The sequence below is a fragment of the Arthrobacter sp. zg-Y844 genome (assembly GCF_024385465.1).
In the GTDB taxonomy this organism is placed as follows: Bacteria; Actinomycetota; Actinomycetes; order Actinomycetales; family Micrococcaceae; genus Arthrobacter_B.
Genome location: NZ_JANFLS010000002.1, coordinates 452,942 through 682,824, shown reverse-complemented (window position 1 = coordinate 682,824; position 229,883 = coordinate 452,942). Strand labels below are relative to the sequence as shown.

The window sequence follows — 229,883 nt, the reverse complement described above, 5'->3', positions numbered from 1 at the left end:
ATCCCAGCAGGTCGATGGCCTCGCCGCCGGTCATGCCCGGCCACAACGCGACATCGCCCGGCACATAGGCAAGCCGGCGATGCAGCGGCACGGCCTCTCGCCACGGATCCTTTCCCAGGACCTGCAGGGCTCCGGCGTCGGCCTTCAACAGCCCTAGGAGCACACGGATAGTTGTTGACTTCCCGGCGCCGTTTGGCCCTAGGAAACTGTGCACCTGCCCACGCTGAACTTGGAGGTTCAGCCCGTTCAGAGCCTGGAATTTCCCGAAAGATTTGTCGAGGCCCTGAACACTGATGGCCAACTCCGCGCTCATAGCCTCCCCGTTCTCTAGCCGTCCTTACAGTTAGTGTGCTGGTACATCCACCATGGTGACCAATGTTTTCCTCTGCCTGCCTGCCTCTGGCGGCAATTCTGAACTGGACATGCCTCGTCATCACCACATGGGAACTTCACAAACGCTGGCCGGGATCAAGGCTCGTTATCGACGACGACAGCGCCGTCCCGTTCATGGTTACCAGTACCAGTACGGACAAAGCCAAAGTGGTCGTATAAGTTCCGAAGTCGGAAACCGTCGACGCGAGCCAAAACCGGACGAATGCCGGATAGCGACGCAGGGTCGGCTCTACCTCTTTGGCACCGCCGCCCCTCATTGCGGCTCGTCGGGAAAGAAAAGGTCCTCGATGGTGCAGTTGAAGACGCCGGCGATCCGAAAGGCCAGCGGCAGCGACGGGTCAAAACGTCCGCGTTCGATGGAGATGACGGTCTGGCGGGATACGCCCAACGCGTCAGCGAGCCGCTGTTGGGACCAGGCCAGGCGCTGGCGCGACTCATGCACCAGGTTCTTCACGTCAGCCTTTCCGCCGGAGCACCAGGTACCGGATGCCGAAGGAGGCGAAGCCCAGAGCGATCACAGCGGGAAGGATGAGCTTCAGATCTACGGAAAAGTCCTTGGGAATGAAGGCCAGAACGGTAGCCGCGACCCCAAGCACCATGATCAGATCCATGAAGGAACCCGCAGCAGCCTTGTCGATCCACCCGGATTCGACGGAGTCGTCAGGACGTTCGGTTGCTCCTATCAAAGTGTTCCGGTCCACGACCAGGACATAGACCAGGGCCACAGCCGGCATCGCGATGCAGGCGGCAAAGACCCAGAAGCCGAGCGCAGGATTCGATCCACTGATTCCGGCCAGGACGGACACCCAACCTCCTGCTGCTCCAAGGGCTAATCCACAGGGAACAGCGATGGCTGCGGCCGGTACGCGGCCGGTTCCAAACTTGGCATATCCCCACTTCGTACGCGTTGGCGCAACGGACATTTCCGGCCTCCTCGGATGTACAGCTCGCTTTACACGTCTAGTTAGCTTTACAGGTTTGCCGCTGTCAAGAGTGTTGAGGCGGCCCCGGATCTCGGACTTAACCTGGCGTGTGGCAGAGACTGCCATCCGTCACCGGCACTGTACGATCCAGTGATCTTCTCTGGTTAGTAACACTTGGCACCGAGCCGGACATGTAGAGGTATGGGGACAACACGAAGCTCTAAGGAACGCGAGGCCCGCTTCGCCGCGCTCTACGCGACAACATACGGTGACGTCCTGCGCTTTGTGCAGCGCCGGACGGAATCGCACCGGGCCGAAGACGTAACCCATGAAGCCTTCATGGCAGCATGGCGCCGGCTGGATGACCTGCCTCGGGAGCCAGGGGACGCGCGGGCATGGCTGTACGGCACGGCCCGCAACTGTCTGCTCAACGATCAGCGTTCCCGTGCGCGCCAAGGTGCCCTTGAGGTTCGGATAGCCTCCCATATCCCGGAATTCATTGATCCGGAGGACGACTTGGTTGCCCTCCAAGTGGACCTGGCGGCCGCTTGGAGCAGGGTCCGGCCCGAGGACCGGGAAGTGCTGTCGCTCGCAGTGTGGGAAAACCTGACCTCTCCGCAGGCCGGCCGCGTACTGGGAATCTCTGCGGCCGCCTACCGTATCCGTCTCCACCGCGCACGCCAGTCCCTGCACCGTGCCCTTCGGCACCGGGCGCCGGACTACTCGACCTTGGAGGAATTGATATGAAACCCGATACCTATCTCAGGGCCCTGCGCACGCTGGACCCGGCACCGCGTTCCGCACCGGACGGCGAATCCCGACAGCGGTACGAGACGGGACTGCAGCAGATCCTTGCCACCGATCCCACAGCCGGGGCGGGCACAACAGCCGAACGGATCGAGCCGGCCCCGCGTCGGCAGCACCGGCGCACCCGCTGGATAGCGGTACCGGCCGTCGCGGCGGTCCTGGCGGCCGCCGTCGTACTGGCCCCGAACCTGCTTAGCGCGGAAAATGCTTACGCTTCCTGGACACCCGTCCCTGAGACCCTGACCGACGCAGACCTGGCCACCACGGAAAAGGCATGCCGCGAGCAGGGCCTGAACATCGACTCTCCGTCACTCGACATCGCCGAGCGCAGGGGGGAGTGGGTGGTGCTCCTTTACGCCGGAGCGAACGATACCTCCGCGGACTGTCTGGCGCATGTGCCGGTAGGCAGCGGCCGGGCGGACGACGTCGCAACCTCGGGCAACGGCGGAAAAGGTGCAGTGCCCGTCGGGGATCAGTTCACGCAGGGTCCCATCACCGAATACAACGACCGCAGGACGCTGATCAGCCGGCCGCGGCCTACGGTTTCCCTCACCCAGGGCCAAATCGGGGACAACGTTGTCGGCGTAACCATTCACACGGCCGATGGGCAGCAGGTCCAGGCCTCCCTCGAAGACGGCCGGTACGTTGCCTGGTGGCCGGGAACCGCGTTCGGTTCCGAGCTTGAGGGCAACGGCGGCCCCGCACCTGACCTCGCCTACACCATCACCCTTCGTGACGGGACGGTCCTGCACGACGCCGAACCCACCAGCCCCTGAGGGGTACCTCCGTACGGGTACCAGGCCCTTCGTACGCATCGGCTAGGTGGGACGGTCCAGGATGCTCAGTGCCCGATAGATGGTTGTGTGGATAGGTGCAGGGGTATTGTGCTTCGCGGCGATACGGGCGAGGGCGCCGTTTTGTTCTTCGAGTTCGGAAGGGCGTCCCGCGATGAGGTCGCGCTGCATGGAAGCGGTGCTGTCGGGCGTGAATGCGTCGTACTGGGCCATTGTCGTTTTCACGTCATCCTCGGTGAGGTTCACTCCAACCGCTGCGGCGATCGTGGCGACTTCACGCATGGCGTCTTCAACTAACGTCCGCGTGCCCGGATGGGTCCGCGTTTCACCCACGTTTTTACGGCACAGCGCTCCGATGCCGCCGTAGGAGGCAATGAGCATGAACTTCCGCCACAGGTCGGTGGTGATGTCGTCAGAGATACGGGTGCTGATGCCGGCTGAAATCAAAGCGGCGGCGACGGCCTTTACCCGAGCAGTCGGGGTGCCGTTGAGCTCGCCGAGGGTGACGGCAGGATTCCCGCCCACGTGATGGACGTGCCCGGGTTCGACGAGGTACGAGATGATCATGCACAGCCCGCCGAGAGCGTGCCCGCTTCCGGCGGCGGCTTCGATCTGCTCGGATGCGGTGACACCGTTCTGCAGCGGCAGCACCGGGGTATCGGGTCCGAGGAGCGGCAGTGCGGTTTCCACGACGGCGCGGACCTGGCCTGCTTTGCAGCCTAGGATGACGGCGTCGCACACCCCGATGGCTGCAGCGTCCGTTGAAACACCGGCCAGCGCGATGAATTCATCCCGTCCGTCGCCCGAGGTGAGGTGAATCCCATGGTCGGAAAGGGGATCGACATGGCGGGGCGTAACCAGGAGGTGGACGTCGTGGCCTGCCCGGGACAGGGCGGCGGCGAAGTAGGCGCCGACTCCGCCGGCGCCGACGATTCCGATCTTCATGATTGTGTGGTTGGTAGGTTGCGCATGCGGCTAAGGATAACCATGACGGGAAGGCAGTCGCTCCCCACCGGAGCATCACCGCCCTACCGAGCTTTCCTCCGGGAATGACATCGGCAATGTGGCAGACTCTGCGGACGCCACTTATTCAGGTACTTAACGCCTCGCCATCCACCACCGAGAAGAAGCGCCAGCTGCTGGCAGCGCTTACGGAAACTTATGCCCGGGTTATGGAGATTCGGCCGGACACTATTCGGGTTGTTCTTCACGAGCTGCCCCGTGAGAATTGGTCGGTCGCCGGAGTGACCCTGGCGGACTCCGGCCAGGATGAATCCGTCCGGGCCGGCTGACGACAGTCGCCGTTCCCCACCGGCAGCGGATGCGTCCCAGCCCGTTAGGGCCAGTCGACCGGGTACGGCGATTCCATTTCCTTCGGCCGACTGGAGCGCTCGGACTCTGAACTATCCACCCCACCTTGGGCGGCCGCTAAAGAATCCTTCGATGGGGCACAGATTCAAGGTTTAGAGGTGCTTCTTCATTTTCGTGGTCACTATTTCGTAACCCATCGATTCGTAGAGTCCTCGGGCGCCGTGGTTGAATCCGAAGACGCTGAGTCCAAGGGTGTGGGCGCCTTGGGAACGCGCGTAGTCTTCGGCCAGCTTCATTGCCTTCCTGCCTAGCCCTTTGCCGCGATGCTCCTCATCAACGACTATGTCCCACACCCACCAAGAGCGATGATCTTCAGAACTGTCAGTTCCAACCCAAAGGTAGCCAATGGTTGTGCCGGTACCGTCAAGAACATCGAACACGGCATTATCTGTGGTTGGAATGTTCTCAGGAAACGCGGCATCTAGGCTCTCATAAGCGCGCCGATGTGCCTCTTGCGGGGATTCGCCTGTCGTAATGAGATCAGATGCGTATTCAGTGCGGCTTCGTTCCATCCAGGCAGGGAATTGTTGGGCGCGGAGAGGGACGAGCTGAACAGTCATTTGATCAGCTTGACAGTAAGATGCAGGAGCGGCAAAAGCCGTTACCGAGATCCTCGCGGAGAGATTGAGAGCGTCTCACGAGCGATGGAATCAGAGACAACTGCGACGAATCCATGGCGCGGGAGGAACGTCTGCTCTCCCAGTACAGTGGCCACCAACGGCACCTCGGACTGGTCATTGTGCCCTTTCGGAACGGCCGGGCAGTGGAGAAGCCCCCGGAGACAGGGAATGAGTTATGCGGCTGCCGTGGGTTATCGTTCCCGGATGATGTTTGAAACCGACCGCCTTGAAGCCCGCCACTTTGTGGAGAGGATCTGGAGGACTTTGCAGCGCTCTGCGCGGATCCGGCGGTCATGCGGTTCGTCGGTGACGGGACGACATTGGACCGGTTCGAAGTCGCAGGATGGATTCAGGTCTGCAAAGAAAAGTATGCGAAGCGCGGCTATGGCACCTCAGCCGTCTTTGAACGGGACAGCGGCGAATTTGTCGGCTATTGCGGCGTCATCCGTGCGCCCGGCCAGGACTTCGACGAACTGATATACGTTTTCCATCAAAGGTTCTGGGGCAAAGGTTATGCCACCGAAATTGGCCGGTCGATGCTCGCCTACGTCTTTGAGGTCTCTCATCTGGAGTTCATCTCCGCGACGATCGATGCCGGTAACGAGCAGTCGAAACGGGTAGCGCGCAAGATCGGAATGGCGGAGCGGCCGTTTCCCGACGACGAGGTGAGCTACTGGACTATCGATCGCCCTGACGACTAACGGTCCTGGCCCTCGACGCCGATAGCCCCTTGTCTCTTCCCCGCCGCATGCAACGAAGAGCGGTACCGCACCTCCGTCAGGGTGGAGCCGGAGAAGGACTCTTCTTTGGTTGCTCCGTCCGGGGACATTCCCCTTCGTTCGTAGAAGGTTCTTCCGCGCTGGTTGGAATCCAGCACCCACACCGAGACAACGGTGTGTCCGCTTTCGCGCAGCTGGTTCAGCGCTGCCTCCCACAAGCGGCGCCCGACTCCCGTGCCGACAAATTCCTCCAGGAGGTAGAGGGCCGTGACCTCTCCGACCTGAGGGTCGGCGTCGTCGTCGCTGCTGCTGTCCGCATGGGAAAACCCCACGACGTTCGAGCCGATCACGGCCAAATGTGGTTGCGGCACCCGCCCTTCATGGATCATTCGCTTCCATCCCGCAGCTCTCCGCTCAATGTCCAGTGCGTCGAGGAGGGAATCGGGCATCAATCCGCGATAGGCCCATTGCCATGCGTGGACATGGACGCGAGCGAGGTTGTGGGCGTCATTTTCGGTGGCTCGGCGGATTTCAACGGCTGGCATGGGCATTAGTCAACAATGAGAAGGCTATTTGCGCTAGGAGTTTCTTTGGCGCACAGGGGGATATTGCCGCGGGCCCGTGATTGGACGGTTGCGCCATTAGTTAGGGTGTCTAAAGTAAGGCCGTCCCACGGGCACAAAGTGACAGTGGTCGGCACACTCCGGTTTTCGGGTACCACCATGGGGGAATCAGCATGAACAAGCACGTCGTCGCACCTTGTCTTGCAGCGCTGCTGCTCGTTACGGCCTGTGCTCCGTCGTCGCAGGATCCAGCCTCTTCAACCGACGGGGCCGATGCGTCCCCGTCCCGGACGTCCGCCCCTGTTTCGGCGAGCCCCTCCCGGACACCCGAGCCCACCGCGACTGAGCGGCCAACGCTGGGCAAGCCCGCCTCCTACGAGGAAGGCTTTTCCTACGCGACCGGTGCCCTACCGGCGCGGTGGCTGAGCCAAGCCGGTTGGTACGCCCAGAAAGGGGCCGGGGCGGAGGTCATCGGTGACCTGACTGCCTTCGTTGAGCAGGATATGCAGACCCGGGACCAGACCCTCGTGGTGACCGACAGCGCCGGCGACATCCTGTATCGGTCGCCGTCCCTCGGACTGGACCCGGAACAGCGCGTCGAGCCGTCCCTGGACCGGGTGCGGCAGAACGGGCAGGAGTTCTTCACGTTTTACCAGATCGGCGTGCCGCTCCAGCCAGGCGCCGGTCAAGGTGCTGCACCCGTTGCCCAGTTGATCGTCGTCGACGCGGCGGGGAAAGCAACGGCCGTCGAAGAGGATATGACCGGCTACCGTCCGACGTCGACGCATGACGGTAACGGTGCGCTGGCCTTCACCGCCACCGACGGCGGCCTCGGCATGCAAAGCGGCGTCGCAGCCGGCCCGGACAGCGCCGGTTTTGTCCGGGTGCTCAATGCCGAGATAGGACTGCTGGAACCGATTCCGGAACTTGAGGGGCAGTCCTGGCTGGCCCGGATCGACGGGGTGGACGTGTACCGCTCACCCCGGGCAGCGAACCCGCAGCAGGGTCTGCCGGAGGCAACGCTCAGCATTGGCGAATGGTCGATGACGTTCGCGGACCATCCGTCCGGGTCCATCGTCTTGGGCTCCACGTTCGTTTCCGTCCGCAAAGTAGACGAGACGTGCGAGTCCGTCGACGTGCACACCGGGCAACCGGTTGTCTTCGAGGGCGCGGCACAGGGATGCGCCTTCCCGGCGGCCCGGCTGCCCGGATACGCGACAGCGGCCAGCCCGAATGGTGAGCTGTACCTGATGCACTGGCAGAACGAACAGGGCGTTGACGCGCAGTGGGTGGTGAATCTGAGGACGGGGGAGCAGAAGCGGATCGACCCGGCGTCGGACTTTTACCCCGCCATGGTCTCCGACGCGGGCGAGGTGTACGGCACGAACTCCGCCGGGGATAGAACCGGGTACCTGAAGTTCCCGGAGCAGATGGCGCCGCAGTTCGACGAGGTGAAGCGTGACCTCCCCACGGCGATCACCAGTGAGGGCCTGGCAATGTTCAAGTACGAGGACCTGCCGACCTATTTCGCGCTGCCGGTGGACTAGCGGAAACCTGGCTCAATGGCAGGCGACCGGCTGCTGCTCAAACCTGGTGGGCCCCACGGGCACGTAACCGCTGAGCTCGTTGCCGTCGGCGTCGACCTGCACCGTGTATTCACTGTCTTCAACCAGCCGATACCCGTTGGGGGTGGAGGCGCCGCCGACGGTGAGCAGCCCGCCGGACGCGGTCCATTCCAGGGTGTAGTTGCCGGCCTCGATCGGCCGGTAGCCGTCGTCGCTGTTCCACTCACCGGCCAGCCTGCCGATTCCGTGGCTGCCGACCGCGTAAACCTTGCCGCTTCCTGACATGAGGAAAGCGGACTCACGCACTGCGGCGCGGCAGCCCTCCGGTCCCTGGGGATCCAGAATGAAGCTCTCGGTCCCTGCGTCGAGCAGCGATCCGACGGCGATTCCGACTCCCGCGACGGCGGCCGCCAGCAGTGCCGGAACGGGGGAGTGCAACCGGGGATTCTTGCGGTCGCCGACGCGGTTCCGAGAGCCGAACCACCGAATCGCCACGGAGGCCAGCAGCAGCGCGGCGGCCGCCAGCCAGGGGCTGACGACGTGGGAGCCGATCACGAGGATCCAGCCGGTGGCAGATGACAGGACTAACGCGAGCCCAAGCAGCAGGCAGGCGCCGGGCACCACAAACCGCAGCGCAACTGTCCGGTAGCGAGGTTCGTTGGAGTCCACCGGTTACAAGCTTTCCCGGAGCCACGCGTTTGCCCGGGCGACGGCTTGCCCGATCTCGTCCGTGGGCCGGCCGTTCAATAACGCAAACGCGACTTGCTGCAGCCGGAAGGTGTTCCGCCGGATGGCAGCACGGCGCACTTCCGCGGCGCCGGCTATCAGCGGCAGCTTGTCCCATCCGTTCCAGACACCGATGCAGGCAAGATCCGTGGAGCGGTCGCTCCGCGACGCCAGATCCCAATCCAGTACCCCGACTATGCGGTTCCCTTCCCAGAACACGTTGTGTCCTCCGAGGTCACCGTGGGCGAACACGTCGCGGACCGGTTCGAGGTTCGCCAAGGCGGCGACGGCGTCCGCCGCCCGCCCCTGAACGTCCTGATCGAGACGCGGCAGAACCTCCTCGCATTGGATCCGATACCAGTCCGATCCGCCGCAGAAGGCCAGGGGCTCGGCCAGCAACCCTTCGAGCGGCTCAGCGGCAATGGAGGATACGGAGTTGAGCAGGTCTTGGAGCTGGCCGGGGTCGCCTTCTCCTGCCGGGCAGGGTCCGCCGGGGATCAGCCGGGTAGCGACAGCCGAAAACCCCTCGAGCTCCACGACTGGTCCCAAGGACCAGGGGAGCAGGAAGCCGATCGAGTCCGGGATGCTGTCCACCAGCTGCTGCCGCTTCCGCATGGCGGCCGCTGTGTCCGGGTCCCGTGCAATTCGAACGGCGGCGGTGCCGTCCAGCAGGACCACAGTATGGGCTGACCCTATGTCCACAGTCAGGCGGGGCGCTGCTTGGGCAGCGGGCGGCAGCCCTTCAACGGCGGCATCCACGAGGATATGTAGTGTGCGGCTCTCGATTGTCCCCATGGTCCGAACCTAACAGGGTGGTCAAACGGTCCTAGGACGCTACTCTGATCCGGGCCCCGGCCGACTCACAATCAGACCCGTTACGGTCGGTCCGCAGCCGCCCGCTGGCGCCCGGCATGGGAGCGGGCCTTCATCCGGTTGCCGCACACTGCCATGGAACACCACTTGGCGGTGCCCGGCCTGCTCCTGTCGATGAGGAAGAGGTTGCACTCGTTGTTGGCACAGGGACGCAGTCGGCCTGGTAACTCCCGGACAACACGGGACCAGGCAAGCGCCGCACGGAAGGCTATCCGCTCGTCCTCCGGCGCACGCACTTCCCAGTGGAGTCCCTGCGGAGTTACCCGGGGGATCAGGACTCCGTCGCCCAGTGCTGTCGAAAGACGGGACAGTGCGTCGCCGGATCCCCGGACCGCGTCCTGCAGGCACTCCCGCATCCGTCGAAGATGTGCAAGCTCGGCTTGAGAGCCCGTACCTCCGTAGCGTGCAACGAACTCGACGCAGGAGGCGCCCGCGAGTCCATCCGTGGGACGGCCCGCGACAACGGGTGTGCTGTTCAGCAGCGCCAGCAGCAGGTCTTCATCCTCGACCATCGGGTTCCTTTCTCGGAGGACGGCACACTTTCCAGGGGTTACGCGGGTGCGCTGAACGAGTTCCATGCTACCGTCCCATAACCAGTAAAACGATTGTTAGGGGTTAGTCCATGGTTGCCGTTCATCACCGCACCGTTTCCGTCAACGGGCTAGACGTGTTTTACCGCGAAGCCGGCCCCGTGGACGCCCCGGTGCTCCTGCTCCTGCACGGATATCCCACAAGCTCGCACATGTTCCGCCACCTCATCCCCAGGCTCGCCGAACAATACCGGGTGATCGCCCCGGACCATATCGGCTTTGGCCGCTCGTCAGCGCCGTCGGTCGAGGAGTTTACGTACACTTTCGACGGGCTGGCCGAGGTGACGCGTGCTTTCCTGGCTGAACTCGGCGTGGACGCCTATGCGGTCTACACCCAGGACTACGGCGCCCCCATCGCCTGGCGGCTGGCGCTGGCCAACCCGGCAGCGGTGGAAGGCGTGATTTCGCAGAACGGCAACGCCTACGAAGAGGGTTTTGTGCCCGACTTCTGGGCTCCCATCTGGGCCTACGGTGCGGACCCTTCGCCGGAAAACAAGGCGGCCCTGCGCCCGGCCTTGGGCCGGGAGGCAGTCGAGTGGCAGTACAAGCACGGCGTTCCGGACCCCACCACTGTGGACCCGGACGCCTGGGAGCACGATCTGGCGCTCCTGGCCCGCTCCGGCGTCGACGAGGCCCAACTGGCGCTCTTCGGCGATTATCACACCAACCGGGCGCTGTATCCGCCGCTCCACGAATGGCTGCGTTCCACCCAGGTTCCGGTGCTTGCCGTATGGGGACGGAATGACGAAATCTTCGGTCCGTCCGGAGCCGAAGCGTTCCGCCAGGACGTCCCCAGGGCCCGCGTGGAACTTCTCGACGGCGGCCACTTCCTCCTCGAGTCACACCTCGACGAGGTTGCGGACATCATCCTTGACTGGCGGTCCGGGTTCTAGCTGGCAGCGCCGCGGCACGACGACGGCGGGGCCGGGCCGCCGTCGTCGGAGAGCCCCACCGTCTACGATTCCCGGGGAAAGAACCATGAGAAGCTACCGCCGGTCCTGTTCTCGCGCTGCTGCGGGTGGGCGAGGGCCCTGAGAACGGACCGTCGAGGACGTGGTCGCCGGCGTTGGTCGGCTGCTGTGCGGGCTGGGATCTGCGGCCATGGACCCGGCATGACAAGATGGCCTGCATTGCTGTGTCTGTGAGGCCCAGCACTCACCAACCCTGAAGGAGCTCCGATGCCCGCTTCCGAAATGCGTTCGAAAACGCTTGAATACTCCCCTGCAGAACGGGACGTCGCACGCATATTCTCGCGGACCGGACTCGAGCACCTGCAGGCGCTTGCCGCCGGTGAGGTTCCCGGCCCGCCGATCAGCAGCCACGTGGGGCTGCGCCTCGTCAGCGTGAGCGAGGGGGATGTGGTGATGACGGCGGAACCGGACGAATCGCACTACAACCCGATCGGGTCCGTCCACGGCGGCTTTTTCGCCACCGTCCTGGACTCCGCCTGCGGCTGCGCCGTGCACTCCACGCTGCCGGCCGGCGCCGGCTACACCAGCCTCGAACTCAAAGTGTCCTTCCTGCGGCCCGCCACCGCGAACACGGGCACCGTCACCGCCCACGGATGGGTGACCAAGGCCGGACGCAACGCAGCGTTTGTCGAAGCAGATCTGCGCGACGCCGCCGGCCGGGTTCTCGCTACAGCGTCAAGCACCTGCCTGGTGGTGGGTCCCGAGCCGTCGGGAAGTTGAGCCGGCGGTGAGGGAGACGGTGACGAGGACGGCGCAAAGCAGCACGGATGTCAGCAGCAAGACCAGATAGGCCACCGTTACCAGCACCGCGACCGGTGCCGTTTCCCAGACCGCGGAAAGCGGCATCGAACTCAGGCTATTGAAACGAGGAATACCGCCCGGCTGATACCGGACAACCTCCGCGGAAGGGGCAATGCCGGAACACGCACCCTGGAACTGCTGGGCCCGATGGCCGGTTCCCTTGCCGGTGGAGCACTGGCCACCATCGATGTGGCCCTCCCGGTCGCTGCAGGCGGCGCCGTCTTCGTTGCCTGCACCGGGTTGGCACTGCTTCTGGTCCGCAGCTGCGAGGAAATGCCGCCCGAAAATGCCGCAGCGTTGGTCCCGCGAATAGGCTAGCCCGCCTGCACCATGGCCCGGTGAAGGGGAGCACGACGACGGCGTATCCGCTCCTCCTCAATCGTCAGGGGAGTGCGGGGCCGACGTCGCCGGATTCCGGATCCCCAGGAACGCGACCGCCCCGGCCGCCAGGAAAAGGACCGCGGTCACCAGCACCGTCTGCCGGAAGCCCGGAAAGTCCAGGGCGCTGCCGGACACGGTGCCGGCCAGCGCGATGGCAATGAGCCCGGCCACCCGCGACACGGCATTGTTGACCGCGGAGCCGATGCCGGCGTCGTCCTCGCTCAGTGCGCCGAGCACCGCGGAGGTCAGCGGCGCCACCATCAGCGCCAGGCCCAGCCCGCACAGCAGCAGCCCGGGCAGCAGCTCGGTAAGAAAGTCCAGCGGCGGCTGGACCATGAGCATAAGGAGGAACCCGGTCCCGCAGATCACCGGCCCGGCGGTCATAAATAGGCGCGGCCCGTAAATCCCGGCCAGTCTGCCGACGCGGGCGGACAGCAGCAGCATGGCCACCGGCAGCGCCAGGGCAGTGAAGCCGGCCGCCGTCGCGGAGAACCCCGCGGTCTCCTGCACGAAAACGGTCACGGCGAAGGTCCCCAGCGAGAGCCCGGCGTAAGCGCCCGCAGTGACCACGTTGCCGTAGCGGAAGTTCCGCGCCCGGAACAGGGACAGCGGCATCATCGGTGCCGGTGCTCGGGCCTCGCGCAGCAGGAACAGCACCAGGGCCAGCAGCCCTGCGGCCAGGGGAACGACGACGGCGGGATGCCCCCAGCCGAGCCGCTCCTGTTCGATCAGTGCATAGACAGGACCTGCCAGTCCGGCAACGGCCAGCACAACGCCGGGCAGGTCGAACGCGGCCCGCCTCGGTCCGCTGCTCTCCTGCAGGCCGGTCATCAGCAGCAGGCAGGCGGCCACCGGCAGGACGTTTACGGCGAAGATCAGCCGCCAGCTTCCCACGTCCACGAGCACTCCGCCCAGAAGCGGGCCGATGATCGCGGCCGTGCCGGTCCACGCCGTCCACCTGCCGATCGCGGCGGCCCGCGCGGCGTCGCGGTACGCCGTCGTAATGAGCGCCAGCGAGCCGGGCACCAGCAGTGCGGCGGTGATGCCCTGGATGCCGCGGGCGAGGATCAGGACGCCGGGTGCCCAGGCCAAGGCGCAGGCGAGGGAGGAGACCCCGAAGCCCAGGATGCCGATCCGCAGGATCCGCAGCCGGCCGAAGGAGTCCGAGAGTGAGCCGGCCAGCAGGATGAACGCCCCCAGGGTGAGCAGATAGGCGTTCACGGTCCACTGCTGGGTGGGCAGTCCGCCGCCGAGTTCTCCGCTGATGGCCGGCAACGCCACGGTGACGACGGACCCATCGAGGAAGGCCACGAAGGTGGCGAGAATGGCGACGGCCAGCAGCCGGGTGTTGCCGGAGGGGCTGCTGGCCGCGCTGGTCATGAACGAAATACTAAGGTGCCGGGCTCACCCGATCCCACAGCTCACAGCCGTGCTCGGCATCGACCGTCGCCGTCAGGCCAACCGCTATTCCGGCCGCTGACCATGCGCGCCCGGATAAGGGCCTTTACCTGTTGTGGAACGTCAAAAGCGTGGACCTGCAGGCAAAGGGGGGGGCTGCCAGTGCCTCGGCCCGCGGGGGCACTGGCTAACTCTCTGAGGGCTAAGTAGATTCACGACTCACAAATCCGGTTGCCTCGTGCAGGACCGGTGAAAAGCGTCGGCACGCAACTTAGCAAACTAGTCTGTTTCTAGGAGTCCACCATGGTTTCACCAGTTCAGATCGCGACTCGTCCGACTCGGACCGTGAGTGCCTACGCCGCGATATCGCCCACCGATCCGCTCGTCGCTACCACGATTGAACGACGCAGCGTTGGCGCGAAAGACGTACTTATCGAGATCGCCTACGTGGGGATCTGCCACTCAGACATCCACACTGTCCGGGGTGACTGGGGGCCGGTCCAGTACCCGTTGACGGTGGGTCACGAGATCGTCGGGGTCGTCAGCGAGATTGGTGCGGACGTCACACAGCACCAAGTCGGCGACCGCGTCGGCGTGGGGTGCCTCGTCAACTCCTGCCGTGAATGCGCCAATTGCCGCGCGGGTGCAGAGCAGTACTGCCTCAACGGCAACACCGCTACCTACGGCGCCGTGGACCGCGACGGCACTATCACCCAGGGTGGGTACTCCACGCATATCGTCGTGGTGGAGGACTTCGTGCTGAGTGTTCCGCAGAGTATCCCGTATGAAGCGGCCGCGCCCCTCTTGTGCGCCGGCATTACGACCTATTCACCACTGGCGCACTGGAATGCCGGCCCAGGCAAGAAGGTAGCCGTCATTGGGATGGGCGGACTCGGTCACATGGCCGTAAAGATTTCACATGCCATGGGAGCGGAAACCACGGTTCTCTCGCACTCGCTTAGTAAGCAGGAGGACGGGCTGCGGTTCGGTGCTGACCACTACTACGCCACGAGTGACCCGGCTACATTCGAAACCCTCGCCAACACCTTTGATCTCATCATCAACACGGTGAGCGCGAAGATCGACGTGGATGCCTACCTCTTACTGCTCGGCCTCGACGGAACCATGGTGAACATCGGTGCGCCGACGGAGGTACTGCCGGTACAGGTGTACACGCTGTGCAGCAACCGGCGCTCGTTCGCGGGCACTGGTATCGGCAGTATCCGTGAGACCCAGGACATGCTGGACTTCTGCGCCGAGCACGGCATCGCACCCGAAATTGAACTCATAGCCGCCGACGCCATCAACGATGCCTACGAACGTGTTCTCGCATCCGATGTTCGGTACCGGTTCGTCATCGACACGGCGACACTTCCGGCGATCTAGGCGGGCAGCAAGCTGCCGCACACGTTCGCAGCGGGCGCCTTCGGCGCTCATGAATCTGTCCGCAGTCAGCCGGCGTTGACGACCGCACGGCAGCTGCGCAGGAAGGACGCGGCGAGGTTATCGCCGTCGGCGTCAAGGTAGCCGGCAACCATCGCACCGCCGTGAAGAAGCATCAGATCCTGAGCCACAGCGTTCGGGTCGGCGGGAGCCAGGGGACGGACAATTTCCGTGTACGCAGCCTTGCACCATTCGCGGTGGTCCTTGATGGTTTTACGGACCGCACTGGCGGGATCCGGATATTCTGCCGCGGCGTTGATAAAGGGGCACCCGCGGAATCCGGGTTCGCACGACATCGTGCCTAAGTGTTCGGCAATGAGTTGGAACGTCTTGTCGGCATCTCCGCCTGCATGTTCCATTGCAGCGCCGATTCCCTCGCGCTCAATCTTTGCCCGGCGTTCCAGATGGGCCACCACCAGGTCGTCCTTGCTTTTGAAATGCCGGTAGAAGGTCACTTTCGTCGTGCCGGCACGGTCGATCACCTTGTCGACGCTGACCGCCCGCAGCCCCTCGGCATAGAACAGCTCTGTCGCGGCTTCGACGAGTCGTTCCCTCATCGATACCTTCACAGCCTCCGCCATGGTTTTCCTTCCCGTTGCCCTTGCGTGTCCCCGTGATCCACATTACGCTCCTTCTAAGTAGAGTGACTGGTCATTCTACCAGCCGCGAAACACCTTCCAGATGACGGTCGGGCGGCTTCACCACCGATGAAAGGACAACCGAGATGTTCAACAATTCACCCCGATTGGGGTCCGCCACCGATTCCGCCGCCGCCGAAAACCAGGCCGAAAACCAGGGCTTGCCGACCATAGTGCTTGTGCACGGCGCGTGGGCCGATTCCTCCAGCTGGGAGCCGGTGATCAACGAACTCCTGCACGCAGGATTCCCTGTCCGGGCCGTTGCGAACCCGCTGCGGGGCGTGGAACACGACACGGCCTATCTGGCCAGCTACCTTGCGGCGATCGAGGGTCCTGTGGTGCTGGTGGGCCATTCGTACGGCGGTGCAATCATCACGAACGTCGATACGAGTGCCTTCGATGTACGGGCCCTCGTGTACGTCGCGGCATTTATCCCGGTTGCGGGGGAGACGGTCGGCCAGCTGGCCGCTCAGTCTTCGACCCCGCTGCCCTTGGCGACAGTCGAGACACCAAGCGGGCCTGAGGTGCACATCAGCCCGGAGGGCTTCCGCGAGGCGTTCGCCGCCGACGTCGACCAGCGCACGGCAGGTGTCCTCGGCATCGTCCAGCGTCCCGCCAACGTCCGGGCAGTTGCGGAACCGATCACCCGGGAGGCCTTCCGCACAGTGCCGGCCTATGTACTCGTCACCACTGCGGACCGGGCCATCGACCCGGACCTGCAGCGGATGATGGCCCGCCGTACCGGCGCGGCCGTCATCGAGGTCGAGGCTCCCCATGCCGTCATGGTCAGCCGTCCCTCGACCGTCGCGGGCCTCATTCGACAGGCCGCGACGTCGGCGGTAACCGTCCGATGACCCCTCACAGAGCCCCTTCCCGCTTTCAAACACTTCACACAGAACGGAACATCATGACTGCATCAACCATCCAGGCCCCACCGGCGATCTCGCCGGTCCTCCGGAAGCTGTACTTCGTCCGCTTCGGATTCGCTATCGTCTGGGCAGTCCTTATTGCTCTGACCGCTTCCACCCTCGGACCCTTCAGCATCGCCCTGCTCATCCTCTACCCGCTGTTCGACGTCGCGGCCGCCGTCGTCGACCACCGCGCCTCCCGCGCCACCCGTCCCGGCCCGCTGCTCCTGGTGAATATGGCGCTCAGCCTGCTGACCGCCGTCGCGCTCGGCGTGGCCGTCACCTCGGGAGTGTCCGCCGTGCTGGTTGTCTGGGGTGTGTGGGCTATTACCGCGGGCGCCGTCCAGCTCGCCGTTGCCGTTTCCCGCCTGCGGCTGGGCGGGCAGTGGCCGATGATTCTCAGCGGCGGCATCTCCACCCTCGCCGGCACCGGCTTCATCCTGATGTCCGGCAGCTCCTCGGCGGCCCTCACCGGCGTCGCGGGATACGCCACCCTCGGCGGCGTGTTCTTCCTCCTCTCCGCGATCCGGCTGCAGCGTCTCGCCAAGGCAGGCACACGATGACCGGGACCGTTGCGGACGTTATTGTTATCGGCGCCGGTCCGGTGGGGGAGAACGTTGCGGACCGGATAGTCGCCGGCGGCCTGAGCGCGGTGATTGTCGAATCCGAGCTGGTGGGCGGCGAATGCTCCTACTGGGCATGCATGCCGACCAAAGCGCTGCTGCGGGACGCCGCCGCCCTCCGCGCCGTCCGGCAGCTGCCCGGGGCCGCCGCGGCGGTAACGGGCACGCTCGACGTCGACGCGGTGCTGGCCCGCCGGGACCGGTTCGCCTCGAACTGGAACGACGAGGGCCAGGTCGCGTGGCTGCAACAGGCCGGCATCACCCTGAAGCGCGGGCACGGGCGGATCAGTGCCCCGCGGACCGTGGAGGTCACCGGCCGGGACGGCACGGTCAGCACGATCACGGCGCGTCACGCCGTCGTCGTCGCCACCGGCACCAGCGCGGCGCTTCCGCCGATCCCCGGACTGGCGGACGCCGCCCCGTGGACCAGCCGTGAAGCGGTGTCCGTCAAGAAAATCCCGGAGCGGCTCGCGATCATCGGCGGCGGGGTCGTCGGCACGGAAATGGCATCGGCCTTCAGTGCGCTGGGCGCTGCGGTGACGCTCATCGCGCGCGACGGCGTCCTGCCGCGGGTCGAGCCGTACGCTGCCGAGCACGTTGTCGCGTCCCTCGAGAGCAGCGGCGTGCGGGTTCTGATCGGCGCAAGCCCTGGCGAGGTCACCCGCGATGCCCGCGGCACCGTGCACATAGCGTTGGCCGACGGCGGGATTATCGACGCCGACGAGGTCCTGGTTGCGACGGGACGCAGGCCGAACACCGGCAACCTCGGGCTCGAAAGCCTGGGGCTTGCGGCCTCCGGCTGGCTGGGCGTGGACGAGACGCTCCGGGTGGTCGGCCCCGACGGCACCGTGCCCGACGGCGGCTGGCTTTACGCCGCGGGCGACGTCAACGGACGGGCGCTGCTCACCCACCAGGGCAAGTACCAGGCCCGGGCTGCGGGGGACGCGATCGTGGCACGGGCAACCGGCGCTCCGGTGGAGGACTTCCCGTGGGGGCGTCACGCGGCGACCGCCGACCTCCGGGCAGTTCCGCAGGTCATCTTCACCGACCCCGAGATTGCCTCCGCCGGCCTCACCCTGGCCGGCGCCGTCGACGCCGGGCTCCGGGTCCGTTCCGTGGAATACGACCTTGGACCGGTTGCCGGCGCCTCCCTGCATGCCGACGGCTATGCCGGCCGCGCAAGCATCGTCATCAATGAGGACACCAACACGATTGTCGGGTTCACCGCCGTCGGACCTGACGTGACCGAGCTGGTGCACGCCGCAACCATCGCAATCGCCGGGGAAGTACCGATCGACCGGCTCTGGCATGCGGTTCCGGCCTATCCCACGATCAGTGAAGTCTGGCTCCGGCTCCTGGAGACCGCCGCACGGTAGACAACCGTCCCACGTGCCCGGACACTTCAACCATCCCCACCCCCGAAAGGAAAGAACACCATGCCCACCAAGATCACCTTCGTCATTGATAACCCCGCGGACCCCGACGCCTTTGAGGCGGCCTACAAAGGCATCGCGGACAGCGCCAAGCAGCTCCCGAAGCTGCTCCGCTACGAGGCAGGAAAGGTATGGCCGAAGGAAAACGGCTCGCCCACGCCTGCCCACCGGACACTGGACCTGTACTTCGACACCTATGAGGACGCCTCCGCTGCCGTAACAACACCTGCGGCCGCGGACCTCTTCGGTCAGCTGAAGGCCACCGGGACCACCTTCATCGCCCTGTTTTCGGAGGTGGAAGAGAGCTAGGCGGCGCACGGTTTGCCCGCCTTGATTCTTATCCGTCTCGGGTCGATGCCCGTGTTCCATCACCGGAACACGGGCATCGGCTTTTAACCTTTGTGCCCATCCGCTCCTCAGGCCGGAGCCGCCCCGTAGTAGGCTTCGGGCCATGGGAAATCGGCGAAGCACCAGTGAATCGGATTACCGGATGTACTCCCGCCCGGTGCCTGGCGAAAGCGGGGACTGGGTGGAAGTGGTGGATGACGGCGGGGAACCTCCGCGGGTGTCCAGTCGTACTACCCATACCGAAGCGGAGTTCAGTGACGCGGACGTTGACGGCGCCGCTGCTCAAGGGCCCCTCGGAGTGGCTGCTGCCCCCAGGCGCCGGTTCAACCCCTATCTCTGTGCCGCGTGGGCGGTTGTGGCGATGATGCTTGTCCTTGGACTGATCTGGCTCTCCGGCAACCTCCAAATCACGTCGGCCATTTACGGCGGCGGCAGTGCAGTCACGAGTGCCCAGGACGTAGCGATGATGAACTTCCAGATGATGGGTGTGTATCTGCTGCCCTTCGGCCTGGCCGGTGCCCTTGCGCTGCTGATGCTTCAGGCTGCCGGCTACCGTCGCGAACGCCGGGTCTAATTCAGATCCTGTCTCCCACCCGGGAGACTGCTACTGCTGATCCGCCGGTCCGCCCGTTATCGATAGGTCTCAAAGTGTCAAAAGCGAAAGAAATCCCCGGTGTGCAGCCGAGCGAGAGCCTCGTTCCGAAGGTGACCAGTTCGTGGTTGCTGATGGGCATGCTGGGTGGCCCGGGCATTGGGCTCATCCTCGCAGGTGTGGCTATGGACGAGACTGAGGGCAGTCCGGCAGAAGAGTTTTGGTTCGTATTACTCCTGGTTTTTCTCCTCGCTGCGCTTGTGGGTCTTGTGGTCGCGATCCCGCTTATCGTGAAACTCAGGAAGGCAATATCAGCAGCCAACCGGAACATCGCCGAATCCCTGCGGTGGCAATACGGGTTCACCGTTGACCGCCCGAAAACTTTGATCCTGACCGGCAATTCCACCATCCGGCTAAATCCCTTCGACATACCGGCGACCGACACTTACGGGCGGGCGGTCAATATCCGAATCAGCCCGGATGAAACGGGTACCAAAGTGGTCGCCTCCATCTGCGAGGAACATCCCACTCCAGCGGCAAACCATCCCTACGAACAGCATTAGGCCGGACTAGTCGGCGAGCTCATAGTGCGAGACGGTGCGGTCACGCTCCAGCAGGTACCGATCGTCCTCGGGATAGAAGACGGCCGCGCCGACGTCGTCGCCCGCGAAAGCGCGAATCGCCTCCAAGGAAACCCATAGGGAAGCCGTGACAATCTCGCTACGCTCCTCGTCCAGACTCCGGGTGAGAATCCAGGCGCCGAGGTTGCCGGCAGTGGCGCGGTACTCGTCGATCCCGGTCTCCTGAACGTATTCGACGTATGTCTCGAGGTCGTCGCTGCGGACTACGCCGCGCCACGTCCGCACAATGCGCATGCCGATCCTTCCGAAGATGGCGGGCTGCCGGATCCGCCGGGCCCAGGGCGCAGGAGCCTAGCGCCGGCTGGGCTGGGCCGCCAGAGTGAGACGGTTGTCGGAGGGCGCCATTGACGCCGACACCGCAGCGCCGTAGGTTATCGACAATCGTTAATAACGAAAGTCGATATGGGGGGAACCATGAAGCTGATGAAAAACACCGGCGCGCCGGCAGGCGAAAAGAGAATCGTTTCGCGAACGGACGCGACCGTATTCATGATTGTGGCGGCATTGGCCGCGGTGGTCAGCACTGCCTTTTCAATCTCCGAAATCGTCGGGTACTTCACGGGCCCGGTGACGCTGGAGCTTCCGGTCAGCGCACGGGACCAGAGTGTGGACGGGCTGACGGCCGGAGTGACAGCGCACTACACAACACTGACGGCTACGGTTCCCGCTCTTCCCTCCGGCCCCGCAGCGCTCCTTGCCTGGTCTTCGGCGCTGCACCAGGCAGGTGTGCTGGCCGTCCAGGCGTTGGTATTCCTGCTGGCCTACCGGCTCCGCAGCGCGGTCCTGTTCACCGCCGCGTCCGTACGGATCATCGGCGCCTGCGGCATCGTTCTGCTGCTGGTCGGGACGTTTAGCCAGGGCCTCTACGGAATCGCGCTGCCCCGCGTCGCGGACCTGGTCGTGATGGAGCGGCAGACGGGCGACGAACTGGTCCTCTTTGAAGGCACGCTGAGCCCCTGGCCGCTGGTGCTTAGCCTCGTCCTGATACTGGTTGCGGGAGTCTTCCAATACGGCCGTCGGATTCAGCAGGATACGGACGGCCTGGTCTGATGCCGGCGGATGATTCGTCGAACATCCACTGCCGTCTTGATGAACTCCTGGAAGCCCGCGGGATGACGTTGACGGAACTGAGCCGCCAGGTTGGCGTGAGTCTGGTGAATTTGTCGGTGCTCAAGAATGACCGGGCCAAGGCCATCCGGTTCTCCACTCTGACCGCGATCTGCAATGCGCTGGATTGCGAGGTGGGGGATCTCCTAGTGATTCCGCGTCCCGCTTGAATCTGTTTTGGTTTAATCCGTGATCCGTGCGATCCAGCCGTATCGTTGCAGTGCTACTGCTGAAGTTACTGTTCCGCACGCCTTTTACCGTTAGGTCTCAAAGTGTCAAAAGCCAAAGAAATCCCCGGAGTAGAAGCGGGCGAAAGCCTCGTTCCCAAGGTGCCCGCCCCATGGCTGGCAATCGTGCTGGCGATCGGATCGATCGTTGGAATGATCGTCGCCAGCGAATTCATGGGTGACCCCAAGGCTGAGGGTTATAAAGACCTGCTGATGCTGGGGATCATTATTCTTCTGGCCGTTATCGTTGTTTCTTTTGCCGTGCTCATCAAGGTCGGAGTTGCAGCCAAGAGGAAACTGTCAGCGGCTAAAGGCAGGATCGCGGAAATGCTGCGGCAGGAACACGGTTACACAGTGGATCATCCCAAGACGCTCATCCTGACTGTGCAGAGCAAAACCACGCTGAATCCCTACGACATACCGGCTACCGACACCTACGGGCGGCCGGTCAATATCCGGATCAGCCCGGATGAAACGGGGACCAAGGTGGTTGCCTCAATCTGCGAAGAACACCCGGACCCCTCTGCCAATAGTCGCTACCGCAGGCACTAGGCGAAGGGCCGGTTTCCAATAGGTGGAAATTAGCCTTCGACGTCGTACACCTGAGCCGGGTCGCGCTCGAGGATCCGGTCCCGCATCTCGCGCTTGAGGACTTCCAGGTGGGCCAGCTCGTCAGCGGTCTTCTCCGGCTTCGCGGTGAGCTCGATGAACTCGTCCGCGACGATGCCCTCATTCCGGATCACGCAGGTGACGGTTGCCTCCCCTGCGGTCAGCTCGAAGACGTAGCGGGCCAGGGTGTTGCCGCGCTCGGGACGGGCCAGCTCCGGCAGCACGGCGTAGCGGTCGCCGGTGACCGCACGGGTCACGAGTTCGAAGGCGTCCCGGGCGCCGGGGCCGCCGAAGGGGGTGCGGATCCGGATCCCGCGGCGCTCCACCCGGCCGCCGGGGGTGCGGGCTGCCAGTTCCGGCAATGCGCGGCCGAGTGCTGCGAAGGCGTGCGCGACGCCGCCGGGGAAGCCCGGGCCGTGGTACTTCATGCAGTCGGCGAAGGTGAAGTCCAGCTGCACCCCGTCCTCCCACACGGTGAGCGTGCGCTCGGGGTTGGGGATCGGCGTCGGTTCGGGCCGTTCGGGCATTGCTGCGTGCTTGCTCATGTGGGTTTGTGCTCTCGGTGCTTCGGGGTTGGTTGGGGAGGTAGGGCTTGCCGGCTGCTGCGGCGGTCGCGGCGCGGTGTGGCAGGCGGTCCTTACCGCGGGCGTGAATCAGACTAAAAACCGTATCAGGCCAAGGAAGTCCTAGCTAAATGCTTCTCGGCCGAGGAAAGGAGGATTAGGATCGCGGCCACGCCTTCAGTCCTGGCGTGTTGTGGTTCCAGGCACCCGGGACCCGACGAGCTGAACGGCCCCGCTTACATGGAATTGCGATTCGGGCGGTCGCTTGTCGACCGAACCTCCAGGGACGTCGGCAGATACCTGCGACGGGGGCGATCGGAGAACGGATGGCTGAGCAGCATTTCACCAGCGATGCGGCCCTTCTCGAACAGCGGCTGACGCACAGTGGTCAGACCCGCCCGTGCGGCTTCCGGCGCGTCGTCGAATCCTGTGACTGTCAGGTCCCCAGGCACACTCAATCCGCGCTGGCGTGCCCCCTCAAGGGCGCCTATTGCCAGGACATCACCGAAGCAGCAGACCGCAGTGATGCCCGGGTCCCGGTGCAAAAGAGTGTGAAGAGCGGTAACCCCGGCGTCCACCGAGTTTTCGAAGCGCTCCTCGACCGCAATTGACCCAGCGTCCGCGCCGAAGAGGCCTTCCCTCAGACCATGGATGCGATTGCGCTGGACTGAGTAGACAGCGTTTTTCCACATCTCTTCATCCGCTGGCCCGTTATGCCGGGTACGGCCCAACCTGGAGGTAATCACCCCCACTTTCCGGTGGCCCAAGCGGCTCAAGTAGCGACCAAGATCAGCTGCTGCGGAATGGTCGTCGAGTCCCAACCAGTCGGCGTGTCCCACAACTTCCGGCTCGTCGACGACGACAATCGGCAACCTTCTCTTGAGCGCAGCCGCCAAATGCGGGTCATCGTCGGGTACCGAATAAAACACGAAGCCGTCCACCACCGCTCCCATCACGTTCGATACCCGTGAGCTGCCAAGAGGTGGGCCGGCCGGCAGCAGGAGCAGGTTTAGCTGGGCATCCTGCAGGGCCGTCGAAAGGCCCGCGAGGAGGGAGACCGAGGCTGGATCGCGCAAAGCGAAGGACATCTCGTCCGTGAAGACAACGCCGATGGTCTCCGATTTCCCGCGGCGAAACTGGCGGGCGACGGGATCCGGCCCTGCGTACCCGACCGCATCCGCAACGGCGAGTACACGCTCGCTCACCGACTTTGAGACCCGCTCGGGGTGGTTGTAGACGTTGGAGACCGTCGCAGGAGAAAGCCCCAGGGACCGGGCGATGCTCGTCAGTGTCGGTGCCTTAGAGGGATTCGGTTGCCTAGTCACTGCGCGATGCTAACAACCTAAACGTTTAAACGCTGCCACGACTACCTGAGTAGAAAAGTTCCATGCGAAGTAAAGGCCTTGAGGAGACATTGACCACTCTACGTAAACCGTTCTAATGTTCACCGCATCCCGCTACTGAAGCGCAGACCTGGAACGAAGGAGTTCATGGTGCTGATCCCGTCGACGATGACTGCGAGCGTACTTCGAGGAGTGAAAGACCTGATCGTCGAGGAGCGGCCGGTGCCGGTTCCCGCGGCCGATGAGGTGCTGATCCGGGTTCACAGCGTGGGGGTGTGCGGGTCAGACGTGCACTACTTCCAGCATGGCCGTATCGGTCCCTATGTTGTGGAGTCCCCGTTGGTTCTCGGCCACGAAGCCAGCGGCACCATCGTTGCCGTCGGTGCAGATGTAGATGAGTCCCGGGTTGGCCGCCGGGTGGCAATCGAGCCGCAGCGTCCCTGCAGAGTGTGTGAATTCTGCCGAGAGGGCGCCTACAACTTGTGCCCGAAGATGGAGTTTTATGCCACGCCCCCGATTGACGGAGCGTTTTGTGAATACGTCCTGATCCAAGACGATTTCGCGTACGACGTGCCGGACTCGATCAGCGATCATGCTGCGGCTCTTATGGAACCGTTGTCCGTCGGCATCGCCGCTGCGCAAAAGGGCGGGATAAAGGTGGGAGATACCGTACTCATCGCCGGAGGCGGTCCAATTGGGATCCTGACGGGCCAGGTCGCGCGGGCCTTCGGCGCCACCGACGTCGTCGTCGCCGACATTAACGCTGGCCGCCGCGCTCTTGCTGCAGGTTATGGCCTCCGCGTCGTGGATCCAGCTGTGGATTCCACGGAGCAACTGGGTGCGCATGTATTCGTTGACGCCTCGGGGGCGACGCCGGCCATTCTCAACGGAATCCGTTCCACGCGTCCAGGCGGGACAGTAGTACTGGTCGGCAGCGCTGATGAATTTCCGCTTTCCGTGCCCGAAATCGCCATGCGGGAGCTGAGTGTCACCGGGACGTTTAGATATACGAATACGTGGCCGATAGCACGGTCGCTTCTTATGTCCGGTCTTGTGGAAGTCGATTCGCTTGTCACCCACGAATACGGAATTGAGCAGGTCGAGGACGCTCTCGTAGGTGAAGGCGCCGGAAATTCCCTCAAGCGGATGGTCCTCCCGGGCGTGCGCACCGTGGAGAATCCGCATGTGCGGGGCACAGCATGAGCAACGCCCTGCTGTCGGTCCGGGACCTGAATAAGTCCTTTCCCGGGGTGAAGGCGCTGAACCAGGTCTCGTTTGATGTGCGTCCCGGTTCCGTGCACGCAGTCTGCGGTGAGAACGGAGCGGGCAAGTCCACTCTCATGAAGATCATCAACGGCATCTACCAGCCCGACAGCGGAACGATCCACGTTCGCGGCGAGGAGGTGCACATCAAGAGCCCGATCGATGCACGGGCCCACGGCATTGCGATGATCTCCCAGGAATTGAACTATGTCCCGGAGATGACAATCGCGGAGAGCTTCTTCATGGGACGTCTTCCCCTCAAGTACGGCAGGGTGAACTGGCGCTATATCCGCGGCGAAGCGAAAAGGGTGATGACAGAGGAGGGGCTGGATTTTTCCGGCAACCGCCGTCTCAACACGCTGACGGTATCCGAGATTCAAACGCTGGAGATCTTGCGCGCTGTCTATCACAGTGCCGAGATTCTCATCATGGACGAGCCCACCTCGGCGATCGCGCACAAGGAAGTCGAGTCGCTTTTCGCGAAGATCCGGGCGCTTCGGGATGAAGGCAAGTCGATCATCTACATCTCCCACAAAATGGACGAGGTGTTCCAGCTCGCAGATGATGTCAGCGTTCTCCGCGACGGCGCGATCGTCAGTTCTCAACCGGCACAGGAAACCACCTCGGCCCGGGTGATTGCCCAGATGGTGGGACGCGACCTGGACCACCAAAGCTATCCAAAAGAACGTGTTGAGCTGGGAGCCATGGTCTTCAAAGCTTCGCGGCTGTCCCGGGAGAATGCCTTCGAGGACATCAACTTCGAGATCCGGGCGGGCGAGATAGTCGGCCTTGCGGGCCTGATCGGTGCCGGCAGGAGCGAAGTGGTGCGAGCAGTTTTCGGACTCGACCCTCTCGATTCAGGAACCGTCGAAGTGGACGGAGTGCTGGTCAGGACCAATACACCGAAGAAGGCGATCGAGCACGGAATAGCGATGTTGTCCGAGGACCGCAGACTGGTGGGCATCATTCCGAAACTCAGCATCAAAAAGAACGCGACGCTCGCCAGTCTCAAGAAAGTCATACACGGCGGATTTCATCGATCAAGTGTCGAAGAGCAATTAGTCACTGAGTACTTCCAGAAGATGAATGTTAAGGCGCCGAGCACCGAGACCCGCATCGAATCGCTCAGCGGAGGCAACCAGCAGAAAGTTCTCCTGGCCCGCTGGCTTATTGCCGATCCCAAGGTCATGCTCCTCGATGAGCCCACGCGGGGGATCGACGTGGGCGCCAAGTTCGAGATCTACAAGCTCATGACCGCACTGGCCCGCCAGGGCCGCGCCATCCTGATGATCTCTTCCGAGTTGCCCGAGCTGATCGGTATGTGCGACCGCATCTACGTCATGTCGGCAGGGCGGATGACCGCCGAGTTGGAGCCGCATCAGTTCTCACAGGAAACCATCCTCAAACACGCCATGAATCAAATCGAGGTGGCATGACTATGTTGTCCAGGCTGAGATCTTTCGAAGCAAGCCGCTACTCCATTTTCATCATCCTGGTAGTGGTACTCGTGGCAGCGAGTTTCCTAAGCCCCAATTTTCTCAGTGGTGACAACGTCTTCAACGTACTGCGGCAAGTCGCGGTGATCACGATCCTGGCGTACGGTGCCATGACGCTGATTATCGGCGGAATGATCGACCTTTCTGCCGGCGCCGTGATGGCATTCGCAGGTGTCGCTTCGGTCCTGATCTATAAGTCGAGCAATAGCATGCTTCTCGCCTTCCTAGCCGGGATTGCGGTGGGCGTGATCTGCAATCTCATCAATGCGTTCCTCGTAGCTACTCTGCACACCCCGGCCTTCATCGTCACTCTTGGAATGATGCTGATGGCCCGAGGCGCGGTCCTCGAACTCACGCAGGGGCAGAACGTCCTGCAGTTGGGGGATTTCATCTTGATCGGCCAGGGCAACCTCGGTTTGCTGCCGATACCGGTCCTGATATTGCTCATCATCACTGCCGTCATCTGGTACTTGATGAACCAGACCCGTTACGGCCGGTCCGTATACGCCGTTGGCGGCAACGAGGAAGCGGCACGTGCGGCCGGCATTGCGGTGGAGCGTGTGAAGTATCAGGCGTTCTTGATCAACGGCGCGTTGGTCGGGATCGCCGGAGTTATCTTCATGTCACGCGTCAACGCGGGCCTCCCCAATGCGGGCATCGGCTATGAACTGCAGGCCATCACCGCTCCGATTATCGGTGGAACCAGCTTTTCCGGCGGGGTCGGGACGGTCTTCGGCACGCTCGCCGGCGCACTTATCGTCGGTGTACTCGGAAACATTATGAATCTCATCGGTATCGGCTCTTATGTGCAGCAGATCGTGATGGGGCTGATCATCGTTGTCGCCGTGGCCTACGACGTGTTCAGCAAGCGGGGCAGGACCAAGACCACCATCCTCAAGTCGGCCCCGCCGGTTCAGCCCCCACCATCCGCCGGAGAGTCACCCGGTGCCCTGGAAAACGCCAATCCCAAGCAATGACATATCCCAATCGTTCTGCCTTCAACGTCCACTAGGAGACTTCAATGAAGAACCTCACCCGCAGGATCGCCGCGGTCAGCGCGGCAGCCTTTTTGGCACTCAACGTTGCTGGTTGTTCAGTAACCACGGGCAACCCCACCTCCGACGGTGGCGGAGAACGCGAACAGAAAGATGAATACCGGGTTGCGTACATCGCCCGGGCACAGGCGGATTCCTTCGCCGCGTGGCTCGCGAACGAAATGAAGGCCGAGGCTGCGAACTATGAAGACATCACCTTGGAGGTTTTCGATGGGCAGGCCGACGATGAAATCGAGAACCGACTGATCGAGAACGCGATCGCCAACAAATTTGACGCCATCATCATTCAGCCCAATAACGCCGATGCCCAACTTCCGTACATCCAGCAGGCCGTCGACGCCGGCATCGTCACGGTCACTACCAATCCTCGTGTGGAGGGAATCGACGGCGCGAGCTCCGTGGACGCCAATCCGTACGACCAGGGCGCAATAGTTGCTCAGGCTGCCTTGGAACAAGTCCCTGAGAACGCCAATGTTGTGGTCCTCAACGGGCCAGCCGCGAACTTCCACGGCACTGCCCGCCGTGAGGCATGGGAAAAGGAGTTCTTTGATCAGCGCCCGGATGTCACGATCGTTGCCGAGGACACTGCCAATTGGAATAAGGATGAGGCGCTCACCCTTATGGAGGACTGGTCGCTGGCCAACCCGAAGATCGACGCGGTCATTTCAATGAACGACAACATGGCTTCGGGGGCGCTCGAAGCGGTGAAGGGCAAGTCCGGTTTCGACGGGATGCTGGCATACGGCGTCGACGGCACACCCGAAGCCACCCTCCTCATCCAGGAGGGCACGATGACCGCTACTTCACTGCAGGACGCCGCGGAGCTGGCCCAGCTGAACCTCAAAGCAGTGCACGACCTCTTGACCGGGGCTGAAGACAATGTCTCGGTGAACGTAGGCAATCCCCTCATCACGAAAGACAACACCCAGGAGTACATCGACCTGTACAAGGCAGCGGGGCTTATCGGCAACTAGCATCCGAGGTTACGCCGGAAACTCCAAATGGACCGAAGAGATGAGAGAGACCTGTGACCGTACTGAACAAGTTCCGTCTGGACGGCCGTGTTGCCCTGGTGACCGGCGCGACCCGCGGCCTCGGCCGAGCGTTTGCCCTTGCCCTCGCCGAAGCCGGCGCCGACGTCGTCGTGCACGGACGCGATGCTGAAGCCGCCGCCAAACTGCAGAGCGAGATCGAGGCGCGCGGCAGCACTTCTCACGTTGTCCTAGGGGAGCTAACCGAGAGGGCAGGCATCGAGCGCATCGTCGCCGAGGCGGTCGGCAAGGCGGGACGCATTGACGTCCTCGTCAACAATGCCGGTGCCTGTATCCACCACGAGGCGCTGAAGGTCACCGAGGACGAGTGGTCCCATGTGATCGATACGAACCTCACGGCACTCTGGCACATGTCCCAGGAGGTCGGCGCTCATATGACCGAGCGCCGATCCGGGAGCATCGTGAACATTGGATCGATCTCGGGAATGATCGTAAACCGTCCGCAGATGCAGCCGGCCTACAACGCCTCCAAAGCGGCCGTGCACCAGCTGACAAAATCGCTGGCGGCCGAATGGGCGCCCCTCGGTGTCCGCGTGAATGCTGTAGCGCCTGGTTACGTGAAAACGGATATGTCACCAGTGGACGATCCCCGGTTTCGACGCTACTGGATCGAAGACGCACCGCAGCAGCGTTATGCCGACCCCGATGAAGTCAGCCCAGCAGTCGTTTTCCTCGCCTCTGATGCATCGAGTTTTGTTACCGGTTCCGTGCTGGTGGTCGATGGAGGGTATACCGTCTTTTAGCTCTTGCATCGGCGTCAATAAGTGCGGCCGCACCGTTATGTACGTCCTTCACCCGCCGCAGCATTGAGCCGTGCCGCCTGCAGGGTCAGATGGTCACGCTCGGCGAGGTTCGGTGCCAGCCGGGCCGCCTCCGCGTAGAGCCGCGCGGCTAGTTCGACGTCGCCGCTCTTCTCCTGCAGGTACGCCCGAGCCGCGGTGTACCGGGGGAGCGACGGATCCAGTTCCGCCAGCGCGGCCAAGCCTGCGCGCGGCCCATCTGCCTCCCCGACGGCGACGGCCCGGTTCAACAGGGCGACCGGGCTGCCCGTGAGCCGGACCAGTTCGTCGTACCACTGAACAATCTGCGGCCAATCGGTGTCCTCCGCCGTCTGCGCGTCCGCGTGCAGGGCCGCAATGGCGGCCTGGGCCTGGTACTCGCCCAGCCGGTCGCGGGCCAGCGCCCGCTGCAGGACGGACACGCCCTCAGTGATTACCCGGGTATCCCAGCGGCTGCGGTCCTGCTGGGCCAGCGGAACAAGCCGTCCGCCGTCGTCGGTCCGTGCGGCCCGCCGGGCGTGGTGCAGCAACATGAGTGCCAGCAGTCCCCGCACCTCCGGATGGTCGACGGCGGCGGCCAGTTGGCGCGTAAGGCGGATGGCTTCGGCTGCGAGGTCGACGTCGCCCGAGTAGCCCTCGTTGAACACCAGGTACAGCACCCGCAGTACCGTGGCAACGTCGCCGGGCGTGTCGAAGCGGACGCCGGCCACGGTCCGTTTGGCGCGGCTGATCCGCTGCGCCATGGTGGCCTCGCCCACCAGATACGCGGCAGCGATCTGCCGGGTGGTCAGGCCGCCGACGGCACGCAGGGTCAACGCCACCGCCGAGGACGGGGACAGCGACGGATGCGCACACAGGAAATACAGCTGCAGCGTGTCGTCGGTGGAGCCGACGACACCGGGCGCGCGGTCGCCGTCGACCTTTAGTTCACGACGACGGCGGGACGACTCCGCGCGGGTGGCATCGAGGAACTTCCGCCACGCGGCGGTGACCAGCCAGCCCTTCGGATCCCGGGGCGGATTATCCGGCCAGGTGCGCAGGGCTTCGAGCAGGGCGTCCTGCACCGCGTCCTCGGCCGTCGCGAAGTCGGCTCCGCGGCGGACAAGGACGGCGATGACCTGCGGGGTGAGCACCCGCAGCCGGTTTTCCGCCACGAGTGGTTATTCCGTGATCGTGTCGGGCTGGGCCAGGAACGGACGGACCTCGATCCACTCGTGCAGCGGTTTACCGCCGGCGGCCGGTGCCGCGGACAGCTCTCCGGCCAATTCGAGCGCACGGTCATAGCCGTCCACGTCGATGGCGAACCAGCCGGCGATCAGGTCCTTGGTTTCCGCGAAGGGGCCGTCGGTCACCGGAGGCCGGCCCTCGCCGTCGTACCGCACGAAGGTTCCTTCGGGGGAGAGAGCCTGGCCCTCCACGTATTCGCCGTTGGCCTGCAGTCGTTCGGCATAGTCCTCCATGAACTGCATGTGCGCCGCGACTTCGTCAGGTGTCCATTGGTCCATCGGTACGTTGTTGAGCGCTTCCGGTGCGCCGCGGTAATGCTTGAGCAGCAGGTACTTGGCCATGACGGTCTCCCTTGTTCAGTGGTGACACAGCCATTGTGGCTGTGTTCCCACCGGGGACGGAACAGGGGAGGGAATCTCGACAGGGAACCGCGATCAGCAGGTACCCGGTCACTTTTCGCTAGGCTGCAGTGTCCTTAATGACGGTGTAGGAAGCGACGGCGTTCGGTGCCTGCATGCCCGGCGCCTGGTCATCGGAGTGTGAAGCTTTGAAGGAATCGGACTTCAGCCACGCGAAAAAGCTCTCCTTGGAGTCGAATTCCATGGTGGAAAGATACGTGTTGCTCTTTCCCTCGGGACGCATCAACGTGCTGCGGCCCAGTCCCGGGACGCCTTCCAGATTCACCATGCTGTCAATGAACGCCTTTTCAAAGGCCTCGGCGGTTTCGGGTCCAACTTCCAAAGTGTTGACCACAACGTACATTTGCGTCCTTTCGACTGTCGCGCGGGCAGATCTGCCCGGCGAGAAGATTATACCGACATGATGTCGGGAAGTTTGCATCCCTGACGAATTTTGGGCGGAACCGGGCCTCAAGCGAGAGAACCCAGGAACGCCGTCGTATCCGCTGCGACCTGTTCCGGACATTCCCACAAGACCAAGTGGGCCGCATCGGGATAGATCTTCAGTTCTGCGCCCTCAATCCGGGCGGCCAGGGTGTCCTGGTCCGCACGGGGCAGCAGGCCGTCCTGTCCACCCCACAGGATCAGCGTGGGAACGTCGATGGGTCCCGTTTCGGTCGGCGGCGCGGCCGTGTACAAGCCACGCAGGCTGGACTTCCACGCGTGGGATGGCATTTTGACGCCGTCACTCACCCGGTCCTCGATGAACCATAGGGGAACCTCTTGGATCAAGGGAAACGAGGTGAGGAAACCGTGCACCCAGTCCTCGGCGACGGGGTCCGTCAGGCCGTCGACGTCGTCCGCGAAAGGGGGCCGGCCCTGGAGGGTTAAGGGAGCGCCCACCAGCACGAGCGCCGCCACCCGGTCGGGGTGCGCAACGGCCAGCTGCTGGGCCACATAACCGCCGCTCGAGGAGCCAAGGACCGACGCCGACGCGACGTCGAGCGCATCCAGAACCGCGGCGGCATCCTGGGCCTGCTCTGCCAGCGAGTATCCGTCCTGCGGTTTGTCGGCGTCGCCCTGCCCGCGGAGATCGGGAGCGTAGATCCGGAAGCCGGCCAGTCCGGGTACCAGCCGGTCGAAGCTCCGGCGGGATTCAGCCCAGGCGTGCAGCAGCAATACCGGTGGTGCATCGGCGTCGCCCTGGACCAGGCACGGCACCGTGATGCCGGTGTGAAGGCTGAGATTGCTGACCTCGGATTCCATAGCTCAGGGTACGCCGCCCCGGAGTGCGGATTCGATCCTCTCAAGAAACCGTTGACAGCAATTAGTCCAGTCGCTTTACTTATCCGCACGGCGGCCGATATCTACCCGGGCCGTCTCCCACACATTTTGGGTTCCGGTCACAGCGGACGGTTGCTCAGAGCGCGTGGGTCGCGAATGGAGCAAAGGAGCACCATGCGAAGGTCCATGTCCTGGGCATTGCCCACCACCGTCCTCCTGGTCCTCGCAGCCAGTGGCTGCGCACCCGAGGGAAGCGGAGGAGGAGAAAACGCAGACGGGGGATCGATCACCGTCGCGTACCAGAAAACCAGTGCGTATACGCAGGTTGATGCACTGATGCAGCAAGCCAAGGAAGACTTCGAGGCGGCTAACCCGGGTGTCACAGTGAACTTGGAGCCGATCGAAGCAGAAGAAAACGACTACGCCACCAAGTTGTCCCTCATGCAGCGGTCCCCGGACACCGCTCCGGACGTCTTCTATGAAGACAGCTTCAGGGTCCGGCCGGACGCGGAAGCAGGCTATCTGCTGCCACTTGATGACTACCTTGCGGAGTGGGAAGACTGGGATACCGGCTTCATCGAAAGCGCAAAACAGGCCGGACTCGGATCAGACGGCAAGACCTATGCCGTGCCGATGGGGACTGACACCCGCGCGCTTTGGTACAACAAAGTTGTCTTTGAAGAGGCCGGCCTGCCGATACCCTGGGAGCCGCAGACCTGGGAAGACATTCTGGCCGCGGCGAAAGCGGTAAAGGCAGCGGATCCCGACGCCGTGCCGTTCAATATCTACTCCGGCACCGGCATGGGTGAAGCAGCGTCGATGCAGGGCTTCGAGATGCTTCTCTATGGCACGGACGACACCCTTTACGACACTGACGAAGGCAAGTGGATTGTCGGTTCGCAGGGCTTCAAGGATTCCCTGCAGTTCATCTCCGACATTTACGTCGGTGGCCTTGGCCCCGATGTCGCGACAGCCCTCGATTCCACCTATTACCAGCAGCTCAACGGCGAGTGGTACCCGGAAAACAAAGTGGGCGCCTCGATCGACGGTTCATGGATTGCCGGGAACTGGCTCGAGGACGGTCCGACCCCCTGGCCCGAATGGTCCGAGGTGATGGGTGTGACGCCGATGCCCACCCAGGACGGCGGTGAGCCGGGCGCCACCAGCATGTCCGGCGGCTGGACCCTCGCGGTCGGCGCCGGAACCCAGGACCCGGACCTGGCCTTCGACTTCATCAGCACCGCGTTAAACAAGGACAACAGCCTGTCCTACAACGTGAACGCTTCCCAGGTTCCGGTGCGCAGCGATGTCGCGGAAGATCCGGCCTTCACCGAATCCAGTCCGGTCAGCGGATTCTTCAGCGACTTGGTGGAAGTGACGCACTACCGCCCCACCACCTCCGACTACGCGGAGATCTCCGGGAACATCCAGCAGGCCATGGAAGCGGTTATGACCGGAGAACAATCGGTGGACGAGGCAGCGGCGGCATACGACGAAGCCGTCACTTCCCTCGTAGGCGAAGAGAATGTCAGCCGGGGATGACAACCACTCCCACCCAACCGGTGCAGGAGCGGGGGCCGCGCCATCCAGTGCGGTCACCCGTTCCTGCCGGGCGGCGTTCCTCCAGGGGAAGATCGATCCGGCGCGCCGTCCCCTTGGCACCGGCTGTCGTCCTGCTCCTGTTGTTTATGCTCGGTCCGGTCCTGTGGTCCATCTGGGGTTCATTCACCAACGCGGCGCTTTCGGGCAGAGCGGCTTCCGAACCGCGTTTCATCGGCATCGACAACTACGTGGCGCTGCTGACGGACCCGGACTTCCCGAACGCCCTCTGGCTGACCGTCGTTTTCCTGATGGTCTCGGCAGTCATCGGCCAGAACTTCCTCGGACTGGCGTTGGCATTGATGACTGCCAACGCACCGAAAATCGTCCGCTCGATCGTTGCGACGACCGTGGTCACAGCCTGGGTGCTGCCGGAAATTGTTGCTGCCTTTGCCTGCTACGCATTTTTCAGCAGCGACGGGACACTGAACGCGCTCACGGGCCTGGCCGGGATTGAACCGGTTGAATGGCTTTTTGCCTATCCGCTGGCAGCCGTGGTGCTCGCGAACATCTGGCGTGGGACGGCCTTCTCGATGATGATTTACGAAGCCGCCCTGAACGACGTCGCCCCTGAAATCACCGAAGCAGCGGTAATCGATGGCGCCGGCGGCTGGAAACGTCTGGCCTTTGTGACCATCCCGATGATCCGCAACAGCATCTCGACGAACCTCATGCTGATCACCCTGCAGACGCTCTCCGTGTTCACCTTGATATTTGTGATGACCAGCGGCGGCCCGAATCAGCGCAGCACCACGCTCCCGCTGTTCGCCTACGCTGAAGCGTTTGGCCTGGGAAAGATCGGCTACGGCACCGCCATAGCGACGGTGATGCTGCTTCTGGGGGCGGTTTTCTCCTTCCTCTATATCCGCATCCTCAAACCGGGAGGGAACGCATGAGCGCCGGGATCGCCACCACACAACGCCGTGCGTCCAAGGCGGCAGCCTCCGGTGTGCTGCTCGCTATCGCGGCCTGCTTCCTGCTGCCGCTGGCCTGGCTGGTTCTCGCCTCCCTCGATCCCGGGGCGAGTGCGTCGCTGGGGATGCCCGAGCGGTTTTCGCTGGCCAATTTCTCCGCGGTACTGACGCCGGGGCAAACCCTGTGGCCGCTGTGGAACAGCTTCCTGCTCTCGGCCGGATGCGCTGTGATCACCGTCCTTGCTGCCGTCCTCGCCGCATATCCGCTCTCCCGCTACCAGGCCCGCTACAACAAACCGTTCCTGTACGGGGTGCTGTTCGGCACCGGACTGCCCATCACCGCCATGATGGTCCCGGTCTACAGCATGTTCGTCCGGCTGGGGCAGCTCGACAGCGTCCCCGCCGTTGCGCTCTTCATGGCTGCAACGTCCCTTCCGATGGCCATCTGGATGACCAAGAACTTCATGGATTCGGTGCCCGTGAGCCTGGAGGAAGCCGCGTGGATAGACGGGGCCAGCTCCATGAAGGCGCTCCGCACCGTCGTCGTACCCCTGATGCGGCCGGGGCTGGCGGTGGTGTTCATCTTCGTGTTCATCCAGGCATGGGGAAACTTCTTCATCCCGTTCATCCTGCTGCTGTCCAGCCACAAGCAACCCGCAGCCGTCACCGTCTTCAACTTCTTCGGACAGTACGGGAGCGTTGCCTACGGTGAGCTGGCTGCCTTTTCACTGTTGTATTCCCTGCCCGTGATCGTTCTCTACGTCATCGTCACCAAGGGCATCGGCGGGTCCTTCGCCACAGCCGGAGCGCTCAAGGGCTGATCCCCGCGCACACCGGCCTTCCTCCTTACCAGCCTCGAAAGGCAGCACTCCATGCACTATGACGCCACCCTTGTTGAAGCCCGTGTCCGGCGGTTCCGCGGCGAACGGCTCGTACCGGCCCTTTACCGCCGCACCGAGCCGCTCGACCTGGCCTTCTGGGAGGTTCCCGATGAACCCGTACCGTTCGCCACGGCCGTCGGGCAGCAGTTCCTGCCGGCCCGGCACGGAATGGTTTGGGGCAAACCCTGGGGCACTGTGTGGTTCCATGCCGAAGGTAAGGTGCCCGCAGCCTGGGCGGAGGAAAAGGACGCCCGGGCCGAGCTCGTTGTCGACCTGGGGTTCACCGGCCAGCAGCCCGGGTTCCAGGCCGAGGGGACCGTGTATTCATCCTCGGGGACCATCATCAAGGGGGTGGAGCCGCTGAACCGCGCGGTCCGGCTCGACGTCGGCGCGGGCGGCGTAATCGACCTCTACATCGAAGCAGCCGCCAACCCGAATGTTGCCCAGGATTTCCTCTTTATCCCCACACCCTACGGGGACAAGGCGACCGCCGGGGATGCCCGGCTCTACCGGTTGGCGCAGATCGAGGCGGGGCTCCTCGACCTGCCGGTATGGGAACTCGAGCAGGACGTAGAGGCATTGATGGGACTCATGCGGGAGTTGCCCGAGTCTTCGCAGCGGCGCGCTGAAATCCTCCGTGCCCTGGACCGGATGGTGGATGCCATGGACCCGGATGACGTGTCCGGTACTGCCGCCGTCGGCCGCCGCATCCTCCAGCCGGTGCTCGCTAAACCCGCCGCGGCAAGCGCGCACCATCTGCACGCCGTTGGGCACGCGCATATCGATTCGGCCTGGCTCTGGCCGACGCGGGAGACGGTCCGCAAGGTGGCGCGCACCTTCTCCAACGTCTGCGACCTGATTGATGAGAACCCGGACTTCGTTTTCGCCGCGTCCTCGGCGCAGCAATACGCCTGGCTTAAGCAGTCCTATCCGGATCTTTTCGCGCGGGTGAAGGAAAAGGTCGCTGCCGGCAACTTCGTTCCAGTGGGCGGTATGTGGGTCGAATCGGACACCAACCTTCCGGGCGGGGAGGCGCTCGTGCGGCAGCTGGTGGCAGGCAAGGGGTTTTTCCTGCGGGAGTTCGGGATTGACTGCGAGGAGGTCTGGCTGCCGGACTCCTTCGGCTACTCCGCTGCGCTGCCGCAGATCATGGCAGCAGCCGGCGCCCGCTGGTTCCTCACCCAGAAAATCTCCTGGAACGAAACCAACACGATGCCGCACCACACCTTCCGGTGGGAGGGAATCGACGGGTCGCGGATATTCACCCACTTCCCGCCGGTCGATACCTACAACTCGGATCTGGGCGGGGCGGAGCTGGCGCGGGCGGAGCGGCAGTACGCCGAAAAGGGCAACGGGACGACGTCGATGGTTCCGTTCGGCCACGGCGACGGCGGCGGCGGGCCCACCCGGGAAATGATCGCCGCTGCGCGCCGCACCCGGTCCCTTGAAGGGTCTCCCACCGTTGAGCTGTCCAGCCCGCGCGCTTTCTTCGAGGCTGCCGAGGCGGAGTATGCCGAACCTCCGGTCTGGTCCGGTGAACTGTATTTGGAGTTCCACCGCGGCACCTACACCTCCCAGGCCAGGACCAAGCGCGGCAACCGGCGCTCCGAGCACCTGCTGCGTGAGGCGGAACTGTGGGCGGCAACCGCTGCTGTCCGTGCCGGGGCGCCCTACCCGGCGGAGGAGTTAAGGAAAGCCTGGGAGACCGTGCTTCTGCAGCAGTTCCATGACATTCTGCCGGGTACGTCCATCGCCTGGGTATATCAGGAGGCCGAGCGTAACTATGCCGAGGTGGCTGCCACGCTGGGAACGATCATCGAGGCGGCGGCGCATGAGCTTCTGGGCCGGGGTCCGGTCGCCGCGGTGCTCAATGCGTCCCCTTATCCGGTGGCGGGAATAGCTGCTTTCGGTGCCGGGCCCGAACCGGCTCCGGAGAGGCGGAACGTGTCCCGGTCCGGGGACGGGTTCGTCCTTGAAAACGATGCCGTCCGGATCTTCGTTGACCATGCCGGGCTCATCCGTTCGATGTACGACAGGATTGCCGGCCGGGAACTCGTTCCGTCCGGTTCGGCCGCCAACTTGCTGCAGCTGCACCGTGACACCCCCACGCAGTGGGATGCGTGGGACATCGACGAGCACTACCGCCGGAACACCGTCGATTTGGTGGACGTATCCGCCTTGGAGATCGTGGACGGTCCCGCGGGCACGGCGCTGCGGATCGAGCGCACGTTCAATTCCTCGCGGGTGGTCCAGCATCTTTCCCTCGACAGCCGGGCGCCGCGGCTGGAGATCAGCACCGAAGTGGATTGGCATGAACAGAAAAAACTCCTCAAACTCTCCTTTCCGCTGGATGTCCATGCCGAGCGGGCGACGTCGGAAATCCAGTTCGGGCATATCCATCGGCCGACGCACGCGAATACCTCCTGGGATGCGGCCCGTTTTGAGACAGTTGCCCACCGCTGGGTCCACGTAGGGGAGCCCGACTACGGGGTGGCGGTAGCCAACGATTCCACCTACGGGCACGACATCACCCGCTCTGCACACTCCGGCCGGGCCACCACGACTACAGTGCGCCAGTCGCTGCTGCGGGCACCGGTGTTCCCTGACCCGGCGGCCGACCAGGGCACCCACCGGATGGCAACCTCAGTGGTGCTGGGCGCAGGCATCCCCGAGGCTGTTGCTGAGGGGTACCGGTTGAATCTTCCCCTGCGCACCATCAGCGGGGTGGAACGCACCACGGTGGATCCCCTCGTGCGGCTGGACAACCCGGCCCTGGTGGTCGAAGCGGTCAAGCTGGCCGAGGACGGTTCCGGCGACGTTATTGTGCGTTTGTATGAGGCCCACGGGACCAGGGCACGGGGGACCCTGACGGCCGGTTTCAGCCATACCGGCGTCACGGAAACCGACCTGCTGGAGCGGCCCCGGGAAAGTTCCGCTCTCCGGCAAGGCAACGGAAACAACACCGAGCTTGTGCTCCGGCCGTTTGAGCTGGTCACGCTAAGATTTGGTGTCCACGGCCGGTGAGGCCAAACGTCCAGACGGAGGTTGTGCCCTGAGCGCTCCACAGCGATCCGCGATCCGCCGGGGCACCAACCTTCCGCGGATGGGCGGGTTCAACCAAACAGTGGTCCTCGACGCGATCCGGCGCTCTGCCGATGGGCTCAGCCGGGTGGAATTGGCGGATATTTCGGGGCTCTCCGCACAGACACTGTCCAATATTGCGCGCCGCCTGCTGGACGAGGGGCTCATTCTCGAGTCGGGAAAGATCCAGCTGGGCCCCGGCAAGCCGAGGACACTGCTCACGCTCAATCCCTCGGCACGTTTCGCTATCGGTGTGCACCTTGACCCGGCTGTCATCACTACCGTGATCCTCGACCTGAGCGGGCGGGTGGTGTCCCATTCGGCGCGGCGGACGCCGCAGCCGATGGACGCCGATGCCGTGATCGGCGTGATGGTGCAGGCGGTGTCGGACCTGCTCACGGAAGCCGGAGTGGACGCACGGCGCGTGCTCGGCGTGGGCGTCGCCTCGCCCGGGCCAATAGATTCCGACCACGGCATTGTGGTCGATCCGCCGCACCTGCTCGGATGGGAACGGGTTCCGTTGCGGAAAGCGCTCAGCACGGCCACGGGCTTCCCCGTCGTGCTCGAAAAGGATGTTGCCGCTACGGCAGTTGCAGAAATCTGGGGCAGTCACAGTGAGTCGCCGGAAAACTTCATCTTCGTGTACCTGGGCACCGGCATCGGCATGGGGCTTGTCTCCGGCGGCGCGGTGCTGAGGGGGACGAGCCAGAACGCGGGGGAGGTGGGGCACATCGTCGTCGACCCGGACGGGCCGGTGTGCTTCTGCGGTCTGCGGGGCTGTGTGGCCGTGACGTGCATGCCGCAGAACCTGGTTGAGGAGGCCGTGCGGGCCGGCGTCCATCCCGGGCCGGTCGACAAAACAGACCCTTCGGCCGTCGAGGAGGCTTTCCTGGAGCTCTGTGCGAAAGCGCGCCGGGGCGATTCCGGTGCCGGAGCGATCATCGACCGTTCGGCGACGCGTGTGGCCAAGGCCGTGTCGGTGTTGACGAATGCCCTGGATTTCGACCGCGTGATCTTCGGCGGGCCGTACTGGCCGATGCTCTCCGAGACGTATCTTGCCTTGGTTCCGGCTGCCCTGCGGAAACTGACCGTCGCTCCGCATGCCTCGGACATCCGGGTGGAGGGGACCGCGTTCGGTACGGACGTGGGAGCCATCGGTGCTGCCTGTGCGGTCTTTGATAATGCTTTTTCACCGGACACCCGGAGCCTGCTGCTCCAGCACTGACCGGTTGTGCAAAGTACAACATGACGAACCACCACGCCCCACGATTCCGCCCCACCCGGCGTCACAGCGTACCCTTGTCACTGTGAAAACCTTCGAAGACCTCTTTGCCGAGCTGAGCCAGAAAGTTCAGGACCGCCCCGCCGGGTCACGCACCGTGGCCGAATTCGAGTCGGGCGTGCATGGCATCGGTAAGAAGGTTGTTGAGGAGGCCGCCGAAGTGTGGATGGCCGCCGAATACGAATCCGATGCCGAATGCGCCGAAGAAATCTCCCAGCTGCTCTACCACCTCCAGGTACTGATGCTGGCCAAAGGCCTGACCCTGCAGGACGTCTACAAGCATCTCTAGCCGCGCGCTGAGCCTTCAGCGTGTGGCCCGCCGGTCGAACTACTCCCTTTGCAGTGATGAACTTGCAGCGAAAAAACTTCCAGCGAAAGATGCTCCCATGCTCCGTGTAGCCGTACCCAACAAGGGTGCCCTGTCCGAATCCGCCTCCGCCATGCTCAACGAGGCGGGTTACCGCCAGCGCCGCGACACCCGCGAACTGGTCATGGTGGACCCCGATAACGACGTCGAATTCTTCTTCCTCCGCCCCCGGGACATTGCCGTCTACGTCGGAGCCGGAACGCTCGACGTCGGCATCACCGGCCGCGACCTGTTCCTGGACGCGCAGGTGGACGCCGAAGAACTGATGAACCTCGGCTTCGGCGCCTCCACTTTCCGCTTCGCCGGCCCGGTGGGGGACTTCTCCTCCATCGACCAGCTCGAAGGCAAGCGCCTGGCCACCAGCTACGACGGCCTGCTGCGCTCCTACCTGTCCGAACGCGGCATCAACGCCTCCGTGGTCCGGCTTGACGGTGCCGTGGAATCCTCCGTGCGCCTCGGCGTCGCCGACGCGATTGCCGACGTCGTTGAAACCGGCACCACCCTCCGTGCCGCCGGGATGGAAATCTTCGGCGAACCGATCCTGAAGTCCGAGGCCGTGCTGATCGGCCGCAAGGGTGCCAGCCCCGTCGGCGTCGACGTGCTGATCCGCCGCCTGCGCGGCGTCCTGGTGGCACGGCAGTACGTGATGATGGACTACGACGTCCGCAAGGATCTCGTGGACGAGGCGGCCGCGCTGACCCCGGGCCTGGAATCGCCCACTGTCTCCCCGCTGCAGAACAGCGACTGGGTGGCCGTGCGCTCCATGATCAAGAAGTCCGACACCAACCGGATCATGGACGAGCTCTACGACATCGGCGCCCGCGCCATCCTGGTCAGCAGCATCCACGCCTGCCGGATCTAGGGAAGGGGACCCGCCATGAGTGTTGCCATCCGCGTTATCCCCTGCCTGGACGTCGACGCCGGCCGGGTGGTTAAGGGGATTAACTTCGAAGGCCTGCGCGACGCCGGCGATCCGGTGGAGCTCGCGCACCGCTATGACCGTGCCGGGGCCGACGAACTGACCTTCCTCGACGTCACCGCATCCTCCGGCAACCGCGACACCACGTTCGACGTCGTCGCCCGCACCGCCGAAGAGGTCTTCATTCCGCTGACCGTCGGCGGGGGAGTGCGCACCATCGCGGACGTGGACCGGCTGCTGCGCTACGGCGCGGACAAGGCCTCCATCAACACCGCCGCCGTCGCCCGGCCCGACGTGATTGACGAAATCACCCGGCACTTCGGCTCGCAGGTGCTGACGCTGTCCGTGGACGCCCGGCGCACGCACGACGGCGCCACGCCGTCGGGCTTCGAGGTCACCACCCACGGCGGGCGTACCGGCACCGGGATCGACGCCGTCGCCTGGGCAAAGGAGGCGGCCGACCGCGGCGTGGGCGAGATCCTGCTGAACTCCATCGATGCCGACGGCACCCGTGAGGGCTTCGACATCGAGATGATCAAGGCCGTCCGCGCCGCAGTCGACGTGCCGCTGATCGCCTCCGGCGGGGCCGGCAAGCCCGAGCACTTCCCGGCCGCCGTGATTGCCGGGGCCGACGCCGTCCTGGCCGCCTCGGTGTTCCACTTCGGCCCGGACGACGCGATTCATCAGGTCAAACAGGCCATCCGCGACGCCGGGTTCGACGTCCGCTAGCAGCAGCTAGCGTGTCGAGGCCACGAAGATCTGGGCCGGCCCCGTGAATGTGGCCGTCACGGGTTCCCCGGCGTACAGGATCTTCTCTTCGGGCTCCATGTCCGCCGTAACCTCATCCATGGTGATGGCAGCGGGTTCCATTGCAGCCAGCACCACGCTGAACGGCCCCAGACGGACGGGCTTTGGATCATCGCCCACGACCACCCGCCGCAGGTCCATGTCGTCGCTCCAGAGCGGAATGCGCTGCTCGCTGTCGCCGACGTCGAGCACGGGCAGGGGAGAAGGCTGCGGCTGTCCGTCCGCCGTTAGGAGCTGCAGTTCGCACAGGTCCACGTACCCGTTGGCCAGGCCGGCCTGCAGCGCATTATCGGAGGTGCCCATAACCAGCACTGCCTGGCCGGACAGATAGGTATGCAGGCACCCGGGGGGGATTACGGCTGCCTGCCCGGGTTCCAGCTCAATCAACTTCATGCAGACAGCCAGCAGGATGCCCCGGTCGTGGGGGAAAAGCTGCTGCAGCCGACGTACGACGGTGGCCGCCTCGGCGGCCGGTCCTTCAACGTTCCGGGCCCGGTCCACAGCGTTGGCTGTTTCCCGCAGTGCAGCTGCGGTTTCCCCTGCCGACATGCGCAGTACGGAGTGGATGACGGTCTCATGGCGGAAGCGGAGGTACGAACCCAGCCAGGGCAGTTCCAGCCCCGAAGCGATGGCCCGTAGTTCTTCCATTGGCCGTTCCCCGGCAAGCACGCGCAGGGGCGTGAGGGCTACGGCCACCTCACACTTCGGGTTGCGGTCCTTATAGTTACGGTTTCGGGCGCCCAGCGGCACGCCCCGGGCCTGTTCCCGAACGAAACCCGCCAGTGCCTGCTCCCAGTGCGGGTGCAGCATGATCGGCGGCGGAACAACGGCGTCCAAGACGCAGAGGCGGAAGGGAAACGGAGAGCCGGTTCCGGCTTCCGGATGGGGGACTTCGACCGGCCGATCCCCGGCGAACCGCTCCAGTGTTTGCCGGTAGGTCGAGGGGTCCCAGTCAATCAGCAGGCCGCGGGAGGACAGCGGCAAAAGCCGGCGAGCGGGTCCTACGGACCGTGACAGGGAAGAATCAGTACGCGCGAGGGTCACTTACATCACCAGAATGGGACAAAGACGAAGCTATTGGGGGGACCGGAGGGTCCGACCGGTACACAACCAGTCTTTTAATTGTAGGCATTCCTGCCGCAGACTCGAATTGACCCTGATCGCCGTTATCAGGCAGGGCTAACCGCTCCTACGCCCGCGCCTGGACGAGGTTGGCGAAGGGCAGCCTGCCGTAAACCCGTCGGAACTCCGCCTGGTACTCGGCGAGGGCCGGGTTGAGCGCGTCGGGCGGCAGTTCCTTCCACGCCACCAGAAGATCCTCTGCATCGAGCAGCTGCCAAATCAGCCGACCGTCCCAGTGCCCCGGCGGCTTTCCCCTGCCGAAGTCCACGAATTCGGAGATCTGCCGTCGCAGACCGCGGTTGCCCTGGCTGCCGGCGCTGGCCTTGCCGAGAAACAGCACGTCGGCATCCGCCACCCATTCGACGGCGAGCTCATCCCGGGACAGGGTTGGCTTCTTCTTTTTGAACACCCCGGCCGTGCTTTCCTTGAGGAACCGCGGTTCGAACCCCTCGGGCCGAAGTACGGCGAAAATGCCCTGACGCTGCGGGATCCGGTTGATGTCCAGACCGTCGATGGGGCGGAAACCGGTGAAGCCGTCATCCTTGAGTGATTTCTTGTTCAACGGGTTCGGGTTCCTAGCAGTGAAGTGGGGCGGGTGCCCACCAATGATATCCGGACGCCCCGGCTGTCGCACTCGGTAACCTTCGTGTTCACAGGCCACAATGGGTCCTGTTACTCCACGAAGGGATAAGCGTGCGCTCCACCGCCGGGCCGGGTCTGCTGTTTGTGCTGGTCTGCGCCATGGGCGCCGGCCCGATGATGAACTACGGACTCTCCGCCACCAGCACGCTGATCATGGCGGACCTGCGGATCAGCGATGCACAGTTCGGACTTCTGGCCGCGACCTGTTTCGCCGGGGCAGCGGTGTCCTCCATGTGGCTGGGCCGGTTGAGCGACCGGATCAGCGCCCGCTCCCAACTGCTGATCATCTTCGGCGGCACCGCACTGGCCCTGGGCTTCGCCGCGTTGTCCGGCAACTACCTGTGGCTGCTGGCCGCCGTCCTGCTCTCCGGCCCCGCCCAGGCCATCTCCAACCCCACCACCAACCGCATCATCATCCACGCCGTCGAACCCGGCAAACGGCCCGGCTGGATGGGGATCAAGCAGTCCGGCGTACAGGCCAGCCAGCTGTTCTCCAGTCTCTTCTTCCCGGCAGCCGCCCTTGTCGCCGGGTGGCGCGGAGCCGCCGTCGGCGCCGTCGCGGTCCTGCTCCTCCTGCTGGCCTACGCGTGGTTCCGGCTGCCGTCCGAACCACGGCTCCCGGCACCGCGGGAGCCCGGGCAGCCCGCGGACCGGAAGTTCCCGGCGTCGGTCTGGCTGCTGGCCGCGTTTGCGCTGTTTTCCGGTGCGGGCATGCAGGCAACCAACGTCTACCTGCCCCTGTTCGCCCAGCGGGAGATCGGATTCTCGCTGCTGATGGGCGGCGTCACCGCGGCGGTGGCCGGCGTCGTCGGCGTGACCTCCCGGGTGCTCTGGGGCCGGCGGATGGCCGACGGCGTCCGCGCCTCCACCCTGCTGCTGATCCTCGCTGCCGGGGCGGTCTGCGGCGCAGCCCTGCTCCTTGCCGCCGGACAGACCGGAGTGCCGCTGCTGCTGTGGTCCGGCGTCGTCTTCCACGGCGCCTCCGTACTGGGCGTGAACGTGGTGGTGATGGCCGGCGTGCTGCGCGAGGTTCCCCGGGAACGGGTGGGCGCGGCGTCCGGGGCCGTCTCGCTGGGCATGTACTCCGGTTTCGCGCTGGGGCCGCTGGCCATGGGCCTGCTGCTGCAATACTCCGGCGGCTTCCTCGCCGGGTGGCTGTCCATCGGCGCGGCCTACCTGGTCTGCGGCAGCATCGGTCTGGCGTACCGGCGGCTGGGCTCGAAGCGGGCCGGATCCGCCGCCGTCGGAACGCCGCGGAAATAAACGACGCCGGATCGGACTTGTGCTTTAAGTGCCCTATGGCACTGTTCCCCCACAGCTTGGAGAAATATGACAACCGCACGCGCCTACGCAGCCACCTCCGCCACCGATCCGCTGGTCCCCACCACGATCGAACGCCGCGAGGTCGGCCCGCATGACGTCCTCATCGACATTGCCTATGCCGGTGTCTGCCACTCGGACATCCACACTGTCCGCGGCGAATGGGGACCCATCGCGTACCCGCAGGTCGTCGGGCACGAAATCGTGGGAACCGTGGCCGAGGTCGGCTCCGACGTCACCGCGCACAAGGTCGGCGACCGCGTGGGCGTGGGCTGCATGGTCAACTCCTGCGGCGAATGCGAAAACTGCCGGGCCGGCATGGAGAACTACTGCCTGAACGGCAACGTCGGTACCTACGCCAGCAAGGACCGCGACGGCACCATCACCCAGGGCGGCTACGCCACCTCCGTCGTCGTGAATGACGGCTTCGTGCTCCGCGTTCCGGAAAGCATTCCGTATGAAGCAGCCGCTCCACTGCTCTGCGCAGGCATCACCACCTACTCGCCCCTCGCCCACTGGAACGCAGGGCCGGGCAAGCGGGTCGCCGTCGTCGGCATGGGCGGACTCGGCCACATGGCCGTCAAGATCGCCGTCGCGATGGGCGCCGAGGTCACCGTGCTGTCCCAGACGCTGAGCAAGCAGGAAGACGGCCTGCGTTTCGGTGCCGAGCACTACTACGCCACCAGCGATGAGAGCACGTTCGAGAAGCTCGCGAACACGTTCGACCTGATCATCAACACGGTCAGCGCCCCGATCGACCTGCAGCAGTACCTGTCCCTGCTGCGCCTGGACGGCACCATGGTCAGCGTGGGTGCTCCGCCCGAGGCACTGCCCATCTCGGTCTTCACCCTGATGAGCAAGCGCCGCTCCTACGCGGCCTCCAACATCGGCGGCATCAGCGAAACCCAGGAAATGCTGGACTTCTGCGCCGAGCACAACATTGCTCCGGAGATCGAGCTGATCAAGGCCGAGGAAATCAACACCGCGTACGAGCGTGTGCTGAAGTCCGACGTCCGCTACCGGTTCGTCATTGATGCGGCGACTATCTAGTTCGTAGCTGTTTCTGTCGGCAAGGGCGCTCTACCGTTTGGTGGGGCGCCTTTGCTGTTGCCCGGCGGCTTGGTCCCTGTACTAAGGGGCCTTCCCATCCCGCCTATAATTGCATCATGCCAATTCTGCGTCTCGAGGGCGCCACCTACGAACAACCGCCCGTCCCGCACCAGCATGGAGCCGCACTGTGAGCGGCGGGCTCGTTGCCCTGCTGGACGACGTCGCTGCGCTGGCACGGATAGCCGCCGCCTCGGTGGACGACATCGCGGCAGGAGCGGCGAAAGCGGGAGCCAAGGCGGCCGGCGTCGTCATCGATGATGCCGCCGTGACGCCGCAGTACGTGTCCGGTGCGGACCCGTCCCGTGAACTGCCGATGATCAAGCGCATCTTCTGGGGCTCGCTCCGGAACAAGCTTCTGTTCATCCTGCCGGCACTGCTGTTGATCAGCGCTTTCATTCCAGTCATCATCCCGTTCATTCTCATGCTGGGAGGCACGTACCTCTGCTACGAGGGTGCGGAGAAGGTCTGGCACAAGTTCTTCGGCCATCATGAGGACAAGGAGGCGCCGGCGGTAGAGCGAGGGCCCGACGCCGAGTCCAAGGTAGTCAAGGGAGCCATCACCACGGACTTCATCCTGTCCTGCGAGATCATGGTGATCTCGATGAACGAGGTCGGCGACGCGTCCATCTGGGTCCGGGCGATCATCCTCGTTGTTGTGGCTATTGCCATCACGATCCTCGTCTACGGGGCCGTTGGGCTGATCGTTAAGATGGACGACATTGGCCTGCACCTGGCCAAGAAGGAATCAGCAGGATCCCAGCGTGTCGGCGGGCTCCTGGTTCGGGGCATGCCTGCCGTACTGGCGGCCATCACCTTCGTGGGAACCATCGCCATGCTCTGGGTAGGCGGACACATCATGCTGGTCGGTGTTTCCGACCTTGGCTGGCATGCACCGTATGACCTGGTCCATGCGCTGGAACACCCCGTGGCAGGCCTTGCCGTGGTGGGAGGATTCCTCGGCTGGCTCGTGAACACGCTCTGCTCAGCCGTCGTCGGACTGGTCTGGGGCCTGGTTGTCATGGCGATTCTGCACCCGCTGAAAAAGGTGCTGCCCTTCGGTAAGAAGGACGGACATAACGAAGGTGATACCCGGGCGGCAGCAGCCGGGCACAGCCCGGAGAAGCCGGACGCCGATCCCGCCGGCTAACCTCGGCTCCGATCTCAAAGGGGCGGCCCCCTCACTAAGGGGGCCGCCCCTTTTGCATGCCTGCGGGCCTCTCGGCCCAGGAGCAGATCATGCAGTGTCAGGATCGCCCCCCGCGCCGGAACGTGACATGCGTGGTGCCGCTCGGCGCCGTTTCAGCGGTGACCTGGCAATCCGCCTCCAGACCGCGAAGGTCATCCCACAACCGCACGCCGCGGCCCAGGATGATGGGGGCGATGCCAACGTGGAGATCATCGACGAGACCGGCCCGAAGAAAGTCGCGCACGGTCGAAGCGCCGCCGCCGACCCGCACGTCTCCGCCGCCGGCGACCGCCGTGGCTGTATCCAGCGCCTCCTCGGGTGTTGCCGTGAGGAACTCGAAGGTGGTGCCTCCTGCCATTTCGAGCGACTGCCGCGGCTCGTGCGTCAGCACATAGACCGGAACATGGAAGGGTGGGTCCTCGCCCCACCATCCGCGCCAGTCCGGGTCATCAGGGTTCGCATGCAGCCCGAACATGCCTGCGCCCATGATCTCCGCGCCAATGTCTTCGAAGTAGCGCTCGGCATAACGATCGTCGACGCCGGTGGTTCCACCTCCGCTTTCGTCGTGCAGCACCCGCTGGCGGAAGGTGCGGGTGGCAGCATACGCGGCGGTGAGGCGCCCCCAGTCGTCGCCGAACGGGTTCTCCGGAGTCTGGTCCGTTGTTGTGGCGAAGCCGTCGAGTGAGATATTGAGGTCAACGCGGACACGGCTCATAGCTATCTCCTCGGGGTGAGGGCAAGACGACGCCGGACAACGGCGCCTGAGCGCAGCACCGGACACGCTTCTGGGCGGCAGTTCGGCACACCCCCAAGATCGGAAAGGGCAGGCCGGCTGTCAATATCGGTCCCCAAATATCAATGCCCGGGCGGACGTTCTCCATGACAAGCCGCCGGGCATCGATGCCTTCCCAGATGGGTGTTCACCGTTGGTTGTACAGATGACGGCCTTATCCGGGCGTCTTCACCGTTGGTTGTACAGATAACGGGCTTATCGGCGCGGAATGGGCCCATTATCTGTACAACGAACTCGTAGCCACAGGCGCCTGACCTGCCGCCAGCGGATTCGGCACCGCGTCGCCAAATGGTCAGCCTGGCGGCGTAGAAATCCCGCGTGGAAATCCAGCGCAGCAACCCGGCGCAGGGGAGGGCTAAAGCCCGATTTCCGCGCTCTCCAGCAGGGCGACGGCGTCCGGCTGGCCCTCGTACATCACCAGGGCGTGGCCGGTACGGCCGTGGGCGTGCAGCAGCAGCTCACAGGGTTCGCCGACAATCGCCACGGACACCGGAGCACGCTTGGCCACATGCCGGGGGCCGTCCGGACGGACCAGCACAATGCCCAGGTCCACGCCGCGGTACAGGATGGCGGCGCGCTTGATCAGTTCGGCCCAGAGAGCGTCGGAATAGTCGGAATCCAGGGCGCGCGGCGCCCAGCGGTCCGAGGCACGCCGAATGTCCTCCGTGTGCACAAAGTACTCACTCAGGTTGGCGCTGTTGTCCACGGATTTCAGGTGCATGGGGGAGAGGCGGGGCGGGCCGGCACGGAAGGCGCGGACCAGTTTGGCGTAACTCTCCGTGGTGGACGCCTTCTGCGCAGTTTCCTCCAACGCCTTGTCCGCGCGTGCGGCAAGGGGCTTGATGAACGTGCCCAGGGCAGCACTCATCCGGTGCTCGCGCAGATAGAGGTGAGCTGCGAGCTCCTTGGTCTGCCACCCCTCGCAAAGCGTGGGTGCATTGGGCCCGGCTGCAAGCAGCGTCTCGGCCAGGACTTCACGGGACGGATCAACAAAATGCATCACTGCTGAAACTAGCATGGAACCCGGTCTTTCGCCGGGGCTGCAGCCCCAAAAGAACGTGTTGAGCGGCGTTTTTCCGCCGGGCAGTAGAATCGGTAGCGATGCTTCCCACACCTTCCCCCCAGAATCCGCCGGCTTCCCTCGATCCCGGGCTCAGCGCGTCATTGAAGCGCGACGACGCCGGGCTGGTGGCCGCCGTCATCCAGCAGTACGACACGAACCAGGTCCTGATGCTCGGCTGGATGGATGACGAAGCCCTGCACCGCACCCTGACCTCGGGCCGGGTGACCTTCTGGTCCCGCTCCCGGCAGGAGTACTGGCGCAAGGGGGACACCTCCGGACACGTGCAGTGGGTGAAGTCCGTAGCCGTTGACTGCGACGGCGACGCCCTGCTGATCCGCGTGGACCAGGTGGGGGCGGCCTGCCACACCGGTACCCGCACCTGCTTCGACGGCCGTGAGCTGCCCGCCGTCGTCGGCGCCGCATAAACCCGCTCCACCCATCGCTTAGGGAAGAAGTAGGAACACCACCATGCAGGATCTAGGAGCCATCCGCCCCACCCTGGAAGAATTCCGGGCCCTGGCCGCCGACCGCCGGGTGATTCCCGTGCGCCTGACGGTCCTGGCGGACGCACACACCCCCATCGGCATCTACCGCAAGCTCACCAACGGCGAGGCCGGTACCTTCCTGATGGAATCGGCCGCGTCCGGCGGCGTCTGGTCCCGGTACTCCTTCATTGGCGCCCGGTCCCGCGCCACCCTGACCACGCTGGACGGCAAGGCGCACTGGCTCGGCGAACCGCCCGCCGGTGTCCCCGTCGACGGCAGCCCGGTCGAGGCCCTGGCCCGCACCGTGGAGCTGCTCGCCACCGACCGTTTCGCCGAGCTGCCCCCGTTTACCTCGGGCATGGTCGGCTTTGTCGGCTGGGAAACCGTACGGCACTGGGAGAAACTGCCCAACCCGCCGGCGGATGACCTGGACCTGCCCGAGATCGCGATGAACCTGGTCTCGGACATGGCCATCCACGACAACAGCGACGGCACCGTCACGCTGGTGGCCAACGCCATCAACTTCGACGGCTCCGACGAACGCGTGGACGAAGCGTGGCACGACGCCGTGGCCCGCGTCCGCTCGATGCTCGGCCGGCTCGCCGCACCCACCCCGCAGGCCGTTTCCGTGCTGGCGCCGGGAACCGTCGTCGATATCGCCGCCAACGTGAAGGAAAGCTGGCCCAAGCCCGAATACACCCGGGCGGTGGAGCGCGGCAAGCAGGCCATTGTGGACGGCGAAGTCTTCCAGGTGGTCATCTCGCGCCGCTTCGAGGCCGAATGCCGGGCCGAGGCGCTGGACGTCTACCGGGTGCTGCGCACCACCAACCCCAGCCCGTATATGTACCTGTTCAATTTCGAGGACGCCCACGGCACCCCGTTCAATGTGGTGGGCTCCTCCCCGGAAGCGCTCGTCACCGTAACCGGCCGCGACGTCATCACGCACCCGATTGCCGGCTCCCGGCCCCGCGGCAAGACCTCCGAACTGGACCGGGCACTGGCCGAGGAACTGCTGGAAGACGAGAAGGAACGGGCCGAACACCTGATGCTGGTGGACCTGGCCCGCAACGACCTGTCCAAGGTCTGCCGCCCCGGCAGCATAGACGTCACCCAGTTCATGGAAGTGGAGCGGTTCAGCCACATCATGCACCTGGTCTCCACCGTCGTCGGCCGGCTCGCAGACGCGTCCACCGCCTATGACGTGCTGGCCGCGACCTTCCCGGCCGGAACGCTGTCCGGCGCGCCGAAGCCCCGCGCCCTGCGACTGCTGGACGAAGTGGAACCGCACCGCCGCGGCATTTACGGCGGCGTCGTTGGCTACCTCGACTTCGCCGGAGATATGGACATGGCCATCGCCATCCGCTCCGCGCTGCTGCGCGACGGCAAGGCGTACGTCCAGGCCGGCGGCGGCATCGTCAACGACTCGGACCTCGAAGCCGAAGCGCAGGAAACCGTCAACAAGGCGGCCGCTCCGCTGCGGGCCGCCCTCCTCGCCGGATCGCTGGAGACCGTTGCGGCACCTCCCGCCGGAAACGACGCCGGCACTCCCGCCGGAACCATCGCACAGGAAGCAGACAAGTGAGCACCACCACCCCGCGCTGGCAGCGCAAGGGCATCGTCATCATGGTGACCGTCCTGCTGGCGGCACTGGCCTTCGGCACCACCACCCGCACCTGGCTGAACGTCACCCTGCCCGCCGCGAACGTCGTGACCCCCGACGTCGCCGTCTCGGGCAGCGATGCCGCCACCGCCGTCACCGCGTTTGCCGTGGTGGGCGTGGCCGCCGCCCTCGCGGCAGGAATCGCCGGGCGGATTGCCCGCTGGATCATCGCCGTCATCATCGTAGTTTCCGGCGTGGGAGTGGCCGTAGCCACCTCGGCGATCATCGCCGACCCCCTGCAGGGGGCGGCAGGTGCCATCGGCAAGGCCATCGGCGTCAGCTCCGCCGAGGGCACACAGGTGGAACTGACCCCCATGCCCTACGCCGCGCTGGTCATCGGCATCCTCATTGCCCTCGCAGGTATCTGGCTGGCCCTCGCGGGCCGGCACTGGACGACGTCGCGGCGTTACGCGCCCACGGCGGAACCGGACGGCGGCGCGGCTCCGGATGCCGATGCAGCCGGCACCGGAACCAGCCCGGAGGTACGTCACCCCAAGGACGCCGCGGCAGGCCCGCCCGTCGATGAAATCGACAGCTGGGACCGGCTCACGCGGGGCGAGGACCCGACCGACCCCAAGTAGGTTTCCCCCACAGCCACCGGATTGCGCCGAACACCGGCGCAATATGTGAAAGGGTTTCCGCCCAGTAATGGCAGAATGGAAACCAGATTCGTTAACGAGGAGATTCATCATGAGCACAAGCAGCACCGAACAGCACCTGGGAGCCGGCCAGGAAAACGAGGGCGAAAGCCACGCCAGCATCCACGATGAAACCATCGGGCACGGCAACACCCCCGCAGCCTGGACCTGCGTGCTGATTATGATCATCGGCGCCGCTGTGTCCTCCGTTGCCTACATCATGGCCAGCTTCGTCGGCTTCTTCGCCGGCATCGCCGTCATGCTGATCGGCCTGCTGGTCGGCTTCATCATGCGCAAGGCAGGCTACGGCGTCAACGGATCGAAGCTGAAGAACAGCAGCCACTGAGTGAGCGTTCTCGATGACATCATTGCCGGCGTTCGGGAAGACCTTTCCGAACGCCGGCAAAGTGTCTCGCTCGAACAGGTCCGTGAGCAGGCGCTGCAGGCACCGGCCCCGCTGGACGCCTACGCAGCACTGGGCGGCAACGCTCAACCGCGGACCGAACTGCGGGTTGTCGCCGAGGTCAAGCGCAGCAGCCCCTCCAAGGGCGAACTGGCGGACATCGCCGACCCCGCTTCCCTCGCCGCAGCCTATGAGCGCGGGGGAGCGGCCGTCATCAGCGTCCTCACCGAACAGCGCCGGTTCCGCGGATCCCTGGCGGACCTGGATGCGGTGCGCGCCGCCGCCGGCATCCCCGTGCTGCGCAAGGACTTCACCGTCGATGAGTACCAGATCTGGGAAGCCCGTGCCCACGGCGCGGACCTGATCCTGCTCATCGTTGCGGCGCTGGAGGACGCGCAGCTGCGCCGCTTCCTGGACCTCACGCACGAGCTGGGCATGAACGCCCTCGTCGAGACCCACACCGCCGAAGAAGTGGACCGGGCCCTGGCCCTGGGTGCACGGATCATCGGCATCAATGTGCGCAACCTGAAAACCCTGGACGTCGACCGTTCGGTGTTCGCCTCCCTGGCCGGCAGCATACCCGCCGGTCCCGTGGTGATTGCCGAATCCGGCGTCCGTGACGCTGCCGACGTCGAGCACTACGCTTCCAGCGGAGCCAACGCCGTGCTGGTGGGCGAAGCCCTCGTGAAGCACGCGTCCCCGGCCGAAACCATCGGCGAGTTCACCGCCGTCGGCGCCAAGGCGATTGCCGCCCGCGCCCGGCACCACGGTGAAAGCTGACCCATAGCACCAACTCCCTGTCCGGGCAGGAACGGCCCGGGCTCAAGCAGGACAGGACACAAAGCTCATGATCGGGAAGTCGGAACAGGCTCAGGCAGCCGGTGCTGCCGCAGAAACCGGAACCGGAAGCGTTACGGAGGCCTTCCTGAACGGGGGAGTCTCCTCCCTGCGGCACGCGCCCGGTCCGTACTTCGGCGAGTACGGCGGCCGTTGGATGCCCGAGTCCCTGATCGCGGCCCTGGACGAGCTGGAAGACACCTTCGAGAAGGCCAAGGCCGATCCCGAGTTCACCGCCCAGGTGGCGGACCTGAACAAGAACTACTCCGGCCGCCCGTCCCTGCTCACCGAGGCCAAACGCTTCTCGGAGCACGCCGGCGGAGTGCGGATCTTCCTCAAGCGCGAAGACCTCAACCACACCGGATCCCACAAGATCAACAACGTCCTGGGCCAGGCCCTGCTGGCCAAGCGGATGGGCAAGACCCGCGTCATCGCGGAAACCGGTGCCGGCCAGCACGGCGTGGCCAGCGCCACCGCCGCAGCACTGCTCGGCCTGGAGTGCGTGGTCTACATGGGCGCCGAGGACTGCCGCCGCCAGGCACTGAACGTGGCCCGGATGGAACTGCTCGGTGCGAAGGTCATCCCGGTGACCAACGGCTCCCAGACACTGAAGGACGCCATCAACGAGGCGCTGCGGGACTGGGTCGCGAACGTTGACAGCACCCATTACCTGCTGGGCACCGCCGCGGGGGCGCACCCCTTCCCGGCCATGGTCCGCTACTTCCACGAAGTCATCGGCGAAGAGGCCCGCGCCCAGATGCTGGAGCAGGCCGGCCGGCTGCCGGACGCGGTGTGCGCCTGCATCGGCGGCGGTTCCAACGCCATCGGTATCTTCCACGGCTTCCTGGACGATCCCGAAGTGAAGATCTACGGCTTCGAGGCCGGCGGCGACGGCGTTGAAACCGGCCGCCACGCCGCCACCATCACCCTGGGCCGGCCCGGCGTGCTGCACGGCGCCCGTTCCTACCTCATGCAGGACGACGACGGCCAGACGGTTGAATCGCACTCCATCTCGGCCGGCCTGGACTACCCGGGCGTCGGACCCGAGCATGCCCACCTGGCCGACATCGGGCGGGTCAGCTACGAGCCGATCACCGATGCCGAAGCCATGGATGCCTTCCAGCTGCTCTGCCGCACCGAGGGCATCATCCCCGCGATCGAGTCCGCGCACGCCCTGGCCGGCGCCATCAAGGTCGGCCGGCGGCTCGCCGAGGAGGCCGGCTCCGACGGAAATGTTTCCGAGAAGATTGTCCTGGTGAACCTTTCCGGACGCGGGGACAAGGACGTGGCCACCGCCGCCGAATGGTTCAACCTGCTGGACGAGCGCTCAGCCGAAGCCGAAATCGGCAAAGAAGGGGAACAGCTTTGAGCACCGAGGTAATGCAGAGCAAGTCCGCGGCCGCGATTGACCGGGCCGCAGCCCAGGGGCGTGCCGCGCTTATCGGCTACCTGCCGGCCGGCTTCCCCACCGTGGAAGCCACCATCGCCGCAGGCATCGCCCTGGCGGAAAACGGTGCGGACCTGATCGAAATCGGCATTCCGTATTCCGATCCGGTGATGGACGGCCACGTCATCCAGGCCGCTACCACCCAGGCGCTGGCGGACGGATTCCGCGTGGCGCAGGTGTTCGACGTCGTTGCCGGCATCACCGCAGCCACCGACGCCGCCGTGCTTGTGATGACCTACTGGAACCCGGTGGTCCGGATGGGTGTGGATGAGTTCTCCCGCCGCCTGGCCGAAGCCGGGGGAGCAGGGCTGATCACCCCGGACCTGGTCCCGGATGAAGCCTCCGAATGGCTCGAAGCGTCGGACAAGTACGGCCTGGACCGGGTGTTCCTGGTTGCCCCGTCCTCCACTGAAGCCCGGATGAAGAGCACGGTGGCCGCCAGCCGCGGCTTCGTCTACGCCGTTTCGATCATGGGCGTCACCGGTGCCCGCGACAGTGTCAGCGACGCCGCCCAGAGCGTGGTCAGCGCCGCCCGCGCCGCCGGCGCCCAGCGCGTCTGCGTAGGCCTGGGTGTCTCCCGTGCCGAACACGTGCGTGAAATCGGTGCCTATGCCGACGGCGTCATCGTGGGCACCGCCCTGGTGGCCGCCCTGCGCGACGGCGGCACGGACGCCGTCGCCGCCCTTACCCGTGACCTCAGTACCGGAGCCCCGAAGGCCAGCAAATGAACCCGATGTCCGTGTACGCCAGCATTCCCAGCCCGCCTGCCGATTTCAGCAGTTTCTCGCTGGGCCCGCTGACCATCCACGCGTACGCGCTGTGCATCCTGGCCGGCATCCTGCTCGCCCTGTGGATGACGTCCGTGCGCTGGAAACGGCGCGGACTGCCGGAAGACGCGGTCTGGGACATCTCGATCTGGGCCATCCCGTTCGGCATCATCGGCGGACGGCTGTACCACGTGGTCTCCTCACCGGACGCGTATTTTGGTCCGGACGGCGACCTGTCCCTCATTCCGCAGATCTGGCTGGGCGGACTGGGCATCTGGGGCGCGGTGGCACTGGGTGCCGTGGGCGCCTGGATCGGCTGCCGCCGTGCGGGCATCAAGCTCTCCACGTTCGCCGACGTCGGTGCCCCCGGCCTGCTGCTGGCCCAGGCCGTGGGCCGCTGGGGCAACTGGTTCAACCAGGAACTCTTCGGCTCCGAAACGGACGCGCCCTGGGGCCTGGAAATCGACGCCGACAACGCCAACTTCCCCGACGGCGCCGCCCCCGGCACCACGTTCCACCCCACGTTCCTTTACGAGTCCCTCTGGAACCTGGCCGGCGTCGCCCTGCTCCTGCTGCTTGACCGCCGCTTCCGGCTCCGCGGCGGCCGCCTGTTCTGGATCTACGCGGCCTTCTACACTGCCGGACGGCTCTGGATCGAGCTCCTGCGCATTGACGACGCCGAAATGATTACGCTGCTCGGCGTCACACAACGCCTCAATGTGTGGACCAGCCTGCTGATCCTTGTCGCCTCCATCGCGATGTTCATTTACCTGACTTTCAAGGCCCGCAAGGGCGGGGAGGGCTCGCTTTACCTGCCGGGCCACGAACCCGCACCTCAGGGCGGTATTCCCGCCGCGGATAACGAGAAAGAAACAGAAGCCGGGAATGCGGAATCGGCATCAGCCGAACGCCCCGTGCGTGCTAATCTCGCAGAGACAAAAACCGAGGAGTCCCTTCCTCACCGGTCCAAGGACAACGGACCTTCTGCCTGACCCTTCGGGTTACCCTCGAAGGCGCTGCAGGCGGAGCCACATTGACGTGGCGCCAGGCGGCTGCAGCACCGGGACACCCCTCCGGAAAAGCGGCGGTTAACGGCACCAGGGATTCCCAGTAAAAACCGGATCAGTTTCGGGGTTTACCGGGGTGAAGTGAGCCGTAAAATCAATCAACGCCGCGGAGCATCCCCTCATGGATTTCCGCAGGGGCCAGCGCTGTCCCCTCCCAACGCTCTACAAGGGGGAAGGACTCACTTCTTATGACTGATTCCCTGTCTGCTTTTCCGAACACGGTGGTGTCACCGTTCACCCGTTTCGCCGCGCTCCCGGAGGATTCCGGCCTGTACCGCGCCGAGAATGAAAAGGACGCCTGCGGCCTGGCCGTCATTGCCACCCTGCAGGGAGAGCCCACCCACGGAATTGTCGACGCCGCCCTGGCCGCCCTGCGCAACCTTGAGCACCGCGGTGCCGTGGGCGCCGATGAAGGTACCGGCGACGGCGCCGGCCTCCTGACCCAGGTCCCGGACGAATTCTTCCGCGCAGTAGTGGACTTTGAACTTCCCGCGGCCGGAGGCTACGCCGTCGGCACCGCTTTCCTGCCCACCGAGGACCGCGAGCAGCTGACCGCACGCGCCGGCGTCGAGCTCATTGCAGCCAGCGAGGGCCTGCGGGTGCTGGGCTGGCGCGAGGTGCCCATCGTGGCCGAACTCGTGGGAGCCATGTCCCGGGCCTGCATGCCGCACTTCGTCCAGGTGTTCCTGGCCCCGGAAGAGGGGATCGGAACCGAGGACCTGGACGCCCGGGCCTTCCGCGTTCGGAAGCGTTCGCAGAACAAGTTCGGCGTGTACTTCCCCTCGCTGTCCTCTCGGACCATGGTCTACAAGGGCATGGTGACCACCGCGCAGCTGGAACCGTTCTTCCCGGACCTGTCCGATCCGCGGTTCAAGACCCGGCTGGGCATTGTCCACTCCCGCTTCTCCACCAACACGTTCCCGTCCTGGCCACTGGCCCAGCCGTTCCGCGCCATCGCGCACAACGGCGAGATCAACACGGTCAAGGGCAACCGGAACTGGATGCGTGCCCGGCAGTCGCAGATGAAGAACCCGCTGCTCGGGCAGACCCCGGAAGAGCTCTTCCCCATCTGCACCCCCGGCGCTTCGGACTCCGCGTCCTTCGACGAGGTGGCCGAACTGCTGATGCTCTCCGGCCGGCCCATCACCCACGCGATCATGATGATGATCCCGGAGGCCTGGGAGAACCACGCAACCATGGACCCGGCCCGCCGGGCGTTCTACCAGTACCACTCCATGCTGATGGAACCGTGGGACGGTCCCGCCGCCGTGTCCTTCACCGACGGCGTGCTGGTAGGTGCGGTGCTGGACCGCAACGGACTGCGTCCCGCCCGCTACTGGGTGACCGACGACGGCCTGGTGGTCCTGGCCTCCGAGGTGGGCGTGGTGGACATCGACCCTGCCAAGGTGGTCCGCAAGGGCCGCGTCTCGCCGGGCAAGATGTTCCTGGTGGACACCGCCGAGGGCCGGCTGATCGAAGACGACGAGATCAAGGCCGAGGTTGCCGCCGCCAACCCGTGGGCGGAATGGGTGAAGGAAAACCAGGTCCGCCTGGAGGAACTGCCCGAACGCGAGCACGTGCTGCACACCAAGGCCTCCATCAACCGCCGGCAGCGGACCTTCGGCTACACGGTGGAGGAACTGCGGATCCTGCTGGGTCCGATGGCCCGCACCGCCGCCGAACCGCTGGGGGCCATGGGCTCCGACACCCCCATCGCCGTGCTCTCCAAGCGGCCGCGGCTGCTCTTCGATTACTTTGTGCAGTCCTTTGCCCAGGTCACCAACCCGCCGCTGGATTCCATCCGCGAGGAACTGGTCACCTCCCTGCAGGCCTCGATTGGCCCCAACGGAAACCTGCTCTCCCTGAAGCAGGTGAAAACCAGCCAGGTTGCGCTGAAGTTCCCGGTGATCAACAACGACGAGCTCGCCAAGATCGCCAATCTCACCGACGACGACGACCGGATAGCGCTGAAGGTCCGCGGCCTCTACCGTCCCGAAGGCGGCGAAGCCGAACTGCGGGCAAGGATCAGCGAGATCTGCGAGAAGGTTTCCGGTGCAGTGAACCGCGGTGTGCAGTACATCGTGCTCTCGGACCGGGATTCCAATGCCCAGTGGGCGCCCATCCCGTCCCTGCTGCTGCTCTCCGCAGTCCACAACCACCTGCTCAAGAGCGCCAACCGCACAAAGATCTCCCTGCTGGTGGAGGCCGGTGACGTCCGAGAGGTCCACCACGTGGCCCTGCTGATCGGCTACGGCGCCTCCGCGGTGAACCCGTACCTGGCCATGGAAAGCTGCGAGGAGCTGGTCCGCAACGGCGACATCACCGGTGTCACCGGCGAAGAGGCCGTCGCCAACCTGATCAAGGGCCTGGGCAAGGGCGTCCTGAAGATCATGTCCAAGATGGGCATTTCCACCGTCGCGTCCTACTGCGGCGCGCAGACCTTCGAGGCGCTCGGCCTGGGCCAGGAACTGGTGGACGAATTCTTCCACGGCACCCAAACCCAGCTCGGCGGCGTCGGCCTGGACGTGATCGCCGCCGAAGCCGCTGCCCGGCACGCCGAGGCGTACCCGAGCGACGGCGTGGAGGAACCGCACCGCGCCCTGGACAACGGCGGCGAATACCAGTGGCGCCGCGAAGGACCGCCGCACCTGTTCAACCCGGAGACGGTCTTCCGGCTGCAGCACGCCACCCGCGAACGCCGGTATGACGTGTTCAAGGCCTACACCCACGGCGTGAACGACCAGTCCAAGAACCTCATGACGCTGCGCGGGCTGCTGGACTTCCGCACCGGGGACCGCACACCCGTGCCGCTGGACGAGGTGGAGCCCGTCTCCAGCATCGTGAAGCGCTTCTCCACCGGTGCCATGAGCTACGGGTCCATCTCCCAGGAAGCGCATGAAACGCTGGCCATCGCGATGAACCGCCTGGGTGCCAAATCCAACACCGGCGAGGGCGGCGAAGACCCGGAACGGCTGCTGGATCCGGAGCGCAGCTCGGCCATCAAGCAGGTGGCTTCCGGCCGGTTCGGCGTCACCAGCCTGTACCTGACCAATGCGCAGGACATCCAGATCAAGATGGCCCAGGGCGCCAAGCCCGGCGAGGGCGGCCAGCTGATGGCGCAGAAGGTCTACCCGTGGGTGGCCCGCACCCGCCACTCGACGCCCGGCGTCGGGCTGATCTCCCCGCCGCCGCACCACGACATCTACTCCATCGAGGACCTCGCCCAGCTGATCTATGACCTGAAGCGCTCCAACCCGAGCGCCCGGGTACACGTGAAGCTGGTATCCGAAGCCGGGATCGGCACCGTGGCGGCCGGCGTGACCAAGGCGAAGGCCGACGTCGTGCTGGTCTCCGGGCACGACGGCGGCACGGGCGCCTCGCCGCTGAACTCGCTCAAGCACGCCGGGGCTCCCTGGGAACTCGGGCTGGCAGAAACGCAGCAGACCCTGATGCTCAACGGCCTGCGGGACCGGGTGGTGGTCCAGGTGGACGGCCAGCTCAAGACCGGCCGCGACGTCGTGATGGCGGCGCTGCTGGGCGGCGAGGAATTCGGCTTCGCCACCGCACCGCTGGTGGTCTCAGGCTGCGTGATGATGCGCGTCTGCCACCTGGATACCTGTCCGGTGGGAGTGGCAACGCAGAACCCGGAACTTCGGGCCCGGTTCAGCGGCAAGCCGGAGTTCGTGGTGAACTTCTTCGAGTTCATTGCCGAGGAAATCCGCGAAATCCTTGCCGAGCTCGGGTTCCGAACCCTCGAGGAGGCCATTGGCCGCACCGAGCTGCTGGACACCCAGGCCGCGATCGACCACTGGAAGGCCGACGGCCTGGACCTGGAACCGATCCTTCGGGGACCCGAGGTGGATCCCGGCGCGCCGCTGCGGAACATGGTGCAGCAGAACCATGAACTCGATCTGCACTTCGACAATAAGCTCATCGAGATGAGCGCCGACGCTTTGCAGAACCGGGCGCCGGTGCGGATTGCGCTGGACGTAGTCAACACCGACCGGTCCGTGGGCACCATGCTCGGGCACACCGTCACCAAGACCTTCGGCGTGGACACCCTGGCTCCGGACACCATCGACATCACCCTCACCGGGCAGGCCGGGCAGTCGCTCGGCGCGTTCCTGCCCGCCGGGATCACGCTGCGGCTGTTCGGCGACTCGAACGACTACGTGGGCAAGGGCCTGTCCGGCGGCCGGATCATCGTCCGCCCGGACCGCGGCAACGTCTTCGCGGCCGAACGCAACGTCATTGCCGGCAACGTGATCGGCTACGGCGCCACCAGCGGCGAGATGTTCCTCAGCGGCCAGGTGGGCGAACGCTTCCTGGTGCGCAACTCCGGGGCCACCGCCGTCGTCGAAGGCATCGGTGACCACGGCTGTGAGTACATGACCGGCGGGCAGGCCCTGATCCTGGGGCCCACGGGCCGGAACTTCGGCGCGGGTATGTCCGGCGGCACCGCGTTTGTGGTGGATCTGGAATCCGCCCGCGTCAACAAGGAGTCCCTGGAGCGCGGCGAGCTGCTGCTCGATGCCCCGGACGCCGAGGACGTCGACATCATCCGCGGGCTGCTGGTCCGGCACCTGGAGGAGACCGGCTCCGACCTGGCCCAGAAGATGCTGGAGAGCTTCGAGGACACGGTTTCCCGCATTACCAAGGTGCTGCCGCGGGACTACGCGGCAGTGCTCGGCGCCCGCGCCTCCGCCGCCGAAGCGGGACTCGATCCCGACGGCGCCGAGGCCTGGAACAAGATTTTGGAGGTTACCGGTGGCTGATCCACGCGGATTCTTGAAGGTACGGGAGCGGGAAACCCAGCCGCGGCGTCCGGTGCCGGTGCGCATCATGGACTACAAGGAAGTCTACGAGGCGCAGGAAAAGGGCGTGCTGCGGGCCCAGGCGGGACGCTGCATGGACTGCGGCATCCCGTTCTGCCACCAGGGCTGCCCGCTGGGCAACCTCATTCCCGAGTGGAATGACCTAACGTGGCGGGACAAGGGTGCCGAGGCCATTGAACGGCTGCACGCCACGAACAACTTCCCGGAGTTCACCGGCCGGCTCTGCCCGGCCCCCTGCGAGGCCTCCTGCGTGCTGGGCATCAACCAGCCGCCGGTCACCATCAAGCAGGTGGAGGTCTCCATCATCGACGAAGCCTGGGGCGAGGGCTGGGTTACCCCGCATCCGCCGGAGCGGCTGACCGACCGCACCATCGCCGTCGTCGGCTCCGGCCCCGCCGGGCTGGCCGCCGCGCAGCAGCTCACCCGGGCCGGGCACACCGTGGCCGTGTATGAGCGGGATGACCGGATCGGCGGGCTGCTGCGCTACGGGATCCCGGATTTCAAGATGGAGAAAATCCAGGTAGACCGCCGGCTGGAACAGATGCGCGCCGAAGGCACCCGCTTCCGCACCGGCGTCGAAGTGGGCAGGGACATCAGCTGGGAGCAGCTGCGCCGCCGCTACGACGCCGTGGTGATCGCCACCGGCGCCACCGTGCCCCGCGACCTGCCCATCCCGGGCCGGGAGCTGTCCGGTGTGCACTTCGCCATGGACTACCTGGTGCAGTCCAACCGTGCCGTGGCCGGGGATAACGTCAAGAACCAGATCAGCGCCGAGGGCAAGCACGTGGTGATCCTCGGCGGCGGAGACACCGGTGCCGACTGTCTGGGCACCGCGCACCGCCAGCAGGCCGCGTCGGTGACCACCCTGGCGATCGGCCAGCAGCCGCCCGCCGAGCGCGCCGCGCACCAGCCGTGGCCGATGTACCCCACGCTGTTCGAGATGGCCAGCGCCCACGAGGAAGGCGGGGAACGCACGTTCCTGGCATCCACCGTGGAGTTCGTGGGGGAGGACGGGAGGCTTACCGGCGTGAAGGTGGCCGAGACGGAATTCGTAGACGGCCGACGGCTGCCGAAGGCCGGCACCGAGCGGATTATTCCGGCGGACCTGGTCTTCCTGTCCCTGGGCTTCACCGGGCCGGAGCCGGCCGGCCTGGCCGAGCAGGTCTCCGCGGAGTTTGATGACCGGGGCAACGTGGCCCGCGACGGCTACTACATGACCGGAACCCCGGGAGTCTTCGCCGCCGGCGACGCCGGGCGCGGGCAGTCCCTGATTGTCTGGGCCATCGCGGAGGGACGGGCCGCCGCGGCCGCCGTTGACCAGTGGCTGATGGGCTCCACCCGGCTGCCCGCACCGGTGGCGCCGACCGACCGCGCCATCACCGTGCTGTAGAAACCGCGTAACCAAAGCAGGCGTCGGAGACTCGTCCGGCGCCTGCTTTTGTTGCGCCGTGCCTGCCGCGAAGTCGGGTAGGGTGTCGGTGCACACATACACAAGCACACTTATGTTGGGGGACAGGAAAATGGGGACTGCCATTGCATCGCTGGTCATCGGGGCGGTGGTCACCTTCGGGATCGCCGTGCTCGTGATCTATCTGAGGAAGCTCGGCCAACTGAAACGGCACCCGGCGCGCCCCCGGATGGAGGTCCGCTTCAGCCCCAAGGGCCTCGTCGGATTGGCGCTGCTCGTTGGAGCGATGCTGCTGGCAGTCTGCTTGGGCCTGTTCCTGGTGGTCTACCGGGACCTGCCCATCTACGCAGTGACGTTCTCGCTCATATTGCTGGCCGGCACGGCACGTCCCGTCTATCTTTCCAAGGCAGGACTGCCCTTCGTGGTGGTCGGGATCGGGGAAGAGCTGAACCCCAAGCCGGTTCCCGCGCCGGCTTACGGGGGAGCGACGGCGCCGGTCTACGGGGGAGCGGCCGCGCCGCCCCAGTATCCGGGATTCGCCAATGCCCCGGCCGGTTTCACCCCTCCGCCGCCCCCGGCCCCGCACCAGCAGTAGGTAAGTACCGTTTCACTAAAAGCCCGGAGATCACTTAGTTGATCTCCGGGCTTTTTCTTTGCCGAAGCTCCTTGCCCCGACAGTACTTAGTGTTACTGTGTACTGGTAGCTAGCAACACTAGGTAGATAGGCGCAACATCCATGGGCAAGCAGATGACGGAGATGCTCAAGGGGACCCTCGAAGGCATCATCCTGGGGATCCTCGCCGTTTCACCCGCCTACGGCTACGACATCACGGCCAGGCTGCGTGAGCAGGGCTTCACCGAGATTGCCGAGGGAACCGTCTATGCGCTCCTGGTCCGGATCGAGAAACGCGGACTCGTCGACGTCGAGAAGGTTCCGTCGGAAAAGGGGCCTCCGCGGAAGGTCTATACCTTGAACACCCGGGGCTCCGAGTACCTCGATGAGTTCTGGGGAACCTGGAGCTTTCTGGCTTCCCGGATTGAACAGTTCCAGCAGCACGCCCTGAACCCGCACGAAGGAGACCCATCATGACCGCCAAATGGATAGAGCTGGTCACGGGACCGCTGGAGGAAAAGAGGCGCTGGCGCCGGTTCAAGCAGCGCAAGGAACAGCTGCCCGCCGGATACCGCAGGGCCATGGACGGGCTCGAACGCTACTTCATGTACGCGGCACCGATTGCGAAGGGTGATGTTTACGTCCAGATGCTCGAGGACCTTGTTGATCTGGTGGAGCGTGCCGCTGTTGACGGCACTCCGGTCCGCAGCATTGTCGGAGAGGATCCGGTGGAGTTCGCGGAGGCCTTCATGGCGAATTACGCGGACGGCCAGTGGATCGACAAGGAGCGCAGGCGCCTTATCGAGACCATCGACCGGTCCGACGAAGAGGTATAAAAACACCGGATTGGAGACCGGATATGCATACCGACCAAACCCTCGAACCCGCCATCCGGGTACAGGGCATCGAGAAGTCCTTTCGGGATCTGCAGGTGTTGTCCGGCGTTGACTTTGAGGTGAATGCCGGCAGTATCTTCGCCCTGCTGGGCTCCAACGGAGCGGGCAAGACAACGCTGGTGCGAATCCTTTCAACGCTGCTGAAGGCCGACGCCGGCACCGCAGCGGTGGACGGGCACGACGTCGCAGCCCACCCGGGTGAAGTGCGACGATCGATCAGCCTGACCGGCCAATTTACTGCCATTGATGAAGTGCTGACAGGCCGCGAGAACCTGGTCCTCATCGCGAAGCTCCGCCACCGGAAGAATCCGGGCGCGGTAGCGGATGACATGCTGGCCCGTTTTGCGCTCACCGACGCGGGGAGCCGGAAGGCGGGGGCGTACTCCGGCGGTATGCGCCGCCGGCTCGATATCGCCATGAGCCTGGTCGGGGATCCGAAAATCATCTTCCTCGACGAGCCGACGGCGGGCCTGGATCCGCAGGCACGCAACGAGGTATGGCAGACCATCCGGGAGCTTGCCGACGGCGGCACGACGGTGCTGCTCACCACGCAGTACCTCGACGAGGCGGAGCAGCTTGCGGACCGGATCGGGATCCTGCACCGGGGCGTCATCATCCAAAACGGAACCCTGGTTGAACTGCAGCAGCTCCTTCCGCCGGCAAAGGCCGAATACATCACTAAACAGCCGTCCCTCGAGGACGTCTTCCTCGCCCTCACCGGCGATACCGGTGACGGCACCGCGCCGAAGGAGGGACTTCCCCCGGCGCAGCAGAAAGAGGGAAACCGATGACCACCCAGACGTTTCATGACACTGCCGCCCTCACGGGACGCTCCCTGCGCCACGTCCTCCGCAGCCCGGACACGATCATTACGACGGCGGTTACGCCGGTCGCACTGATGCTGATGTTTGTGTACGTGTTCGGCGGAGCAATCAGCACCGGATCGGGGGAGTCCTACATCAACTACACGCTGCCCGGCATCCTGCTGATCACGGTTGCCTCCGGCGTGGCCTACACCGCCTACCGGTTGTTCCTCGACCGGCAGGGAGGAATCTTCGAACGCTTCCAGTCCATGCCCATTGCCCGCTCGGGTGTGCTCTGGGCACACGTCCTTACCTCCGTGACCGCCAACCTGGCCTCGCTCGTGCTCGTTGTCGGCGTGGCCCTGATTGCGGGCTTCCGCTCCGGTGCGTCGCCGGCTGCGTGGCTCGCCGTCGTCGGGATCCTCGTCTTGTTCACCCTTGCCCTGACGTGGCTGGCCGTGATCGCCGGGCTGGGCGCAAAGACAGTGGAGGGCGCGAGTGCGTTCAGTTACCCGCTGATTTTCCTGCCGTTCATCAGCTCGGCATTTGTGCCCACCAGCACCATGCCCGGCCCGGTGGCGTGGTTTGCCGAGAACCAGCCAGTGACTTCCATCGTGGACACCCTCCGGGCATTGCTTGCCCGGGAGCCCGTCGGCAGCGATTTCTGGGTCGCGCTTCTCTGGCTGGCCGGCATCCTGGGTGTGGGCTACGCCGTCGCGACAGCCGTCTACCGGCGTCGGGTGGGCTGAACCGGGCGGGACGCCTGCACAGATTCCCATTCTCCTGGAACGTTTTCCAGCTGCCCCTAGGTCGGAGCCGCTCGATATACCCGCTTTATGGGAATCTGTGCACGCACTTCCTCTGGCGGCGGGGCAAAAAGCCGCCTACCACGGCTTCCGAGGTGCAGGATCCGGGTGGCCACGCGGCCCGCTCCCATGCGCAAACTGGCAAGGGAGACTAGGCTAGAAGTATGAGACGCGCAAAGATTGTTGCCACATTTGGACCAGCGATCGCCAGCTATGAAAATACCGTAGCGGTTCTTCGCGCGGGCGTGAACGTCGCCCGTATGAATATGAGCCACGGCGACCACTCCGTACACAACGCCACGTATGAAAACGTGCGCAAGGCCTCCGCCGAGCTGGGGATGCCCGTAGGCATCTTCGCCGACCTCCAGGGCCCCAAGATCCGGCTCGGCCGGTTCACCGAGGAACCCCACTTCCTGAACGTGGGCGATACCTTCACCATCACCACCGATGACATTCCCGGCACCAAGGAAATCTGCTCCACCACGTACAAGGGCCTGCCCGGCGACGTGAACGCGGGCGACTTCCTGCTGATCGACGACGGCAAGGTCAAGCTGCGTGCCGTAGAGGTAACTGCCAACACCGTTGTCACCGAGGTAGTAGTACCGGGCAAGGTGTCCAACAACAAGGGCATCAACCTGCCCGGTGTTGCCGTCAACGTTCCGGCACTGAGCGAAAAGGATGAGGACGACCTCCGCTGGGCCATGCGCCGCGGCGTCGACATGGTTGCCCTCTCCTTCGTCCGCAACGCCGGCGACATTTCCCGCGTGCACGAGATCATGGACGAGGAAGGCCGCCGCGTGCCGGTCATCGCCAAGATCGAAAAGCCGCAGGCCGTGGAGAACCTCGAAGAGATCATCGACGCGTTCGACTCCATCATGGTTGCCCGCGGTGACCTCGGCGTCGAACTGCCGCTCGAAGAGGTTCCGATCGTGCAGAAGAACGCCATTGAGCTGGCACGCCGCTGGGCCAAGCCCGTGATCGTGGCCACCCAGGTGCTCGAATCCATGATCGACAACCCCCGCCCGACCCGCGCCGAGGCCTCCGACTGCGCCAACGCCGTGCTCGACGGCGCGGACGCAGTGATGCTCTCCGGCGAAACCTCGGTGGGCACGTACGCCATCGAAACCGTCGAAACCATGGCCCGCATCATCGAGTCCACCGAAAAGCACGGCCTGAACCGTGTTCCCCCGCTGGGCTCCAAGCCGCGGACCCGCGGCGGCGCCATCACCCGCGCCGCGGTGGAAATCTCCGACCAGCTGGATGCCAAGTACATCTGTACCTTCACCCAGTCCGGCGACTCCGCCCGCCGCCTGTCCCGCCTGCGCCCGTCCAAGCCGGTGTTCGCCTTCACCCCCGTGGAGGAGACCTACCGCTACATGACCCTGTTCTGGGGCGTGGCACCCATGCTCGTGGAGTTCGCCGAGCACACCGACCAGATGACCGCACAGGTGGACCGCACCCTGCTCGAAGAGGGCCTGGTGGAAGACGACGACCTGGTGGTCATTGCTGCCGGTTCGCCTCCCGGACAGGCCGGCTCGACCAACAGCATCAAGGTGCACCGCGTCGGTGACATTGCCGACGCAGGCCAGCGTGCTGACGGCCAGGAGCGCGTCAAGGAAAAGGTCGGTCCGTGGCCGATCAAGGAAAGCAAGAAGGGCCAGGCCAAGGCCATCTAGGTTCCCCGTTTCCCTGCACTAAAAGGAAAGGTCCCGTCCGGTTGGACGGGACCTTTCCTTTTTGGTTCCTGCGTTGGTGTTGGTTCCTGCGGGGGAGTAGGTGTCAGTTCACCTGGTTGATGATGGTCTCGGCAACCTCGCGCATGCTCAGGCGGCGGTCCATCGACGTCTTCTGGATCCAGCGGAAGGCCTCGGGCTCGGTGAGGCCCATCTTGGTGGTCAGCAGCGACTTGGCGCGCTCCACCAGCTTGCGGGTGGCGAACTGTTCCTTCAGATCGGTGACCTCGGCTTCGAGGGCCTTGATCTCCTCGTGGCGGGAGAGGGCAATCTCGATGGCGGGAATCAGGTCCGCGGGGGTGAAGGGCTTGACCACATAGGCCATGGCACCGGCCTCGCGCGCACGCTCCACCAGTTCCTTCTGGCTGAACGCGGTCAGCAGCACCACCGGGGCAATGCGTGCCTTGACGATCTGCTCGGCAGCGGTAATGCCGTCCATCAGCGGCATCTTGACGTCCATCAGCACCAGGTCCGGCTTCAGCTCGTTGGCCAGCTGGACGGCCTTCTCACCGTTGTCGGCCTCGCCGACGACGTCGTAACCCTCACCGGTGAGGATCTCGACAATGTCCAGGCGGATCAGGGTCTCGTCTTCGGCGACGAGTACACGGCGGGCCGGGGTGTTGGACGGCGTGTTGGCAGACGCAGCGTGGGTCGACGCGGCGGGCGCGGACTCGGTGGACTCAGACACAGATGGCTCCTCAGATACGGTCTCTCCCGCCGGCAGACCGGCAGTTCACACAATCAGCGTATCCGCATGTAGAGTAGTTTTGCGCTCAACACGGTAAGTACTCGTGCTTCGTGACGCAGGGCACGCCCGAATGGCGGAATTGGCAGACGCGCTGCACTCAAAATGCAGTATCGAGAGGTGTGTGGGTTCGAGTCCCACTTCGGGCACCATTTGCTGCAGTTGAACACCCCCGGTCTTCGGACCGGGGGTGTTTTGTTTTGCGGCGCCGCCTACGCGTAGCGGTCGAAAGCGTCCAGCAGTCGCTTCACGGACCTGCCAAGGTTCCAGTCCTTGGCGAGCCGCTCCAGTTCCGCGCGCTCCCCGCCGGTGATCGTGTGCAGCTCGGCGCCGGCCTTTACCGGGGTGGGCAGCTCGAGGTCCCGCACCACCTTCACCACCTTCGGTGCAACCGCCAGATAGTCCGCGGCCTTGGCGAGCTTGGACCGCACCGGCGACGAGAGGCCGCTGTCCGGGTCCTGCGCGGCGGCCAGCAGCGAATCCAGGGTGCCGTACTCGGCCAGCAGCGACGCCGCCGTCTTCTCGCCGATTCCGGAGACGCCGGGCAATCCGTCGGACGCGTCGCCGCGCAGGGTCGCATAGTCCGCGTACTGCTCGGGCAGCACCTGGTATTTCGCCACCATTGACGCATCGGTCATCACGTCCAGGTTCTTCATGCCGCGGGCCGTGTAGATCACGCGGACGTCCCTCTCGTCGTTGATCACCTGGAACAGGTCCCGGTCCCCGGTCACCACGTCCACCGGCATGGACGCGGTGGATGCGTAGGTGCCGATCACGTCGTCGGCCTCGTGTTCCGCAGCGCCGACGACGGCGATGCCCGCCAGCTCGAGCGTGCGGCGGATCATCGGGATCTGGGCCTCAAGGGGATCCGGAACCGTTTCGACGTCGGGGTTCCCACTCACTTCTTCGGCCACCCGGTGCGCCTTGTACGTGGGCAGCAGGTCCACCCGCCACTGCGGCCGCCAGTCGTCATCCCAGCAGGCGATCAGGTGCGTGGCCTCGTAGTCGGTGGTGAGCCTGGCGATCATGTCCAGCAGGCCGCGCACGGCGTTCACCGGCGTACCGTCGGACCGGCGGATGCTGTCGGGGACGCCGTAGAAGGCACGGAAGTAAAGTGACGCGGAGTCGAGGAGCATCAGGCGCTGGGTCATAGGCCGATCCTCGCACGGATCATGCCGTGAGGGGCAGCGCCCAAGGTGCCGTATTCCCAGCCTTCGGAGTCGAGGACTCCAACGCGTATGACAGGACAATCTGCGCCAGCCAAGGAGTAGCCTGCTGCCTGCGCACGCGTATACCTGCTCTTTCGCTTCTCTGGCCCGTATTCCACGATTTGTCAGCACAAACCTTTGACAGGACAAACTTTCGGGCGCACAGTGGTGCCTGTGGTTCTGATCACTCCGAGGCGGCCGCAGGGCCTGCCTGCGGGAACAGGAAGGCCGGTGATCCACCCGTGGTTCACGAAGTGCTGGCAATGGGACGCATCAGCGTTGACATCTATCCCGATATCATCGGCGTGCCGCTGGAGGACGTGACCGGCTTCGGCAAGTATCTGGGCGGCTCGCCGTCCAACGTCGCAGTTGCCGCCGCCCGGCACGGCCGGCGCAGCGGCATCATCACCCGCACCGGAGAGGACCCCTTCGGCGAATACCTTCACCGGGAGCTGCGGAAGTTCGGGGTGGATGACGGCTTCGTCACCGGAGTACCCGGGCTGCAGACGCCGGCAACGTTCTGCGCCATCATGCCGCCGGACTCCTTCCCGCTGTACTTCTACGGCCGCTTTCCCACCGCTCCCGACCTGCAGATTGAGGCCGGGAGCCTCAATTTCGACGCTATCCGGGACGCCGGGATTTTCTGGTCCACCGTGACCGGTCTGTGCCAGGAACCGAGCCGGTCCGCCCATCTGGCAGCGCACCGGGCCCGGCCGCGGGAAGAGCTTCCGCCCGGCCGGTATACGGTGCTGGACCTGGACTACCGGCCGATGTTCTGGGACAGCGAAGCGGAGGCCGCGGAACAGGTGTCCCGCATCCTGCCCCACGTGAATGTCGCCATTGGCAACGAGGCGGAATGCGCGGTGGCCGTGGGGGCGGGAAGCCCGGATGAACAGGCGGAACGGCTGCTCGCCGCCGGGGTGGGCATCGCCGTCGTCAAGCTCGGGGCGGAAGGGGTACTTGCCAAAACCGGCACCGAACGCGTTGTCTCGGCACCGTTCCGGGTGGAGACCGTGAACGGGCTGGGCGCCGGAGACGCGTTCGGCGGGGCGTTCTGCCACGGACTGCTGTCCGGCTGGCCGCTGGCTGCCGTGCTCGACTACGCGAACGCGGCCGGCGCCATCGTCGCTTCACGGCTGTCCTGCGCCGACGCAATGCCCACCCCCGCCGAGGTGTACGCGCTGCTGGCCGGACAGGACCGCCCCGCACCGGAACCGCTGGAACCGCTGGAGAGCGGGAGCGCCCCATGAGCGAATTCGACGACAACCCGCGGCGCTACGAGCACCTTTCCCGCATCCGCCTCGAGGATCCCGAAGCGGTCCTCCGCGCCGCGGGGAACCGGCCGCCTCACCCGGGGCCGAAGCAGGGCGAGCAGAACTTCATTGTGGCCGCGGACCATCCCGCGCGCGGCGCGCTCTCCGTCGGCGGCGATCCCATGGCCATGGCGGACCGCCGCGAGCTGCTGGACCGGCTGCGGACCGCCCTGGCGAATCCCGCCGTCGACGGCGTGCTGGCCAGCCCCGACATCCTGGACGATCTGCTGCTGCTCGGCGCGCTGGACGGGAAGCTGCTGTTCGGTTCCATGAACCGGGGCGGGCTGGCCGGCTACGTCAACGAGATAGATGACCGCTTCACCGGCCACACCGCCGAGGCCCTGCTGGCCCTGCGGGCCACCGGCGGCAAGATGCTCACCCGGATCTGCCTGACGGACCCGGCCACCGCCAACCTGCTGGAAGCCACGGCACAGGCGATCAACAGCCTGGCGGCCCGCGGCCTGGTGGCCATGGTGGAACCGTTCATCTCGGTCTGGGAGAACGGGCGGATCCGCAACGATCTCAGTACCGACGCGGTGGTTGCCTCGGTGGCCATCGCCTCGGGACTGGGCGCCACCAGCGCCTACACCTGGATGAAGCTGCCGGTGGTCCCGGACATGGAACGCGTCCTGGCCGCCACCACCATGCCGGCCGTCCTGCTGGGCGGCGACCCGTCCGGTTCCTCCGAGGACACCTACGCGTCGTGGGAGGCCGCCCTGGACCTTCCGGGTGTCCAGGGGTTGACGGTGGGGCGTACGCTGCTTTACCCCAAGGAGGGCAGCGTGGAGGACGCGGTGGCCACCGCGGCGTCACTGCTGAAGACACCTACCGGTCAGGAGGCCACGGGCTGATGGCAACGCGCACAATGACAGTCTCCCAGGCAGTCGTGGAGTTCCTGGGCAGGCAGTACACCGTGGACAGCATCGGGGGAGCGGACTACCGCGAACGGCTGTTCCCGGGCATGTTCGGCATCTTCGGGCATGGCAACGTGGCCGGCGTCGGCCAGGCCCTGAAGCAGTCCTCTGCCCGGGACCCGGGCGCCATGCCCTACTACCAAGGGCGCAACGAGCAGGCGATGGTGCATCAGGCGGTGGGGTATGCCCGGCACACCCGCCGGCGGGCCGCGTACGCGGTCACCAGTTCCATCGGCCCCGGCGCCACCAACATGCTGACCGGCGCCGCGCTGGCCACCACCAACCGGCTGCCTGTCCTGCTGCTGCCCTCGGACACGTTCGCCACCCGCGCACCCGATCCCGTGCTGCAGCAGCTGGAACGCCCCGAAGCCTACGACATCACCGTCAACGATGCCTTCCGGCCCCTGTCCCGGTACTTCGACCGGATCAGCCGGCCCGAGCAGCTGTACTCCGCCTTCCTCCACGGGCTGCGGGTGCTGACCGATCCGGCCGAAACCGGCGCCGTCACCATTTCCCTGCCCCAGGACGTCCAGGCCGAAGTGCTCCAGGTGCCGGAGGAATTCCTGGCCGAACGGGAGTGGCGGATCCGCCGGCCCGAACCCGAGGATACGGAAATCCGCCGTGCCGCGGAGCTGATCCGCGCGTCCCGGCGCCCGCTGATTGTGGCCGGCGGCGGTGTGCTCTACGCCTTCGCAGCTGATGCGCTGGCCCGGCTGGCCGAAACCTCCGGCATCCCGGTCAGCTACACCCAGGCGGGGGTCGGGACGGTACCGTGGGACGCTCCGTACTGCGTGGGCGCCGTGGGGTCCACGGGTACGACGGCGGCCAACGTCTTCGCCCGGGAAGCGGACCTGGTGATCGGGATCGGTACCCGGTACGAGGATTTCACCACGGCCTCGCATACGGCCTTCCAAAACCCAGGCGTGCAGTTCATCAATATCAACGTGGCACCCCTTGACGCGTACAAGCTTGGCCCGAGCCTGCCGCTCGTCGCCGATGCCCGCAAGGCACTGCTCCGGCTGGCCAACGCTCTGGAGGGCTACCGCGTCCCGGACTGCATGCTTGCGTTGGTTGCGGCGGAAAAGGACCGTTGGAACCGGACCGTGGACCTGGCCTTCGACACCCGTTCCGCTCCGCTGCCCAGCCAGAACGAAATCATCGGCGCCGTGAACCGTGCCATGGCGCCCCGCGACGTCGTGGTCTGCGCGGCGGGTTCGCTGCCCGGGGACCTGCACAAGATGTGGCGGGTGCAGGATCCCTTCGGCTACCACGTGGAGTACGCCTACTCCACCATGGGCTACGAAATCCCCGGCGGACTCGGCGTGAAGCGGGCGGCCGTGGACGAGGCGGCCCGTGCACCGGAAGGCACGGCCGCCGCGCAGCCCCGCGACGTCGTCGTGATGGTCGGCGACGGCTCCTATCTGATGATGCACACCGAACTGGTGACAGCGGTCGCGGAGGGAATCAAGCTGATCACCGTGCTGATCCAGAACCACGGTTTCGCTTCCATCGGAGCGCTCTCCGAAAGCCTCGGCTCGCAGCGGTTCGGCACGCGGTACCGGACCCTGGACCGCAAGCACCACACGTTCGACGACGGCGCGAAGCTGCCGGTGGACCTGGCCCTTAACGCCGAGTCCCTGGGCGTGCGCGTGCTGCGCGTCGAGCCGGGACCGAACGCCGTCGCGGACCTGGAAGCCGCGGTGGCCAAGGCGAAGGGCGAACCGGAGGGCAGCGGGCCGGTCCTGATCCACATCGAATCCGACCCGCTGATCGACGCACCCGATTCCGAATCCTGGTGGGACGTACCGGTGTCCGGTACGTCCGAGCTGGACTCCACACAGCAGGCCTACGGCACCTACACCTCCTCCAAGGCACGGCAGAAGCCGCTGATCGGTTAGCGGGCTCCTTCCCGGGCTGCACCCCAGAAACGGAGAGTTCCATGAGCACCACCATCACGCACTTCATCAACGGCGCCGAAACCGCCGGACACGGGGACCGGCACCAGCCGGTCTACAACCCGGCCACCGGAGAGGTCACCGGTGAACTGCGGCTGGCGGACCGGACGGACATCGACGCCGTCGTCGCCGCCGCGAAGGCCGCCTCCGTCGGCTGGGCCGAGACCTCGCTGACCAAACGAACTGCCGTGCTGTTCCGCTTCCGCGAGCTGCTCGCCGCGAACGTGCAGGAACTTGCCCGGGTGGTGACCGGAGAGCACGGCAAAGTGGTCTCGGATGCCGCCGGGGAAGTCGGCCGCGGGCTGGAAGTGGTCGAGTATGCCTGCGGCGCCCCGCAGTCGCTCAAGGGCGACTACTCGGACGCGGTCTCCACCGGCATCGACGTGTTTTCGTTCCGCCAGCCGCTGGGAGTGGTTGCAGGCATCACGCCGTTCAACTTCCCGGTGATGGTGCCCTTGTGGATGGCGCCGGTGGCGATCGTCACCGGTAACGCGTTCATCCTCAAACCCTCCGAACGCGATCCCTCCGCCAGCCTGTTCCTGGCCCGCCTTTGGAAGGACGCGGGGTTGCCCGACGGCGTCTTCAACGTGCTGCAGGGGGACAAGGAAGCGGTGGACGGGCTGCTCACCCATCCCGACGTCGACGGCGTTTCCTTTGTCGGATCGACGCCGATTGCGCGCCACGTGCATGAGACGGCCACCCGGCACGGCAAGCGGGTGCAGGCCCTGGGCGGCGCCAAGAACCATGCGGTGGTGATGCCGGATGCGGACCTGGACCTCGCCGCCGAGCACATTACCGCCGCCGCGTTCGGTTCCGCCGGACAGCGCTGCATGGCCATCTCGGTGGCCGTGGCCGTAGGCAGCGCGGCGGAGAACCTGGTGGCCCGGCTGAAGGAACGCGCCGAGGCGGTCAAAGTTGCCAACGGGATGGAACCCGACGCCGATATGGGACCCGTGATCACGCCGCACGCCAAGTCGCGGCTGCAGAAAATCGTAGGTGAAGCGCAGGAGGACGGCGCCGCCCTGGTTGTGGACGGACGGGAGCTGGTGGTGAAGGGCCACGAGGACGGGTTCTTTGTCGGCCCTACGGTTCTCGACCATGTCCGCCGCGAAATGACCGCCTATCGGGAGGAAATCTTCGGCCCGGTCCTGGCCGTGGTGCGGGTCGAGAACATCTCGGAAGCGCTGGAAGTCATCAACTCCAACCCGTACGGCAACGGCACCGCCATCTTTACTGCCTCCGGTGCCTACGCCCGCGCGTTCACCCGGGGCGTGAAGGTGGGCATGGTGGGCATCAACGTTCCGCTTCCGGTGCCGGTGGCCTGGCATTCCTTCGGCGGCTGGAACGATTCACTCTTCGGCGACCACCACATTTACGGTCCCGACGGTGTGCACTTCTATACCCGCGGCAAGGTGGTCACCCAGCGCTGGCCCGAACCGGCCGAGTTGTCCGGTGCCTCGTTTGCCTTCCCCTCCAACTAGCGCGGGACCCCCCTTGAAAGGAATCAGGCATGGCCTCCAACCCCCTGACCATAGGCACGGCCCCGGATTCCTGGGGTGTCTGGTTCGCCGACGATCCGAAGCAGACCCCCTGGCAGCGCTTCCTCGACGAGGTGGCCGAAGCCGGCTACACGTGGATTGAGCTTGGACCGTACGGCTACCTGCCCACCGACCCGCAGAAGCTCGCCGATGAACTGGGTCAGCGGGGGCTGAAGGTCTCCGCCGGAACGGTGTTTACCGCTTTCCACCGGGGTTCCGAGCAGTGGGCAGCCGCCTGGGAACCCGCGCGGAAGGTCGCCGAACTCACCGCGGCCATGGGCGGCGGCCACTTGGTGGTCATCCCGGCCATGTGGCGCGACGACGTCACGGGCGCCCCGGTGGAGGCAGCCGAGCTGTCGGTCGGCCAGTGGAACGACCTTTTGGAGGGGCACAACCGGCTGGGCCGGGAACTGCGCGGGGAATTCGGCCTGCAGCAGCAGTTCCATCCGCACGCCGATTCCCACGTCTGCTCCCAACCGGACATTGAACGTTTCCTGCAGGGCACCGACCCCGCGCTGGTGAGCCTGTGCCTGGACACCGGGCACGCCCAGTACGGGGGAGCGGACAGCGTGGAACTGATGGCCGCCTACCCCGAACGCATCGGCTACCTGCATCTGAAACAGATCGATCCGGCCGTCCTGGAAACGGTGCGGCAGCAGGACCTTCCCTGGGCGGCGGCGAACCTGGCCGGGGTGATGACCGAACCCCCGCACGGACTCCCGGACCTGGCCGCGGTGATCCGGGCCGCCGAAGCACTGGAGAAGCCGTTGTTCGGAATAGTCGAACAGGACATGTACCCCGTCGCCGATTTGAACGTACCGATGCCCGTGGCCCGACGCACCCGCAGCTACCTGCTCTCGTGCGGAACCGCCACGCGGATCCAGTGAGGAGAAACCATGAGCGAGAATCTCCGCGTTGCCGTCATCGGCGCCGGGCGCATGGGGATGGACCACATCCTGCGGCTGCACCACCGGACGGCCCGGGCCGAGGTAGCCGCCGTCGTCGACATTGACCTGACCCGTTCCCGGGCCGCCGTCGCAGGCATCCCCGGCGCCTCCGCCTTCACCGATGCCGGGGAAGCGCTGGGCAGTCCCGACGTCGATGCCGTGCTGATCGCCACGCCCGGTTTCCTGCACGAGGACATCCTGCACCAGGCCCTGGCCCGGGACATCCCGATCCTGTGCGAGAAACCGTTGACGCCGGACCCCGTGTCCGCCTGGAAGGTGGTCCAGGCCGAGGAGAAACTCGGCCGGCGACGCATCCAGGTGGGCTTCATGCGGCGGTACGACGCCGAATACGCCGCCTTGGCCGGGATGGTCCGCAGCGGGGAGCTGGGCGAGCTGCTGATGCTCCACCACCAGCACCGCAATGCCGCCACCCCAGCTGGGTTCACCAACGAAATGCTGATCAACGATTCGGTGGTGCACGAGTTCGACGCGGTGCGTTTCTTCACCGGGGAAGAGATCACCGCCGTCCAGGTCCGGATCGGCAAATCGACCGGCAACGCGCCGCTGGGCCAGCGCGACCCGCAGCAGGTACTGATGGAAACCGAATCCGGGGTGCTGGCCGACGTCGAAATCTACGTCAACGCCCGGTTCGGCTACCAGGTCTCCGCCCAGGCTGCCTTCGAGGACGGCATCGTAAGCATCGGCGCGGACACCGGACCGCTGGTGCGGGCGGACGGCCGGTGGGGCGGACGGGTGGCTCCGGGCTTCGAGCAGCGCTTCAGCGCCGCCTACGACGCCGAGGTGCAGGCATGGGTGGACGCTTCCCTGGCAGGCACCGCCGAAGGGCCCAGCGCCTGGGACGGCTACGCCACCGCTGCCTGCTGCGCCGCGGGCGTCGAGGCGCAGCGCACCGGGCAGCGGGTGGCCGTGCCCCTGAACGGGAAACCCGCCCTGTATTTGTCCTGAACATTTGTCCATCCCCGGAAGGAGGGCCACCCCGTGAAGATGGCACTGGATCCCACCCCGTTCCACCGCACCCACTCCCTGCTGCAGTTCCCGCAGCTGGCGGCCGAGCTGGGTTACCCGTACCTGCAGCTGACCCCGCACCCGGACTTCCTGCCCTTCTTCACCCATCCCAAGGCGGATGACGCCCTCACCGCAGCGCTGAAGAAGGCCTGCGCCGAGGCGGAGGTCGGCATCGCGTCGATCCTGCCGGTGCTCCGCTGGTCCTCCCCGGATGAGAATCTCCGGCAGGCCGCCGTCCGTTACTGGCGGCGGGCCGTGCAGCTGGCCGTGGACCTGGGGGTCACCCAAATGAACACGGAATTCGGGGGCCGGCCGGAACACCCGGAGGAATCCGAAGCGGCGTTTTACCGGTCCATGGAGGAACTGGTGCCGCTCTTTGAACGCGAGGGCATCCAGGTGGCGATTGATCCTCACCCGGATGACTTTGTGGAGGAAGGCCTTGCCGCCTGGCGGGTGATCCGCGGAGTGAACTCGCCGAACCTCGGCTTTGTTTACGTGGCCGCGCATGCCTTCCATCTGGCGGACAGCCCGGACCGGATCCTGCGGGAAGTAGGGGACCGGCTGCAGGTGGTGCACGTGGCGGACACTATGGACCACCGCGCCTCCAACGGGCTGCGCTACATCACCAACCCGCCCGGAAATCCGGTGCGCGTCCACCAGCACCTGAAGATCGGCGACGGCGACGTCGACTGGCAGCAGCTCTTCGCGGCGCTGGCACGAAACGGCTTCCTGGACCGGACCGACACGGTGATGGTCTCCAGCGTTTTCGGCGAGAACGAAAACGCTCTCGAGGTAGCCCGCTACCAACTCGCAACCATGACGGACCTGGTCAACGGAACCCGGTGAAGCCGGACGGACCGACGGAGGCATCATGAGCTCGACCATCAATCCCGGTAAGGATCTCCAACCCAACAAGGCGCTGAAGCGCATTGCAGCCGTCAGCACCCTCGGCGGGCTGCTCTTCGGCTACGACACGGGTGTCATCAACGGCGCCCTGCCCTTTATGGAGGAAGACCTCGGCCTGACTCCGCTGACCACGGGGCTGGTGACCAGCTCCCTGCTCATCGGCGCCGCGTTCGGTGCCTTGATGGGTGGACGGCTGGCGGACCGGTACGGCCGGCGGCGCCTGATCATGGGACTTGCCGCCGTTTTCCTCCTGGGCACCATCGGGGTTTCCCTGGCGCCCAACGTTGTGGTCACCGTCGGGTTCCGCTTTGTCCTGGGCCTCGCCGTGGGCGGCGCGTCGGCCATGGTGCCCGTGTTCCTGGCGGAAATGTCACCGGCCCACCTGCGCGGCCAGATGGTGACCCGCAACGAGCTGATGATCGTCTCCGGGCAGCTGCTGGCCTTCGTGACCAACGCCGTGCTGGGCAACTTGTGGGCGGACCAGGTCAGCATCTGGCGGTGGATGCTGGTGGTGGCAACGCTGCCGGCCATCGGCCTCTGGCTGGGGATGCTCCGCGTTCCGGAAAGCCCCCGGTGGCTGGCCGCCAGCGGCAGCTACGCCGAAGCCTTCGAAGTGCTCAAGAAAATCCGGACCGCCGCCGTCGCCCGTAAGGAAATCGACGACGTCCGGGCACTGGCGCGGGAGGACTACGAGGCCAAGAAGGGATCCTTCAGCGACCTCCGCGTCCCCTGGATGCGGCGGATCTTCCTGATCGGGGTGGGGGTGGCCATCTGCCAGCAGATCACCGGCGTGAACTCGATCATGTACTACGGCACCGAGATCCTGAAGCAGTCCGGGTTCGGCACCCAGGCCGCCCTGACCGCGAACATCGCCAACGGCGTGATTTCCGTGCTGGCCACGTTTGTGGGGATCTGGCTGCTGGGCCGGGTGGGCCGGCGGCCGATGCTGATGATCGGACAGCTGGGCACCATCGCGGCGCTGACCCTCATCGGTCTCTTCTCCCTGGTGCTGCCGGAGGGCACCGGCCGCGGATTCGTGATTTTGGCGTTGACCGTGTCCTTCCTCGCGTTCCAGCAGGGGGCCATTTCGCCGGTGACGTGGCTGATGCTCTCCGAGATCTTCCCGTTGAAGATCCGCGGCCTGGGCATGGGCAGTACCGCGTTCATTCTCTGGATGGTGAACTTTGCGGTGGGCTTCAGCTTCCCCGTGCTGACGGCCGGCGTCGGCATCTCCAACACGTTCTTCCTCTTCGCCGGCCTCGGCGTTTTCGCGGTCCTGTTCGTTCGGGCCTACCTGCCCGAAACCCGGGGCAAGAGCCTGGAGGAACTCGAACGGCAGTTCCACACCAGCGACGCCGCGGCCCTGCGGCTTCCCGGCCCGGCACTCTCGGCGCCCGCGGTGTAGGCGGCCCGCGGTCAGGCGGCGGTCCAGGCGCGGCAGCGCCTAGGCGGAGCAGCGCCTCAGGAGCCGAAGGGCAGGCGGGGATCCACCGCCTGCCCTTCCCAGCTGCCGCGGATCCAGCCGTGCTGCGGGTCGTCGCTGATCAGCCAGCTGCGCACCGGTCCCGGACCGGCCATGACGTTGAGGTAGTACAGGTCATAGCCGGGTGCAGCCATGGCCGGGCCGTGCCAGCCATAGGGAACCAGGACGACGTCGCCGGTCCGCACCTCGGCCGTGACATCGATGGGCCGTTCATCAGAGGCATAGACGCGGGCATATCCCACGGGGTCTGCCGCCTGGTCCGCAGGTGCCTGCGGCGAGATCCGGGTTTCGAAGTAGTAGATCTCCTCCAGCTGCGTTTCGCCGTCCTTTTCCTCGTCATGCTTATGCGGCGGATAGGAGGACCAGTTGCCGGCCGGGGTGAGCACCTCGCAGACAATGAAGCGGTCCGCTTCCAGGGCGGCCGGGGTGCCGAAGTTGTGGACCTGCCGCGAGCAGTTCCCGGCTCCACGCAGTTCCACCGGGGTCTGCTCGCGTTCCAGGACCCGCAGCGGGTAGGAGGTGGACGCCGGTGCCAGCGCCACGGCCACCCGGCCGCCGTCCCGCGACCAGACGGTCAATGCCGTGTCCGTGCCGGAGTACAGGACGTCTGCGGGACCGTCGAATACCGAGGTCCGCCCCCGCAGCGGGTAGTCCGTGCCGTCCGCGGTCACGGTGAAGGACCCGGACAGGGGGATGACCAGCCGCTCTTCGGATTCGGCTGGAAGGGACACCGCCGAATCCGGCCCGAGCTCGGCCACCTTGAGTCCGGTGTGCGCCCAGCCGTGGACAGGGGAACTGTCCGAAGCGCCGAGGGATACCTGCCAGGGTTCCCGCGCGGCAGAACCGGACGGATACACCCACTGCTGCGGTTCCTGCATGTTGAGCCCCTGTCGGAGAAGGGAATGCCCTGCTTTGGTGTGCCGATGCTAGCGCTGCACCAGCGTCATTTCGAACGTGTAAGAGTCGGCCCGGTACACGTGGTGGCCGGTTTCGACGCTGCGACCGGCGTCGTCGACGGCGGTGCGCTCCATGGTGACGAGCGCGGCACCGGGCCGGGTCTCCAACAGCTCCGACTGCCGCCCGCTCGCGACGGTGGCGCCGATGCGCTGGGTGGCCAGCCGGAAATTCACGCCGGCGTCCCGGAGGATCTGGTACAGGCCGCGGCTGCGCAGCCCCTCTTCGGTGATCTCCGCGATGTCATCCCGCACCCAGTTTTCCATCACGGCCAGGGGCTTGCCGCCCACGCTGCGCAGCCGGGTGAAGTGGTAGGTGTTCACCCCGCCGGGCAGGTCCAAGGCCTTGGCGACGGCGGCGTCCGCCGGGCCGTGCCGGAAGTCGAGCACCTTCGTGCCCGGTTTCTGCCCGGTACGCTCCAGATCATCAAAGAGGCTGGACAGTTCGAGCGGCCGCCGCACCTGGCTGGACACCACCTGGGTGCCGACGCCGCGTTTGCGGACCAGCAGGCCGTTGCGGACCAGTTCGTCCATGGCCTTGCGCATGGTGGGGCGGGAGAGCTTCAGCCTGCCGGCGAGTTCAATCTCGTTGTCCAGCCGGGAGCCGAACTCCAGTTCTCCGCTGTGGATGGCCGCCTCGATTCCCTGGACCACCTGGTGGTAGAGGGGCACCGGCGAGGACCGGTCAATCGGGATGTTCAGTTCCGTTCCCACGGGCCGCTCCTTAATCCGTCGGGTGCCGGATCCACGGGTGACTCTTTGATGCGATGACAGGACAAAGTTGACTGCGAGCATAGCAGGAACCCGGTGTCCGGCAGCAGAGGTTCCCGAGTGCTCTGTACGCACGGCTCCGTAAACGGCGAAGGGGGTAGCAATATGTCCTGACAATCTATTGACTCCGGAACGCTGCGGACTATTCTGGGGCTCCAAGTACCGAACCGAGCGGGTGCACCCCACGGGTGCAGGCGCGGGTTATCGGGGAGGAACGGACCACGAAGACAAAGGAGACTGTCGTGTCACAAAAACGTTCCTGGCGGCGCTTCGCCGCGGCGGCGGTACTGGCATCCGCGTTGACGGTGGCCGCGTGTTCGAGCGAGGGAGGGCGGACGCCCGAACCCGAGAGCCAGGACGGCGGAGCCGTCGCGGACACAGAACAGATCAAGATTGCCCTGATTACCCACGCCGCCCCCGGCGACACCTTCTGGGACATTGTCCGCAAAGGTGCGGAGGAAGCCGCGGGGAAGGACAACGTGGAACTGCAGTACCTTTCGGACCCCGAGGGCGGCCGCCAGGCACAGCTGGTTGAGCAGGCCGTGGAGCAGGGCGTGGACGGAATAGCCGTCACCCTGGCCAAACCGGACGCCCTGGCAGGTGCGCTGGAGGACGCCCGCGCGGCGGGCATACCGGTGGTAACCCTCAATGCCGGCGAGGACCGCTCCGCGGAGCTCGGCGCCTTCACCCATTTCGGTTCCAATGAGCAGCTCGCCGGCGAGGCGGTAGGGGAACGGCTCGCCTCGGACGGCTACACCCATCCCGTCTGCGTCATCCAGGAGCAGGGGCACGTAGGCCTGGAGAACCGGTGCGCCGGCGTCAAGGCCGTGGTCCCCGGGACAGAGGTCCTCTATGTGCAGGGCACCGACATGACGCAGGTGGAGTCCACCGTCACGGCGAAGCTGCAGGCCACCGACGACGTCGACGTCATTGTCGGTCTGGGTGCGCCCTACACCCTGACCATCCTGAAGGCGGTGGCCGGTTCCGGCAGCGACGCCAAGGTTGCGTCCTTCGACCTCAATGCCGAGATGGCACAGAAGATTGCGGACGGAGAGGTGATCTTCACCGTCGACCAGCAGCCGTGGATGCAGGGTTACGGCGCCGTGGACGCCCTGTGGCAGTTCCACCGGGGCGGGTTCCAGCTCGGCGGCGGGCAGCCGGTACTCACGGGCCCCACCATCATTGACTCCACCAACGCCTCAGAGGTGCTGGCCTTCGCCGAAGACGGCATCCGCTAGCGGAGCCGGCGGAACGGAAAGGAAGACCGAGATGGCAACTACAGCTACCGTGGCGGCGCCGGCGGCGGATGAACGGATCACCGGCAAAGGCCCGCTGGCCAAACTGCTGGGCCGGCCGGAAATCGGCGCACTGGTGGGGGCAGTGGCCCTCTTTGTGTTCTTCTCCGTGGTGGCGCCGGTGTTCCTCCAGCCGGGATCCATTGCCACCGTCCTGTACGGGGCCTCCACCATCGGGATCATGGCCGTGGGTGTTTCGCTGCTCATGATCGGCGGTGAGTTCGACCTTTCGGCGGGTGTGGCCGTGATCAGCTCGGCGCTGATGGCCTCGCTCTTCAGCTGGTATTTCGCCACCAACGTCTGGGTGGGCGTGGGGCTGGCACTGCTGTTGTCCCTGGGCGTGGGTTTCGTCAACGGCTGGATCCTGGTTCGGACCCGGCTGCCGTCCTTCATCGTCACCCTCGCCACCTTCCTGATGCTCACCGGGCTGAACCTCGGACTCACCCGTGCCATCGGCGGCAGCGTATCGACGCCGTCCATCTCCACGATGGACGGCTTCGAATCCGGGCGGGCGGTCTTTGCCTCCTCGCTGACCCTCGGCGGCGTGGAAGTCCGGGTGACCGTCTTCATCTGGATCGCGCTGGTGGCACTGGCCTCCTGGATCCTGCTGCGGACCCGGATCGGCAACTGGATCTTCGCCTCCGGCGGTGACGCGTACGCGGCCCGGGCCGTGGGGGTGCCGGTGGTGAAGACCAAGATCGGCCTGTTTATGGGGGTGGGATTCTGTGCCTGGGTGCTGGGCATGCACAACCTCTTCGCCTTCTCCACGGTCCAGTCCGGTGAAGGCATCGGCAACGAGTTCCTCTACATCATCGCCGCAGTGATCGGCGGCTGCCTGCTGACGGGCGGGTACGGTTCCGCCGTTGGCGGGGCCATCGGCGCGTTCATCTTCGGCATGGCCAACAAGGGCATTGTCTACGCCGAATGGAACCCCGACTGGTTCAAGTTCTTCCTGGGCCTGATGCTCCTGCTGGCAACGGTAGTGAACCTGATGGTCAAACGCCGGGCAGAACAGCAGTAGCGAGAAGACGGAGATGGCCATGGACAGCACCGGAGTTGAGCATGAGGTCCCCCCGGGTGGCAGCGGGACCACCACACCGGCCCACCTGCTCTCACTGGAGCACGTGGGCAAGCACTACGGGAACATCATTGCCCTGCGCGATGTCACCATGGCGGTGGACGCCGGACGCGTCACCTGCGTCCTGGGCGACAACGGCGCCGGCAAGTCCACCCTGATCAAAATCGTGGCCGGACTCCACCAGCACGATGAAGGCACCCTGACCATCTCCGGGGAGGAACGGCGGCTCTCCTCCCCGCGGGAGGCCCTGGACGCCGGGATCGCCGCCGTCTACCAGGACCTGGCCGTCGTGTCCCTGATGCCGATCTGGCGGAACTTCTTCCTGGGATCGGAGCTCACCACCGGGGCGGGACCGTTCCGCCGGCTCGACGTTGCGCGGATGAAGAAGATCGCCAAGCAGGAGCTTTCGGAGATGGGCATCGACCTCCGCGATGTGGAGCAGCCCATCGGGCAGCTGTCCGGCGGCGAACGGCAGTGCGTGGCCATTGCCCGGGCGGTGTACTTCGGTGCCAAGGTGCTGATCCTCGACGAGCCGACGGCGGCGCTGGGCGTGAAACAGTCCGGGGTGGTGCTGCGCTACATCCTGCAGGCACGGGACCGCGGACTGGGGGTCATCTTCATTACCCACAATCCGCATCATGCATATCCCGTGGGAGACCGGTTCCTGCTGCTCAAACGGGGCAGGTCCACCGGCTACTACAGCAAGTCGGACATCACCCTGGACCAGTTGACGGCCCAGATGGCCGGCGGCGAGGAACTGGTGGAACTGGCCCAGGAGCTGGAGGCGCTTGGCGGCCACGGCGACGTCGTCGCCGAGGTGGCGGCCGAAGTCGGCGGCACCGAACCGGGCCGGGGCTAGCGGCACGGCAGTGGAGACCCGGCAGGAACCCGATGTGCTCCGCCTGGGGCTGGCCGGCGTCGGCCGGATCGGGACCCTGCATGCGCGGAACCTCGCCGAGCTGGGTACAGGTGAAGGAACCGTTCCGCCGGTGCAGCTGGTGATCGCCGACGCCGCCGTGGAACGGGCGCATACCGTGGCACAACGCCTCGGTGCGTCATCTGTCCCCTCGGTGGAGGCGCTTCTTGATGAAGGGATTGACGGGCTGGTGATTGCCGCGGGCACGTTATCCCATCCGGACCTCGTGCGCATGGGGGTGGACGCAGGAGTGCCGGTCTTCTGCGAAAAGCCCCTTGCCGGGGACACCGCGGCGGCCCTGCCGGTGCTGGAGTATGTCAATGCCCGCGGCGGAGTCGTCCAGATGGGCCACCAGCGGCGCTTCGATGCCGGGTACCTGGCGGCGAAACGGCTCCTGCAGGACGGCGGGCTCGGCTGGATCCACTCCTTCCGGGCCGTGACCGCGGACATGGAGCCGCCGCCCGTCGGGTTCCTAGCGTCCTCCGGCGGCTTGTTCCGTGACTGTTCCGTGCATGATTTCGACATCCTCCGCTGGCTGACGGGCCGCGAGATTGTCCGGGTGTATGCCGTGGGGTCCAACAAGGGAGATCCGGAGATCGGCCGCGTCGGTGACATTGACACCGGGCTGGCCCTCGTCACGCTCGACGACGGGACGGTGGGCACTGTCTCCGCTGCGCGCTACAACGGGGCGGGGCATGACGTGCGGCTGGAGCTTGCGGGCTCCCGGTCCACGCTGCTGGTGGGCCTGGACGACACGATGGCGGTCCGCTCCGCGGAACCGGGCGCCGATTTCCCCTCCGGCAGGCCGCCGCATTCCTTCGCCGAGCGTTTCGAAGCGGCCTACCGGGCGGAGATGGCCGCTTTCGTGGAACTGGTCCTCGGCCGCCGGGACAACCCGTGCACACCGTTTGACTCCGTGGCGGCCTCCCGGGTGGCCGATGCCGCGCAGGAGTCGCTGCTGACCGGCCTGCCGGTGAAGCTCGGTTAGGCTGAGGCACCAGCTTTCCGACCGAGGGGACACCCGCGTTGTTGAACCGATTCCAGGTTGTGCCGGCCAGCTATCTCATCTTCCAGCGCCGGGACAAGGTGCTGCTGCAGCTCCGGCAGGGCACCGGGTACATGGACGGCTACTGGGCCACGGCAGCTGCCGGACATGTGGAAGCGGGGGAGTCCGCCGTGCAGGCCGCCGTGCGGGAGGCTCGGGAGGAACTCGGCATAGCGGTGGCGCCCGACGACGTCGTGCCGCTGACGTCCATGCACCGTACGCAGGAGGACACCGGGACAGCCGTGGACGAGCGGGTGGACTTCTTCTTCCGCTGCACCGGCTGGTCGGGGGAGCCGCGCATCATGGAGCCCGGCAAGGCAGCCCGGCTGGAATGGTTTTCCCTCGATGACCTGCCCGCCGCCGTCGTCCCGCATGAAAGGTTTGTCTTGGAACGTTTGCGGAGCGGACTGCCGCCCATTGTCACGTTCGGGTTTGGAGACGCCTGAGCCTCCGAGGGGAGATGAACATGATTTCCAGTGCAGGGATCCTGCTGTACCGGCGCGGGGCTGAAGGCCTGGAAGTGTGGATCGGCCATATGGGCGGTCCGTTCTGGGCGCGGAAGGACGAGCATGCCTGGTCTCTTCCCAGGGGGGAGTACCCGCCCGAGGAGGAACCGCGGGCCGCTGCGCTGCGGGAGTTCGCCGAGGAGATGGGAACGCAGGCCCCGGCGGCCGAGTATCTGCTGCTGGGCACTTTCCGGCAGTCGGCGCAGAAGACCGTGACGGTCTTCGCCGCGGAGGCGGACTTTGCTCCGGAACGGATCGAGAGCAACACGTTCGAATTGGAGTGGCCGCGGGGATCGGGCACCGTCCGCGAGTACCCGGAGATCGACCGGGCCGGCTGGTTTCCGGAGGCCGTGGCGCGCACGAAGCTGGTCAAGGGGCAGGCCCAGGTGCTGGATGCGCTGCTTCGGCTGCTGGGGAGCTAGCCGGGTCGGGTCCGGGTGCCCGGTGGGGGTATCCGATGTACAGATAACGGGCTTATCCCGGACGGCTGGGTATCCGTTGTACAGGTAATGGGCTTATCCGGGGCTCTTAGCCCCGTTATCTGTACAGCGGCGGTCCCTGGCGCACCCCGTTTGCGGTCGGAAGCACACAGGATCCCACCCTCCGTGACTGATGAGGAGGAAGTGACCCCCTCAGACACAGCAGCACCAAAGGGTGGGAAGCCATGCGCGGCCGACGCCGCACAGCTGATGATGCCCGGAGAGCCGGTAGGGGCCATCAGCTGTCCGGACTAGCCCCGCAGCCCCCGGGCGTAGGTGACCAGCGCGTCGCGGACAAACTGCGCACCCGAGTCGAACTCACGGGTGTAATTGGCTCCGAACCGGTCATCGGCCACATACATTTCCGCGACGCCGATCAGCATCTGCGGATCGGGCTCCTTCCGGGTACCGGCAGCAATCCATGCCGCATGCCGCCGTGCGAGTTCCTGCGCTTCGGCGCTCGCAGGCGCCAGCCCCCGGCGCTGGGCCTCGTCCCAGGCGTCCTGCAGTGCTGCATGTTCAGCGGAGAAGCCGCGCTTGCCGGCGTCGTCCAGCGAACGCCACCAACGATCGGATTCGGCGTAGGCCTCCGTGCCCCAGCGTTCTTCCACCTCCTCGCGGTACGTGGTGTGGTCAAAGCCTTCAAACATTTTCTCTGCCATGATTTCCTCATCTCCTTTCAGTGCCTGCAACGTCGAGCGCACTGCACCTATCTGTGTGTGCAGCCGGGCCTGTTCATCCTGGAGATGCACCAGATGCGCGGCCAAGGCAGCGACATCATCCTGCTGGCCTTCCAACACCTGTCCAATCTGCGGCAGGCCCATCCCGAGCCGGCGCAGCAACAGGATCCGCTGCAGCCGGACCAGGGCTGCCCGGTCGTAATACCGGTAGCCGTTGGCGCCGACCCGTGAGGGGGCCAGCAGCCCGATGCTGTCGTAATGGCGCAGGGTCCGGGATGTTGTCCCGGCCAGTTTCGCCACGTCCGTAATGGACCAGTCCATGTGTGCTCCTTCTCGACACCACCAACCCTAGAAGTTGACGCTGCGGCAAGGTCAAGGAGCTAATGCGACGGGCGCGCTCGCAGATGGGCCCGCTCACCCTGGGGTCCGAAAAGGGCAATGAACTCCACCGCGTCCGCCGTGGCGCTGGCCATCCAATGCGGCAGCCGGGTGCTGAACTCAGCGGCTTCACCGGGATGCAGGATCAATTCCTCGTCACCGAGCACAAGCCGCAGCTGTCCGCTGAGGATGTAGATCCACTCGTATCCCTCGTGGGTTCGCGGATCCGGAACTGCGGGATGGTCGGTCGCCGGAAGGATGTACTTGTAGGCACCTATGCCGGTGGCCTTTTGGGTGAGGGGAATGATGAGCGCCCCGTGCCGCCGGATGGGACGCATATGCACGCGGGGATCTCCCATGGGGGGAGCGGCAACGAGTTCATCGAGGGTGACGCCGTAGGCGCGGGCCAGGGGCATCAGCAGCTCCAGCGTAGGCCGCCGTTGGCCGGACTCCAGGCGCGACAACGTGCTCACCGAAATGCCGGTGGTCTCGGACAGGCTGGCGAGCGTGGTGCCGCGCTGCGTCCGGAGGGAACGCAGGCGGCCTCCGACGCCGGACAGGGATTCTTCGGTCACGCAGGCAAACCTACGGCATGCCGTCCGAACCTGCGATTTCGGAATCCGGCGAACCTTGGTTTTGCTGAACCGGCAAGAATTATTGCTCCTCGGAAGCGACGCACGCAGACTGGCTGGACAGCCCCGGACGATGTGCCCGGGTGGATGGAGGAGCAGGCATGGCAATCTATGACGTAGTGGTGGTGGGCGGTTCGGCCGCCGGTTTGAGCGGAGCCCTGGCATTGGCGCGTGCCCGCCGGACCGTGGCCGTGGTGGACGACGGAGATCCGCGCAACGCCCCGGCCGCCCACGTGCACAATTACCTGGGCAGGGAAGGTGCCTCGCCGGCGGAGCTGTACGCCGTTGGTCGGGACGAGGTCACCGGCTACGGGGCCGTGGTGCTGAACGGATCCGTGAGTACGGTGACCCGAGGTGATGACGGCCGCTTCCGGGTGACCCTGGCAGACGGCGGATCACTGGTGGCGCGCCGGGTGCTGGCGGCCTCCGGAGCACGCGATGTCTTGCCGGAGATTCCGGGGCTGGCGGCGCACTGGGGAAAAGACGTGCTGCATTGCCCGTACTGCCACGGATGGGAGGTCCAGGACCAGCAGATCGGGATCATCGCGCAGAACCTTGAAGGTGCGGTTCATCAGGCGCTGATGTGGCGGCAGTGGAGTGGGGACGTTGTGCTGTTCCTGCACACAGCGGGAGAGCCGGACAGTGGACAGGCCGAGCAACTGGCCGCCCGTGGCATCCGGACGATGCCGGGTGAAGTGACCGGGGTGGAGGGAGAGTCCCGGCTCACCGGGGTGCGCCTGGTGACGGGCGAGGTGGTGCAGCGGCAAGCCGTTGTTGTCTTTGCCCCGCTCCAGGCACGGGCAGGTTACCTGGCGGACCTCGGAATTGAACCGGTGGAGCAGGTGATGGGGAACCTTTCCGTCGGAACGGCAGTGCCGGTGGACGCAACCGGGGCCACGAGTGTCCCCGGCGTATACGCCGCCGGCAACGTAGTGGTTCCCATGATGCAGGTCATCGGAGCGGCAGCTGCGGGCCTGGGGGCGGGTGCTGCGATCAACGCGGACCTGATTGCCGAGGAAACGGAACACGCTGTGGCGGATTCCCTGTCCCGCAGGGCTGTGCGGCAGCCCTAAAGGAGGCCGAACGGGAACGGCAACGGGCGCAGGTTTCGGCCAACCTGACGCAGCCGGGGGCGCTGCTATATCCGCAGCCCTGCACGGCGGCTACCCTCAAACGGTAGGACGAATCCCGACTCAGGCTCAGCTGGGAGGTGTGTCCATGTCGGCACATGCGATGGAATCCGATTCCCGGCCCCAGGGACGCGGGCACAACGGGCACTCGTATTGGTCCCCCCGGTTCTGGCTCCTGCCGCTGCTGGTTCTTCTGCTGCTGGGCGGTGCCGGCACTGCCCTGTACATCGGCGGCCTCGGCAGCCCGGGGGACCACCTCAAGCACTTTCCGCTGGCCGTGGTCAACCAGGACAGGGGCGCGACGCCGCCGGACGGCGGCAGCCCGGAGAACCTCGGGCAGAACATCACGGACCAGATGCAGCAGGGCTTCGCGCAAAACGACGAAATCGATCTGCGCGTCCTGTCGTGGGACGAGGCACAGGACCAGCTGCGCAAGGGGCAGATCCACGGCGCCGTCGTCATTCCCGAGTCCTTTTCGGCCGACGCCCTGGGACTGGTGAGCGGCGCATTGACGGACACGGAAGTTACGCGGCCGTCCATCACCGTCTACACAAATCCGCTGGCCGGGCCACTGGCGAGCACCCTGGGGACTGCCGCCGTCGACCCGGCGCTCGAACAGGCCAACACGGGACTGGGGGAGCAGCTGACCTCCGCCGCAGAGGAAGCCCAGGCCGCGGCGCGGGCCGAACAGCAGCGCGAGCTGGGGGAGCTGGGCCTGCCGGCACAGGTGCAGGAGCAGGTGGCACCAACCGTGGACGGCACATCAACGGACCTGCTCCGGGCTCCGATTGCTGTCACCACCACCGCCTATGAAACCCCGCCGGAAGGTTCCGCCCTTGGCATGGGTGCGTTCTTCTACTCCGTGCTGCTGATGGTGGTGGGGGTCAGTGGTTCCGTGGCCATCCACTTCCTGGTCGATTCGCGGCTCGGAGTGGCGCCGGTCGAAATGGGTCCGCGGTTTGCCCTGGGGCCGAGGGTGCAGCCCGCCCGGTGGAAAACCTACCTGATCAAGTGGGGCATCGTCGTCCTGGGTGCGCTGCCGACGGCTGGGCTGATGATGTGGGTGGCGTCCGCCGTCGGGATGCCGATTCCGCACGGCGGCTGGTTCTTCCTCACGACCTGGCTGTCCATCGTCACGGTATCGGCGGTCACCACGGCGCTGATCACCCTGTTCGGCAGCATCGGCATGGTGCTCTCGCTGATCTACGTGGTGTTTATGGGCCTGCCTGCTGCGACCGGAGTGGTGCCGCTGGAGGCTCTGCCGGGGTTCTTCACGTTCATCGCCCGGGGCGAGCCGCTGTACCAGATGACCATGGCCAACCGCGCGGTGCTGTATTTCGACGCCGAAGGTGACGCGGGCCTGCAGAGCGGGATTATCGGCATGCTCATTCTCATCCTGATAGCCGTTGCGGTCGCCATGATCTTCTCGGTCCTTTATGACCGGATGTTCGGCCGACGCCGGGCAGAGCTGGTCCCGACGCCCTGACGGGCAGTCCTGGAGCAGGTAGGCCTAGAGCAGATAGACCGGGGAGGGCTGCGGAAGGAAGTCACCGGGGTGCGTCACCGGGGCGGACAGCATCCCGGCGCAGGAATCGATCAGGAAGTAGCCCACCCCGGTCCAGTTCGGGGTCTCGGCTCCGTCTTGGATGCGTGCCTCGTACTCCGCGCAGACCCCGATGGTCATGTTGCCCAGGATCCACGAACGGCCGTGCAGGACGGTGGGAGCGAGGTCGCCGACGGCGGCCTGGGTCCGGCTGATCAAGTCCTCGGTGACTGGGTTGGCCACGGCCGACCGCTGAAGCACGGATTCCATGGAGGGCACCGCACGCATCTGGTGCAGGAAACGCGCCCGCCAGCTCGGCACGGGCAGTGACGCCAAGTGGTCCACCCACGGCAGGATCAGGCAGGCCAGCAAATCGTGGAGCCCCGCGGCGTCGTCCAGTTGTTCCAGGAGCACCGCACGGCGGCGGTGGGTGTCTTCGAGATGGCGGGTGATCAACGCCTCGAGCAGTTCATCGCGCCCCCCGAAGTGGTAGGCGACGGCGGAGTGGTTTGCGGTTCCCGCGTGCTCTGCGATCCGCCGGTTGGACACGGCGTCGATGCCGTGCCGGGCAAAAAGCTCCTCGGCAGCATCGAGCAGGGTTCCGCGTGCCTTGTCGCCGTGCTGTCCCATATATGTCCTCGTCCTGGCGTTGCTGCTGCTTCAATTACCCAATTTACGCCACATGGCGTAATTTTGACGAGTCGGTCCCACAGACCCCGCGTCGACTATCGCGTCGACGCGCACTTCGCACCATCACCCTTGAATTCAGCTACAGGAGCACGTCCTTGACCAGTATTTCCCCGACATCCCCAGGTTCTCCGCCGGATACGGACCCAGCAGGAGAAACCCCGGCGCCGTCGTCGGACGCCGAGGCCCTTGCCGCGGCCAAGCGGGCAAAGGCCGAGAAGATCGGCCGTTATGTCGCCATGTTCCTGATGCCTCTGCTGATGGTTTCCATGCTGGTGGGCGGCTACCTCGCCGCCATGCACGCGCCTACGCCGAACGACATGCCGATTGCGGTCACGGGTTCCGGCCCGCAGGCGGACCGCTTCGCAGACGCGCTGGAAGCCGCTGATCCCGACGCCGTCGACGTCCGAGTGGTGGGATCCGACGCCGAAGCGCGCCAGCTGGTCCTGGACCGTGAAGTCTCGGGCGCAGTGTCGCTGAATGAGGGCACCGCCTCGGTCTATACCGCAAGTGCTGCCGGCGCCTCGCAGTCCAGCACCGTCACGGCACTGCTGGCCCCGCAGGTCCTCGGACAGGGTCTGGCCCTGCAGGCCGAGGACCTCGCCCCGCTGCCGGACCATGACATGGCCGGGCTGGGTGCAATGTTCCTGACCACGGCCCTGATGCTGGCCGGTTACATGCCATTGAGCCTGGTCCTTTCCAACTCACCCGAATTGCTTCGCTTCCGCCGCTTCGTTCCCCTGCTTGCCGGCTGGGCCGCACTGATTGCCGGACTCGTCTGGGCCGTGACGGGTCCGATGCTCGGCGTCGTCGAGGGACACTCCGCCGCCGTGCTGGGGATCTCCTGGCTGACGGTCTTCGCCGTCGGCAGCGTCCAGTTGTTCCTCACCCGGATCCTCGGCCCGATGGCCGTCCTTGCCGGCATGCTGTTCCTGATGGTGCTGGGCGTTCCCGCCTCCAACATGAGCATGTCCGTCCACACCATGCCGGGTCTCTATCCGTACCTCCACAGCTTCCTGCCCGCGGCCGCCACCGGTGAATCGCTGCGTTCGTTCCTGTACTTCGACGGCAACGGCGCCGGTCCCCACCTGCTGGTGCTCGTGATCGGGGCGGTGGCGGCCCTGCTGCTCACCCTCGTCCTCGATGCAGTCAAGCGCCGCCGCAAGCCGAACGCGGCTCCGCCGGCAATCAACGTCGCCTCGCTGCACGGCGGGCCGCGCCCGAAGACCCGCCGCTGGCGCTACGGCACCCTGGCCTTCTTCCCGCTGGCCATGGTCACGATGATGCTCTCGTTCATGCTGGGCGCAATGTACGAGCCGACACCGCGGGACATGCCCGTCGCCGTCGTCGGGTCCACCGCGGAACAGGCGGAGCAGGCAGTATCCGGACTCGACGAAAACATGTCCGGGCTCTTTGACCTGCGCCCGATGGATAACGCCGACGACGCCCGCGACCAGGTCCGGGACCGTACCGTCGTCGGCGCGTACGTGCTGCCGTCGGCCGAGAGCCCCAGTGCCACGCTCATCACCAACGAGGCCGGCGGCATGAGCCAGCAGCAGGTCCTCACCTCGGTGTTCGGCCAGGTTTCCGCGGGACAGCAAATGGAAATGGCACACGACAATGTTGCCCCGCTGAAGGATTCCGACTCCATGGGCATGGCCACCATGTACCTGGCCATGGGCTGGATCATGGCCGGGTTCATGATCATCGTGGTCGGCTCGACGGCGGCTCCGGCCAGCCGCCCGCTGCGCATGCTGCTCCCCATCGTTGCGGCCTGGGCCGTCGGGATGTCGGCCTTCCTCTGGGTCATTGCCGACGTCTTCGTCGGGGCGATCGACGGGCACTTCCTGCCGCTCTGGGGAGCCGGCGCCGTGGCCATCTTCTGCGTCGCCATGTTCACCACGGTCTTCGAACGGTTCATGGGGATGCTTGCAATCCTCCCGACGATCGGCATCCTGATGTTCCTCGGCGTACCGGCCTCCGGAGCAGCGATGTCCATCTACATGGAACCGGAAATCTTCCGTTTCCTCCACGAGGTGCTGCCGATGCCGGCCGCCGTCGAGTCAATCCGCTCGATCCTGTACTTCGGCTCGGATACCGTCTGGTCCCACCTGCTGACCCTCGGCATCTGGGGTGCGGCCTCGCTGGCCGTAGTGGCTGTCATCGACCACTTCAAGCCGCCGCGCACCGAGGGGCACCCTGTCGACGCCGGTGTCCCGGCTGAGCAGGAACGGGTTCCCGTAGGCGTCTGACCCGCGTCGGAAGTACACCAGGGGCCGCTGCGCTGCAGCGGCCCCTGGCGGTTTAAGCGAACCTCACGCAGCCGTGGGCTGCGGGACCTCCACCGGTTCGAAGACCCTGCTCGTCCGGGAAAAGCGAATGTACGCAATGCAGGCAATTTCAAGTGCTCCGCCAATCATGAGCACCGTCTTGGCGGCACTGAGCTGGTTCATGCCGTCCACGGTGGCCAGCACATCCACCAGCACGCCGCCCAGCAGGACTGCCACCGGGAAGAGGCCCTGGCCGAGCAGCCGCCGGCAGCCGAAGACGATGCCCTGGATCTGAACCGGTGTCCGTTCCTGCCACAGCGCCGACAGCGGGGCATTGGTGGCCTGCACCATCGCATTCCGGAGAAACATCCCCGGAATGACCAGCCAGAGGGTGGGCGCGGCCACGACCAGCGCGCGGCCGAACAGCGACCCCAGAAACGTTGAGCCGCACACGAGGTTGGTCCGGGAGACCGAAGTGCCGAACCGCGCGACCAGGGCAGCGCCGGCCATCAGCCCCAGGCCACTGGCGATATTGCTTGCCGAAAGATTCCATTCCGGGGTCCCGGTGCCCGGGAAGGAGAGGATAAAAACAATTACCACCGGCACACAGAGGCCGCCGGCAAAGTTGTAGACCGCAAAGGCGAGTTGGAGGCGCAGTAAATCACGGCGCTCATTGATGAACCGGAAACCGGCTTTCACATTGCCGCCGAAATACTGCACATTGCGTGCCCGGGCTTCCTCCGCCGGCCAGGCGAGCAGCAGTACCAGCGCCGCGCCCGCAACGCTCAAGACTGCATCGGCCAGAAACACCGCGACGGGCATCCCGAGCGAATACAGGACAGCACCCAGCACCGGACCGAGCAGCACCGGTGCCGAATCAATGAGTCCGAGCATGCCGTTGACCTTGGTGAGGTCCTTCTCTGAACGCAGCACCCGCACAGAGGCCTGCAGGGTCAGGGCCAAGGCGGTGGAACAGACGGCTGTGGCAAAAACGAAAACGAGCATCAGGGCCGTGCTGTGGATGAGGGTTGCCCAGGCCATGGCCGCCATGGCGCCGGCATTGGTGATGTTGACCGCGCAGATGGCGGTACGGCGGGAAAAGAGGTCAGTCAGCCCGCCGATCAACGGCGCCAGGTAGATGGCGGCTGCCGCACCCAGGAACGTGGAAACGGCAAGGATCGCTGCACTGGCGGAATTTTCAAAAAGAACCAGGGAAACGGCGAGCGAGGAGGCGGAACCGACTATTGCGAGAAGGGCTTGGATTGTCCAAAGCGCGGACAATGTGGAGCTGTTTTTCTGGGCGTCGCTGATGATGGTCCCTTCGGCGCTGCGGTACGGAAATGGAAGCGGCCGCCTAAATTTACCGTTAGGTTTTAGGGGAAACAAGGTTTGTCGATGCCGCGTTTTCTGGCATTTTCCGCCGACTGTGCTTGACCGGAGGCGATGTGTCGAACGTACGCGTCGATCCTCCCGGACCGGCCGCCGCTATGGGAAAGTGGAAGGGGAGGGAAAGACAATGCCGCGCCAGCACATCACCACGCACATCGCTATCCTCGGTTGCGTGTGCCTCGGACTGCTGGCCTACCTCTTTTCCGTGGACCAGCCGGTGTCCGCCTTCACGGCGCCGCCCGGACAGGATTTCGATTCTCCCGGCAGCGTCTCAGTGGTCGTGAACAAGGAGCGCCCGCTCGGTGACCCCGGCTATGCACCACAGGACGTGGTTGACGCCGGTGGTGTTCCGTTGCGCCGGGAAGCAGCGGACGCGTTCGTCCAGATGAAGAACGACGCCGCGGCCGCCGGCGTGGTGATTGATGCCGTGAGCGGTTTCCGGACCGCCGAAGCGCAGGCCCGGCTGCATGATGCCTACACCGGGCGCTACGGCTCCGCGCTGGCGGAATCGATTTCGGCACGGCCCGGCCACAGTGAACACCAGACAGGGCTGGCCGTGGACATCGGTGCTGCCGACGGCGCGTGCTCGCTGCAGGCCTGCTTCGAGGGGACCGGCGCAGGGGCGTGGGCCGCTGCGAACGCCCACCGGTACGGCTTTATCATCCGCTATCCCGCAGGTGCCGAGACCATTACCGGCTACGCCTACGAGCCGTGGCACCTTCGTTACCTGGGCCCCGATGCAGCCCTGAAGATCCACGACGCCAACATCACGCTGGAGGAGTACGCCGGGCTGTACCACCCGCCGGCCCCGCCTTCGAAGCCGGCACACGAACCCTTGCCGTAACCTCTCCCGCAACATTGACGCCGGGGTTGCCGGCCAATACTCTTTCCATCATGGAAAATAACTTTGGTGCGGCAGAGGATGCTGCCGCCCGGCTCAGAGACTTAACCGCCGACCGCGACACCCTGGCAGCAGGCGTCACACCTCCCCGTGCGCTGGTGGCAGCCATCGGTGCACTGGCTGCCTGCTGGGTGGCGGCGGCACTGGATGCCCGGCCCGGAGCCGACTATCAATCTCCGTCCTGGCCCTGGCTGCTCGCGGGACTGCTGTTCGTCATCCTGCACTTGATCCGCCGTGACACCGGGTTGAAGTTCCGCAGGCTGGGTGCGCGGGCGAACGGCGCAATTGCCCTGGCGGCGCTGGTCTGCCTGTTTCTTTTTTCCGTGAGTCTGGGCCTGGTGTCGCTGGGACTCGGCTGGGCCGTGATGATCACCAGCCTTGCGGCGTTCGCTGCGGTTTACGGGCTCGCCGGAGTCGCGTTCCGGGCCGCTGTTGACCAGCTCCGCGCGGTTCCGCATGCCTGAACCCCGGTTTGACGAGGTTGTGCATCCGCCGACGCGGCTGCGGATCTGCGGGCTGCTGCGCCCGCTGGAGGAGATGGACTTCGCCGTCCTCCGGGACACCCTGGAAATTTCCGATGCCACGCTCTCGAAGCAACTGAAAATCCTCGCGGAGGCCGGCTACGTGCGCCTGGCAAAGACGACGTCGCCGGCCCGTCGGGACGCCCGCCGCGTCACCTGGGTGGCACTCACCCCGGCCGGCCGGAACAGCTTCGACGCCCATGTGCTGGCCCTGCAGGAGATTGCGGGCACGGCACCCGTCCGGCCCGACTGATTTCTCCGCAACCGGTCACAAACCGTCCCCGGGCGGTGTCCCATGTTCAGCCGGCGCGGAAGCCGGATGAGACGCGAAAGCAGGGAGTGCACTCATGGGCACCACAGCAGTCATTCTGGGCGGGGGATACGCAGGGGTAATGGCGGCGAACCGGCTGGCGGCCAACGGGAGGCCGGGACTCGACGTCGTCCTGGTTACCCCCGAGCCCCGGTTCGTGGAGCGGATCCGGTTGCATGAATACACTGCCGGAACCCGTGCCGACGCCACCGTCGGCTTCGATTCGATCCTGCATCCGGGCGTGCGCCGGATCTCCGATGCAGCAGTGGAGATCCGGCCGGACCGGCGGACGGTTCAACTGGCCGGGGGAGCAGAAACGGGCTACGACTATCTGGTCTACGCCGTGGGTTCGGCAGCGGGGACGGCACCGGACGGCGCCCTCAGGATCGAACAGCTGGACGGTGCCGCGGCGGCACGCGGCGACTTGGCTGCGCTGCCCGCCGGCGCCCGCGTCGCCGTGGTGGGCGGCGGGCTGACCGCCGTCGAGACGGCCGCGGAGACCGCCAGGTCCTTCGGACACCTGCAGGTGAGCCTGCACAGCGCCGGTCCCGTGGCGCCGCGGCTGGCCACCCGGACCCGCCGGTCCGTGGAGAAGAGCCTGCGCCGGGCAGGAGTGGAACTGCGCAGCGGGTCGCCGGTGCGTGCCGACGGTGACGTCCGCACCGGCCTGGGTGCCGACGTCGTGCTCTGGTGCGCCGGCTTCGGCGCACCGGACCTGGCCGCGGCCAGCGGACTTCCGGTGAACGACGTCGGACGGCTGAGCCTGGAACCGACCCTGCGGGTACGCGGCCAGGACCGCATCTACGGCGCCGGCGATGCGGCCGTGATCGATGAACCGTTCTACGACTACCTGCGGATGTGCTGCGCGGCGGCCCTGCCGATGGGAGCCGACGCGGCAGGAAACATCCTCCGGGCTTTGGAAGGAAAGGCGGGAGTGCGGCACGACAGCGGATTCCGCGGTCTGTGCATTAGTCTGGGCCGCAGTGACGGAGCGGTTCAATTCCTGTCTGCCGACGATTCTCCGACCCGCTTCCACCTGCACGGCAGGACGGCCGCGGTCCAAAAGGAAATCATCTGCCGGATGACGCTGCGGTGGATCCGCGGCGAAGCGAAACGAAGCGGAGCGTACACATGGCCAACAGGTCCGCAGACGGCGACGACGGCGGCGGCTCCCGCGCCGGTGACGCGGAGCTGACCGGGGTCCGGTCAAGCCGTGACTCCCAGTTCCTGAAGCACCGAGGGATGGTCTTCACCATTGCGTACGACGTCCTGGGCACCGTTACCGATGCCGAGGACGTTGTGCAGGAGACCTATCTGCGGTGGCGGGCGGTGGCGGAACAGGTGGAAAACCCGCGGGCGTACCTGGCGCGGATCGCCTCGCGCCAGGCGCTGAATTCCCTCCGCACAGCGTCCCGGCGGCGGGAGGACTATCCGGGTGAATGGCTGCCCGAACCGCTGCCTACCGGCCCTGCGCGGCTTCCGGAGAATCCGGAGACGGCGGCCCTGACCGCCAGCGAGGTTTCGACGGCGATGCTGGTGCTGCTGCAGACCCTGAGCGGTCCGGAGCGGGCGGCGTTCATCCTGCACGAGGTCTTCGGCTTCGGTTATCCCGAGATTGCGGCGACCCTGGACATCGGCGAGCCCGCCGTGCGGCAGACGGTTCACCGGGCACGGACCCGGCTGCGGTCCGGCACGCAAAGGACCGTGCCGGATACGGGCGAGCACCGCGCCGCCGTCGAACGTTTCCTGGCCGCCACCATGACCGGGCAGATCCAGTCCCTGCTGGACGTCCTGGCTCCGGACGTGGTCCTGGTCTCCGACGGCGGCGGCAAGGTCAGCGCCGCACTTCGGCCGGTCTACGGTCCGGAGAAGGTGGCACGATTGATGATCGGGCTGGCGGACAAGTACGGTGCCGGGGCCGTCCCCGAGTTCATTGAACTGAACGGACTGCCGGCGGTCGCGTTCCGTGAAGAGGGGGCGGTGACCACGGTTTTCCAGCTGGAACTCGTGGAGGGCCGGGTGCAGGCGGTGTACGCGGTGCGCAACCCGGACAAGCTGGTGCGGCTGCAGGGTCGGGCGGTTTAGCGGGCGCCCGGGCGCCCGGGCGGCGGGCTGCGGTTGCCGGGGTGACCCGGGCAGACCCGGGCACGCCTACCGTGCCCGCGGCACGCGCCGCTAAGGTGGGAACGGTGTTGCCGCCACGGCCGCACTCTGAGGAAAGCAGGCTTGCGTGTCTCCCAAAACCATAGTGATCACCGGCGCCAGCGACGGAATCGGTGCCGCCGCGGCAAGGCAGCTCGCACGAAACGGGCATCATGTTGTGGTGGTGGGACGGTCGCCGGAGAAGACCGCCGCCGTTGCCAAGGACACGGGCGGCGAGTATTTCCTGGCCGACTTCGCGGACCTGGGCAGCGTGCGTACCCTGGCTTCGGAACTGCTCCAGCGTTACCCGCATATCGACGTCCTGGCCAACAACGCCGGAGCGGTTTTCGGCAATGTCCGCCAGGTTACCGAGGACGGACACGAGATGACCTTCCAGGTGAACTACCTGGCGCCGTTCCTGCTTACCCAGCTGCTGACAGACCGGCTCATTGAATCCGGCGGGACGGTGATCAACACTTCCAGCATGGCCAACCGCTTGTTCGGCAACGTGGACCTGGACGATCTGGAGAATGAAAACGGGTACAACCCCAGCAAGGCTTACGGGAACGCCAAACTGGAGCAGATCCTGTTCACGGAGGAGTTCGACCGCCGGTACCGTTCCCACGGGGCAACTTCCACTGCCTTCCACCCGGGCGTGATCGGGTCGAGCTTCTCCAGCGCCGAGGGCTCGGCTATGCGTGCGGTCTACCAGTCGCCACTGCTGCGCAGGCTGCTTCCGACTCCGGAAAAGGGTGCCCGGACACTGGTGTTCCTGGCGGAGGGAACACCGGGAACGGATTACCCGACCGGCAAGTACTTTGTCCGGAGCAAGGTGGCCAAGCCCAACAAGCAGGCCGGGGACGCTGCGCTGGCTTTGGGTCTCTGGAACCGCACGGTGGCGATGCTGGCGAAGTGACGGGGTTCGACGGGGATGACGGGCCGGCGGCCTGTACAACCGGTGTCCTCCGGTACGCCCCGAGAAGCGACGAGGCCTGTTAGGCTTCCCCCGGAATATCGGGGGAGAGGCTCAAACATGAAGAAGACGGCGATTGCGGGTCTGCTGGTACTGGGCGCCGCGCTATCCGGGTGCGGCGGCAGCGGGCACAGCAGCGCGCACGCCGAAAACGAAGAGGCCGCTTGTGTCGGCGGCTACGACGGCTGGTGGAACTCCACCCCGGTGTCCGGCGATACAACCGGCCTGCCGGAGGAAACCGTGACTGTCGATACCAACACAGGCAAGACCGTCGACGCCTTCAACCGCAGTCGCAACGACGCCGGCAAAACCACTGATGTCTCCGACGTCGGCTACCAACCCGTCCCTGACGAAAGCTGGCCCGCCGATTCAGTAGTCGTGATAGACACCACCACCGGCAAGGTCCTGGAGACCATCGCGGTGGACCCGGGCACGCAGCTCTGCCAATAGGTGCTCTGCCGACACAGCATCCACTAAGTGCCGAACGCCTACTCCCTGTGCAGCGCGAAAAAGAACGGAGCCCCGGGGCCACGAAGGTCCATCGCGCCCAGCACCGTTTCGGCATCGACCCGGCGGAAGACATCCAGGACCGGCAGGGCGTCATAGATCATGGTGGCGCTGGACACGCCCCGGTACTCGGTCATCCGCAGCCGGGCGCCGGGCCGCCGCGTGCGCGCCAGCCGCAGCGCCGGGCGGATCTGCGCCAGCAGTTCGGGCTTCCGCAGCAAAGGGCCGAAACGCAGCACTGCGGAAAGCGGGACCAGCGCCGGATTCACATTGAACACGCCCCCGCCGGCTCCGGCGAAGACCAGCGGGAAGACCTCCTCGTCGCCGTCGAACCGTTTCCCGTGCCAGCCCAGCGGTTCCAGCAGGCCGTCGAGCCGGTGACCCGTTGGTATTTCAGTACCCCGCCAGGAGCCGTACAGCTCAGGCACCTGAAGCGGCGGCAGGGCGTCGAAGAACTCCAGCGCTGTCCCGGCGTCGGTCCCGCCCTGCAGTTCCTGCAGCCGTCGGGTGGGTTCGTTGTCCATGCGGATGCCTCCTGATCGGGCTTGACAAGGTTCCTGGAGGATACAAGGGGTTAGGAGGACGCCAACCGCCGGGCGGAATTTTCGTCCAGAATCAGGTCCGTGACCAGACCGGCACGCAGGGCGCCAAGCAGGCTGGTGGTCTTGGTTTCCCCGGCCACCACACAGATCCGGCGCGGGACCTGCCGCAGGGTAGACAGGTCAGGGCCGGTGCTGCGGTAGTTCAGCTTGATCCCGTCCCAGGTGCCGTCCGCACGGTAGAACATGGTGGCGACGTCCCCCACTACGCCCTCGGCCATCAGTTCATTCAGGTCTTCTTCGTCCAGGTAGGCGCCGTTGTAGACGTGGCTGGGCACGCCCGCCTCCATGGAACCCACCCCGAAGATCGCGGTGTTCATCCGGGCCTGCAGATCCAGCACCCGTTTCACCGGACGTTCCCGCCACATCGCTTCCTTGGTTTCGGCGTGGTCGAAGAACGCCGGAACGGGGAACTGGACCACCCGCGCCCCGTACGCGTGGCCGAAACGCTGCAGGATTTCACTGGCGTAGGTGATGCCCGATGTGCGGAAATTCCCGGCCCCGTTCATCTGCACGATTGTGCTGTCATGGGTGTTCTTGATCGGCAGGTGCTGGCTCACTGCCGTCAGGGTTGAGCCCCACGCGACGCCGATGATCGCATCCGAATCGATGAGCGGACCGATCAGGTGCGCCGCCTGCACGGCGACCCGCTGCAGTGCCTGGGCGGGGGAGACCGTTTCGGCTACCGGAACCACATGGGCCTGGATGCGGAACCGGGAGGCAATCTCCTGTTCCAGCGCCGGGGCCCGGTCCGACGGGTTGCGGATCTCGATCCGGACCAGCCCGGTGCTGCGCGCGTAGGAGAGCAGCCGGGAAACGGTGGAACGGGAAATCCGAAGTTCCCGGGCGATCGCCTCCATGGTCAGGCTCTGCAGGTAATACATCTGCGCAGCCCGGAGGGCATCGCGGTCGCGGCTTTCCTTCTCGTTCGCCGCAGGTCCGGCGCCGGAGGCGTCCGGGAACCGGCCACTGACACCAATGTTCATTTGCTGTCCATCGACACGGTTGTGTACTCCATGAATCCATTATCGCAGGGTGCACGTATGTGCATTGGTTGGCCCCGGGAGCCGCAGGCTTCGACCATTGAGTAGATATGGCAATGCAGCCACAGAAGCGTTTGGAGATATACGTGGACAATTCCGTGAACCCCAGCAAGGCAAAGACCGCCGCCCGGACCCGTCCGGTGGTACAGCAGCTGAAGGACCGGCCCAAGGCCTCGGTGCTGATCATCGGCGGCGGCATCAACGGCGTCGGCACCTTCCGTGACCTGTCGCTGCAGGGCGTGGACGTAGCCCTCGTAGAGCGCGGTGATTACTGCCAGGGCGCTTCGGGCGCGTCTTCCCACATGATCCACGGCGGCATCCGCTACCTGGAGAACGGCGAGTTCCGCCTCGTGCACGAGTCCGTCGTCGAGCGCAATGCCCTGCTCCGCCTGGCCCCGCACTACGTCAAGCCGCTGCAGACCACCATCCCGATCACCACCACCTTCTCGGGCATCACTGCCGCACCGCTGCGTTTCCTGACGCACAAGCAGGGCAAGCACACCGAGCGCGGCGCCGTGCTGATCAAGGCCGGCCTGCTGATGTATGACTTCTTCTCCCGCGGCGGCCGCGTGGCCCCCAAGCACAACTTTGTCGGCAAGAAGAAGTCCCTGCAGGAACTGCCCCTGCTGCGCCCGGACGTAAAGTACACCGCCACGTACTTTGACGCCTCGGTGCACAACCCCGAGCGCCTCACCCTCGACGTGCTGCGTGACGGCCTCGAGGCCAACCCGCAGTCCCGCGCCAGCAACTACGTCAGCGCCGTCGGCACCACCGACGCCGGCACCGTGCTGCGCGACGAGGTCACCGGCGAAGAATTCGTCTTCGACGCCGACGTCGTCATCAACGCCACCGGCGCCTGGGTTGACGAGACCAACGATTCCTTCGGCAAGCGCACTTCCTTCATGGGCGGCACCAAGGGCTCGCACATCGTCCTGGACCACCCGGAACTGCTGGAAGCCTGCGCCGGCCGTGAAATGTTCTTCGAACACACCGACGGCCGCATCGTCCTGATCTACCCGATGGGCGACCGCGTCCTGGTGGGCACCACGGACATCGACGCCGACATCAACGAGGCCTCGGTCTGCACGGACGAAGAGATCGAGTACTTCTTCGAACTGATCGCCCACGTCTTCCCCACCGTTGACGTGCGCCGCGACCACATTGTCTACACCTTCTCGGGTGTCCGCCCGCTGCCGAAGCACGACGACACGCAGCCCGGCTTCGTGTCCCGCGACTACCGCGTGGAAAAGCGCATGGACAAGCGCGCCGGCAAGAACGTCACGAGCCTGTCCCTGGTCGGCGGCAAGTGGACCACCTTCCGCGCCCTGTCCGAGACCCTGGCCACCGAGGCAATGACCGCGCTGGGCATGCCGCGGAAGACGACGACGGCGGAACTGCAGATCGGCGGCGGCAAGGACTTCCCGGCCACCGAGGCTGAAGAGCGCCTGTGGGTCAACCGCATGGCCTCCGACGTGGCCGACCGTGACCGCGTCCGCGTCCTGCTGACCCGCTACGGCACCCGCGCCGTCGACGTCCTGGAGTTCCTGTCCCAGGGCGGGGACCAGCTGCTGGCCTCCACCAGCGAGCTCAGCACCCGCGAGCTGACCTACATGGTGGAAAACGAGCAGATCACGCAGCTCGCCGACATCCTGATCCGCCGCACCTCGCTGGCCTTCCGCGGCCTGGTGTCCGAGGACATGCTGACCGAGCTGGCGGACCTGCTGGCCCCGCAGCTGGGCTGGGACGACGCCGAAAAGCGCCGCCAGGCCGAGTTCGCCCGCGACCTGCTGGTCACCATGCACGGCATGAAGATCCCGGCGCTGGCTTCCTAACCCGGAGCAAAGCAAAAGAAGCAAAGCAGCAACAGCAGAGGGCGGACACCTATACGGTGTCCGCCCTCTGCGGTTTCCCGAACAGGGCGGCGGTCTACTGTCTGCGGCCTAGAGTTCGGTGGTCGCCGTCGCATAATCCAGTCGGGGCAGTCGCGGGTGGCGTGGCTCGCCGGCCGGCACACCGATGTTGACGACGAGGAAGGACTGCAGGTTGAGGCCTGCGTGCAGGTCAGCGTCCAGCCCGGCGGCGTCGAACCCGCCCATCGGCCCCGCGGCCAGGCCCAGTGCGCGGACCGCCAGGAGGAAGTATCCGGCCTGCAGATGCGCATTGTCATTGCCCATCACGGCACTCAGTTCCGGGTTGGCGGCAAAGACTGCGCCCTGCTGCGGAGCCGGCGGGAAAACGGTGGGGAAGTGCTCAGGCCAGGTGCGGTCAAAGCTCAGCACTGCAACCATGGGAGCCGCGGCCGTCTTGGCCTTGTTGCCTTCTGCCATGTGCTGCACCAGCCGCTGCCGAGCCGCGGCGGAACGCACCCAGGTGATCCGCAGCGGCTGGATGTTCATCGCCGTCGGACCCATCTTGGTCAAGTCGTAGATGGATCGAAGCTGCTCGTCCGTGACATCAGCCGTAGTGAATTCCGAGACCGTGCGCGCGTCACGGAAGAGGAGGCCGAGGGCTGCGGCATCGATGGCGGGGATGGACTCCAGAGTGCCGTCGTTCATACGCAGCACACCTCCTTGGGGTAACGGTTCGTGTCTCCAGACACTTGACGCTTCAAGTAAACCCGAAAGGGGTGCAGAATAAGGGCGGCGCCTATGGTGACATCCATCACACGCATAGGTGCGCGGAGGCAGCAGAGCAGGACTTGCCGTCCGGTAACGGACCTGCCGGCCTAAGCGACCGCGCTGGACGGAGCCCAGACGGCGTCCAGCTTGGCGCCGGCCTCCACTTCAGAGAGTCCGAGCGAGAGGGAAATCTCCGTCAGCAGCGGCCGACGGGCGTGCCGGAGCATTTCCCGTTCGGCCTGCGAGAGACCGCGGTCCGCCTCGCGCAGCATCAGGTTGCGGACCACGGCCGCAATCACCATCGGATCACCGGTGGCAAGTTTCTCCGCGTTGTCCTTGTACCGGCGCGACCATTGGGGATCTTCTTTATCCGCGGGCGCGCGGAGGACGCCAAACAGTGTGTCAAGTCCCGCCCGGTCCAGGACCGGACGAAGGCCTACATGGTCCACTTGGTCAACGGGCACCCAGACCATCAGGTGGGAGGACTGGACCTCCAGGACAATACAGTTCTTCTGCATGCGCGGATGCGTTTGGAAGGAGCTGACAACGGCGGGGCCGTGATGGGGGTGGACCAGGATCTGGCCTTTGGAAAATGGCAACTGCTACCTCCAAGGAAGAGGAAAGGCAGGGGCGAGTGACGAGACTCTTATCATTTTACCGCTTCCCGCAGGAGGCAGAATGGAAGAGTGACTTCTCCGGCCTCTCCGCACCCAACCAACCCGCCCTTCGACCTTGCGGGCATAGGCAACGGGTTGGTCTTTGCCGAGTCGGTCCCGCAGCTCGCAGCGGCGCTGGGCGGAGGTGCCGGCGAAACGCACGGAGCGGGCACCGCCGTCGTCCAGGCCCCGCCCGGAACCGGAAAGACAACCCTGGTGCCGCCGCTCGTCGCCAACGTACTCACCCGCGGAGGGACGCGGCCGCGGGTGGTGGTCACCCAGCCGCGGCGCGTTGCGGTCCGTTCGGCGGCCCGCCGGCTGGCTGCGCTGGACGGCTCTGCCCTCGGCGGGCGGATCGGCTACACGGTCCGGGGCGAGAGCCGCACGGGACCCTCCACGCTGGTGGAATTCGTGACGCCGGGAATCCTGCTGCGCCGCCTGCTGGCCGACCCGGGCCTGGACGGAACGGCCGCCGTCATCCTGGATGAGGTCCATGAGCGGGGGCTGGAAACGGACCTCCTGCTTGGAATGCTCACCGAGGTCCGCCAGCTGCGCGAGGACCTGACCCTGGTGGCCATGTCCGCAACCCTCGACGCACCGCGGTTCGCCGAGCTGATCGGTTCGCCCGACGGCGCCGGGCCGGCTCCCGTGGTCGGCTGCCCGTCTGCGCTGCACCCGCTCGAAACGGTCTGGGCCCCCGCGCCGGTTCCCCGCTTCGATGAACGCGGCGTGACCCGCGGGTTCCTGGACCATGTCGCGGATACTGCGCTTCGGGCCCATTCCCACGCCGTGGCCCGGGATCCGGATATCGATGCCTTGGTGTTTGTGCCCGGCGCACGGGAGGTGTCCACCGTGGCCGGCCGGCTGCGTTCGCGTATTCCGGCGGGAACGGAGGTATTGGAACTGCATGGGCAGATTACGCCCGCCGAGCAGGACCGGGCCGTTTCCGGCCGCGGCCCGGGCGAGCCCGCCCGGATCATTGTGTCCACGTCGCTGGCCGAATCCTCGCTGACCGTTCCCGGTGTCCGGCTGGTGATCGACTCGGGGCTTGCCCGCGAACCGCGCCGGGATGCAATGCGCGGGATGTCCGGCCTCGTCACTGTCTCCTGTTCCCGTGCCTCCGCCGAGCAGCGGGCCGGCCGCGCCGCCCGGCTGGGGTCGGGTACGGTGGTGCGCTGCTATGACGACAGGGCCTACGGAGCCGCGCCCGCCCACCAGACCCCGGAAATCGCCGTCGCGGACCTCACGGCCGCAGCCCTGGTGCTGGCATGCTGGGGTGCCCCGGGAGGTGAGGGCCTGTCCCTTCCCGACGCACCGCCGCCGGCCGCCATGCGCGACGCCCTCCAGGTGCTGCGCGGGATCGGTGCCGTGGACGCCGAGGGGCTGGCAACGCCCCGCGGCAAAACACTCGCGGGCGTGCCCGCCGATCCCCGGCTCGCACGGGCACTGCTCGACGGCGCCGGTGCGGTGGGTGCCCGGACCGCGGCCGAGGTCGTTGCCCTGCTTTCGGGGGACAACCGTGCACCCGGGGCGGACCTCACCCGCTTGCTGGCCGGACTGCGGACCGGACGCGAGCCCGGTGAACGCCGGTGGTCCGAAGACGTCAGGAGGCTGGAACAGCTGGCCCGCCGCGAGAAGTCTGCCGGCCCTGCCGAACGGGAAGTCCCGGCCGGGGAAGCGCCGGGGTACGTGATTGCCCTGGCCTTCCCGGACCGGATTGCGCGGCGCGTTCCCGGCGCGGGCCCGGAGCGTTACCTGCTCGCCTCCGGAACCCGTGCCGGACTGCCCGCGGGCAGCTCCCTCACGGGCCAGGACTGGCTGGCCGTCGCCGATGTCGCCCGGGCCGAGGGGTGCGACGCCGCCGGCACCGGTGCCGTGATCCGCGCTGCCGCCCCGTTGACCCTGGACACCGCGGAAGCCGCCGCCGAACACCTCGTCACGGACACTGTGGAGGCGGAATTCGCCGGCGTCCGGGTCACCGCGCGCCGGGAACACCGGCTCGGCGCAATCCTGCTCGGCTCCACCCCGGTACGCCCGTCCGCCGAGGAGGGACGGGCCGCCGTCGCCCGCGCCCTGACGGCAAAGGGGCTGGAACTGGTCGGTTTTTCCACGGCCGCCGACGCGCTGCGCCGGCGCCTGGCCCTGCTGCACCGGGAACTGGGGGAGCCATGGCCGGATGTCAGCGAACCGGCCCTGCTGGCCCGGCTGCAGGACTGGCTCGGCCCCGAACTGGACGCCCTGGCCCGCGGAGCATCCGCCAACAGCATCGACCTCACCGATGCGCTGCGGCGGCTGCTGCCCTGGCCGGAGGCATCCCGGCTGGGCGACCTCGTCCCGGAACGGCTTGAGGTGCCCAGCGGTTCACGGGTCCGGATCGACTACCCGGATCCGGAGCACGACGACGGCGGCAGGCCGGTGGTGGCGGTCAAGCTGCAGGAGTGCTTCGGATGGGCTGAAACCCCGCGGCTCGTGGAGGGACGCGTCCCGGTGCTCTTCCACCTGCTGTCCCCGGCAGGCAGGCCGCTGGCCGTCACCGACGACCTGGCATCCTTCTGGTCCGGACCCTATGCCCAGGTCCGGTCCGAGATGCGCGGCCGGTACCCACGGCACCCGTGGCCGGAGGACCCCTGGTCTGCCAAGGCCACGGCAAGGACAAAGGCCCGGATGTAACAGCGGATGCGAGGACCGTCACACGGGAAGCTGCCGGGCGTCGTCGTCCGCGGGTTCTAGGCTTGAACCGCGGCCCATGAGCCTCCGGCCGCAGTGAAAGGTTCCTTGTTTCCCGTGCAGCAGCATGTCCGTAGCTTCCTCACCGTGCCTCCGGGCCGCGGGCACCGGGTGCCTGCCGTCCGCGTGGCGATCGGGGTGTTCCTGCCGCTGCTGGTCCTGATCCTGCTGGGGCGGACCGACCTGACGATGTGCGCTATCTTCGGTTCGCTGACCGGTGTTTTCGGCCGTGCGGAACTGCACTGGCGGCGTCTGCAGCACCAGTCCCTGTCGGGCGTGTTGATGGTCCTGACCGTGCTGGCCGGTGTGTTCCTGTCCCTCTCCGGAGCGGATTCCTGGACGGTGGTGGGGGCGGGAACCGTGATCGCGGGCCTTATTGCGGCGGCTGCCAGTTATCTGAGGGTGCGCCCCGCCGGCCCGTTTACCTACATCTTCGCGTTTACCGCCACCTCCGCTGCACCGTTCTCCGGACGGTTGGAGGAAGCTGCGCTGACTACGGCGGGCAGCGTGCTGCTCGCCGTAGCGCTGGGTTTTGCCGGCCGGCTGCACGCGCGCCGCCACACTCCACGGACATTGCTGCCGTACCGGCCGCCGTCCTGGGGGCGGATCCTGCGCCACTCGGGCCGGTACGCTGCTGCCGTTGCTGCCGCGGGTTCGATTTCGGCGGGGCTGGGGCTGGGACACGGATACTGGGCGATGCTCGCCGCCTGCGCTCCGATCGCGGCAGTGGACGCGGCCGGGGGAGTGACCCGCGCAGTGCACTTCATCCTGGGCACCTACGCCGGTGTGCTGGTCTCTGCGGTGCTGCTCCAGGTTCAGTGGTCGCCGGTCCAGCTGGCGGTGCTGTTGGCCATGCTGCAGCTATGCGGAGAGATTTACGCGGTGCTGCACTACGGCCTGGCAATGGTGTTCCTGACACCGGTGGCCCTGCTGATGACGGGGTTTGTTGCTACCCAGCCGGTGCTGGCCGTAACCCTGGACCGGGCCGTCCAAACGACCATCGGGGCGCTCGTGGCCCTGGCGGTCATTGCCGCCACTACCCGCAGGTCCGCGCCGGCTGCTAGGTTCTCGACGCACTGAAGAGCTGTGCCGAGCCTTCGACTTCAGCAGTCGTCGGGTCGCCCAGATAGAGCATGCTGGCACCCTGCTCCAAGTACGTGCTCACGTCGCCCACCCAGACCCTCGCTTCTCCCAGTGCGGCAAGCACAACGGTGAAACGTTCCAGCGGAATGGATGCGGTGCCGCCGTCGATCACGGTCCGTCGCAGGTCCAGGTCCTCACTCCAGAGCGGAATACGATCCTGGCGCTCATCAATACGCTCCACCTCAAGAAATGCGGGGCCGGGCTGGCCGTCGCCCAGGACCTGCTGCAGCTCGGCAACGTCCACGAAGTCCGTGGTTAACCCGGCCTTCAGCGCATTGTCCGAAAGGCCCATAACCACCATGGCCTGGCCGGAGAGGTAGGAGTGGAGGCACCCCGCGGGGGTGACCATTGCCTCACCGGGGTCCAGCTTGATGAGGTTCATGCAGATGGCTATCAGAATTCCGCGGTCGCCCGGAAAAAGCGGCGCAAGCCGGCGGAAAACCGCCGCAGCGTCTGCCGCAGGACCTTCGGTTTCCGTCACCCCGGCCATGGCAGCCTCGGTTTCCCGCAGTGCACGGGCAGTCTCGGAAGACTGCATGCGGAGGAGGGCGTGCACCGGCATCTCATGCCGGAACGTCAATAAGGTATCAAGCCATGGAAGGTCCACCCCGTCGGCAATGGCACGGAGTTCTTCCCTGCTGCGCTGTCCAGACAGGACGCGAAGGGGAGTGAGGGATACCGCCACTTCAAACTTGGCGTACCTGTCCTTATAGTTTCGGTTTCCGGCGTTCAAAGGGACACCGCGGGTCTGTTCACGCACATAGCCTGCCAAAGCCTGGTCCGGCCGGGGGTGCAGCTGGATCGACTTGGGCACATCCGCGTCCATGAGGTGCATCCGGAAGGGGACAGGGCGCGCCGGCACTGCCTCCGGGTCGGAGAAATGGCGGGGATGGGAGCTCAGCAGCCGATGGAGGGCACCGGGCAGGTCATCGGGATCCCAGGTGATGACGGCACCTTTAGCGGACCGGGAATTCGCCGAGCTGTCTTGACCCTGCTGCCCGCGGGGCTCTGCGGCGGCACTGTCCGTCAGTGCCTTCATCGCGGCTGCCGGGTTACGGGTTTCCCTTACCACGCCGTAGACGGCAGTCACGGGTACAGACCCTCCTTACTGATGGCAGGAGGGGTCAATCTCAATTCGCCGGGGTCTTGCCTCATATCGCTGATGGCCAATAGAGCAGCTTCCTTGAACGAGTCAGATGTCCGTCCAATTTTATCGGGTTTAGCGTGCGGTGTGGAGACTCCCGGGGCTCCCTGCTCGTTTACCCGCCGCTTCCGCCGCCCGCCCTGGGTGTGCGCCAGTCGATGCACTCAATGCAATAATTAACGAAATACTTACACATCCGAAAGAAGCAGGTGCGGTTATGAAACACGCGGCGCAGTCGGTCCGAAGCACGCACCGAGCGGACGGCTGAGCCGGTGGATTTCCTGATACTCCTGATCGGGCTGCTGTTCGGAACCGTGCTGGCCGCGGGAATCGGCGAACGCATCCGGCTGCCGTACCCCGTGCTGATGCTGATTTCCTCGGCCCTGATCGCGTTCCTGCCGATCATCCCCGAAGTGCACATCAACCCGGAGCTTATCCTTCCGCTGTTCCTCCCGCCGCTGCTCTTCGCAGCCGCCCAGCGCAGCTCCTGGTCCGTTTTCCGGCTGCGCTGGCGTTCCCTGGTGCTGCTGGCGGTGGCGTTGGTGGCAGTCACCGTGGCTGTGGTGGCCGGTGTGTCCTGGGCCATGGTGCCGGCGCTCGGGCTGCCTGCCGCGATTGCCTTGGGGGCCATTGTTGCCCCGCCCGATCCGGTAGCCGTGGAAGCGGTCGCTGGAAAGGTCCGGATGCCGCGGCGGCTCATCACGGTGCTGCAGACCGAAGGCCTCTTCAACGACGCCATTGCCATTGTCATCTTCCAGGCCGCCGTCGCAGCGAGCACCAGCGGCGGGCACGTGGGTTGGGACGTGGTGCCGGACTTCCTCATTGCCGCAGCCGGCGCCGTGGTGCTGGGCCTGGCGATGGCCTGGGTCGTCGGTAGCCTGAACCGGTTCGTGCCGAACCTGGTGGCGCGTTCGGCGTCCACCCTCGTTGCACCCTTTGCCGTCTACCTGCTCGCCGAAGAAGTGCACTTCTCCGGAGTGGTCGCCGTCGTCGTCACCGCGTTGGAACTGGGCCGGCGGGCCCGCCCCCAGGACTCGGAGGAGCGCCTGACCCGAACCGCCTTCTGGGACGTGGTGGAGCTGCTGACCACCGGCGCCGCGTTCGGCCTGGTGGGTATCGAGATGCGGTACATCATCAAGGACGAGGGTTCCCAGCTGCTGAGTTTCATTCCGGGCATCCTGGCCGTTTGCGCGGCCGTGCTGCTTGTCCGGTTCCTGTGGATGATGGCGATCTACCGGATGGGCGGGACCGAGAAGAACCATGTGCCGGGTTCGCTGAAAGAGGTCCTCGTGCTGTCCTGGTGCGGTATGCGCGGCTTGGCGACGCTTGCGCTTGCCCTCGCCCTGCCGGGCACCACGCTCGCCGGTGACGCGCTGCCCGGACGCAACTTCGTCGTAGCCTGCGCGTGCGCGGTCCTCGTGGTGACGCTGGTGCTGCCGGGATTGACGCTGCCGTGGCTGATGCGCGTCCTGAAGCTGCCTGACGACCATAAAGAGGCGGACCGGATGGAACGCGAACTCGCGCTCCGGGCCGAACGGGTGGCAATCGAGACGATGAAGCGCTCGACGGCCATCCAGCAGCTGCCGCCGGACCGCCGCGCCGCACTGGCCAAGCGGATGTCCTCGCTGCACGCCATGCTGGAGAGCGACGAGGAGGATGATTCGCAGAAGATGCTGGACCGGAAGGCGACCCTGGAAATCATGGACGTGGTCCAGCGTGAAGCGATGGACGCTGCCCGCCGGGAAGTACTCGACGCCCGCCGGCAGGCCGGCATGGATCCGGAGGCCGTGGACCGTGTCCTGCGCCGCCTGGATCTGCGCACCGTCACCTTGGACCGCCCGGAACGCCACTAGACTTCCCGAACATGAGCAAGAACGTGGAATCCTGGCCGCATCTCGGCGTCGCATGGCTGGTCCAGTCGGCCGCGGCTGCGACACTGGCCGTCGCCGTCGTTGTGCTGCAGCTCTGGGTCTTTCCCGAAACCGTCCAGGCGGCAGTGCTGCTGGCCCTGATCCTGGCCTCGGCGGTAATGCTGCTGGTGTCCGCTCCGCTGGTTTTCGACTGGATCCGCAACCGGTTCCAGCGTCCCTGGGCGGTGCTGGCACTCACCGCGGCGGCCGCGATAGCGGGCGGCTGCTGGATGGTGGTGCTGTTTGTGCTGGGGTTCGGATTGCTGGTCACCGGGTTCTAGCCGGATCCAGCCGCCTCCAGCCTCCGGCCCGGGTTCCCGGTTCAGCGCTGGGCGAATATCCGGCGGAACACGCCGGGCGGACGGGCACGGCAGTCCGGGCAGGCAGGTGCCGGCGCATAGGATTGCAGGCCGGGCCCGCTGAAGTGCCGTCCGTTTCCGCGCCCACTGCATACGGCGCACCCGCATCATGAATAGGACCTTCCCTCTTTGAGTATCGATCCCTCCGCAAAGCCCGTGCCTGCCGCCGGAACCTCCCGGCGCGCCGCAACGACGTCGGCTCCGTCCACCCTGGATCCGCGCACCAAGACCGTGATCGGCCTGCTGCTGGTCTCCTCGTTTGTGGTCATCCTGAACGAAACCATCATGAGCGTGGCGCTGCCGCGGCTCATGGCCGACCTGGACATCACGGCGGGAACCGCCCAGTGGCTGACCACCGGCTTTATGCTGACCATGGCCGTGGTCATCCCGGCCACCGGCTTCCTGCTGCAGCGCTTCTCCATGCGCGGCCTGTTCCTGACCGCCATGTCCCTGTTCAGCGCCGGGACGCTGCTGGCGGCCCTGGCCCCCGGGTTCGGCACCCTGCTGGGCGGCCGGATCATCCAGGCCGGCGGCACCGCCATCATGCTCCCGCTGCTGATGACCACCGTCCTGAATGCTGTTCCGGCACATAAGCGCGGACAGATGATGGGCACCATTTCCATCGTCATCGCAGTTGCACCGGCCATCGGCCCGACGGTCTCCGGAATCATCCTCAACGCCCTGGACTGGCGCTGGATGTTCTGGCTGGTCCTGCCCATCGCCCTGCTCTCGCTGGGGCTGGGCGCGATGAAGATCGAGAACCTCACGGAAACCAAGCGCGTGCCGTTCGACGTGCTGTCGATCGTGTTGTCCACCTTCGCCTTCGGCGGCCTCATCTTCGGCCTCAGCAGCATCGGCGAGGCTGCACAGGGCAAGGAACTGATGCCGCTGTGGATCCCGCTGGCCGTCGGCGTCCTGGCCATGGCCGGCTTTGTGCTGCGGCAGCTGGTGCTCCAGCGCACCGACCGCGCCCTGATGGATCTGCGCACCTTCACCAGCAAGCCCTTCGTGGTGGCGATCATCATGGTCCTGGTGTCCATGATGGCGCTGTTCGGCTGCCTGATTGTGCTGCCCCTGTACCTGCAGAACGTGCTGGGCCTGGACACGCTTCACACCGGGCTGCTGCTGCTCCCCGGCGGTGCCGTGATGGCCATCCTCTCGCCGATTGTCGGCAACCTGTTTGACCGTTTCGGTCCCCGCCCGCTGGTGGTTCCGGGCGCACTGGTGCTCAGCGGTGCCCTGTGGGGAATGACCTTGCTGACCGAAGAAACCCCCGTTGGCCTCGTGATCCTGATGCACTGCCTGCTGAACGCCGGGCTGGGCTTCATTTTCACTCCGCTGTTCACCTCTGCCTTGGGTTCGCTGGACAAGTCGCTGTACTCCCACGGCAGTGCCATCATCAACACGCTGCAGCAGCTTGCCGGCGCCGCCGGCACGGCCGTTTTCATCACCCTGATGACCACCGGTACGACGGCGGCCCTGGCCGACGGCGCGTCAGCGGTCTCCGCAGCCGCCTCGGGCGTGCACACGGCGTTCTTCTGGGGTGCGGTTGTCTCACTGGTAGCCGTCGCGGCGTCGTTCCTGGTCCGCAGGCCCACCAACGAGCTGCCCGAAGGCATGGCCGTCCACTAAGACCGTCTCAGGTGGTCAGCGACAGGGGACATCAGGACCTCGTCGCGGTCGCCGTCGGGAAGCCGCAGCGCGGCCCGGCGGCGGCCCACCTCCTGCCAGCCGCTGGAACGGTAAAAGCCTTCAAGGCCCGCGCCCGATCCCGGCCCCGCGGACGCCAGGAGCAGCCATCCGGCAACTCGCCGTTCCACGGTGTCAACCAGGAGGCGGCTCTTGGGTTCGCCCGTGCGCCCCGCACATGCTCGCGGCCGAAGAAGCGCACGCTTGACCAGTACTGTGACGCGGCTCATACTAAATGAACGATTAGTTAGTACCTTCCGTCAGGAGCCTCCATGACCGTCACACAGACCGCGCGCCCAGCCTTCGACCCCACCGCGGTGGGCGACGTCGACGCCGACCTCTACCTTCTCGATGAGCTGCTGGACGACGAGGCCCGCGACGTGCGGGACCGGGTCCGGGCGTTCGTTGACAACGATCTGCTGCCGGTCATCAATGACTACTGGGAGCGGGCGGAGGTCCCCTACGAGCTGATTCCCAAGCTGGCCGCGCTGAACATTGCCGGCGGCACCATCAAGGGCTACGGCTGCCCGGGCATGAGCCGCATGGCCGCCTCCACCGCCGCGGCTGAGCTCGCCCGGGGCGACGGCTCCATCAACACGTTCTTCGGGGTGCACTCCGGTCTGGCCATGGGCAGCATCGACATGCTCGGCAGCGAGGAGCAGAAGCAGCGGTGGCTGCCGCCCATGGCCAGGTTCGAGAAGATCGGCGCGTTTGCCCTGACCGAACCCACCCACGGGTCCGATTCCGTGTCGCTGGAAACCACCGCGCGCCGCGAGGGTGATTCCTACATCCTGAACGGCAACAAGCGGTGGATCGGTAACGCCAGCTTTGCGGACATTGTGATCATCTATGCCCGCGACGAGGCCGACGGTGCAGTCAAGGCGTTCGTTATGGAAAAGGATGCCGACGGCAACCACCCTGCCGGCTACCAGGCGACCGTGATCACCGGCAAGATCGGCAAGCGTGCCGTGCTGCAGCCGGACATCGTCATCGAGGACCTCCGCATTCCCGCGGAGAACCGCCTGGAGAACTGCAACTCGTTCAAGGACGTCAACAAGGTGCTGGCCGCGACCCGCGGGGGAGTCGCGTGGGAAGCGCTGGGTCACGCCGTGGCCGCGTACGAGATTGCCGTGGCCTATGCCAAGGACCGGGTGCAGTTCGGCCAGCCCCTTGCCGGGTTCCAGCTGGTGCAGAACAAGCTCGCGAACATGCTCGCCCAGGTCACCGCGATCAAGCTGACCTGTTTCCGCCTCAACGAGCTCGGCGACCAGGGGAAGATGACCGGTCCCATGGCATCCATGGCGAAGATGTTCGCCGCCCGGCAGGGCCGCTGGGTCTGCTCGGAGGCACGCGACATCATGGGCGGCAACGGACTGCTTCTGGAGAACCATGTGGCCCGGCACCTGACCGACATGGAGGTGGTGTTCACCTATGAGGGCACCGATTCCATGCAGTCACTGATCCTGGGCCGCCACATCACCGGACTGTCCGCGTTCGCCTAGGGGTCCCGGGCCGGCGGAGATCAGCGCACCCGCAGGCCCAGGACCTGCCCGGTGCCGGGGGTGGCCGGATCCATCACCTCCGGCCACTGGGCGGTCATCATAAACAGCAGGCCGCCGTCGTCGCCGCCGGTGGCGCAGGAGAAACAGCCCTGGTCCAGCTGCACCGTTTCCACCACGGCCCCGCCCTCCCGGACACGGACGCAGCGTTCGCCGGGCACTTCGGCGAACCAGATGCCCCCGGTGCCGTCCCAGCAGATACCGTCCGGAGCGCTGCCCGAAACCGCTGCCCATTCCCCGGCAGGCGTGAGGGCGCCGTCGTCTGCAATGGCGAAGGACACCAGACGTCCTGCGTTGGATTCAGCCACCACGAGGGCGGCGCCGTCGTCGGAGACCAGCATGCCGTTGGGGAAGGCCAGGCCGTCCGCCACCTGCACCACTGAACCGTCCGGCCGGATGAGCGCGATGATCCCGCTGCTTTGCGGGTCAGCCGAATAGTCGTAGCCCAAGCCGTTCACATAGATGTTGCCGGAGGGATGTACGGCAATCTCGTTCCAGGGGTGCTCCGACAGTCCGCTCAAATCCGCGTGCGGGACCAGTCCCGCATTGGGAATCTCCAGGAAGACGGTCCGGTCCGTCCCGGAGACCACGGCCATCCGCCCGTCCGGCAGCCAGTCAAAGCTGATTGGAAAGGACGGCACCGCCGTCACCCGCCGCAGGTCCCCGTCCGGGTTCAGTGCGGAGATGGTCCCCGCCGTCCAATCCGCGAACCAAAGTTCGTCGGCGTGCCAGCGGGCGGACTCGCCCATGCCGATCCCGGAGACCAGCGTTGTCGGTTCAGCCATGCTGCACCTCGCTTGTTGAGGTTCGGGCTTCCAGTATGACGGGCACCCCGAAGCGGACAACAGGCCTAGGGCTTCGACGGTCCGGCCGCGCCCAGCATCCGCAGGGCCAGCCGGCTGTGGTGTTCTCCGATGCCGGCTGCGGTCTGCCGTCCGTCGTTGCGGTACCAGCGGGCCACGTCCACGCAAAGGGAGAGCAGGGCGAGGACGGCAAGGCCGGTGTCCTCGACGTCGAACACGCCTTCCTGCCGTCCGCGGTCGACGACGGTCCGGAACTCTGCGTCCACGGACCGGCGGATCTTCAGCACCTCGGCCCGGTGGTCCTCCGTAAGGGCAGCCAGCTCGAAGTTCACCACGCTGGACTTGGTGCGGTTGGCTGCCTGCCACTGGACGAAGTCACGCACCATGGTCGAGATCTGCTGCACCGGATCGCTGCTTGAGGCGGCACCGGAGCGGACCAGTTCCAGGGTCCGCTCGTGGCCGAGGCGGGAAATGCTGTAGAGCAGCTCTTCCTTGGAACGGTGGTGGACATAGACGGCGCCGGGAGTGACCCCGGCCGCCGTGGCAATGTCGCGGGTGGTGGTGCCGTGGAAGCCCTTCGCCGCGAAGGCCTCCGTGGCGGAATCCAGCAGGCGCTGGCCCGTACCTGTTGCGGGCACCTGTACCTCCGGATGGTGAGCGGAATGAGCGTTCAGCAACCAGAGTAGCAGTGGGACCGGCTGCCGCTAGGCGAGACGCGAACGGACGATTTCGCTCACGGTCTTGCCGTCGAACCGTCCTGCCACCTTGGCGGTCACGGGCTTCATGACCTGTCCCATCTGCCGCATTGTGGGCTCTTCCCCGCCGGCACGCAGATCAGCGATTGCTTCATCCACAATGGCCTCCACGTCGGCACGGGTCAGGGGTGCGGGCAGGTAGGCTTCGATGATCTCTGCCTCGGCCGTCTCGGAGGCAGCACGCTCGGTCTCGCCGGCCTCCGTGTAGATCCCGGCCGTATCGCGGCGCTTGGCGGCTTCCTTCTGCAGCAGGGACACAATCTGGACGTCGTCGAGCTCCACCGGCGTCTTCCCGGACTTCTCCCGGGTGGTGATTTCGCCCAGTACGTTGCGCACGGTGGTCAGGGCAACGCGGTTGCCCGATTTCATGTGCATCTTCATATCCGCCTGCAGCTGTTCTTTCAAAGTGCCCATGGTCCTCGTCCTTACGGTGATGTAGTGCTTTCCTTTCCCATCGTCCCCTATGCGGGCGGGTCCAGGCGTTCAGCCCGCGTCAATGACCGCCTGCGGCGGCGGTCACAGCGTCCGGAATCACAGCGCAAAAGGGCGATAGTTGTCTTGAGGCAATCAAAACAACTGTTAGGGTTTTAGGTATGCAGAACGCGGCGGAAACAGCAGAAACCCTGGCCGGAAACATCCGGTCAGCGGGGCTGAAATCCACGTCACAACGCGTAGCAGTGCTGGGAGCGCTGCAGCGGGAACCGCATTCCAGTGCCGACAAGGTCCTGGCTTCCGTTCGGTCGGAACTGCCGGGTATTTCCGCGCAGGCCGTCTACGGCATCCTGTCCGCCTTTACCGAGGCCGGACTGGCCCGGCGGGTGGAGCCCGCCGGTTCGGCGGCACTCTACGAGTCACGGGTGGGGGATAACCACCACCACCTGGTCTGCATCCGCTGCGGAGCCATCAAGGACGTCGACTGCGTGATCGGCCAGGCACCGTGCCTGACCCCGTCGGACGATTCCGGCTTTACCGTACTGGCTGCCGAAGTCACCTTCAGCGGCATCTGCAGCACCTGCGCCATGCAGGCGGATTCCTCCGCCCGCTAAGGCGCACCACCGCCCAAATAAACGGCGGGCACCAATCAACGGCGACACATCCCGGGCTGAACGCTGCCCAAAACCTGCCGCCACGGCCCGAGTCTCACCCCAAGCGTCAACTGAGGAGACACCATGACCACTTTGATCAATCGAAACGCAGCCCCGGCCGCCACCGAAAACGCCGCACCCCGCCCGGCCACCACCGAAAACGCCGCACCCCGCACGGCCACCACCGGCAGCACCGTTGCCCCCACGGCTTCGCAGCCCGCTCCGGCAACCCAGGCCCGTCGTCCGGGCACCTACACCACCTGCTACGGACGCCCCCTGGGAACCCCGCGTGCCGAGGGAACCTACGTCTCCACCGGCCGCCGGGCGCTCACCCGTCCCCGTAACCTCGGCAGCTACGTGGACACCGCCACGCACCTCAACCGCCGCCCCCAGGGCAGCTACACCCTGCGCGGCTAGTCTCGCCGCCGCGTGCGGCATCAGCCGATAGGATGAATGGTCGTTGTCCCGCGGGGCGAGGAAACCAACCCCTTTGAAAGGACACCATGAGCCTGATCCGGCTGCAGGACGTCAATACTTCCTTCGAGAACAAGCAGGTGCTGCGTGAAGCGTTCCTGCGGCTCGATCCCAAGGACCGGATCGGCCTGATCGGCCGGAACGGCTCCGGCAAATCCACCATCCTGAAACTGGTCCTGGACCAGGTCCAGCCGGACTCCGGCACCGTGACCGTGGAACCGGGCGTGAAGATCGGCTACTTCTCCCAGTTCTCAGAACTGGACGGGCAGGCCAGCATCGCCGAGGTCCTGGATTCCGTCTTCACGGAAATCAAGGACGTCGAGGCCGAGCTGGCGGAGATTGATGAAGCCATTGCAACCGATCCCGCGGGCAAGGAAATGGACCGGCTCATCCGCCGCCAGTCCGAACTGTTCGAAACCATGGACCGGCTCGACGGCTGGGACTACCCGCGCCGCATCGACAGCGTGCTCACCACCCTCGGCTTCACCGCCGCACACCGTGTCTGCCCGATCGACGCCCTCTCCGGCGGCTGGCGGAACCGTGCGGCGCTGGCCAAGATCCTGCTGGAACAGCCCGATGTGCTCCTGCTCGACGAACCCACCAACTACCTCGACGTGGCCGGCGTCGAATGGCTCGAGGGCTGGTTCCGCGACTTCCGGGGAGCAGCCATCATCGTCTCGCACGACCGGAAGTTCCTCGACGCCGTCGTGACCCGCATCGTGGAGGTGGAGAACTTCCACCTGCACGAATACCCGGGAAACTTCGCGGAGTACGTGGTGCAGAAGCAGTTCCGCTTGAAGAACCTCCAGGCCCAGTTCGTCCACGAGGCGGAACTGCTGGCCTTTGAAGCCGAAGGCATTGCGGACCGCCGCGAGGCGGCCAAAGCCGGCGGGCGGCTCAGCTCCCAGCTGGCCCGGATCAAGAAATCCCGTGCGCCCCGGCCCGTGGACGAAATCATCACCGGCATCTACGACGGCCTGCACGTCAAGGACGTGCTTGGCCGCGTCCGCGGCGTGTCCAAGTCCTACGGGGAAAAGGTCCTCTTCGAGGACCTGAGCTTCGAGGTGAACAAGGGAGACCGCATCGCGGTCACCGGAACCAACGGCAGCGGCAAGACCACGCTGCTGCGCGTGCTCACGGGCGAAGAACAGCCCGACGCCGGCGAGGTCACCTGGCCGAAGGGGCCGGCCATGGTTTCCTACAACCAGATGCTGGCGGAACTCGACGACGCCGACACCGTCACCCATGCGGTCAACTCGCTGCCGGGATCCCTCGCCTTCAGCGCCACGAAAAAGTCCGTCAACCGGTTCCTGACCATGTTCCAGTTCTCCGAAGCGGACCTGGTTCAGAAAATCGGCAACCTTTCCGGCGGGCAGCGCGCCCGCGTCGCCATGGCCCAGTGCCTGCTGTCGGGGGCTCCCGTCCTGCTGCTGGACGAACCGACCAACCACCTGGACATGTCCAGCACACAGGTCATGGAACGCGCCCTGCTGCATTTCCCGGGCGCCGTCATCGTGGTCAGCCACGACCGGTTCTTCACCGAAAAAATCGCTACCCGCTGGCTCGTCTTCGGTGCCGACGGAGCGCAGCCGGGGCAGGTCACCATCCGCGAGGCCTAGGGCGCCGACACCAATTCGGCGCGGCGCCTGTCGGGGTGCCCGATGCGCCGCTAATGTCGGGGGGTGTTCGACGGACCCAGCCTTGTCTTCTTTGCAGCCGGCCTAGCAGTCTTCCTTGCAGCCGTGCTGCCCAAGGTGCTGCGCAATGTTCCGGTTTCCATGCCCATGGTGTTCCTCGGTGCGGGAATCCTGGCGTTCAGCCTCCTGAAGGACCTGCCGGACCCGGATCCGGTGCGGTATGGAGAATTCACCACGCATCTGACCGAGGTGTGCGTGATTATTTCCCTGATGGGCGCGGGACTCGCACTGGACCGCCCGGTCGGCTGGCGGCGGTGGTCCACTACCTGGCGGATGCTGGGCATTGCCATGCCGCTGAGCCTGCTGGGCCTGACGCTGCTGAACCTTTGGGTCCTCGGTGTCGGCCTGGCTGCGGCCATCCTGTTGGCCGCAGCGCTGGCCCCGACCGATCCGGTCCTGGCCTCCGAGGTCCAGGTAGGCGAACCCGCCGACGATGAGGAAGAGGACTCGGAGGGTGAAGCCGAAGACGAGGTCCGCTTCGGACTGACCTCCGAAGCCGGGCTGAACGACGGCCTGGCGTTCCCGTTTGTCTATCTCGCCATCGGCATGAGCCTGGTGGGGACGGCGCCGTCGGACTGGTTCCCGCACTGGATTGCCGTGGACGTTTTCTGGCGGATCGGGATGGGCGTCCTCCTTGGCCTCGTCACCGGCAAGGTCCTGAGCCGCCTTTTCTTCTCCGCACGGCTGGAAAGCATCCGTCTCTCCAACCACTCCGAAGGCTTCGTGGCCCTGGCGGCCACCTTCCTGGCCTACGGCATCACCGAGATGCTGGACGGCTACGGTTTTGTTGCCGTCTTCGTCTGTGCCGTTACCATCCGGGCCGCTGAACGTACCCACGGCTACCACCGGGTGCTGCACAGCTATGTGGAGCAGCTGGAGCGGCTGCTGACCGTGGTCCTGCTGCTCCTGCTCGGCGGCGCCATTGCCCGCGGACTGTTGGCCGGCATCGGCTGGCGCGAGATGGCGGTGGCCGCGGCCTTCCTGCTGGTGGTCCGTCCCCTTGCCGGCTGGCTGGGCCTGCTGGGCGGCAAGCCGGGCCCCCGCGAGCGGATGGCCATCGCCTTCTTCGGCGTCCGCGGGATCGGCTCCCTGTATTACCTCGGTTACGCACTGGGGAAGGGGAACTTCGACGGCGCCGAGCAGCTGTGGGGGCTGCTCGGCCTGGTCGTGGCCTCCTCCATCGTGCTGCACGGAATCACGGCGGCACCGGTGATCAACCGGCTGGACCGGATCCGCCGGAAGACGGCCGTGGAACGCTTCGGCGAGGAACGGCCGGATACGGCGGTCTAACTCTTTCCGACCGGCCGGGGCGCTGTTAGCTTGGCGCCATGGGTACCCCCGTCCACGGCCCGGAGGATCCCTGGCCCGCGGGACCAAGGGTGACGCCGCCGATACTGATGGCCCAGTCCTGGGCCGGAACCGTTTTCCTCCACTGGCGGCTTCCCGCGTCTGCTGCCGCACCGTACATGCCGCCCGGCGTCGAACCGGATGTCTTCCACGGTTCCACCTGGGTGGGGCTGGTGGGGTTCCTGGCGCGGGAGACCCGGATGTTCGGGCGGGTCCCCGTTCCGTTTTTCGGGTCCTTCACCGAAATCAACGTGCGCCTGTATTCACGCGGCTGCGACGGCAGCCGCGGGGTGCTCTTCCTGACCCTGGACGCCTCCCGGCTGGTTCCGGTCCTCGTTGCCCGCACCCTGCACATTCCGTATGTCTGGTCCCGCTGCCGCCCCGCGCGTTCCGGCCGGGAGCCGGGGTACGACGTCGAGCGGTTCGGGAAACAGCCCCGCTCGTCCTTCGCCGTGGTGCCGGACTATGCGCGGCAGGCGGACGATGGCCTGTCCCTGCTGCTTACCGCACGGTTCGGCCTGCATGCGGTCTTCGCAGGCAGGACGGTGTTCATTCCCAACTCGCACCGGCCCTGGCCGCTGTATCCGGCCCGGCTGACGCGTTTCCACGATGGACTGGTGCCTGCGGCCGGGCTTCCCGTTGAAGGGCCGCCGGATACGGTGCATTACTCACCCGGTGTGCGCACCTTCTTCGGCCGTCCGCGACGGATTGCCTGAGCCGGCCAGTTCCCGGCGCAGGCCGCGTTCGCCCTGCCGCATCAGCAGCGAGTGGGCTGCGGTGAAGACCGGCCGTGCCACGGGGGTGAGCAGGCGCATCCAGGGCCGGGTGGGCCGGACCCGCCAGTCGATGTCCATCCGGGTCTGCGCCGCGTCACCGGGGGCGTTCCCGGGAGCGGCCGCCGGCACGGGGAACAGGCGGATCCGGCCGGTGCCCGCCAGGTCTCCGCCGGCGTCGAACTCTATGATCCGTGGCCGGGCCGCGGCGGTCGGGTGGATGGTGATGGACAGGTGATAGCCCAGTGCTGCACGGAAGCGCAGACGGACGGTAGTGGCCAGCAGTTCCGCAGTCGGGTCTGCGGTTTCGGCGTCTGCTTCGGCGCGCGGATCGGTGGCGAGGTCCTGGAGCGTGCAGCCGGGCCACCAGCGCGGCCAGCTCATGTCCGGGCTGGCCACGGTCTCCCACACCGCCTCCGGGGTCGCGTCGAGCAGCCAGCTGGAGGGGAGGATGTAGAGACCGGGCATTACTTCAGCATGCCATCCGGGATCCGGCGGGCCGAAACGGGATGCCGCGGTGGCGAAACAGACTCGTGCCGGGACCGAGGCTTCGGTCCCGGCACGGTGTCCGGTGTTATCGATCCTTTGCTGCCGCAGTCCTTGCAGAACTCAGCGGCGGTAGGCCCGGGGAAGGTCGAAGCCCCGCTCTTCCATTACCGCGCGCAGCCGGGTGGGGTAGTCGGTGATGATTCCGTCCACGCCCAGGTCAATCAGCCGGTGCATGTCTGCCACCTCATTGACGGTCCAGGGGATGACCGGCATGCCGAGTGCATGTGCCTCGGCAATCATCTCGGCAGTGACCGTGGTGAAGATGGGGGAGAGCACGTCGTAGCCCTGGGCCTGGGCGGCACGGACAACGGACCCGCCGAAGTCATCTATATCGATTCCGCCCAGCTGCGGGGCTGCGCCCGGCTGGCCTACGCCGAGGTCCTCCGCCGTGCTGGCCAAAGCCACCCTCGTCAGTTCCGGGGCGATCCGCTCGAGCAGGTTCAGGGTGGACCAGTCAAAGGACTGGATGGTGGTGCGGCGCTCCCGGTTCGCATCGCGGACCACGTCCACCACCGCCTCGGTCAGGGCGACACTGCGCGGCCCGCCGGCCTGCCCTTCCTCGACCTTGGTTTCGACATTGAACTGGATTTTGCGTGCACCGTACTCCCGGGCGAGGCGATAGACATCGCTCAGCTCCGCAATCCGGTTGCCCTCCGCGACATCCTGCTCCGGGTAGCCCGGCAACTGCTGGTAGCCGCAGTTCAGGGTCTGGAGCTGCAGGAGGCTCAATTCCGCTACGCGGTCGCCCACATAGGGGAACTCCGGATCCCCGGAAGTGGCAGGGGCCGTATCAGCGCACTTTGTGGCCAGGATGATGTCGTCATGCCAGACAATCACCCGGCCGTCCTCGCTCAGGTGCGTGTCCAGTTCCAGTGTGGTGACGCCCAGTTCCAATGCGTGTGCGAAGGCCGCCAGGGATTCTTCGGTTACTTCGCCGCGTCCGCCGCGGTGCGCCTGTAGGTCAAAGTCCCGTTCCGTGCCGGAGCGCATCACCGAAGCCATGACCTCGAAAATCCGGGTGTTCTCATAAACGCCCGTCAGCATCTCGGCGCCGGGTCCCATGGCGGTCAGGGGCACGTCGTCGCCCGTATGGCCGCCGGTGGTCCAATCGATCTGGAACTGCTGGTCGGAGTTGGCGACGTCGAACGGTCCTTCCTGCACCGGGCTCTCCGGGTTGGAATCATCACCCAGCGGTTCGATGGTCATACCGCCGGTCTGGTGGTCGCCCACCGTGATCAGCAGGGTATTCCCGTCCTGCTCGGCGAACTCCTTGGCCAGGGCGACGGAGTTGTCGAACTGGATGCCGGACTCAATGGTCAACGCCCCGTTATTGACATGGCTCATGGCGTCGATGCCCTCTTCCTCCACCATGAGGAAGAAGCCGTTGTCATCCTGGTTGTTGTTCAGGACGTCAATGGCTTTCCGGGTCATTTCGGTCAGCGGAACCGTGGGCTCGTAAGCCTCTTCGACGTCGTCGCCGTACTGGAACATCTCCTCGTTGGCGAAGAGTCCAAGGAGCATGTCGCCCTCTGCCGCCTGCAGGCCGGGCAAATCCCAGACGTATTCATACCCCAGGTCCTGGGCCTCTTCCACCAGGTTGCCCTCGGTGCCGGCGCTTTCCTCGGAATCATCCTCTGCGGGATTGTCGGGGTACCTGCCCGGGTTGCCCGCCGGGTACCAGTAATCCTCACCGCCGCCCAGGATCACCTCCGGGTGGGAACTGCGCAGGAACTGGGCAGCGATGGCGCTCTGCTCATCCCGATCCAAAACGTGCGAGCCGAAAGCGGCCGGGGTGGCATCCGTAACCTGGGCGGTGGTGACCAGCCCGGAGGACTTTCCGAGCCGTTCGGCGATTTCCAGTGCCGAGGTCACGGGCTGCTGCTCCAGGTCCACTCCGATGGCGCCGTTGTAGGTTTTCACCCCGGTGGCCATGGAGGTGGCAGCGGCGGCCGAGTCGGTGATGAAGGTACCGGGATCCGCGGAGTTGGTGTGGACCCGGCCCACCTCGGGCAGCGAATCCATGGCCAGTTCCCCGGTCAGCCCTACCGACGCCAGCCGGATGGCGTCGCGTTGCGCCGTCCCCATCCCGTCGCCGACCATCAGGATTACGTTGACGGCGTCGTCGTTACCGTGTCCGCCGCCGTCGTCTGTCGGCGTCGGGGTCGGGGATGGTGTCCCCGTATGGGTCGGTGACGGTGTTCCGGTGGGGGTCGGGGTGGAGGTAGGAGTCGGACTTGTGGTGGGAGTGGGTGTGGAAGTCTTTGTGGGCCCGGGGGAGCCGGTGGGATGGCCGTTCCCGCCGCCTATGCCCGGAAGCCCGGTACCTACGCCGCATCCTGCCAGGACGCAGATACTCAATATCGCCGTCGATAGTGTTTTAGCCGTCTTCTTCATGTGGTTTCCCCTGCGAGTGCCTAGCGATGGTTCCCCCTGACGCGTGCCAGACTTCGTGCGCGCCAAGGGAGAGTCAACCGCAGGAACCAATAAAGGTTCCGGGCCGCCGGGGTTACTCGAAGGGTGTCGGATCTCCGGTTCCGCGCCGCACGATTTCGGGCGAGTCACCGGAGAAATCGATGACTGTTGTGGGCTCCGGGCCGCAGAACCCGGAATCGATGACGGCGTCCACCTGGTGGTCCAGGCGTTCCTTGATTTCCCAGCCCTGGGTCATGGGATCCTCATCGCCGGGCAGCAGCAGTGTGCTGGAGAGCAGCGGTTCGCCGAGGCCCTCCAGGATCGACTGCACCACCGTGTTGTCCGGGATGCGCACGCCGACGGTCCGCTTCTTGGGCTGGAGCAGCCACTTGGGCACTTCTTTCACCGCCGGCAGGATGAAGGTGTAGCTTCCGGGGGTGGCGGCCTTGATGCTGCGGAACACCGAGTTGTCCAGCTGCACAAACTGGCCCAGCTGCGCGAAGTTGCGGCAAACCAGGGTGAAGTGGTGCTTATCGTCCAGCTGGCGGATCTGCCGGATGCGTTCCAGCCCCTCACGGTTGCCCAGCTGCACTCCCAGTGCATAGCAGGAGTCGGTGGGGTAGGCGATCAACCCGCCGGATTCCAGCAGATTCACAATCTGGCCGATGGCCCTGGGCTGCGGGTTTTCCGGGTGTACGTCAAAGTATCTGGCCATCTCCCCAGCCTACCGGTGGCCATCGCCGACGGGGACTGGCCGGGTTCGAGAGCCGGCGAGCGCTGGGGAGATTCCGCGAGCGCCGGGAGACCCGGCTGGGCCCCCAGCTATGCCGCCTGGATCAGGTCCACCACTATCCTCTCGACCGCAGACAGGCCGTCCTCAATAGGAGTACCTGCCAACGGTGGCGCAGTGGAGCGGTATGTGTGTCCGGTTGGGGTGGAGGTTTCCACGGTATGGGCGAGTATCGGGGGTAAGCCTTCCATGCCTCCGCCCGCCGCGCCTGTTGAGGCAGCTGAGCCGGGAGGTTTGCTTGCCTTTGCGGACCACCCCGGCGCTTCCTTAGCGTGGTTGCACGCTTCGCAGAGTCCCTGTCCGTTCCCGACGCTGGTGGGACCTCCGTCGCTGTGCCGCCGGACATGGTCGAACTCCCGGATTGGAGCACCGCACCACGGCATCCGGCAGGTAGAGTCCCGTGCGGCGATGAACCGGGCCAAGGAGGTCGGGAACAAACGTGCGCGAGAATCCATAGCGACCAGCTCGCCGGTTGCCGGAGCCGTGTACAGCCTGCGGATGAAGGCCTGGACATCCATGGGTGGTCTGTCGCTCCGATCCTGGCGACGTCCCCTGCTCGCGTTCTCCTTAGCCCCACCCCGGTTGCGGACCAGATCCCTGGCCCACTGCGCCGGAACGGGGCCATAGCCGGGGACGAATGCCGGCTCTGACTCTCCGGCAAGCAGTGTCCGGTCCGTCATTACCAGCTGGACCTCCACCTTCATGGAGTCCGCCTGAGCCTGACCGGTGATTCGGCCTACCAGCGTGTCCGCCATGATCTGGCCGCGGGTACGCCCGTCCCCGGCCGCCGTCAGCCGGTCAGCCTCGCGAACCAGGGCCGCATACACGCCTACCCCCTGGGCGACCGGCAGAAGTCCCGTCAGGTACGTCATGGTGTCCGGCGCGGGACGGCAGGAAACGAAACGTTCGGATGCAGCCTTGGCAGCCCGGTTCACGGCAGCCTGTGGATCCAGCCGGTAAGAAGCTGCCCTGGCGCGGGAAATGAGCTGCCGATCTCCCAGGGATTCCAGCAGCTCCGGATCTCCGGCCACTTCCACATCCACCCGCTGCCGGTCTTCTCTGCTCAGGCACGCGGTTTCACGCACCAGCAGTGTGGCCCGCCATTCGCTGATCTTTCCGTGGCTCAGGGCGTAGAGGGTGCAGGGCATGTCCTGGGTCAGGGCCTTGGCGAACCCCAGCAGGCGCCCGCCGCGGTTGGCGGATTCCCTCCGGGCCAAAGCTATCTGCGAGGCCACGCCACAACCCTGCTTGTCACGGGATACTCCCTCCACCGCCTGCTTCCTCCGCTGTGAGGCATCAAACGCCGCGGCGGCACGGGCCTGCGCTGCCGATGCGGCTGCCTTCAGCTCTTCCAAGGCTCGAATCCGGTCGATTAGCTCTGGGTCCGGCTGAGGGGCATACTCAGCGTCGCCCTCCTCACTCAACACGCCTACCCATGCGTTCACCAACGCGCTACTGACATGGGAAGGGTCAGCAGATAGGTGGTGTCCATCCGGACGATATTCGAACATGTGTTCGAGTCTATCGGCGGTAAGCGGCACGGAGAAGGAGCGAAATACCTGACCTACTACCTGTCTTTGCGGTAACGAAACCAAGATCCTTCGGCGCTCGCAGGCACACGTCGGGACGCCCCTGGAGCCCCCGGCGCTCGCAGGCACACCCGATGCGACGCAAAGCGACCCGGGTAACGCGTACCGAATACGCAGCCGTACGCCCGCGTAGGAGTTTCCGCCGCTAGCCACCACTGCACGGCCAGTCGGACGCATACGGCACGCCACCAGTTCAACCAGCCAGCCGCAGCGCAGCCACAGGGGCCGACGCCGGATCCCAGGCCCGGCGGGCACGGCCGCGTCCAGGCCCATAATCTGCTGCTGGCGTGACGGAAGCGGCCAGCGGGTGTCAAGGCAGGGGAGAGGGCGACGAAGAGAAGTTTTGTGGACGGACGACGTCGACCTCCTCCAGTAGCGCGCAGATCCATTTGGGCCGCTGCGCCTCGCCACTCGGGGCGCGCGGGGTCGACGGCGTTCCGCGCCCGAAAGGCATCCACCCCCCCCCTGGTGATAAGCAACCTTAGTAAAACCCGCGTGTCCGCACGCCCCGCCCTGCCGGCGCGACATAGAGTGGTCGGATGTTCGTGCTCATTGGATTCAAGACCGTGCTCTCCTCACTCTTTTCGCGGCCGGCCACCTGCCAGTACTGCGGTGTCTACGGAGAGCAGTATGTGGAAGAGCGCGCCAACCGACTGACGCTCTTCTTCATCCCCGTCTTCACCACCAGCCGCCGCTACGCTTTTACCTGCTCCAACTGCGGGCGCAGCACCGGGATCAACAAGTCGCAGAAGAACGCCCTCCAGCGGAGCTGAACCGCTGCCGGCACGGGAAGAAAACACCCGCCGAACCCTTCCGAGACTCTCCGTGAGGGCCCGGTGTCCCCGGCGCGCCGGAAAAGTCAATAGAATGAAAGAAGCACAACAGCTGCCGGCCCTGTTCTGGCCGCACCACAGACTTCCGGAATGCCGCCGTACGGCTGCCGTTCCAACCTGCAATCCGATCCCCAACGAAAGAACCCTCATCCGTGAATAGAACACCTGCCGTCCTGAAAGCCCCCCGGGAACTCGCCAAGGGAACCATGCGTGTCATGAACCTCGGCGGCCTTGGCGAAATCGGCAGGAACATGACCGTTTTCGAATTCGACGGCAAACTGCTGATCGTCGACTGCGGCGTGCTCTTCCCCGAAGAAGAACACCCGGGCGTAAACCTGATCCTGCCGGACTTCACCGCCATCCGCGACCGCCTGCAAGACGTCGTCGCCGTGGTCCTGACGCACGGCCACGAAGACCACATCGGCGGCGTGCCGTACCTGCTGCGTGAGCGCTCCGATATCCCCATTGTCGGCTCCAAGCTGACCCTGGCGTTCATCGAGGCCAAGCTGAAGGAACACCGGATCAAGCCCAAGCTGATCCAGGTCAAGGAAGGCGACCGCCGCACCATCGGCGGCTTCGACCTTGAATTCCTTGCCGTGAACCACTCCATCCCCGACGGCCTGGCCATTGCCATCCGCACGGCGGCCGGCATGGCGCTGCACACCGGCGACTTCAAGATGGACCAGTTCCCGCTGGACCGCCGCATCACCGACCTCACCGGCTTCGCCCGGCTGGGCGTGGAGGGCGTGGACCTGTTCCTCACCGACTCCACCAACGCCGAGGTTCCCGGCTTCATGGCCTCGGAAAAGGAACTGGCTCCGGCCATCGACACCGTGTTCCGCACCGCCCCGCGCCGGATCATCGTCTCCAGCTTCGCCAGCCATATCCACCGCATCCAGCAGGTCATTGACGCCGCCGAGCGCTACAACCGCAAGGTGTCCTTCGTGGGCCGGTCGATGATCCGCAACATGACCATTGCCGAGGAACTGGGCTACCTGAAGATCCCCAAGGGCATCCTGGTGGACTTCAAGTCCCTGCAGCGCACCGATGACCACAAGGTGGTGCTGATCTGCACCGGTTCGCAGGGCGAGCCGATGGCTGCGCTGTCCCGCATGGCCAACAAGGACCACCAGATCCGGATCCACGAGGGCGACACCGTGCTGATGGCCAGCTCGCTGATCCCGGGTAACGAGAACGCCATCTACGGCATCATCAACAACCTGACCAAGATCGGCGCCAACGTGGTGCACAAGGGCAATGCCAAGGTGCACGTCTCCGGCCACGCCAGCGCCGGCGAACTCGCCTACTGCTACAACATCGTCAAGCCGCGCAACGTGATGCCGGTGCACGGCGAATGGCGCCACCTCAAAGCTAACGGAGCCATCGCAGAGGCCACCGGAATGGATCCCCGGGACGTCGTCATCGCCGAGAACGGCATGACCGTGGACCTGCGCCGCGGCCGCGCCACGATCTCCGGCAAGCACCAGGTGGACCTGGTCTTCGTGGACGGCGACAGCGTTGGCCACACCACTGAGGAAACGCTGAAGGAACGCATGCAGCTGGCCGAGGAAGGTGCCGTGACGGTGCTGGCCCTGGTCGACGCCGACACGGGCACCATTGCCGAGCCGGCCGAGTTCTTCACCAAGGGTTTCACCATCAAGTCCGAGGACCTGCCCAAGGCCGAGGATGCCGTGGAAAAGGCCCTGGCCAACGCCGGTAACCGCCGCGGCGCGAAGGGCGAGGACCTCGAAGACATCATCGAGCGCGCCGTCGCCAACTGGATGCGCCGCTTCTACAACCGCACCCCGGCCATCACCTCGATTGTCGTCGACGCCTAAAGCGCCGTTGCTGTGAGGCCTTAGGCAACACGCTTCAGCCAACACACAGAAGGAGGGGCCGTAAGTCGCATCAGCGGCTTACGGCCCCTCCTTTTGCACTCCCGGAAGTGCGGGTTTGCTGTGATCTTGTTCTCGCGGGGTTTCCGGGTCGTCCACGCTGCGGGAAGCCCGCAGCGTGGACCGGCAGCTCCCGATCCCAATGCTGGAGCGGGATTCCGTCCTGTTTCAGGACGCCGGGTCCTTCCGTCCCTTACCCGATGTGACCCATACGGTCAAGATCCTTCTCAGGCAATGTCGATAACTTGTACGGATGCGTCCCCCCAAATCCTCATTCCTCGAGAGACTTTCCGTGCCCGGACGGTTAGTCGCGTTCCTCCTCGTCAGCCTGCTGGCCGGCGTGTTGGCAGCCAGCACCCTGATCCCCATGGCGGCGGTAGCAGCCACGGGCACGGACATGGCCGTCGGAGTGCTGGACCAGCTGCCCGACGAGCTGGAAACCGGACCCCTGGATGAGGGATCAAAGATCTACAGCGCCGACGGCGTCCTGCTGGCCACCTTCTATGCCCAGAACCGGGTTCCGGTGGAGCTGGACGAGATGTCGCAGAGCATGCAGGACGCCATCGTCTCCATTGAGGATGCACGCTTCTTCGAGCACAACGGCATTGACTTCAAGGGCGTTGCCCGTGCCGTTGCCTCCAACGCGGCCGGTTCGCACACGCAGGGCGCCTCCACCCTGACCATGCAGTACGTGAACAACGTGCTTATCAGCCGGGACATTGCCTCCGGCAAGGGCGGCAGCGACCTCACCCTGAGCGGCACCAAGGACCTCGGCGACAAACTGCGTGAAGCCAAACTCGCCGTCGCCGTCGAAAAGCAGTACTCCAAGGAAGAGATCCTGGAGGGCTACCTCAACATCGTCCTCTTCGGCGGACAGACCTACGGCGTGGAAGCCGCGGCCCAGAGCTACTTCGGTATCTCCGCTTCGGAGCTGACCCCGGCACAGTCGGCCATGCTGGCCGGCATGGTGCAGTCGCCCAGCCACTACAACCCGTTCACCAATCCCGAAGGAACGCAGGCACGCCGGGACACCGTGCTCGCAGCCATGCTGAAGAACGACAAGATCAGCCAGGCCGAGTATGACGAAGCGGTGGCGAGCGGACTGGACCTGAACCCGCAGACAGTGACCTCGGGATGTACGGGAGCCGAAACGGCCCAGTATTTCTGCAGCTATGTGGAACAGACCATCCTGCAGTCGGAAGCCTTCGGTGCCGACGTCGAAGAGCGCGCCAAGCTCCTGGCACGGGGCGGGTTGACCATCCGGACCACCCTGGACTCGCGGCTGCAGTCGCAGGCACAGAAGCAGGTCGAAGCCCAGGTTCCGGTGGGGGATCCCTCCGGGGCCGGCTCGGCCATAGTCTCCGTGGAACCGGGCACGGGCAAAATCCTTGCCATGGCCCAGAACACCGAGTACACCCCGGAGCTGGGCGACGGTAAAACCCAGCTCAACTTCAACGTGGACGCGGACATGGGCGGCACTCCCTACGGGTTCCAGCCCGGTTCCACCATGAAGCCGTTCACCACCGCCGCCTGGCTGGCGGCAGGCCACGGCCTGAACGACACCATCGACGCCACGCGTACGTCCTACCCGGCAGGTTTCGACTGGAAGGCCAGCTGCCTCGGTCCGAATGCGGAGTTCGATGAATGGAAATTCAAGAACGCCTCCGAGGGCTACGAGAAGAAGATGACAGTTGCGGACGGCCTGCGGCAGTCCGTCAACACCGCAACCGTGGCGCAGGCAGCCCAGCTCGACCTGTGCGACATCCGGGATACTGCCACCAGCATGGGTGTCCACCGCGCAGTGGACGGTGAACCCCTGGAAGTCACCAGTCCCTCCTTTGTCCTCGGCGGCCAGGAAGTCTCCCCGCTGACCATCGCTTCGGCCTACGCCACCTTTGCCAGCGGCGGCGAGTACTGCACACCCACCGCGCTGACCGAAGTCACCGACGGCTCCGGCAACGCCTACGACGTCGCCGGCGGCGAATGCACCCGCGCCATCAGCGAGGACGTGGCCGCTGCCGTGACGCAGCCGCTGCAGAAACTGGTTGAGGGCTCACCGGGCAGCATCCACCCCATCGGCGTCCCTGCCGCGGCCAAGACCGGCACCACGGACATGTCCGAGCAGACCTGGACCGTCGGCTACACCACCGGCATCGCGACGGCGTCCTGGGTGGGGAACTGGAACTCCTACTCCTCCCTGAATGATCAGGAAATCAACGGCGTCACCCGCTCTTACGTGGACGGCTCCGCGATCGCCGGTGCCCAGTGGACCGACTACATGAGCGCCGTCGCGAAGCTCTACCAAGCGAAGGACTTCCCCCCCGTCCCGGAGGGCATGCTCTAGGCCTGGATGCAGGTGCCGGGAGGAAATTCCCGAAGGTAAGCGTGCTGATGGCAGACTGTTAGGAGGCAGTACTCCGCAGCGCGAAGGGATGAGAAAGATATGACGACGCCGGACTGGGTGGAGCATGTGGTGTGGTGGCAGGTCTATCCGCTGGGCTTTGCCGGAGCGGAAAAGGCCGCACTCCCGGAGCAGGCCCCGGCGCGGCACGGACTGACGCAGCTGGTTCCGTGGCTCGATTACCTCGTGGAGATGGGGGCCTCCGGCCTCGCGCTCGGACCGGTGTTTGCCTCCGAAACCCACGGGTATGACACCACCGACTATTACCGGATAGATTCCCGGCTGGGCGACGATGCCGACTTCGACGAATTGGTGGCCCAGGCGCACGCACGCGGCATCAGGGTGCTCCTCGACGGCGTCTTCAACCACACCGGCCGCTCCTTCGCCCCCTTCCGCCAGGCGCTCGAGCAGGGCCCGGGGGCGACGACGGCGGACTGGTTCGGTTTTATCTGGCCGGACGGCTGGACGCCGGGAACCGAACCGGACTACAAAGACTTCGAGGGCCACCACCACCTGGTGGCCCTGAACCATGCCGAGCCCGCCGTCGCGGATTTCGTGGCCGACGTGATGAAGCACTGGCTGCGCCGCGGCGCGGACGGCTGGCGGCTGGACGCCGCTTACGCGGTGCCGTCACCGTTCTGGGCGAAGGTCCTGGACGAGGTCCGCACGGAGTTCCCCGACGCGTATTTCGTGGGGGAGTACATCCACGGGAACTACCCGGAGGACGTGCGTGCCGGACACCTGGATTCGGTGACCCAGTACGAACTGTGGAAGGCCATCTGGAGTTCGCTGGCCGAAGCGAACTTCTATGAGCTGTCCGCCGCGCTGGAACGGCACAACACCTTCCTGGACACCTTTGTGCCGTTGACCTTTGTCGGCAACCATGACGTCACCCGCATCGCCAGCCGGCTGGCGCCGTCGGGCCGGCTTGCGCACGCACTGGTGCTGCTGTTCACCCTCCCGGGCACCCCGACGGTGTACTACGGCGACGAGCAGGGCTACCGGGGCGACAAGGAGGACCGCGCCGGAGGGGACGACGACATCCGTCCGTCCTTCCCGGCTTCCCCCGAGGAGCTTTCGGCCGTGGGGCAGCCGCTCTACCACCTGCACCAGGAACTGATCGGGCTGCGCCGCAGGCACCACTGGGTGCATGCCGCCCGCACCCGGGTACATTCGCTCGCCAACGAGCAGCTGGTCTACGAGGTGTTCGACGCCGGCCACTCGCTGTTCGTGGCGATGAACCTCGAGGACACGTCGGTCACCGTGCAGGTGCCCGAAGCTGCCCGGGACGTCCTGGCCGGCGCGGGCGGGCTGGACGTTCCGGGCAGGCAGCTGGCCCTGCCCGCGAAGGGCTGGGCAATCCTCGGCCCGGCCCCGGCTGCCGGCTAGTAGAGCTTGATGGTGCCGCCGTCGGCCATGAGGGTCTGGCCGGTCAGGTACTGGGAATCCTCGCTGGCGAGGAACACCACGATGGGGGCGATGTCCGTTTCGGGATCGCCCAGGCGGCCCAGGGGAACGCCGTCGACGACTTCCTGGTAGGCCTCCGGGAAGGCCTGGCTCCACTGGACAATGCCGGGGGTCAGTGCGACGGGGGAAACCACGTTGACGCGGATGCCGTCCGCGGCCCATTCGTTGGCGGCGGTGCGGGAAATGGCGCGGATGGCTTCCTTTGCCGCGGCGTAGGCCACCTGGTTCGGCAGGCCCTTGATCCCGGCGCCGGAGCCGAAGTTGATGATGCTGCCCCGGGTCTTCTTCAGCTCCGGGTACGCGGCGCGCATCAGGTGGAAGGTTGCCATGGTGCCCGTGTTGAAGGACAGGTCCCAGATCTCCGGCGTGGTTTCCATGATGGGTGCCTGCTTGGACGCGTGGGCGTTGTTGACCAGGATGTCCAGGCCGCCGAAGCGCTCCACGGTTTCCGCCACGATGGCCGCAGCGTTCTCCGCCTTGGCAATGTCCTTGGCGATGAAAATGACCTCGCCCTTGCCCTCAAGATCGGCCAGCAGCTTGTCGCCCTGGGCCTGGTCGATGTCCACCACGGCCACCTTGGCGCCTTCGGCGAGGAACCTCCGGACAATGCCCTGGCCGATTCCGCCGGCCCCGCCGGTGATGATGGCGGTCTTATTGCTGAGTTTCATTTTCTTCCTTCCGTGAAACCGGGCGGGTTGGGGCGCCCGGAGCTTGGGTGAGTTGCTGTTCGACGCCAGCAATGAAGTTTGCGACGAAGAAGTCCAGTGACCGGCGTGAGCCCGAATAGCTGATGCCCTGGGCCTGGAACCGGGCCGCCCGCGGGTGTTGCTCCACGGCATCCGGCGTCCAGTGCGGGTGTCCGCTTGGATCGGAGTCGTCAGCCTTTCCCGGGGCACCGAAGTGGGCCGCGGCCGTGATGGACGCCGTACCGATCACGGCCGCGGAAATCCCCAGCAGGCAGTCGAAGCCCTCGTCCTCACTCAGGCCGGCTGAGCCCAGCCGGGAGAGCACCAGTTCCACCTCGTCCGGGGTGGCCATGTTCACGAGCCGGCGCGGCGTCAGGATAATGCGCAGCAGCCAGGGGTGCGCCGTGAAGGCCCGCCATTGGGCATCGGCCAGGTGTGCCAGGGTTTCCTGCCACGACAGGTCCCGGGCGGGCAGGAGGGCGTAGTCCTTGGTGGCGGCATCGGCCATCAGGAGCAGCAGGGCGCTGCGGTCCGCCACATGGCGGTACAGTGCCATCGCCGAAACCCCGAACTCTCCCGCCACCCTGCGCATGGAGACGGCGTCAAGGCCGTCCGCGTCCGCGATTCGGAGTGCAGCCGCAGCTATCGCGGCGGGGCTGAGGGGCAGGTTGCGGGACACGGCGGTTCCTTCGGTGGACGACAGTTTACAGTGTATACCGCGCGGTCCCGACCCGGCTGCACCCCGGCAGCCCGGCGTCGCAATCACCCGTTTACATGGGCATTCCGTAAGGGTTTGGGGTGCCGGCGTGAGGAAAGCGTGAGGATGGCTCTTTGAGCGCCGGCGAGGGCATGTAATCAGATGCGGCACAAGGTGTGCCCGTGCTGCCAAAGCGGCAGCACGCTGAACGGCTGGGGGCAATTCCCGTGCTTGATGTTTTATTTGTGGTGGGCTTCGTAGGGCTTTTCGCTGCGTTTGTCCTGATGGCCGGGGCGGTGGAAAAGCTGTGATCGTTTTCAACGTCCTTGCACTCTGCCTCGGGGTGGCCGCCGTCGGCTATCTCCTGGTGGCACTTGTTCGACCGGAGCGGTTCTGATGGGCGGCTGGGTAACGGCCGCACAGGTCCTCAGCCTGGTGGTCCTGCTTGCGGCGGTCCACCGGCCGCTCGGTGACTACATGGCCCGGCTGTACTCCTCCGACAAACACCTCCGTGCGGAGCGCGGCTTCTACCGGCTGGTCGGAGTGGACGGTTCCTCCGGCCAGGCCTGGCAGAGCTACCTGCGCTCAGTCCTGGTTTTCTCCGGGGCCAGCATGCTCCTGCTTTACCTGCTGCAGCGACTCCAGCACCTGCTGCCGGGCTCGCTCGGCCTTCCGGCGGTGCCCGAGGCCCTGTCCTTCAACACGGCAGCTTCCTTCGTGGCCAACACCAACTGGCAGTCCTACTCGCCCGAAGTCACCATGGGTTACGCGGTGCAGATGGCCGGCCTGGCGGTGCAGAACTTCCTGTCCGCAGCCGTGGGTCTGGCCGTGGCGGTGGCACTGATCCGCGGCCTGGCCGGCCGCAACTCGACCACCATCGGCAATTTCTGGGTGGACCTGACCCGCAGCGTGCTGCGGTTGCTGCTGCCCGGCGCTTTCCTGGCCGCCGTTGTGCTGATCCTCGGCGGCGTGATCCAGAACTTCAACGGCTTCACCTCCGTCACCAACCTCCTCGGCGGAACCTCCACGGTCCCCGGCGGACCGGTGGCCTCCCAGGAAGCCATTAAGCTCCTGGGTACCAACGGCGGCGGCTTCTTCAATGCCAACTCCGCGCACCCGTTTGAAAACCCCAGCGGGTGGACCAACCTGGTGGAAATCTTCCTGATGCTCGTTATCCCGTTCAGCCTGCCCCGAACGTTCGGCACCATGGTGGGGGACCGCCGGCAGGGGTACGCGATCCTGGCAGCCATGGCCTCAATCTTCACGGTGTCGCTCGCGGCCATGACCGCATTCGAATTCGGCGCCGCGGACGGTGCGGCCGGTTCCATGGAAGGAAAGGAACAGCGGTTCGGAATAGCCGCATCGACCCTCTTTGGCTCAACCAGCACGCTGACGTCCACCGGTGCGGTGAACGCCATGCATGACAGCTTCAGTCCGCTGGGCGGCATGATGGCGATGCTGAACATGATGCTCGGGGAAGTGGCGCCGGGCGGCGTCGGGTCCGGGCTCTACGGCATGCTGATCCTGGCGATCATCACCGCTTTTGTGGCCGGGCTCCTGGTGGGACGCACTCCTGAGTACCTGGGCAAGAAAATCGGCCCGCGGGAAATCAAGCTTGCCAGCCTCTACATCCTCACCATGCCGACCCTGGTCCTGGTGGGGACGGCGCTGAGCTTCGCGGTTCCCGGCATCCGGGCCGACATCGAGGGCACTTCCATCCTGAACACCGGGCTCCACGGCTTCAGCGAGGTTCTCTACGCCTTCACTTCAGCAGCCAATAACAACGGCTCCGCGTTCGCCGGACTCACGGCCAACACCCCGTGGCTGAACACGGCACTCGGCGTGGCCATGCTTGTGGGCCGTTTCCTGCCGATGGTCTTCGTGGTCGCCCTGGCCGGAGCCTTCGCCGAACAGGGCAAGGTCCCCGCCTCGGCCGGCACCCTGCCCACCCACAGGCCCCAGTCCGTGACGCTGCTGTGCGGCGTCACCGTGATCGTGACTGCCCTGACCTTCTTTCCCGTACTCGCGCTGGGTCCCCTGGCGGAAGGACTGCAATAACCATGTCCACACTTACCAAACCCCTGGAATCCGTTGCGGACTCCGAACCGGCTCCTGCCGGCCGTGGCATAACCGCAGGCTCGCTGGCCGCCGCCCTGCCCGGAGCCTTCCGGAAACTGGACCCGCGGCTGATGGTCCGCACCCCGGTGATGTTTATCGTCGAAGTGGGTGCCGTACTGATCACCGCGATCGCCGTTGCCGAGCCCTTCCTCGGCGGCCCGCAGGACTCCGGCGGCACACCCGTCCCCGGCGCTTTCTCCTGGCTGATTGCCGGCTGGCTCTGGGCCACCGTCATCTTTGCCAACCTCGCTGAAGCCGTGGCCGAGGGCCGCGGGAAGGCGCAGGCAGCCAGCCTGCGCAACAGCCGGGCCACCACCACCGCCTACCGGCTGGAGGGTTACGACTCCGGCCGCGATCCCGCCGGCCTCGGGGCAACCATCTCGGAGGTTCCCTCGGCCGATCTTGGGCTGGACGACGTGGTGGTGGTCGAGGCCGGGCAGATCATCCCCGGCGACGGCGACATCATCGACGGCATCGCGTCCGTCGACGAGTCGGCAATCACCGGCGAATCCGCCCCGGTCGTCCGCGAATCCGGCGGCGACCGCTCGGCGGTTACCGGTGGTACCCGGGTCCTGTCCGACCGGATTATCGTCCGGATCACCAGCAAACCCGGGGAAACCTTCGTGGACCGGATGATCCGGCTCGTCGAAGGCGCCGCGCGGCAGAAGACGCCCAACGAGATTGCCCTGAACATCCTCCTGGCCACGCTGTCGCTCATTTTCATCGTGGTGGTGCTGACGCTTAACCCGCTGGCAAGCTATTCATCCGCCACGGTCAGCATCCCCGTCCTGGTGGCCCTGCTGGTCTGCCTGATCCCCACCACTATCGGCGCGCTGCTATCGGCCATCGGCATTGCCGGCATGGACCGCCTGGTCCAGCGCAATGTCCTGGCCATGTCCGGCCGTGCGGTGGAGGCCGCCGGCGACGTCACCACGCTGCTGCTCGACAAGACGGGCACCATCACGTACGGCAACCGCCAGGCCGCCGGGTTCATCCCGATCAACGGCACCGACAGCACCGACCTGATCGACGCCGCCGTGTTGTCCTCCTTTGGTGATCCCACCCCGGAGGGCAAGTCCGTTGTGGACCTGGCCGCCGCTAAGGGCTGCCGCCCGGAACCGCCGGCCGGCTCCACCAGTGTTCCCTTCACCGCCCAGACGCGGATGAGCGGCATGGACTTCCCCGACGGGGCGAAGATCCGCAAGGGCGCCTCCTCCGCCATCCTGGACTGGACGGCGGAGTCCGGCGGCATCGACGTCGACGTCCTCATCGCGGTCGAGGACCAGGTCAAGAAGATCTCGACCGGCGGCGGCACTCCGCTGCTGGTGGCGGTTCGGGACGCCGACGGCGGCACCCGGGTGCTCGGTGTGATCCATCTGAAAGACGTGGTCAAGGACGGCCTGAAGGAACGCTTCTCGCAGCTGCGGGCCATGGGCATCCGGACCGTGATGATCACCGGCGACAACCCGTACACCGCGAAGGCCATTGCCGCCGAGGCCGGCGTGGACGACTTCCTGGCCGAAGCCACCCCCGAGGACAAGATGGCCCTGATCCGCCGCGAACAGGCGGGCGGGCATCTGGTGGCCATGACGGGCGACGGCACCAACGACGCCCCGGCACTGGCCCAGGCCGACGTCGGCGTGGCCATGAACACGGGCACGTCCGCGGCCAAGGAAGCCGGCAACATGGTGGACCTGGACTCGGACCCCACCAAACTGATTGACATCGTCGGAATCGGCAAGCAGCTGCTGATTACCCGCGGCGCCCTGACCACCTTCTCGATCGCCAACGACATTGCCAAGTACTTCGCCATCATCCCGGCGATGTTCGTGGGGATTTTCCCCGGCCTTGCCGCGCTGAACCTGATGCAGCTCCACTCTCCGGCCTCGGCCATCCTCTCCGCGGTGATCTTCAACGCGGTGATCATCGTGGCACTGATTCCGCTGGCGCTGCGCGGCGTGAAGTACCGGGCTGCCGGATCCTCCTCGATCCTCAGCCGCAACCTGCTGATCTACGGAGTGGGCGGCGTGATTGCGCCGTTCATCGGCATCAAGCTCATCGACCTGCTGATCAGCCTCATCCCGGGGTTCTGACATGGCAACCATCATCCGCACCATCCGCAGCATTCCCCTTACTAGGAGCAGGAAATGAATCCCGTCCGCAGCAGCATGCGCCAGCTTGGCGTCTCCCTCCGCGCCCTGGCGGTGCTCACGCTCCTGCTCGGCGTCGTGTATCCGCTGGCAGTGGCCGGGATCGGCCAGGCCGCGCTGCACGGCCGGGCCAACGGCTCGATGGTCAGCAGCGGCGGCAACGAGGTGGGCTCCGAATTGATCGGCCAGCCGTTCACGGACGCCGACGGCGCGGCCCTGCCCGAATGGTTCCAGTCCCGGCCCTCCGCAGCGGGGGACGGGTATGACGGCGGTGCCTCCAGCGGTTCCAACCTCGGCCCGCTGAGCGAGGACCTGGCGGCTGCCGTGGCCGAGCGGCGGGCCGCCGTGGCCGAGCTGGAAGGGGTGGATCCGGAAGACGTCCCCGCCGATGCCGTCACCACATCGGGGTCCGGGCTGGATCCGCACATCAGCCCCGAGTACGCCCGGATGCAGGTGGACCGGGTGGCCGCCGAACGCGGCCTGGACCCGGAGCAGGTCTCCGCCTTGGTGGACGACGCCACGCAGGCCCCGTTCGCCGGAGTCCTGGGCAGCAGTACCGTCAACGTGTTGCTTTTGAACATTTCGCTGGCGGAGCTGGACACTTAGTCCATGACGCGAGGACAACTGAGGGTATTCCTGGGGGCGGCGCCCGGCGTGGGCAAGACCTACGCCATGCTTGAAGAGGGGCGCCGCCTCCGGGATGAGGGATCCGACGTCGTCGTCGCGCTGGTGGAAACCCATGGCCGCGCCGCGACAGCTGCCCTGGCCGAGGGGCTGGAGACGGTCCCGCGCGCCGCCCTCAGCCACCGCGGGCTGGAACTCACGGAGCTGGACCTGGACGCCGTCCTGGCGCGGGCGCCGGAATACGCGCTGGTGGATGAACTGGCCCATACCAACGTGCCCGGACTGAAGAACGAAAAGCGGTGGCAGGACGTGCAGGCCCTGCTCGACGCCGGGATCAACGTCCTGTCCACCGTGAACATCCAGCACATCGACTCCCTCAACGACGTGATCGAGCAGATCACCGGGACCCTGCAGGCCGAAACCGTACCGGACGCCGTCCTGCGCGGAGCCGAACAGGTGGAGCTGGTGGACCTCACTCCCCAGTCGCTGCGCGGCCGCCTGGCCGACGGCGTCATCTACCCGGAAGAACGGGTGGACGCAGCCCTGTCCAACTATTTCCGCCTCGGAAACCTGACGGCCCTGCGCGAACTGGCCCTGCTGTGGCTGGCGGACGAGGTGGATTCGGCTCTGAACCGCTACCGTGAAGAGCACGGCATCAGCCGCAAATGGGAGGCCCGGGAGCGGGTGGTGGTGGCGCTCACCGGCGGCGCCGAAGGGCGCACCCTGCTGCGCCGCGGGGCAAGGATTGCTGCCCGGTCCGCCGGGGGAAAGCTGCTGGCCGTCCACGTCTCCGGGGCCGACGGACTGCGCGGGCCGGAACCGGCAGAACTGGCCGCGCAGCGGCTCCTGGTGGAGAAGCTCGGCGGCACGTTCCACCAGGTGGTGGGCAACGATGTTCCGCGGGCACTGGTTGACTTTGCCCGGGGCGTCAACGCCACGCAGCTGGTGGTGGGGGTCAGCCGCCGTCCCCGGATCGCAGCACTGCTGTCCGGACCGGGCATCGGCGCCACGGTCATCCGGGAATCCGGGGACATCGACGTGCATATGGTCTCCCACTCGGCGGCTGCCCGGACCCTGGTGCTGCCGCACTTCGGCGGCGCCCTCTCGATGCGTCGGCGCCTGCTGGGCTTCGCCTTCGCCCTTGTGGGCGGTCCGCTGCTGACGGCAGGCCTGGTTTCGCTCCGGAGCGCCGAAACCATCACCGGCGACGTTTTGAGCTACCAGCTGCTGGTCATCCTCGTGGCCCTGATCGGCGGCATCTGGCCGGCCCTGTTCGCGGCGCTGCTCTCGGGCCTGACCCTGGACTTCTTCTTCATCCAACCGCTGTACACCGTTACCGTGGCCACGCCGTCGCACATGCTGGCACTGGGGCTCTACGTCGTGAACGCACTGCTCGTCAGCTACGTGGTGGATGCCGCCGCGCGGAGGGCGCGCACCGCCCGGCGCTCGGCGTCGGAATCCGAGCTGCTCGCATCGGTGGCCGGCAGCGTGCTGCGCGGTGAAGATGCACTGGCCGCCCTGGTCAGCCGCACCCGTGAAGCCTTCAACGTGAGCGCCGCACGGATGCGTTCCGAGGGCGAAGACCTGTACTCCGAAGGCGAGTGGCCGGCCTCCGCCTCACCCGACGATCCGGCGTTCACCCGCCTGCCGGTGGGGGAGCGGTGCTCCCTTGATCTGTGGGGGCGCGAACTGGCTGCGTCCGACCGGCGGCTGCTGGCGGTCATCACCGCCCAATTGGAGGCGGCGCTGGAACACCGTGAACTGACCGAAACCGCCAGGGGGCTCGGCTCACTGGCCGAGGCGGACAAGGTCCGCACCGCGCTGCTGGCCGCCGTCGGGCATGACCTGCGCCGGCCCCTGACCGCAGCGACCGCCGCCGTCACCGGGCTGCGGGCAACGGACGTCACCTGGTCCGAGCAGGACCGCAGCGAACTTCTCGCCACCGCCGAGGAATCACTGGCCTCACTTTCCGGACTCGTCACCAGCCTGCTGGACGTGAGCAGGCTGCAGGCCGGCGTCGTCGGCGTGAGCCTGGAGCCCCTGAATGTAGCGGATGCGGTGCTGCCGGCGCTCGAGGAACTCGAACTGGGACCGGCGGACGTGGAACTGGAAATCCCCGCCGCCCCGCGCGTGGTGGTGGCCGATCCCGTGCTCCTGCAGCGGGTTCTGGTCAACCTGCTGGCCAACGCGGTGCGCTTCAGCCCGGAGGGAACGAAATCTGTCCTGTCCGTCAGCGAGTTTGCCGGCCGGGTGGAAATCCGCGTCATAGACTCGGGACCCGGTGTCCCGGAGCAGCGGCGGGGAGAAATCTTCGTCCCCTTCCAGCGGCTGGGGGACACGGATAACTCAACCGGGCTGGGCCTGGGCCTGGCATTGGCCAAGGGATTCACCGAAGGAATGGGCGGAACGCTGGAAACCGAAGACACACCCGGCGGCGGACTGACCATGGTCCTCTCGCTGCCTGCCGCTGAACGCGGTATCCATGCGGCAGGGATCTCCACGCCGGCGGTGGCCGGATGAAGATCCTGGTCGCCGACGACGACGTGCAGATCCTCCGCGCGCTGCGCATCACCCTGAGCGCGTACGGATATGAGGTAGTGACAGCGGAAAGCGGCAGTGCCGCCATCCGGAAGGCAGTGGACACCCATCCGGACCTGCTGGTGCTGGACCTGGGCATGCCGGGGCTGAGCGGCATGGACGTCATTGAAGCGGTCCGAGGCTGGAGTGCCGTGCCCATCCTGGTGGTCTCGGGCCGGATCGACCCGGCGGACAAGGTGCGGGCGCTGGACCTGGGGGCGGATGACTACGTCACTAAACCCTTTTCCACCGAGGAGCTGCTGGCCCGGATCCGGGCACTGTCCCGCCGGTCGCCCGCCGCGGCCGGCCCCAGCGAGATCACGTTCGGGGCCGTACGGGTGGACCTGGCCGCGCGGCGCATCGCGCGGGTCGACGACGGCTCGGACATCCGCCTGACGCCGACCGAGTGGCGGTTCCTGTCCGAAATGCTCGCCCATCCAGGCATGCTGGTCACCCAGCAGGCCCTGCTCACGAACGTCTGGGGCCCCGGCACCACGGACTCGGGCTATCTGCGGCTGTACATCGGACAGCTGAGGCGGAAACTTGAGCGTGACCCGGCTGCTCCGGAACACCTGCTCACTGAACACGGCATGGGCTACCGGTTTGTGCCCTGATGCGTCCGGCCGGTCCTCACCGCTTAACGCAATAAGCGTCCGTCCCTTGCGGGACGGACGCTTATTTTGGCGCGGTGTGGCTGGAAGCCTTATGCGCGGTAGAACACGGGGCCGGAGCCGACGTTGACGGACTGGACTACGGTCTGGTTGCCGTTCCAGCCGCTGTGGATGGCTTCGCCGTTGCCGATGTAGATGGCAATGTGGGCCAGGCCCATGCCGCCGTCGGCGTAGTAGACCATGTCACCGGGCTCCGGGGTGGAGACCTGGGTGCCGTAGGCGGCCAGCTGTGCGGGAGCAAGGTCCCCCACGCTGTGGCCTGCGGCGCGCAGGGCAACCTCAACCAGCACGGTGCAGTCCTGGGCTGCGCCCAGCTGCGACTGTGCCGAAGCCAGCATGATGGCGTTGGTGCCGCTGGCTGCGGGGGTTGCTGCAGCCGGCGTGATGTTGGTGGACTGGGTGGTGACCACGCCGGTATTGGCGGGCTCAACCGGTGCTGCGACCGGTGCTGCAGCCGGAGCTGCAGCCGGAGCGGCGTAGGACGCAACGGGCTCGGCAGCAATGGCCGGAGCGGCTTCGCCGGCAACGGTGATGACATCGCCGGGGTAGATGATCGAAGCCAGGGACAGGCCGTTCAGCGCCAGGACGGAGTCCAGGCCAACGCCGTAAGCGGCGGAGATCTGGCCCAGGGTGTCACCGGAAACAACGGTGTGGGTGGTGGCAGCAGCTGCGGGGGCAGCTACCGGTGCGGCTGCAACGGGTGCGGCTGCAACCGGAGCGGCCGGTGCAACGGCCTGCGACGGGGTGTAGTTGTCATTGGCGACAACTCCGGCGGAGGCCGGTGCGGCCATGCTGAGCATCAGGCCGGAACCTGCGACGACTACTGCAGCGGCGCTGCCGATGGTCCGTCCGCGGCCAGCAACGACGATGTTCTCGGCGCGGTGGCGTCCACGAGTCTTGTTGAAAGTCATGTAATAACCTCTCCCGATACCTGCGAGGTGAGCTGTCGGATTCGGATGGGAGACACCCGGCCGCCGGTGAAACCGGAGACTTAACCCCAAGGATTCAAGGAACCCATAATTGGTTCCCCCGCCTCTGCCGTGGTTGTGCGTTCTGTGGACCCCGGGACCAGCGGCAGAGCTAGGTAACAAGCCCGGGGGAGCCGCATCAGAAAGCGGCATGGGAATAACCGTACAAGATAGTTACGGTTGGATAACCATTGTGTGATCTGCTTCTCTCAGGCGTGTGATCGAGGGCGCGATATGCTAACCGAAATCTGCCTCTTCGGCCACATCGGCCGGCTTCAGTCTCAATATTAACAGGGGTTCTCCTCCAGCCCCGAGTCGCTGGTCATCCAGGCCTCGAGACAGGTGTTACGCGTGTGACCCCTTCAGTAACAGGCGTACCACCGCCTCGGAATCGCTGTCCCTGCGCCCTGATCTGCGCTCGAAGAATTCCTCCCTCCGGTACAGGAGTGACTGAAGTTTTCCCATCCGTCACGACTGCATCACCACGCAGGTAAATGTGGTCGGGATCACTGCAATTTCCTGCAGTCCAGCCCGTGGACGGCGGCGGCAGGCCGATTTCCCGACCGGCGACGACGGCGCGTAAGATTGTTAGGCGGCCTTCCAATATCGGTCGCTTGTTCCGAGGAAACAGGAGAATGCAGTGGCTGGCAGCGGTCAGAAATTATGGACCAGGGGATTTGTGCTGGCGATCATCACGAACCTCTTTATCTCACTGGTGTTTTATCTGTTGATGACCACCATGGCGCTCTATACGGTGCAGGAGTTCTCCGCATCCGACAGCGCTGCCGGATTTGCTTCCGGATCCTTCGTCCTCGGCGCGTTGGCGGCACGGGTATTCGCCGGGAAGTTCCTGGACTTCGTGGGGCGGCGCCGGCTGCTGGTGACCAGCCTTGCGGTGTTCGTGGTGGCCTCGCTGCTGTATATCCCGGCGTCCAACCTGGCGCTGCTCCTGATTGTCCGGATCCTGCACGGCATGGCCTTCGGAGCGGCCAGCACGAGTATTTCCGCCTCGGTCATGGGGCTCATTCCGGTCCACCGGCGGGGCGAGGGTACCGGCTACTTCGGTATCTCCACCACGATGGCTACCGCGGTAGGCCCGTTCCTGGCCGTGTTCCTGGCGGAGTCCGTCAGTTACCGCGCCCTATTCCTGTTTGCTGCCGGCTGCGCCGCCGTCGCCCTCGCCTTGTCCCTGGTGCTGTCCCTGCCGGAACGCACACCGACCGCCGAGGAACAAGAGAACAAGTGGCGGATGCACCTCACGGACATCATCGATCCGTCGGCACTGGCCATCGCATCGGTGATGTTCATTGCCGGCGCGGCTTACGCCGGCATCCTCTCCTTCCTTAACTCCTATGCCCAGACGGAAGGCCTGGTGCTCGGCGCCAGCCTCTTCTTTGTGGTCTATGCGTGCGTGGTGCTGGTTTCGCGGTTGTTTGTGGGTCGCATCCAGGACCGGCACGGTGACAACGCCGTGGTGTACCCCACCCTGGTGTCCTTCGCCGTCGGCCTGGCGCTGCTGGCCTACGCCCCCAATGACACCGTGATGGCCCTGGCCGGCGTGTTTGTGGGGTTCGGCTTCGGTGCACTGATGCCGTGCGCCCAGGCGATTGCCGTGACAACGGCGCCGGCGGCCCGGATCGGCCTGGCGACGTCCACGTTCTTCATCCTGATGGACGCCGGTGTGGGCCTTGGTCCGCTGCTTCTGGGCATGCTCCTGCCGCTGATGGGATTCCACGGCATGTACTGGGTGCTGGCCGCCGTGCTGCTGGCCTCCACGGTGCTGTACCACTTTGTCCACGGGCGGAAGAACTACCGGCCCGGCGCACCGGTGGAACCGGTGCGGGGGAAGCCTGCGGCCTGACACGGTAGCCTCTTTCCCACACTGTCCGATGAGGGAAAGCAGAACGATGGCACGCGAGGAAACCACCTTGGCCGTTCCCGGCCCGGAGGGGGAGCGGCAGGTCCGCATCTCCAGTCCCGGACGGGTCATCTGGCCTGATCCCGGAATCACGAAACTGGATCTGGCCCGTTATCTCGCGGAGGTGGGTGAGGCGTTCATCCGGGCCAACGGCGGCCGGCCCGTCTCACTGGAGCGCTTCCCGGAGGGCATCGGCGGAGAGGTGTTCTTCTCCAAGAATCCGCCGCGCGGCATGCCGGACTGGATGCGCGCCGTCACCGTGGAATACCCGAGCGCGCGTTCACACCCGCAGGTGGTCCTGGATGAACCTGCCGCCGCGGTGTGGGCGGCGCAGATGAACACGGTGGTGTTCCATCCCTGGCCGTCACGGGCGGACAACACGGACAACCCGGACCAGCTGCGCATTGACCTGGATCCGCAGCCGGGCACGGATTTCGACGACGCCGTGCGTCCGGCCCAGGAGCTGCGATCCATCCTCGCCGAGGCCGGGTTGGACGCCTACATCAAGACTTCGGGCAACCGGGGCATCCACCTCTTCGCGCCCATCCGCCCGGAGCGTGAATTCCTGGACGTCCGGCATGCCGTGATTGCCGCGGCCCGGGAGGTGGAGCGCCGGATGCCGGACAAGGTGACCACGGCCTGGTGGAAGGAAGAGCGCGGCACGCGGGTGTTCGTGGACTTCAACCAGGCCAACCGCGACCGGACCATGGCCGGCGCATACAGCCCCCGGGCGCTTCCGAACGCACCCGTCTCCTGCCCGATCACCTGGGACGAGCTGGAATGGGTGCATCCTGCGGACTTCACTATGCAGACAGTTCCCGAGCGGCTGCGCACCGTCGGGGATCCCTGGGCGGAGATGTCCGCCCGGCCGGGGTCCATCGACGTCCTGCTGGGCTGGTGGGAACGGGACCTGGCCAACGGCCTGGGCGAACTGCCTTTCCCGCCGGACTATCCGAAGATGCCGGGGGAGCCGCCCCGGGTCCAGCCCAGCCGCGCCCGTCGGAAGGACTAGGCTGCGGGGCCGTGTTCAATAAGCCTGCCGTCCCGCATGGCCGCCACCTCATCGGTCAGGGGCACGAACTCGGTATCGTGGGTCACCATCACCGTACCCAGGTCGAATTCGCGTGTCACGGCAACCAATAGGCGGACAATCGCCTCGGACCGGTCGTGGTCCAGCGCGGCGGTGGGTTCATCCACTAGCAGCAGGGACGGACTGCCCATCAGGGCACGGGCAATGTTGACCCGCTGACGCTGTCCGCCGGAGAGCTGGTGGGGATGGCGCGCCGCGTTGGATTGGGACAGCCCCACGAGTTCCAGGAGCTCCCGCGCCCGGGACTCGGATTCCTTCCCGGCCCTGCCGCGCAGCCGGTCAGTGATGACGAGCTGCTCCACGGCCGTGAGGGACGGAAGCAGGTTCGCCTGCTGGAAGACAATGCCAAGTGCGGTACGCCGCAGTGCAGTCCGGCCGGCGTCGTCCAGTTCGCCGGCATCCCGGCCGCTCACCGTCACGGTGCCCGACGCCGGGCGTATCAGAGTGGCGGCAACGGCGAGGAGGGAGGACTTGCCGGACCCGGACGGACCCACCAGCGAGAGGATCTTTCCCCGGGGAACAGCCAGGCTGACCCGGTCCAGTGCCTTCAGCGTGCTGACGCCGTCGGGGTATTCGAGGGTTACGTCCTGCAGGTGCAGTGCGGCAGTGGCTGCGCGGGTGGGTGGAACAAATGCCGAATCTGAGGTTTCTGCCATGTTGTGCTGGTCCTTTCTTGGGAATACAGACTGGAGGTCCCTAGTTGCCGCCGAGAGCAGTCAGTGGATCTACCTTGGCAACCCGGCGTACGGCGCCGGCCGCCCCGGCAAGCCCGAGCACCACAATGCCGAGGATCGGCAGCAGTGCGGTGGAAACCGACAGGATGAACGGAGCAACCGCAGCGGCGGCCAGGCCGATCAGTACGGCGAGCACCCCGCCGGTGACGGCACCTGCGGCAACGATGGTCCCGGCCTGGGCCAGTGCGTCACGCATCAGGTAAGCGGAGCTGCCGCCCAAGGCCTTCAGCACGGCGATGTCGCGGGTGCGCTGGATGGTCCAGACCGCCAGGAAGGCCACAATGACCAGTGCGGAGATGCCGTACAGGAACGCCTGCATCATCAGCAGCGAACCGTTTTCCGAGGTGTAGGCGCCCAGTCCGTTGAAAGAGCCGCGGATACCCGTGGAGACTGTGCCTGCGGCGTCGTCTGCCTGCTCGGCGGCGGAGCCCGAGGCGGCGATCACGGTGGCCACCGGCGCCGCGTCGGAGCCCTCATCGTTGGTATGGGCCGCAGCCTGCCACGTAGCCAGGGACGTCCAGACGAGCGGCGTATGGCTGTAGTAGGACTGGTCGACAATGTCTTCAACAGTCAGGACCCGGCCGCCCAGGCGCACTTCGTCCCCCGGATCCAGGGACAGGGAATCCGCTGTTTCCGATCCAATGAGGATCTGTCCGTCGCCGACCTGACGGGGCGCGAGAGTGCTGCCCGGTTCGACGCCGAAGACAGCCACGTTTGCGCTGGCCCCGCCGGTAATGCGCGTTTGGGTGATGCCTACGGGTTCAGCGGTCTCGATGCCGGGCGTCTTCCGCCACTCAGCCAACTGCTCAGCTGTGACGGTTGATTCCGTATAGGAGACCTTGGCTTCACCGCCGTCGGGTGCACCGAAGGCAACGATGTTCACCCCGGCGGAGCCAAGGTCCTTGATCGCCGCAGTGTTTTGGTTGCCCAGGCCCGCGGTAAGCCCGGAGAGCAGCACCAGAAGGAGGGTAATCAGGGCGACGACGCTGCCCATCAGGGCAAACCGCCCCTTGGCGAAGCGAATGTCGCGGAGTGCCAGATACACGTTTTGCTTCCTTTCGGATCGGCCGCCGCAGCGGCAGTGGAGGGTACCTTTCAACCCTCCGCCGGTTCCGGGGCGAACCCATCGCATGGACGGATGATCCGGGCGGAGAAACCGGTTGGTCCTGCGCTCAACCGTTTGGTTGATGCCGACGCCGACTGCCGGACCTAGGCTGGAATCATGAGCGCGCCGAATCAAAGCAGTGGGGGTCCCGACGGCGGCGCCGGCACCGTGTCTGCCGCTGCAGCGACCGTCGCAGGGGACGCCGTGCTCCGCCTGCTGCGGGTAGCCCTGCACGTTGCCTTCGCCGGGCTGCTTGTTCTGGCTTTGGTCCAGCTGACCCTGGACGGGCCCGGAACACCCCGCCTCGTGGCTGCCTATGCCTGCGCCTGTGTGCTCGCCGTCGTCTATCTCGCCGGAACCGTGGCAGAGAAACGCTACGCAGTAACGGGGACCGGGCCGGACCCCGGCCGTGCCGGGCCCTATTGGCTGGCGGCCGTAACGTTCCTATGGCTTCTTCTGCTGCTGATAAGCGCCGATTTTTCCTGGCTGGCCTTCCCCCTGTTCTTCCTGGACCTGCATCTGCTGCGGACCGTGCCCGCGTTGGCGGCAGTAACCGCGATGACGGCTGCGGTGGTCGCCGCCCAAGGCGTGCACTCCGGAGGGTTTACTCTCGCAGTCCTGTTGGGCCCGGTGGTGGGGGCCCTTTTTGCGGTGGTGATGGGCTTCGCCTACGCGGCGCTGCACGGAGAAAGCGTGAACCAGCGGCGTGCGCTGGCCGAGCTTCGGCGCACCCGCGGGCAGCTGGCAGCGTCCCAGCATCGTGCGGGCGTCCTGGCGGAACGGGAACGCCTGGCCCGCGAGATCCATGACACCTTGGCCCAGGGGTTTTCCAGCATTGTCCTGATGTCGCGGGCGGCCGGCGCGGCACTGGAAAGCGGACAGGCGGATCTGGCCCGGGAACGCATTGCCACCGTCCAGGCCACTGCGTCGGAAAACCTGGCCGAGGCCAGGAAGTTTGTGCGCGGCCTGACCGAACCGGCAACGGGGAGCGGGACCCTCATCGCGGGGCTGGAGCGCCTTTGCGCCGATAACTCCCGGCAGGCGGCTTCCGGCGGTCAGCCGCTGGAGTGCACCCTCCGGGTGGACGGAGAGCCAGTGGATCTCGATGCCCGGTATGAAACCACCCTGCTGAGGGCGGCGCAGGCTTCCCTCGCCAACGTGCGGGCGCATTCCGGCGCACATACCGCGGTACTGACCCTCAGCTACGCCCCCGACGCAGTGACGCTGGATGTCTTCGATGACGGTGCGGGCTTCAGCACCGCAACGCTCCCGGACGTCCCCCGCCGGGACGGCAGCGGATTCGGGCTGCTCTCCCTGCGCGAGCGGGCAGCGGATCTGGGCGGGGTGCTGAGCATCGAATCCGCGCCCGGCGAAGGCGCGGTGGTGGCGGTACGGCTTCCGCTGCCGGCTGCCGAGCAACCGGCGGAACCGGCTCCGGCGAAGACACGGACATGAGAGTGATGCGGATCCTGTTGGTTGACGATCACCCGGTTGTTCGGGCCGGTCTGCGCGCCATGCTGGAGGACTTTGAAGGCATTCGGGTTGCCGCCGAATCCGCGGATGGGGAATCAGCCGTGGCCGAAGTCCGTAAACAGGAGGTGCTGGGCACCCCAGTCGATCTTGTACTGATGGATCTGCAGATGGGCGCCGGCATGGACGGAGTGGAGGCCACGCGGAGAATCCGGGCGGCCGACGGCCCGCCGGTGCTGATTCTGACCACCTATGACACTGACGCCGATATCCTGGCGGCCATCGAAGCCGGGGCGGCCGGTTACATGCTCAAGGATGCGGATCCCGGGGAGATCCGCACCGCAGTCACTGCTGCTGCGGACGGGCGGACGGCATTGTCGCCGGTGGTTGCAGCCCGGCTAATGGGCCATCTGCGGAGTCCGGCTCCGGCCCTCAGCAGCCGTGAACTCGAACTGCTTGAGCTGCTGGCAACGGGCCTCGGGAACCGGGCCATCGCCCGGAAGCTGTTTATCTCCGAAGCGACCGTGAAAACGCACTTGGTGCACATCTACGAAAAGCTCGGTGTGGACAACCGGACCGCCGCCATCGCCGAAGCCCGGCGCCAGCGGATCCTGCGCTCTTGACTGGCGCGGAACGGAGGAGCCGGGCTTCAGCGGTGCGGCGGTCAAGCGGTGCTAGGCCTTCTGCACCGTGATGGACCACTCCGCGGGGCCGCGCTTGGAGAAATCCGTGACCGGGTAGCCGCTTTCGGCAGCCCAGCGCGGAATTGCGTCCGTGGCCTGGGTGCAGTCGAAGTGGATGACGAGTTCATCGCCGCTGGTCAGTGTTGTCATAGCCTGCTTGGCCTCCACGAGGGGGAAGGGGCAGACGGATCCGTTGGTTTCCAGGGTGACCTGTGCCATGGTGTATTTCCTTTTCGAGCTTTTGGGTGGGGGAATCAGACGCCGACGGGGACGCGTGCGGAGGCAGGCGCCGGTCGGTGGTTCATGATGGTGAGCTTCGCAGCGACGCCCGTGCCGAGGATCATGAAGATCAGCGCGGTCCAGCCCTGGAAGGTGAACTGGGCCGTCTGCACCATGGCGTTGCCGATGGTGCAGCCGCCGGCCAGGGCGGCGCCGATGCCCATCAGGGCACCGCCGCCGAGGCTCTTCACGGCGGTTGCGGCGTCGGGGACCCGGACCCGGAATTCACCGCTGCCCTTGGCTGCGATGAAGGAGCCGAGCAGGATGCCGATGACCAGGTACACACCCCAGTCCACGAGCTCGGCATCGCCGGTGACAAGGTAGGTGACCAGCTTGGAGGAGGGGGTGGTGATGCCCAGGCCGTCTTCCCGGCCGGTGGCCCAGCTCAGCGGCCAGGCGGCCGTGGCAATGAGCCCGATGACGACGGCGGTGGCGAAGGCATTCCACGGCTTTTCGAACAGGAGATGCGCCAGTCCGGTCTTCGACGCCGGCAGGGCGGCCATGGCGAACTTGGGCTTGGCCAGGTGGTGCCGGACCGCCAGTGCCACGGCGGTGACGAGCACCGCCACGAACAGCCACGGGGAGATGCCCAGGACGGAGTAGAAATTGCTCTGCTCCACGGTCACGGAACGCATCGCGGTGTTGAAACCGGCCAGGGGTCCCGTCTTCATGATCGCGGCGAACAGTGCGTAGGAGATCAGCGCCAGCCAGCTGCCGACCAGGCCCTCGCCGGCGCGGTAGTAGGTTCCGGTGGCGCAGCCGCCGGCCAGCACAATGGCAAAGCCGAAGATGAAGCCGCCCACGATGGTTGCCAGCCAGGGGAACGCCTCGGCCTGCAGGGTGATGACGCCCGCGGCGTCCAAGGCGAAGACGCCGACGCTTTGCACGGCCACAACCACCAGGAACGCGGTGAGCCAGCGGGTATTGCGTGTAACCCAGACATCGCGGAAGGCTCCGGTGACGCAGAAGCGGCCCCGCTGCATAACGAATCCGAGTGCCAACCCGACCAGCAGGCCTGAAATAAGCATTGAACTGCTCCTAGGAAAAGAGGATTGCGCAGCCGACTGCCGCAGCCCTGCCACGCTAATTGCGCAGCTTTCGCCCCGCCAAGGATTGTGGCCCCGTATGTCCGCGGGTTAAGCCGCGTGACGGGCGGTTGGACGAAGGCCGGTCCGGGAAGGGCGGTTCCCGTTTTGGTGCCCGGCACCGCCCCCGCTGCCCGCGGCATGGCCGCGGCAGGGGTGCGGTGGCAGAATCGGAGGGCAACGGACAACCGGCAGCCAGGACGCGATGTCAACTATCACAGTGGTAATCCCTTCCCATAACGACGCCGTCATGCTGGCCGCCTGCCTGGACGCGGTGTCACGGCAGACCCGGCCGCCGGACGAGGTGCTGGTCGTGGACAACGCCAGCACCGATGCAACGGCGGACGTCTGCCGGGCAGCGGGAGTGCGCCGGATCTACGAACCCCGCGTGGGGGTCACCTCCGCGACGTTCCGCGGCTTTGACGAGGCGCGGGGCGAATGGCTGGCCCGGCTGGATGCGGACTCGGTACCGCCGCCGCAATGGCTGGAACGGCTGGAAGCAGACCTGCTTGAAGCGGGGGAAGACACTGCGGTGACCGGACCGGGTCAGTTCTACGGTGCTAACCGGCTGATCCGGTGGATCGCGGAACACCTTTACATCGGCGGGTACCGCTGGTCCATGACACTGTTGATGGGCCACCCGCCGATCTTCGGCTCCAACTTCGGCCTCCACTGCAGCATGTGGAACCGGCTAAGGACCCGGGTGCACCGGGACAATCCTCGGGTGCATGATGACCTTGACCTTTGCTATCAGTTGCGTCCCGGGATGCAGGTCCGGTGGGATCCGGACCTGCGCGTGGCCGTCTCCGCACGGCCCTTCAACACGTGGCGCGGCCTCGGCCGGCGGGTGGCCATGGCCTATGACACCTTCAAAGTGGAGTTCCGCGAGGAGCCGCCGCTGCGGCGCCGCAGGGAGCGGGCCGCTCTCAGGACGCGGAACCGAACAGACGCAGCAGGTCGCGGGTGAACTCGTACGGCGATTGCTCGCTGGGACTGTGTCCGCTGCTGTAGGACGCAAAGGACGCCCCGATGCTGTCGGCAAAACTGCGGTGCAGCTGCAGCGGCCACACATCATGCTCGCCCACGGCTACTAATTTGGGAACCGGGGTGGCGCGCAGGGCCGGCCTCAGGTCCGGGGCGTGGCGCATCAGTCCCACCATGTCCCGGATCGAGTCCTTCCGGGTGAGCGTGAACCGGTGCATGACAAGCGCCATCCGGCCCGGGGAAGCGCGGATGAAATTGCGCTTCACACCCCAGACGATCAGGTCCGCGCTGATCCTGTCCCCGACCAGGGGGGCCGCCCAGCCGATCCAGCTCACGCCGCGGAAACTCTGCCCGCCCTGGGGCGGGCAGCCGAGCAGGGTAATACTGCGGAACAGGTCCGGCCGTTTCAGCAGGGTCAGCTGGGCAACAATGCCGGCAAATGAATAGCCCACCACATGGGCCGGGCCGCACGCTGTCAGCACTGCCGTGAGGTCGTCCGTAAACAGATCGAAGTCGAACCGCTGGCGCGGCGGGCGGAGATGCTCAGGGCCCGCGCCCGTCGATTCGTACTGCCCGGCAAGATCGAAGGAGAAGGCGAAATACCCTGCAGCCGCAAGCTCCGGCAGAACCAGGGAGAAGTCCTCCTTCGACCCCATGGCACCGGGCACGAGGACCACCGGCGGGTTGCCCGGCTCTCCCATGCTTACGGCAGCCAGGGACCCGCTGGGCGCCGCGAACCGTGAACGGACCGCTCCCTCCGGAAGAGCGAACCAGTCGACGTCGCCGAGTTGTGCGTCGCGTGCGGCAGCAGGATCGGCCGGGGCGGCCGGTTCGGTGCGCGGCCTTCCGCCCGGCCCCCGGCCGGCGAACCTTCCGCGTATCACCATGGCTAAAAGATAGCCGCCAAACGGGCCCCCGTCTGCTGGTCGAGGACCTGGGAAGCACGGAGCCGGACATTTCCCCGCCGCGCGGACAAACAGGCCGGCGTCCATCGGGCACCGCGGTAGAATTTCGTTGCCTGCCCCGAAATTCCCCCCGACTCAGGAGCCGACGTTGCCCGCAAAGCGTAACCCCAACAAGTTCGTCTATCGAGGCATCGTATTTACGGGCCTCACTGCCCGCAGCCTCTTCAGGGTCCCCGTGATCCCCTCCGGCCTGGAGAACCTTCCCGCCCACGAAGACATCCACGGCCTGAACCGCACCGTCGTCCCCGGCAAGGGGGCAGTGGTGGCCATTACCCACTTCGGCTACCTGGACTTCGCGTTCGCGGAGCTCCTGATGTGGCGGAAGCTGAAGGTCCACATGCGGTTCCTCGTCACCAAGAAAGCCACGAAAAAGAAGTTCGTCAAGGCTGTCTGCGACTGGTGCGAGCACATTGTGGTGGACCGTGCCGACGGCGCAGCAGCCTACAAGGAGTCCGTAGAAAAGCTGCGCGGCGGTGATTACCTTGCGGTCCTGCCCGAGGCAGGCGTCAGCCGCAGCTTCACCGTGCGGCAGCTGAAGACCGGCGCCGTGCGCATGGCCGCCGAGGCCGGTGTCCCGATCATTCCGGTATCGGTCTGGGGCGGCCACCGCATGCTGACCCGCGGGCACGGCCTAAGCATCAAGGCCGTCTGGAAAACCCCGGTGCGCGTGCACGTGGGCGAAATGATGCGCGTCGGAGCGGATGCCGACGTTGTCGAAGAGACCCGCCGGCTGCAGGAGGAACTGCAGGAGGGAATCGATTACTGCATCGATACCTACCCCGTGACGCCCGAGCCCGGCGCGTGGTGGATGCCGCGGAGCCGCGGCGGCGGCGCCATGGCCGTTGAAGAACAGCAGGTCCTCGACGCCGCGGACCGCGAGAAGTACAAAATCACTGGTTAACACCGGGCAGACAGCAACGGCAGCCGCAGGTGCGGCTGCCGTTGCTGTTGATGGACCGGCTAGGCGAGGGAATCCAGGGCCTCGGCAATCGGCGTCGGGCCGTTGTTGAACTCGATGGTCTTTCCGGCGGTTTCGGGGCGTTCGAGGACTTCGGCGGCCACGTGGGCAACGTCTTCGCGCGAAACGGACTTGCCCTCGACTCCTGCTCCCGTTTCGATCCGGCCCGTGCCGGGATCCATGGTCAGCGCGCTGGGGCCAAGGATGGTCCAGTTCAGGCCGCTGGCCCGCAGGTGCTCATCCGCGTCCGCCTTGGCCTCGGCGTAGGCAAAGAACCCGTCGTCTTCGGGGACTCCATGGTCCTTGCCGGCACCGAAGTAGGACACCATCACGTAGCGGCCGGCTCCAGCGGCTTCTGCGGCGTCCATGGAGCGGATTGCGGCGTCCCGGTCCACGGCGAAAGTGCGTTCGGGGGTGCCGCCCCCGGCCCCGGCGCTCCAGACGACGGCGTCCTGCCCGCGAAGCAGTTCGGTGATCTGTTCGGTGGAGAGGTTTTCCACGTCGGCGACGACGGCTTCCGCGCCGGTCTGTTCCACATCGGCTGCGTGGTCCGGGTTGCGGAAGAGGGAGGTGACGGTGTGACCCTTGTCGGTCAGCCGGCGGGCCAGGTGCAGGGCGACTTTTCCGTGACCTCCGATAATGGCGATGCGGGACATGCGTTACTCCTTTGGTTGGTGACGGTTCCTCCACCATAAGCATGCTGTTGAACTTGTGCAGGGTTTGCGCCCCTCCCGTCCGCCAAGGGCTTAGCAGTTCGTGCGAATAGGTTCGGCGGGGATAGCGGCGGCCTCCGCGGCGCGGATATGATCGCGCTGGGCTCGAAAAACCGCGGAAGGAACGCTGTGGCAACAACTACGGCTCAGCCGGACCTCACTGTTTCGACGTCGGACGGAATGGTGCGGGGAACACTAGTGAACGGCGTGCGGACGTGGCGGGGAATACCGTACGCGGCCCCGCCGGTCGGCGGGCTGCGGCTGCGCCTGCCGCGGCCCGTGGAGCCGTGGGAGGGCGTGCTGGACGCCGGCCGCTACGGTCCCGTAGCGCCGCAGGAACGCGGACTGCCGTCCATGGGTGCCGGCCGGAAGACTCCCATGGACGAAGACTGCCTCACCATCAACGTCACTGCACCGGTGGGCGAGGCACCGCCGCGCCCGGTCCTGGTGTATTTCCACGGCGGCGCGTTCACCATCGGGGCGGCTTCCGCGCCGGACTATGACGGCCGGAACCTCGTGGAACGCGGGGATGTGGTCTACGTCTGCATGAATTATCGGCTGGGAGCACTCGGCTTCATGGATTTCCGCCGGTATTCGACGCCGGAGCGGCCGTTCGACGTAAACGTCGGGCTGGCGGACCAGGTCGCCGCCCTGCGCTGGGTCCAGCGCAACATTGCCGCCTTCGGCGGGGATCCCGGGAACGTGACGGTCTTCGGCGAGTCTGCCGGCGCCATGTCGATTACTGCGCTGATGTGCGTTCCGTCTGCCGAGGGGCTCTTCCACCGGGCCTTCGTGCAGAGTTCGGCACCCTCTACTGCCTATGGCCCCGGCCTGCCGGAAAAGTGGGCAGCCAGCCTGATCGAGCTGCTGGGGGTCTCCGAAGAGGACGCGCCGAATGCGCTGGCCACGTTGCCCGCCCAGCGCCTGGTGAAGGCAGTCGGCACGCTCACCCGCAAGGTCACGCCGGAGTCCGAGCCCGGTGCCCGGGCCGTAGCACCGGTGGTCGACGGGGAGTTCCTGCCGCTGCATCCCATCGATGCCTTCCGCACGGGCAAGGCGCACCGGATCCCGCTCGTCATCGGCAATATGTTCCGCGAAGGCGCGCTGTTCGACCGGGTGCAGGACATCCTCCCCACCACGGAGGAACGGATTGACACGATGTTTGCCCGCACGGAACCGGAGCTCAAGGAACAGGTCCTCGCCGCCTACCCCGGCTACCCGTCCAAGCGCGCTGCCGTGGACGTAGGCGGGGATGTCGTCTTCTGGCTGCCCAGTATCCAGGTGGCGGAAGGGCACAGCGCGTACGCGCCCACGTGGTCCTACCGGTTTGACTATGCCCCGCGGATGGCGAACCTGCTGGGAATGGGTGCCACCCACGCTATGGACATCCCTGCGGTGTTCGGAAACTACGACGACGGACTGGGCCGGTTCCTGACGCTGCTCGGCGGCAAGCGCACTGCCGTTTCCGTTGGCAACCGGTTCCGCGGTGCGCTGCTGCGTTTTGCCCGCACCGGAGGTCCGGGCCTGTGGCCGGAGTACAGCGTCGAGACGCGCGCCACCAAGGTCTTCGACGGCACCGACAACGTGATCCATGATCCGCACCGGGACCGCCGGGAAGCCTGGAACGGGTACCGCGGCTACCGCTGACCTAGACCGGCAGGTCCCGCAGCAGTCCGCCCAGGCGGAGGAGTTCCAGCGGTGCGTGCTGGGCGAGCGAGAGGCCGACTATCTCCCCGGCATCGCCCAGGGCGTCGATAATCCGAAGCAGATCCGGCACCCGCATGCCCCGGGTGCCGTTGCCCGTTGCTCCGGTGAAATCCCGCCGGTCCAGCACATCCAGGTCCACGTGGATGGCCAGCTTCGTAGCTCCGGTGAGCGCCAGCCAATCCAGAATCCGGCGGGTATCCTCCGGAGTGTCGGTGATCCCGACGCTGGAGATCCCCAGCCGGCGCTTATTGGCCATGCCGGGATCCTGCCAGTCCTGCAGGCCAACGTGGAGGACGTTTGACGGCGCCACCACTGCCGGCAGCGCGGCCAGGAATTCGGCGTCGCCCTCCCCGGCGAGCGCCGACAGGGACATCGACCGGAACCCGGTATAACTGTCGCCGGGGGTCCCGGTGTCCGGGTGCGCATCCACCCACAGCACCGCCAGGTCCGGCCCGTACCTGGCGGCCAGGTAACTGAACGGAGCGACACTCACCGAACATTCCCCGCCGAAAGTGACCACTGACGCCGGATCGGCTTCCGACACCAGCCGGAGCCCTTCCCGGAGCTGGCGCAGGACCGCTTCGCGGGCATAAATGCCGTCCACCGTCTCCACTGCCTTATCCGTTGTGTCGGTGCTGACCGGCACAAAGGCGGTAGGTCCCTCATGGGCGGGGGAGAGCAACTCGAGCAGGGAAGGTCCGAGATAGTAGGAAAGCTGGGTCTGGTGCGGCTGACCCGCAGGCAGCGAACCGACGGCGCCTGCTCCGGCAGCGCCCTGCCACTGCGGAAAGATCAGCCGAAGGGCACCGGGACCGGATGGATGCATGGAGGTCATGATCGTCCTTAGGTACGGAACAGGTGCCTACCTTACCGCCGCGGACCTGAGCCGAAACAGGTGCGTGCACAAAATAGAATGGAGGCATGACTGCAACCCTCGTCGCCCGGGACCTTTCCGGCGGCCACGCCCACCGCACCCTTTTCGAGCATCTTTCCCTCACCGTCGCGCCGGGGGACGTCGTGGGCGTGGTGGGCGCCAACGGTGCCGGCAAATCGACGCTGCTGCGGTTGCTCGCCGGAGCGGCCGAACCGCAGGCCGGCACGGTCAGCACATCCCCGGCCGATGCCTTTGTTGGCTGGCTGCCGCAGGAACACGAACGGCTCGCCGGTGAAACCGTGGGCGCGTATCTGGCCCGGCGTACCGGGGCGGCGGCTTCCACCGAAGCCATGGAGGCTGCTGCCGAGGCGCTGGGATCGGAACTCCCCGGGGCGGATGACGCCTATGCGGCCGCACTGGACCGGTGGCTGGCGTCCGGCGCAGCCGACCTGGAAGACCGGGCACCCGCCGTACTGGCGGACCTGGGCCTGCAGCTCGGCCTGGACACCGGGATGGCCGGGCTTTCGGGCGGGCAGGCGGCACGCGTGGCGCTGGCCGCCCTGCTGCTGAGCCGCTTCGACATCGTCCTGCTCGACGAACCCACCAATGACCTTGACTTGGACGGCCTGGCACGTCTGGAACAGTTTGTCCGCGGACTCCGCGGCGGCGTCGTGCTGGTGTCCCATGACCGTGAATTCCTCGCCCGCTGCGTAACCACCGTGGTGGAGCTGGACCTGGCACAGAATAGCGTGGCGGTCTACGACGGCGGCTACGAGGCGTACCTGGAGGAACGCGCCGTCGCCCGCCGGCATGCCCGCGAGGCGTACGACGAGTTCGCTGACAAGAAGGCGGATCTGGTTTCCCGCGCCCGGACCACCCGGGAATGGAGCTCGCAGGGCGTGCGCAACGCCATGAAGAAGAACCCTGACAATGACAAGATCAGGCGCAAGGCCAGCACCGAGTCATCCGAAAAGCAGGCACGGAAAGTCCGCCAGATGGAGTCACGGATCGCCCGCCTGGACGAGGTGGAGGAACCACGCAAGGAGTGGCAGCTGCAGCTGCGCATCGGGTCTGCGCCCCGCTCCAGCTCGGTGGTGTCCACGTTGAACGACGCCGCACTCACCCGGGGTGGATTCACCCTCGGCCCGGTGTCGGTGCAGGTGAACGCCGGGGAGCGGATCGGTATCACCGGCCCCAACGGTGCCGGCAAGTCCACGCTGCTGCGGCTGCTGCTGGGGCGCGAGGTGCCCGATGCCGGCACGGCCTCCCTGGGCGCCTCGGTCGCGGTGGGGGAAATCGACCAGGGCCGCGGCCAGCTCCCGGGCCACCTGCCGCTGGGGGAAGCCTTTGAAGCTGCTGTCCCGGAACTCTCATCCGCGGAAGCGCGGACCCTGCTGGCCAAGTTCGGGCTCAAGGCGGATCAGGTGGCGAGCCGCGTCGACGCGTTGTCCCCGGGGGAGCGTACCCGCGCTTCGCTGGCCCTCCTGCAGGCCCGGGGCGTGAACCTGCTGGTCCTGGATGAGCCCACCAACCACTTGGACCTGCCCGCCATCGAGCAGCTCGAAGAGGCGCTGGAGAGCTACGAGGGGGCCTTGTTGCTGGTGTCCCACGACAGGCGGCTCTTGGAGAACGTCCGGCTCGACACGCGCTGGGAAGTCGCGGACGGGAAAGTCAGCGCAGCCTAGCCCCGGCTGGCCGCCGGGCACCCGGCGGATCCGGCGCCGGCCTCCGATCCGGCGGCACGGTGCCGGATGTGATACAAAGTATGCTGTGACGCATCCTTGGGAGGTGTGGAACGTAGGTCTCGGGCGATTTCACGGAAGAAGTGTCCTCATGGCTCCAAGGATGGAATACCGCAGTGCTGCCTCAGCGGCCTGCGGGAGCAACGGCATTACGGTTCAGTACAGGTGCGCAGGGATTCCGCGCACTCCATTGGCGCGCCTCGGAAGCGCCCTGTGAAGGCGTTAAGGTCGGCGGAGGTGCCCGTCCTGATCCTTGTCTGGATGTTGTGCGTCGGCACCGATTGGTCAACGGGCACAAAAATCGCCCTCAACGTCGCAGCAGTGGCTGCACTTTGCCTTCGGGAAGCCATCCTGCACCGCCGCCTGGGGGCGAGGCCCGCCCATGGACGGCGCAGCGCCGGTTCACAGCGGCAGCTCGCCACCGCAGCCTAGGCACCGGGACGGCCGGGCCCGGATGCCGGGCCCGGATGCCGGGCCCGGGGATGCCGGGTCCGGGGATGTTGGGCCGGGACGGCCGGCAACGGGTCGTGATCTGGTGGCCCAATCGACGCACGCCTATCGTAGGTAGTCGCAGGTCAGCGGTTCCCCCGGCTGAAAAGAGTCGATTGTGGCTATTGACGTTGCTTCACTGGTGGTTGAAACCGGCAGCGGGCTGGTACAGGGCATAGTCGACGACGGCGTGCGCACCTGGCGCGGCATCCCCTACGCGGCACCACCCGTGGGCGGCTTCCGGCTCAGGGCGCCGCAGCCGCCGCAGAGCTGGAGCGGTATCCGCTTCGCCGGCAGCTTTGGGCCTGTTCCACCCCAGTCCAAAGCTCCCAGCCGCACCGGAACCCGGCGCCGGGTGGCCATGGACGAGGACTGCCTCTCCCTGAATGTCTCTGCACCGTTGGAACCCGCGGACGGGCTGCTGCCGGTCCTGGTCTACCTGTACGGCGGTGCCTTCAGCTCCGGGTCCTCGGCGGAGCCGACGTACCGGGGCACAAGGCTGGTCCGGGACGGCGGCGTTGTCTACGTGTCGCTCAACTACCGCATCGGTGCGCTGGGCTTCATGGACTTCCGCGCGTACTCGACGCCGGACCGGCCGTTCGATGCCAACTTGGGCCTGCGGGACCAGGTCGCCGCTTTGGAATGGGTGCAGCAGAACATCGAAGCATTCGGCGGTGACCCCCGCAACGTCACCCTCTTCGGGGAATCCGCCGGCGGCCTCGCCGTCACCTCCCTGATGTGCGTTCCCAGTGCCCGGTCCCTGTTCCACCAGGCCTATGCGCAAAGTCCGGCACCATCGGCGGCCTATTCTCCGGAGATGCACGCCGCGTGGGCAGCTGATCTGCTGGAAATCCTCGGCGTACCGCCCTCTGGCGCCGCCGAAGCGCTGACCGGGCTGCCCGCGGCGAAACTGGTCAACGCCACCCGGAAACTGACCACTAAGATCGGTCCGGTCAAGCAGCCCGGGTCGCTGAGTGTGTCACCGGTGATAGACGGCGACTTCCTGCCCAGGCACCCCGTTGACATGTTCCTTGCCGGAGATTCGAATCCGGTTCCCCTGGTGCTGGGCACCATGGCCCGGGAGGGTGCGCTGTTCGCGAAGGTTTCCAACATCCTGCCGTCCACGCCCCAACGGATCGAGAAGATGTTTGCAGGCACCGATCCGCTGGCGCGGGACCGGGTGGTGGCTGCGTATCCCGGCTACCCGTCCCGGCAGCGTTCGGTGGATATCAGCGGCGACCTGGTGTTCTGGTATCCCAGCCAGATGGTTGCCGAGGGCCACTCGCGTGTTGCTCCCACCTGGGCATACCGCTATGACTATGCAACACCGGCAATGAACCTGCTGGGGTTCGGCGCCACCCATTCCTTCGATGTGCCGGTGATGTTCGGGGATATCGGAATCGGAACCGCCAAGGCCCTGACCCTGCTGGGCGGAGCAGGAGAGCTGAGGGCCCTGTCCAAACGGTTCCAGGGTTCGTTGCTGAGCCTGGCCCGGCATTCCCACCCCGGCAGTGACTGGCCGGCCTACGACGAAGTCCGCCGGCAAACCCGCGTGTTCGACAAGCTGGACCGGATTGAATCGGATCCGTTTCCGGAGCGGCGCCGGGCCTGGTCCGGTTACCGGGGCTACATCTGATCGTTCCCGGCACCCGTGCCCTTGGCGGCACCTCGTGAGAGCCTTAAACCGGCTGAGGAATTTCCCCGCACCCCCAGGCAAGGAGAGTTGGTTCCCATGAGCGAACATTACGACGTCGTGGTCCTCGGGGCCGGACCGGGAGGCTATGTGGCCGCCATCCGCGCGGCCCAACTGGGCTTGAAGACGGCAATCGTGGAGGAGAAATACTGGGGCGGCGTCTGCCTCAACGTCGGGTGCATTCCGTCCAAGGCACTGCTGCGCAATGCCGAACTGGCGCAGATTTTCACCAACCAGGCCAAGACGTTCGGCATGAGCGGCGACGTCACCTTTGATTACGGAGCGGCCTTTGACCGCAGCCGCCAGGTCGCCGACGGCCGGGTCAAGGGCGTCCACTTCCTGATGAAGAAGAACAAGATCACGGAGTACGACGGCCACGGCGTCTTCACCGACGACCACACCCTCGAGGTGGACCTGTCCAAAGGCGGCAGCGAGAGCATCACGTTCGACAACGCGATCATCGCCACCGGGACCTACGTACGGCTGCTGCCCGGCGTCGAACTGAGCGAAAACGTGGTCACCTACGAAGCCCAGATCCTGGACCGGGACCTGCCGAAGAAAATGGTGATCGTCGGTGCCGGGGCCATCGGGATGGAATTCGGCTATGTGCTGCGTAGCTACGGCGTGGATGTGACCATCATCGAATTCCTGGACCGGGCCCTGCCCAACGAGGATGTGGACGTCTCCAAGGAGATCACCAAGCAGTACAAGAAGCTCGGCATCCCCATCCTCACCTCCACCAAGGTGGAAACGGTGAAGGACAACGGCTCGTCCGTCACAGTCACCTATACGGACAAGAACGGCCAGCAGGGCAGCATCGAAGCCGACCGGGTGATGATGTCCATCGGCTTTGCCCCGCGCACCGAGGGCTTCGGCCTGGAAAAAACCGGGGTGGAGCTCACCGACCGCGGAGCCATCGGCATCGATGACTACATGCGCACCAATGTCCCGCACATCTACGCCATCGGCGATATCACTGCGAAGCTCCAGCTCGCCCACGTGGCGGAGGCCATGGGAGTGGTGGCAGCTGAAACCATCGGCAAGGCGGAAACCCTGCCGCTGGGCGATTACCGCATGATGCCCCGTGCCACCTTCTGCCAGCCGCAGGTAGCCAGCTTCGGGCTCACCGAACAGCAGGCCCGCGACGAGGGTCACGAGGTCATAGTCAGCACCTTCCCGTTTACCGCCAACGGCAAAGCCCACGGGCTGGGCGAACCGGTGGGCTTCGTGAAACTGGTGGCCGACGCCAAGTACGGGGAACTGCTGGGCGGGCACCTGATCGGCCCCGACGTCTCGGAGCTGCTGCCGGAACTGACCCTGGCACAGAAGTGGGACCTGACAGCGGCCGAACTCGCCCGCAATGTGCACACCCACCCGACCCTCAGTGAAGCGCTGCAGGAAGCTTTCCACGGACTGACCGGCCACATGATCAACTTCTAGCCGGGGTACCGCTTTCCAGCGAGCGAAGGGCACCGCCATGAATGCAGGCAGAATCGTACTGATCGTTATTGGTTCCCTGCTGGTCCTCGCCGGACTGACTGCCGGGGCCGGCGCTGCCGGCTTGGGAACCCTGGCCGCGGCCCAGGGCGACGACGGCTACCTATCCGTTCCCGAAGAGACCTACAGTGTCGGCTCGTACGCCCTGACCAGCGAGAACGTCGAGGTGAGTACGGGCATCCGGGCTCAGGACGATGTCGGGAGGGTGCAGGTCCGGGGAACCGACCCCGACGGTGAGCTGTTTATCGGGATTGCGTCCAGGGCCGACGTCGACCGGTACCTGGCCGGGGTTGCCCATTCGGAACTCGGAGACGTTACGTTCGATCCCTTCTCCGCGCAATACGAGGAGAGCCCGGGCGCCGCCGCACCGGCCCCGCCGGGGGAGCAGGACTTCTGGTCCGCCTCTTCCGCAGGAACCGGCACGCAGGAGCTTGTGTGGCCGCTGCAGGAGGGCGAATGGACCGTCGTCGTGATGAACGCCGACGCCTCTCCCGGGGTCACGGCGGACCTGCAGGTGGGAATCCGCTCCGACGTTCTGGGACCTCTCGCCTGGTGGCTGCTGATCGGGGCCGTCGTCCTGGTGCTCGGCGGCGCGGCGCTGATCCTCGCTGCGATCCTGGCCGGCCGGAAGCACACCGGAGCATACCCCGGTCCCAGCGGCGGGCACGGTCCCTATGGTTACGCAGCGGCGCCGGTTCCCGCTTCCGCTGAGACGCCTGCGTCCCCGCCGGCGGGGACGCAGGTTCCGGCAGGCGCCACGGCGGCAGGTGCGCCGCCGGGCACCGCGGAGGCACCGGCGTTGTCCGGCGCCCGGGCAGCGCAGCTGTCCGCTGGAGGCACCGGGGCACCGTATCCGGCCCGGCTCTACGGGGAACTGGACCCGGGGCTCTCCCGCTGGTTGTGGCTGGTGAAGTGGTTCCTGGCCATTCCGCACTTCATCCTGCTGGCCTTCCTGTGGATCGCCTTCTGGGTAGCCACCGTCATTGCGGGTTTCGCCATCCTCTTCACTGCCCGTTATCCGCGGGGGCTTTTCGAGTTCAACGTGGGGGTGCTCCGCTGGAGCTGGCGGGTGGCGTTCTATGCCACAGGCGTGCTGGGCACGGACAGGTATCCGCCCTTCAGCCTGGAGCGCACCGACTATCCGGCGGACTTCGACGTTGCCTACCCGGAACGGCTTTCGCGCGGGCTGGTCCTGGTGAAGTGGTGGCTGCTGGTTATCCCGCAGGCACTGATCGTGGGGGCGTTCACCGGGTCCGGCTACGTCATTGTGCGCCAAAACGGCCCGTTCGGCGGGTGGGACCGAAGCATGGGCGACGGCGGCTCGGCGGTGAACTGGGCAACGGACCCGGCCGGCGAAGGCCTGCGGTCGGCCGGCGGCTGGACAGTGGGCATCTCCCTGCTGACCCTGCTGGTCCTGGTCGCTGCAGTGGCCCTGTTGTTCACCGGCCGCTATCCGCGTCCGCTGTTCGAGTTCGTTATGGGCCTGCAGCGCTGGTCCTACCGCGTCCTGGCTTACACGGCGCTGATGCGCGACGAATACCCGCCGTTCCGGCTGGACCAGGGACCGGTTGACGCGCGGGACCTGCCGGCTGCCGGGGGTGCGGCACGTTTCAGCTAGCCGGCCGATCTGCCTACGGCACGGCAGCCCTTGCCGCAGCGGCACCCGCTGCGGGGTCCGGTAGGGCATACTGGGCCGCATGACGAGCTTGGAAGGGCCGCTTTCCGATCCGCAGTCCGGAGTCTGGATCGCGGAGCGGCTGGCTGAGCCCGGTACAGTTGCGGGCACCGTTCCCGGCGGGTTCGAGGCCTACGCACGGGTTTTCCACCCGATCCGGGCGCAGCTGCTGGGCTGGCAGCAGGACGGGCCGGTACGTGCCGAGTCCCGCCCCATGCGCTGGGAAGAGCTGGCGGAGGTGCGCGGCACGGTGGCCCATCCGATGATGCAGTGGTCCTCCATTCTGGCCGGCTACCGCAATCCGGTATCGAATGAACCGGGGTGGCACTATGAAGACCCGTTGGTCGGCGCGCTCCCGGCGGGCACCCTGGCCGAGGTAAGCCGCATTCTCGGTGCACACACACAAACTTCCGGCCGTTGCTTTGCCGGGCTGTGGGACGGGTACGGCTGGGTGGCCGGCAGCGGGGAGACCCTTCCCGGGTTCCCGGGCGCCGGAGACCCGGAGGGGCCGGCGCAGCCCTTCCGGGGCCACGAGTCCGTGCAGACCGCGCGCCGCCTCGAGCTGCCGCTGCGCGACTACCTGTTGTTTGCCGGCAGCCTGGCGGTCTTTGCCGAACCGGGCTGGCAGGAGCACAACGGCTGGGATCCGATCCAGAGCCCCAATCTTCTCTGGCCGGCCGACGGCGCATGGTTCCTGGCCTCCGAGATCGACTTCGACTCCACGATCGTGGGCGGGTCGGCGGACCTGATCCGGGACCTGCATCAGGCCGCAGCGCTCGAAGCCATGGAGGTTCCACCGGACGGTGACCTGACCCATCTCGGCGACCAGCTGAATGAGGTCCCCGACTGAAGCGGCGGCCGTCTGCCCGGGAGCGCCGTCACAGCAGCGTCAGACAGCTAACAGGGGTCTGTGAGCAAGGCATCCACGGATCCGGCCGATGAGCAACAGTCCTGTGGATAAGCTGAATATATGCCCCTCGAGAACATCAATTTCCACACCCGCAAGTGGGTCCGCCCCGAGGACCTGAACGCCAACGGCACCCTGTTCGGCGGCAGCCTGCTGCGCTGGATCGACGAAGAAGCTACGGTCTATGCCATCCTGCAGATGGGCAACGGCCGAGTGGTCACCAAATTCATGTCGGAGATCAACTTCGTCAGCTCGGCGGTGCAGGGCGACCTGATTGAAATGGGGCTCACGGCAACCAAGTTCGGCCGCACGTCGCTGACCATGCAGGCAGAAGTGCGGAACATGATTACCCGCCGCAGCATCCTGACGATCGACAAGATCGTGTTCGTCAACCTGGATGAAGAAGGCAAGCCCGTCCCGCACGGCTACACCACCATCAGTTACGACCGCGACCGCCTGCCTTCCCACCACATCCCGCCGGTGCCGTTCGGCGTGGAACCGTACTCCGCCTAGCGGCTCCGCCTGCCAGTACCCGCCTGCCTGCTCAGGTGCGGGCCGCGAATACAAGGCATACTTACTAATATGAGTCTTGACTTCCCCCTGCCGCAGGGGCGTGCGGCAGGCGGGAAACCATTGCGCATAGCCGTCCTGTCCCACCTGCACCACCCGATCTCCAGCCCGTTCCAGGGCGGGCTCGAAATGCACACCTCGCTGATGGCAGACGAACTCGCGTCCCGCGGCCACGACGTTACGCTCTTCGCCAAGGCCGGCTCCGTGTCCGGCGGCCGGGTGGTGGAGGTCCTCCCGGAAACCTTCGAATTCCGGCGCGGGCTGGCTCCCGCACAAATGCAGCGGCAGCAGCAGTCCCTCGACGCCGCGCTGGGCTCCGCCGTTGCCGCGGTCCGGGCAGGCGCTTTCGACGTCGTCGTGAACAACTCCCTGAGCCTGCTCCCGTACCTGGAGCTGGCGGATGTGCCCATGCTGACCATCCTCCACACCCCGCCGCTGCCGTGGATCGTGGACGCCGTGGAGGACGGTCGCGCGCCGCTCTCACCGCTGCACCGCTTCGTCAGTGTTTCGGCCCGCAATGCCACCGGCTGGTCCGCGCACCTGCCGGACCTGCACGTCATCCACAACGGCATCCGGCTGGCGGACTGGCCCGCAGGCACCGGACACCGTACCGGAACCGTCGTCTGGGCCGGACGGGTCACGCCCGAAAAGGGCCTGCACATAGCGATTGACGCGGCCAGGATGGCAGGGATGGAACTGCACTTCGCCGGGCCGATCAGCGATGCGAAGTATTTCGAACGCACCGTCGCACCGCACCTGGGCCGCGGGGTGCAGCACGTCGGCCACCTCGACCACCGGGAGCTGGCCGCCTTCCTTGGGTCCGGAGAGGTCTTCATTGCCTCGCCTGTCTGGTCCGAGCCCTTCGGATTGACCGCGCTGGAGGCAATGGCCTGCGGTACGCCGGTGGCTGCCCTGCCTCTGGGCGCCATGCCGGAAATCATCGACGCCGACGGCGGCCGGCTCGCGGAAGGCCTCGGTGCCGATGCCCTGGCCGCAGCCGTCACGGACGCCCGCGGTCTCGACCGTGAGCGGGTACGGAAATCCGCGGCCCGCTTCAGCGCCTCAGCCATGGTGGATTCCTACGAGGAGCAGATGCGTTCCCTGCCCCAACCGGACGGCCTGCCCGACTCCGGCCATCCCGACGCCGTCCTCGTGCCTTAACAGGAGCAGCACTTGCCTTCTTCCCGCATGCCACGCGTGGCCTACTACGCGCACCACCACGGCACCGGACACCTGCGTCACGCCGCCAACATTGCCCGGCTGGCTGCCGTGGAGCTGCTTGTCACCGGCACCACCCCGGCCGGGGGACTTCCGCGCCTGCCCGGGGGAGCGCGGTTCGCGCCGCTCCCGCCCGACGTCGGACCCGACGGACCCTTCGCGCCCGGGCCGGGGAGCTTCCTGCACTATGCGCCGGCAGGTCCGGCGCTGCAGTCCCGCTTCAGCCAGCTGCACCGGCTCTGGGAAGAGTTCGCCCCGGACGTGGTGGTCGTGGATGTGTCCGTGGAGGTCGCCGCCTTTGCCAGGCTCGCGGGCTATCCGGTTATCCACCGCCGGATGCACGGGGAACGGACCGACACGGCACACCTGCTGGCCTACGACTCCGTTCACCGGCTCATCGCCTACTTCCCGGAAGCCATCGAAGATCCGGCGCATCTGCAGGCTTACGGCTCCAAGAGCACTTATCTGGGCATGCTCGCTCCGGACACCGCACCCGGGCCCATCCCCGTGCGGCCCCGGACCGTCGCGGTGCAGACCTCCCTGGGCGGCAGCGGCGTATCACTTGAGGACGTCCTTGCCGCGGCCCGGCAGACACCGGGGTGGCAGTGGGACGTTATGGGACATACCGCCGGCGCCCCGGGGCAGGTTCCCGCGAATGTGTCGCTGCTGGGCGTAGTGGCGGATCCGGGGCCCCGGCTGGCCGCCGCGGATGTGGTGGTCACCTCTGCCGGCCACAATGCGGTGGCCGCCGCGGCCGCCGCACGCCGTCCGGCGCTGCTGATTCCCGAACCCCGGCCGTTCCGGGAACAGGCCGTTTTTGCCTCTTCGCTCGCGTCGGCTGGCGCAGCCGCCGCGCCAAGCTTCGCCTCAGTGGCGGACTGGCGGGGCCTGCTGGAAGAACTGCGCGGGACCGATCCGCAGCTGCTGGCCAGGACCCTGCTGGTTTCTCCCGCCCACTTCCGGGAACGGTTCCTGGCCGCCGTCGAGTCGGCCGTCTCCGGGAGCGAGGGGGAACCCGTTCCCGCCGGCAGGGACGTCAGTACGGCGCATTGACGCGGGCGGCGGCGAGCTCGGCGGGACCCGGACGGCGCAGCAGCCGCAGGTCCCCGCCGTCGCGCTCCCAGGATACGTAGCCGTCCCGGGCAAAGGCGTCGAGCCAGCCGGTCATCGGCCAGCTGCCCCATTTGCCCCGGAACGCCTTGGCGTTAATGACAATGGATTCCAGGTGCTGCAGCGGCGGCCGGTGAACGCCGTGGTGCTGGTGGAACATGGTTGCCCCGGAAAATGCCAGCGGGACCGCCTTCCGCTGCGCGGTGAAGGCGAAGTCCGTGTCCTCGCCGCCGTACCCGGCAAAGGACTCGTCAAAGCCGCCGATCCGTTCGAATGTCCCGCGGTGCACGGCAAACCCCAGGGACCAGAACAGGGCGTATTCCTGCGAGGCACGTGCCGGTTCTCCCGGCGCCGGTGCCAGGGCAGCACGTGCGTGGTGCGGTACGGAGTCCCGGTACAGCACCTGATCGTCGCCGTCGGATACCCACCCCGGCACGTCCGCATCTGCCGTGAGGTAGCGGGGGGCGGCCATCACCAGGCCGCGGGTGCGGTCCAGGTCCGACAGCAGGTGCCCGAACATGCCAGTTGCGGGAATGCAGTCCACGTCGAGGAAGACCAGTGTTTCGGACCGCGCCGCTGCAGCAGCGGCGTTCCTGCCCGCCCCCAGCGGCAGCGGTTCGCCGGCGCCCGACGCCGCATGGACCACCCGCAGCGGCACGTCGCTCGGCGGGGGAACAGCCTCAGGCTGGTTCAGGTAGCAGACCACGATCTCTGCCGGCCGGCGGGTGGAGCGGCTGATCCCGCGGACGGCGTTGGCCAGGTGGGCATCTCGTCCGGAGCTGATGATGAGCACCGAAAACGCCTGCTCCGGGGCGGTCTGCTGCGGCTGCATTCTTTCCTTCCGCCGGGGGCGCCCTCCGCGGGCGCCGCAAAATACTAAGTATACTGAACACGGATTGTTTACAGCGGCGGAAGAGGATGCGTGGGCAGGCCGGAAGGATCGAACATCAGGGTGGCGTCAGTGCCGCACAGCCAGGTCTATATCCGGCATACCGGCGCCGTCCCGGGGGAGCGGAACCCGGTGGTACGCCTGCCGGACCCGGACCCCCGCAATCCCGGCCAGTCCACGGAGGCGACGTGGTGGCCGCCGGTCATGCTGGACGCCGGCTGGATCCGGGAGAACGCGGACAGCTTCGACCTGATGCACATCCACTTCGGCTTCGACGCCATTTCGCCCCGGGACCTGCAGGCGGTTACCGACGAGCTGAAGGCCCAGGGGAAACCGCTGGTCTACACGGTCCACGATCTGCGCAATCCGCACCACCTCACTCCGGAGGCGCATGACGCGCAGCTGGATGTGCTGATTGCCGCAGCCGATGAACTCATCACGCTGACGCCCGGGGCCGCCGCCGTCGTCGAGCGCCGGTGGGGCCGCCGCCCGCACGTGCTGCCGCATCCGCACGTGGTGGATCTGGCGGAGCTTGAGCGGCGCCAGACCCTGCGGCTGGCAGCCGGTCCGCGGGAGGAGTTCCGCGTCGGTGTGCACCTGAAGAGCCTGCGCCCGAACATGATGGAGGGGGCGGTCCTTCCGGACCTGCTCGACGCCGTGGAACAGCTTCCCGGTGCCGTGCTGCAGGTGAACGGGCATCCGGACATCCTCACTCCCGGAGGGGACAAGTACCGGCCGGAACTGCACCGCTGGCTGGCGGAGGCCGCCGCGGCCGGACGGCTCGAGCTGCAGGTCCGGGACTACTTCGACGAACCGCAGCTCTGGGACTACCTGTCGAGCCTGGATGTGTCCGTGCTGCCGTACCGGTTCGGCACCCATTCCGGCTGGCTCGAAGCGTGCACCGATCTGGGCACGGCCGTGCTGGCGCCGTCCTGCGGCTTCTACGCCCAGCAGCGTGCCGGCGTCACGGAATTCGTGCATAACGAGGACGGCCTCGATGCCCAGTCCCTGGCCAGCGCGCTCAAGCAGGTGCACGCTGCCCGGAGCTGGCCGGGAATGAGCCGCGGGGAACGGACCGCTGAGCGCCGGCAGGTAGCCGCAGCGCATGAGGAAATCTACCGGTCCCTGCTCGGCGCCTAGCCGGATGCGCCTCCCGCAGGGCCGGCGCCGCGCAGTGCCTGTTCCAGTGCGGCCAGCCGGTCCCGCGTTAGGGGGGTGCCGGGAAACCGGGCCAGCCGGCGCAGCGGCATACTGCCCATGAGCGCCAGCGCGTCGGCCATGCCCGGGTCCCCGCCGCCCAGCAGCTGCCGGCCCAGCGGATGCGCCAGCCATTGTGCGATAGTCGAATCCAGTGTCAGCGGCGCCGCCGTGCCGCCGTCGGTGCCGGGCAGGTCGATGGTTCCGCTGAGCCGGATGTCCCGGGAGGAGGACCCGACGTCGATGCGGTAGGTTCCGCCGTCGGTGATCCACCGGTGCGACGCCGGGTCGAACCTCGCCAGCTCCCGCAGCGGTACCGTCAGCGCAACCGGAGCCGAGGCGCCGGGTTCGAGGAAGACCTTGCGGAAGGCCCGGAGCTCGCGCGGCGGCCGTACCGCGGGTCCCGCCGGAGCGCCGGAGTACACCTGCAGGACTTCGGCTCCGGCCCGGCTGCCGATATTCGTGAGCGTTGCCCCGACGGCCAAGGCAGGCCCCGTATCCGTGTCCACAAGGCGGAGGTCCAGGCCGGTGTAGTCGAAAGCGGTGTAGGACAGGCCGTGCCCGAAGGCGAACGCCGGTTCGATCCCACGCGCGTCATACCAGCGGTAGCCCACCAGCACCCCTTCGCCGTAGCGGACCGTGCCTGCCTCGCCGGGATAGTTCCCAAACGCCGGAGTGTCTTCGATCCGCCGGGGGAAGGTTTCCGCCAGCTTTCCGGACGGGTTCACATCTCCCAGCAGGACATCCGCCAGCGCCTCGCCTCCGGCCTGGCCGGGCAGCCACGCCTCCAGCACGGCCGGTACCTGCTCCACCCACCCGGTCTCCACGGCGCCGCCGTTGAACAGGACCACCACTGTCCAGGGGTTGGCGGAGGTCACCGCCCGCAGCAGCGCCAACTGGTTTTCCGGCAGGGCCAGGTCCGGCCGGTCGAATCCCTCCGACTCCTTGTCCTCGGGCAGGCCAAGGAAGAACAGCACTGCGTCCGCAGCGGCGGCAGCGGCTTCAGCCTCGGCCACCAGCTCCGGGTCGGGCGTTCCGTCCAGCCGGTAGCCGGCGGCAAAGACGGCCGCAGCGGTCCGCTCGGACAGGACCTCCAGCGGAACGCTGACCCGCGTGGGGGTCACCTGCGAGGAGCCGGCGCCCTGGTACCGCGGGGTGCGGGCCAGCTCGCCCACCACGGCCAGTCGGAGACCGGGGGAGAGCGGCAGGATCCCGCCCTCGTTCTTCAAGAGCACCATGGAGGCCGCAGCGGCCTCGCGTGCCAGCCGGTGGTGTTCGTCAGGGTCCGCGCTGCTGTGCGACGGCGAGGCGGTGCGATCCGCCAGCTGCAGGAGCCTCGCCGCGGATGAATCCACCATCTCCTGGTTGACGGTGCCGGCTTCCAGTCCGGCCTGCAGCTCCGCCGGCCCCAATCCGCCGCTGGCGGGCATTTCCAGGTCCAGTCCGGCGTCGAGCGCCGCCGCCCGGTCGGTGACCGCACCCCAGTCGGACATCACCAGGCCGTCGAATCCCCACTCGTCACGCAGGACCGTCTGCAGCAGCCAGGCATTCTCCGCGGCGTGGATGCCGTTGACCTTGTTGTAGGCAGCCATCAGGGTCCACGGGTGTGCGGTCCGAACCACCGTTTCGAAGGCCCGGAGGTAAATCTCGTGCAGGGTGCGTTCGTCCACCGACGCGTCAATCCGCATCCGGTCCGCTTCCTGGTTGTTCGCCGCGAAATGCTTGGGGCAGGCAGCCACCCCCTCGGACTGGAGGGCGCGGATCCAGGCGGCACCCAGCGCGCCGGCGAGCAGCGGGTCTTCGGAAAAGTACTCGAAGTTGCGCCCGCACAGGGGAGTGCGCTTGATGTTCAGTCCCGGCCCCAGCACGACGTCGACATGCGCAGCTGCCGCTTCCTTCGCCGTCGCCGTGCCGAGCCGGGCCAGCAGGTCCGGGTCCCAGGAACACGCGGTGAGGCATTCCGCAGGGAAGCAGGTGGCAGGCAGCGCGTCACCGATTCCGGGTTCCGACTCGCTGCGTGGACGCCGGATACCGTGTGGCCCGTCGGAGAGCACCAGGGGCCGGAGCCCCGCCGCCGGGGCAGCGACGGTGGTCCAGAAAGACGCTCCGGACAGCAGGGCGGGTCTTTCATCCGGCGGGAGGGAAGACACCCGCTCCCGCAGCGAAGCGGCGGACGGCTGGTCAGGTGAGGACATCGGCATGTGCCGGAGTCTAGGTGCCCTCCGCAGCCGGGAGAAGAGCACCGGGCGACAGAAGAGGTGCAGGCACGAAGGACCTGTCGGCGGAACCTGCCCTGCGGCTAGTGTTTCGTTAGCGAACAGCAGCGGAGAACCGAGCCTTCGCGGACGGAGCAGACCAATGATCAGCCAGCTGGACCGTTATCGGCAGATCGCCGAGATCCTCTCCCGCAACGGCCTTGGCTTCCTGGTGTCCGCCCTTGGCCTGGAGGGCAGGCTGCCGTTCCGCCGCCAGCACGCGGCCGAGGCGGGAGGCAAACCCCGCACCCGTCCGGAGTACCTGCGTACGGCCCTCGAGGAGCTCGGTGCCACGTACGTGAAGATGGGCCAGTTGCTCTCCACCCGTCCCGACCTGCTGCCCCCGGACTACCAGAGTGAACTGGCGAAGCTGCAGGATGACGCCGAAGCGGTCCCGTGGCCGCAGATCAAGGACGAGCTGCACCAGGAACTGGGCGGAGACCCGTTGGAGGTCTTCCGGTCCTTCGACACCACGGTCATGGCAAGCGCCTCGATCGGGCAGGTCTATGCCGCCGTCCTGAAGGACGGCACGGAGGTGGTGGTCAAGGTACGCCGGCCCGGGATCGCTGCCCAGGTGGAACAGGACCTGGAAATCCTGCAGAACCTGGCCAACGCGGCCAGCAAACGCTGGGAAGCCGCCCGCGACTACGACCTCACCGGACTGATGGACGAGTTCGCGTCCACGCTTCGCTCGGAGCTGGACTATCTCCAGGAAGGCCGCAACGCGGACCGGTTCCGGGCCAACTTCGAAGACGACGCTGCGATAACCATTCCCTACGTTTATTGGGACCACAGCACCTCCCGTGTCCTGACAATGGACCGGATCCGCGGAATGAAGGTCACGGACGTTGCCGCTCTCGACGCCGCCGGGATCGACCGTCCGGCGCTGGCGGTGGCTGCCTCACGCGTCGAAATGAAGATGGTCTTCGATGACGGGTTTTTCCATGCCGACCCGCACCCGGGAAACCTCTTCGTGGAGCCCGGCGGCCGGGTGGGACTGATCGACTTCGGCATGGTGGGCGAGGTGGACGAGAAGCTGCGCAGCCAGCTGTCTGCCCTGTTCATCGGCATTGTGCGCAAGGATCCGGAGCGGATCACCAATGCGCTGGTCCGGATCAATGCTTCCGGGATGCGGGTGAACCGCGTGAAGCTCAGGATGGACCTTGGTCCGCTGATCCGCCTGTATTCCGGCAAGGACCTGGCGTCGGCACCGGTGGGAACCATCATTACCACCGGGCTGGGCATCCTGCGCACGCACCACATCCAGCTGCCGCGGGAAATGGCGCTGCTGCTGAGGATGCTGATCATGACCGAAGGCATGGGCGAGGTGCTGGATCCCCAGTTCCGGCTCGGCCCCACCCTGGGCCCCTATGCGCGCAGGATGGCACTGCAGCAGCTGAACCCGGTGAACTATGCCCGCAGGCTCGGCCGTGCCGGAACGGAGGTCCTGGAGCTGGGTGCCGAACTGCCGGACCAGGCCCGCCGGCTGCTCAGCACCCTGGAGATCGAGGGGGTGGAGGTCCACCTCCGCGGCGAGGAACTGCTTCCGCTGGTAATGCGGCTGGAGCGCGTGGGAAACCGGCTGGTGGCGGCAATCTTCGCGTCGGCGTTTATTCGTGGAGTGGGGGAGCTGACGCTGGGTGATTCGTCCCGCTGGAAATCGTGGCAGGCACCGCTGATGAGTGCCGGGCTCGCGTCTACGGGGGCGTTGGGCGGATACATCGCCTGGACTTCGCGCCGGGCGCGGCTGCGCGGTATGTGACACTGCGGCAGATGGCACCGCTGCAGACGGCACAGGGCCGGGGCGGGAAAAGTTCCCGCCCCGGCCCTGTTGGCTTGTGCTTGTACTGGTGCTTGCCGTCCCTATGCCGTGGCCGGGCGCACCGGCGCGGCGGCCTTGGCCAGGTTCAGGCCCAGTTCCGCCGTCGGGGTGTGCGCGGTCTCCTTGGCGGTGAGGGCGGAAATGGCGGCGATGGCGCAGATAGTGCCGGTGAATACGCTGGTCACCAGCCATCCGCCGGGCTCCAGTCCGCCGATGGCAGCAACGATGGACGGTGCAAAACCGGCCATCAGGAAGCCGAGCTGCGTGCCGATGGCGAGGCCCGAGAATCGGACCTTGGCGCTGAACATCTCTCCGTAGAACGACGGCCAGACAGCGTTCGCCGCCGCGTAGCCGAAGGAGAAGACCGCCACGGAGAGGGCGAACTGCAGCAGGGTGTTACCGGACTCCATGGACAGCAGGTAGAACGGCATGATCACCGCGCTGGACAGTGCGCCGTAGATGAAGACCGGACGGCGGCCGATCCGGTCGGCCAGCCGGCCGAACAGCGGCTGCGTGAACAGTGCGAAGACGTTGCCGGCCACCACGAGCCAGAGCGTAATGTTCGCGTCCACGTTGCCTACCTCGGTGCCGTACTTGATGGCCAGTGTCCCGTAGACGGTGGAAACCGCTGCAATAAAGGCGCAGCAGATGACCCGCAGTACGTCGCGCCAGTGGTCCTTCAGCAGGACGCCTACCGGCAGCTTCGCGATCTCGTTGCGTTCCTTGGCCTCCGTGAAGGTGGGGGTTTCATGCAGCGAGCGGCGGATGAAGTAGGTGACGACGACAACCACGGCGCTCAGCCAGAACGGAATGCGCCAGCCGATGCCGTATTTGATGTCGTCCGGCAGGGCAACCACGGGGATGAACACCAGTGCGGCAAGGATCTGCCCGCCCTGGGTACCTGTCAGTGTCCAGGACGTGAAGAACGAGCGGCGGTTGTCCGGCGCGTGTTCCAGGGTCATGGAACTGGCACCGGCCTGCTCGCCTGCGGCGGAAAGTCCCTGCATCAGGCGGCAGAAGACCAGCAGGACCGGAGCCCACCAGCCGATCGTATTGAAGTCCGGCAGGCAGCCGATCAGGAAGGTGCTTCCGCCCATCAGCAGGAGGGTGAACATCAGGACCTTCTGGCGGCCCACCCGGTCACCGAAATGCCCGAGAATGACGGCGCCGACCGGACGGGCAATATAGGCGAAGCCGAAGGTGGCGAGCGACATGACGCTGGCCTGGGTGTCGGCGTCCGGGAAGAACACGCGCGGGAAAATGAGCGCGGCAGCGGAACCGAAGATGAAGAAGTCGTAGTACTCGACGGCACTGCCCATAAAGCTGGCAGTGGCGGCCTTGCGCGGGGTCTTGCCCGTTGCTGGTCCAGCGGGGGCGGATGCGTCCATTGCATCTCTCCTGACGTGGGCTGTGGTGGGGGGGGGTACGGAACTCCGGGGCGGTGTGCGCTATACGCACTTGTGTGCATTGTCCGTACGCTTGAAGTAATGTAGCCCACAGCTAAGGGTCCGGCAAGCAGCGGCGCATATGTGTCCTGCGTGTTCGAAAGGCACTGCCGCCCGCACGTAGGCACCGGAAGGAACAGCGCCATGAGCGGCACCGAGGAATCATTCATTGTCGGGTTGATCGGGGAAGGCATCACCGCCTCCCTTACCCCGCCCATGCATGAAAGGGAGGCCGATCACCAGGGGCTCCGGTACATTTACCGGCCGATTGACCTCACTCAGCTGGGCCGCCCGGGCACCGATGTCGGAGCGCTGCTTCGCGCAGGCCGGGACCTGGGTTTCAATGCCTTCAACGTGACGCATCCCTGCAAGCAGCTGGTCCTGGCCGAACTTGATGTCGTGTCGGACGACGCCGAGCGGCTCGGCGCAGTAAACACGGTCCTGATCCGGGACGGCCGGTTCATCGGGCACAACACCGATTTCTCCGGCTTCGGCGGGGCGCTGGCCGGCGGACTTCCGGATGCCGCGCTGGACTCGGTGGTCCAGCTGGGCGTGGGTGGTGCCGGCGCCGCCGTGGCCTACGCCCTCCTCAAAGCCGGAACCGGCGAGCTGACCCTGCTGGACCTGGACCCCGATCGTGCCGCAGAACGCGCAGCCGCGCTGTCCGGGCTTTTCCCGGACCAGCGGATCAGCGCCGGCACGCCCGCTGACCTCCCCGCCGTCCTGCCCGGTGCCGACGGCCTGGTCCATGCCACTCCGGTGGGGATGCATTCCCATCCAGGCCTTGCCGTGGACCTGGACCTGCTCAACTCCTCCCAGTGGGTGGCCGACGTCGTCTACCGTCCGGTGGAAACGGAACTGATCCGCGGCGCCCAGGCGCGGGGCTGCCGGGTGCTGGACGGCGGCCGGATGGCCGTGGGCCAGGCCGTGGATGCCTTTGAACTGATTACCGGCATCCGGCCCGACGCGGCACGGATGCTCGCCCACTTCCACGAACTGATTAGCCAGGGCCGCTGAGGGCCGGGACCGGAGCACCATGCGCACGTCAATTGCCACCGTCTGCCTGAGCGGGACGCTCGAAGAGAAAATGCGGGCCTGCGCCGATGCAGGCTTCGACGGCGTCGAAATCTTCGAACCGGACCTTCTGGTCTCTCCGTCCAGCCCGGAGCAGATCCGCGCCCTGGCGGCCCACCTGGGACTGACCCTGGACCTGTACCAGCCGTTCCGGGACTTTGAAGGCGTCGAGGACCCCCTGCTCGAAGCCAACCTGGACCGCGCCCGGGCAAAGTTCGAACTGATGAACCGCCTCGGGATCGAAACCATGCTGCTGTGCAGCAACGTGGGCACGGCGACCATCGACGACGACGCCGCGGCGGCGGACCAGCTGCGCCGGCTGGGTGAACTGGCGGCCGGCTACGGGGTAAAGGTCGCCTACGAAGCACTCGCCTGGGGACGCTACGTAAATGACTTCGAGCATGCCCAGCGCATAGTGGACCTGGCCGACCACCCGCAGATCGGCACCTGCCTGGACAGCTTCCACATCCTCTCCCGCGGCTGGGACCCGGCCGCGATCGAAAAAATCCCGGCGGAGAAAATCTTCTTCGTCCAGCTCGCCGACGCGCCCGAACTATCCCTCGACGTCCTCTCCTGGAGCCGGCACTACCGGGTCTTCCCCGGTGAGGGCGCGTTCGACCTGGTGCGGTTCATGGCCCATCTGGTCCGCAGCGGCTATGACGGACCGGTGTCCCTGGAGATCTTCAACGACGTGTTCCGGCAGACCGCCGAGGACCGCACCGCGGTGGACGCGATGCGGTCCCTTATCTGGCTGGAGGAGCGCACGGCGTCGTACCTCTTGCAGCACGACGGCAGTGCGCACTATCCGATGTCCCTCGCGACCCTGCCGAGCGTGGCCGAGCCCACCGGGTTCAACTTCGCCGAGGTCAAGGCCGGGAACCCGGACACGGTCTCCGCGCTCCTGCACCAGCTGGGCTTCACCTTCGCCGGGCGGCACCGGACCAAACCCGTGCAGCTGTGGACCTCCGGCACGGCGCGGGTGATCATCAACGGGCAGCAGGCCGGCGGGATGGAACCGGGCATTTCCGCACTCGGGCTGGACGTGCAGGACCCGCAGGCCGCAGCTTCCCGCGCGGTGCAGCTGCGGGCCCGGCCGGTGAGCCGGCGCAGCCAGGCGGATGAGCAGGTGCTCCAGGCCGTGTTTGCCCCGGATTCCACGGAGGTCTTCCTCTGCGAAGCCAACGCCGACGGCACTGCCGCGTGGGCGGACGAGTTCGGACCCGCGGCGACGCCCGGCCCCGGGGAAACCGCCGGGCAACCGCCGCAGCCGCTGATTTCGGCCATTGACCACATCAACCTGTCCCAGCCGTGGCAGCACTTCGACGAAGCGGTGCTCTTCTACGAGTCCACGCTTTCGCTGACCCCTATTGCCTCGCAGGAAGTCCCCAGTCCCATGGGCCTGGTCCGCAGCCAGGTGATGCGCAGCGCCGACGGCGGGGTGCGGCTGGCGTTGAACATTGCTCCGTTGATCGTGGAATCCGGGCCCGGCGGCGCGGAGTACCCCCAGCACGTCGCTTTCACCTCCACCGATCTGGTCGCCACCGCCCGCCAGGCGGCCGAAAGGGGGCTTCGGTTCCTCCCGGTGCCGGCCAATTACTATGAGGACCTGGCAGCCCGCTTCCGGCTTGATCCGGGGTTCCTGGCGGAACTGCAGGGGCTGAACCTGCTCTATGACCGCGACGGCGACGGCGAATTCCTGCACTTCTACACGGGCACCGTGGGCAACGTGTTCTTCGAAGTGGTGGAGCGGCGGGGCGGGTACGAAGGTTACGGTGCACCCAATGCACCCGTTCGGCTGGCCTCCCAGTACCTGGCTTCCCGCGGGGAACCGAAAGCGCGTTAAGTGGAGGGCGCAGACGGCTATTACGTGAAATCGGTTGAGAAGGCCTTCGCCGTGCTGGGCGCCTTCACGCTGAACGTGCCCGAACACACGGTCAGCTCCGCAGCCGCGGCGGCAGGCATCAGCCGGGCTGCGTCGCGCCGGTTCCTCCTCACCCTCCGGGACCTCGGCTACCTGGGCTTTGACGGAACCACTTTCCGGCTGGCGCCGAGGACCCTGGACATCGGGTCCTCGTTCCTGGCGCATCTTTCCCTGCCGCACGCCGCCGAGCCGCACCTGAAGCAGCTCTCCGTTGACCTGGGCGAGACAACGTCGCTCTGCATCCTGGACGGGACCGACGTCGTCTATGTTTCGCGGATCACTTCCCCCCGGCTGGTGCGGGTGGCGGTCAACGTCGGGACCCGGTTCCCGGCCTGGGCCACTTCGATGGGCAGGGTGCTGCTGGCGTCCCTGCCCGAGGCGGAGCAGGAAGCCTATTTCAGCACCGTGGAACTGATGCCTTACACCGCGCGCACCGTCCGCACCATCCAGGAGCTGAGGGCGTCCGTTCGGGAGACCGGCGAGCGGGGCTGGTCACGGGTGGCTGATGAGTTGGAGGACGGCCTGCGGGGCGTGGCCGTTCCGGTCCGCAGCGGCGACGGCACAGTGGTCGCGGCCGCCAACGTGTCGCTGCAGCTGCACAGCGCCGAACGCGTGGAGGAGACCGTGCTTCCGCCGCTGCGCGCCGCCGCAGACCGGATAGGCCGGGACCTGGGCTAGTCGCTGTACTCGGTGGCCTTGTAGATACTCAGGCCCAGCGCCGCGGCAACCTGGGCCACCGCACGCTGTGCCTTGACGCTGTTGCCCACCTCGTCCAGCGGCGGCGCAAACCCGGCAATCGCCAGCTTGCCGGGCATGATGGCCAGGATGCCCCCGCCCACGCCGGACTTTCCCGGCAGTCCCACGCGGTAGGCCCAGTCACCGGAGGCGGTATACATCCCTTCCATGGTCATCTCGGCCAGCATGGCCGGGATGTTGGCAGCCTGCACCACCCGGTCCCCGCTCAAGGGATTGATTCCCTTGTTGGCGATGGTGGCTCCCATGGCCGCCAGGTCACGGGCGGTGACGAGGGTGGAGCACTGCCGGGTATACACATCACACGCTTCCATCGGATCCGAATACATGGTGCCGCCCGAGTACAGCAGCCAGGCAATCGCCCGGTTGTGGAAGTTGGTGGACTGCTCGGAGTTATTCACCTCGTCACTCAGCGTGATTCTCCGGCCGGCAAATGCGCTCTGGACCTGCAGGATCGCCTCCCACCGATCCTCGGCGTTGTCGCCGGGAATCAGGGAAACCGTGGACATGGCTCCGGCATTGACCAAGGGCGAAACCGGTGTGTCACCGTGCAGCGCAACGGAAATCACCGAGTTGAACGGCTCCCCGGTAGGATCCGCACCGACCTTTTCCTGGAAGGTTTCCAGCCCCACCTGTTCCATGGCCCACGCCATGGAGAACACCTTGGAAATGGATTCCAGGGCAAATTCGAAGCCTGTGTCACCGGCTTCGAACAACGCTCCGTCCGCGGTCATCACGCAAATCCCGAAGAGGTCCGGGTTCACGGACGCCAGGTACGGGATGTAGCTGGCGTTCCTGCCCCCGGAGTCGTTTCGGTGGTCTGCGTACGCCGTCCGGACCGCCGATTCAATTGCGGTGTCATCGAGTGTCATACCGCCGTGCTCCCGCCGTGCCCGCCGCCGTCGTCGTGCGAGAACATCACCGGCGAACCGGAGGATTCCGCTTCCCTGGTCAACTGTTGGGTGGAAACACTGGACTCCGAGACCGTCCCGGGATGCGAATGCTCAATCTGCCACGTGAACGGAACGAACTCGCTGGTCCGGTCCCGCCAGTGCGGCTTGCGGAAGGCATAAATAAGGAACGGCAGGATGACCATCACCACAGCCCCGCCCACAAGGATGCCCACGTAGACTTCCGGGGATCCTACGGAAATCTGGTCGGGCGGGATGAAGCTGAAGGCGAAAGCCATCAGTGAACCGAGGAAACCCACGCCGCCGATAATCCACATGCCGACGTCGCCTCCGGGCACCCGGTAGGGCCGCGGACGGTTCGGCTGGCTGTAGCGCAGGTAAATCGCGGCAGCGAACATCAGCATGTACATGATGAGGTACAGGATCACCGTCAGCTGGCTCAGGATCTGGTAGGCGGCCTGAACCGAGGGCAGCACTACGTAGGTCAGTCCCAGGCCGGTGACCATAAAGGCCTGGAAGAACAGGATGTGGGTGCCCATTCCATTCTTGTTGGTGTGCTGCCAGAAGCGGGGGAGGTAACCTGCCTTCGCCACGGCAAGCATGCCCATTGACGGACCTGCCACCCAGGTCACTACGCCGGCGAGGACGCCGATCAGCAGCATAAACGCGACTATGGGTCCAGCCCAGCCAATGCCGGCCCATTCAAACATGTCGTTGTAGGAGGTCAACAGGCTCTGGGTGAGGTTGATATCGGCCTGGGGCACCACGAACGCGATGGCCAGGGTTCCCAGCACGAAGATGATGACGGTCCCTGCCGCCGCGGTCAGCACGGCGATCGGGTAGTCGCGGGTGGGGTTCTTGACCTCTTTGACGTGGATCGCGTTCATTTCCATGCCGGCGTAGAAAAGGAAAATCGACGCCGCGAGCACCACGTTGGAGAAGTTGCCGAAGTCGGGAATGAGTTCGCCCCAGCCCAGCTGGATCTGCGGGGTGTTACCGGCAAAGAAATAGGAGAAGCCAAGGACGATCAAGATGGCCGCCGGAATGATGGTTCCGATGATGCCGCCCCACTGGCTTACCCGGGAGAAGGCCTTCGCACCGCGGAAGGCAATGAACGTGGCCAGCCAGTAGACCACCAGGACCACCGCGAGGACGAAGAGCTTGTTTCCTGCGAGTTGCGCGTCAAGGTTCTGGTTGTCCCCGGTGTAGGCCAGTGACACAGCGCCGAACGTCAGCACGGTGGGGAACCAGATGGTCACCTCGATGAAGAGCATGAACATGGCCAGGAAGGCCCACCGCGGCCCGAACGCCTCGCCGACCCATCGGAAGACGCCGCCCGTCTCCGGCCATCCAGTGGCCAGCTCCGCGGCCACGAGGGAGACCGGAATCAGGAAGACGACGGCGGCCAGGACATAGTAGAAAATCGAGCTCAGGCCGTACTCGGCCTCCGACGGAAGCCCGCGGAGGCTGACCACGGCCACAATGTTCATCACCGCCAGGGCGCCGATGGTGATCTGGGCATTCTGCTTCGATTTCGCCCGCTGCTGATCCGCTGCGGGGGAATTTGCTGCCTTCGAATCGCTCATTTAGGCCACCTCCTCGATTAGTGATGGAATCCGGGACGCTCCGCCTCGCGAGGCATCGGGGCACTCAGCTGATCCAGGTACGTGGTTTCCCGTCGGATATCCGCCAGCAGTTTCTCTGCCAGGTCCATACTCAGCCCGTTGCGGACCACAATCCGTTCCACCGTCAGGTTCGAGAGGTTGTCCGGCAGGGGATAGGCGGGCACGAGCCACCCCCTGGTGCGGAGCCGCTCCGCCAGGTCATACAGGTTCCACTTGTCCGTGTATCCATCTTTCAGCCGCCAGGCGAACACCGGGATGTCGGAGCCGTCGTTCCACAGTTCGAAGGGGCCCAGCTCAGCGATCGCGCCGGACAGGTGCAGCGCAACGTCCTGCGAGGCCTGCTGGATCCGTGCATAGCCGTCGCGGCCCAGGCGCAGGAACAAGTAAAACTGCAGGACCACCTGTGCACCGGGGCGCGAGAAGTTCAGGGCAAAGGTCGGCATATCGCCGCCGAGGTAGCTCACGTAGAAAATCAGGTCCTCCGGAAGCCACTGCCGTTCCCGCCAGACCACCCAGCCGAGCCCCGGATAGACCAGGCCGTATTTATGGCCGGAAGTGCTGATCGAGTGGACCCGTTCCAGCCGGAAGTCCCACTCCAGGTCCTGTTGGATGAACGGCGCGATCATGGCGCCGGACGCCCCGTCCACGTGGATGGGAATGTCGAGGCCGGTGGAGGCCTGGATCTCGTCCAGCTTGGCCGCGATCTGCTTTACCGGCTCATACATGCCGGTGTAGGTCACGCCCATGATGGCGACGACGCCGATGGTGTTTTCATCGACATAGTTCTCCAACTCGAAGCCGTCCAGGCATTTGTGCTCTTCACTGATGGGCACCAGCCGCGGCTCGACGTCGAAGTAGTTGCAGAACTTCTCCCAGCACACCTGGACCGCGGAACTCATCACCAGGTTCGGCTTATCAGTAGGCTTTCCCTCGCTGCGGCGCCGATGCTGCCAAAGCCGTTTGAACGCCAATCCGCCCAGCATGCAGGCTTCGGAGGAACCGACCGTCGAGGTGCCGATGGAGTTCTCCGGGGAGGGGGAATGCCACAGATCGGCGAGGATCCGCCAGCAGTTCTGCTCAATCTGCGCAGTCTGCGGGTATTCGTCCTTGTCGATCATGTTCTTGTCGAACGTCTCGCTGTAGAGCCGGTTCGCGTGGTCGTCCATCCAGGTGCTGACAAACGTCGCCAGGTTCAGGCGTGCGTTGCCGTCCAGCATGGTTTCGTCATGGACAATCTGGTATGCCGTTTCCGGCAGCATTTCACCATCATTCAGCCGGAATTTCGGAGCGGCAGTCTCCTCGCCCGGCCGGGCAAAAAGCGGATTGACGGAAAGCGAATCAGGATTTTTCTGCACCATTTTGGAAGCCTCTCATCGACAATATGCCAACCGGCAGCAGGCCGTAGTGAACGGCGGTGGGTCCCCCCAAGGCTGCGCGCAGGAAAAACTCTACGCGCGGCAAATACCCGGTGCTAGGTTTGGTGCGGTTTACACGGCCCGGGGCCCAAAACGGCGGTAAAGGCAGTGTCCGGCAGCGCTTTTTCCTGGTCTTTCATTGAGGGCCGGCCCGTGCCGGACGTACCCTTGCCGGACCGCTTATTCCTGCCCGGCTCCCGCGCTCCAACGCCGCCGGACCGGGCAATCGAGAAGGAGATATCCATGGCTTCCCTTGCACGGCGCGAGCGTTTTGAACTGCCGGACCAGGTCCGTAAATTCTTCGAGGGGGACTGGGAGGTCCCTGCCTTCCCCGTCGAGGAATACCAGGACGGCTCGGCCATGGTGATCCGGGCCGAACTGCCCAACATCAATCCGGAACAGGACCTGGACGTCACGGTGAGCGACGGGGTCCTGCATATCAAGGGGGAACGGAAGGAAAAGACGGAGCACAAGGGACGGCACGGCTACCGTTCCGAGTTCCGTTACGGGTCATTCACCCGCGAAATAGCACTGCCGTCCGGAGCCAGCCAGGACAATGTCACGGCTACCTACAACGACGGCGTGCTGGAGGTGCGTGTGCCGGTCCCCGAGGTTGGACCATCGTCAACCAAGGTTCCCATCTCGCGGGGCTAGGGCGGCCGCCGAGCTGAAGCCGAAGGAACCGCATGACTGAACGGCCAGCAGCACGCAAGGGCGCGCGGACGTTCCCGGACTGGCTGGTCATTGCCACGCTGGGCTGCGGCGGCATAGTGGTCTCGCTCGAAAAAACCGCGGTGGTTCCGCTGCTGCCGGAATACCCCCGGATCTTCGGAGTCACCTCCGACGACGTGTCCTGGCTGGTCACCGTCACGCTGCTCTCCGCAGCGGTGGCAACCCCCATCGTCTCCCGGCTCGCGGACATGTACGGCAAACGCCGGATGCTGCTGGTGGCCATGGCCCTGATGGTTGCCGGCGCTTTCACGGCCTCCATCGGCGGGACCTTCACGTGGGCCCTGGTCGGCCGCGGGCTGCAGGGCCTTGCCGGTGCGGTGATACCGGTGGGGATCAGCATCCTGCGGGAAACCCTGCCGCAGAAGAAGATCGCCGGCGCCGTTGCGCTGATGAGTGCCAGCTTCGGCATCGGCAGCGCCCTGGGGCTGCCGCTTGCCGGGCTGGTCTATGCACGGTTGGGCTGGCAGGGCACCTTTTGGGTGGTGGGAGTGATTGGCGCGTTGGTGATTGCCGCCGTCGTCGTCTTTGTTCCGGAGTCGAAGGTCCGCAACCCGGCACCGTTTGACTACGTCGGGGCCCTGCTGCTGTCGGCCGCCATGACCGCCGTATTGCTGGCCATTACCAAGGGCGGGGTCTGGGGCTGGACCAGTTACCCGATCCTGGGCCTTTTTGCCGCCGCCGCCGTCTGCTTCGCACTGTGGTTTCCGGCGGAGCTGCGCAACGGACAGCCCCTGGTGGACCTGCGGACATCCGCCCTCCGCCCGGTCCTGCTCACCAACATCGGAGCCGTCCTGGTGGGCTTTTCCATGTACGCGAACATGCTGGTCACCACGCAGCAGCTGCAGCTCTCGAAGGAGACCGGCTATGGCTTCGGGCTGAGCGTGCTCGCGGCCGGCCTCACCATGATCCCGTCGGGGCTGGCCATGGTGGCGGCTTCCCCGGTCTCGGCGCGCATCACCAACACGTACGGAGCCAAGGTCACGCTGGTGACCGGCTGCACCGTTATGGCTGCGGGGTATCTGGCACGCATCCTCTTCGTGCACACGGTTCCTCAAATCATCACCGGGGCCGTGATCGTGTCCATCGGCACGGCAATCTCCATGGCCGCCATGCCCACCATCATCATGAGCAACGTCCCGCTCACCGACACAGCGGCAGCCAACGGCCTGAACACCCTGCTCCGGTCCGTAGGCACCTCCACCTGCAGCGCAGCAGTGGCCACTATCCTGGCCTCGCTGACAATAACCATCGGCGGCAGCAGCTTCCCCGGACTGGACGCGTTCCGGACCATTTTCGTGTTGGCCGGTCTGGCGGCACTGGCCGCCGCCGGCGTCGCCTGCCTGATTCCCCGGTCCCGCCGGCACGAGGCCACGCACCCGGACCTGCACGCCGACGGCGGACAACGGCAGCCGCAACCGGAGGAAAAGCGGGAGATCATGGTCAGCGGACGGCTGCTGTCGGCCGCTGACGGCAGGCCGGTGGGCCGGGGCACCGTCACTGTGCTGGACAGCGGTGGCAGTCCGGTGGACTGGGACCGCACGGACCAGGACGGCGGCTATGCCGTCCTGCTTCCCGGCGAGGGACAATACGTCATGGTTGCGAGCCAGGCCAGCTGGCTGCCGGTTTCGGAAGTGCTGGCCATCCGGGGTGCGGCGGTACATCACGACCTCCATTTCCGCCGGCCGCTGGCCCTCACGGGACGGATCCGGCATGCCGGCCGCGCCGTCGCTGATGCACTCGTGATCCTGGTCCGGCCGGGCGGAGAGGTAGCAGCCTCGGCCCGTTCAGACGGCAGGGGGAACTACGAGCTGCCCCTGCCCGGATCCGGTGAGTATGTCCTTAGCGTCATTGAACCGGATGCCCGGACCACCCACACCCGGACCGTGGTCCTCCCGGCGCCGGACACCGTGATCGACGTGGAACTCGGAGGACGGGAACCGCACACCGGCCTCAGGATCTGACCGGGCCGCCCATCAGCGAGACCAAGGGCACATCTGCCGCTTTGGTACGCGCCTGTCCAAGCGCATACGATCAATCTGGCGTAAAGCGGGCGTCGGCAGCCAAACACGTGCCGAGCTATGTCCCGCTGCGCGGATTCTTTCACTCGTCTTTAGTTAGGGTATGCGGTGGACCTCACCCTCATGGTCGCGCTGGTGATCGCGCTAGCACTATTCTTCGACTTCACCAACGGTTTTCATGACACCGCCAATGCGATGGCTACCCCCATCGCAACCGGTGCCATCAAGCCCAAAACGGCCGTCGCCCTGGCGGCCGTGCTCAACCTGGTAGGTGCCTTCCTCTCCACGGAGGTAGCCAAAACCATCTCCGGCGGACTCATCAAGGAAGGTGAGGGCGGGATCCAGATTACCCCCGTCATGATCTTCGCCGGCCTGATGGGCGCCGTCATCTGGAACCTGATCACCTGGCTGCGGGGACTGCCGAGCAGTTCCTCCCACGCCCTGTTCGGCGGGCTGATCGGTGCCGCGATTGTCGGCGCCGGATTCGGTTCGGTGGATTACTCCGTGCTGATGTCCAAGGTTGTCCTGCCTGCGCTGATCGCTCCGTGCATCGCCCTGTTCGTGGCTTATCTCGCCACCAAGCTGGCGTACCGGATCACCCGCCGGCATGATCCCGATTCGGGCAACAAGCTGCCCCGCAAGCGCGGCGGCTTCCGCTACGCCCAGATCTTCTCCTCCTCCCTGGTCGCCCTGGCCCACGGCACCAACGACGCCCAGAAGACGATGGGTGTGATCACCCTTGTCCTGGTTGCCGGCGGCCTGCAGACCTCCGGCACCGGCCCCGCCCCCTGGGTCGTTGCAGCCTGTGCCATTGCCATTGCCGCCGGAACCTACGCCGGCGGCTGGCGCATCATCCGCACCATGGGAACCGGCCTGACCGAGGTCAAGCCGGCACAGGGCTTTGCTGCCGAAACCAGTACGGCCGCTGCCATCCTGGCCTCGTCCCACCTGGGCTTCGCACTGTCCACCACCCAGGTCGCCTCCGGCTCCGTCATCGGTTCAGGCCTGGGCCGCAAGGGCGCCGAGGTCCGCTGGGGCACCGCAGGGAAGGTCGGTGCCGGCTGGCTCCTCACGCTTCCCGCTGCCGCCGTCATGGGTGCCATTGCGGCGCTCATCGCGTCCATCGGCACTGCAGGTGTGGTTGCAATCTCCATCCTCGGCACCCTCACCATCCTGGGCATCTTCCTGTGGTCCCGCCGCAGCCCGGTGAACCACGACAACGCCGTCAGCGACATTGAAAATGCCGGCGAAGTAGTCCGCATCAAGAAGCGCCGCGGCAAGAACAACCGCAAGGGCAAGAACGGCAGCACCGGCAAGAACAACAACTCCGGTAAGAGCGGAAGCACCGCTGCCGGGGTCAAGGTCAAGGAAGGTTCCAAATGAACATCCACTGGATGGACTACCTGACGGTCTTCGGCGTCACGCTTCTCGCCGCACTGACCGTGGTCTGCATCTATTCGTTCGGGGTTCGCCTGTACGCGGTCTCGCTCGATGCTGAGACCGGTTCCACCCCGCGCAACCGCGTCGCCCTGGCAAAGGCCGGAGCGTTCACCTGCTTCGCACTTAGCGCCGCAGCGGTACTGTTCGGGATTTACCTGATTGTCCCGGCGCTGCACGGCTAGGCTTTCAGAAACACTAAAAGGCCCGCAGGATCATTTGATCCTGCGGGCCTTTTACGTTGGTGGTGCCTAGTTCTGCAACGCCGGGTCCGGGGCGTAGAACGGGTAATCCGTGTAGCCCTCGGGTCCGAAGGAGTAGAACGTCGTTGCGTCCGGGGTGTTCAGCGGCAGGTCTTCCTGCCAGCGGCGCGCGAGGTCCGGGTTGGCGATGGCCGGACGGCCGACAACGACGGCGTCGCCCAGTCCGTCGTCCATCATGGCCAGGGCTTCCTCGCGGGTGGTGAGGGGGCCGAAGCCCGTGTTGAGCAGCACCTTGCCGCCGAAGCGGGTGCGGAGGGCCTGGACCAGCTCGCCGGCGGGATCACGGTGCAGGATGCTCAGGTACGCGAGGCCGAGCGGTGCTACGGCATCCAGCAGGACGCCGTACGTGGCAAGCACATCCTCCGGGTCCATCTCCAGGCAGCCCTGCACATTGTGTTCGGGCGAAATGCGCAGGCCAACCCGGTCGGCGCCGATTTCGGCCGCCACGGCGGAAAGGGTTTCAATGACGAACCGTGCACGGTTTTCGGGGCTTCCGCCGTAGTTGTCCGTGCGCTGGTTCGCCGTCGGGGAGAGGAATTCATGCAGGAGGTAACCGTTCGCTCCGTGCAGCTCCACGCCGTCGAACCCGGCGTCCACCGCTGCCCTGGACCCGCGCACGAAGTCCGCGGTCACAGACGCCAGTTCTTCGGTTTCCAGTGCACGCGGCACTGTGTACGCCTGCTTGCCGTCATAGGTGTGGGACATGCCGTCCATGCCCACGGCACTCGGGGCTACGGGGTCCACGCCGCCGTTGATGTTCGGATGGGTCACCCGGCCGGCGTGCATGACCTGCGCGACAATCCGGCCGCCGGCTTCATGCACGGCGTCGGTGACCCGGCGCCAGCCTGCCAGCTGCTCGGGGTCCACGAGCCCGGGCTGTCCGGGGAATCCCTGCCCTTCACGGCTGGGATACGTTCCTTCGCTGACGATCAGGCCGAGCGAGGCGCGCTGGCTGTAGTGCTCAACCATCATCGGGCCCGGGATGCCGTCGCGTCCGGCCCGCTGGCGGGTCAGCGGTGCCATCACGAGGCGGTTGGACAGTTCAAGGCTGCCGGCGGTCATCGGGGAAAACAGGTTCACTAAGTAACTCTTCCTATCGATTGCCGCTGCCCGCGCCTGCATAGGCAGCGCTGACAGCGGCAGTGTGGGTTCATAGGCGCAACCCGGTACCCCGCCAACCTATTCCGCGGGCGACGCCGACTGTGGCGCAGCCCATACCCGTCCGGCCGCCGGCTGGCTACCATGGCGGCATGGTGCGGACTGTGTACTACGCCTCGGTTTCCCTTGACGGATTCACCGCCGACGACGACGCCGGCCCGCCGGAGGACCACCGGTTCCGGGTGGCCGAATCACCGGCGAACGCCGGTGCCGTGGTGATGGGGGCGGGGACCTACGGCCGGCTGCAGCGGCAGGTAGGGGAGGGCGGCGCCGACGCGTGGGACTGTCCGCCCGGGCCTGTCTGGGTCTACACACATCACGAGTTTCCCGCCGTCGCCGGAGCGGACATCATGTTTGTCCGCGGTCCGGTGGAGGAGTTCGCGGCGGACATCGCGGACTCGGCCAACGGCGGGGACGTCTGGCTGCGGGGTGTGGATCTGGCGGGCCAGTACCTGCACCACGGACTGCTGGACGAACTGCGCCTGGTGGTGCATCCGGTCCTGCTCGGCAGTGGCCGGCCGCTGCTGCCCCTCGCCGCGGAACGGCCGGCGCTGCTGCTCAGCGCCCGGCCGTCCGCCGACGGCAGCGTACGGCTGTGTTACGGGATCCACGCCGGGCAGGAGCCCTAGCGGGACTCCCGGATCATGTTCGTGATGCGTGCCGTGGAGAGCCTGCGGCCGTCCTCGTCGGTCATAACCACTTCGTGCGTGGTGAGGGTGTTGCCCAGGTGCACGGCCGTGGCCGTTCCGGTGACCAGCCCTGAGGACGCGGACCGGTGGTGCGTGGCTCCGATTTCTATTCCCACGGCGTGCCGCCCGGGTCCGGCATGGATACCGGCTCCGAAGGAGCCGAGGGTCTCGGCGAGGACCAGGTGCGCGCCGCCGTGGAGGATGCCTGCCACCTGTTCGTTGCCCTCCACCGGCATGGTGGCCACCAGCCGGTCCGCCGACATCTCGAGGAAACGGATGCCCATCTTCGCCACCAGCCGGCCCACGCCGTGCGCGGACAGCCAGTCATGCATCTCTTCCGGGACACCGGCGTCGATAAGTTCCTGCTTGTAGGGGTTGGTGTCCGCCTGATGGCCGGAAGGGCCCGGCGTGAAAATCTCGCTCATGGCAACTAGGCTTGCATTTGTGAGTGAATCTACCAAACTGGCTACGACCCCCCTTAGCAGCAACATTAACGGCGACATTAACGGCAACACGGGAGACGACGGCAAAAGCAGCGTTGATAACGGCGGGACCGCCGTCGAAACCCCGGGCACCCCGGGTGCAGCGCCCGTTTCCCTGGGAACCGTGAACGCCGGGGGACACAACCGGCTGCTGGTGATTGACGGACACTCCATGGCATTCCGGGCCTTCTACGCGCTCCCGGCCGAGAACTTCTCCACCGACACCGGCCAGCACACCAATGCCGTCTACGGTTTCACCTCCATGCTGATCAACCTGATCAAGGAGGAGAAGCCCACTCACGTGGCCGTGGCCTTCGACCTGGACACGCCTACGTTCCGGTCTGAGGAATACACCGAATACAAGGGCGGCCGGAACAAGACGCCCGAGGAGTTCCACGGGCAGATCGACCTGATCATCAAGGTCATGGAAGCCATGCGCATTCCCACACTGTCCATGGACGGCTACGAAGCGGACGACATCCTTGCGACGCTGGCCGAGAAGGCGTCCGCCCTCAACTGGGACGTCATGGTTGTCTCGGGGGACCGGGATGCCTTCCAGCTGGTGGATGACCACGTCACGGTGTTCTACCCCAAGAAGGGTGTTTCCGACCTGCCGCGCATGGACGCCGCAGCCGTGGAAGCAAAATACCTGGTTCCCCCGGACAAGTACTCAGACCTCGCTGCCCTGGTGGGCGAGAGCGCGGACAACCTGCCCGGCGTCCCGGGTGTGGGTCCCAAGACCGCTGCGAAGTGGATCAAGCTTTACGGCGGGCTGGAGGGCATCCTCGAGAACCTGGACTCCATCAAGGGCAAGGTCGGCGATTCCCTGCGCGAGAACATCGAGGACGTCAAGCGGAACCGGCGCCTGAACCGCCTCCTGCGGGACCTGGACCTGCCGGTGGACCTCGAGGCCATGGCCGCCCAGCGGCCGGACCGGGAGGCCATTGAGGAACTCTTTGACGCCCTTCAGTTCAACGCGCTGCGCAAGCGGCTCTTCGACGTCTACGGGGAAGATGAGGGCGAGGCCGCCGCGCACGCCGAAGTGCCCGCCCCTGAACACAGCATCATCACCGATGCCGGGGAACTGGACAGCTGGTTCCGTGCCGCCAACCAGGCCCGCACTGCCGTGCAGTTGGTGACGGAGGGTGCCGCCGGGGCACGCGACGTCGTCGGCATTGCCCTGGTGACGGACGCATCGGCCGCCTACGTGCCGCTCACCGAGCTCGACAGCGCCGCCGAGCAGGTGCTGGCGGACTGGCTGGCAGACCTTGACGCGCCCAAGGTGGTCCACGATTTCAAGGAGGCTTACAAGGCACTGGCTGCCCGCGGCCTCCACCTGGCCGGCGAGGTCGATGACACCGCCATCTCCGGCTACCTGATCCAGCCGGACCGCCGCAGCTATGAGCTGGCGGACCTGGCGCAGTACCACCTGAAGATGAACATTGTGCCCGCGGCGGCCGCCAGCAACCAGCTGGAACTGTCCCTCGGGGACGAAGACGCGGCAACACCCGCCGTGTCCAAGGCGTTTGCCGCCCTGCGGCTGAGCGAGCACTTCGCCGGCCAGCTCGTGGAGCGCGGCGCCAACCAGCTCCTCGGCGGACTGGAACTGCCGCTGTCCGAGGTCCTCGCGGAAATGGAACTCGCCGGCATTGCGGTGTCCTCGGAGAAGCTGGACCGGCTGCTGGACGATTTCAGCGCCACCATCACCCGCGCGAGCGAGGAAGCCTTCCGGATCATCGGCAAGGAGATCAACCTCGGCTCCCCGAAGCAGCTGCAGGCCGTCCTCTTCGACGAACTCGGCCTGCCGAAGACCAAGAAGATCAAGACCGGGTACTCCACCGACGCCGATGCGCTGACGGACCTGATCGTGAAGACCGGACATCCGTTCCTGGAGCAGCTGCTCGCCTTCCGCGACGCGTCCAAGCTGCGCTCCACCGTCGAGGGCCTGCGGAAGTCCGTTGCCGACGACGGCCGCATCCATACCACTTACGCCCAGACAGTGGCCGCCACCGGACGGCTGTCCTCAGTGAACCCGAACCTGCAGAACATCCCGATCCGATCCGAAGAGGGCCGCCGCATCCGCGAGGTCTTCGTGGTCGGCGAAGGCTACGATTCGCTGCTCACCGCGGACTACTCGCAGATCGAAATGCGGATCATGGCCCACCTCTCCGGCGACGAAGGGCTGATCGCCGCTTTCCAGGCGGGCGAGGACCTGCACCGGTTCGTCGGGTCCCACGTGTTCAACGTGGCCCCCGAAGAGGTCACCAGCGCCATGCGGTCCAAGGTCAAGGCGATGTCCTACGGACTGGTCTACGGCCTGAGCTCCTTCGGCCTGTCCAAGCAGCTGGCCATCCCGGTGGACGAGGCCCGGACCCTGATCCGTGACTACTTCGAGCGGTTCGGTGCCGTGCGTGACTACCTGCGCGGCGTCGTCGAGCAGGCCCGCAAGGACGGCTTCACCTCCACCATCGAGGGCCGCCGCCGTTACCTGCCGGACCTGTCCAGCGACAACCGGCAGCTCCGCGAAATGGCCGAACGGGCCGCACTCAATGCCCCCATCCAGGGATCCGCGGCGGACATCATCAAGAAGGCCATGCTCGGCGTGGACAGCGAGCTGAAGGCGCAGGGGCTGAAATCCCGGATGCTGCTGCAGGTCCATGATGAACTGGTCCTCGAAGTCGCCGCCGGGGAGCGGGACGCGGTGGAGAAGCTGGTGCGGGAGCAGATGGGTTCCGCGGCGGACCTGTCCGTTCCGCTGGATGTCTCCGTCGGCGAGGGGATCAGCTGGCACGAGGCCGGGCACTAGGCACTACCGCCGAAACTGCCGCCTAGACACAGGGGGAACCATGGATACGGACCACAGCACGGACAGCACGGACAGCACCGCGGACGGGCTGCGGTTCGCTTCCTTCCCCGCCGGCTACGACGCCGCAGACCCGGGCAAGGCCGACGAGCGGACCGCCAGGTGGTTCGACGCCGTCAACCTGGGTTTCCACGAGGCCCGCACCAAAGCGGAGGGGCTGCCCGCCCAAGTGGACGGCTACCGGCGGGACGGCCGCGTCCTGACCGCGGTGTACGACGACGGCCTGCCGGAGTATGCCTGGGATCCGGCCGTGCCTGTGGCCACCTACGGGACCATGGTCAATGACCTGAACGTCGGGGGAAGCGAACTGCTGCCCGCGCACCTGGTCACGGCAGTCACCGTCCGTCCCACGCACCGGCGCCGGGGCATCCTGCGGCGGATGATTACCGCGGACCTCACCCGGGCCAAAGACTCCGGCCTGGCGGTGGCCGCCCTCACCGCGTCGGAAGCAACCATTTACGGGCGCTTCGGGTTCGGGGCCGCCACCTCCACCGCCGGCGTCGAACTGGACACCCGCGGCGGCCTCGAATTCGCTGCCCCGCCGCGCGGCAGTATCGCGATTGCCGACGCCGACAAGCTCCGGGGGCTGGCGCCGGAAATCTTCCGGGCCCATCTGGAACGCACCTTCGGCGCCCTGGGCCGGCAGCATGCGTACGCCATGCGTGCCGCGGGAGAGTGGAGCGGGGAAAACACGCAACCGGACCTGGCCGTGCGCGGTGTTCTCCGGTACAACGCAGACGGCGTCCCGGACGGCTATGCGGCCTACAAGTCGCTGGGCTGGCAGAACGAGCCGCACACAGTGAAGGTCACCGACCTGGTGGCGGCCAGCGACGAGGCCTACCGCGAACTCTGGCGCTACCTCGGATCCATTGACCTGGTGGACCGGCTGTCCTTCTCCGAGGCCCCGGTGGAGGATCCGCTGCCGTGGATGCTGACTGACCGCCGGCGGTACAAGGTAAAGCACGTCGAGGACGTCCTGTGGCTGCGGATCCTTGACCCCGTTGCCGCACTTGCTGCCAGAGGATACTTCGGTGACGGCACGGTAGTGCTCGACGTCGACGATCCGATGGCGCTGGCAGCGGGGAGTTTCGTGCTCGAGGTACGCGGCGGCGTCGGAACCGTGCGTCCGGCCGCAGCCGGAAAAGAAGCGGACACGCCGCGGGTGCAGCTGACTGCGGCGGCACTCGGTTCCCTGTATCTGGGGGCAGTGAGTGCGCGGACGCTGGCGGCAGCCGGGTCGGTGCAGGCCGGGGAAGCGGCCCTGGGCGTCCTGGACGAGCTGTTTTCGGCCGGACCGGCGCCTTACTGCAGCACGCATTTCTAATCACCTGAGTGGCAGTCGCGTATTTTTCAGCCACGGACCGGCAGTTCCCTTTGACCTGCGTTGGCGGGTCCGGCTAGACTGATCGGGCGCGTAATAGCGCAAGTTATAACCAATCCTGTCCATCTCCGGGCAAACAAGCTGTTCGTCTTCGGCACTTTCGTGCCTTCGGCATTCACTTGGGCAAGTATCTTGCCTGCGGGGGCCACCCGGCCCAACCGCCGGTTAGTGGAAACCAGTCCGGAATACAAAACAACTTCCACATCGGAGTCCCAACTACATGACCATCACCACCAACGAGAAGTCCGGTACCCCGCAGGTCGCCATCAACGACATCGGTACTGCCGAGGACTTCCTCGCCGCGATTGACGCAACGATCAAGTACTTCAACGACGGCGATCTCGTCGAAGGTACCGTTGTCAAGGTTGACCGCGACGAGGTCCTGCTCGACATCGGTTACAAGACCGAGGGTGTCATCCCTTCCCGCGAGCTTTCCATCAAGCACGACGTTGATCCCGGAGACGTTGTCTCCGTTGGCGATCAGGTCGAAGCCCTGGTGCTCACCAAGGAAGACAAAGAAGGCCGTCTGATCCTCTCCAAGAAGCGTGCTCAGTACGAGCGTGCCTGGGGCGACATCGAGAAGGTCAAGGAAGAAGACGGCGTCGTTACCGGTACCGTCATCGAGGTTGTCAAGGGTGGTCTTATCCTCGACATCGGGCTGCGCGGCTTCCTGCCGGCATCCCTCGTGGAGATGCGTCGCGTCCGCGACCTGGCTCCGTACATCGGTCAGCAGATCGAAGCCAAGATCATCGAGCTGGACAAGAACCGCAACAACGTTGTTCTGTCCCGCCGTGCCTGGCTCGAGCAGACCCAGTCCGAGGTTCGTTCCACGTTCCTCAACAAGCTGGAAAAGGGCCAGGTTCGTCCCGGCGTTGTTTCCTCCATCGTCAACTTCGGTGCATTCGTGGACCTTGGCGGCGTAGACGGCCTCGTCCACGTTTCCGAGCTGTCCTGGAAGCACATCGACCACCCCTCCGAGGTTGTCGAAGTTGGCCAGGAAGTCACCGTTGAGGTTCTGGAAGTTGACCTTGACCGCGAGCGTGTCTCCCTGTCGCTGAAGGCTACGCAGGAAGATCCGTGGCAGACCTTCGCCCGCACCCACGCCCTCGGCCAGGTTGTTCCGGGTAAGGTCACCAAGCTGGTTCCGTTCGGTGCGTTCGTCCGCGTCGAAGACGGCATCGAAGGCCTGGTCCACATCTCCGAACTGGCTGTCCGCCACGTGGAGCTCGCCGAGCAGGTTGTCTCCGTTGGTGACGAACTGTTCGTCAAGGTCATCGACATCGATCTCGAGCGTCGCCGCATCTCGCTGTCCCTCAAGCAGGCCAACGAGGGTGTCGATCCCGAGGGCACCGAGTTCGATCCGGCTCTGTACGGCATGGCCGCAGAGTACGACGAAGCCGGCAACTACAAGTACCCGGAGGGCTTCGACCCCGAGTCCAACGAATGGCTCGAAGGCTACGAAACCCAGCGCGCAGCTTGGGAGCAGCAGTACGCTGACGCCCAGGCACGTTGGGAAGCCCACAAGAAGCAGGTCGCTCAGCACAACTCCGAGGACATCGCTGCTGCTTCGGAATCCACCGATTCCGGCACCACCAGCTACTCCTCCGAGCCGGCCGTTGCCGAGACGGGTGCCGGCACGCTGGCTTCCGACGAAGCCCTGGCTGCACTGCGCGAGAAGCTCACGGGAAACTAATTCCCACTGGTTCCGCTGTCCGGTAAGCCGGACCGTGTAACTGCCTAAAGCGGGCCTCCACTTCGGTGGGGGTCCGCTTTTGCGTGTACGGGCGTGTCTGGGTGCGGACGGGTGGGCGGCCGCTAGGGTAGCCCGGAGAACGGTTTTTCGATGTCGATCAGGGGGAGGTCAGGGGGAGAGGTCAGGGGGGATCAGGGGGAGGTCAGGGGGAGATCATGGCGGAACAACGGCGGAAGCCGGATCCGGTGCCGAGTTCGCAGCCCTGATGACCGCCTCGGTGCTCACCACCGTCGTCGGCGCCTACGCCGCGCTCGTGGCATTCGTTGTCCTGCTGTTCCTGTTCTGGCTGGGTCCGGAACCGGCGTTCCCCATGGCGGATTCTGCGGGATGACCCAGGCTCGCCTAGGCCGAGTCCCGCACCACCAGCGATGTCGGGAGGCGGTTGACCCGTTCGGTCGGCCGGCCTTCAATCAGGTCCACCAGCACCTCCGCCATCTTTGCCCCGAGGGCGGTGATCGGGTGGTGGATGGTTGTCAGGGCAGGACTAAGGCTGGTGGCGTAGTAGTCGTCGTCGAACCCCACCACGGCGATATCCTCCGGGATGCGCAGCCCCCGTTCCTGCAGCACCGAATACGCACCCGACGCCATCTGGTCGTTTGCCGCGAACACAGCGTCGATCTCCCTGCCGCGGTCCAGCAGGCGGCGCATCGCGGCCGCCCCGGAGGCTACGGTAAAGTCCCCGGTCTCCACCAGGGCGTCATCCAGGCCTGCCCGGCGGACTTCTGCCCGCCAGCCGGCGAGCCGGTCCACACCCGCAAGCATGTCCTGCGGCCCGGCGATCGTGGCAATGCTCCGCCGTCCGGCGCCGGTGAGCCTGGCCGTGGCCGCGGCAGCGCCTTCCTCATTGTCCACTTCCACGAAGTAGCTCTGGCCGGCGTCCACCAGCGGACGCCCGGCGAAAACCACCGGCAGCTGGCCGTTCAACCGCTCCCAGGAATGGTCGCCCGTGTGGTGTGAAACCACGAGCACGCCGTCCACGTTGCCGCCCAGCAGGTAGCGGCGGGTTTTCTCCGGGTTGGATTCCGAGGAGGTCACCATGTTGAGCATGTATTCGGTGGTGTTCAGATAACGGGCGATTCCTTCCACCACACTGGCGAAGAAGGGATCCGCAAAGACCTTGGAGGTGGACTCCGGAACGAGCAGGGTCACCGTATACGTCCGCCGGCTGGCCAGGGTCCGGGCGGCGCGGTTGGGTACATAGTTCAGCGCCCGGACGGCCTTTTCCACCGAGTCGGCCATGCTCGGGTCAACCGACGGTGAACCGTTGACCACGCGGGACACCGTGGCCCTGGAAACGCCGGCCAGGGCGGCCACCATTTCCAGGGTCGGTGCGGGGCGCGCCTGGCCGGATTCAGCACTCACAGTTTTCTCCTACGCGACTGAGGGCTGAGACGCCCGATCGGTGCCCAGTTTACGGGACGTCACACCATCGACGCGGCAGCCGTCCCACGGGTGCCGGAATCTTCGCCCCGGCTGGCTGCGATCAGCCGGCTGTAGGCAAGGCCGCTGTCCTTGACGGTGCGTTGCTGGGTGTCGTAATCCACCCGGACAATGCCGAAACGCTTGCTGTAGCCCCAGGACCACTCAAAGTTGTCCATCAGGGACCACACGAAGTAGCCGCGGACGTCTGCTCCCGCCTCAATTGCACGGCCCACCGCGGCGATGTGGTCCATGATGAAGCCGGTCCGTTCGGCATCCGGCACGCTTCCGTCGTCGCTCACGACGTCGTCGTAGGCAGCCCCGTTTTCGGTGATGTACAGCGGCGGCAGCGCCGGGTACTCCTCACCGAGGCGGACCAGGAGCCGGCGGAGCCCGTCGGGGTTGACCTCCCAGTCCATGGCGGTGCGGGGCAGGCCGCGGCTCGGGAAGGTGATGTGTTCGGCCCCGATCCACGGCGACGCAGCTTCCCGGCCGGAACCGCCGGAGTGGCCGTCCGTTCCGCTGTTATCCGGATGCCCGCTGATGAGGTCATCGTGGTAGTGGTTGACGCCGAGGAAGTCGATCGGGGCGGAGATGATGTCCAGGTCACCCGGGTGGATGACGTCGCCCAGGCCGAACGGTTCCAGGTCCTTCAGTGAATCCTCCGGATAGGCGCCGCGCAGGATGGGGTCCAGGAAGATCCGGTTCTGCAGGGAGTCAAAAAGCCGGGCGGCTTCCAGATCCACGGGATCGGAGCCATCCCGCGGGATGGAGTTGCTGAGGTTCAGCGTGATACCCAGCTGCTGGGCGCCGCGGGAACGGAGTTCGTTGACAGCCATGCCGTGGGCGAGGTGCTGATGATGGACCGCTGCGATGGCCGCACGGGGTTCCTGCCGGCCCGGAGCGTGTACCCCGGACCCGTAGCCCAGCAGGGACGAGCAGAACGGTTCGTTGAAGGTGGTCCAATGCTGCACCCGGTCCCCAAGGGCGGAGTAGACATCATTGGCGTACTCAACAAAGCGGTACGCAGTGTCCCGGTTGGCCCAGCCGCCCTTCTCTTCCAGGGCCTGCGGCAGATCCCAGTGGTAGAGGGTGAGCCAGGGCAGGATCCCGGCGCCGAGGAGTTCATCCACCAGGCGGGAGTAGAAGTCCAGCCCCGCACTGTTGGCGCCGCTGTCTCCCGGCCGCACCCGTGCCCAGCTGGTGGAGAAGCGGTAGGAGTCTAGTCCAAGGTCCTTCATCAGGGCGACGTCGGCGGGCATCCGGTGGTAATGGTCCACCGCGGTTGCCGGGGTGTCGGAGTTCCTGATGTTTCCGGGGGTGCGGGCGAATGCGTCCCACACGGAGTCTTCCTTCCCATCCTCCCACGCGGCTCCTTCAACCTGGGCGGCCGCCGTGGCGGACCCCCAGATAAAGCCGGCCGGGAAATTCTTCCACTCCGTGGCGTTGTTCGTCATTAGCCCTTCACTGCTCCCTGCATGATTCCGGATATAAGTTGTTTGCCTGCCACCGCAAAGAGGATGAGCAGGGGAATGGTTGCCAGCACGGCACCGGTAAGGACCACCGAGTAGTCGGTATACCGGTTGGACTGCAGCTGGCTCAGGGCCGTCTGCAGGGTGGGATTGCCGGCGTCGAGTACCAGCAGCGGCCACAGGAAGTCCGTCCACGCCGACATGAACGTAAACAGGCTGAGGATGGCCATCGCCGGCCGCGCGGCGGGCAGGGCCACATGCCAGAAGGTCTTGATCATGTTGGCGCCGTCCATCCGCGCGGATTCGATCAGCTCGTCCGGGATGACGTCCACCAGGTACTGGCGCATAAAGAACACTCCGAAGGCGGTCACGAGTGTCGGGATGATTACCGCACCGATCTCACCGGTCCAGCCATAATGCCGCATCACCATGAAGAGGGGGATGATGCCGAGCTGGGTCGGAATCGCCATGGTTGCTACTACTGCGACCATCAGCCCGTTGTTCCCGCGGAACCGCAGCTTCGCAAAGGCGTACCCCGCCAGCGTGGAGAACATCACCACGGAAACGGTGATGATGGTCGAGATCAGGATGCTGTTCCACAAGGCCGTCCAGAACGGAATCGTGTCGAACACCTCGGCAACATTGGTCCAGAAATTGCCCCCTGGCAGCAGCGGCGGCCAGGTGAGGCTCAATGCCTCATTGGACCGGCTGCCCACCACCGCGGACCACCAGAGCGGATAGGAGGACCCGATGAAGAAAGCAAGCAGCAGGCCGTAGGTCAGGTAGCCAGGGCGAAGGCCGTTGCCCAGGAGCCGATGCCGCAGTGCCGGACCGCGGCGCACCGGCTGCGGTTGGGTTCGCGGCACGGTCTTTTGTTGGACGATACTCACTTTTGCTTCCCTTTCACTGCCGGCCGGCGGCGCTGCCGCCTGCCGTCGGAGGACGCTATCCGCCTGGACAAGGCCAGATTAAGGACTCCGAAAAGAACGATGATGAGGAACAGCAGCCAGGCAATGGCAGATGCCTCTCCGAAGTCCTGCCGTTGGAAGGCCATCTCCCACAGGTACAGGACGGTGGTCTGGAACTCGCGCTCCGGGCCGCCGGCATACGTCGGATCGAAAAGGCGCGGTTCGGTGAAGATCTGCAGTCCGCCGATGGTGGAGGTGATGACTACGAAGATCATGGTGGGGCGGATGCTCGGCAGGGTGATGCTGAAGAAGCGCCGGACAGCACCCGCACCGTCGATGGCGGCCGATTCGTAAATGTCGCGGGGCACGGCCTGCATGGCGGCCAGCAGGATCAGCGCGTTGTAGCCGGTCCACCGCCAGTTGACCATGGCGGCTATGGCCACGTGGCTGGGGAATGTCTCCGTGCGCCACATGATCGGATCGACCCCGAAGTTGCCCAGGAAGCTGTTGATAAGGCCGTGCTGCTCATTGAACATGTTCGTGAAGATCAGGGCCACGGCAACCGGGGTGACCACATAGGGGAGCAGGACGCTCATGCGCCAGAAGGTCTTGGCGCGGATGTTCTGGTCCAGGACAGCTGCAATCAGCAGTGCGCCGGCCAGCTGGGGAATCGCGGAGAGCAGGAAGATGCTCATCGTGTTGAAAAGCGAGTTCCAGAAAAAGCGGTCGGCGAGGACATCCGCAAAGTTGCCCAGTCCGACAAACTCGCCCTGGCCCTTCAGCAGGTGCCAGTCGTGGAGCGAAACATAAAACGTGTAGACCAGTGGAAACAGGCCCACCAGCGCGAAGAGCAGGAAGAAAGGGGATATGTACAGGTAAGGGGAGGCTTTGACGTCCCAGATGTTGAGCCGCTGCCTGAACGTGGGTTTGATTTTCTCCGGCGGCGCGGCTGGCGCGGGCCGTTTCATGGTTACGGTCATATCGATTCTCACAGTCCATCAGGGGGCCTCCGGATACCCGGAGGCCCCGCTGGGTACTAGTCCTTGACGACCAGCTCGTTCAGGAGTTGAACTGCTTCATTCCAGGCGCCTTCGCCGTCGACCTTGCCCGCATCAAGCTGGGTCAGTGCCACACCGAAGACCTTTTCCTGGATTACTGAATCGTCCGGGCCCTTGAACTGGGCAACTACGCCCTCGGCCCGTGAAGCCAGGATGGCGCCGGTCGGGGCGTTGTTGAACATCGGGTTCGGAGTGGCATCCGCCGCCAGCTGTTCCTGCGCCTCAAGGGTGCTGGGGAAGTTGTTGGCCGCCGCCGACTGCTTCACCTGCTGCTCGGGGGCCGTGAGCCAGGCTGCGAGTTTCGCCGCTTCCTCCTTGTGTTCGGAGGTTTCGGGGACTGCAAGGAACGCACCGCCCCAGTTCGAGGCGCCGCCGGGGAAGACATCGGCGAAGTCCCAGCCCGAATCCGCGCCGCCGCCGGCCGATTCGAGCTGTTCCTGGATGGTGCCCAGCATCCAGCCCGGGCACACGAAGGTGGCGAAGGAGCCGTCAGTGAACGCCTTGCCGGTTCCCCAGTCCCACTTGGTTTCGTTGGCGGAGAGCCCTGCCTGGGTTCCGGCAGCGAGCTGCATGAACTGTTCCTTCATGGCGTCATTGCCTTCGATGTTCAAGTCACCGTCGGCGGTGTAGTAGCCCTCCTTCATCTGGTTCACCATGGAGTTCCAGACGAACCCGGACTGGTCGTACCAGGCCTGTCCGGTCTTCTCGTGGTACTGCTTTCCAAGTTCGAAGTAGGTGTCCCACGTGGCGTCGTCTCCGCCGAAGAGCTCGGCGACTGCCTCGCGGTCGCTGGGCAGGCCGGCCGCTTCGAACAGCTTGCCGTTGTAGCACAGGCCCTGCGGTCCGATGTCGGTGCCGTAGCCGATGACCCGGCCGTCGGCGTCGGTGCCCTGCTTGTATTTCCAGTCGACCCAGTTGTCCTTAATGTCTTCCGCGCCGTACTCGTTCAGGTCCACGAACTGGTCCGAGACGTCCATGACGGCGCCGAGCCAGCCCTCTTCGAGGGCCACCACGTCGCTGACGCCGGATCCGGCCGCGAGCTTGGTGAAGAGATCGGTCTGTGCATTGGCACCGCGGTCAATGTTGTTGGCCTTGATGTCGATGCCGGGGTTGGCTTCCTCGTATTCGGCATACAGATCGTCATACCCGAAGGTTCCGAAAGTGGTGACGGTCAGTTCGAGGGGATTGTCTTCGCTGGCAGCTTCGCTGTCGCCGCCGCCGCAGCCTACGGCCAGCAGGGCCACTACGGCAGCACCTGCAATCGCCGCCGCGGGATGTCGGAAATTCTTCACGGTCACTCCTTTGTGTGTGGGTAAAGCAGTTGATGATCCCGGGTGGTAGACCGTGCCAGGTGGTTCGGTGGCGTGATCCGACGAAAGCGGGAGAAAGAAAAGCGGTTCCTGCGCCGGGAGCGGAGTCTGAGAGAGCGCTCTCTACGCGTCGGTTACAGGCTAGGAGTGATCTGCGCCACTGTCAAGAGAGCGCTCTCTCCGATTAAAGAAGCCGCACCGTTAGGGGACGTACGGCGGATGCGGCGTTAGCGCCGGGTGCTGACCGTGACCGTGAACTTGGGGTTGCGGGCCACTTCCCGGGTGGGACCAACCAGCCTGGTCAGGGCGGGCCGGTACAGCAGGTGGCTGTTCCAAACCGTCCAGAGTTCGCCGCCCGGCCGCAGGACGCGTCCGGCATCGGCAAAAAGCTTGAGGGCGATGCCGGCATGCACCGCGGCACCGATGTGGAACGGCGGGTTCAGCACCACCAGTTCCTCCGAGCTGTCCGGCAGCGGGCCCAGTGCATCGGCCCGGGTGACGACGGCGCGGTCCGCCACGCCGTTGGCCGCCAGTGTCCGTGCGGCCGAGGCCACGGCAGCGGCTGACTGGTCCGTAGCCAGGACCGTGAGGCCCGGCCGGGTCAGCGCGAGGTAGGCGGCGATGGTCCCGGTCCCGCAGCCCAGGTCCACGGCGCGCCGGGCAGCGCGCGCCTGGGCCAGGTGCGGCAGCAGGAACCGGGTGCCGGGATCCAGCGCGGTACCGCCGAACGCCGCACCGTAGGCCCAGAGTTCCAGCGGCCGCGCCAGTCCGACGTCGTGCCGCTGCGACATCGGAAAGGAGGGTTCCGGGAGCTGTCCGGCCGGAAGGGGCGAGCCGGCCGTCAGGACCCGGGATTTCTGCCGGCCCAGCCCGGCGGTCACGGAGCCGAAGTACCGGGCGAGGACCTCGTTCATGGCCGGAGTCATGTGCTTGACCCGTCCGCCGGCGTAGACCGTGACATCGGGTGCGGCGGAGGCCGCGATCAGCGCAGCGATCTCTTCCAGCGCGGCCAGCGAGCGGGGGAGCCGCAGCAGCACCAGGCGGGCGTCTTTCACAAGCGGCGCCGTGAGGGAATGGTGGCTGAAAACGTCCGGCAGCCCCAGGTCCGCGGCGTTGGCATCCAGTGCCTGTTCGCCGCTCAGCGGATCCTGGTGCACGCGGAGGCTGTGCAGCCCGTGCCGGGCCGCGGCTCCGAGCGTGAGCGCGCCGTAGGAGTCGCCGATGACGACGACGCCGGGCTGGTCCGGGTCCGCTGCTGCGGAAAGATCTGCTGCGGCAGTGTCGAGCAGAAGTGTGTCGGCGGTATCCCAGGCCTGCAGGTTGGGAGCTTCGACGTCCGGCCTGCGGCGCAGTCGGGAAAAGTCGAAATCGGTCCGGCCCGGTGCGGGGTCACTCACGGTCGATCCATTCTGTTCCAAGGGGGACCGGTTCGGAGGCTCCGGCGGTCAGGGAGGCGAGCCTGGCATGGAAGGCAGCCAGGGCGTCGGGGGTGTCCGGCAGGGCGACGTTGATGGAGGCACCGGCGGCGGAATAATCCGTGCCCAGCACGCTGACGCCTGCGGTACGGAGGTCGTTTTCCAGCCTTCCGGCGGCGGAGTGTCCGGCCGGAATGCCGTAAAGCTGCATCCGCCGTCGGCGCAGCAGGGGAGCGGTGTCGAGGGCCGAGGAGACGGACTCGGAGTAGGCACGCACCAGCCCGCCCGCGCCGAGGAGGATCCCGCCGAAGTAGCGGACGGTCACGGCAGTGATGTCGCTGAGGTCGGTCGCTCCGTTGAAGGTTTCCCGCTTGGTGAGCGCTTCCAGCATCGGAATGCCGGCGGTGCCGGAGGGTTCGCCGTCGTCGTTGGAACGCTGGACCTCGCGCCCGGGGCCCAGCACGAAGGCGCTGCAGTGGTGCCGGGCGTCATGGAACTCACGGCGCAGGTCCGCCACCAGGGCGCGCGCCTGCTCCTCGGTTTCGGTGCGGCGCAGCACGGTGATGAAGCGTGAGCGTCTGATTTCGAGTTCAGCGCGGTGTTCACCGGCGATGGTGGTGTAGCGCCCCGCCGCCGCGTCGATATCGCTCACCCTTCCAGTCTAGTAGGCGGTTCCGGCCCGGGACGGCGGTAAGGTGGGGGCATGCTCAAGGTTGGACTCACCGGCGGGATCGCCGCCGGAAAATCCCTGGTCGCCCGGACCCTCGTCCAGCGCGGTGCCGTGCTGGTGGACGCCGATGCCCTGGCCCGTGAAGTGGTGGCGCCGGGCACGGAAGGCCTGGCCGCCGTCGTCGAGGCCTTCGGCTCTCAGGTCCTGGCCGCGGACGGCTCGCTGGACCGCCCGGCGCTGGCCGCCGTGGTCTTCGGCGACGAGGAACGCCGTGCCGTACTGAACGGCATTGTCCATCCGCTGGTCCGGGCGCGGGCGGCGCAGCTTGCGGCGGAGGCTCCGCCGGACGGGATCCTGGTCCAGGACATCCCGCTGCTGGTGGAAACCGGCCAGGCCGGGAACTTCGACTTCGTCGTCGTGGTGGAGGCGCCCGAGGACGTGCGGCTGCAGCGCATGGTGCAGGACCGGGGGATGGATCCCGAGGCCGCGCGCGCCCGGATCGCCGCGCAGGCCACTCCCGAACAGCGGGCGGAGGCGGCCGACGTCGTCCTGCACAACACCGGCACCCCCGAGGAACTGGCGGCCGCCGTACGCGACCTCTGGGAGACCCGGCTGGTGCCGCTGAACGAGGCGCGGAGCCGGGCCGGCCGGTAGTTCAGCCCCTAGCAAAGCGGACCGCGGCTGTCCGCGGACCGGAGTAGTTTTATAGGCATGAGTCTTGCGCAGGACATCAAGAGAGTCGTAGCACCGTTTGAGGTCATCAGTGACTACAAGCCCGCCGGTGACCAGCCGACCGCCATCAAGGAACTCGCCGAGCGGATCAACGCAGGCGAGAAGGACGTCGTACTGCTTGGTGCCACCGGTACCGGTAAGAGCGCGACGGCGGCCTGGCTCGTGGAGCAGGTGCAGCGGCCCACGCTGGTGATGGTGCAGAACAAGACGCTGGCCGCCCAGCTGGCCAACGAGTTCCGGGAGCTGCTGCCCAACAACGCGGTGGAGTACTTCGTTTCCTACTACGACTACTACCAGCCGGAAGCCTACGTCCCGCAGACGGATACCTTCATTGAGAAGGACTCCTCGATCAATGAGGAAGTCGAACGCCTGCGCCACTCGGCCACCAACGCCCTTCTGACCCGGCGTGACGTGATTGTGGTGGCTACGGTGTCCTGCATTTACGGCCTGGGCACACCGGAAGAGTACATCGAGGCAATGGTGACCCTGCGCCGGGGCCAGCAAATGAACCGCGATGACCTGCTGCGCCGCTTCGTGGCCATGCAGTACGTCCGCAACGACATGGACTTCCACCGCGGCACCTTCCGGGTCCGCGGCGACACCGTGGAAATCATTCCGATGTACGAAGAGAACGCGATCCGCGTCGAGTTCTTCGGCGACGAGATCGAGAACATCTACACCCTGCATCCGCTGACCGGGGACGTGATCCACGAAGAGACGGAGATGTACGTCTTCCCGGCGTCGCACTATGTGGCCGGCGAGGACCGGATGCACCGGGCCATCCGCCAGATCGAGGACGAGCTGCAGGTGCGGCTGAAGGAACTGGAATCGCAGAACAAGCTGGTGGAAGCCCAGCGGCTGCGGATGCGTACCACCTATGACCTGGAAATGATGCAGCAGATGGGCTTCTGCAACGGCATCGAGAACTACTCGCGGCATATCGACGGCCGCGGCCCGGGCACCGCCCCGCACTGCCTCCTGGACTATTTCCCGGACGACTTCCTGCTGGTGGTGGACGAATCCCACGTCACCATTCCGCAGATCGGTGCCATGTACGAAGGCGACATGTCCCGCAAGCGCACCCTGGTGGACCACGGCTTCCGGCTGCCCTCTGCCATGGACAACCGGCCGCTGAAATGGGACGAATTCCTGGAACGGATCGGCCAGACCGTCTACATGTCCGCCACACCGGGCAAGTACGAACTGTCCAAGTCCGACGGCTACGTGGAGCAGATCATCCGCCCCACCGGCCTGGTGGATCCGCAGGTGGTGGTCAAGCCGAGCAAGGGCCAGATCGATGACCTGCTGGGTGAAATCCGCACCCGCACCGAACGGGATGAACGCGTACTGGTGACCACGCTGACCAAGCGGATGGCCGAGGACCTGACCGGCTATCTGCTGGAGCACGGGGTCAAGGTGGAATACCTGCACTCCGACGTCGACACGCTGCGCCGCGTGGAGCTGCTCCGCGAACTGCGGATGGGCACCTTCGACGTGCTGGTCGGCATTAACCTGCTTCGAGAGGGCCTCGACCTTCCCGAGGTATCGCTGGTGAGCATCCTCGACGCCGACAAGGAAGGCTTCCTGCGTTCCTCCACCTCGCTGATCCAGACCATCGGCCGTGCCGCCCGTAACGTCTCGGGCGAGGTGCACATGTATGCGGACCGGATCACCGATTCCATGGCCAAGGCCATTGATGAGACCAACCGCCGGCGCGAAATCCAGGTGGCGTACAACAAGAAGCACGGCGTGGACCCGCAGCCGCTGCGCAAGAAGATCGCGGACATCACGGACCAGCTGGCGCGCGAGGATGCCGACACCAAGGCCCTCCTGGCGGAGGCGGCCAAGCAGAAGACGAAGGGCAAGGGCAAGGGGGTCCGGAAGGACGGCCTGGCTGCTGCTCCCGCCGAGGACCTAACCAGCCTGATCGCGTCCATGACCGAGCAGATGCATGCTGCTGCCGCCGAGCTGCAGTTCGAATTGGCTGCCCGGCTGCGTGACGAGGTGGGGGACCTGAAGAAGGAACTGCGGCAGATGCAGGCCGCCGGGCACGCCTAGGCGGGCGCCGTTCCCCCAGGTATGGCCCGGACCGTGGACCGGTAATTTCAGTCATCGCCCAGGCCGCGCTTATGGTTGCAGGATGACTGAGCCGGGGGGAACCGCACGCCGGACGAACCTACCGGAGGCAGGGCAACACCGTGGTTGACGCTGGTGGCTCACAACCGCTCCAAATGAAGCGGACCCTGGTTTTCGACTTCGACACCGTGGAGCAAAAGAACACTTTCCGTTCATTGGTCTCCGACGAGGCACTCTTTACCGACCCGGACGTGGCGGCTGCACCGGAAAACCGGGTGTCTTTCCCGGGCATGCTGCGGGCAGCCGACCTCCTGAGCCGGGAGATTCTGCTGCTGGATGTGCAGCTGCTCGACGGCGCCTTCTTCCTGGATCGGGGCCCCGATGCCGTCCGGACGCTCCTCGCCCGCACCGGTTCCTTCGACCAGACGTTCTCCGTCGTGGCGCGGAAGCCCTCCTTGGAGGAGAGCCTGCGCTTCCTCCTGCTGGGCACGGATCCGTTGAGTCCGGTCCTGGCGGAGTTCGAGTTTTCTTCGTTGGCGATGTTCTGGGAAACACCGCGCCCGTTGGCGGCCGCCCTCCATGCCAGGAGCAGCGCCCGGCTTCGCAGCTGTCCGGCGTCCGAGGTGGCGCGGACGGTGGCGGCCGAACTGCAGGCTGCCTGGGAAGGCCTGGACGCAGACCAGCATGTCCAGGCGCCCACGGGAGAATTCGACCAGCTCGCCCGGGCCTGGGAAGCGTGGTTTGCCGAAGCAGCCGCAGATCAGATACGTGTCCGTGAAAGGACCCGGGAACCGTTCGGCCTGAGGGGAGCGTTGTCCCGGCGGGCCGCCGTCGTACGGGAACTCCGCGATTCGGAGCCGGAGGCCGACGCCGCCGTGCAGTTCCTGTCGGAAACCGTGATCCGTACCGCCGCACTGTCCTACCTTGATGCAAACGCGCCCCGGCTGGCAGGCAACGCGACGCTTCTGCAGGACTGGTGGATGGGCGCGTATTTCGACGCCATGGCTGAGCAGCATGAGACCAACTGGCTCCGGTTCCGCGAGGACACCGTTATGCAGGAGGCGCAGCGCCGCGGGCGGGGCCCGACCGGAGGTGAAACCATCCAGTTCCAGGGGAGCCTGGTGGCCACCCTCCACGATATGCCGCCGCAGGTTTATGCAGTCCTGCGGCATCAGGCCCGGTCAGCCATCCACGATTGGCAGACCCGTCCAAGCCAGAAAACATCCGACGCACTTGCCTATGCCGTCGCCAGGTCGAATGCCGCGGTCAGCCTGGGGGAGGACCGGAAAGCCATGTGGACGAGGATTGCGCTGACGCTCCTGCCGGCCGTCGTCGGCACCTTGACGGCGGGCTTTTTCTCCAACCTGCTTGCCGGCGTCGGTTCAGCCATAGCTACGGTTGTCCTGGGTGTCCCCCTGGTGGAGTTTGCCGAGCTGCACGCAACGCGAAAGAAGAAAATGAGAGCACATATCCACTTCCCGGCAGTCCCGCGGTGATGCCGGAGCCTCGCCCGGGCCAGAGCCTGGTGTATGCCTGGTCCGGACCGCCAAGCCTTGAACTGTGGACCGAAGAGGTCACCCGCAACGGAAGGTCCTGGCTGCAGCACCGGCTTGTTGCGGAACACGGCACCCCCGGCGTGGTCATCGTCGCGGTGGCCGACGGCCACTTTGCCATGGTGGAGCACTGGCGGCCTGCAGCCGGGCGCAGTTTCCTCGAGTTTCCGAGGGGGTTCGGGAGCCCTGCCGGCTCCGGGCCGGACCTGGCCGTCCGCGATGCAGCGCGCGAGCTGGAAGAGGAAACCGGACTGCAGGGTGCCCGCTTCCGGGTACTGGGGTCCGTGTGGGCAGACAGCTCTCTCCTGCAGGGCCATGCAGTGGTTGTCGCGGCCACCGTGGACCGGTCCGCGGAACCGCTCACCCGCGACGGTGAAATAGATGGGTTCCGCTGGGTCCCGGTGGACAGTGTCCCGGCCCTCATGGCGGCAGGGGAGATAGCCGACGGCCTGACGTTGTCCGCCTACGCGTTCTGGACGGGTGACCGGACAACCGGCCAGTAGCCGCACCTAATGCCCGGGAGTGTCACAGGCGGCGGCTAAGGTGTGGATATGTTCTCTCCGCCACCCACCCCGCCGCCGGAGGCGGCTGCGTCAGTTCCTTTCGGCGGCGCACCCTGGTGGGAAATCCTCGCTGCCCTTGGCCCGCTGGCGGTCCTGCTCGCCGGCGCCCTGACCTTCTTTGTCGGCTGGAAGACACTGGAGCAGCGCCGGAAGGCGGATCAGCGCTCGGAGTGGTGGACCCGCGCCCAGTGGGCCATCGAGGCCTCCCTGTCGGATGATCCCCGCCGCCAGGAGACGGGCCTGGGCGTCCTGGACCTGCTGGCCCAGAGTGACCTTGCCGGAACCGAGGAAGCGGCTATCATCAGCATTGCGTGGGCACGCCCGCTGACGGCGATAGTGGACTCGACCGGCGATATGAGCCAGAATGAAAACATCACGAGCGCACGCGGAACGGAGGAGGCTGACGATGACAACAGCAGCACTGCCGCTGGCACGAGGCTCTAAGGTCCCCGCCGATCAGGCCGATCAGGCCGAACGCGATCGGGACCGCGAACGGGTGCAGATCCGGGCCGCACGGCTCCGGCTCACCACCGACCGCAAGCTCGGCAAGCCCACCCCGGAATGGGTCCGGAAACTCGCTGACCGTCCGCTGTAGCGGCCACCAAGACAACGAAGGCAGGTCCCCGGTACGCCGGGGACCTGCCTTTGCCTTTGACCCTACGCGTCCTTGCCGCGGACCATGCCCAGCAGGCGGTTGAAGATGGCCTCGCCGTCGTCCGCAATTCCGTCGTGGTGGAAATCGGCGGTTTCCCAGACCTGCAGTCCCTTCACGGCGCCGGCCGTCTCCAGGGAAAGCTCCCGGTCCACGTAAATGTCGTCCGTGTAGACGGCCGCGGCCACGGGCACGGTGTTGCGCGCCAGTTGGGCGGTGTCGTAGAGGGGATCCCAGTCCGACTTCCGGGCCAGCAGTTCTGCCGTGCCGCGAAGCGGGACGAGCGCCGGATCCTCGTCGAAGTACCACGGGTAGACCATCTCGCCGGTGAAGAGCGGTTCCGTGGCCGTGGGTTCGAACTCGGGGAAGGACTCCAGGACGCGCTCCGCGGCCCAGTTGGTGGCCTCGCCCTGGCCGTAGATGGACTCGTGCATCACCGCGTACAGCGGATTCGGGGCACGGGTGACCAGCCCGTGGACGGCCTCCAGGAAGGTATCCGAGAGGCGTTCGCCGTCGGGGGTGGGAACGAAGGCTTCCTGCAGCAGGTAATGCAGCCCGTCCACCCGGGTGTTGCCGCCCAGATAGGACCCGGCCATCTGGAAACGCCGCACGGTCAGCCGTTCCCCGGTGGGCAGGAACTCCGGGACGGACTCGAGGTGCCGGGCAATCCGAGTGGTGGTCTCCCGGTCTTCCGGGTAGCGTCCGAAGTACTCCGCGTTGCGTGCCGCCACCCGCCGGAAGGTTGCCTCGTAGACCCGGTCCGCGGGTCCCGTCAAGGGGGCCAACCCGCCGGTGACGAGGCATTCGCGCAGTCCCTCGGGGGCGAAGGAGAGGTAGGTCAGGGTGCAGAAGCCGCCGTAGCTCTGCCCGTAGGTGCTCCACGGCCCTGAGCCGAGGGCCTGCCGGATCAGTTCGGCGTCGGCCACAATTGAATCTGCCCGGAAATGGGTGAGATACGCTGCCTGCGCCGCAGAGTCTCCGCGGCGCGGCAGGGTCTGCCGGTCCGCCGGAGTGGAAAGCCCGGTGCCGCGCTGGTCCAGCATCAGGATCCGGAAGTGCTTGGACGCCGCCTTCGTCCAGCCGCCGAACTGCAGCAGCCGGTTGCCCTTGCCGCCGGGGCCGCCCTGCAGGTACAGCAGCCACGGCAGGTCTTCGATGTCACCCGCGGGCAGTTCGGCGTCGACGTATTCGCGGGCAAAGACCGTGATGGTTTCGCCGTCCGGAGCCGAGTGGTCCAGCGGCACGGTAAACCAGTGGTCCGTCACATTCATGCCGCGCACCGGGTAGATGCGCGAGGCGGAGTGGGGGACAGGGATGTGCGGGACGGCGGTCACTTCGCCGCCTCTGACGAGGTGCCGAAGCTGGCCAGTGCGTCCCCGGCGAGCCGGAACGTGGTCCAGTCATCCTGCGGGACGGCACCCAGGGATTTGTAGAAGCCGATGGAGGGTTCGTTCCAGTTCAGCACGCACCATTCGACCCGGGCGTAGCCGCGCTCGACGGCGGTTTCCGCCAGCGTGCGCAGCAGCGCCTTGCCGATGCCCCCGGCCCGGGCCTCGGGCCGGACATAGAGGTCCTCGAGGTAGATGCCGTGCACGCCCTCCCAGGTGGAGTAGTTCAGGAACCAGAGGGCAAAGCCCTGTATCGCTCCGTGCTCCACCGCCACGTGGGCGAAGATGGCCGGGTGCTCGCCGAAGAGGTTGGCTTCCAGGGCCTCCACGGTGTTTTTTACCGCGTGCGGCTCTTTTTCATAGATGGCAAGGTCATGGATCAGTTCGAGGATGACGGGAACGTCTTCTCGACGTGCGGGACGGATCTGCATGCTGCCCAGCCTAATCCAGGCGGCCGGCGGTGATCACCTTGATGACGGGGCTGCCGGCTTCATCCGAGGCGGGCAGGTCCACTTCCGCAGTGATGCCCCAGTCCAGGTGGTTGGCCGGGTCCTTGAAGATCTGCCGGACTTCCCATTTGCCGGGCAGTTCCTTGATGATCAGCAGGTTCGGGCCGCGGCCGTCGGGACCGTCGTCGATGTCCTCGTGTTCCTCGAAGTACGCGTCCAGGACCTCGGCCCAGCGGTCGGCGTCCCAGCCGGCGTCGCCGTCGAGCTCGCCCAGGGCACGGTCGTCCTCGTCGGCAAAGAGCTTCACCCGGGAGAACATCTCGTTGCGGACCATGACCCGGAAGGCCCGCACGTTGGCGGTCAGCCGGTCCGGCACCGGCGGAAGGACCGGTTCGTTCGAAGCATCGGGGTTGATGCCGTTGGTCAGCTCTTCCCATTCGTCCAGCAGCGAGGAATCGGTCTGGCGGACCAGCTCGCCCAGCCACTCGATGATGTCTTCCAGGTCTTCGCGCAGCCGTTCCGGCGGGACGGTGTGCAGCAGGGCCTTGTAGGTGTCCGAGAGGTAGCGCAGCAGCACGCCTTCGGAACGGGCCAGCGAGTAGAACTGCACGTATTCGCCGAAGCTCATGGCCCGCTCGTACATGTCGCGGACAATCGATTTGGGACTGAGTTCGAACTCGCCCAGCCAGGGAGCACCGGACCGGTACACCTCGAAGGACTGCTCCAGCAGCTCCGCCAGCGGCTGCGGATAAGTGACTTCCTCCAGCAGGGCCATCCGCTCGTCGTACTCGATGCCCTGGGACTTCATGGCGGCGATCGCCTCGCCGCGGGCCTTCTTCTCCTGGGCGGAGAGGACCTGCCGGGGCTTTTCCATGATCGCCTCGATCACGGACACCACGTCCAGGGCGTAGGACGGGCTGTCCGGGTCCAGGATCTCCAGGGAGGCCATGGCAAACGGGGACAGCGGCTGGTTGAGGGCGAAGTTCGGCTGCAGGTGCACCTTCAGGCGGACGGTGCGGCCGTCGGCGTCGGGCTCGGGCAGCACCTCGACGATGCCGGCGGTCTTCAGCTCCCGGTAGATGCTCAGGGCCTTCTTCATCAGGGCCAGCTGGGAGGACCGGGTCTCGTGGTTGTTGGTGAGCAGTTTCTTGGCCGCGGTGAACGGGTCACCCGGGCGCTCCAGCAGGTTCAGCAGCATGGAGTGGGTGATGTTGAAGCTGGAGGTCAGCGGCTCCGGGGTACCGTCCACCAGCTTCTCGAAGGTGGGCTTGCCCCAGGACACAAACCCGGCCTGCGGTTTCTTCTTCACCACCTGGCGCAGCTTCTTCTGGTCATCACCGAACTTCGCCTGCGCCTTGGCCATCGCCTTGACGTTCTCGATCACATGTTCCGGTGCCTGTACGACGACGGTGCCCGCCGTGTCATAGCCGGCCCGCCCGGCGCGCCCGGCGATCTGGTGGAACTCGCGGACCTTCAGGGGCCGGGTGCGCGTGCCGTCGTACTTGGACAGGGCGGTGATCAGCACTGTGCGGATGGGCACGTTGATGCCGACCCCAAGGGTGTCAGTGCCGCAGATGACCTTCAGCAGGCCGGCCTGCGCCAACTGCTCCACCAGGCGGCGGTACTTGGGCAGCATGCCGGCGTGGTGCACGCCGATGCCGTGCCGGACCAGCCGGTTCAGGGTCTTGCCGAAGCCGGGGGCGAACCGGAAGCCGGCAATCAGCTCCGCAATCCGGTCCTTTTCCTCGCGGGTGCAGACATTGATGCTCATCAGGGCCTGGGCCCGGTCAATGGCTTCGATCTGGGAAAAGTGCACTACGTAGACCGGCACCTGCTTGGTGGCCAGCAGCTCCTCCAGGGATTCCTGGACCGGTGTCTCCACGTAGTAGTAGTGCAGGGGGATGGGCCGCTGCACGGAGGACACCGTGACGGTGTCCCGGTTGGTGAGTTCGCTGAGCTCATTGGCGATCCGGGTCATGTCGCCCAGGGTGGCGGACATGAGCAGGAACTGGGCCTGCGGCAGCTCCAGCAGCGGAACCTGCCAGGCCCAGCCGCGCTGCGGGTCCGAGTAGAAATGGAACTCGTCCATGATGACGGTGCCCAGGTCCGCGTCCGCCCCTTCGCGCAGGGCGATGTTGGCCAGGATCTCCGCGGTGCAGCAGATGATCGGGGCGTCCTTGTTGACGGAGGAGTCGCCGGTGACCATGCCGACGTTCTCGGCACCGAAGATCTCGCACAGGGCAAAGAACTTCTCCGACACCAGGGCCTTGATGGGGGCGGTGTAGTAACTGCGCTCATCGTGCGCCATGGCATGGAAATGCGCAGCAATCGCCACCATAGATTTGCCGGACCCGGTGGGGGTGGCCAGGATGACGTTGTTGCCCGTCACCAGCTCCATCACTGCCTCGTCCTGCGCCGGGTACAGCGACATTCCCCGGCTCTCCACCCACTCCAGGAAGGACGTGTAGGTCTCGTCGGGATCGATGGTGCGGGTGCTGGACGGGCCGGAGGCAAGCTGCTCAAGAAGTTTCATGTCCATACCAGACTAACGGGGCCGTGCCGGTCCCGTTTTCCGCAGGGTGCGGCGGCTAGTCTCGGGACCATGAAATGGGATCCCGAAAAGTACACACAGTTCTCCTCGCACCGCGACCGCCCGTTCTTCGACCTCACGGCCCGGGTAGCGGCTTCTTCCCCGGCCCGGGTGGTGGACCTGGGCTGCGGCACAGGCGTCCTCACCGCCGCACTCGCGGCCCGTTGGCCGCAGGCGCAGGTTACCGGCGTCGATTCCTCGCAGGAGATGGTCGCCGCGGCCCGGGCGCTGGACGGCGCGCCGTCGAACCTGGACTTCGTACAGGGCCGGATCGAGGACTGGGAACCGGAGCCGGGCACGGAGGTGGTGGTGTCCAACGCCGCACTGCAGTGGGTGCCCGGTCACCAGGAGCTGCTGCGCCGCTGGGCCAAGCAGCTCGACGACGGCGCCTGGCTGGCCGTACAGGTCCCCGGCAACTTCACGGCACCTTCCCATGTGCTGATGCGGGAACTGGCGGCGAGCGCCCGCTGGGCCCCGAAGCTGGAGGGGGTGCTGCGCCATGCCGGCGCCGTGGACGAGCCCGTGGACTACCTGGCCCTCTTCACCGAGGCCGGCTTCGAAGCGGACGTCTGGGAGACCAGCTACGCCCAGGTCCTGGCCGGTGAGGACCCGGTACTGGAGTGGGTGCGCGGCACCGCCCTGCGTCCGGTCATCGATGCCTTGTCCGCCGAGGACTTCGCCGCCTTCGAAACCGACTACGCGGCCCTGCTGCGCCAGGCCTATCCGCGGCAGGCCTGGGGAACCGTTTTCCCGTTCCGGCGGCTGTTCATGGTGGGGCGGAAGGCGGGCTAGCGGCGCGCCCTGGCGGTACGGAACGCGGCAGCTACCAGCCGCGTTCCTTCCATTCCCGCAGGTGCGGACGCTCGGCGCCCAGCGTGGTGCCGGCACCGTGTCCCGGATGCACCACCGTGTCATCCGGCAGGTAATCGAACACACGTTCGAATACGTCCTGGTAGAGCTGGGCAAACCGTTCCGGGTCCTTCTGCGTGTTGCCCAGCCCGCCGGGGAAGAGGGAATCCCCGGTAAACAGGTGGGCCGGACCGTGCGGATCGCGGTAGAGCAGCGCCACAGACCCGGGCGTGTGGCCGCGCAGCGAGATGGCCTCCAGCTCGAAGTCCGGGAACGTGCCGGTGTCCCCGTGCTCCAGGGGAACAAGCGTGGGCACCTCAATGTCGGGGATGTCCGCCGTGCCGGCTGCGGTCCGGGCACCGGTGGCCGCCACCGTTTCGGCGAGCGCCCGGACATGGTCCCAGTGGCTGTGCGTGGTGATGACCATTTCCAGCTTCGCCGGTACCGCTGCGTCCTGCGCACCCTCGGCCAGCAGCTGCTGGATGGCGGGGAAGTCGGCGGCGGCATCGATTAGTACCTGCGCACCGGATGCTTTACCGGTGAGCAGGTAGACGTTGTTGTCCATCTCGCTGACGGACACGCTGCGGATAGTGATGTTCTCCAGATCCTCCATCCCGCCAGTCTAGCGATCCGGCCCTGTCCCGGCCCCGGGGGGCAGCAGTCTTACCCGGGTATTGTCTGCGCTCGCGGACGGGCGTACGTTGCAAGGATGCTTCTGAGGCTGGTCCGGGAAAACCTGGCCCCCTATAAAGGCGCGGTGGCCGCCGTCGTTCTCCTGCAGCTGCTGCAGACCGTCGCCACGCTGTACCTCCCTACCCTCAACGCGGACATCATTGACCGCGGCGTGGTCACCGGAGATACGGGCGTCATCATGCAGGTGGGCGGGTGGATGCTTGCCGTCACGGCGGGTCAGGTCCTGTGTTCCGTCGCGGCCACTTATCTGGCGTCGCGGGTGGCCATGAGTGCCGGCCGCAACATCCGGGCCGCGCTGTTTACCAACGTGGAGACCTTCTCCTCCCGGGAAGTCGGCCTGTTCGGGCCGCCGTCGCTGATCACCCGGACCACCAATGACGTGCAGCAGGTGCAGATGACCCTGCTGATGACCTTCACCATGATGGTTTCGGCTCCCATCATGGGAGTGGGCGGGGTCCTGCTGGCCCTCAACCAGGACATACCGCTCTCCGGCATCCTGCTGTTGATCCTGCCGGCATTGTTCCTGGTGATCGGGCTGGTGCTGAAGCGGCTGATTCCCCTGTTCCGGCGGGCCCAGCGGCAGATCGACCGGGTCAACTCGGTCCTGCGGGAACAGATCATGGGGATCAGCGTCATCCGCGCGTTCATCCGGGAGCACTCCGAGCAGGAACGCTTCGCCGGGGCGAACAGGGACCTCACCTCCACCCAGCTGCGGGTGAGCCAGCTGCTGGCCCTGCTGTTTCCCGCCGCCATGCTGATCGCCAACCTCGCCACGGTCGCGGTGGTGTGGTTCGGCGCCTTCCGGATTGACGCCGGGCAGATGCAGATCGGTGCGCTTACGGCGTTCATTGCCTACATCATGCAGATCCTGATGGCGGTGATGATGTCCATGTTCATGATCATGATGCTTCCCCGCGCAGCGGTCTGCGCCGAACGGATCTTCGAGGTGCTGGATACCCGGACCAGCGTTGCGGATGCCCCCGGGGCGGGGACGCTGGCGTACGACGGCGGGCGGCTCACCTTTACCGACGTCGGGTACAGCTACCCGGGCGCGGAGGACCCGGTGCTGTTCAACCTCAGCTTCGAAGCCCTGCCCGGGGAGACCACGGCCATCATCGGTTCCACGGGGGCGGGGAAGACCACGCTGCTCAACCTGGTCCCGCGGCTGCTCGACTCCACCTCCGGCAGCATCGCCGTCGACGGGCAGGACATTGCCGGGGTCACCCTCTCCTCGCTGCGCCGCGGTATCGGGCTGGTTCCCCAGCGGGCCTACCTCTTCAGCGGAACCATCGCCTCGAACCTGCGCTTCGGCCGGCCGGACGCCACCGACGCCGAACTCTGGGAAGCCCTGGAGACCGCCCAGGCGGCAGATTTCGTGCGGACAGCCGAGGGAGGACTGGACCACCAGGTGGAACAGGGCGGAGCCAACTTCTCCGGGGGACAGCGGCAACGCCTCGCGATTGCCCGGGCCCTGGTGGTCCGGCCGTCCATCTACCTCTTTGACGACAGCTTCTCCGCCCTCGACTTCGCCACGGATGCCCGGCTCCGGGCGGCACTCAAGCCGCAGACCCGGGATGCCACCGTAGTTGTCGTGGCACAGCGGGTGAACACCATTACCGACGCCGCGAAGATCCTGGTGCTGGAAGAAGGCCGGATCGTAGGTCAGGGAACCCATGCGGAGCTGATGGAATCCTCGGACACCTACCGGGAAATCGTTGCTTCGCAGCTCACCGCGGAGGAAGTGGCATGAGTACGCCGGGGGTACGGGGGCGCCCGGGAGCCGCCGCAACGGCCAAGCCGGAGAACTTCGCCTCCAGTGTCCGTCGGATCCTGGTGCTGATGGCACCGGACCGGGTACGGGTAGCGGCGGTACTGGTTGCCGCCGTCGTCTCCGTGGCGCTCGCCGTCAGCGCGCCACGGATCCTCGGGGAGGCCACCAACGTCATCTTCGACGGCTTCATCGGCCAGGGCCTGCCCGCGGGGGTGTCCAAGGACGCCCAGGTCCAGGCACTGCGGGACTCGGGGGAGCGGGAACTGGCGGACATGCTCGCGGCAATGGACGTGGTCCCGGGGCAGGGACTGGACTTCGGCAGACTGGCAGGGATCCTGCTCGGCGTGCTGGGCATCTACCTGGCGGCCTTCGCGTTCGGCTGGTTCCAGGCACGGGTGACCGCCCGCATTGTGCAGAACGCCATGTACCGGCTGCGCCGCGACGTCGACGGCAAACTGTTCCGGCTGCCCATGTCCCACTTCCAGCAGCAATCGCGGGGAGACGTCCTCAGCCGGGTCACCAACGACATCGACAACCTGGCCCAGACCCTCTCCCAGAGCCTGACCCAGATCATCACCTCGGTCCTGACCATCGTGGGCGTGCTCGCAATGATGGTTTCCATCTCCCCGCTGCTGGCGCTGATCGCCGTGATTACCGTGCCCGTCTCTGCACTGGTCACCGTCCTCATTGCCCGGCGCTCGCAGGCAGAGTTCAAGACCCAGTGGAAGTCCACCGGCGAGGTAAACGGCTATATCGAGGAAATGTTCACCGGCCAGGACGTGGTGAAGGCCTTCGGCCAGCAGGAGCGGATCATTGAAGGCTTCGCCCCCGCCAACAACCGCTTGTACCGCTCCGCCTTCCGGGCCCAGTTCGTCTCGGGCATCATCATGCCGGCCATGACGTTCATCTCGAACCTGAATTACGTGGCCGTGGCGGTGGTCGGCGGACTGCAGGTTGCCAACGGGCAGCTGTCCATCGGCGGCGTGCAGGCCTTCGTGCAGTACAGCCGCCAGTTCAGCCAGCCGCTGGGACAGCTTGGCGGGCTGATCAACATGCTCCAGTCCGGCGTCGCGTCCGCCGAACGGGTGTTCGCCCTCCTTGACGCGAAGGAACAGCAGCCGGACCCCTCCCGGCCCGAGCACCTGAAGGCGGTGCGGGGGCGGGTGGCCTTCGAGGACGTCTCCTTCAGCTACAGCCCCGATGCGCCGTTGATCCGGAACCTGTCCTTCACCGCGGAGCCCGGGCAGACCGTGGCCATCGTGGGTCCCACCGGCGCCGGCAAGACCACCCTGGTCAACCTGCTGATGCGTTTCTACGAGGTGGACGCGGGCCGCATCACCATCGACGGCATCGACATTGCCCGGCTCCGCCGCGAGGAACTGCGCGGCCACATCGGCATGGTGCTCCAGGACGCCTGGCTGTTCGAGGGCACGGTGCGGGAGAACCTGGCCTACGGCGCACCCGATGCAACCGAGGAGCAGATCGTCGAGGCGGCGCAGGCCACCCATGTGGATCACTTCGTCCGGTCCCTGCCGGAGGGCTACGACACCGTGCTCGGGTACGACGGCGGGGCGCTGAGCCAGGGCCAGCGGCAGTTGCTGACAATCGCCCGGGCCTGGCTTTCGAACCCGTCCATCCTGGTGCTGGACGAGGCCACCAGTTCCGTGGACACCCGCACCGAAATCGCCATCCGGCTGGCGATGAACGCCCTGCGGCAGGACCGCACGAGCTTCGTGATTGCCCATCGCCTGTCCACCATCCGGGACGCGGACATCATCCTGGTGGTGCGGGACGGGCAGATCGTGGAGCAGGGAACCCATGCTGCGCTGCTGGAGGCCGAGGGGTTCTATACCGAGCTCTACCGTTCACAGTTCGCCGAGCCGGCACAGGATGCCGGGGCGGAGGACGACATGCCGGCGCCTGCCGATCCGGCCGGGCACTAGCATTGCACCATGACGCCTGACACAACCCCCGTAACCGCACCGACCTCCGCCGGCAACGACGCCGGTGTGCTGGCTGGGGTCCGGATTGACGCTTCCAGCTCGGTCCCGCCCTACGAACAGCTGCGCCTGCAGATCCTGGACGCCGTGAACGAGGGGCGCCTCGCCATCGGGACCCGGCTTCCACCGGTGCGTGCCCTGGCCGGACACCTCGGACTGGCCGTCAACACGGTGGCGAAGGCCTACCGCGAGCTGGAGCAGGCGCAGGTCGTCACCACGCGGTCCCGCGCCGGCACCGTTGTCGCGGCGGGCGGCGACACCGGCCGCGGCCGGGTGGCCGAAGCTGCCGCCGCGTATGCCGCTGCTGTGCGGGCCAACGGCGTCTCGGATGACGACGCCGTGTCCCTCCTGCGGGCGGCCCTGGGCTAAACGGACACGCAGCGTCCGGTTTGCGGGGTTTCGGATCGCTCCAAGGGCATGCAGCCAGGGAGCCCCGCACCGGTTCCGCTTCGCCCGCGGCGAAACCCGGGGGGTCGAATACTTTTTCGAATCGGCGTTTGAACTACAGTGGAAAACGTGCCTAAATCGACTCTTCCGACGGCTGACACCACGTTCGTGCCGCATAAAGCCAATGACCTTTCCCGCCTGGTAGTGAAAGGTGCGCGCGAGCACAACCTCCGCAACGTTGACCTGGACCTGCCGCGGGACGCCATGATCGTGTTCACCGGCCTGTCCGGCTCGGGCAAATCCTCCCTGGCGTTCGACACCATCTTCGCGGAGGGCCAGCGGCGCTACGTCGAGTCCCTGTCCGCCTACGCGCGCATGTTCCTCGGCCAGGTGGACAAGCCCGACGTCGACTTCATCGAGGGGCTTTCGCCCGCCGTCTCGATCGACCAGAAGTCCACCAGCAAGAATCCGCGGTCCACGGTGGGCACCATCACCGAGATCCACGACTACATGCGCCTGCTCTGGGCCCGTGTGGGCCGGCCCTTCTGCCCGGTCTGCGGCGAGCCCGTCAGCCGGCAGACCCCGCAGCAGATCGTGGACCAGCTCCTCGAACTGGAAGAAGGAACCCGCTTCCAGATCCTTGCCCCGGTGGTCCGCGGCCGGAAGGGCGAATTCGTCGACCTGTTCAAGGAACTCGCCGCCAAGGGCTACTCCCGTGCCCGGGTGGACGGCAAGCAGGTCCAGCTGTCCGATCCGCCGAAGCTTGGCAAGCAGTACAAGCACAACATCGAAGTGGTCGTAGACCGCCTGGTGGCCAAGGACGGCATCCGGCAGCGGCTCACGGACTCGGTGGAAACCGGGCTCGGCCTGGCCGACGGCCGCGTGGTGGTGGACTTCGTCGACCTCCCCGAGGACAGCAGCGAACGCACCCGCACCTTCTCCGAGAACCTCGCCTGCCCGAACGAGCACCCGCTGGCCATCGACGAAATCGAACCGCGGTCCTTCTCCTTCAACAACCCGTTCGGAGCCTGCCCGGTCTGCACCGGCATCGGCTCCCGGCTGGAAGTCGATGAGGACCTGATCATTCCGGACCCCTCCAAGTCCCTGGCCGAGGGCGCCATCGCCCCGTGGTCCCTGGGCACCGCCACCACCGAGTACTGGAACCGGCTGCTCGACGGCCTGGCCAAGGACATGGGCTTCTCCATGGACACCCCCTGGAAGAAGCTGCCGGCCAAGGCACGCGAGGCAGTGCTCCACGGCAAGGACCACAAGGTCGTGGTCCAGTACCGGAACCGCTTCGGCCGCGAACGCAAGTACAGCACCGGCTTCGAAGGCGTCATCCAGTACATCCACCGCAAGCACGGGGAAACCGAATCGGACCACGCCCGCGACCGGTACGAAGAGTACATGCGGGAAATCGCCTGCCCCGAGTGCGGGGGAGCGCGCCTGAACCCGGCGTCCCTGTCCGTGCTGATCAACGGCCGCAACATTGCCGAGATCAGCGCCCTGCCGCTGCGTGAAGCCGCGGACTTCCTCAACACCCTGGTCCTCACCGGACGCGAAGCACAGATCGCCAACCAGGTGCTGAAGGAAATCCAGGCCCGCCTGACCTTCCTGCTCGACGTCGGCCTCGAATACCTGAGCCTGAACCGCCCGGCAGCCACGCTGTCCGGCGGCGAGGCCCAGCGCATCCGCCTGGCCACGCAGATCGGTTCGGGGCTCGTGGGCGTGCTGTACGTCCTGGATGAGCCGTCCATCGGCCTCCACCAGAAGGACAACCGGCGCCTGATCGACACCCTGATCCGGCTGCGCAGCCTGGGCAACACCCTGATCGTGGTGGAACACGACGAAGACACCATCCAGGAAGCGGACTGGATTGTCGACGTCGGCCCCGGCGCCGGAGAGCGCGGCGGCGAGGTGGTGCACTCCGGACCGTTGGCCGAGCTGCTCACCAACGAGCGCTCCATCACCGGCGCCTACCTGTCCGGCCGGAAGAAGATCGAAATCCCGGCGAAGCGGCGCAAGGTGGACAAGTCCCGCCAGCTGAAGATCGTCGGAGCGCGGGAAAACAACCTGCAGAACCTGAACGTGGATGTTCCGCTGGGCGTCTTCACCGCCGTGACGGGCGTCAGCGGGTCCGGCAAGTCCACGCTGATCAACGACATCCTCTACAAGACCATGGCGAACAAGCTCAACGGCGCCAAGCACGTGGCCGGGCGGCACACCCGCGTGGAGGGCCTGGAGCAGCTGGACAAGGTCATCCACGTGGACCAGAGCCCGATCGGACGGACCCCGCGGTCCAACCCGGCCACCTACACCGGCGTCTGGGACCACATCCGCAAGCTCTTCGCCGAGACCAACGAAGCGAAGGTGCGCGGCTACCTGCCGGGCCGCTTCTCCTTCAACGTCAAGGGCGGCCGCTGCGAGGCCTGCCACGGCGACGGCACGCTGAAGATCGAAATGAACTTCCTGCCCGACGTCTATGTTCCCTGCGAGGTGTGCCACGGCGCCCGGTTCAACCGGGAAACCATGGAGGTGCACTACAAGGGCAAGAACATCGCCGAGGTGCTGGACATGCCGATCGAAGAGGCGGCAGAGTTCTTCGCCGCCTTCGGTCCCATTTCCCGGCACCTGAACACGCTGGTGGACGTGGGCCTGGGCTACGTCCGGCTGGGCCAGCCCGCCACCACGCTCTCCGGCGGCGAGGCGCAGCGCGTGAAGCTCGCCAGCGAACTGCAGAAGCGGTCCAACGGCCGCAGCATCTACGTCCTCGACGAGCCGACCACGGGCCTGCACTTCGAAGACGTCCGCAAGCTGCTGGAGGTGCTGCAGGGACTGGTGGACAAGGGCAACACCGTGATCACCATCGAGCACAACCTGGACGTCATCAAGAGCGCCGACTGGATTATCGACCTCGGCCCCGACGGCGGTACCGGCGGCGGCAAGGTGGTAGCCTCCGGCACGCCGGAGAAGGTTGCCAAGGTGGAGGGCAGCCACACCGCGACGTTCCTGGCGGAGATCCTCAACCCGTAGTCCAATGAAGGCCGGCGGCCGCCCGAGGGGGCGGCGCCGGCCTTCGGCATGCCCGGTCCCGTCGCGCGGGCAAAACGCACCCGGGAGATATGCGCCGCCGGGCATACCTTTTTCCCTTGGGCCGCCCCGATATGCCAAACTTAGGCCCGTGACTTCTCCCCGGCTTTTGGTGCTGTTCGATCTCGATGGAACGCTGGTTGATCCGGCCGGTGCCATTACGGGCGGCATCTGTTCCGCCCTCACCGCCTGCGGGCTGCCGGAGCCGTCAGAGGCGGACCTGTTCCGGATGGTCGGCCCGTCCCTGGTGACGTCCCTGCGTGACATTGCCGGCGTTCCCCAGGACCGCCTGGAAGCGGTGATCCGCCACTACCGGCAGGGTTACCGGGAGGCGGGCATGGCACAGAGCCGGCCTTACCCGGGCATCCGCGGACTGGTGGAGAAACTGCGCACGGAACACACCGTGGCCGTGGCCACCCAGAAACCCGGGCACTTGGCGGTGGAACTCCTGGAGGTGCAGGGCATGGACAGCCTCTTTGCTTCCGTTCACGGCTCACCCGCCGACGAGCAGGCCGCCGCCGCGCTCAACGGGAAAGCCGGCATCATCCGTGCCGCCCTGGAGCGGCACGCGGGCACCTTCGACCGGGCCGTCATGATCGGCGACCGCCGGCACGACGTCGAGGGCGCCGCCGCCAACGGAATCGACTGCATCGGAGTCTCCTGGGGCTTCGCTGCCGACGGCGAGCTCGATGCGGCGGGGGCCGCCGTCGTCGTTGACACCGCGGAAGAACTGGCCGATGCTGTGCTGGCCTATGCGCAGAACGGAGCGGCACTGAATGGTTCTCTATAACCTGACCCGGGCAAGCACCCGCGGGCTTGTCGCCGGTCTGTGCCGGCCCACGATCACCGGACTCGAGCACGTTCCCGCCCACGGCCCGTTCATCGTCGCCTGCAACCACCAGTCCTTCCTGGACAGCGTCCTGGTCCAGGCCCTGCTGCCGCGCCGCGTGGGTTTCTTCGCCAAGGCCGAATACTTCACCGGGACCGGCCTCAAGGGGCTTGCGATGAAAAGCTTCTTCGAAGGCGTGGGGTCCATTCCGGTGCAGCGCGACCAGCAGGCCGCCAGTGTTGCGGCGCTCAAGACCCTGCTGGACATCCTTGAGGAGGGCGGCGGCGTCGGAATCTACCCCGAAGGCACCCGCTCACGCGACGGACTGCTCTACCGCGGACGCACCGGCGTGGGCTGGCTGGCCCTGACGTCCGGGGCGCCGGTGGTGCCCGTGGGGCTCATCGACACCGACAAACTGCAGCCCGCCGGCAAGAAAACGGTCAAGCCCGGACACTTCACCCTGAAGGTGGGGCAGCCGCTGTACTTCCAGAAGACCGGTCCGGAGCATGCGCTGCCGGCCCGCCGCCAGGCCACTGACCGGGTCATGGACGCCATCGCCGAGCTCAGCGGCCAGGAGCGCTCGGACAGCTACAACCGGAACCGGCCGGAGGGGTAGCCGTACCCGGGCGTTCCTAGTACTGCGCCCGAAGCGGGCCGGACCGTTCAGCGCCGCGCGAAACCCCATGCCGCCGTCCGGGGCAGGCGAAAGGCGAACGTAGGATGGAGAGGTGGCAGATCCAGCAACCTACCGGCCGAAAACAGGGGAGATCCCCACGGCACCGGGCGTATACCGCTTCCGGGACGAGCACGGCCGGGTCATCTATGTGGGCAAGGCGAAGAACCTCCGCTCCCGCCTGAACTCCTATTTTGCGAACCCGCGCGGTTTGATGCCCAAGACCCGGGCCATGGTGCATACCGCGGCCGGTGTCGAATGGACGGTGGTCGGCACCGAACTCGAAGCGCTGCAGCTGGAATACACCTGGATCAAGGAATTCAACCCCCGGTTCAACATCATGTTCCGGGACGACAAGTCCTACCCCTACCTGGCCGTGACCATGGGGGAGAAGTACCCCCGGGCCCAGGTCATGCGCGGGGACCGGCGCAAGGACACCCGCTACTTCGGCCCGTTCTATCCGGCCAAGGCCATCCGCGAAACCCTGGACACGCTCCTCCGGGTCTTCCCCGTCCGGACCTGCAGCAGCGGCGTCTTCAAGCGCGCAGAGCGCACGGGCAGGCCGTGCCTCCTCGGCTACATCGACAAGTGCTCCGCCCCCTGCGTCGGACGGATCAGCCCCGAGGACCACCGCGAGCTGGCCTCGGAACTCTGCGACTTCATGGCCGGAGAGGGCAAGCGCTTCATCTCCAGCCTCGAGAAGGAGATGCAGGCCGCCGTCGCCGAACTGGACTACGAAACCGCCGCCCGGCTCCGCGACGACATCTCGGCCCTGCGGAAAGTCTTCGAACGCAACAACGTGGTCCTCAGCGAAGACACGGACGCGGACATATTCGCGCTGGAGGAGGACGAACTCGAGGCGTCGGCCCAGGTGTTCCATGTCCGCGGCGGACGCATCCGCGGCCAGCGCGGCTGGGTGGTGGAAAAGGTCGAGGACAACGACACCGCCGACCTCGTGGAGCACCTGATCCAGCAGGTCTACGGCGAGGCGAACTCGACCGACCGCATTCCACGGCAGGTCCTCGTCCCGGTGCTGCCGCCGGACGCGGAGGAGCTGGCCGAGTGGCTGGGCGGGCTGCGCGGCGCCCGGGTGGACATCCGGGTGCCCATGCGCGGAGACAAAAAGGCCCTCATGGAAACCGTTGCCCGCAACGCCGCGGATGCCCTGCGGCTGCACAAGAGCCGCCGGGCCGGGGACATCACCACCCGCTCCGCCGCCCTGCAGGAACTGCAGGAGGCCCTGGACCTGCCCTCGCCGCCGCTGCGCATCGAGTGCTACGACATTTCCCATGTACAGGGCACCAATGTGGTGGCCTCCATGGTGGTGGCCGAAGACGGGCTGCCGAAGAAATCGGACTACCGCAAGTTCTCGATCACCGGCGACGCCGCCCGGGACGACACGTCCTCCATGTACAACGTCATTTCCCGCCGTTTCCGCAATTACCTTGCGGAGAACGCGGATCCCGCCGCCGATCCGGATGCCCCGGTGGACCTGCCGGACGAGCGCGGCGGCAACGGCGATGTCCAGCCGTTGACGGACACCCTGACCCCGGCGCCCAAGGCAAAGTTCGCCTACCCGCCGAACCTGGTGGTGGTGGACGGCGGCCAGCCCCAGGTCGCGGCGGCATCGAAGGCCCTCGCGGATCTGGGCATCACCGATGTGCAGGTGGTCGGACTGGCCAAGCGCCTGGAGGAGGTCTGGGTTCCGGACAGTGACTTCCCGGTGATCCTCCCGCGCGCTTCCGAGGCCTTGTTCCTGCTCCAGCGCGTCCGGGACGAGGCGCACCGCTTCGCCATCACCTTCCACCGGCAGAAGCGGGGCAAATCCAT

The 229,883-nt window shown here is 66.1% G+C and carries 213 protein-coding genes, 1 tRNA gene, 1 pseudogene and 1 riboswitch (2 of these 216 running past the window's edge); of the genes and pseudogenes, 142 read left to right on the top strand and 73 right to left on the bottom strand.

Annotation, left to right across the window (positions count from 1 at the left end; genetic code table 11):
- From NNX35_RS09990 to NNX35_RS09980, 3 genes are all read right to left on the bottom strand, one after another.
- A protein-coding gene (locus tag NNX35_RS09990; RefSeq protein ID WP_255867660.1) for an ABC transporter ATP-binding protein crosses the window boundary here: on the bottom strand, positions 1–313 show its 5' end (the start). Its footprint begins 599 nt before the window's first position; the window shows 313 of its 912 coding nt (coding positions 1–313); it begins with the start codon at positions 311–313; the stop codon falls past the left edge of the window.
- Between the two features lie 333 nt (positions 314–646).
- Positions 647–847, bottom strand: coding sequence for a helix-turn-helix transcriptional regulator (locus NNX35_RS09985; protein WP_255863153.1), 201 nt, complete (start codon positions 845–847; stop codon positions 647–649).
- Between the two features lies 1 nt (position 848).
- Positions 849–1,199 carry a hypothetical protein gene (locus NNX35_RS09980; RefSeq protein ID WP_255867659.1) on the bottom strand — a complete coding sequence of 117 codons (351 nt, stop codon included), beginning with the start codon at positions 1,197–1,199 and terminating at the stop codon, positions 849–851.
- 318 nt (positions 1,200–1,517) lie between these two features.
- On the opposite strand from NNX35_RS09980, the gene NNX35_RS09975 reads away from it, so the two are divergent.
- Together NNX35_RS09975 and NNX35_RS09970 are read left to right on the top strand one after the other, a co-directional pair.
- Positions 1,518–2,063 (top strand): RNA polymerase sigma factor, encoded by a 546-nt coding sequence (locus NNX35_RS09975; protein ID WP_255765980.1) that lies wholly within the window; start codon positions 1,518–1,520, stop codon positions 2,061–2,063.
- Complete coding sequence (locus NNX35_RS09970; protein WP_255765981.1) at positions 2,060–2,899, top strand: hypothetical protein; 840 nt, start codon at positions 2,060–2,062, stop codon at positions 2,897–2,899. Before NNX35_RS09975 ends, NNX35_RS09970 begins: the two co-directional genes overlap by 4 nt.
- A gap of 42 nt (positions 2,900–2,941) precedes the next feature.
- Here NNX35_RS09970 and NNX35_RS09965 read toward each other — a convergent pair whose 3' ends face one another.
- The gene (locus tag NNX35_RS09965; RefSeq protein WP_255765982.1) at positions 2,942–3,862 is read right to left on the bottom strand and encodes a ketopantoate reductase family protein; all 921 of its coding nucleotides are present in this window, start codon (positions 3,860–3,862) and stop codon (positions 2,942–2,944) included.
- Positions 3,863–3,966: 104 nt separating this feature from the next.
- Here NNX35_RS09965 and NNX35_RS16190 point away from each other — a divergent pair, with 104 nt between their 5' ends.
- On the top strand, positions 3,967–4,209 hold the full coding sequence (locus tag NNX35_RS16190; RefSeq protein ID WP_370647017.1) for a 4-oxalocrotonate tautomerase family protein: 243 nt from the start codon (positions 3,967–3,969) through the stop codon (positions 4,207–4,209).
- Between the two features lie 171 nt (positions 4,210–4,380).
- Here NNX35_RS16190 and NNX35_RS09960 read toward each other — a convergent pair whose 3' ends face one another.
- Positions 4,381–4,848: an N-acetyltransferase gene (locus tag NNX35_RS09960; protein WP_255765984.1), complete on the bottom strand. Its 468-nt coding sequence runs from the start codon at positions 4,846–4,848 to the stop codon at positions 4,381–4,383.
- A 308-nt stretch (positions 4,849–5,156) separates the two neighbouring features.
- Here NNX35_RS09960 and NNX35_RS09955 point away from each other — a divergent pair.
- A pseudogene (locus NNX35_RS09955) lies at positions 5,157–5,609 on the top strand (GNAT family N-acetyltransferase); the annotation flags it as partial.
- Here the strand turns inward: NNX35_RS09955 and NNX35_RS09950 are convergent.
- Positions 5,606–6,172 (bottom strand): GNAT family N-acetyltransferase, encoded by a 567-nt coding sequence (locus NNX35_RS09950; RefSeq protein WP_255765985.1) that lies wholly within the window; start codon positions 6,170–6,172, stop codon positions 5,606–5,608. The pseudogene NNX35_RS09955 and the gene NNX35_RS09950 sit on opposite strands and share 4 nt — an antisense overlap.
- A 191-nt stretch (positions 6,173–6,363) precedes the next feature.
- On the opposite strand from NNX35_RS09950, the gene NNX35_RS09945 reads away from it, so the two are divergent.
- Positions 6,364–7,737 carry a hypothetical protein gene (locus NNX35_RS09945; RefSeq protein ID WP_255867658.1) on the top strand — a complete coding sequence of 458 codons (1,374 nt, stop codon included), beginning with the start codon at positions 6,364–6,366 and terminating at the stop codon, positions 7,735–7,737.
- A 12-nt stretch (positions 7,738–7,749) separates the two neighbouring features.
- Here NNX35_RS09945 and NNX35_RS09940 read toward each other — a convergent pair whose 3' ends face one another.
- The 3 genes from NNX35_RS09940 to NNX35_RS09930 form a co-directional block, all read right to left on the bottom strand.
- Positions 7,750–8,424, bottom strand: coding sequence for a hypothetical protein (locus tag NNX35_RS09940; protein ID WP_255867657.1), 675 nt, complete (start codon positions 8,422–8,424; stop codon positions 7,750–7,752).
- Positions 8,425–8,427: 3 nt separating this feature from the next.
- On the bottom strand, positions 8,428–9,276 hold the full coding sequence (locus NNX35_RS09935) for a phosphotransferase family protein (RefSeq protein ID WP_255867656.1): 849 nt from the start codon (positions 9,274–9,276) through the stop codon (positions 8,428–8,430).
- 80 nt (positions 9,277–9,356) lie between these two features.
- Positions 9,357–9,866 carry a CGNR zinc finger domain-containing protein gene (locus NNX35_RS09930; protein WP_255867655.1) on the bottom strand — a complete coding sequence of 170 codons (510 nt, stop codon included), beginning with the start codon at positions 9,864–9,866 and terminating at the stop codon, positions 9,357–9,359.
- 110 nt (positions 9,867–9,976) lie between these two features.
- Here NNX35_RS09930 and NNX35_RS09925 point away from each other — a divergent pair, with 110 nt between their 5' ends.
- Together NNX35_RS09925 and NNX35_RS09920 are read left to right on the top strand one after the other, a co-directional pair.
- Positions 9,977–10,837, top strand: a complete 861-nt coding sequence (locus NNX35_RS09925; RefSeq protein WP_255867654.1) for an alpha/beta fold hydrolase — start codon at positions 9,977–9,979, stop codon at positions 10,835–10,837.
- A gap of 285 nt (positions 10,838–11,122) precedes the next feature.
- Positions 11,123–11,635 carry a PaaI family thioesterase gene (locus NNX35_RS09920; protein WP_227921193.1) on the top strand — a complete coding sequence of 171 codons (513 nt, stop codon included), beginning with the start codon at positions 11,123–11,125 and terminating at the stop codon, positions 11,633–11,635.
- Here NNX35_RS09920 and NNX35_RS09915 read toward each other — a convergent pair.
- A complete protein-coding gene (locus tag NNX35_RS09915) occupies positions 11,591–11,761 on the bottom strand; it encodes a hypothetical protein (protein ID WP_255765993.1) in 171 nt (56 codons plus the stop codon). The two genes, NNX35_RS09920 and NNX35_RS09915, sit on opposite strands and share 45 nt — an antisense overlap.
- Positions 11,762–11,863: 102 nt before the next feature.
- On the opposite strand from NNX35_RS09915, the gene NNX35_RS09910 reads away from it, so the two are divergent.
- Positions 11,864–12,034, top strand: a complete 171-nt coding sequence (locus NNX35_RS09910; RefSeq protein WP_255867652.1) for a hypothetical protein — start codon at positions 11,864–11,866, stop codon at positions 12,032–12,034.
- Positions 12,035–12,091: 57 nt separating this feature from the next.
- Here the strand turns inward: NNX35_RS09910 and NNX35_RS09905 are convergent, their stop codons facing one another.
- The gene (locus tag NNX35_RS09905) at positions 12,092–13,477 is read right to left on the bottom strand and encodes an MFS transporter (RefSeq protein WP_255867651.1); all 1,386 of its coding nucleotides are present in this window, start codon (positions 13,475–13,477) and stop codon (positions 12,092–12,094) included.
- A 321-nt stretch (positions 13,478–13,798) separates the two neighbouring features.
- Here NNX35_RS09905 and NNX35_RS09900 point away from each other — a divergent pair, with 321 nt between their 5' ends.
- The gene (locus NNX35_RS09900) at positions 13,799–14,881 is read left to right on the top strand and encodes an NAD(P)-dependent alcohol dehydrogenase (RefSeq protein WP_255867650.1); all 1,083 of its coding nucleotides are present in this window, start codon (positions 13,799–13,801) and stop codon (positions 14,879–14,881) included.
- A gap of 65 nt (positions 14,882–14,946) precedes the next feature.
- On the opposite strand, the gene NNX35_RS09895 is transcribed toward NNX35_RS09900, so the two are convergent.
- Complete coding sequence (locus NNX35_RS09895; protein WP_255867649.1) at positions 14,947–15,519, bottom strand: TetR/AcrR family transcriptional regulator; 573 nt, start codon at positions 15,517–15,519, stop codon at positions 14,947–14,949.
- A 143-nt stretch (positions 15,520–15,662) separates the two neighbouring features.
- On the opposite strand from NNX35_RS09895, the gene NNX35_RS09890 reads away from it, so the two are divergent.
- The 6 genes from NNX35_RS09890 (at position 15,663) to NNX35_RS09865 (ending at position 20,043) form a co-directional block, all read left to right on the top strand.
- On the top strand, positions 15,663–16,430 hold the full coding sequence (locus tag NNX35_RS09890) for an alpha/beta fold hydrolase (protein ID WP_255867648.1): 768 nt from the start codon (positions 15,663–15,665) through the stop codon (positions 16,428–16,430).
- A 53-nt stretch (positions 16,431–16,483) separates the two neighbouring features.
- Complete coding sequence (locus NNX35_RS09885; RefSeq protein WP_255766000.1) at positions 16,484–17,047, top strand: hypothetical protein; 564 nt, start codon at positions 16,484–16,486, stop codon at positions 17,045–17,047.
- On the top strand, positions 17,044–18,483 hold the full coding sequence (locus NNX35_RS09880) for an NAD(P)/FAD-dependent oxidoreductase (protein ID WP_255867647.1): 1,440 nt from the start codon (positions 17,044–17,046) through the stop codon (positions 18,481–18,483). The genes NNX35_RS09885 and NNX35_RS09880 overlap by 4 nt, the downstream gene beginning before the upstream one ends.
- A gap of 60 nt (positions 18,484–18,543) precedes the next feature.
- Positions 18,544–18,849, top strand: a complete 306-nt coding sequence (locus tag NNX35_RS09875; RefSeq protein ID WP_255766002.1) for an EthD family reductase — start codon at positions 18,544–18,546, stop codon at positions 18,847–18,849.
- 142 nt (positions 18,850–18,991) lie between these two features.
- On the top strand, positions 18,992–19,462 hold the full coding sequence (locus NNX35_RS09870) for a hypothetical protein (protein WP_255867646.1): 471 nt from the start codon (positions 18,992–18,994) through the stop codon (positions 19,460–19,462).
- 74 nt (positions 19,463–19,536) lie between these two features.
- Positions 19,537–20,043, top strand: a complete 507-nt coding sequence (locus NNX35_RS09865; RefSeq protein ID WP_255766004.1) for a hypothetical protein — start codon at positions 19,537–19,539, stop codon at positions 20,041–20,043.
- A 6-nt stretch (positions 20,044–20,049) separates the two neighbouring features.
- On the opposite strand, the gene NNX35_RS09860 is transcribed toward NNX35_RS09865, so the two are convergent.
- Entirely contained in the window at positions 20,050–20,355 is a 306-nt protein-coding gene (locus NNX35_RS09860) for a hypothetical protein (RefSeq protein ID WP_255766005.1), read from the bottom strand.
- Positions 20,356–20,535: 180 nt separating this feature from the next.
- Between NNX35_RS09860 and NNX35_RS09855 the strand changes: the two genes are divergently transcribed.
- The 3 genes from NNX35_RS09855 (at position 20,536) to NNX35_RS09845 (ending at position 22,007) form a co-directional block, all read left to right on the top strand.
- Entirely contained in the window at positions 20,536–21,171 is a 636-nt protein-coding gene (locus NNX35_RS09855; protein WP_255766006.1) for a hypothetical protein, read from the top strand.
- Positions 21,171–21,398 (top strand): helix-turn-helix transcriptional regulator, encoded by a 228-nt coding sequence (locus NNX35_RS09850; protein ID WP_227933365.1) that lies wholly within the window; start codon positions 21,171–21,173, stop codon positions 21,396–21,398. Before NNX35_RS09855 ends, NNX35_RS09850 begins: the two co-directional genes overlap by 1 nt.
- 102 nt (positions 21,399–21,500) lie before the next feature.
- Positions 21,501–22,007, top strand: coding sequence for a hypothetical protein (locus tag NNX35_RS09845; protein WP_255766007.1), 507 nt, complete (start codon positions 21,501–21,503; stop codon positions 22,005–22,007).
- A 29-nt stretch (positions 22,008–22,036) separates the two neighbouring features.
- Here the strand turns inward: NNX35_RS09845 and NNX35_RS09840 are convergent, their stop codons facing one another.
- Both NNX35_RS09840 and NNX35_RS09835 read right to left on the bottom strand, forming a co-directional pair.
- A complete protein-coding gene (locus tag NNX35_RS09840; protein ID WP_255766008.1) occupies positions 22,037–22,609 on the bottom strand; it encodes a hypothetical protein in 573 nt (190 codons plus the stop codon).
- A gap of 254 nt (positions 22,610–22,863) precedes the next feature.
- Entirely contained in the window at positions 22,864–23,952 is a 1,089-nt protein-coding gene (locus NNX35_RS09835; RefSeq protein ID WP_255867645.1) for a LacI family DNA-binding transcriptional regulator, read from the bottom strand.
- 165 nt (positions 23,953–24,117) lie between these two features.
- On the opposite strand from NNX35_RS09835, the gene NNX35_RS09830 reads away from it, so the two are divergent.
- The 5 genes from NNX35_RS09830 to NNX35_RS09810 are packed head-to-tail and all read left to right on the top strand — an operon-like array spanning position 24,118 to position 29,579.
- Complete coding sequence (locus tag NNX35_RS09830; protein ID WP_255867644.1) at positions 24,118–25,173, top strand: NAD(P)-dependent alcohol dehydrogenase; 1,056 nt, start codon at positions 24,118–24,120, stop codon at positions 25,171–25,173.
- On the top strand, positions 25,170–26,669 hold the full coding sequence (locus NNX35_RS09825) for a sugar ABC transporter ATP-binding protein (RefSeq protein ID WP_255867643.1): 1,500 nt from the start codon (positions 25,170–25,172) through the stop codon (positions 26,667–26,669). The genes NNX35_RS09830 and NNX35_RS09825 overlap by 4 nt, the downstream gene beginning before the upstream one ends.
- Positions 26,666–27,706: an ABC transporter permease gene (locus tag NNX35_RS09820; protein WP_246165415.1), complete on the top strand. Its 1,041-nt coding sequence runs from the start codon at positions 26,666–26,668 to the stop codon at positions 27,704–27,706. The genes NNX35_RS09825 and NNX35_RS09820 overlap by 4 nt, the downstream gene beginning before the upstream one ends.
- A 44-nt stretch (positions 27,707–27,750) precedes the next feature.
- Positions 27,751–28,758, top strand: a complete 1,008-nt coding sequence (locus NNX35_RS09815) for a sugar ABC transporter substrate-binding protein (RefSeq protein ID WP_255766012.1) — start codon at positions 27,751–27,753, stop codon at positions 28,756–28,758.
- Positions 28,759–28,811: 53 nt separating this feature from the next.
- Positions 28,812–29,579 carry an SDR family NAD(P)-dependent oxidoreductase gene (locus NNX35_RS09810; protein WP_255766013.1) on the top strand — a complete coding sequence of 256 codons (768 nt, stop codon included), beginning with the start codon at positions 28,812–28,814 and terminating at the stop codon, positions 29,577–29,579.
- A 35-nt stretch (positions 29,580–29,614) separates the two neighbouring features.
- Here NNX35_RS09810 and NNX35_RS09805 read toward each other — a convergent pair whose 3' ends face one another.
- The 4 genes from NNX35_RS09805 to NNX35_RS09790 all read right to left on the bottom strand — a co-directional run bounded on the left by NNX35_RS09805 (position 29,615) and on the right by NNX35_RS09790 (position 32,506).
- Complete coding sequence (locus NNX35_RS09805) at positions 29,615–30,769, bottom strand: DUF6596 domain-containing protein (RefSeq protein ID WP_255867642.1); 1,155 nt, start codon at positions 30,767–30,769, stop codon at positions 29,615–29,617.
- A gap of 6 nt (positions 30,770–30,775) precedes the next feature.
- The gene (locus NNX35_RS09800; RefSeq protein ID WP_255867641.1) at positions 30,776–31,183 is read right to left on the bottom strand and encodes a YciI family protein; all 408 of its coding nucleotides are present in this window, start codon (positions 31,181–31,183) and stop codon (positions 30,776–30,778) included.
- Positions 31,184–31,301: 118 nt separating this feature from the next.
- The gene (locus NNX35_RS09795) at positions 31,302–31,604 is read right to left on the bottom strand and encodes an antibiotic biosynthesis monooxygenase (protein WP_255766017.1); all 303 of its coding nucleotides are present in this window, start codon (positions 31,602–31,604) and stop codon (positions 31,302–31,304) included.
- A 107-nt stretch (positions 31,605–31,711) separates the two neighbouring features.
- Positions 31,712–32,506: an alpha/beta fold hydrolase gene (locus NNX35_RS09790; protein WP_255867640.1), complete on the bottom strand. Its 795-nt coding sequence runs from the start codon at positions 32,504–32,506 to the stop codon at positions 31,712–31,714.
- A 192-nt stretch (positions 32,507–32,698) separates the two neighbouring features.
- Here NNX35_RS09790 and NNX35_RS09785 point away from each other — a divergent pair, with 192 nt between their 5' ends.
- The 8 genes from NNX35_RS09785 (at position 32,699) to hisF (ending at position 42,296) form a co-directional block, all read left to right on the top strand.
- The gene (locus tag NNX35_RS09785) at positions 32,699–34,066 is read left to right on the top strand and encodes an extracellular solute-binding protein (protein ID WP_255867639.1); all 1,368 of its coding nucleotides are present in this window, start codon (positions 32,699–32,701) and stop codon (positions 34,064–34,066) included.
- Positions 34,063–35,019, top strand: coding sequence for a carbohydrate ABC transporter permease (locus tag NNX35_RS09780; protein WP_370647016.1), 957 nt, complete (start codon positions 34,063–34,065; stop codon positions 35,017–35,019). Before NNX35_RS09785 ends, NNX35_RS09780 begins: the two co-directional genes overlap by 4 nt.
- Complete coding sequence (locus NNX35_RS09775) at positions 35,016–35,858, top strand: carbohydrate ABC transporter permease (RefSeq protein ID WP_255863128.1); 843 nt, start codon at positions 35,016–35,018, stop codon at positions 35,856–35,858. The genes NNX35_RS09780 and NNX35_RS09775 overlap by 4 nt, the downstream gene beginning before the upstream one ends.
- A 51-nt stretch (positions 35,859–35,909) precedes the next feature.
- On the top strand, positions 35,910–38,942 hold the full coding sequence (locus tag NNX35_RS09770; protein WP_255867638.1) for a glycoside hydrolase family 38 C-terminal domain-containing protein: 3,033 nt from the start codon (positions 35,910–35,912) through the stop codon (positions 38,940–38,942).
- A gap of 79 nt (positions 38,943–39,021) precedes the next feature.
- Positions 39,022–40,224, top strand: a complete 1,203-nt coding sequence (locus NNX35_RS09765) for an ROK family transcriptional regulator (RefSeq protein ID WP_255867637.1) — start codon at positions 39,022–39,024, stop codon at positions 40,222–40,224.
- 82 nt (positions 40,225–40,306) lie between these two features.
- On the top strand, positions 40,307–40,570 hold the full coding sequence (locus NNX35_RS09760; RefSeq protein ID WP_152218540.1) for a phosphoribosyl-ATP diphosphatase: 264 nt from the start codon (positions 40,307–40,309) through the stop codon (positions 40,568–40,570).
- A 97-nt stretch (positions 40,571–40,667) separates the two neighbouring features.
- Positions 40,668–41,510: an ATP phosphoribosyltransferase gene (hisG, locus tag NNX35_RS09755; protein WP_255867636.1), complete on the top strand. Its 843-nt coding sequence runs from the start codon at positions 40,668–40,670 to the stop codon at positions 41,508–41,510.
- Between the two features lie 15 nt (positions 41,511–41,525).
- Positions 41,526–42,296 carry an imidazole glycerol phosphate synthase subunit HisF gene (gene hisF / locus NNX35_RS09750; protein WP_255766024.1) on the top strand — a complete coding sequence of 257 codons (771 nt, stop codon included), beginning with the start codon at positions 41,526–41,528 and terminating at the stop codon, positions 42,294–42,296.
- Between the two features lie 6 nt (positions 42,297–42,302).
- Here the strand turns inward: hisF and NNX35_RS09745 are convergent, their stop codons facing one another.
- Positions 42,303–43,358: a type I phosphomannose isomerase catalytic subunit gene (locus NNX35_RS09745; protein WP_255867635.1), complete on the bottom strand. Its 1,056-nt coding sequence runs from the start codon at positions 43,356–43,358 to the stop codon at positions 42,303–42,305.
- Between the two features lie 205 nt (positions 43,359–43,563).
- Complete coding sequence (locus tag NNX35_RS09740; protein ID WP_255766026.1) at positions 43,564–44,058, bottom strand: hypothetical protein; 495 nt, start codon at positions 44,056–44,058, stop codon at positions 43,564–43,566.
- A gap of 131 nt (positions 44,059–44,189) precedes the next feature.
- Here NNX35_RS09740 and NNX35_RS09735 point away from each other — a divergent pair, with 131 nt between their 5' ends.
- The 3 genes from NNX35_RS09735 (at position 44,190) to NNX35_RS09725 (ending at position 47,715) form a co-directional block, all read left to right on the top strand.
- The gene (locus NNX35_RS09735) at positions 44,190–45,401 is read left to right on the top strand and encodes an MFS transporter (RefSeq protein ID WP_255867634.1); all 1,212 of its coding nucleotides are present in this window, start codon (positions 44,190–44,192) and stop codon (positions 45,399–45,401) included.
- A gap of 66 nt (positions 45,402–45,467) precedes the next feature.
- Positions 45,468–46,508 (top strand): NAD(P)-dependent alcohol dehydrogenase, encoded by a 1,041-nt coding sequence (locus NNX35_RS09730; RefSeq protein ID WP_255867633.1) that lies wholly within the window; start codon positions 45,468–45,470, stop codon positions 46,506–46,508.
- Positions 46,509–46,695: 187 nt separating this feature from the next.
- Positions 46,696–47,715 (top strand): DUF808 domain-containing protein, encoded by a 1,020-nt coding sequence (locus tag NNX35_RS09725; RefSeq protein WP_255766029.1) that lies wholly within the window; start codon positions 46,696–46,698, stop codon positions 47,713–47,715.
- Positions 47,716–47,812: 97 nt separating this feature from the next.
- Here the strand turns inward: NNX35_RS09725 and NNX35_RS09720 are convergent, their stop codons facing one another.
- Positions 47,813–48,469 (bottom strand): dihydrofolate reductase family protein, encoded by a 657-nt coding sequence (locus tag NNX35_RS09720; protein ID WP_255867632.1) that lies wholly within the window; start codon positions 48,467–48,469, stop codon positions 47,813–47,815.
- A 433-nt stretch (positions 48,470–48,902) separates the two neighbouring features.
- Positions 48,903–49,547 carry a TIGR03085 family metal-binding protein gene (locus tag NNX35_RS09715; RefSeq protein ID WP_227922799.1) on the bottom strand — a complete coding sequence of 215 codons (645 nt, stop codon included), beginning with the start codon at positions 49,545–49,547 and terminating at the stop codon, positions 48,903–48,905.
- 101 nt (positions 49,548–49,648) lie between these two features.
- Between NNX35_RS09715 and hisI the strand changes: the two genes are divergently transcribed.
- The 16 genes from hisI (at position 49,649) to pyk (ending at position 67,951) form a co-directional block, all read left to right on the top strand.
- Positions 49,649–50,035 (top strand): phosphoribosyl-AMP cyclohydrolase, encoded by a 387-nt coding sequence (hisI, locus tag NNX35_RS09710; RefSeq protein ID WP_255766031.1) that lies wholly within the window; start codon positions 49,649–49,651, stop codon positions 50,033–50,035.
- 43 nt (positions 50,036–50,078) lie between these two features.
- Entirely contained in the window at positions 50,079–51,677 is a 1,599-nt protein-coding gene (locus NNX35_RS09705) for an anthranilate synthase component I (protein WP_255867631.1), read from the top strand.
- Positions 51,674–52,336: a Trp biosynthesis-associated membrane protein gene (locus tag NNX35_RS09700; protein WP_255867630.1), complete on the top strand. Its 663-nt coding sequence runs from the start codon at positions 51,674–51,676 to the stop codon at positions 52,334–52,336. Before NNX35_RS09705 ends, NNX35_RS09700 begins: the two co-directional genes overlap by 4 nt.
- Positions 52,337–52,445: 109 nt before the next feature.
- Positions 52,446–52,739 (top strand): HGxxPAAW family protein, encoded by a 294-nt coding sequence (locus NNX35_RS09695; protein WP_227922063.1) that lies wholly within the window; start codon positions 52,446–52,448, stop codon positions 52,737–52,739.
- On the top strand, positions 52,740–53,576 hold the full coding sequence (trpC, locus tag NNX35_RS09690; protein ID WP_255867629.1) for an indole-3-glycerol phosphate synthase TrpC: 837 nt from the start codon (positions 52,740–52,742) through the stop codon (positions 53,574–53,576).
- A 67-nt stretch (positions 53,577–53,643) separates the two neighbouring features.
- Positions 53,644–55,002 (top strand): tryptophan synthase subunit beta, encoded by a 1,359-nt coding sequence (gene trpB, locus NNX35_RS09685; RefSeq protein WP_255766035.1) that lies wholly within the window; start codon positions 53,644–53,646, stop codon positions 55,000–55,002.
- Positions 55,003–55,013: 11 nt separating this feature from the next.
- Positions 55,014–55,808: a tryptophan synthase subunit alpha gene (trpA, locus tag NNX35_RS09680; RefSeq protein WP_255863312.1), complete on the top strand. Its 795-nt coding sequence runs from the start codon at positions 55,014–55,016 to the stop codon at positions 55,806–55,808.
- Positions 55,805–56,839, top strand: coding sequence for a prolipoprotein diacylglyceryl transferase (gene lgt, locus NNX35_RS09675; RefSeq protein WP_255766036.1), 1,035 nt, complete (start codon positions 55,805–55,807; stop codon positions 56,837–56,839). The genes trpA and lgt overlap by 4 nt, the downstream gene beginning before the upstream one ends.
- A gap of 263 nt (positions 56,840–57,102) precedes the next feature.
- Entirely contained in the window at positions 57,103–61,689 is a 4,587-nt protein-coding gene (gltB, locus tag NNX35_RS09670) for a glutamate synthase large subunit (protein WP_255867628.1), read from the top strand.
- Positions 61,682–63,139 (top strand): glutamate synthase subunit beta, encoded by a 1,458-nt coding sequence (locus NNX35_RS09665; protein ID WP_255867627.1) that lies wholly within the window; start codon positions 61,682–61,684, stop codon positions 63,137–63,139. The genes gltB and NNX35_RS09665 overlap by 8 nt, the downstream gene beginning before the upstream one ends.
- A 130-nt stretch (positions 63,140–63,269) precedes the next feature.
- A complete protein-coding gene (locus tag NNX35_RS09660) occupies positions 63,270–63,752 on the top strand; it encodes a hypothetical protein (protein ID WP_255863112.1) in 483 nt (160 codons plus the stop codon).
- A 141-nt stretch (positions 63,753–63,893) separates the two neighbouring features.
- On the top strand, positions 63,894–64,247 hold the full coding sequence (locus NNX35_RS09655) for a PadR family transcriptional regulator (RefSeq protein ID WP_255867626.1): 354 nt from the start codon (positions 63,894–63,896) through the stop codon (positions 64,245–64,247).
- Entirely contained in the window at positions 64,244–64,606 is a 363-nt protein-coding gene (locus tag NNX35_RS09650; protein WP_255867625.1) for a DUF1048 domain-containing protein, read from the top strand. The genes NNX35_RS09655 and NNX35_RS09650 overlap by 4 nt, the downstream gene beginning before the upstream one ends.
- A 23-nt stretch (positions 64,607–64,629) precedes the next feature.
- Positions 64,630–65,457, top strand: a complete 828-nt coding sequence (locus NNX35_RS09645; protein ID WP_255867624.1) for an ABC transporter ATP-binding protein — start codon at positions 64,630–64,632, stop codon at positions 65,455–65,457.
- Positions 65,454–66,218 carry an ABC transporter permease gene (locus NNX35_RS09640; RefSeq protein WP_255867623.1) on the top strand — a complete coding sequence of 255 codons (765 nt, stop codon included), beginning with the start codon at positions 65,454–65,456 and terminating at the stop codon, positions 66,216–66,218. Before NNX35_RS09645 ends, NNX35_RS09640 begins: the two co-directional genes overlap by 4 nt.
- A 221-nt stretch (positions 66,219–66,439) precedes the next feature.
- Positions 66,440–67,951, top strand: a complete 1,512-nt coding sequence (gene pyk, locus NNX35_RS09635; protein WP_255766044.1) for a pyruvate kinase — start codon at positions 66,440–66,442, stop codon at positions 67,949–67,951.
- 103 nt (positions 67,952–68,054) lie between these two features.
- On the opposite strand, the gene NNX35_RS09630 is transcribed toward pyk, so the two are convergent.
- Entirely contained in the window at positions 68,055–68,696 is a 642-nt protein-coding gene (locus tag NNX35_RS09630; protein WP_255766045.1) for a response regulator, read from the bottom strand.
- A 124-nt stretch (positions 68,697–68,820) separates the two neighbouring features.
- On the opposite strand from NNX35_RS09630, the gene NNX35_RS09625 reads away from it, so the two are divergent.
- Positions 68,821–68,905: transfer RNA gene (locus tag NNX35_RS09625), tRNA-Leu, on the top strand.
- A 60-nt stretch (positions 68,906–68,965) separates the two neighbouring features.
- Here NNX35_RS09625 and NNX35_RS09620 read toward each other — a convergent pair.
- Entirely contained in the window at positions 68,966–69,904 is a 939-nt protein-coding gene (locus tag NNX35_RS09620) for a 5'-3' exonuclease (RefSeq protein ID WP_255867622.1), read from the bottom strand.
- A gap of 299 nt (positions 69,905–70,203) precedes the next feature.
- On the opposite strand from NNX35_RS09620, the gene iolC reads away from it, so the two are divergent.
- Genes iolC through NNX35_RS09580 form a run of 8 tightly spaced genes read left to right on the top strand, consistent with a single transcriptional unit; the run spans position 70,204 to position 79,965 of the window.
- Positions 70,204–71,211: a 5-dehydro-2-deoxygluconokinase gene (iolC, locus tag NNX35_RS09615; RefSeq protein ID WP_255867621.1), complete on the top strand. Its 1,008-nt coding sequence runs from the start codon at positions 70,204–70,206 to the stop codon at positions 71,209–71,211.
- A complete protein-coding gene (locus tag NNX35_RS09610) occupies positions 71,208–72,125 on the top strand; it encodes a deoxyribose-phosphate aldolase (RefSeq protein ID WP_255867620.1) in 918 nt (305 codons plus the stop codon). Before iolC ends, NNX35_RS09610 begins: the two co-directional genes overlap by 4 nt.
- A gap of 14 nt (positions 72,126–72,139) precedes the next feature.
- Complete coding sequence (gene iolD / locus NNX35_RS09605; RefSeq protein WP_370647032.1) at positions 72,140–74,086, top strand: 3D-(3,5/4)-trihydroxycyclohexane-1,2-dione acylhydrolase (decyclizing); 1,947 nt, start codon at positions 72,140–72,142, stop codon at positions 74,084–74,086.
- Positions 74,087–74,127: 41 nt separating this feature from the next.
- Complete coding sequence (locus NNX35_RS09600) at positions 74,128–75,624, top strand: CoA-acylating methylmalonate-semialdehyde dehydrogenase (RefSeq protein WP_255867618.1); 1,497 nt, start codon at positions 74,128–74,130, stop codon at positions 75,622–75,624.
- Positions 75,625–75,653: 29 nt separating this feature from the next.
- Entirely contained in the window at positions 75,654–76,568 is a 915-nt protein-coding gene (locus tag NNX35_RS09595; protein WP_255867617.1) for a sugar phosphate isomerase/epimerase, read from the top strand.
- A gap of 9 nt (positions 76,569–76,577) precedes the next feature.
- On the top strand, positions 76,578–77,594 hold the full coding sequence (locus NNX35_RS09590; protein WP_255867616.1) for a Gfo/Idh/MocA family protein: 1,017 nt from the start codon (positions 76,578–76,580) through the stop codon (positions 77,592–77,594).
- Between the two features lie 33 nt (positions 77,595–77,627).
- The gene (locus NNX35_RS09585; RefSeq protein WP_255867615.1) at positions 77,628–78,500 is read left to right on the top strand and encodes a sugar phosphate isomerase/epimerase; all 873 of its coding nucleotides are present in this window, start codon (positions 77,628–77,630) and stop codon (positions 78,498–78,500) included.
- Positions 78,501–78,525: 25 nt separating this feature from the next.
- Entirely contained in the window at positions 78,526–79,965 is a 1,440-nt protein-coding gene (locus NNX35_RS09580; RefSeq protein WP_255867614.1) for a sugar porter family MFS transporter, read from the top strand.
- 56 nt (positions 79,966–80,021) lie between these two features.
- Here the strand turns inward: NNX35_RS09580 and iolB are convergent, their stop codons facing one another.
- Together iolB and NNX35_RS09570 are read right to left on the bottom strand one after the other, a co-directional pair.
- The gene (iolB, locus tag NNX35_RS09575) at positions 80,022–80,921 is read right to left on the bottom strand and encodes a 5-deoxy-glucuronate isomerase (protein WP_255863098.1); all 900 of its coding nucleotides are present in this window, start codon (positions 80,919–80,921) and stop codon (positions 80,022–80,024) included.
- Between the two features lie 48 nt (positions 80,922–80,969).
- A complete protein-coding gene (locus NNX35_RS09570) occupies positions 80,970–81,710 on the bottom strand; it encodes a GntR family transcriptional regulator (protein ID WP_255863097.1) in 741 nt (246 codons plus the stop codon).
- A gap of 299 nt (positions 81,711–82,009) precedes the next feature.
- Between NNX35_RS09570 and NNX35_RS09565 the strand changes: the two genes are divergently transcribed.
- The 6 genes from NNX35_RS09565 to NNX35_RS09540 are packed head-to-tail and all read left to right on the top strand — an operon-like array spanning position 82,010 to position 87,029.
- Positions 82,010–83,005 carry a substrate-binding domain-containing protein gene (locus NNX35_RS09565; protein ID WP_255863096.1) on the top strand — a complete coding sequence of 332 codons (996 nt, stop codon included), beginning with the start codon at positions 82,010–82,012 and terminating at the stop codon, positions 83,003–83,005.
- A 31-nt stretch (positions 83,006–83,036) separates the two neighbouring features.
- Positions 83,037–84,083 (top strand): ABC transporter permease, encoded by a 1,047-nt coding sequence (locus NNX35_RS09560; RefSeq protein WP_255867613.1) that lies wholly within the window; start codon positions 83,037–83,039, stop codon positions 84,081–84,083.
- A 19-nt stretch (positions 84,084–84,102) separates the two neighbouring features.
- Positions 84,103–84,999, top strand: a complete 897-nt coding sequence (locus NNX35_RS09555) for an ATP-binding cassette domain-containing protein (RefSeq protein ID WP_255867612.1) — start codon at positions 84,103–84,105, stop codon at positions 84,997–84,999.
- 10 nt (positions 85,000–85,009) lie between these two features.
- The gene (locus tag NNX35_RS09550; protein ID WP_255867611.1) at positions 85,010–86,044 is read left to right on the top strand and encodes a Gfo/Idh/MocA family oxidoreductase; all 1,035 of its coding nucleotides are present in this window, start codon (positions 85,010–85,012) and stop codon (positions 86,042–86,044) included.
- A 41-nt stretch (positions 86,045–86,085) separates the two neighbouring features.
- Entirely contained in the window at positions 86,086–86,547 is a 462-nt protein-coding gene (locus NNX35_RS09545; RefSeq protein ID WP_255867610.1) for an NUDIX domain-containing protein, read from the top strand.
- A 20-nt stretch (positions 86,548–86,567) separates the two neighbouring features.
- Positions 86,568–87,029 (top strand): NUDIX domain-containing protein, encoded by a 462-nt coding sequence (locus NNX35_RS09540; RefSeq protein ID WP_255867609.1) that lies wholly within the window; start codon positions 86,568–86,570, stop codon positions 87,027–87,029.
- A 308-nt stretch (positions 87,030–87,337) separates the two neighbouring features.
- On the opposite strand, the gene NNX35_RS09535 is transcribed toward NNX35_RS09540, so the two are convergent.
- Positions 87,338–88,087 (bottom strand): TipAS antibiotic-recognition domain-containing protein, encoded by a 750-nt coding sequence (locus NNX35_RS09535; protein ID WP_255867607.1) that lies wholly within the window; start codon positions 88,085–88,087, stop codon positions 87,338–87,340.
- A gap of 59 nt (positions 88,088–88,146) precedes the next feature.
- The gene (locus tag NNX35_RS09530; protein ID WP_255867606.1) at positions 88,147–88,719 is read right to left on the bottom strand and encodes an XRE family transcriptional regulator; all 573 of its coding nucleotides are present in this window, start codon (positions 88,717–88,719) and stop codon (positions 88,147–88,149) included.
- A 158-nt stretch (positions 88,720–88,877) separates the two neighbouring features.
- On the opposite strand from NNX35_RS09530, the gene NNX35_RS09525 reads away from it, so the two are divergent.
- Both NNX35_RS09525 and NNX35_RS09520 read left to right on the top strand, forming a co-directional pair.
- Positions 88,878–89,849: an NAD(P)/FAD-dependent oxidoreductase gene (locus NNX35_RS09525; RefSeq protein WP_255867605.1), complete on the top strand. Its 972-nt coding sequence runs from the start codon at positions 88,878–88,880 to the stop codon at positions 89,847–89,849.
- 145 nt (positions 89,850–89,994) lie between these two features.
- Complete coding sequence (locus NNX35_RS09520) at positions 89,995–91,392, top strand: YhgE/Pip domain-containing protein (RefSeq protein WP_255867604.1); 1,398 nt, start codon at positions 89,995–89,997, stop codon at positions 91,390–91,392.
- Between the two features lie 24 nt (positions 91,393–91,416).
- On the opposite strand, the gene NNX35_RS09515 is transcribed toward NNX35_RS09520, so the two are convergent.
- The gene (locus tag NNX35_RS09515; RefSeq protein ID WP_255766055.1) at positions 91,417–92,079 is read right to left on the bottom strand and encodes a TetR/AcrR family transcriptional regulator; all 663 of its coding nucleotides are present in this window, start codon (positions 92,077–92,079) and stop codon (positions 91,417–91,419) included.
- A 155-nt stretch (positions 92,080–92,234) separates the two neighbouring features.
- On the opposite strand from NNX35_RS09515, the gene NNX35_RS09510 reads away from it, so the two are divergent.
- A complete protein-coding gene (locus NNX35_RS09510) occupies positions 92,235–94,388 on the top strand; it encodes an ABC transporter permease (RefSeq protein ID WP_255867603.1) in 2,154 nt (717 codons plus the stop codon).
- A 63-nt stretch (positions 94,389–94,451) separates the two neighbouring features.
- On the opposite strand, the gene NNX35_RS09505 is transcribed toward NNX35_RS09510, so the two are convergent.
- Positions 94,452–95,687 carry an MFS transporter gene (locus NNX35_RS09505; RefSeq protein WP_255863087.1) on the bottom strand — a complete coding sequence of 412 codons (1,236 nt, stop codon included), beginning with the start codon at positions 95,685–95,687 and terminating at the stop codon, positions 94,452–94,454.
- 235 nt (positions 95,688–95,922) lie between these two features.
- Here NNX35_RS09505 and NNX35_RS09500 point away from each other — a divergent pair, with 235 nt between their 5' ends.
- The 7 genes from NNX35_RS09500 (at position 95,923) to NNX35_RS09470 (ending at position 101,092) form a co-directional block, all read left to right on the top strand.
- Complete coding sequence (locus NNX35_RS09500; protein WP_255863086.1) at positions 95,923–96,639, top strand: D-alanyl-D-alanine carboxypeptidase family protein; 717 nt, start codon at positions 95,923–95,925, stop codon at positions 96,637–96,639.
- Between the two features lie 50 nt (positions 96,640–96,689).
- The gene (locus tag NNX35_RS09495) at positions 96,690–97,160 is read left to right on the top strand and encodes a hypothetical protein (RefSeq protein WP_255867602.1); all 471 of its coding nucleotides are present in this window, start codon (positions 96,690–96,692) and stop codon (positions 97,158–97,160) included.
- Positions 97,153–97,470 carry a transcriptional regulator gene (locus tag NNX35_RS09490; RefSeq protein ID WP_255867601.1) on the top strand — a complete coding sequence of 106 codons (318 nt, stop codon included), beginning with the start codon at positions 97,153–97,155 and terminating at the stop codon, positions 97,468–97,470. The genes NNX35_RS09495 and NNX35_RS09490 overlap by 8 nt, the downstream gene beginning before the upstream one ends.
- A 94-nt stretch (positions 97,471–97,564) precedes the next feature.
- Entirely contained in the window at positions 97,565–98,722 is a 1,158-nt protein-coding gene (locus NNX35_RS09485; protein WP_255867600.1) for an NAD(P)/FAD-dependent oxidoreductase, read from the top strand.
- The gene (sigJ, locus tag NNX35_RS09480; protein ID WP_255867599.1) at positions 98,659–99,612 is read left to right on the top strand and encodes an RNA polymerase sigma factor SigJ; all 954 of its coding nucleotides are present in this window, start codon (positions 98,659–98,661) and stop codon (positions 99,610–99,612) included. Before NNX35_RS09485 ends, sigJ begins: the two co-directional genes overlap by 64 nt.
- Before the next feature lie 145 nt (positions 99,613–99,757).
- The gene (locus NNX35_RS09475; RefSeq protein ID WP_255766063.1) at positions 99,758–100,585 is read left to right on the top strand and encodes an SDR family NAD(P)-dependent oxidoreductase; all 828 of its coding nucleotides are present in this window, start codon (positions 99,758–99,760) and stop codon (positions 100,583–100,585) included.
- A gap of 117 nt (positions 100,586–100,702) precedes the next feature.
- Positions 100,703–101,092: a hypothetical protein gene (locus tag NNX35_RS09470; RefSeq protein WP_255867598.1), complete on the top strand. Its 390-nt coding sequence runs from the start codon at positions 100,703–100,705 to the stop codon at positions 101,090–101,092.
- Between the two features lie 38 nt (positions 101,093–101,130).
- On the opposite strand, the gene NNX35_RS09465 is transcribed toward NNX35_RS09470, so the two are convergent.
- Together NNX35_RS09465 and NNX35_RS09460 are read right to left on the bottom strand one after the other, a co-directional pair.
- Complete coding sequence (locus NNX35_RS09465; RefSeq protein ID WP_255867597.1) at positions 101,131–101,673, bottom strand: DUF4334 domain-containing protein; 543 nt, start codon at positions 101,671–101,673, stop codon at positions 101,131–101,133.
- A 50-nt stretch (positions 101,674–101,723) separates the two neighbouring features.
- Positions 101,724–102,632: a sugar-binding transcriptional regulator gene (locus NNX35_RS09460; protein WP_255766579.1), complete on the bottom strand. Its 909-nt coding sequence runs from the start codon at positions 102,630–102,632 to the stop codon at positions 101,724–101,726.
- Between the two features lie 245 nt (positions 102,633–102,877).
- Here NNX35_RS09460 and NNX35_RS09455 point away from each other — a divergent pair, with 245 nt between their 5' ends.
- Positions 102,878–104,623 (top strand): glycerol-3-phosphate dehydrogenase/oxidase, encoded by a 1,746-nt coding sequence (locus NNX35_RS09455; protein WP_370647010.1) that lies wholly within the window; start codon positions 102,878–102,880, stop codon positions 104,621–104,623.
- A 108-nt stretch (positions 104,624–104,731) separates the two neighbouring features.
- On the opposite strand, the gene NNX35_RS09450 is transcribed toward NNX35_RS09455, so the two are convergent.
- Positions 104,732–105,346: a malonic semialdehyde reductase gene (locus NNX35_RS09450; protein ID WP_255867596.1), complete on the bottom strand. Its 615-nt coding sequence runs from the start codon at positions 105,344–105,346 to the stop codon at positions 104,732–104,734.
- A 170-nt stretch (positions 105,347–105,516) separates the two neighbouring features.
- Complete coding sequence (locus tag NNX35_RS09445; RefSeq protein ID WP_255766068.1) at positions 105,517–106,008, bottom strand: CarD family transcriptional regulator; 492 nt, start codon at positions 106,006–106,008, stop codon at positions 105,517–105,519.
- Positions 106,009–106,095: 87 nt separating this feature from the next.
- Between NNX35_RS09445 and hrpB the strand changes: the two genes are divergently transcribed.
- Together hrpB and NNX35_RS09435 are read left to right on the top strand one after the other, a co-directional pair.
- Entirely contained in the window at positions 106,096–108,735 is a 2,640-nt protein-coding gene (gene hrpB / locus NNX35_RS09440; protein ID WP_255867595.1) for an ATP-dependent helicase HrpB, read from the top strand.
- A gap of 114 nt (positions 108,736–108,849) precedes the next feature.
- Positions 108,850–109,872 (top strand): FUSC family protein, encoded by a 1,023-nt coding sequence (locus NNX35_RS09435; protein ID WP_255867594.1) that lies wholly within the window; start codon positions 108,850–108,852, stop codon positions 109,870–109,872.
- Here the strand turns inward: NNX35_RS09435 and NNX35_RS09430 are convergent.
- Positions 109,853–111,025, bottom strand: coding sequence for a hypothetical protein (locus NNX35_RS09430; protein WP_255867593.1), 1,173 nt, complete (start codon positions 111,023–111,025; stop codon positions 109,853–109,855). The two genes, NNX35_RS09435 and NNX35_RS09430, sit on opposite strands and share 20 nt — an antisense overlap.
- Positions 111,026–111,351: 326 nt before the next feature.
- Here NNX35_RS09430 and NNX35_RS09425 point away from each other — a divergent pair, with 326 nt between their 5' ends.
- The 3 genes from NNX35_RS09425 (at position 111,352) to NNX35_RS09415 (ending at position 114,980) form a co-directional block, all read left to right on the top strand.
- Positions 111,352–112,932, top strand: coding sequence for a Na+/H+ antiporter (locus NNX35_RS09425; protein WP_255863076.1), 1,581 nt, complete (start codon positions 111,352–111,354; stop codon positions 112,930–112,932).
- Between the two features lie 11 nt (positions 112,933–112,943).
- Positions 112,944–113,270 carry a hypothetical protein gene (locus NNX35_RS09420; RefSeq protein ID WP_255863075.1) on the top strand — a complete coding sequence of 109 codons (327 nt, stop codon included), beginning with the start codon at positions 112,944–112,946 and terminating at the stop codon, positions 113,268–113,270.
- Positions 113,271–113,477: 207 nt separating this feature from the next.
- Positions 113,478–114,980, top strand: a complete 1,503-nt coding sequence (locus NNX35_RS09415; RefSeq protein ID WP_370647009.1) for an MDR family MFS transporter — start codon at positions 113,478–113,480, stop codon at positions 114,978–114,980.
- On the opposite strand, the gene NNX35_RS09410 is transcribed toward NNX35_RS09415, so the two are convergent.
- Positions 114,977–115,267 (bottom strand): hypothetical protein, encoded by a 291-nt coding sequence (locus tag NNX35_RS09410; RefSeq protein ID WP_255863074.1) that lies wholly within the window; start codon positions 115,265–115,267, stop codon positions 114,977–114,979. The genes NNX35_RS09415 and NNX35_RS09410 overlap by 4 nt on opposite strands.
- Positions 115,268–115,309: 42 nt before the next feature.
- Here NNX35_RS09410 and NNX35_RS09405 point away from each other — a divergent pair, with 42 nt between their 5' ends.
- The gene (locus NNX35_RS09405) at positions 115,310–116,539 is read left to right on the top strand and encodes an acyl-CoA dehydrogenase family protein (RefSeq protein ID WP_255863073.1); all 1,230 of its coding nucleotides are present in this window, start codon (positions 115,310–115,312) and stop codon (positions 116,537–116,539) included.
- A 20-nt stretch (positions 116,540–116,559) separates the two neighbouring features.
- On the opposite strand, the gene NNX35_RS09400 is transcribed toward NNX35_RS09405, so the two are convergent.
- The 3 genes from NNX35_RS09400 to NNX35_RS09390 form a co-directional block, all read right to left on the bottom strand.
- Positions 116,560–117,381: an SMP-30/gluconolactonase/LRE family protein gene (locus NNX35_RS09400; RefSeq protein WP_255863072.1), complete on the bottom strand. Its 822-nt coding sequence runs from the start codon at positions 117,379–117,381 to the stop codon at positions 116,560–116,562.
- Positions 117,382–117,446: 65 nt separating this feature from the next.
- Positions 117,447–118,037, bottom strand: coding sequence for a TetR/AcrR family transcriptional regulator (locus NNX35_RS09395; protein WP_227921941.1), 591 nt, complete (start codon positions 118,035–118,037; stop codon positions 117,447–117,449).
- 66 nt (positions 118,038–118,103) lie between these two features.
- Positions 118,104–118,568, bottom strand: a complete 465-nt coding sequence (locus tag NNX35_RS09390; protein ID WP_255867592.1) for a GatB/YqeY domain-containing protein — start codon at positions 118,566–118,568, stop codon at positions 118,104–118,106.
- Between the two features lie 179 nt (positions 118,569–118,747).
- On the opposite strand from NNX35_RS09390, the gene NNX35_RS09385 reads away from it, so the two are divergent.
- The 5 genes from NNX35_RS09385 (at position 118,748) to NNX35_RS09365 (ending at position 123,473) form a co-directional block, all read left to right on the top strand.
- Positions 118,748–119,200 carry a Fur family transcriptional regulator gene (locus NNX35_RS09385; RefSeq protein WP_255867591.1) on the top strand — a complete coding sequence of 151 codons (453 nt, stop codon included), beginning with the start codon at positions 118,748–118,750 and terminating at the stop codon, positions 119,198–119,200.
- Positions 119,201–119,323: 123 nt separating this feature from the next.
- On the top strand, positions 119,324–119,656 hold the full coding sequence (locus NNX35_RS09380) for a hypothetical protein (RefSeq protein ID WP_255863069.1): 333 nt from the start codon (positions 119,324–119,326) through the stop codon (positions 119,654–119,656).
- 86 nt (positions 119,657–119,742) lie between these two features.
- Positions 119,743–121,332 carry an ABC-F family ATP-binding cassette domain-containing protein gene (locus tag NNX35_RS09375; protein WP_255867590.1) on the top strand — a complete coding sequence of 530 codons (1,590 nt, stop codon included), beginning with the start codon at positions 119,743–119,745 and terminating at the stop codon, positions 121,330–121,332.
- A gap of 63 nt (positions 121,333–121,395) precedes the next feature.
- Positions 121,396–122,700: a cation:proton antiporter gene (locus NNX35_RS09370; protein ID WP_255867589.1), complete on the top strand. Its 1,305-nt coding sequence runs from the start codon at positions 121,396–121,398 to the stop codon at positions 122,698–122,700.
- 38 nt (positions 122,701–122,738) lie between these two features.
- Complete coding sequence (locus NNX35_RS09365) at positions 122,739–123,473, top strand: YqjF family protein (protein WP_255867588.1); 735 nt, start codon at positions 122,739–122,741, stop codon at positions 123,471–123,473.
- Here NNX35_RS09365 and NNX35_RS09360 read toward each other — a convergent pair.
- The 4 genes from NNX35_RS09360 to NNX35_RS09345 form a co-directional block, all read right to left on the bottom strand.
- Positions 123,426–123,998: a hypothetical protein gene (locus NNX35_RS09360; RefSeq protein ID WP_255867587.1), complete on the bottom strand. Its 573-nt coding sequence runs from the start codon at positions 123,996–123,998 to the stop codon at positions 123,426–123,428. The genes NNX35_RS09365 and NNX35_RS09360 overlap by 48 nt on opposite strands.
- Before the next feature lie 141 nt (positions 123,999–124,139).
- The gene (locus NNX35_RS09355) at positions 124,140–126,473 is read right to left on the bottom strand and encodes an alkaline phosphatase (protein ID WP_255867586.1); all 2,334 of its coding nucleotides are present in this window, start codon (positions 126,471–126,473) and stop codon (positions 124,140–124,142) included.
- Positions 126,474–126,585: 112 nt separating this feature from the next.
- The gene (locus tag NNX35_RS09350; protein WP_227921911.1) at positions 126,586–127,206 is read right to left on the bottom strand and encodes an L-threonylcarbamoyladenylate synthase; all 621 of its coding nucleotides are present in this window, start codon (positions 127,204–127,206) and stop codon (positions 126,586–126,588) included.
- Between the two features lie 107 nt (positions 127,207–127,313).
- Positions 127,314–128,636 carry an HNH endonuclease signature motif containing protein gene (locus NNX35_RS09345; protein WP_255867585.1) on the bottom strand — a complete coding sequence of 441 codons (1,323 nt, stop codon included), beginning with the start codon at positions 128,634–128,636 and terminating at the stop codon, positions 127,314–127,316.
- A gap of 773 nt (positions 128,637–129,409) precedes the next feature.
- Here NNX35_RS09345 and NNX35_RS09340 point away from each other — a divergent pair.
- The 4 genes from NNX35_RS09340 (at position 129,410) to NNX35_RS09325 (ending at position 135,388) form a co-directional block, all read left to right on the top strand.
- Positions 129,410–129,643 carry a zinc-ribbon domain-containing protein gene (locus NNX35_RS09340; protein ID WP_255863063.1) on the top strand — a complete coding sequence of 78 codons (234 nt, stop codon included), beginning with the start codon at positions 129,410–129,412 and terminating at the stop codon, positions 129,641–129,643.
- A 266-nt stretch (positions 129,644–129,909) separates the two neighbouring features.
- On the top strand, positions 129,910–131,541 hold the full coding sequence (locus tag NNX35_RS09335; protein WP_255766582.1) for a ribonuclease J: 1,632 nt from the start codon (positions 129,910–129,912) through the stop codon (positions 131,539–131,541).
- Between the two features lie 349 nt (positions 131,542–131,890).
- Positions 131,891–133,942 (top strand): transglycosylase domain-containing protein, encoded by a 2,052-nt coding sequence (locus NNX35_RS09330; protein ID WP_255867584.1) that lies wholly within the window; start codon positions 131,891–131,893, stop codon positions 133,940–133,942.
- A gap of 99 nt (positions 133,943–134,041) precedes the next feature.
- Entirely contained in the window at positions 134,042–135,388 is a 1,347-nt protein-coding gene (locus tag NNX35_RS09325; RefSeq protein ID WP_255766091.1) for an alpha-amylase family glycosyl hydrolase, read from the top strand.
- On the opposite strand, the gene NNX35_RS09320 is transcribed toward NNX35_RS09325, so the two are convergent.
- On the bottom strand, positions 135,385–136,134 hold the full coding sequence (locus tag NNX35_RS09320; protein ID WP_255766092.1) for an SDR family NAD(P)-dependent oxidoreductase: 750 nt from the start codon (positions 136,132–136,134) through the stop codon (positions 135,385–135,387). The genes NNX35_RS09325 and NNX35_RS09320 overlap by 4 nt on opposite strands.
- Positions 136,118–136,831 (bottom strand): TetR/AcrR family transcriptional regulator C-terminal domain-containing protein, encoded by a 714-nt coding sequence (locus NNX35_RS09315; RefSeq protein WP_255867583.1) that lies wholly within the window; start codon positions 136,829–136,831, stop codon positions 136,118–136,120. The genes NNX35_RS09320 and NNX35_RS09315 overlap by 17 nt, the downstream gene beginning before the upstream one ends.
- A gap of 200 nt (positions 136,832–137,031) precedes the next feature.
- Here NNX35_RS09315 and NNX35_RS09310 point away from each other — a divergent pair, with 200 nt between their 5' ends.
- Genes NNX35_RS09310 through NNX35_RS09280 form a run of 7 tightly spaced genes read left to right on the top strand, consistent with a single transcriptional unit; the run spans position 137,032 to position 144,932 of the window.
- Entirely contained in the window at positions 137,032–137,160 is a 129-nt protein-coding gene (locus NNX35_RS09310) for a hypothetical protein (protein ID WP_255766094.1), read from the top strand.
- Positions 137,157–137,246, top strand: coding sequence for a potassium-transporting ATPase subunit F (locus NNX35_RS09305; protein WP_227921892.1), 90 nt, complete (start codon positions 137,157–137,159; stop codon positions 137,244–137,246). Before NNX35_RS09310 ends, NNX35_RS09305 begins: the two co-directional genes overlap by 4 nt.
- Positions 137,246–138,907 (top strand): potassium-transporting ATPase subunit KdpA, encoded by a 1,662-nt coding sequence (gene kdpA / locus NNX35_RS09300; protein ID WP_255766097.1) that lies wholly within the window; start codon positions 137,246–137,248, stop codon positions 138,905–138,907. The genes NNX35_RS09305 and kdpA overlap by 1 nt, the downstream gene beginning before the upstream one ends.
- A gap of 2 nt (positions 138,908–138,909) precedes the next feature.
- Positions 138,910–141,060 (top strand): potassium-transporting ATPase subunit KdpB, encoded by a 2,151-nt coding sequence (kdpB, locus tag NNX35_RS09295; protein WP_255867582.1) that lies wholly within the window; start codon positions 138,910–138,912, stop codon positions 141,058–141,060.
- A 54-nt stretch (positions 141,061–141,114) separates the two neighbouring features.
- Positions 141,115–141,723: a potassium-transporting ATPase subunit KdpC gene (gene kdpC / locus NNX35_RS09290; protein ID WP_255766101.1), complete on the top strand. Its 609-nt coding sequence runs from the start codon at positions 141,115–141,117 to the stop codon at positions 141,721–141,723.
- Positions 141,724–141,726: 3 nt separating this feature from the next.
- On the top strand, positions 141,727–144,261 hold the full coding sequence (locus tag NNX35_RS09285; protein ID WP_255766102.1) for an ATP-binding protein: 2,535 nt from the start codon (positions 141,727–141,729) through the stop codon (positions 144,259–144,261).
- Positions 144,258–144,932, top strand: coding sequence for a response regulator (locus NNX35_RS09280; protein ID WP_255867581.1), 675 nt, complete (start codon positions 144,258–144,260; stop codon positions 144,930–144,932). Before NNX35_RS09285 ends, NNX35_RS09280 begins: the two co-directional genes overlap by 4 nt.
- A gap of 89 nt (positions 144,933–145,021) precedes the next feature.
- On the opposite strand, the gene NNX35_RS09275 is transcribed toward NNX35_RS09280, so the two are convergent.
- Entirely contained in the window at positions 145,022–145,900 is an 879-nt protein-coding gene (locus tag NNX35_RS09275) for a LysM peptidoglycan-binding domain-containing protein (protein ID WP_255867580.1), read from the bottom strand.
- A 3-nt stretch (positions 145,901–145,903) separates the two neighbouring features.
- Positions 145,904–146,048: riboswitch (cyclic di-AMP (ydaO/yuaA leader) on the bottom strand.
- Positions 146,049–146,597: 549 nt separating this feature from the next.
- Between NNX35_RS09275 and NNX35_RS09270 the strand changes: the two genes are divergently transcribed.
- Together NNX35_RS09270 and ligD are read left to right on the top strand one after the other, a co-directional pair.
- Positions 146,598–147,818 (top strand): MFS transporter, encoded by a 1,221-nt coding sequence (locus NNX35_RS09270; RefSeq protein WP_255863057.1) that lies wholly within the window; start codon positions 146,598–146,600, stop codon positions 147,816–147,818.
- Positions 147,819–147,864: 46 nt separating this feature from the next.
- Positions 147,865–148,887, top strand: a complete 1,023-nt coding sequence (ligD, locus tag NNX35_RS09265) for a non-homologous end-joining DNA ligase (RefSeq protein WP_255867579.1) — start codon at positions 147,865–147,867, stop codon at positions 148,885–148,887.
- Here the strand turns inward: ligD and NNX35_RS09260 are convergent.
- Together NNX35_RS09260 and NNX35_RS09255 are read right to left on the bottom strand one after the other, a co-directional pair.
- The gene (locus tag NNX35_RS09260; RefSeq protein WP_255867578.1) at positions 148,884–149,621 is read right to left on the bottom strand and encodes an ABC transporter ATP-binding protein; all 738 of its coding nucleotides are present in this window, start codon (positions 149,619–149,621) and stop codon (positions 148,884–148,886) included. The two genes, ligD and NNX35_RS09260, sit on opposite strands and share 4 nt — an antisense overlap.
- Positions 149,622–149,661: 40 nt before the next feature.
- A complete protein-coding gene (locus NNX35_RS09255; protein WP_152272206.1) occupies positions 149,662–150,744 on the bottom strand; it encodes an ABC transporter permease in 1,083 nt (360 codons plus the stop codon).
- A gap of 177 nt (positions 150,745–150,921) precedes the next feature.
- On the opposite strand from NNX35_RS09255, the gene NNX35_RS09250 reads away from it, so the two are divergent.
- Positions 150,922–152,259, top strand: coding sequence for a sensor histidine kinase (locus NNX35_RS09250; RefSeq protein WP_255867577.1), 1,338 nt, complete (start codon positions 150,922–150,924; stop codon positions 152,257–152,259).
- Positions 152,256–152,897 (top strand): response regulator transcription factor, encoded by a 642-nt coding sequence (locus tag NNX35_RS09245; protein WP_304661137.1) that lies wholly within the window; start codon positions 152,256–152,258, stop codon positions 152,895–152,897. The genes NNX35_RS09250 and NNX35_RS09245 overlap by 4 nt, the downstream gene beginning before the upstream one ends.
- Positions 152,898–152,948: 51 nt before the next feature.
- Here the strand turns inward: NNX35_RS09245 and NNX35_RS09240 are convergent, their stop codons facing one another.
- Complete coding sequence (locus tag NNX35_RS09240; protein ID WP_229952011.1) at positions 152,949–153,176, bottom strand: sulfurtransferase TusA family protein; 228 nt, start codon at positions 153,174–153,176, stop codon at positions 152,949–152,951.
- Between the two features lie 35 nt (positions 153,177–153,211).
- Positions 153,212–154,264 (bottom strand): YeeE/YedE family protein, encoded by a 1,053-nt coding sequence (locus tag NNX35_RS09235; RefSeq protein WP_255867576.1) that lies wholly within the window; start codon positions 154,262–154,264, stop codon positions 153,212–153,214.
- A 262-nt stretch (positions 154,265–154,526) separates the two neighbouring features.
- On the opposite strand from NNX35_RS09235, the gene NNX35_RS09230 reads away from it, so the two are divergent.
- Positions 154,527–155,288, top strand: coding sequence for a glycosyltransferase family A protein (locus NNX35_RS09230; RefSeq protein WP_255867575.1), 762 nt, complete (start codon positions 154,527–154,529; stop codon positions 155,286–155,288).
- Here NNX35_RS09230 and NNX35_RS09225 read toward each other — a convergent pair.
- Positions 155,248–156,192 (bottom strand): alpha/beta fold hydrolase, encoded by a 945-nt coding sequence (locus NNX35_RS09225; RefSeq protein ID WP_255863052.1) that lies wholly within the window; start codon positions 156,190–156,192, stop codon positions 155,248–155,250. The genes NNX35_RS09230 and NNX35_RS09225 overlap by 41 nt on opposite strands.
- A 166-nt stretch (positions 156,193–156,358) precedes the next feature.
- Between NNX35_RS09225 and NNX35_RS09220 the strand changes: the two genes are divergently transcribed.
- Complete coding sequence (locus NNX35_RS09220) at positions 156,359–157,171, top strand: 1-acyl-sn-glycerol-3-phosphate acyltransferase (RefSeq protein ID WP_255867574.1); 813 nt, start codon at positions 156,359–156,361, stop codon at positions 157,169–157,171.
- 59 nt (positions 157,172–157,230) lie between these two features.
- On the opposite strand, the gene NNX35_RS09215 is transcribed toward NNX35_RS09220, so the two are convergent.
- Positions 157,231–157,884 carry an SDR family oxidoreductase gene (locus NNX35_RS09215; RefSeq protein WP_255766117.1) on the bottom strand — a complete coding sequence of 218 codons (654 nt, stop codon included), beginning with the start codon at positions 157,882–157,884 and terminating at the stop codon, positions 157,231–157,233.
- Between the two features lie 186 nt (positions 157,885–158,070).
- Here NNX35_RS09215 and NNX35_RS09210 point away from each other — a divergent pair, with 186 nt between their 5' ends.
- The gene (locus tag NNX35_RS09210) at positions 158,071–159,588 is read left to right on the top strand and encodes a carboxylesterase/lipase family protein (RefSeq protein WP_255867573.1); all 1,518 of its coding nucleotides are present in this window, start codon (positions 158,071–158,073) and stop codon (positions 159,586–159,588) included.
- Between the two features lies 1 nt (position 159,589).
- On the opposite strand, the gene NNX35_RS09205 is transcribed toward NNX35_RS09210, so the two are convergent.
- Positions 159,590–160,483 carry an arginase family protein gene (locus tag NNX35_RS09205; RefSeq protein ID WP_255867572.1) on the bottom strand — a complete coding sequence of 298 codons (894 nt, stop codon included), beginning with the start codon at positions 160,481–160,483 and terminating at the stop codon, positions 159,590–159,592.
- A gap of 86 nt (positions 160,484–160,569) precedes the next feature.
- Between NNX35_RS09205 and abc-f the strand changes: the two genes are divergently transcribed.
- The 9 genes from abc-f to NNX35_RS09160 all read left to right on the top strand — a co-directional run bounded on the left by abc-f (position 160,570) and on the right by NNX35_RS09160 (position 171,366).
- The gene (gene abc-f, locus NNX35_RS09200) at positions 160,570–162,207 is read left to right on the top strand and encodes a ribosomal protection-like ABC-F family protein (RefSeq protein WP_255766120.1); all 1,638 of its coding nucleotides are present in this window, start codon (positions 160,570–160,572) and stop codon (positions 162,205–162,207) included.
- 294 nt (positions 162,208–162,501) lie between these two features.
- Positions 162,502–162,696, top strand: coding sequence for a hypothetical protein (locus tag NNX35_RS09195; protein WP_255867571.1), 195 nt, complete (start codon positions 162,502–162,504; stop codon positions 162,694–162,696).
- Between the two features lie 175 nt (positions 162,697–162,871).
- The gene (locus tag NNX35_RS09190; RefSeq protein WP_255867570.1) at positions 162,872–164,389 is read left to right on the top strand and encodes a carboxylesterase/lipase family protein; all 1,518 of its coding nucleotides are present in this window, start codon (positions 162,872–162,874) and stop codon (positions 164,387–164,389) included.
- A gap of 96 nt (positions 164,390–164,485) precedes the next feature.
- Positions 164,486–165,886 carry a dihydrolipoyl dehydrogenase gene (gene lpdA, locus NNX35_RS09185; RefSeq protein ID WP_255766122.1) on the top strand — a complete coding sequence of 467 codons (1,401 nt, stop codon included), beginning with the start codon at positions 164,486–164,488 and terminating at the stop codon, positions 165,884–165,886.
- Between the two features lie 37 nt (positions 165,887–165,923).
- Positions 165,924–167,561 carry a DUF4389 domain-containing protein gene (locus tag NNX35_RS09180; RefSeq protein ID WP_255867569.1) on the top strand — a complete coding sequence of 546 codons (1,638 nt, stop codon included), beginning with the start codon at positions 165,924–165,926 and terminating at the stop codon, positions 167,559–167,561.
- A 79-nt stretch (positions 167,562–167,640) separates the two neighbouring features.
- Positions 167,641–168,468 (top strand): hypothetical protein, encoded by an 828-nt coding sequence (locus NNX35_RS09175; protein WP_255867568.1) that lies wholly within the window; start codon positions 167,641–167,643, stop codon positions 168,466–168,468.
- Between the two features lie 120 nt (positions 168,469–168,588).
- Positions 168,589–169,038, top strand: coding sequence for an acyl-CoA thioesterase (locus NNX35_RS09170; RefSeq protein WP_255766125.1), 450 nt, complete (start codon positions 168,589–168,591; stop codon positions 169,036–169,038).
- Between the two features lie 69 nt (positions 169,039–169,107).
- Positions 169,108–170,256, top strand: a complete 1,149-nt coding sequence (locus NNX35_RS09165) for a glycosyltransferase (RefSeq protein ID WP_255867567.1) — start codon at positions 169,108–169,110, stop codon at positions 170,254–170,256.
- Between the two features lie 12 nt (positions 170,257–170,268).
- A complete protein-coding gene (locus NNX35_RS09160) occupies positions 170,269–171,366 on the top strand; it encodes a glycosyltransferase (RefSeq protein ID WP_255867566.1) in 1,098 nt (365 codons plus the stop codon).
- Here NNX35_RS09160 and NNX35_RS09155 read toward each other — a convergent pair.
- Positions 171,350–172,255 (bottom strand): glycosyltransferase family 2 protein, encoded by a 906-nt coding sequence (locus tag NNX35_RS09155; RefSeq protein ID WP_255867565.1) that lies wholly within the window; start codon positions 172,253–172,255, stop codon positions 171,350–171,352. The two genes, NNX35_RS09160 and NNX35_RS09155, sit on opposite strands and share 17 nt — an antisense overlap.
- A gap of 120 nt (positions 172,256–172,375) precedes the next feature.
- Between NNX35_RS09155 and NNX35_RS09150 the strand changes: the two genes are divergently transcribed.
- Entirely contained in the window at positions 172,376–173,452 is a 1,077-nt protein-coding gene (locus tag NNX35_RS09150) for a glycosyltransferase family 1 protein (RefSeq protein WP_255867564.1), read from the top strand.
- On the opposite strand, the gene NNX35_RS09145 is transcribed toward NNX35_RS09150, so the two are convergent.
- Positions 173,449–175,710 carry a glycoside hydrolase family 3 C-terminal domain-containing protein gene (locus NNX35_RS09145; protein WP_255867563.1) on the bottom strand — a complete coding sequence of 754 codons (2,262 nt, stop codon included), beginning with the start codon at positions 175,708–175,710 and terminating at the stop codon, positions 173,449–173,451. The genes NNX35_RS09150 and NNX35_RS09145 overlap by 4 nt on opposite strands.
- 157 nt (positions 175,711–175,867) lie before the next feature.
- On the opposite strand from NNX35_RS09145, the gene NNX35_RS09140 reads away from it, so the two are divergent.
- Positions 175,868–177,526 (top strand): AarF/ABC1/UbiB kinase family protein, encoded by a 1,659-nt coding sequence (locus NNX35_RS09140; protein WP_255766131.1) that lies wholly within the window; start codon positions 175,868–175,870, stop codon positions 177,524–177,526.
- A gap of 101 nt (positions 177,527–177,627) precedes the next feature.
- Here NNX35_RS09140 and NNX35_RS09135 read toward each other — a convergent pair whose 3' ends face one another.
- Positions 177,628–178,974: an MFS transporter gene (locus NNX35_RS09135; RefSeq protein WP_255867562.1), complete on the bottom strand. Its 1,347-nt coding sequence runs from the start codon at positions 178,972–178,974 to the stop codon at positions 177,628–177,630.
- A 201-nt stretch (positions 178,975–179,175) separates the two neighbouring features.
- Here NNX35_RS09135 and NNX35_RS09130 point away from each other — a divergent pair, with 201 nt between their 5' ends.
- Genes NNX35_RS09130 through NNX35_RS09120 form a run of 3 tightly spaced genes read left to right on the top strand, consistent with a single transcriptional unit; the run spans position 179,176 to position 182,704 of the window.
- Complete coding sequence (locus NNX35_RS09130) at positions 179,176–180,048, top strand: shikimate dehydrogenase (protein ID WP_255867561.1); 873 nt, start codon at positions 179,176–179,178, stop codon at positions 180,046–180,048.
- 19 nt (positions 180,049–180,067) lie between these two features.
- A complete protein-coding gene (locus tag NNX35_RS09125) occupies positions 180,068–181,948 on the top strand; it encodes a bifunctional sugar phosphate isomerase/epimerase/4-hydroxyphenylpyruvate dioxygenase family protein (protein ID WP_255867560.1) in 1,881 nt (626 codons plus the stop codon).
- Entirely contained in the window at positions 181,949–182,704 is a 756-nt protein-coding gene (locus NNX35_RS09120) for an IclR family transcriptional regulator C-terminal domain-containing protein (protein ID WP_255766135.1), read from the top strand. It begins immediately after the preceding gene.
- Here NNX35_RS09120 and glsA read toward each other — a convergent pair.
- Genes glsA through NNX35_RS09105 form a run of 3 tightly spaced genes read right to left on the bottom strand, consistent with a single transcriptional unit; the run spans position 182,701 to position 186,673 of the window.
- Positions 182,701–183,651 carry a glutaminase A gene (gene glsA, locus NNX35_RS09115; protein ID WP_255867559.1) on the bottom strand — a complete coding sequence of 317 codons (951 nt, stop codon included), beginning with the start codon at positions 183,649–183,651 and terminating at the stop codon, positions 182,701–182,703. The genes NNX35_RS09120 and glsA overlap by 4 nt on opposite strands.
- Positions 183,648–185,276 (bottom strand): putative glutamine/gamma-aminobutyrate antiporter GadC, encoded by a 1,629-nt coding sequence (gene gadC, locus NNX35_RS09110; protein WP_255766137.1) that lies wholly within the window; start codon positions 185,274–185,276, stop codon positions 183,648–183,650. The genes glsA and gadC overlap by 4 nt, the downstream gene beginning before the upstream one ends.
- Positions 185,277–185,293: 17 nt before the next feature.
- Positions 185,294–186,673, bottom strand: a complete 1,380-nt coding sequence (locus NNX35_RS09105) for a glutamate decarboxylase (RefSeq protein WP_255766138.1) — start codon at positions 186,671–186,673, stop codon at positions 185,294–185,296.
- 300 nt (positions 186,674–186,973) lie between these two features.
- On the opposite strand from NNX35_RS09105, the gene NNX35_RS09100 reads away from it, so the two are divergent.
- The 4 genes from NNX35_RS09100 to NNX35_RS09085 all read left to right on the top strand — a co-directional run bounded on the left by NNX35_RS09100 (position 186,974) and on the right by NNX35_RS09085 (position 191,102).
- A complete protein-coding gene (locus NNX35_RS09100) occupies positions 186,974–187,384 on the top strand; it encodes an Hsp20/alpha crystallin family protein (protein WP_227921809.1) in 411 nt (136 codons plus the stop codon).
- 32 nt (positions 187,385–187,416) lie between these two features.
- A complete protein-coding gene (locus NNX35_RS09095; protein WP_255863035.1) occupies positions 187,417–189,423 on the top strand; it encodes an MFS transporter in 2,007 nt (668 codons plus the stop codon).
- A gap of 165 nt (positions 189,424–189,588) precedes the next feature.
- Positions 189,589–190,863, top strand: a complete 1,275-nt coding sequence (locus tag NNX35_RS09090; RefSeq protein ID WP_255867558.1) for an inorganic phosphate transporter — start codon at positions 189,589–189,591, stop codon at positions 190,861–190,863.
- Complete coding sequence (locus NNX35_RS09085; protein WP_257794955.1) at positions 190,860–191,102, top strand: hypothetical protein; 243 nt, start codon at positions 190,860–190,862, stop codon at positions 191,100–191,102. Before NNX35_RS09090 ends, NNX35_RS09085 begins: the two co-directional genes overlap by 4 nt.
- Before the next feature lie 66 nt (positions 191,103–191,168).
- Here the strand turns inward: NNX35_RS09085 and NNX35_RS09080 are convergent, their stop codons facing one another.
- A complete protein-coding gene (locus NNX35_RS09080; RefSeq protein WP_255867557.1) occupies positions 191,169–192,302 on the bottom strand; it encodes an alkene reductase in 1,134 nt (377 codons plus the stop codon).
- Positions 192,303–192,430: 128 nt separating this feature from the next.
- Between NNX35_RS09080 and NNX35_RS09075 the strand changes: the two genes are divergently transcribed.
- Entirely contained in the window at positions 192,431–192,967 is a 537-nt protein-coding gene (locus NNX35_RS09075; RefSeq protein WP_255766142.1) for a dihydrofolate reductase family protein, read from the top strand.
- Here NNX35_RS09075 and NNX35_RS09070 read toward each other — a convergent pair.
- On the bottom strand, positions 192,964–193,452 hold the full coding sequence (locus NNX35_RS09070; RefSeq protein ID WP_255863032.1) for a PaaI family thioesterase: 489 nt from the start codon (positions 193,450–193,452) through the stop codon (positions 192,964–192,966). The two genes, NNX35_RS09075 and NNX35_RS09070, sit on opposite strands and share 4 nt — an antisense overlap.
- 19 nt (positions 193,453–193,471) lie before the next feature.
- On the opposite strand from NNX35_RS09070, the gene polA reads away from it, so the two are divergent.
- From polA to NNX35_RS09050, 4 genes are all read left to right on the top strand, one after another.
- A complete protein-coding gene (gene polA, locus NNX35_RS09065) occupies positions 193,472–196,315 on the top strand; it encodes a DNA polymerase I (protein ID WP_370647005.1) in 2,844 nt (947 codons plus the stop codon).
- A gap of 40 nt (positions 196,316–196,355) precedes the next feature.
- Complete coding sequence (locus NNX35_RS09060) at positions 196,356–197,696, top strand: GNAT family N-acetyltransferase (RefSeq protein ID WP_255867555.1); 1,341 nt, start codon at positions 196,356–196,358, stop codon at positions 197,694–197,696.
- Positions 197,697–197,973: 277 nt separating this feature from the next.
- Positions 197,974–199,446: a 30S ribosomal protein S1 gene (rpsA, locus tag NNX35_RS09055; RefSeq protein ID WP_227921792.1), complete on the top strand. Its 1,473-nt coding sequence runs from the start codon at positions 197,974–197,976 to the stop codon at positions 199,444–199,446.
- A 265-nt stretch (positions 199,447–199,711) separates the two neighbouring features.
- On the top strand, positions 199,712–199,837 hold the full coding sequence (locus NNX35_RS09050; protein WP_255867554.1) for a hypothetical protein: 126 nt from the start codon (positions 199,712–199,714) through the stop codon (positions 199,835–199,837).
- Positions 199,838–199,848: 11 nt separating this feature from the next.
- On the opposite strand, the gene NNX35_RS09045 is transcribed toward NNX35_RS09050, so the two are convergent.
- From NNX35_RS09045 to NNX35_RS09015, 7 genes are all read right to left on the bottom strand, one after another.
- Positions 199,849–200,823 (bottom strand): LacI family DNA-binding transcriptional regulator, encoded by a 975-nt coding sequence (locus NNX35_RS09045; protein ID WP_257795032.1) that lies wholly within the window; start codon positions 200,821–200,823, stop codon positions 199,849–199,851.
- 104 nt (positions 200,824–200,927) lie between these two features.
- Positions 200,928–202,382, bottom strand: coding sequence for a GH1 family beta-glucosidase (locus tag NNX35_RS09040; protein ID WP_255867553.1), 1,455 nt, complete (start codon positions 202,380–202,382; stop codon positions 200,928–200,930).
- Positions 202,382–203,263, bottom strand: a complete 882-nt coding sequence (locus tag NNX35_RS09035; RefSeq protein WP_370647031.1) for a carbohydrate ABC transporter permease — start codon at positions 203,261–203,263, stop codon at positions 202,382–202,384. Before NNX35_RS09035 ends, NNX35_RS09040 begins: the two co-directional genes overlap by 1 nt.
- Before the next feature lie 20 nt (positions 203,264–203,283).
- Entirely contained in the window at positions 203,284–204,285 is a 1,002-nt protein-coding gene (locus NNX35_RS09030) for a carbohydrate ABC transporter permease (RefSeq protein WP_255766148.1), read from the bottom strand.
- Between the two features lie 56 nt (positions 204,286–204,341).
- Positions 204,342–205,655, bottom strand: a complete 1,314-nt coding sequence (locus NNX35_RS09025; protein ID WP_255766149.1) for an ABC transporter substrate-binding protein — start codon at positions 205,653–205,655, stop codon at positions 204,342–204,344.
- Positions 205,656–205,900: 245 nt separating this feature from the next.
- Positions 205,901–207,070, bottom strand: a complete 1,170-nt coding sequence (locus NNX35_RS09020) for a methyltransferase (RefSeq protein WP_255867552.1) — start codon at positions 207,068–207,070, stop codon at positions 205,901–205,903.
- Positions 207,063–207,740, bottom strand: a complete 678-nt coding sequence (locus tag NNX35_RS09015) for a YigZ family protein (protein WP_255867551.1) — start codon at positions 207,738–207,740, stop codon at positions 207,063–207,065. The genes NNX35_RS09020 and NNX35_RS09015 overlap by 8 nt, the downstream gene beginning before the upstream one ends.
- Before the next feature lie 51 nt (positions 207,741–207,791).
- On the opposite strand from NNX35_RS09015, the gene coaE reads away from it, so the two are divergent.
- The 6 genes from coaE to NNX35_RS08985 all read left to right on the top strand — a co-directional run bounded on the left by coaE (position 207,792) and on the right by NNX35_RS08985 (position 213,277).
- Positions 207,792–208,412 (top strand): dephospho-CoA kinase, encoded by a 621-nt coding sequence (coaE, locus tag NNX35_RS09010; protein WP_255867550.1) that lies wholly within the window; start codon positions 207,792–207,794, stop codon positions 208,410–208,412.
- A gap of 57 nt (positions 208,413–208,469) precedes the next feature.
- Positions 208,470–210,548, top strand: coding sequence for an excinuclease ABC subunit UvrB (gene uvrB / locus NNX35_RS09005; RefSeq protein ID WP_229951969.1), 2,079 nt, complete (start codon positions 208,470–208,472; stop codon positions 210,546–210,548).
- 173 nt (positions 210,549–210,721) lie between these two features.
- Complete coding sequence (locus NNX35_RS09000) at positions 210,722–212,062, top strand: hypothetical protein (RefSeq protein WP_255867549.1); 1,341 nt, start codon at positions 210,722–210,724, stop codon at positions 212,060–212,062.
- Positions 212,062–212,622, top strand: coding sequence for an NUDIX hydrolase (locus NNX35_RS08995; protein WP_255867548.1), 561 nt, complete (start codon positions 212,062–212,064; stop codon positions 212,620–212,622). Before NNX35_RS09000 ends, NNX35_RS08995 begins: the two co-directional genes overlap by 1 nt.
- A gap of 48 nt (positions 212,623–212,670) precedes the next feature.
- Positions 212,671–213,126: a hypothetical protein gene (locus NNX35_RS08990; protein ID WP_255766155.1), complete on the top strand. Its 456-nt coding sequence runs from the start codon at positions 212,671–212,673 to the stop codon at positions 213,124–213,126.
- Entirely contained in the window at positions 213,089–213,277 is a 189-nt protein-coding gene (locus NNX35_RS08985) for a hypothetical protein (protein ID WP_255867547.1), read from the top strand. The genes NNX35_RS08990 and NNX35_RS08985 overlap by 38 nt, the downstream gene beginning before the upstream one ends.
- Positions 213,278–213,339: 62 nt before the next feature.
- Here the strand turns inward: NNX35_RS08985 and NNX35_RS08980 are convergent, their stop codons facing one another.
- Genes NNX35_RS08980 through NNX35_RS08970 form a run of 3 tightly spaced genes read right to left on the bottom strand, consistent with a single transcriptional unit; the run spans position 213,340 to position 217,704 of the window.
- Positions 213,340–214,605, bottom strand: a complete 1,266-nt coding sequence (locus NNX35_RS08980) for an alpha/beta fold hydrolase (protein WP_255867810.1) — start codon at positions 214,603–214,605, stop codon at positions 213,340–213,342.
- A gap of 59 nt (positions 214,606–214,664) precedes the next feature.
- A complete protein-coding gene (locus tag NNX35_RS08975) occupies positions 214,665–215,153 on the bottom strand; it encodes a GNAT family N-acetyltransferase (protein WP_255867546.1) in 489 nt (162 codons plus the stop codon).
- A gap of 10 nt (positions 215,154–215,163) precedes the next feature.
- Complete coding sequence (locus tag NNX35_RS08970) at positions 215,164–217,704, bottom strand: RNA helicase (RefSeq protein ID WP_255766158.1); 2,541 nt, start codon at positions 217,702–217,704, stop codon at positions 215,164–215,166.
- A gap of 69 nt (positions 217,705–217,773) precedes the next feature.
- On the opposite strand from NNX35_RS08970, the gene NNX35_RS08965 reads away from it, so the two are divergent.
- Positions 217,774–218,553, top strand: coding sequence for a trans-aconitate 2-methyltransferase (locus tag NNX35_RS08965; protein WP_255867545.1), 780 nt, complete (start codon positions 217,774–217,776; stop codon positions 218,551–218,553).
- A 31-nt stretch (positions 218,554–218,584) separates the two neighbouring features.
- On the opposite strand, the gene NNX35_RS08960 is transcribed toward NNX35_RS08965, so the two are convergent.
- On the bottom strand, positions 218,585–219,223 hold the full coding sequence (locus NNX35_RS08960; protein WP_255867544.1) for an MBL fold metallo-hydrolase: 639 nt from the start codon (positions 219,221–219,223) through the stop codon (positions 218,585–218,587).
- Between the two features lie 96 nt (positions 219,224–219,319).
- Here NNX35_RS08960 and NNX35_RS08955 point away from each other — a divergent pair, with 96 nt between their 5' ends.
- The 7 genes from NNX35_RS08955 to uvrC all read left to right on the top strand — a co-directional run.
- Positions 219,320–221,053, top strand: a complete 1,734-nt coding sequence (locus NNX35_RS08955; RefSeq protein WP_255867543.1) for an ABC transporter ATP-binding protein — start codon at positions 219,320–219,322, stop codon at positions 221,051–221,053.
- Complete coding sequence (locus NNX35_RS08950) at positions 221,050–223,017, top strand: ABC transporter ATP-binding protein (protein ID WP_255766162.1); 1,968 nt, start codon at positions 221,050–221,052, stop codon at positions 223,015–223,017. The genes NNX35_RS08955 and NNX35_RS08950 overlap by 4 nt, the downstream gene beginning before the upstream one ends.
- 9 nt (positions 223,018–223,026) lie before the next feature.
- Positions 223,027–223,443, top strand: coding sequence for a GntR family transcriptional regulator (locus NNX35_RS08945; RefSeq protein ID WP_255766163.1), 417 nt, complete (start codon positions 223,027–223,029; stop codon positions 223,441–223,443).
- A 147-nt stretch (positions 223,444–223,590) separates the two neighbouring features.
- Complete coding sequence (uvrA, locus tag NNX35_RS08940) at positions 223,591–226,494, top strand: excinuclease ABC subunit UvrA (RefSeq protein WP_255867542.1); 2,904 nt, start codon at positions 223,591–223,593, stop codon at positions 226,492–226,494.
- 148 nt (positions 226,495–226,642) lie between these two features.
- Positions 226,643–227,341: an HAD hydrolase-like protein gene (locus NNX35_RS08935; protein WP_255867541.1), complete on the top strand. Its 699-nt coding sequence runs from the start codon at positions 226,643–226,645 to the stop codon at positions 227,339–227,341.
- Complete coding sequence (locus NNX35_RS08930) at positions 227,328–227,996, top strand: 1-acyl-sn-glycerol-3-phosphate acyltransferase (protein WP_255867540.1); 669 nt, start codon at positions 227,328–227,330, stop codon at positions 227,994–227,996. The genes NNX35_RS08935 and NNX35_RS08930 overlap by 14 nt, the downstream gene beginning before the upstream one ends.
- A 112-nt stretch (positions 227,997–228,108) precedes the next feature.
- Positions 228,109–229,883: the 5' portion of an excinuclease ABC subunit UvrC gene (uvrC, locus tag NNX35_RS08925; RefSeq protein ID WP_255766167.1), read on the top strand. 232 nt of this gene lie beyond the right edge of the window; the window shows 1,775 of its 2,007 coding nt (coding positions 1–1,775); the start codon lies at positions 228,109–228,111; its stop codon lies off the right edge, out of view.

Coding starts and splice junctions, on each gene's coding strand:
- NNX35_RS09975 (WP_255765980.1), top strand. CDS start 1,518: ATGGGGACAACACGAAGCTCTAAGGAACGCGAGGCCCGCTTCGCCGCG.
- NNX35_RS09970 (WP_255765981.1), top strand. CDS start 2,060: ATGAAACCCGATACCTATCTCAGGGCCCTGCGCACGCTGGACCCGGCA.
- NNX35_RS09965 (WP_255765982.1), bottom strand. CDS start 3,862: ATGAAGATCGGAATCGTCGGCGCCGGCGGAGTCGGCGCCTACTTCGCC.
- NNX35_RS16190 (WP_370647017.1), top strand. CDS start 3,967: ATGACATCGGCAATGTGGCAGACTCTGCGGACGCCACTTATTCAGGTA.
- NNX35_RS09960 (WP_255765984.1), bottom strand. CDS start 4,848: ATGACTGTTCAGCTCGTCCCTCTCCGCGCCCAACAATTCCCTGCCTGG.
- NNX35_RS09950 (WP_255765985.1), bottom strand. CDS start 6,172: ATGCCAGCCGTTGAAATCCGCCGAGCCACCGAAAATGACGCCCACAAC.
- NNX35_RS09945 (WP_255867658.1), top strand. CDS start 6,364: ATGAACAAGCACGTCGTCGCACCTTGTCTTGCAGCGCTGCTGCTCGTT.
- NNX35_RS09935 (WP_255867656.1), bottom strand. CDS start 9,276: ATGGGGACAATCGAGAGCCGCACACTACATATCCTCGTGGATGCCGCC.
- NNX35_RS09930 (WP_255867655.1), bottom strand. CDS start 9,866: ATGGTCGAGGATGAAGACCTGCTGCTGGCGCTGCTGAACAGCACACCC.
- NNX35_RS09925 (WP_255867654.1), top strand. CDS start 9,977: ATGGTTGCCGTTCATCACCGCACCGTTTCCGTCAACGGGCTAGACGTG.
- NNX35_RS09920 (WP_227921193.1), top strand. CDS start 11,123: ATGCCCGCTTCCGAAATGCGTTCGAAAACGCTTGAATACTCCCCTGCA.
- NNX35_RS09915 (WP_255765993.1), bottom strand. CDS start 11,761: ATGCCGCTTTCCGCGGTCTGGGAAACGGCACCGGTCGCGGTGCTGGTA.
- NNX35_RS09910 (WP_255867652.1), top strand. CDS start 11,864: ATGGCCGGTTCCCTTGCCGGTGGAGCACTGGCCACCATCGATGTGGCC.
- NNX35_RS09905 (WP_255867651.1), bottom strand. CDS start 13,477: ATGACCAGCGCGGCCAGCAGCCCCTCCGGCAACACCCGGCTGCTGGCC.
- NNX35_RS09900 (WP_255867650.1), top strand. CDS start 13,799: ATGGTTTCACCAGTTCAGATCGCGACTCGTCCGACTCGGACCGTGAGT.
- NNX35_RS09895 (WP_255867649.1), bottom strand. CDS start 15,519: ATGGCGGAGGCTGTGAAGGTATCGATGAGGGAACGACTCGTCGAAGCC.
- NNX35_RS09890 (WP_255867648.1), top strand. CDS start 15,663: ATGTTCAACAATTCACCCCGATTGGGGTCCGCCACCGATTCCGCCGCC.
- NNX35_RS09885 (WP_255766000.1), top strand. CDS start 16,484: ATGACTGCATCAACCATCCAGGCCCCACCGGCGATCTCGCCGGTCCTC.
- NNX35_RS09880 (WP_255867647.1), top strand. CDS start 17,044: ATGACCGGGACCGTTGCGGACGTTATTGTTATCGGCGCCGGTCCGGTG.
- NNX35_RS09875 (WP_255766002.1), top strand. CDS start 18,544: ATGCCCACCAAGATCACCTTCGTCATTGATAACCCCGCGGACCCCGAC.
- NNX35_RS09870 (WP_255867646.1), top strand. CDS start 18,992: ATGGGAAATCGGCGAAGCACCAGTGAATCGGATTACCGGATGTACTCC.
- NNX35_RS09860 (WP_255766005.1), bottom strand. CDS start 20,355: ATGCGCATTGTGCGGACGTGGCGCGGCGTAGTCCGCAGCGACGACCTC.
- NNX35_RS09855 (WP_255766006.1), top strand. CDS start 20,536: ATGAAGCTGATGAAAAACACCGGCGCGCCGGCAGGCGAAAAGAGAATC.
- NNX35_RS09850 (WP_227933365.1), top strand. CDS start 21,171: ATGCCGGCGGATGATTCGTCGAACATCCACTGCCGTCTTGATGAACTC.
- NNX35_RS09840 (WP_255766008.1), bottom strand. CDS start 22,609: ATGAGCAAGCACGCAGCAATGCCCGAACGGCCCGAACCGACGCCGATC.
- NNX35_RS09830 (WP_255867644.1), top strand. CDS start 24,118: ATGGTGCTGATCCCGTCGACGATGACTGCGAGCGTACTTCGAGGAGTG.
- NNX35_RS09825 (WP_255867643.1), top strand. CDS start 25,170: ATGAGCAACGCCCTGCTGTCGGTCCGGGACCTGAATAAGTCCTTTCCC.
- NNX35_RS09820 (WP_246165415.1), top strand. CDS start 26,666: ATGACTATGTTGTCCAGGCTGAGATCTTTCGAAGCAAGCCGCTACTCC.
- NNX35_RS09815 (WP_255766012.1), top strand. CDS start 27,751: ATGAAGAACCTCACCCGCAGGATCGCCGCGGTCAGCGCGGCAGCCTTT.
- NNX35_RS09800 (WP_255867641.1), bottom strand. CDS start 31,183: ATGGCCAAGTACCTGCTGCTCAAGCATTACCGCGGCGCACCGGAAGCG.
- NNX35_RS09795 (WP_255766017.1), bottom strand. CDS start 31,604: ATGTACGTTGTGGTCAACACTTTGGAAGTTGGACCCGAAACCGCCGAG.
- NNX35_RS09790 (WP_255867640.1), bottom strand. CDS start 32,506: ATGGAATCCGAGGTCAGCAATCTCAGCCTTCACACCGGCATCACGGTG.
- NNX35_RS09785 (WP_255867639.1), top strand. CDS start 32,699: ATGCGAAGGTCCATGTCCTGGGCATTGCCCACCACCGTCCTCCTGGTC.
- NNX35_RS09780 (WP_370647016.1), top strand. CDS start 34,063: ATGACAACCACTCCCACCCAACCGGTGCAGGAGCGGGGGCCGCGCCAT.
- NNX35_RS09775 (WP_255863128.1), top strand. CDS start 35,016: ATGAGCGCCGGGATCGCCACCACACAACGCCGTGCGTCCAAGGCGGCA.
- NNX35_RS09770 (WP_255867638.1), top strand. CDS start 35,910: ATGCACTATGACGCCACCCTTGTTGAAGCCCGTGTCCGGCGGTTCCGC.
- NNX35_RS09765 (WP_255867637.1), top strand. CDS start 39,022: ATGGGCGGGTTCAACCAAACAGTGGTCCTCGACGCGATCCGGCGCTCT.
- hisG (WP_255867636.1), top strand. CDS start 40,668: ATGCTCCGTGTAGCCGTACCCAACAAGGGTGCCCTGTCCGAATCCGCC.
- hisF (WP_255766024.1), top strand. CDS start 41,526: ATGAGTGTTGCCATCCGCGTTATCCCCTGCCTGGACGTCGACGCCGGC.
- NNX35_RS09730 (WP_255867633.1), top strand. CDS start 45,468: ATGACAACCGCACGCGCCTACGCAGCCACCTCCGCCACCGATCCGCTG.
- NNX35_RS09720 (WP_255867632.1), bottom strand. CDS start 48,469: ATGAGCCGTGTCCGCGTTGACCTCAATATCTCACTCGACGGCTTCGCC.
- NNX35_RS09715 (WP_227922799.1), bottom strand. CDS start 49,547: ATGCATTTTGTTGATCCGTCCCGTGAAGTCCTGGCCGAGACGCTGCTT.
- hisI (WP_255766031.1), top strand. CDS start 49,649: ATGCTTCCCACACCTTCCCCCCAGAATCCGCCGGCTTCCCTCGATCCC.
- NNX35_RS09705 (WP_255867631.1), top strand. CDS start 50,079: ATGCAGGATCTAGGAGCCATCCGCCCCACCCTGGAAGAATTCCGGGCC.
- NNX35_RS09695 (WP_227922063.1), top strand. CDS start 52,446: ATGAGCACAAGCAGCACCGAACAGCACCTGGGAGCCGGCCAGGAAAAC.
- trpB (WP_255766035.1), top strand. CDS start 53,644: ATGATCGGGAAGTCGGAACAGGCTCAGGCAGCCGGTGCTGCCGCAGAA.
- trpA (WP_255863312.1), top strand. CDS start 55,014: ATGCAGAGCAAGTCCGCGGCCGCGATTGACCGGGCCGCAGCCCAGGGG.
- lgt (WP_255766036.1), top strand. CDS start 55,805: ATGAACCCGATGTCCGTGTACGCCAGCATTCCCAGCCCGCCTGCCGAT.
- gltB (WP_255867628.1), top strand. CDS start 57,103: ATGACTGATTCCCTGTCTGCTTTTCCGAACACGGTGGTGTCACCGTTC.
- NNX35_RS09660 (WP_255863112.1), top strand. CDS start 63,270: ATGGGGACTGCCATTGCATCGCTGGTCATCGGGGCGGTGGTCACCTTC.
- NNX35_RS09655 (WP_255867626.1), top strand. CDS start 63,894: ATGGGCAAGCAGATGACGGAGATGCTCAAGGGGACCCTCGAAGGCATC.
- NNX35_RS09650 (WP_255867625.1), top strand. CDS start 64,244: ATGACCGCCAAATGGATAGAGCTGGTCACGGGACCGCTGGAGGAAAAG.
- NNX35_RS09645 (WP_255867624.1), top strand. CDS start 64,630: ATGCATACCGACCAAACCCTCGAACCCGCCATCCGGGTACAGGGCATC.
- NNX35_RS09640 (WP_255867623.1), top strand. CDS start 65,454: ATGACCACCCAGACGTTTCATGACACTGCCGCCCTCACGGGACGCTCC.
- pyk (WP_255766044.1), top strand. CDS start 66,440: ATGAGACGCGCAAAGATTGTTGCCACATTTGGACCAGCGATCGCCAGC.
- NNX35_RS09620 (WP_255867622.1), bottom strand. CDS start 69,904: ATGACCCAGCGCCTGATGCTCCTCGACTCCGCGTCACTTTACTTCCGT.
- NNX35_RS09610 (WP_255867620.1), top strand. CDS start 71,208: ATGAGCGAATTCGACGACAACCCGCGGCGCTACGAGCACCTTTCCCGC.
- iolD (WP_370647032.1), top strand. CDS start 72,140: ATGACAGTCTCCCAGGCAGTCGTGGAGTTCCTGGGCAGGCAGTACACC.
- NNX35_RS09600 (WP_255867618.1), top strand. CDS start 74,128: ATGAGCACCACCATCACGCACTTCATCAACGGCGCCGAAACCGCCGGA.
- NNX35_RS09595 (WP_255867617.1), top strand. CDS start 75,654: ATGGCCTCCAACCCCCTGACCATAGGCACGGCCCCGGATTCCTGGGGT.
- NNX35_RS09590 (WP_255867616.1), top strand. CDS start 76,578: ATGAGCGAGAATCTCCGCGTTGCCGTCATCGGCGCCGGGCGCATGGGG.
- NNX35_RS09580 (WP_255867614.1), top strand. CDS start 78,526: ATGAGCTCGACCATCAATCCCGGTAAGGATCTCCAACCCAACAAGGCG.
- iolB (WP_255863098.1), bottom strand. CDS start 80,921: ATGCAGGAACCGCAGCAGTGGGTGTATCCGTCCGGTTCTGCCGCGCGG.
- NNX35_RS09560 (WP_255867613.1), top strand. CDS start 83,037: ATGGCAACTACAGCTACCGTGGCGGCGCCGGCGGCGGATGAACGGATC.
- NNX35_RS09555 (WP_255867612.1), top strand. CDS start 84,103: ATGGACAGCACCGGAGTTGAGCATGAGGTCCCCCCGGGTGGCAGCGGG.
- NNX35_RS09540 (WP_255867609.1), top strand. CDS start 86,568: ATGATTTCCAGTGCAGGGATCCTGCTGTACCGGCGCGGGGCTGAAGGC.
- NNX35_RS09535 (WP_255867607.1), bottom strand. CDS start 88,087: ATGGACTGGTCCATTACGGACGTGGCGAAACTGGCCGGGACAACATCC.
- NNX35_RS09525 (WP_255867605.1), top strand. CDS start 88,878: ATGGCAATCTATGACGTAGTGGTGGTGGGCGGTTCGGCCGCCGGTTTG.
- NNX35_RS09520 (WP_255867604.1), top strand. CDS start 89,995: ATGTCGGCACATGCGATGGAATCCGATTCCCGGCCCCAGGGACGCGGG.
- NNX35_RS09515 (WP_255766055.1), bottom strand. CDS start 92,079: ATGGGACAGCACGGCGACAAGGCACGCGGAACCCTGCTCGATGCTGCC.
- NNX35_RS09500 (WP_255863086.1), top strand. CDS start 95,923: ATGCCGCGCCAGCACATCACCACGCACATCGCTATCCTCGGTTGCGTG.
- NNX35_RS09495 (WP_255867602.1), top strand. CDS start 96,690: ATGGAAAATAACTTTGGTGCGGCAGAGGATGCTGCCGCCCGGCTCAGA.
- NNX35_RS09490 (WP_255867601.1), top strand. CDS start 97,153: ATGCCTGAACCCCGGTTTGACGAGGTTGTGCATCCGCCGACGCGGCTG.
- NNX35_RS09485 (WP_255867600.1), top strand. CDS start 97,565: ATGGGCACCACAGCAGTCATTCTGGGCGGGGGATACGCAGGGGTAATG.
- sigJ (WP_255867599.1), top strand. CDS start 98,659: ATGGCCAACAGGTCCGCAGACGGCGACGACGGCGGCGGCTCCCGCGCC.
- NNX35_RS09470 (WP_255867598.1), top strand. CDS start 100,703: ATGAAGAAGACGGCGATTGCGGGTCTGCTGGTACTGGGCGCCGCGCTA.
- NNX35_RS09465 (WP_255867597.1), bottom strand. CDS start 101,673: ATGGACAACGAACCCACCCGACGGCTGCAGGAACTGCAGGGCGGGACC.
- NNX35_RS09460 (WP_255766579.1), bottom strand. CDS start 102,632: ATGTATTACCTGCAGAGCCTGACCATGGAGGCGATCGCCCGGGAACTT.
- NNX35_RS09450 (WP_255867596.1), bottom strand. CDS start 105,346: ATGAACGACGGCACTCTGGAGTCCATCCCCGCCATCGATGCCGCAGCC.
- NNX35_RS09420 (WP_255863075.1), top strand. CDS start 112,944: ATGAGCAAGAACGTGGAATCCTGGCCGCATCTCGGCGTCGCATGGCTG.
- NNX35_RS09410 (WP_255863074.1), bottom strand. CDS start 115,267: ATGAGCCGCGTCACAGTACTGGTCAAGCGTGCGCTTCTTCGGCCGCGA.
- NNX35_RS09405 (WP_255863073.1), top strand. CDS start 115,310: ATGACCGTCACACAGACCGCGCGCCCAGCCTTCGACCCCACCGCGGTG.
- NNX35_RS09400 (WP_255863072.1), bottom strand. CDS start 117,381: ATGGCTGAACCGACAACGCTGGTCTCCGGGATCGGCATGGGCGAGTCC.
- NNX35_RS09390 (WP_255867592.1), bottom strand. CDS start 118,568: ATGGGCACTTTGAAAGAACAGCTGCAGGCGGATATGAAGATGCACATG.
- NNX35_RS09385 (WP_255867591.1), top strand. CDS start 118,748: ATGCAGAACGCGGCGGAAACAGCAGAAACCCTGGCCGGAAACATCCGG.
- NNX35_RS09380 (WP_255863069.1), top strand. CDS start 119,324: ATGACCACTTTGATCAATCGAAACGCAGCCCCGGCCGCCACCGAAAAC.
- NNX35_RS09375 (WP_255867590.1), top strand. CDS start 119,743: ATGAGCCTGATCCGGCTGCAGGACGTCAATACTTCCTTCGAGAACAAG.
- NNX35_RS09365 (WP_255867588.1), top strand. CDS start 122,739: ATGGGTACCCCCGTCCACGGCCCGGAGGATCCCTGGCCCGCGGGACCA.
- NNX35_RS09360 (WP_255867587.1), bottom strand. CDS start 123,998: ATGCCCGGTCTCTACATCCTCCCCTCCAGCTGGCTGCTCGACGCGACC.
- NNX35_RS09355 (WP_255867586.1), bottom strand. CDS start 126,473: ATGAAGAAGACGGCTAAAACACTATCGACGGCGATATTGAGTATCTGC.
- NNX35_RS09350 (WP_227921911.1), bottom strand. CDS start 127,206: ATGGCCAGATACTTTGACGTACACCCGGAAAACCCGCAGCCCAGGGCC.
- NNX35_RS09340 (WP_255863063.1), top strand. CDS start 129,410: ATGTTCGTGCTCATTGGATTCAAGACCGTGCTCTCCTCACTCTTTTCG.
- NNX35_RS09335 (WP_255766582.1), top strand. CDS start 129,910: ATGCGTGTCATGAACCTCGGCGGCCTTGGCGAAATCGGCAGGAACATG.
- NNX35_RS09325 (WP_255766091.1), top strand. CDS start 134,042: ATGACGACGCCGGACTGGGTGGAGCATGTGGTGTGGTGGCAGGTCTAT.
- NNX35_RS09320 (WP_255766092.1), bottom strand. CDS start 136,134: ATGAAACTCAGCAATAAGACCGCCATCATCACCGGCGGGGCCGGCGGA.
- kdpA (WP_255766097.1), top strand. CDS start 137,246: ATGGGCGGCTGGGTAACGGCCGCACAGGTCCTCAGCCTGGTGGTCCTG.
- kdpB (WP_255867582.1), top strand. CDS start 138,910: ATGTCCACACTTACCAAACCCCTGGAATCCGTTGCGGACTCCGAACCG.
- kdpC (WP_255766101.1), top strand. CDS start 141,115: ATGAATCCCGTCCGCAGCAGCATGCGCCAGCTTGGCGTCTCCCTCCGC.
- NNX35_RS09285 (WP_255766102.1), top strand. CDS start 141,727: ATGACGCGAGGACAACTGAGGGTATTCCTGGGGGCGGCGCCCGGCGTG.
- NNX35_RS09280 (WP_255867581.1), top strand. CDS start 144,258: ATGAAGATCCTGGTCGCCGACGACGACGTGCAGATCCTCCGCGCGCTG.
- NNX35_RS09275 (WP_255867580.1), bottom strand. CDS start 145,900: ATGACTTTCAACAAGACTCGTGGACGCCACCGCGCCGAGAACATCGTC.
- ligD (WP_255867579.1), top strand. CDS start 147,865: ATGGCACGCGAGGAAACCACCTTGGCCGTTCCCGGCCCGGAGGGGGAG.
- NNX35_RS09260 (WP_255867578.1), bottom strand. CDS start 149,621: ATGGCAGAAACCTCAGATTCGGCATTTGTTCCACCCACCCGCGCAGCC.
- NNX35_RS09250 (WP_255867577.1), top strand. CDS start 150,922: ATGAGCGCGCCGAATCAAAGCAGTGGGGGTCCCGACGGCGGCGCCGGC.
- NNX35_RS09245 (WP_304661137.1), top strand. CDS start 152,256: ATGAGAGTGATGCGGATCCTGTTGGTTGACGATCACCCGGTTGTTCGG.
- NNX35_RS09240 (WP_229952011.1), bottom strand. CDS start 153,176: ATGGCACAGGTCACCCTGGAAACCAACGGATCCGTCTGCCCCTTCCCC.
- NNX35_RS09235 (WP_255867576.1), bottom strand. CDS start 154,264: ATGCTTATTTCAGGCCTGCTGGTCGGGTTGGCACTCGGATTCGTTATG.
- NNX35_RS09230 (WP_255867575.1), top strand. CDS start 154,527: ATGTCAACTATCACAGTGGTAATCCCTTCCCATAACGACGCCGTCATG.
- NNX35_RS09225 (WP_255863052.1), bottom strand. CDS start 156,192: ATGGTGATACGCGGAAGGTTCGCCGGCCGGGGGCCGGGCGGAAGGCCG.
- NNX35_RS09215 (WP_255766117.1), bottom strand. CDS start 157,884: ATGTCCCGCATCGCCATTATCGGAGGTCACGGAAAAGTCGCCCTGCAC.
- NNX35_RS09205 (WP_255867572.1), bottom strand. CDS start 160,483: ATGACCTCCATGCATCCATCCGGTCCCGGTGCCCTTCGGCTGATCTTT.
- abc-f (WP_255766120.1), top strand. CDS start 160,570: ATGACTGCAACCCTCGTCGCCCGGGACCTTTCCGGCGGCCACGCCCAC.
- lpdA (WP_255766122.1), top strand. CDS start 164,486: ATGAGCGAACATTACGACGTCGTGGTCCTCGGGGCCGGACCGGGAGGC.
- NNX35_RS09180 (WP_255867569.1), top strand. CDS start 165,924: ATGAATGCAGGCAGAATCGTACTGATCGTTATTGGTTCCCTGCTGGTC.
- NNX35_RS09175 (WP_255867568.1), top strand. CDS start 167,641: ATGACGAGCTTGGAAGGGCCGCTTTCCGATCCGCAGTCCGGAGTCTGG.
- NNX35_RS09170 (WP_255766125.1), top strand. CDS start 168,589: ATGCCCCTCGAGAACATCAATTTCCACACCCGCAAGTGGGTCCGCCCC.
- NNX35_RS09165 (WP_255867567.1), top strand. CDS start 169,108: ATGAGTCTTGACTTCCCCCTGCCGCAGGGGCGTGCGGCAGGCGGGAAA.
- NNX35_RS09155 (WP_255867565.1), bottom strand. CDS start 172,255: ATGCAGCCGCAGCAGACCGCCCCGGAGCAGGCGTTTTCGGTGCTCATC.
- NNX35_RS09145 (WP_255867563.1), bottom strand. CDS start 175,710: ATGCCGATGTCCTCACCTGACCAGCCGTCCGCCGCTTCGCTGCGGGAG.
- NNX35_RS09140 (WP_255766131.1), top strand. CDS start 175,868: ATGATCAGCCAGCTGGACCGTTATCGGCAGATCGCCGAGATCCTCTCC.
- NNX35_RS09135 (WP_255867562.1), bottom strand. CDS start 178,974: ATGGACGCATCCGCCCCCGCTGGACCAGCAACGGGCAAGACCCCGCGC.
- NNX35_RS09130 (WP_255867561.1), top strand. CDS start 179,176: ATGAGCGGCACCGAGGAATCATTCATTGTCGGGTTGATCGGGGAAGGC.
- NNX35_RS09125 (WP_255867560.1), top strand. CDS start 180,068: ATGCGCACGTCAATTGCCACCGTCTGCCTGAGCGGGACGCTCGAAGAG.
- glsA (WP_255867559.1), bottom strand. CDS start 183,651: ATGACACTCGATGACACCGCAATTGAATCGGCGGTCCGGACGGCGTAC.
- gadC (WP_255766137.1), bottom strand. CDS start 185,276: ATGAGCGATTCGAAGGCAGCAAATTCCCCCGCAGCGGATCAGCAGCGG.
- NNX35_RS09105 (WP_255766138.1), bottom strand. CDS start 186,673: ATGGTGCAGAAAAATCCTGATTCGCTTTCCGTCAATCCGCTTTTTGCC.
- NNX35_RS09100 (WP_227921809.1), top strand. CDS start 186,974: ATGGCTTCCCTTGCACGGCGCGAGCGTTTTGAACTGCCGGACCAGGTC.
- NNX35_RS09095 (WP_255863035.1), top strand. CDS start 187,417: ATGACTGAACGGCCAGCAGCACGCAAGGGCGCGCGGACGTTCCCGGAC.
- NNX35_RS09085 (WP_257794955.1), top strand. CDS start 190,860: ATGAACATCCACTGGATGGACTACCTGACGGTCTTCGGCGTCACGCTT.
- NNX35_RS09080 (WP_255867557.1), bottom strand. CDS start 192,302: ATGCAGGCGCGGGCAGCGGCAATCGATAGGAAGAGTTACTTAGTGAAC.
- NNX35_RS09075 (WP_255766142.1), top strand. CDS start 192,431: ATGGTGCGGACTGTGTACTACGCCTCGGTTTCCCTTGACGGATTCACC.
- NNX35_RS09070 (WP_255863032.1), bottom strand. CDS start 193,452: ATGAGCGAGATTTTCACGCCGGGCCCTTCCGGCCATCAGGCGGACACC.
- NNX35_RS09060 (WP_255867555.1), top strand. CDS start 196,356: ATGGATACGGACCACAGCACGGACAGCACGGACAGCACCGCGGACGGG.
- rpsA (WP_227921792.1), top strand. CDS start 197,974: ATGACCATCACCACCAACGAGAAGTCCGGTACCCCGCAGGTCGCCATC.
- NNX35_RS09050 (WP_255867554.1), top strand. CDS start 199,712: ATGACCGCCTCGGTGCTCACCACCGTCGTCGGCGCCTACGCCGCGCTC.
- NNX35_RS09045 (WP_257795032.1), bottom strand. CDS start 200,823: ATGGTGGCCGCCCTGGCCGGCGTTTCCAGGGCCACGGTGTCCCGCGTG.
- NNX35_RS09040 (WP_255867553.1), bottom strand. CDS start 202,382: ATGACGAACAACGCCACGGAGTGGAAGAATTTCCCGGCCGGCTTTATC.
- NNX35_RS09030 (WP_255766148.1), bottom strand. CDS start 204,285: ATGACCGTAACCATGAAACGGCCCGCGCCAGCCGCGCCGCCGGAGAAA.
- coaE (WP_255867550.1), top strand. CDS start 207,792: ATGCTCAAGGTTGGACTCACCGGCGGGATCGCCGCCGGAAAATCCCTG.
- uvrB (WP_229951969.1), top strand. CDS start 208,470: ATGAGTCTTGCGCAGGACATCAAGAGAGTCGTAGCACCGTTTGAGGTC.
- NNX35_RS09000 (WP_255867549.1), top strand. CDS start 210,722: ATGAAGCGGACCCTGGTTTTCGACTTCGACACCGTGGAGCAAAAGAAC.
- NNX35_RS08995 (WP_255867548.1), top strand. CDS start 212,062: ATGCCGGAGCCTCGCCCGGGCCAGAGCCTGGTGTATGCCTGGTCCGGA.
- NNX35_RS08990 (WP_255766155.1), top strand. CDS start 212,671: ATGTTCTCTCCGCCACCCACCCCGCCGCCGGAGGCGGCTGCGTCAGTT.
- NNX35_RS08985 (WP_255867547.1), top strand. CDS start 213,089: ATGACAACAGCAGCACTGCCGCTGGCACGAGGCTCTAAGGTCCCCGCC.
- NNX35_RS08980 (WP_255867810.1), bottom strand. CDS start 214,605: ATGAATGTGACGGACCACTGGTTTACCGTGCCGCTGGACCACTCGGCT.
- NNX35_RS08975 (WP_255867546.1), bottom strand. CDS start 215,153: ATGCAGATCCGTCCCGCACGTCGAGAAGACGTTCCCGTCATCCTCGAA.
- NNX35_RS08970 (WP_255766158.1), bottom strand. CDS start 217,704: ATGAAACTTCTTGAGCAGCTTGCCTCCGGCCCGTCCAGCACCCGCACC.
- NNX35_RS08965 (WP_255867545.1), top strand. CDS start 217,774: ATGAAATGGGATCCCGAAAAGTACACACAGTTCTCCTCGCACCGCGAC.
- NNX35_RS08960 (WP_255867544.1), bottom strand. CDS start 219,223: ATGGAGGATCTGGAGAACATCACTATCCGCAGCGTGTCCGTCAGCGAG.
- NNX35_RS08955 (WP_255867543.1), top strand. CDS start 219,320: ATGCTTCTGAGGCTGGTCCGGGAAAACCTGGCCCCCTATAAAGGCGCG.
- NNX35_RS08950 (WP_255766162.1), top strand. CDS start 221,050: ATGAGTACGCCGGGGGTACGGGGGCGCCCGGGAGCCGCCGCAACGGCC.
- NNX35_RS08945 (WP_255766163.1), top strand. CDS start 223,027: ATGACGCCTGACACAACCCCCGTAACCGCACCGACCTCCGCCGGCAAC.
- NNX35_RS08930 (WP_255867540.1), top strand. CDS start 227,328: ATGGTTCTCTATAACCTGACCCGGGCAAGCACCCGCGGGCTTGTCGCC.